203 protein-coding genes, 1 other RNA gene, 1 riboswitch and 1 other annotated feature (1 of these 206 only partly in view) are annotated in these 190,265 nt (G+C 47.3%); of the genes, 173 read left to right on the top strand and 31 right to left on the bottom strand.

Features of this window, described 5'->3' with window-relative positions; all coding sequences use genetic code 11:
- The 3 genes from FZD51_RS09645 to FZD51_RS09635 form a co-directional block, all read right to left on the bottom strand.
- A partial coding sequence (locus FZD51_RS09645; protein ID WP_148974558.1) for a transposase family protein occupies nucleotides 1-374 on the bottom strand: 374 nt, incomplete at its 3' end.
- A gap of 205 nt (nucleotides 375-579) precedes the next feature.
- Entirely contained in the window at nucleotides 580-960 is a 381-nt protein-coding gene (locus FZD51_RS09640) for an SA1362 family protein (RefSeq protein ID WP_187445692.1), read from the bottom strand.
- A gap of 47 nt (nucleotides 961-1,007) precedes the next feature.
- Nucleotides 1,008-1,952: a DUF1385 domain-containing protein gene (locus tag FZD51_RS09635; RefSeq protein WP_094767077.1), complete on the bottom strand. Its 945-nt coding sequence runs from the start codon at nucleotides 1,950-1,952 to the stop codon at nucleotides 1,008-1,010.
- A 247-nt stretch (nucleotides 1,953-2,199) separates the two neighbouring features.
- On the opposite strand from FZD51_RS09635, the gene FZD51_RS09630 reads away from it, so the two are divergent.
- The 4 genes from FZD51_RS09630 to efp all read left to right on the top strand — a co-directional run bounded on the left by FZD51_RS09630 (nucleotide 2,200) and on the right by efp (nucleotide 4,879).
- Nucleotides 2,200-2,715 (top strand): YqhR family membrane protein, encoded by a 516-nt coding sequence (locus FZD51_RS09630; protein ID WP_148974556.1) that lies wholly within the window; start codon nucleotides 2,200-2,202, stop codon nucleotides 2,713-2,715.
- 78 nt (nucleotides 2,716-2,793) lie between these two features.
- Nucleotides 2,794-3,234, top strand: coding sequence for a type II 3-dehydroquinate dehydratase (gene aroQ / locus FZD51_RS09625; protein ID WP_148974555.1), 441 nt, complete (start codon nucleotides 2,794-2,796; stop codon nucleotides 3,232-3,234).
- Between the two features lies 1 nt (nucleotide 3,235).
- Nucleotides 3,236-4,297 (top strand): M24 family metallopeptidase, encoded by a 1,062-nt coding sequence (locus tag FZD51_RS09620; protein WP_148974554.1) that lies wholly within the window; start codon nucleotides 3,236-3,238, stop codon nucleotides 4,295-4,297.
- A 24-nt stretch (nucleotides 4,298-4,321) separates the two neighbouring features.
- Nucleotides 4,322-4,879, top strand: coding sequence for an elongation factor P (gene efp / locus FZD51_RS09615; RefSeq protein WP_148974553.1), 558 nt, complete (start codon nucleotides 4,322-4,324; stop codon nucleotides 4,877-4,879).
- 63 nt (nucleotides 4,880-4,942) lie between these two features.
- Here efp and FZD51_RS26105 read toward each other — a convergent pair whose 3' ends face one another.
- Complete coding sequence (locus FZD51_RS26105) at nucleotides 4,943-5,104, bottom strand: hypothetical protein (protein WP_187445691.1); 162 nt, start codon at nucleotides 5,102-5,104, stop codon at nucleotides 4,943-4,945.
- 125 nt (nucleotides 5,105-5,229) lie between these two features.
- Between FZD51_RS26105 and ssrS the strand changes: the two genes are divergently transcribed.
- Nucleotides 5,230-5,411: non-coding RNA, 6S RNA (ssrS, locus tag FZD51_RS09610), on the top strand.
- Between the two features lie 41 nt (nucleotides 5,412-5,452).
- On the opposite strand, the gene FZD51_RS09605 is transcribed toward ssrS, so the two are convergent.
- Nucleotides 5,453-6,118 carry an SIMPL domain-containing protein gene (locus FZD51_RS09605; RefSeq protein ID WP_148974552.1) on the bottom strand — a complete coding sequence of 222 codons (666 nt, stop codon included), beginning with the start codon at nucleotides 6,116-6,118 and terminating at the stop codon, nucleotides 5,453-5,455.
- A 67-nt stretch (nucleotides 6,119-6,185) separates the two neighbouring features.
- Nucleotides 6,186-6,911, bottom strand: coding sequence for a uracil-DNA glycosylase family protein (locus FZD51_RS09600; protein WP_148974551.1), 726 nt, complete (start codon nucleotides 6,909-6,911; stop codon nucleotides 6,186-6,188).
- 188 nt (nucleotides 6,912-7,099) lie between these two features.
- On the opposite strand from FZD51_RS09600, the gene spoIIIAA reads away from it, so the two are divergent.
- Genes spoIIIAA through FZD51_RS09560 form a run of 8 tightly spaced genes read left to right on the top strand, consistent with a single transcriptional unit; the run spans nucleotide 7,100 to nucleotide 12,310 of the window.
- Complete coding sequence (gene spoIIIAA / locus FZD51_RS09595) at nucleotides 7,100-8,029, top strand: stage III sporulation protein AA (protein WP_148974550.1); 930 nt, start codon at nucleotides 7,100-7,102, stop codon at nucleotides 8,027-8,029.
- Nucleotides 8,026-8,541, top strand: coding sequence for a stage III sporulation protein SpoIIIAB (gene spoIIIAB / locus FZD51_RS09590; RefSeq protein ID WP_148974549.1), 516 nt, complete (start codon nucleotides 8,026-8,028; stop codon nucleotides 8,539-8,541). The genes spoIIIAA and spoIIIAB overlap by 4 nt, the downstream gene beginning before the upstream one ends.
- 56 nt (nucleotides 8,542-8,597) lie before the next feature.
- Nucleotides 8,598-8,804, top strand: coding sequence for a stage III sporulation protein AC (gene spoIIIAC, locus FZD51_RS09585; RefSeq protein ID WP_009794945.1), 207 nt, complete (start codon nucleotides 8,598-8,600; stop codon nucleotides 8,802-8,804).
- Nucleotides 8,805-8,818: 14 nt separating this feature from the next.
- On the top strand, nucleotides 8,819-9,208 hold the full coding sequence (spoIIIAD, locus tag FZD51_RS09580) for a stage III sporulation protein AD (protein ID WP_148974548.1): 390 nt from the start codon (nucleotides 8,819-8,821) through the stop codon (nucleotides 9,206-9,208).
- Nucleotides 9,209-9,245: 37 nt separating this feature from the next.
- Nucleotides 9,246-10,448 carry a stage III sporulation protein AE gene (gene spoIIIAE, locus FZD51_RS09575; RefSeq protein ID WP_148974547.1) on the top strand — a complete coding sequence of 401 codons (1,203 nt, stop codon included), beginning with the start codon at nucleotides 9,246-9,248 and terminating at the stop codon, nucleotides 10,446-10,448.
- Between the two features lie 11 nt (nucleotides 10,449-10,459).
- The gene (gene spoIIIAF, locus FZD51_RS09570) at nucleotides 10,460-11,080 is read left to right on the top strand and encodes a stage III sporulation protein AF (protein WP_148974546.1); all 621 of its coding nucleotides are present in this window, start codon (nucleotides 10,460-10,462) and stop codon (nucleotides 11,078-11,080) included.
- Nucleotides 11,080-11,745, top strand: coding sequence for a stage III sporulation protein AG (spoIIIAG, locus tag FZD51_RS09565; protein ID WP_148974545.1), 666 nt, complete (start codon nucleotides 11,080-11,082; stop codon nucleotides 11,743-11,745). The genes spoIIIAF and spoIIIAG overlap by 1 nt, the downstream gene beginning before the upstream one ends.
- 1 nt (nucleotide 11,746) lies before the next feature.
- A complete protein-coding gene (locus tag FZD51_RS09560) occupies nucleotides 11,747-12,310 on the top strand; it encodes a SpoIIIAH-like family protein (protein WP_148974544.1) in 564 nt (187 codons plus the stop codon).
- 277 nt (nucleotides 12,311-12,587) lie between these two features.
- On the opposite strand, the gene FZD51_RS26870 is transcribed toward FZD51_RS09560, so the two are convergent.
- Nucleotides 12,588-13,187, bottom strand: coding sequence for a methyl-accepting chemotaxis protein (locus FZD51_RS26870; RefSeq protein WP_420886225.1), 600 nt, complete (start codon nucleotides 13,185-13,187; stop codon nucleotides 12,588-12,590).
- Between the two features lie 1,108 nt (nucleotides 13,188-14,295).
- Between FZD51_RS26870 and accB the strand changes: the two genes are divergently transcribed.
- The 14 genes from accB (at nucleotide 14,296) to FZD51_RS09485 (ending at nucleotide 29,576) form a co-directional block, all read left to right on the top strand.
- The gene (gene accB / locus FZD51_RS09550) at nucleotides 14,296-14,796 is read left to right on the top strand and encodes an acetyl-CoA carboxylase biotin carboxyl carrier protein (protein WP_148974542.1); all 501 of its coding nucleotides are present in this window, start codon (nucleotides 14,296-14,298) and stop codon (nucleotides 14,794-14,796) included.
- A gap of 12 nt (nucleotides 14,797-14,808) precedes the next feature.
- Nucleotides 14,809-16,167 (top strand): acetyl-CoA carboxylase biotin carboxylase subunit, encoded by a 1,359-nt coding sequence (gene accC, locus FZD51_RS09545; protein WP_009794955.1) that lies wholly within the window; start codon nucleotides 14,809-14,811, stop codon nucleotides 16,165-16,167.
- A 14-nt stretch (nucleotides 16,168-16,181) separates the two neighbouring features.
- Nucleotides 16,182-16,586 (top strand): Asp23/Gls24 family envelope stress response protein, encoded by a 405-nt coding sequence (locus FZD51_RS09540; protein ID WP_148974541.1) that lies wholly within the window; start codon nucleotides 16,182-16,184, stop codon nucleotides 16,584-16,586.
- A gap of 217 nt (nucleotides 16,587-16,803) precedes the next feature.
- Entirely contained in the window at nucleotides 16,804-17,196 is a 393-nt protein-coding gene (gene nusB, locus FZD51_RS09535) for a transcription antitermination factor NusB (protein ID WP_148974540.1), read from the top strand.
- Nucleotides 17,197-17,405: 209 nt separating this feature from the next.
- Complete coding sequence (gene xseA / locus FZD51_RS09530) at nucleotides 17,406-18,746, top strand: exodeoxyribonuclease VII large subunit (protein ID WP_148974539.1); 1,341 nt, start codon at nucleotides 17,406-17,408, stop codon at nucleotides 18,744-18,746.
- Between the two features lie 4 nt (nucleotides 18,747-18,750).
- Nucleotides 18,751-18,984, top strand: coding sequence for an exodeoxyribonuclease VII small subunit (locus FZD51_RS09525; protein WP_148974538.1), 234 nt, complete (start codon nucleotides 18,751-18,753; stop codon nucleotides 18,982-18,984).
- Nucleotides 18,984-19,880, top strand: a complete 897-nt coding sequence (locus FZD51_RS09520; protein ID WP_148974537.1) for a polyprenyl synthetase family protein — start codon at nucleotides 18,984-18,986, stop codon at nucleotides 19,878-19,880. The genes FZD51_RS09525 and FZD51_RS09520 overlap by 1 nt, the downstream gene beginning before the upstream one ends.
- A 364-nt stretch (nucleotides 19,881-20,244) precedes the next feature.
- The gene (gene dxs / locus FZD51_RS09515; RefSeq protein ID WP_094767090.1) at nucleotides 20,245-22,137 is read left to right on the top strand and encodes a 1-deoxy-D-xylulose-5-phosphate synthase; all 1,893 of its coding nucleotides are present in this window, start codon (nucleotides 20,245-20,247) and stop codon (nucleotides 22,135-22,137) included.
- Nucleotides 22,138-22,140: 3 nt separating this feature from the next.
- A complete protein-coding gene (locus FZD51_RS09510; protein WP_148974536.1) occupies nucleotides 22,141-22,986 on the top strand; it encodes a TlyA family RNA methyltransferase in 846 nt (281 codons plus the stop codon).
- Nucleotides 22,987-23,143: 157 nt separating this feature from the next.
- The gene (gene ahrC, locus FZD51_RS09505) at nucleotides 23,144-23,593 is read left to right on the top strand and encodes a transcriptional regulator AhrC/ArgR (RefSeq protein WP_009794964.1); all 450 of its coding nucleotides are present in this window, start codon (nucleotides 23,144-23,146) and stop codon (nucleotides 23,591-23,593) included.
- Nucleotides 23,594-23,609: 16 nt separating this feature from the next.
- Entirely contained in the window at nucleotides 23,610-25,301 is a 1,692-nt protein-coding gene (gene recN / locus FZD51_RS09500; RefSeq protein ID WP_148974535.1) for a DNA repair protein RecN, read from the top strand.
- 112 nt (nucleotides 25,302-25,413) lie between these two features.
- On the top strand, nucleotides 25,414-26,709 hold the full coding sequence (spoIVB, locus tag FZD51_RS09495; RefSeq protein ID WP_420886224.1) for a SpoIVB peptidase: 1,296 nt from the start codon (nucleotides 25,414-25,416) through the stop codon (nucleotides 26,707-26,709).
- A 269-nt stretch (nucleotides 26,710-26,978) separates the two neighbouring features.
- Nucleotides 26,979-27,767, top strand: a complete 789-nt coding sequence (gene spo0A, locus FZD51_RS09490) for a sporulation transcription factor Spo0A (RefSeq protein WP_148974533.1) — start codon at nucleotides 26,979-26,981, stop codon at nucleotides 27,765-27,767.
- Between the two features lie 234 nt (nucleotides 27,768-28,001).
- Complete coding sequence (locus tag FZD51_RS09485) at nucleotides 28,002-29,576, top strand: DUF342 domain-containing protein (protein WP_262380833.1); 1,575 nt, start codon at nucleotides 28,002-28,004, stop codon at nucleotides 29,574-29,576.
- Between the two features lie 7 nt (nucleotides 29,577-29,583).
- Here FZD51_RS09485 and FZD51_RS09480 read toward each other — a convergent pair whose 3' ends face one another.
- The gene (locus tag FZD51_RS09480) at nucleotides 29,584-29,718 is read right to left on the bottom strand and encodes a YycC family protein (RefSeq protein WP_009794970.1); all 135 of its coding nucleotides are present in this window, start codon (nucleotides 29,716-29,718) and stop codon (nucleotides 29,584-29,586) included.
- 155 nt (nucleotides 29,719-29,873) lie between these two features.
- Nucleotides 29,874-30,134, bottom strand: a complete 261-nt coding sequence (locus tag FZD51_RS09475; protein WP_009794971.1) for a DUF2627 domain-containing protein — start codon at nucleotides 30,132-30,134, stop codon at nucleotides 29,874-29,876.
- Nucleotides 30,135-30,282: 148 nt separating this feature from the next.
- Between FZD51_RS09475 and FZD51_RS09470 the strand changes: the two genes are divergently transcribed.
- From FZD51_RS09470 to FZD51_RS09390, 17 genes are all read left to right on the top strand, one after another.
- A complete protein-coding gene (locus tag FZD51_RS09470; protein ID WP_148974531.1) occupies nucleotides 30,283-32,361 on the top strand; it encodes a sigma-54 interaction domain-containing protein in 2,079 nt (692 codons plus the stop codon).
- A gap of 134 nt (nucleotides 32,362-32,495) precedes the next feature.
- Entirely contained in the window at nucleotides 32,496-33,398 is a 903-nt protein-coding gene (yqiS, locus tag FZD51_RS09465; RefSeq protein WP_148974530.1) for a phosphate butyryltransferase, read from the top strand.
- A gap of 30 nt (nucleotides 33,399-33,428) precedes the next feature.
- Nucleotides 33,429-34,523 carry a branched-chain amino acid dehydrogenase gene (gene bcd, locus FZD51_RS09460; protein WP_022544175.1) on the top strand — a complete coding sequence of 365 codons (1,095 nt, stop codon included), beginning with the start codon at nucleotides 33,429-33,431 and terminating at the stop codon, nucleotides 34,521-34,523.
- A gap of 130 nt (nucleotides 34,524-34,653) precedes the next feature.
- Nucleotides 34,654-35,760: a butyrate kinase gene (gene buk / locus FZD51_RS09455; RefSeq protein ID WP_148974529.1), complete on the top strand. Its 1,107-nt coding sequence runs from the start codon at nucleotides 34,654-34,656 to the stop codon at nucleotides 35,758-35,760.
- A gap of 11 nt (nucleotides 35,761-35,771) precedes the next feature.
- Nucleotides 35,772-37,193, top strand: a complete 1,422-nt coding sequence (gene lpdA / locus FZD51_RS09450) for a dihydrolipoyl dehydrogenase (protein ID WP_148974528.1) — start codon at nucleotides 35,772-35,774, stop codon at nucleotides 37,191-37,193.
- Between the two features lie 231 nt (nucleotides 37,194-37,424).
- Entirely contained in the window at nucleotides 37,425-38,420 is a 996-nt protein-coding gene (locus FZD51_RS09445; RefSeq protein WP_148974527.1) for a thiamine pyrophosphate-dependent dehydrogenase E1 component subunit alpha, read from the top strand.
- A 12-nt stretch (nucleotides 38,421-38,432) separates the two neighbouring features.
- Nucleotides 38,433-39,416: an alpha-ketoacid dehydrogenase subunit beta gene (locus tag FZD51_RS09440; protein ID WP_148974526.1), complete on the top strand. Its 984-nt coding sequence runs from the start codon at nucleotides 38,433-38,435 to the stop codon at nucleotides 39,414-39,416.
- Between the two features lie 193 nt (nucleotides 39,417-39,609).
- On the top strand, nucleotides 39,610-40,914 hold the full coding sequence (locus FZD51_RS09435; protein WP_148974525.1) for a dihydrolipoamide acetyltransferase family protein: 1,305 nt from the start codon (nucleotides 39,610-39,612) through the stop codon (nucleotides 40,912-40,914).
- 191 nt (nucleotides 40,915-41,105) lie between these two features.
- Nucleotides 41,106-42,965 carry a methylmalonyl-CoA mutase subunit beta gene (locus FZD51_RS09430; protein WP_187445690.1) on the top strand — a complete coding sequence of 620 codons (1,860 nt, stop codon included), beginning with the start codon at nucleotides 41,106-41,108 and terminating at the stop codon, nucleotides 42,963-42,965.
- Nucleotides 42,958-45,153 carry a methylmalonyl-CoA mutase gene (gene scpA / locus FZD51_RS09425; protein ID WP_148974523.1) on the top strand — a complete coding sequence of 732 codons (2,196 nt, stop codon included), beginning with the start codon at nucleotides 42,958-42,960 and terminating at the stop codon, nucleotides 45,151-45,153. Before FZD51_RS09430 ends, scpA begins: the two co-directional genes overlap by 8 nt.
- A complete protein-coding gene (gene meaB, locus FZD51_RS09420) occupies nucleotides 45,153-46,274 on the top strand; it encodes a methylmalonyl Co-A mutase-associated GTPase MeaB (protein WP_187445689.1) in 1,122 nt (373 codons plus the stop codon). The genes scpA and meaB overlap by 1 nt, the downstream gene beginning before the upstream one ends.
- 256 nt (nucleotides 46,275-46,530) lie before the next feature.
- The gene (locus FZD51_RS09415) at nucleotides 46,531-46,968 is read left to right on the top strand and encodes a BrxA/BrxB family bacilliredoxin (RefSeq protein WP_009794984.1); all 438 of its coding nucleotides are present in this window, start codon (nucleotides 46,531-46,533) and stop codon (nucleotides 46,966-46,968) included.
- 295 nt (nucleotides 46,969-47,263) lie between these two features.
- Nucleotides 47,264-48,067 (top strand): transporter substrate-binding domain-containing protein, encoded by an 804-nt coding sequence (locus FZD51_RS09410; protein WP_148974521.1) that lies wholly within the window; start codon nucleotides 47,264-47,266, stop codon nucleotides 48,065-48,067.
- 157 nt (nucleotides 48,068-48,224) lie between these two features.
- Entirely contained in the window at nucleotides 48,225-48,884 is a 660-nt protein-coding gene (locus FZD51_RS09405; protein WP_148974520.1) for an amino acid ABC transporter permease, read from the top strand.
- Nucleotides 48,877-49,599 carry an amino acid ABC transporter ATP-binding protein gene (locus FZD51_RS09400; RefSeq protein WP_009794988.1) on the top strand — a complete coding sequence of 241 codons (723 nt, stop codon included), beginning with the start codon at nucleotides 48,877-48,879 and terminating at the stop codon, nucleotides 49,597-49,599. The genes FZD51_RS09405 and FZD51_RS09400 overlap by 8 nt, the downstream gene beginning before the upstream one ends.
- Nucleotides 49,600-49,755: 156 nt before the next feature.
- Nucleotides 49,756-50,724 carry an aromatic acid exporter family protein gene (locus FZD51_RS09395; RefSeq protein ID WP_148974519.1) on the top strand — a complete coding sequence of 323 codons (969 nt, stop codon included), beginning with the start codon at nucleotides 49,756-49,758 and terminating at the stop codon, nucleotides 50,722-50,724.
- 53 nt (nucleotides 50,725-50,777) lie between these two features.
- Nucleotides 50,778-51,320 carry a L,D-transpeptidase gene (locus FZD51_RS09390; protein WP_148974518.1) on the top strand — a complete coding sequence of 181 codons (543 nt, stop codon included), beginning with the start codon at nucleotides 50,778-50,780 and terminating at the stop codon, nucleotides 51,318-51,320.
- A gap of 86 nt (nucleotides 51,321-51,406) precedes the next feature.
- Here the strand turns inward: FZD51_RS09390 and prli42 are convergent, their stop codons facing one another.
- The gene (prli42, locus tag FZD51_RS09385; RefSeq protein WP_148974517.1) at nucleotides 51,407-51,502 is read right to left on the bottom strand and encodes a stressosome-associated protein Prli42; all 96 of its coding nucleotides are present in this window, start codon (nucleotides 51,500-51,502) and stop codon (nucleotides 51,407-51,409) included.
- A gap of 142 nt (nucleotides 51,503-51,644) precedes the next feature.
- On the opposite strand from prli42, the gene mce reads away from it, so the two are divergent.
- From mce to gndA, 6 genes are all read left to right on the top strand, one after another.
- A complete protein-coding gene (gene mce, locus FZD51_RS09380; RefSeq protein ID WP_148974516.1) occupies nucleotides 51,645-52,061 on the top strand; it encodes a methylmalonyl-CoA epimerase in 417 nt (138 codons plus the stop codon).
- Nucleotides 52,058-53,608, top strand: coding sequence for an acyl-CoA carboxylase subunit beta (locus FZD51_RS09375; RefSeq protein ID WP_148974515.1), 1,551 nt, complete (start codon nucleotides 52,058-52,060; stop codon nucleotides 53,606-53,608). Before mce ends, FZD51_RS09375 begins: the two co-directional genes overlap by 4 nt.
- A gap of 148 nt (nucleotides 53,609-53,756) precedes the next feature.
- Nucleotides 53,757-54,878 carry a M20/M25/M40 family metallo-hydrolase gene (locus tag FZD51_RS09370; protein ID WP_148974584.1) on the top strand — a complete coding sequence of 374 codons (1,122 nt, stop codon included), beginning with the start codon at nucleotides 53,757-53,759 and terminating at the stop codon, nucleotides 54,876-54,878.
- 154 nt (nucleotides 54,879-55,032) lie between these two features.
- Nucleotides 55,033-55,512 (top strand): chemotaxis protein CheW, encoded by a 480-nt coding sequence (locus FZD51_RS09365; protein ID WP_148974514.1) that lies wholly within the window; start codon nucleotides 55,033-55,035, stop codon nucleotides 55,510-55,512.
- 207 nt (nucleotides 55,513-55,719) lie between these two features.
- On the top strand, nucleotides 55,720-57,018 hold the full coding sequence (locus FZD51_RS09360) for a DNA polymerase IV (RefSeq protein ID WP_148974513.1): 1,299 nt from the start codon (nucleotides 55,720-55,722) through the stop codon (nucleotides 57,016-57,018).
- 162 nt (nucleotides 57,019-57,180) lie between these two features.
- Nucleotides 57,181-58,587 (top strand): NADP-dependent phosphogluconate dehydrogenase, encoded by a 1,407-nt coding sequence (gene gndA / locus FZD51_RS09355; protein ID WP_148974512.1) that lies wholly within the window; start codon nucleotides 57,181-57,183, stop codon nucleotides 58,585-58,587.
- An 82-nt stretch (nucleotides 58,588-58,669) separates the two neighbouring features.
- Here gndA and zwf read toward each other — a convergent pair whose 3' ends face one another.
- On the bottom strand, nucleotides 58,670-60,172 hold the full coding sequence (gene zwf, locus FZD51_RS09350; protein WP_148974511.1) for a glucose-6-phosphate dehydrogenase: 1,503 nt from the start codon (nucleotides 60,170-60,172) through the stop codon (nucleotides 58,670-58,672).
- 425 nt (nucleotides 60,173-60,597) lie between these two features.
- Between zwf and rnz the strand changes: the two genes are divergently transcribed.
- On the top strand, nucleotides 60,598-61,524 hold the full coding sequence (rnz, locus tag FZD51_RS09345) for a ribonuclease Z (RefSeq protein WP_148974510.1): 927 nt from the start codon (nucleotides 60,598-60,600) through the stop codon (nucleotides 61,522-61,524).
- A gap of 12 nt (nucleotides 61,525-61,536) precedes the next feature.
- Nucleotides 61,537-62,082 carry a histidine phosphatase family protein gene (locus FZD51_RS09340; RefSeq protein ID WP_148974509.1) on the top strand — a complete coding sequence of 182 codons (546 nt, stop codon included), beginning with the start codon at nucleotides 61,537-61,539 and terminating at the stop codon, nucleotides 62,080-62,082.
- Between the two features lie 139 nt (nucleotides 62,083-62,221).
- Here FZD51_RS09340 and namA read toward each other — a convergent pair whose 3' ends face one another.
- The 3 genes from namA to proC form a co-directional block, all read right to left on the bottom strand.
- The gene (namA, locus tag FZD51_RS09335) at nucleotides 62,222-63,238 is read right to left on the bottom strand and encodes an NADPH dehydrogenase NamA (protein ID WP_148974508.1); all 1,017 of its coding nucleotides are present in this window, start codon (nucleotides 63,236-63,238) and stop codon (nucleotides 62,222-62,224) included.
- 83 nt (nucleotides 63,239-63,321) lie between these two features.
- Nucleotides 63,322-64,464 carry a glycosyltransferase family 2 protein gene (locus FZD51_RS09330; protein ID WP_148974507.1) on the bottom strand — a complete coding sequence of 381 codons (1,143 nt, stop codon included), beginning with the start codon at nucleotides 64,462-64,464 and terminating at the stop codon, nucleotides 63,322-63,324.
- Between the two features lie 55 nt (nucleotides 64,465-64,519).
- Nucleotides 64,520-65,365, bottom strand: a complete 846-nt coding sequence (gene proC, locus FZD51_RS09325; RefSeq protein ID WP_148974506.1) for a pyrroline-5-carboxylate reductase — start codon at nucleotides 65,363-65,365, stop codon at nucleotides 64,520-64,522.
- Nucleotides 65,366-65,945: 580 nt separating this feature from the next.
- Here proC and FZD51_RS09320 point away from each other — a divergent pair.
- Together FZD51_RS09320 and FZD51_RS09315 are read left to right on the top strand one after the other, a co-directional pair.
- Nucleotides 65,946-66,911, top strand: a complete 966-nt coding sequence (locus tag FZD51_RS09320; protein ID WP_148974505.1) for an MBL fold metallo-hydrolase — start codon at nucleotides 65,946-65,948, stop codon at nucleotides 66,909-66,911.
- A gap of 12 nt (nucleotides 66,912-66,923) precedes the next feature.
- Complete coding sequence (locus FZD51_RS09315; RefSeq protein WP_148974583.1) at nucleotides 66,924-67,718, top strand: SDR family NAD(P)-dependent oxidoreductase; 795 nt, start codon at nucleotides 66,924-66,926, stop codon at nucleotides 67,716-67,718.
- Between the two features lie 177 nt (nucleotides 67,719-67,895).
- Here FZD51_RS09315 and FZD51_RS09310 read toward each other — a convergent pair whose 3' ends face one another.
- Entirely contained in the window at nucleotides 67,896-68,102 is a 207-nt protein-coding gene (locus FZD51_RS09310) for a YqzH family protein (protein WP_148974504.1), read from the bottom strand.
- A gap of 271 nt (nucleotides 68,103-68,373) precedes the next feature.
- On the opposite strand from FZD51_RS09310, the gene FZD51_RS09305 reads away from it, so the two are divergent.
- The 5 genes from FZD51_RS09305 (at nucleotide 68,374) to FZD51_RS09290 (ending at nucleotide 71,412) form a co-directional block, all read left to right on the top strand.
- Nucleotides 68,374-69,633, top strand: a complete 1,260-nt coding sequence (locus FZD51_RS09305; protein ID WP_148974503.1) for a Y-family DNA polymerase — start codon at nucleotides 68,374-68,376, stop codon at nucleotides 69,631-69,633.
- A 12-nt stretch (nucleotides 69,634-69,645) separates the two neighbouring features.
- Nucleotides 69,646-69,981 carry a YolD-like family protein gene (locus tag FZD51_RS09300; RefSeq protein ID WP_148974502.1) on the top strand — a complete coding sequence of 112 codons (336 nt, stop codon included), beginning with the start codon at nucleotides 69,646-69,648 and terminating at the stop codon, nucleotides 69,979-69,981.
- 61 nt (nucleotides 69,982-70,042) lie between these two features.
- Nucleotides 70,043-70,195: a hypothetical protein gene (locus tag FZD51_RS26100; RefSeq protein WP_187445687.1), complete on the top strand. Its 153-nt coding sequence runs from the start codon at nucleotides 70,043-70,045 to the stop codon at nucleotides 70,193-70,195.
- A gap of 144 nt (nucleotides 70,196-70,339) precedes the next feature.
- Complete coding sequence (locus FZD51_RS09295) at nucleotides 70,340-70,666, top strand: iron-sulfur cluster biosynthesis family protein (RefSeq protein WP_148974582.1); 327 nt, start codon at nucleotides 70,340-70,342, stop codon at nucleotides 70,664-70,666.
- A 197-nt stretch (nucleotides 70,667-70,863) separates the two neighbouring features.
- Nucleotides 70,864-71,412 (top strand): hypothetical protein, encoded by a 549-nt coding sequence (locus tag FZD51_RS09290; protein ID WP_148974501.1) that lies wholly within the window; start codon nucleotides 70,864-70,866, stop codon nucleotides 71,410-71,412.
- 68 nt (nucleotides 71,413-71,480) lie between these two features.
- Here the strand turns inward: FZD51_RS09290 and FZD51_RS09285 are convergent, their stop codons facing one another.
- The 3 genes from FZD51_RS09285 to FZD51_RS09280 all read right to left on the bottom strand — a co-directional run bounded on the left by FZD51_RS09285 (nucleotide 71,481) and on the right by FZD51_RS09280 (nucleotide 73,698).
- Nucleotides 71,481-72,413, bottom strand: a complete 933-nt coding sequence (locus FZD51_RS09285; RefSeq protein ID WP_148974500.1) for an alpha/beta hydrolase — start codon at nucleotides 72,411-72,413, stop codon at nucleotides 71,481-71,483.
- 152 nt (nucleotides 72,414-72,565) lie between these two features.
- Complete coding sequence (locus FZD51_RS26570; RefSeq protein ID WP_009794737.1) at nucleotides 72,566-72,697, bottom strand: hypothetical protein; 132 nt, start codon at nucleotides 72,695-72,697, stop codon at nucleotides 72,566-72,568.
- A 74-nt stretch (nucleotides 72,698-72,771) separates the two neighbouring features.
- A complete protein-coding gene (locus FZD51_RS09280) occupies nucleotides 72,772-73,698 on the bottom strand; it encodes a hydroxymethylglutaryl-CoA lyase (RefSeq protein ID WP_148974499.1) in 927 nt (308 codons plus the stop codon).
- 180 nt (nucleotides 73,699-73,878) lie between these two features.
- Here FZD51_RS09280 and FZD51_RS09275 point away from each other — a divergent pair, with 180 nt between their 5' ends.
- From FZD51_RS09275 to FZD51_RS09250, 6 genes are all read left to right on the top strand, one after another.
- Nucleotides 73,879-75,066, top strand: a complete 1,188-nt coding sequence (locus FZD51_RS09275; RefSeq protein ID WP_148974498.1) for an acetyl-CoA C-acetyltransferase — start codon at nucleotides 73,879-73,881, stop codon at nucleotides 75,064-75,066.
- Nucleotides 75,067-75,129: 63 nt separating this feature from the next.
- Nucleotides 75,130-75,819: a CoA transferase subunit A gene (locus FZD51_RS09270; RefSeq protein ID WP_148974497.1), complete on the top strand. Its 690-nt coding sequence runs from the start codon at nucleotides 75,130-75,132 to the stop codon at nucleotides 75,817-75,819.
- A 25-nt stretch (nucleotides 75,820-75,844) separates the two neighbouring features.
- Nucleotides 75,845-76,513: a 3-oxoacid CoA-transferase subunit B gene (locus FZD51_RS09265; RefSeq protein ID WP_148974496.1), complete on the top strand. Its 669-nt coding sequence runs from the start codon at nucleotides 75,845-75,847 to the stop codon at nucleotides 76,511-76,513.
- A 63-nt stretch (nucleotides 76,514-76,576) separates the two neighbouring features.
- Nucleotides 76,577-76,948 (top strand): VOC family protein, encoded by a 372-nt coding sequence (locus FZD51_RS09260; protein WP_148974495.1) that lies wholly within the window; start codon nucleotides 76,577-76,579, stop codon nucleotides 76,946-76,948.
- Between the two features lie 82 nt (nucleotides 76,949-77,030).
- Entirely contained in the window at nucleotides 77,031-77,282 is a 252-nt protein-coding gene (locus FZD51_RS09255) for a YqkE family protein (RefSeq protein ID WP_148974494.1), read from the top strand.
- Entirely contained in the window at nucleotides 77,279-77,836 is a 558-nt protein-coding gene (locus FZD51_RS09250; RefSeq protein WP_148974493.1) for a GrpB family protein, read from the top strand. Before FZD51_RS09255 ends, FZD51_RS09250 begins: the two co-directional genes overlap by 4 nt.
- 39 nt (nucleotides 77,837-77,875) lie before the next feature.
- Here the strand turns inward: FZD51_RS09250 and FZD51_RS09245 are convergent, their stop codons facing one another.
- Entirely contained in the window at nucleotides 77,876-78,796 is a 921-nt protein-coding gene (locus FZD51_RS09245) for an aldo/keto reductase (protein ID WP_148974492.1), read from the bottom strand.
- A gap of 68 nt (nucleotides 78,797-78,864) precedes the next feature.
- On the bottom strand, nucleotides 78,865-79,032 hold the full coding sequence (mciZ, locus tag FZD51_RS09240) for a Z-ring formation inhibitor MciZ (protein WP_148974491.1): 168 nt from the start codon (nucleotides 79,030-79,032) through the stop codon (nucleotides 78,865-78,867).
- Nucleotides 79,033-79,105: 73 nt separating this feature from the next.
- Here mciZ and FZD51_RS09235 point away from each other — a divergent pair, with 73 nt between their 5' ends.
- Together FZD51_RS09235 and FZD51_RS09230 are read left to right on the top strand one after the other, a co-directional pair.
- Nucleotides 79,106-79,660, top strand: coding sequence for an NUDIX hydrolase (locus FZD51_RS09235; RefSeq protein ID WP_148974490.1), 555 nt, complete (start codon nucleotides 79,106-79,108; stop codon nucleotides 79,658-79,660).
- A complete protein-coding gene (locus FZD51_RS09230; RefSeq protein WP_148974489.1) occupies nucleotides 79,657-80,829 on the top strand; it encodes an endonuclease Q family protein in 1,173 nt (390 codons plus the stop codon). The genes FZD51_RS09235 and FZD51_RS09230 overlap by 4 nt, the downstream gene beginning before the upstream one ends.
- A gap of 87 nt (nucleotides 80,830-80,916) precedes the next feature.
- Here FZD51_RS09230 and FZD51_RS09225 read toward each other — a convergent pair whose 3' ends face one another.
- On the bottom strand, nucleotides 80,917-81,483 hold the full coding sequence (locus tag FZD51_RS09225; protein WP_148974488.1) for a GNAT family N-acetyltransferase: 567 nt from the start codon (nucleotides 81,481-81,483) through the stop codon (nucleotides 80,917-80,919).
- A 151-nt stretch (nucleotides 81,484-81,634) separates the two neighbouring features.
- On the opposite strand from FZD51_RS09225, the gene spoIIM reads away from it, so the two are divergent.
- The 16 genes from spoIIM to lysA all read left to right on the top strand — a co-directional run bounded on the left by spoIIM (nucleotide 81,635) and on the right by lysA (nucleotide 95,758).
- Nucleotides 81,635-82,279 carry a stage II sporulation protein M gene (gene spoIIM / locus FZD51_RS09220; protein ID WP_148974487.1) on the top strand — a complete coding sequence of 215 codons (645 nt, stop codon included), beginning with the start codon at nucleotides 81,635-81,637 and terminating at the stop codon, nucleotides 82,277-82,279.
- Nucleotides 82,280-82,424: 145 nt separating this feature from the next.
- Nucleotides 82,425-82,889, top strand: coding sequence for a ferric iron uptake transcriptional regulator (gene fur / locus FZD51_RS09215; protein ID WP_022544161.1), 465 nt, complete (start codon nucleotides 82,425-82,427; stop codon nucleotides 82,887-82,889).
- Nucleotides 82,890-83,032: 143 nt separating this feature from the next.
- Nucleotides 83,033-83,260 (top strand): YqzK family protein, encoded by a 228-nt coding sequence (locus tag FZD51_RS09210; RefSeq protein ID WP_022544160.1) that lies wholly within the window; start codon nucleotides 83,033-83,035, stop codon nucleotides 83,258-83,260.
- 7 nt (nucleotides 83,261-83,267) lie between these two features.
- Nucleotides 83,268-84,161: a site-specific tyrosine recombinase XerD gene (gene xerD / locus FZD51_RS09205; protein WP_094767117.1), complete on the top strand. Its 894-nt coding sequence runs from the start codon at nucleotides 83,268-83,270 to the stop codon at nucleotides 84,159-84,161.
- 215 nt (nucleotides 84,162-84,376) lie between these two features.
- On the top strand, nucleotides 84,377-85,558 hold the full coding sequence (gene deoB / locus FZD51_RS09200; RefSeq protein WP_148974486.1) for a phosphopentomutase: 1,182 nt from the start codon (nucleotides 84,377-84,379) through the stop codon (nucleotides 85,556-85,558).
- 113 nt (nucleotides 85,559-85,671) lie between these two features.
- Complete coding sequence (locus FZD51_RS09195; protein ID WP_148974485.1) at nucleotides 85,672-86,493, top strand: purine-nucleoside phosphorylase; 822 nt, start codon at nucleotides 85,672-85,674, stop codon at nucleotides 86,491-86,493.
- A gap of 23 nt (nucleotides 86,494-86,516) precedes the next feature.
- Nucleotides 86,517-87,821, top strand: a complete 1,305-nt coding sequence (locus tag FZD51_RS09190; protein ID WP_148974484.1) for a pyrimidine-nucleoside phosphorylase — start codon at nucleotides 86,517-86,519, stop codon at nucleotides 87,819-87,821.
- Between the two features lie 257 nt (nucleotides 87,822-88,078).
- Nucleotides 88,079-89,239 (top strand): D-alanyl-D-alanine carboxypeptidase family protein, encoded by a 1,161-nt coding sequence (locus FZD51_RS09185; RefSeq protein WP_148974483.1) that lies wholly within the window; start codon nucleotides 88,079-88,081, stop codon nucleotides 89,237-89,239.
- Between the two features lie 187 nt (nucleotides 89,240-89,426).
- Entirely contained in the window at nucleotides 89,427-89,777 is a 351-nt protein-coding gene (spoIIAA, locus tag FZD51_RS09180) for an anti-sigma F factor antagonist (protein WP_009794759.1), read from the top strand.
- Between the two features lie 2 nt (nucleotides 89,778-89,779).
- Nucleotides 89,780-90,220: an anti-sigma F factor gene (gene spoIIAB, locus FZD51_RS09175; RefSeq protein WP_148974482.1), complete on the top strand. Its 441-nt coding sequence runs from the start codon at nucleotides 89,780-89,782 to the stop codon at nucleotides 90,218-90,220.
- Nucleotides 90,221-90,232: 12 nt separating this feature from the next.
- A complete protein-coding gene (sigF, locus tag FZD51_RS09170) occupies nucleotides 90,233-90,991 on the top strand; it encodes an RNA polymerase sporulation sigma factor SigF (protein ID WP_009794761.1) in 759 nt (252 codons plus the stop codon).
- A 142-nt stretch (nucleotides 90,992-91,133) separates the two neighbouring features.
- Nucleotides 91,134-91,754, top strand: coding sequence for a stage V sporulation protein AA (locus FZD51_RS09165; protein WP_148974481.1), 621 nt, complete (start codon nucleotides 91,134-91,136; stop codon nucleotides 91,752-91,754).
- Nucleotides 91,744-92,163: a stage V sporulation protein AB gene (locus FZD51_RS09160; protein ID WP_009794763.1), complete on the top strand. Its 420-nt coding sequence runs from the start codon at nucleotides 91,744-91,746 to the stop codon at nucleotides 92,161-92,163. The genes FZD51_RS09165 and FZD51_RS09160 overlap by 11 nt, the downstream gene beginning before the upstream one ends.
- A gap of 28 nt (nucleotides 92,164-92,191) precedes the next feature.
- Nucleotides 92,192-92,767: a stage V sporulation protein SpoVABEA gene (gene spoVAEA, locus FZD51_RS09155; RefSeq protein ID WP_148974480.1), complete on the top strand. Its 576-nt coding sequence runs from the start codon at nucleotides 92,192-92,194 to the stop codon at nucleotides 92,765-92,767.
- Complete coding sequence (locus FZD51_RS09150) at nucleotides 92,754-94,238, top strand: spore germination protein (RefSeq protein WP_009794765.1); 1,485 nt, start codon at nucleotides 92,754-92,756, stop codon at nucleotides 94,236-94,238. Before spoVAEA ends, FZD51_RS09150 begins: the two co-directional genes overlap by 14 nt.
- A 200-nt stretch (nucleotides 94,239-94,438) precedes the next feature.
- Nucleotides 94,439-95,758, top strand: coding sequence for a diaminopimelate decarboxylase (gene lysA, locus FZD51_RS09145; protein ID WP_009794766.1), 1,320 nt, complete (start codon nucleotides 94,439-94,441; stop codon nucleotides 95,756-95,758).
- 57 nt (nucleotides 95,759-95,815) lie between these two features.
- Here lysA and FZD51_RS09140 read toward each other — a convergent pair whose 3' ends face one another.
- Nucleotides 95,816-96,688, bottom strand: coding sequence for a DUF1002 domain-containing protein (locus FZD51_RS09140; RefSeq protein WP_262380830.1), 873 nt, complete (start codon nucleotides 96,686-96,688; stop codon nucleotides 95,816-95,818).
- Nucleotides 96,689-97,140: 452 nt separating this feature from the next.
- Here FZD51_RS09140 and FZD51_RS09135 point away from each other — a divergent pair, with 452 nt between their 5' ends.
- Nucleotides 97,141-97,494 (top strand): GNAT family N-acetyltransferase, encoded by a 354-nt coding sequence (locus FZD51_RS09135; RefSeq protein ID WP_148974479.1) that lies wholly within the window; start codon nucleotides 97,141-97,143, stop codon nucleotides 97,492-97,494.
- Between the two features lie 31 nt (nucleotides 97,495-97,525).
- On the opposite strand, the gene FZD51_RS09130 is transcribed toward FZD51_RS09135, so the two are convergent.
- A complete protein-coding gene (locus tag FZD51_RS09130; protein WP_148974478.1) occupies nucleotides 97,526-98,047 on the bottom strand; it encodes a DUF309 domain-containing protein in 522 nt (173 codons plus the stop codon).
- 128 nt (nucleotides 98,048-98,175) lie between these two features.
- Complete coding sequence (locus FZD51_RS09125) at nucleotides 98,176-98,277, bottom strand: YjcZ family sporulation protein (RefSeq protein WP_129612023.1); 102 nt, start codon at nucleotides 98,275-98,277, stop codon at nucleotides 98,176-98,178.
- Nucleotides 98,278-98,538: 261 nt separating this feature from the next.
- Between FZD51_RS09125 and FZD51_RS09120 the strand changes: the two genes are divergently transcribed.
- The 18 genes from FZD51_RS09120 to FZD51_RS09035 all read left to right on the top strand — a co-directional run bounded on the left by FZD51_RS09120 (nucleotide 98,539) and on the right by FZD51_RS09035 (nucleotide 115,956).
- Complete coding sequence (locus FZD51_RS09120) at nucleotides 98,539-99,288, top strand: segregation/condensation protein A (protein WP_148974477.1); 750 nt, start codon at nucleotides 98,539-98,541, stop codon at nucleotides 99,286-99,288.
- A gap of 5 nt (nucleotides 99,289-99,293) precedes the next feature.
- Nucleotides 99,294-99,881: an SMC-Scp complex subunit ScpB gene (gene scpB / locus FZD51_RS09115; RefSeq protein ID WP_148974476.1), complete on the top strand. Its 588-nt coding sequence runs from the start codon at nucleotides 99,294-99,296 to the stop codon at nucleotides 99,879-99,881.
- A gap of 134 nt (nucleotides 99,882-100,015) precedes the next feature.
- On the top strand, nucleotides 100,016-100,438 hold the full coding sequence (locus FZD51_RS09110; RefSeq protein ID WP_148974475.1) for a hypothetical protein: 423 nt from the start codon (nucleotides 100,016-100,018) through the stop codon (nucleotides 100,436-100,438).
- Between the two features lie 155 nt (nucleotides 100,439-100,593).
- Nucleotides 100,594-101,082, top strand: a complete 489-nt coding sequence (locus tag FZD51_RS09105) for a YpuI family protein (RefSeq protein WP_148974474.1) — start codon at nucleotides 100,594-100,596, stop codon at nucleotides 101,080-101,082.
- 226 nt (nucleotides 101,083-101,308) lie between these two features.
- Nucleotides 101,309-102,199: a superoxide dismutase gene (locus tag FZD51_RS09100; protein WP_148974473.1), complete on the top strand. Its 891-nt coding sequence runs from the start codon at nucleotides 101,309-101,311 to the stop codon at nucleotides 102,197-102,199.
- A gap of 165 nt (nucleotides 102,200-102,364) precedes the next feature.
- On the top strand, nucleotides 102,365-103,516 hold the full coding sequence (locus FZD51_RS09095; protein ID WP_262380829.1) for a D-alanyl-D-alanine carboxypeptidase family protein: 1,152 nt from the start codon (nucleotides 102,365-102,367) through the stop codon (nucleotides 103,514-103,516).
- Nucleotides 103,509-104,096 carry a nucleoside recognition domain-containing protein gene (locus FZD51_RS09090; RefSeq protein WP_148974472.1) on the top strand — a complete coding sequence of 196 codons (588 nt, stop codon included), beginning with the start codon at nucleotides 103,509-103,511 and terminating at the stop codon, nucleotides 104,094-104,096. Before FZD51_RS09095 ends, FZD51_RS09090 begins: the two co-directional genes overlap by 8 nt.
- A 6-nt stretch (nucleotides 104,097-104,102) precedes the next feature.
- Nucleotides 104,103-104,633: a spore maturation protein gene (locus tag FZD51_RS09085; protein ID WP_129612016.1), complete on the top strand. Its 531-nt coding sequence runs from the start codon at nucleotides 104,103-104,105 to the stop codon at nucleotides 104,631-104,633.
- A gap of 168 nt (nucleotides 104,634-104,801) precedes the next feature.
- Entirely contained in the window at nucleotides 104,802-105,542 is a 741-nt protein-coding gene (locus tag FZD51_RS09080) for a pseudouridine synthase (protein ID WP_022544152.1), read from the top strand.
- 179 nt (nucleotides 105,543-105,721) lie between these two features.
- A complete protein-coding gene (gene resA, locus FZD51_RS09075) occupies nucleotides 105,722-106,249 on the top strand; it encodes a thiol-disulfide oxidoreductase ResA (RefSeq protein ID WP_148974471.1) in 528 nt (175 codons plus the stop codon).
- A 15-nt stretch (nucleotides 106,250-106,264) separates the two neighbouring features.
- A complete protein-coding gene (gene resB, locus FZD51_RS09070; protein WP_148974470.1) occupies nucleotides 106,265-107,920 on the top strand; it encodes a cytochrome c biogenesis protein ResB in 1,656 nt (551 codons plus the stop codon).
- 2 nt (nucleotides 107,921-107,922) lie between these two features.
- Nucleotides 107,923-109,110, top strand: a complete 1,188-nt coding sequence (gene ccsB, locus FZD51_RS09065) for a c-type cytochrome biogenesis protein CcsB (protein WP_009794787.1) — start codon at nucleotides 107,923-107,925, stop codon at nucleotides 109,108-109,110.
- 243 nt (nucleotides 109,111-109,353) lie between these two features.
- Complete coding sequence (locus FZD51_RS09060) at nucleotides 109,354-110,070, top strand: response regulator transcription factor (protein ID WP_148974469.1); 717 nt, start codon at nucleotides 109,354-109,356, stop codon at nucleotides 110,068-110,070.
- The gene (locus FZD51_RS09055; protein ID WP_148974468.1) at nucleotides 110,067-111,839 is read left to right on the top strand and encodes an ATP-binding protein; all 1,773 of its coding nucleotides are present in this window, start codon (nucleotides 110,067-110,069) and stop codon (nucleotides 111,837-111,839) included. The genes FZD51_RS09060 and FZD51_RS09055 overlap by 4 nt, the downstream gene beginning before the upstream one ends.
- 197 nt (nucleotides 111,840-112,036) lie before the next feature.
- Nucleotides 112,037-112,588, top strand: a complete 552-nt coding sequence (gene sigX / locus FZD51_RS09050; RefSeq protein WP_148974467.1) for an RNA polymerase sigma factor SigX — start codon at nucleotides 112,037-112,039, stop codon at nucleotides 112,586-112,588.
- Entirely contained in the window at nucleotides 112,560-113,843 is a 1,284-nt protein-coding gene (locus FZD51_RS09045) for a hypothetical protein (RefSeq protein ID WP_148974466.1), read from the top strand. The genes sigX and FZD51_RS09045 overlap by 29 nt, the downstream gene beginning before the upstream one ends.
- Nucleotides 113,844-114,147: 304 nt before the next feature.
- Complete coding sequence (locus FZD51_RS09040; RefSeq protein WP_148974465.1) at nucleotides 114,148-115,077, top strand: peptidoglycan DD-metalloendopeptidase family protein; 930 nt, start codon at nucleotides 114,148-114,150, stop codon at nucleotides 115,075-115,077.
- A 66-nt stretch (nucleotides 115,078-115,143) separates the two neighbouring features.
- Nucleotides 115,144-115,956, top strand: a complete 813-nt coding sequence (locus FZD51_RS09035; protein WP_148974464.1) for a histidinol-phosphatase — start codon at nucleotides 115,144-115,146, stop codon at nucleotides 115,954-115,956.
- A 208-nt stretch (nucleotides 115,957-116,164) separates the two neighbouring features.
- On the opposite strand, the gene serA is transcribed toward FZD51_RS09035, so the two are convergent.
- The 3 genes from serA to FZD51_RS09020 form a co-directional block, all read right to left on the bottom strand.
- A complete protein-coding gene (gene serA / locus FZD51_RS09030; RefSeq protein WP_148974463.1) occupies nucleotides 116,165-117,739 on the bottom strand; it encodes a phosphoglycerate dehydrogenase in 1,575 nt (524 codons plus the stop codon).
- A 180-nt stretch (nucleotides 117,740-117,919) separates the two neighbouring features.
- The gene (locus FZD51_RS09025; RefSeq protein ID WP_148974462.1) at nucleotides 117,920-119,257 is read right to left on the bottom strand and encodes a sodium-dependent transporter; all 1,338 of its coding nucleotides are present in this window, start codon (nucleotides 119,255-119,257) and stop codon (nucleotides 117,920-117,922) included.
- Between the two features lie 153 nt (nucleotides 119,258-119,410).
- Nucleotides 119,411-119,631: a binding site (T-box leader), on the bottom strand.
- Between the two features lie 1,029 nt (nucleotides 119,632-120,660).
- Nucleotides 120,661-121,170, bottom strand: coding sequence for a MerR family transcriptional regulator (locus FZD51_RS09020; protein ID WP_187445686.1), 510 nt, complete (start codon nucleotides 121,168-121,170; stop codon nucleotides 120,661-120,663).
- A gap of 192 nt (nucleotides 121,171-121,362) precedes the next feature.
- Between FZD51_RS09020 and FZD51_RS09015 the strand changes: the two genes are divergently transcribed.
- On the top strand, nucleotides 121,363-121,887 hold the full coding sequence (locus FZD51_RS09015; RefSeq protein WP_148974460.1) for a type 1 glutamine amidotransferase domain-containing protein: 525 nt from the start codon (nucleotides 121,363-121,365) through the stop codon (nucleotides 121,885-121,887).
- Nucleotides 121,888-122,022: 135 nt separating this feature from the next.
- Nucleotides 122,023-122,161, top strand: a riboswitch (FMN riboswitch).
- 170 nt (nucleotides 122,162-122,331) lie between these two features.
- Complete coding sequence (locus FZD51_RS09010; RefSeq protein WP_022544148.1) at nucleotides 122,332-122,916, top strand: ECF transporter S component; 585 nt, start codon at nucleotides 122,332-122,334, stop codon at nucleotides 122,914-122,916.
- 233 nt (nucleotides 122,917-123,149) lie between these two features.
- Here the strand turns inward: FZD51_RS09010 and FZD51_RS09005 are convergent, their stop codons facing one another.
- On the bottom strand, nucleotides 123,150-123,398 hold the full coding sequence (locus tag FZD51_RS09005; protein WP_009794805.1) for a ferredoxin: 249 nt from the start codon (nucleotides 123,396-123,398) through the stop codon (nucleotides 123,150-123,152).
- A gap of 310 nt (nucleotides 123,399-123,708) precedes the next feature.
- Between FZD51_RS09005 and FZD51_RS09000 the strand changes: the two genes are divergently transcribed.
- The 12 genes from FZD51_RS09000 to FZD51_RS08945 all read left to right on the top strand — a co-directional run bounded on the left by FZD51_RS09000 (nucleotide 123,709) and on the right by FZD51_RS08945 (nucleotide 135,062).
- On the top strand, nucleotides 123,709-124,773 hold the full coding sequence (locus FZD51_RS09000) for a YpbB family protein (RefSeq protein ID WP_148974459.1): 1,065 nt from the start codon (nucleotides 123,709-123,711) through the stop codon (nucleotides 124,771-124,773).
- Nucleotides 124,751-126,250, top strand: coding sequence for a RecQ family ATP-dependent DNA helicase (locus tag FZD51_RS08995; RefSeq protein WP_148974458.1), 1,500 nt, complete (start codon nucleotides 124,751-124,753; stop codon nucleotides 126,248-126,250). Before FZD51_RS09000 ends, FZD51_RS08995 begins: the two co-directional genes overlap by 23 nt.
- A gap of 9 nt (nucleotides 126,251-126,259) precedes the next feature.
- Nucleotides 126,260-126,886, top strand: a complete 627-nt coding sequence (locus tag FZD51_RS08990; RefSeq protein WP_009794808.1) for a CPBP family intramembrane glutamic endopeptidase — start codon at nucleotides 126,260-126,262, stop codon at nucleotides 126,884-126,886.
- On the top strand, nucleotides 126,864-127,586 hold the full coding sequence (locus FZD51_RS08985; RefSeq protein WP_148974457.1) for a LysM peptidoglycan-binding domain-containing protein: 723 nt from the start codon (nucleotides 126,864-126,866) through the stop codon (nucleotides 127,584-127,586). Before FZD51_RS08990 ends, FZD51_RS08985 begins: the two co-directional genes overlap by 23 nt.
- Nucleotides 127,587-128,102: 516 nt before the next feature.
- The gene (locus tag FZD51_RS08980) at nucleotides 128,103-128,561 is read left to right on the top strand and encodes a YpbF family protein (protein ID WP_148974456.1); all 459 of its coding nucleotides are present in this window, start codon (nucleotides 128,103-128,105) and stop codon (nucleotides 128,559-128,561) included.
- Nucleotides 128,562-128,683: 122 nt separating this feature from the next.
- A complete protein-coding gene (locus tag FZD51_RS08975) occupies nucleotides 128,684-129,316 on the top strand; it encodes a CBS domain-containing protein (RefSeq protein WP_022544146.1) in 633 nt (210 codons plus the stop codon).
- A gap of 57 nt (nucleotides 129,317-129,373) precedes the next feature.
- Complete coding sequence (locus FZD51_RS08970) at nucleotides 129,374-129,751, top strand: hypothetical protein (RefSeq protein ID WP_148974455.1); 378 nt, start codon at nucleotides 129,374-129,376, stop codon at nucleotides 129,749-129,751.
- Between the two features lie 27 nt (nucleotides 129,752-129,778).
- The gene (locus tag FZD51_RS08965; protein WP_187445685.1) at nucleotides 129,779-130,561 is read left to right on the top strand and encodes a metallophosphoesterase; all 783 of its coding nucleotides are present in this window, start codon (nucleotides 129,779-129,781) and stop codon (nucleotides 130,559-130,561) included.
- A 100-nt stretch (nucleotides 130,562-130,661) separates the two neighbouring features.
- The gene (locus FZD51_RS08960; RefSeq protein WP_148974454.1) at nucleotides 130,662-131,567 is read left to right on the top strand and encodes a MerR family transcriptional regulator; all 906 of its coding nucleotides are present in this window, start codon (nucleotides 130,662-130,664) and stop codon (nucleotides 131,565-131,567) included.
- A 137-nt stretch (nucleotides 131,568-131,704) separates the two neighbouring features.
- Nucleotides 131,705-132,292, top strand: coding sequence for a genetic competence negative regulator (locus FZD51_RS08955; protein ID WP_148974453.1), 588 nt, complete (start codon nucleotides 131,705-131,707; stop codon nucleotides 132,290-132,292).
- Nucleotides 132,293-132,662: 370 nt separating this feature from the next.
- Nucleotides 132,663-133,940 (top strand): Glu/Leu/Phe/Val family dehydrogenase, encoded by a 1,278-nt coding sequence (locus tag FZD51_RS08950; protein ID WP_009794817.1) that lies wholly within the window; start codon nucleotides 132,663-132,665, stop codon nucleotides 133,938-133,940.
- 150 nt (nucleotides 133,941-134,090) lie between these two features.
- Complete coding sequence (locus tag FZD51_RS08945; protein ID WP_148974452.1) at nucleotides 134,091-135,062, top strand: YpdA family putative bacillithiol disulfide reductase; 972 nt, start codon at nucleotides 134,091-134,093, stop codon at nucleotides 135,060-135,062.
- A 38-nt stretch (nucleotides 135,063-135,100) separates the two neighbouring features.
- Here the strand turns inward: FZD51_RS08945 and FZD51_RS08940 are convergent, their stop codons facing one another.
- Entirely contained in the window at nucleotides 135,101-136,078 is a 978-nt protein-coding gene (locus FZD51_RS08940; protein WP_148974451.1) for an asparaginase, read from the bottom strand.
- Between the two features lie 170 nt (nucleotides 136,079-136,248).
- Here FZD51_RS08940 and prsW point away from each other — a divergent pair, with 170 nt between their 5' ends.
- The 9 genes from prsW (at nucleotide 136,249) to fni (ending at nucleotide 144,370) form a co-directional block, all read left to right on the top strand.
- On the top strand, nucleotides 136,249-136,938 hold the full coding sequence (gene prsW, locus FZD51_RS08935; RefSeq protein ID WP_148974450.1) for a glutamic-type intramembrane protease PrsW: 690 nt from the start codon (nucleotides 136,249-136,251) through the stop codon (nucleotides 136,936-136,938).
- Between the two features lie 320 nt (nucleotides 136,939-137,258).
- Nucleotides 137,259-138,116: a spore cortex-lytic enzyme gene (sleB, locus tag FZD51_RS08930; protein ID WP_148974449.1), complete on the top strand. Its 858-nt coding sequence runs from the start codon at nucleotides 137,259-137,261 to the stop codon at nucleotides 138,114-138,116.
- A 14-nt stretch (nucleotides 138,117-138,130) separates the two neighbouring features.
- Nucleotides 138,131-139,480: a germination protein YpeB gene (ypeB, locus tag FZD51_RS08925; RefSeq protein ID WP_148974448.1), complete on the top strand. Its 1,350-nt coding sequence runs from the start codon at nucleotides 138,131-138,133 to the stop codon at nucleotides 139,478-139,480.
- Nucleotides 139,481-139,670: 190 nt separating this feature from the next.
- On the top strand, nucleotides 139,671-140,330 hold the full coding sequence (locus tag FZD51_RS08920) for a flagellar brake protein (RefSeq protein ID WP_148974447.1): 660 nt from the start codon (nucleotides 139,671-139,673) through the stop codon (nucleotides 140,328-140,330).
- 62 nt (nucleotides 140,331-140,392) lie between these two features.
- On the top strand, nucleotides 140,393-140,572 hold the full coding sequence (locus FZD51_RS08915) for a YpfB family protein (protein WP_148974446.1): 180 nt from the start codon (nucleotides 140,393-140,395) through the stop codon (nucleotides 140,570-140,572).
- A 152-nt stretch (nucleotides 140,573-140,724) separates the two neighbouring features.
- A complete protein-coding gene (gene cmk / locus FZD51_RS08910) occupies nucleotides 140,725-141,405 on the top strand; it encodes a (d)CMP kinase (protein ID WP_148974445.1) in 681 nt (226 codons plus the stop codon).
- The gene (locus tag FZD51_RS08905) at nucleotides 141,402-141,983 is read left to right on the top strand and encodes a lysophospholipid acyltransferase family protein (protein ID WP_009794826.1); all 582 of its coding nucleotides are present in this window, start codon (nucleotides 141,402-141,404) and stop codon (nucleotides 141,981-141,983) included. Before cmk ends, FZD51_RS08905 begins: the two co-directional genes overlap by 4 nt.
- A gap of 161 nt (nucleotides 141,984-142,144) precedes the next feature.
- Entirely contained in the window at nucleotides 142,145-143,302 is a 1,158-nt protein-coding gene (rpsA, locus tag FZD51_RS08900; RefSeq protein WP_170939398.1) for a 30S ribosomal protein S1, read from the top strand.
- A 12-nt stretch (nucleotides 143,303-143,314) separates the two neighbouring features.
- Nucleotides 143,315-144,370 (top strand): type 2 isopentenyl-diphosphate Delta-isomerase, encoded by a 1,056-nt coding sequence (gene fni / locus FZD51_RS08895; RefSeq protein ID WP_148974444.1) that lies wholly within the window; start codon nucleotides 143,315-143,317, stop codon nucleotides 144,368-144,370.
- A gap of 1,276 nt (nucleotides 144,371-145,646) precedes the next feature.
- Here the strand turns inward: fni and FZD51_RS08890 are convergent.
- Nucleotides 145,647-145,790: a YpzI family protein gene (locus FZD51_RS08890; protein WP_009794829.1), complete on the bottom strand. Its 144-nt coding sequence runs from the start codon at nucleotides 145,788-145,790 to the stop codon at nucleotides 145,647-145,649.
- Nucleotides 145,791-145,896: 106 nt separating this feature from the next.
- Here FZD51_RS08890 and FZD51_RS08885 point away from each other — a divergent pair, with 106 nt between their 5' ends.
- The 32 genes from FZD51_RS08885 to FZD51_RS08730 all read left to right on the top strand — a co-directional run bounded on the left by FZD51_RS08885 (nucleotide 145,897) and on the right by FZD51_RS08730 (nucleotide 174,640).
- Nucleotides 145,897-146,505: a YphA family membrane protein gene (locus FZD51_RS08885; protein ID WP_148974443.1), complete on the top strand. Its 609-nt coding sequence runs from the start codon at nucleotides 145,897-145,899 to the stop codon at nucleotides 146,503-146,505.
- Entirely contained in the window at nucleotides 146,502-147,392 is an 891-nt protein-coding gene (locus tag FZD51_RS08880) for a YIEGIA family protein (RefSeq protein ID WP_148974442.1), read from the top strand. The genes FZD51_RS08885 and FZD51_RS08880 overlap by 4 nt, the downstream gene beginning before the upstream one ends.
- Nucleotides 147,382-147,567, top strand: coding sequence for a capping complex subunit for YIEGIA (locus FZD51_RS08875; protein ID WP_009794832.1), 186 nt, complete (start codon nucleotides 147,382-147,384; stop codon nucleotides 147,565-147,567). The genes FZD51_RS08880 and FZD51_RS08875 overlap by 11 nt, the downstream gene beginning before the upstream one ends.
- A gap of 192 nt (nucleotides 147,568-147,759) precedes the next feature.
- On the top strand, nucleotides 147,760-149,070 hold the full coding sequence (gene der, locus FZD51_RS08870) for a ribosome biogenesis GTPase Der (RefSeq protein ID WP_009794834.1): 1,311 nt from the start codon (nucleotides 147,760-147,762) through the stop codon (nucleotides 149,068-149,070).
- 15 nt (nucleotides 149,071-149,085) lie between these two features.
- The gene (locus FZD51_RS08865) at nucleotides 149,086-150,138 is read left to right on the top strand and encodes an NAD(P)H-dependent glycerol-3-phosphate dehydrogenase (RefSeq protein WP_148974441.1); all 1,053 of its coding nucleotides are present in this window, start codon (nucleotides 149,086-149,088) and stop codon (nucleotides 150,136-150,138) included.
- 304 nt (nucleotides 150,139-150,442) lie between these two features.
- Nucleotides 150,443-150,646: a DUF2768 domain-containing protein gene (locus tag FZD51_RS08860; protein WP_009794837.1), complete on the top strand. Its 204-nt coding sequence runs from the start codon at nucleotides 150,443-150,445 to the stop codon at nucleotides 150,644-150,646.
- Between the two features lie 30 nt (nucleotides 150,647-150,676).
- Nucleotides 150,677-151,390, top strand: coding sequence for a hypothetical protein (locus FZD51_RS08855; protein WP_148974440.1), 714 nt, complete (start codon nucleotides 150,677-150,679; stop codon nucleotides 151,388-151,390).
- Between the two features lie 229 nt (nucleotides 151,391-151,619).
- Nucleotides 151,620-153,098, top strand: coding sequence for a stage IV sporulation protein A (gene spoIVA, locus FZD51_RS08850; RefSeq protein WP_009794839.1), 1,479 nt, complete (start codon nucleotides 151,620-151,622; stop codon nucleotides 153,096-153,098).
- Between the two features lie 518 nt (nucleotides 153,099-153,616).
- Nucleotides 153,617-153,889, top strand: coding sequence for an HU family DNA-binding protein (locus tag FZD51_RS08845; RefSeq protein WP_009794840.1), 273 nt, complete (start codon nucleotides 153,617-153,619; stop codon nucleotides 153,887-153,889).
- A 239-nt stretch (nucleotides 153,890-154,128) separates the two neighbouring features.
- Entirely contained in the window at nucleotides 154,129-154,695 is a 567-nt protein-coding gene (folE, locus tag FZD51_RS08840; protein WP_009794841.1) for a GTP cyclohydrolase I FolE, read from the top strand.
- Between the two features lie 75 nt (nucleotides 154,696-154,770).
- Nucleotides 154,771-155,007, top strand: a complete 237-nt coding sequence (mtrB, locus tag FZD51_RS08835; RefSeq protein ID WP_022544139.1) for a trp RNA-binding attenuation protein MtrB — start codon at nucleotides 154,771-154,773, stop codon at nucleotides 155,005-155,007.
- Nucleotides 155,008-155,259: 252 nt separating this feature from the next.
- Nucleotides 155,260-156,090: a heptaprenyl diphosphate synthase component 1 gene (locus FZD51_RS08830; protein WP_262380826.1), complete on the top strand. Its 831-nt coding sequence runs from the start codon at nucleotides 155,260-155,262 to the stop codon at nucleotides 156,088-156,090.
- Between the two features lie 5 nt (nucleotides 156,091-156,095).
- Nucleotides 156,096-156,800 (top strand): demethylmenaquinone methyltransferase, encoded by a 705-nt coding sequence (locus FZD51_RS08825; RefSeq protein ID WP_148974439.1) that lies wholly within the window; start codon nucleotides 156,096-156,098, stop codon nucleotides 156,798-156,800.
- A 128-nt stretch (nucleotides 156,801-156,928) separates the two neighbouring features.
- Nucleotides 156,929-157,891 (top strand): heptaprenyl diphosphate synthase component II, encoded by a 963-nt coding sequence (gene hepT / locus FZD51_RS08820; RefSeq protein ID WP_148974438.1) that lies wholly within the window; start codon nucleotides 156,929-156,931, stop codon nucleotides 157,889-157,891.
- A 92-nt stretch (nucleotides 157,892-157,983) separates the two neighbouring features.
- Nucleotides 157,984-158,430 (top strand): nucleoside-diphosphate kinase, encoded by a 447-nt coding sequence (gene ndk / locus FZD51_RS08815; RefSeq protein WP_094767149.1) that lies wholly within the window; start codon nucleotides 157,984-157,986, stop codon nucleotides 158,428-158,430.
- A gap of 145 nt (nucleotides 158,431-158,575) precedes the next feature.
- A complete protein-coding gene (locus FZD51_RS08810; RefSeq protein ID WP_148974577.1) occupies nucleotides 158,576-159,349 on the top strand; it encodes a CheR family methyltransferase in 774 nt (257 codons plus the stop codon).
- Between the two features lie 260 nt (nucleotides 159,350-159,609).
- Nucleotides 159,610-160,782: a chorismate synthase gene (aroC, locus tag FZD51_RS08805; RefSeq protein ID WP_148974437.1), complete on the top strand. Its 1,173-nt coding sequence runs from the start codon at nucleotides 159,610-159,612 to the stop codon at nucleotides 160,780-160,782.
- On the top strand, nucleotides 160,782-161,873 hold the full coding sequence (gene aroB / locus FZD51_RS08800) for a 3-dehydroquinate synthase (RefSeq protein WP_148974436.1): 1,092 nt from the start codon (nucleotides 160,782-160,784) through the stop codon (nucleotides 161,871-161,873). The genes aroC and aroB overlap by 1 nt, the downstream gene beginning before the upstream one ends.
- Nucleotides 161,870-162,235 carry a chorismate mutase gene (gene aroH, locus FZD51_RS08795; RefSeq protein ID WP_148974435.1) on the top strand — a complete coding sequence of 122 codons (366 nt, stop codon included), beginning with the start codon at nucleotides 161,870-161,872 and terminating at the stop codon, nucleotides 162,233-162,235. The genes aroB and aroH overlap by 4 nt, the downstream gene beginning before the upstream one ends.
- 102 nt (nucleotides 162,236-162,337) lie before the next feature.
- Nucleotides 162,338-163,438 carry a histidinol-phosphate transaminase gene (hisC, locus tag FZD51_RS08790; RefSeq protein ID WP_148974434.1) on the top strand — a complete coding sequence of 367 codons (1,101 nt, stop codon included), beginning with the start codon at nucleotides 162,338-162,340 and terminating at the stop codon, nucleotides 163,436-163,438.
- 68 nt (nucleotides 163,439-163,506) lie between these two features.
- The gene (locus tag FZD51_RS08785) at nucleotides 163,507-164,613 is read left to right on the top strand and encodes a prephenate dehydrogenase (protein ID WP_148974433.1); all 1,107 of its coding nucleotides are present in this window, start codon (nucleotides 163,507-163,509) and stop codon (nucleotides 164,611-164,613) included.
- Nucleotides 164,614-164,640: 27 nt separating this feature from the next.
- Nucleotides 164,641-165,930 carry a 3-phosphoshikimate 1-carboxyvinyltransferase gene (gene aroA, locus FZD51_RS08780; protein WP_148974432.1) on the top strand — a complete coding sequence of 430 codons (1,290 nt, stop codon included), beginning with the start codon at nucleotides 164,641-164,643 and terminating at the stop codon, nucleotides 165,928-165,930.
- A gap of 455 nt (nucleotides 165,931-166,385) precedes the next feature.
- Nucleotides 166,386-167,285, top strand: coding sequence for a hypothetical protein (locus FZD51_RS08775; protein WP_148974431.1), 900 nt, complete (start codon nucleotides 166,386-166,388; stop codon nucleotides 167,283-167,285).
- 125 nt (nucleotides 167,286-167,410) lie between these two features.
- The gene (locus tag FZD51_RS08770; RefSeq protein WP_148974430.1) at nucleotides 167,411-168,676 is read left to right on the top strand and encodes a tetratricopeptide repeat protein; all 1,266 of its coding nucleotides are present in this window, start codon (nucleotides 167,411-167,413) and stop codon (nucleotides 168,674-168,676) included.
- A gap of 49 nt (nucleotides 168,677-168,725) precedes the next feature.
- The gene (locus FZD51_RS08765; protein WP_148974576.1) at nucleotides 168,726-169,274 is read left to right on the top strand and encodes a ReoY family proteolytic degradation factor; all 549 of its coding nucleotides are present in this window, start codon (nucleotides 168,726-168,728) and stop codon (nucleotides 169,272-169,274) included.
- A gap of 120 nt (nucleotides 169,275-169,394) precedes the next feature.
- A complete protein-coding gene (locus FZD51_RS08760) occupies nucleotides 169,395-169,862 on the top strand; it encodes a YpiF family protein (RefSeq protein WP_148974429.1) in 468 nt (155 codons plus the stop codon).
- 147 nt (nucleotides 169,863-170,009) lie between these two features.
- Complete coding sequence (locus tag FZD51_RS08755) at nucleotides 170,010-170,516, top strand: QcrA and Rieske domain-containing protein (protein ID WP_022544136.1); 507 nt, start codon at nucleotides 170,010-170,012, stop codon at nucleotides 170,514-170,516.
- Between the two features lie 3 nt (nucleotides 170,517-170,519).
- On the top strand, nucleotides 170,520-171,194 hold the full coding sequence (qcrB, locus tag FZD51_RS08750) for a menaquinol-cytochrome c reductase cytochrome b subunit (protein WP_009791280.1): 675 nt from the start codon (nucleotides 170,520-170,522) through the stop codon (nucleotides 171,192-171,194).
- Between the two features lie 44 nt (nucleotides 171,195-171,238).
- Nucleotides 171,239-172,006 carry a menaquinol-cytochrome c reductase cytochrome b/c subunit gene (locus FZD51_RS08745; RefSeq protein ID WP_148974428.1) on the top strand — a complete coding sequence of 256 codons (768 nt, stop codon included), beginning with the start codon at nucleotides 171,239-171,241 and terminating at the stop codon, nucleotides 172,004-172,006.
- Nucleotides 172,007-172,256: 250 nt separating this feature from the next.
- Nucleotides 172,257-172,850, top strand: coding sequence for a lipoprotein heptaprenylglyceryl N-acetyltransferase LhaT (gene lhaT / locus FZD51_RS08740; RefSeq protein WP_148974427.1), 594 nt, complete (start codon nucleotides 172,257-172,259; stop codon nucleotides 172,848-172,850).
- A 246-nt stretch (nucleotides 172,851-173,096) separates the two neighbouring features.
- Nucleotides 173,097-173,900, top strand: coding sequence for a sporulation protein YpjB (gene ypjB / locus FZD51_RS08735; protein ID WP_148974426.1), 804 nt, complete (start codon nucleotides 173,097-173,099; stop codon nucleotides 173,898-173,900).
- 62 nt (nucleotides 173,901-173,962) lie between these two features.
- Nucleotides 173,963-174,640 carry a zinc metallopeptidase gene (locus FZD51_RS08730; RefSeq protein WP_148974425.1) on the top strand — a complete coding sequence of 226 codons (678 nt, stop codon included), beginning with the start codon at nucleotides 173,963-173,965 and terminating at the stop codon, nucleotides 174,638-174,640.
- Nucleotides 174,641-174,708: 68 nt separating this feature from the next.
- Here the strand turns inward: FZD51_RS08730 and FZD51_RS08725 are convergent, their stop codons facing one another.
- Nucleotides 174,709-175,581 carry a YitT family protein gene (locus FZD51_RS08725; RefSeq protein WP_148974424.1) on the bottom strand — a complete coding sequence of 291 codons (873 nt, stop codon included), beginning with the start codon at nucleotides 175,579-175,581 and terminating at the stop codon, nucleotides 174,709-174,711.
- A 234-nt stretch (nucleotides 175,582-175,815) separates the two neighbouring features.
- Between FZD51_RS08725 and FZD51_RS08720 the strand changes: the two genes are divergently transcribed.
- The 16 genes from FZD51_RS08720 to FZD51_RS08645 all read left to right on the top strand — a co-directional run.
- A complete protein-coding gene (locus tag FZD51_RS08720) occupies nucleotides 175,816-176,151 on the top strand; it encodes a nucleotide pyrophosphohydrolase (protein ID WP_148974575.1) in 336 nt (111 codons plus the stop codon).
- Nucleotides 176,152-176,162: 11 nt separating this feature from the next.
- Nucleotides 176,163-176,963 carry a 4-hydroxy-tetrahydrodipicolinate reductase gene (gene dapB / locus FZD51_RS08715; RefSeq protein ID WP_148974423.1) on the top strand — a complete coding sequence of 267 codons (801 nt, stop codon included), beginning with the start codon at nucleotides 176,163-176,165 and terminating at the stop codon, nucleotides 176,961-176,963.
- Nucleotides 176,964-176,977: 14 nt separating this feature from the next.
- A complete protein-coding gene (mgsA, locus tag FZD51_RS08710; protein ID WP_148974574.1) occupies nucleotides 176,978-177,394 on the top strand; it encodes a methylglyoxal synthase in 417 nt (138 codons plus the stop codon).
- Nucleotides 177,391-178,107 carry a bacillithiol biosynthesis deacetylase BshB1 gene (gene bshB1, locus FZD51_RS08705; RefSeq protein WP_148974422.1) on the top strand — a complete coding sequence of 239 codons (717 nt, stop codon included), beginning with the start codon at nucleotides 177,391-177,393 and terminating at the stop codon, nucleotides 178,105-178,107. Before mgsA ends, bshB1 begins: the two co-directional genes overlap by 4 nt.
- Complete coding sequence (gene bshA, locus FZD51_RS08700; RefSeq protein WP_148974421.1) at nucleotides 178,104-179,240, top strand: N-acetyl-alpha-D-glucosaminyl L-malate synthase BshA; 1,137 nt, start codon at nucleotides 178,104-178,106, stop codon at nucleotides 179,238-179,240. The genes bshB1 and bshA overlap by 4 nt, the downstream gene beginning before the upstream one ends.
- Nucleotide 179,241: 1 nt before the next feature.
- Nucleotides 179,242-180,432, top strand: a complete 1,191-nt coding sequence (locus tag FZD51_RS08695) for a CCA tRNA nucleotidyltransferase (protein ID WP_148974420.1) — start codon at nucleotides 179,242-179,244, stop codon at nucleotides 180,430-180,432.
- Nucleotides 180,417-181,400 (top strand): biotin--[acetyl-CoA-carboxylase] ligase, encoded by a 984-nt coding sequence (locus FZD51_RS08690; protein WP_148974419.1) that lies wholly within the window; start codon nucleotides 180,417-180,419, stop codon nucleotides 181,398-181,400. The genes FZD51_RS08695 and FZD51_RS08690 overlap by 16 nt, the downstream gene beginning before the upstream one ends.
- 282 nt (nucleotides 181,401-181,682) lie before the next feature.
- A complete protein-coding gene (panB, locus tag FZD51_RS08685) occupies nucleotides 181,683-182,519 on the top strand; it encodes a 3-methyl-2-oxobutanoate hydroxymethyltransferase (RefSeq protein WP_148974418.1) in 837 nt (278 codons plus the stop codon).
- A complete protein-coding gene (gene panC, locus FZD51_RS08680) occupies nucleotides 182,516-183,364 on the top strand; it encodes a pantoate--beta-alanine ligase (RefSeq protein WP_148974417.1) in 849 nt (282 codons plus the stop codon). Before panB ends, panC begins: the two co-directional genes overlap by 4 nt.
- Nucleotides 183,365-183,385: 21 nt before the next feature.
- Nucleotides 183,386-183,769: an aspartate 1-decarboxylase gene (gene panD, locus FZD51_RS08675; protein WP_148974416.1), complete on the top strand. Its 384-nt coding sequence runs from the start codon at nucleotides 183,386-183,388 to the stop codon at nucleotides 183,767-183,769.
- Nucleotides 183,770-183,979: 210 nt separating this feature from the next.
- Complete coding sequence (gene dinG / locus FZD51_RS08670; RefSeq protein ID WP_148974415.1) at nucleotides 183,980-186,784, top strand: ATP-dependent DNA helicase DinG; 2,805 nt, start codon at nucleotides 183,980-183,982, stop codon at nucleotides 186,782-186,784.
- A gap of 76 nt (nucleotides 186,785-186,860) precedes the next feature.
- Nucleotides 186,861-187,709, top strand: a complete 849-nt coding sequence (locus tag FZD51_RS08665) for a ComEC/Rec2 family competence protein (RefSeq protein WP_262380825.1) — start codon at nucleotides 186,861-186,863, stop codon at nucleotides 187,707-187,709.
- Nucleotides 187,710-187,952: 243 nt separating this feature from the next.
- Entirely contained in the window at nucleotides 187,953-188,123 is a 171-nt protein-coding gene (locus FZD51_RS08660; RefSeq protein ID WP_009791259.1) for a YpmA family protein, read from the top strand.
- A gap of 14 nt (nucleotides 188,124-188,137) precedes the next feature.
- Nucleotides 188,138-188,611, top strand: a complete 474-nt coding sequence (locus FZD51_RS08655) for a cell wall elongation regulator TseB-like domain-containing protein (protein ID WP_148974413.1) — start codon at nucleotides 188,138-188,140, stop codon at nucleotides 188,609-188,611.
- Nucleotides 188,612-188,642: 31 nt separating this feature from the next.
- On the top strand, nucleotides 188,643-189,827 hold the full coding sequence (locus FZD51_RS08650) for a pyridoxal phosphate-dependent aminotransferase (protein WP_148974573.1): 1,185 nt from the start codon (nucleotides 188,643-188,645) through the stop codon (nucleotides 189,825-189,827).
- 226 nt (nucleotides 189,828-190,053) lie between these two features.
- On the top strand, nucleotides 190,054-190,265 hold the 5' end (the start) of the coding sequence (locus tag FZD51_RS08645) for a DnaD domain-containing protein (RefSeq protein ID WP_148974412.1). It continues 496 nt past the right edge of the window; the window shows 212 of its 708 coding nt (coding positions 1-212); its start codon is at nucleotides 190,054-190,056; its stop codon lies beyond the right edge, outside the window.

The raw sequence follows: 190,265 nt of genomic DNA, 5'->3' as shown, positions 1-190,265 counted from the left end.
GTGGAGGTTCCGTAGACCTCTGCGGTCTCTTTGAAGGTCTTCCCCTTAATACTGCGGATCTTAATGGCTTGGTTCAGCTCAACCGAAATACGCTGGTATCGGTCGACAAAGGGGTTGCGTTCCACAAACTTCTTTCCACACTGACAAGCATAGCGGCGCTTCTTATAGAAAAGCAGCGTCTGTCTTTCAAATAGCTTTAAATGCTTAATTTTCTGTATCCGATAGTCGTGGATTTTCACCGTTGATGTCCCACAAATCGGACAAATATGGGCTTTAACAGGCATCTCTACATGTATGCGAAGCTTCTCTTCCACTTCCTCCATTGATAGAACCACTACTTCTTCAAATCCAGGCAACTTTATGTTAGAATTCATTATGCACGTATCTCCAATCTATACTTGTTTCTCGACAACTCAAGTATAAAAGACTGGATGATTACGTGCATTTTTTATGTCTCAATTTGTGTAGGAACCCCAACATTTAGTATAGAGCCATTAAAAAAGCACTGCCCCATATTGGCAGTGCTTCCGTTGGCCGGCCATATACAGCCAGCAAGAGTAATACTAATCTGCCCGGGCATCAAAGGGAGGCCCGGTTCTTTTTTTTGCCTTTTTTTCCGTCAATGACGGTTAAATGAGATGGAGACTTGCGGGCTTTTGTTTTTCTTAAGGATGTAAGCGAACCGACACTTGCCTTCCTGGTGCTGGCAGGTTCTTTCTGATATTTCCTTTTAGATTTCTTAGCTGCTTTAACAAATGCCTGCTGCTCTTTTTTCATAGGGCCAGCTTTGTAGAAACGGCGAAACAGAAAGTATACGGCAGCACCAATGAGGGCCATTACGGCTATACTCTGCAAAAAACCGGCAGGGTCGTTTACCAATCTGCCTATTATTCCGATTATTGCGAGGCCGATGAGGCCGGCAACAATGTACAATGAAGTCCGGTTATTCAAAAAAGCCACCTCCCTATGAGCATGATGAGCATTTTCACTTGCTTTTAAACTATATTTTATACAATTTCTTCTGTTTTATTAGCGTCCTCGGTTTCCTTTTCCTTTTTTAGCAGTTCGTTAAACGAAAGAATGGCAACTTCTGTCTGTTTATCATCCGGTTCTTTGGTCGTCAGGAGCTGAAGCCAGAGTCCGGGAAGGCCGAGCCATTTCAGAACAGGCACATGCCTGACCTTATTCGTCAGCTGCAGGACCTCAAAGGAGATTCCGAGAACGACCGGGATCAGGGCAAGGCGGTTTAAAATCCTGACCCAAAGCGGATCGGTCGGCACAAACATATAAATGAAGACGCCGACAATGACGGTGAAGAGGATAAAGCTGCTGCCGCAGCGATAATGGAGCCTGGACTGGGCCTGCACATTTTCGACCGTCAGCTCCTTGCCGTTCTCAAAAGCATTTATTACTTTATGCTCTGCGCCATGGTACTGAAACACCCGCCTGATGATCGGGGTCAATGAAACGAAATAAATATACCCAAGCAGAAGGATGAGCTTGAAAAATCCTTCTACCAATACCTGTGAAAAATCGCTTGAGAAAATCGGCTTTGTCAAGGCCGCCAGGAATACCGGAACAAGGGTGAAGATAAATTTCCCGAACAGGAATGAAATGACCCCTATGGCTGCCACGCCGAGCCACATGGTCAGCTTGGATGGCTCCTGTTCTTTCAAGGTATGATCCTCGCTTGGATCAAGATCAAATCTCTCTGTTGAGAAATTCAAGTGCTTAGAACCGTTCGCACTTGCTTCAATAATGGCTGCTATCCCTCTAAGGAAAGGGATTTTCTTGATCGTCCGGAGAGACGGATTCGACTTTCTCGGCAGATGGAAGTATTCAATAGATTCATCCTTCCTTCTGACTGCTGTGACATAATGATGCTTGCCGCCGAACATGACGCCTTCAACTACCGCCTGGCCGCCATAAACGGGCTTTTGATCTTTAGACATATATGTAACACCAACCTATTGTGTACTGGGCCGAAACAGCATATTGAAAAAAGTGGATCGTGCCTGCAAGGCACTTTTTGCATAAGCTGAATGTACCTATATTTATTCTACTAAAAAACGGATAAAACCTCTAGAGCGGAGCGAAAGTAAGATTATTTCAGTCTTGCGGCCGGTGAACCTTCAATTTTTGGTTTTGATGTGATTGAAAAAATAACCATGGGCATACTAAAGCAATGGAGGTGGAAAAATGAAGGAAGAACATGCAAAGCTTGAACAAAATCAGAGGGAAAAGCCGATGTCCTTCATGACTATGGTCATTATCACTGGATTTGTCGGGGGGGTGCTTTGGAGCGGGCTGGCATATCTGGCTTACGTCTTTAACCTGACTGAAATACATCCAAGGGTTATCCTGGAGCCATGGACTATAGGCGGATGGAAGAAGACGTGGCTGGGGACGGTCATTTCGCTTGTATTCATCGGGATTGTCTCCATCGGGGCAGCCATCATCTATTATGCCCTGCTTAGAAAGATTAAAAGCATCTTAGCGGGGGCAGCCTACGGAATTGCGCTTTTCCTGCTGGTCTTTTTTGTACTGAATCCCATTTTTCCAGGCATCAGTCCGCTGAGGGATCTGGATAAAAATACAATTATTGCCTCTGTCTGTTTTTATATTCTTTATGGAGTATTCGTCGGCTTCTCCATTTCTTATGAAGAAAATGAAATCAGGTTCAGGGAAGATAAGGAAAAAGAAACTGCAACATAATATGGTTTCGGTGTGCTGCCGATTTCAATTGTGATAGAATGTTCTTATGGACATTCTTTTTTTCACGGGAGCCTATATATGAAAAAAATACTACTATTAAACGGGCCGAACCTGAATATGCTGGGCAAGCGGGAGCCTGGTATTTATGGGGAGACCACACTGAAGCAGCTGGAAGAGCGGATTACAGAGCTGGCCCGCGGACACGGGGCAGAACTGGAAGCTTGCCAGTCCAATCATGAAGGGGCGCTCATCGATAAGCTTTATGAAGCGAATGAGGCTGAGTTCGATGGCGTGATCTTTAATCCCGGAGCATTCACTCATTACAGCTACAGTCTTCGGGACTGCATAGCAGGCATAAGCGTGCCTGTCATTGAAGTACATATATCGAATATCCACGCCCGGGAGCCATTCCGCCATGTATCTGTCACCGCAGCGGTTACAGCGGGGCAGGTCGTCGGCCTGGGGCTCAAGGGATATGAACTGGCATTATCCGCACTTTTGGAAAAGGGGAGAAATTAGGATGGAGAATTTACAGAAGCTTCGCGCCGCATTTGAACAGCATTCAATCGATGGGATGCTGGTTACGAGCAATTATAACAGAAGATATTTAACCGGTTTCACCGGATCTGCAGGAGTAGTGCTGATCAGCGGGGAAAAAGCACAGTTCATCACCGATTTCCGATATGTTGAACAGGCCGGGAAGCAGTGTGAAGGCTTTGAGATCGTTCAGCATTCAGGCAATATCGTCGAAGAGGCGGCCAGGCAGGCAAGGAATCTGGGGATCCAGAAGCTTGGCTTTGAACAGGATCATGTATCATTTGCCTCCTTCAAAGCCTATGAAGCAGCAGCAGAAGCAGAGCTTGTTCCGGTAAGCGGGGCAATTGAAAAGTTACGCTTGATTAAGACGGAGTCAGAGATTAAGATATTAAAGGAAGCTGCGAGCATTGCCGATAAGGCATATACTCATATTCTGGACTATATACGCCCCGGCAGGACAGAGCTGGAGGTTTCGAATGAACTGGAATTCTTTATGAGAAAAGCAGGTGCAGCCTCTTCTTCTTTTGACATCATTGTTGCTTCCGGATACAGATCTGCCCTTCCGCACGGAGTGGCAAGCGATAAGGTAATTGAAAAAGGGGATATGGTTACACTTGATTTCGGCGCCTATTATAATGGCTATGTATCCGACATCACCCGCACCCTTGCTGTGGGTGAGCCGGACAGCAAGCTGAAGGACATTTACCATATAGTTCTTGAAGCTCAGCTCAAGGGTCTTGAAGGCATCAAACCGGGCATTTCCGGAAAAGAAGCCGACGCCCTGACCCGCGACCACATCAGCAGCAAAGGCTATGGAGAGTATTTCGGGCATTCGACAGGACATGGTATCGGTCTTGAGGTCCACGAGGGGCCTGGGCTTGCATCCAGATCTGATGTCATCCTTGAAGAGGGGATGGTCGTCACAGTCGAACCTGGCATCTACATCCCTGGTCTTGGCGGTGTGCGCATTGAAGATGATACAATCATTACAAAGGACCATAACGAAAAGCTCACTCATTCAACTAAAGAACTAATCATTCTGTAATTGCATATTAGGAGGACATAACACATGATTTCTGTAAATGATTTTCGTACAGGGTTGACCATCGAAGTAGATAACGGCATCTGGAGAGTAATGGATTTCCAGCATGTTAAGCCAGGAAAAGGCGCAGCGTTTGTCCGTTCAAAGCTCCGCAACCTCCGTACCGGCGCTATCCAGGAAAAAACCTTCCGTGCCGGCGAGAAGGTAGGCAAGGCACAGATTGATAACCGCAGAATGCAATACTTATACGCAAGCGGCGATCAGCACGTATTCATGGACAACGAGTCTTACGAGCAAATTGAACTGCCTGAAAACTCTATTGAGTATGAGCTGAAGTTCCTGAAAGAAAATATGGAAGTCCAGATCATGATGTATCAGGAAGAAACGCTTGGTGTTGAACTTCCAAACACTGTTGAACTGGAAGTGACGGAAACTGAGCCTGGAATCAAAGGTGATACTGCTTCTGGCGGAACCAAGCCTGCCACACTTGAAACCGGCCTGATTGTTCAGGTTCCTTTCTTCATCAACCAGGGAGATGTCCTGATCATCAACACAACTGAAAGCTCTTATGTGTCCAGAGCCTGATCAGTGAAAAAAAGGAATACCCGCGTGGCATTATGCCAGCGGGTATTTTTTTGATTTAAACTCTTAAAGCTTCCTTCCGGCCGTTCCCGGAGATTGATCGGTATTTCCGGGATTATTATATTCCGGGTCAGAGGATGCCGGTTTGCTGTTGCTTTTTGTTCCGCCAAGATATTGGTCCGGATCCTGCTGCTCTTTTAAAAATTTTTCATGATTTTCATTTACCATTCAGAAGCCACCCCTTCGGTACTCTTTTTGCCGCACTCTTTTTAGTATGCGCTTTTAAAATCCTGCTTATGAAAAAATGGCTTAAAGCTATTGCCATTTTAGAAATGTTATTGTAATATAATTAATACAAGCTGCGTTGTTCGTTTGTATATGAAGTTTCAACCTTTATGTAGTAATAGGGAGCCCTAAATCGGAATCAGGACGGCATGCCTCTATAAGAGGACACCCGGAAAGAATTCCTGCGGACACCCACCTGTTGGAGCAGGTTTGAAACTCCATATAAATCGGCGGCAACTGCGGCACTTATAATGTTATCCCAAAGCAATGGCCAATCGGCTGTTGCTTTTTTTAATATACAAAGTCTGCTGTAACATAGGCAGTAACTTCCATAGCGCCAGGTTCTATTGAAGTACCAGCGGCCGCGCTTTTTACAGACATGCCGGCTTCCCTTGGTATTGGCTGGCCGGGGGCAATGATTCCTTCAGTGACTGCTGCTGGTGTTTTAACCAGCTGTACATGAAGTGTCTTTGCAATAACAGAGGCCTTTTCATAGGCATCAATGACTGCGAGTGACAGAGCCTGCTTCTGAGGCTTTGCTTCATCGGCTAAAAGCCTGACAGAAGAAATGATATTCGCTCCGTTTTCTGCAGAGGTATCCAATACTCTGCCGGCGGCTTCCACAGGTGAAACAATCACCCTTAATAAATGCTCTGCCTTATACCCTCTGAAAATCTGTTTCCCATCCTGAAAATCGTATTGCGGAAAAACGGAATAGCTGCTTGTCTGTATGCTTTCTTCCGGCACTCCAATCCTGATTAAAGCGTCCTGTATCCTGGAGATCGTCTGGGCCGCTTCCGCCTGTGCCTCGGCCAGGGAACTGCTCTCGGCGGATACGCCAAAGATGGTCTCCGCTTTACTTGGCTTTACTTCGACGGTTCCCTTTCCTGTAACCCTGATCGTGTTCCGGCCCTGCTTCTGGAGGGGCTGCCCTGAAATGCCTTGATTTTTATACATATAATGTCCTCCCCTAATCCTTCTTGCTTTAATTTATTGGTTTCCGGCCGGCAGCAGAACAAAATCATCAGCTAAAATAATTTCTGATTTTCCCTGCCAGCTCCTCCTTCTTTTCCTCAAGCTGTCTGAAACGATGTCCATTTGCCCCGGAAGGATGGGGAAATCCCGATAAGCAGAGTTCAGGTTTGATCAGCCCGCTGCTTACCCATTCTTCCATTATGCTGTCAGCCGCCTTGCCGAGGGGGATGATCAAGGGAGAATCCAGCGGCTGTATATCCGTTCTGAATGTTTCTTCTGCATAGCTCAGCAGAAACGGGCTCCGGCTTAATTCCGGGGCATGGCCTGTGTAGTTCTTTCCTTTATTGAAAACAGGATATTTTACCAGTGAGCATGTATGAAGGATAGAATCAGCTTCGTGAAAGAGCTTCATGGAGCAGTCGATGCCAAGGCACTCGGCCAGACCTATGCTGTCCAGCATTTCCGCCAGATTTATTCTCATGGGACCTGAGAAGCGCCCTTCTGCTTTCACTCTCTTCAGCATCTCCGAGTCAGGAATCTTTCCAATCAAATGCCTTGCGAGCGAGAAGGCTTTGTTCATTTGCGCCCATCCTGGCGTGATGCCGAGTATTAAAACTTTAGCTCCGGCATTCACATATTCATTATGGGGCGAGTAATAGATCTGGAGGGCTCCGTATTCTTCAATCAGCATTCCCGGATGCAGCAGGTCTTCTTTTGTATATGTTTCTTTTAAAGGAAGCTTTTCAATTTCGTCTTTATACCTGGTAAACAGCATATCCCTCTCCTTTCCCTGCCATTATTCATGATACCCATATTCTCTGCATGATAAAGAATCTCCTCCTCTGCTTCTGTCCGATAAACCATTTATGGAAAAGGGATAAATATTGTCATATTGCTCCTGGAACAACATACATTTCTTAGTAGCGAAAATAAAAGACAGTAAAGCTTATAAGGAGGATTTTTGTGGAAACAGTTGCAGCCTTTTTGCCAAAAAATTTATCAGACAAGCTGAAAAATGTCCCTCCTGAAATGATGGAGCATCTGGAGGAAATCAGGATCAGGATCGGCAGGCCGCTTGAAGTGACAGCCAAAGGCATTCCCTGCTTCCTGCCCTATACAGTCGGGGCCGAAGATGCCGTCCATTTAATGAATAAAATCAGCCATTTTTCAATCTACACATTGGAAGAAGAGCTAAAGAGGGGCTATATCACAATAGAGGGCGGACACCGGGTGGGGCTTGCCGGGAAAGTCATCCTGGATGGAGGGAAAGTCAAGGCCATCCGTGATATATCTTCCTTCAATATCAGGGTGGCAAGAGAGAAGATCGGGACAGCAGACAAGCTGATACCCTATTTATATAGCAGCGGGTGGCTCCACACTATGGTAGTCGGTCCGCCCCAGACAGGCAAAACCACACTGCTGAGGGATATTGCCCGCATCGTCTCCTCTGGTGCAGCGAATCCAGCTATTGCGGCACAGAAGGCCGGCATAGTGGACGAGCGGTCCGAGATTGCCGGAAGTGTCAGCGGCATACCCCAGATGACCTTTGGGCCAAGGGTGGATGTCCTTGATGCCTGCCCGAAGGCGGAAGGAATGATGATGATGATCCGTTCCATGAGCCCGGATGTACTGCTCGTTGATGAAATCGGCAGGCAGGAGGATGGGGAAGCCATCATGGAGGCTGTCCATGCGGGAATCAAACTGATGATGACAACCCATGGACGTTCATGGGAAGAAATAAAGAACAGACCAACATTAAAGCAGATCCTTGAAAGCGGAATTTTTGAAAGATATGTGATTCTGGACCGGACAGGCGGCCCGGGGCATATTGCATCAATCCTGGACAAGTCAGGCAGGGAAATCACCCGGGAAGCGGCGGTGAACCTGGCATGATGAAGATCATCGGCGCCTGTTTCATCATCTTGGCCACTACATGGGCGGGATTTGAGGCATCAAAGCATTTGAATGAAAGGCCGCGCCAGCTGCGGCAGCTTAAATCAGCGCTTCAATCGCTGGAAGCGGAAATCATGTACGGGCATACACCGCTCCACGAAGCGGCAAGAAGGCTTGCTGCCCAGCTTTCAAAGCCGCTGTCCTGGTTTTTTGAATCTTTCTCAAAGAAGCTTACAGATTCGGAAACAACTGTCAGGGCAGCCTGGGAAGAAAGCCTGAAAGAAGTATGGAAGCTGACGGCCTTCAAGCAGGGGGAATTTGAGATCATGAAGCAGTTCGGGGAGACCCTCGGCCGCCATGACCGGTTTTCCCAGCAAAAGCAAATCATGCTGGCACTCTCCCATCTGGAAAGGGAAGAAGCCGATGCCTATGAAAGACAGGCAAAATACGAACGAATGGTAAAAAGCCTTGGCTTCCTGTCAGGTCTCCTGTTGATCATTCTATTGATTTAAACCAGGGCTCGCACACGATGGAAGGAATATTTAAGCAGCGTATAGGAGGAGAAATGATGGGACTAGAGGTTGATATTATTTTTAAAATTGCCGGAGTAGGGATCGTAGTCGCCTTTTTGCACACCATTCTGGACCAGGTCGGAAAAAAAGAGTACGCACAGTGGGTCACTTTATTCGGCTTTATCTATATCTTGTTTATGGTTGCCTCGATAGTGGACGACCTCTTCCAGAAAATTAAGTCGGTATTTTTATTTCAAGGATAAGGGAGGGCTCAGCGATTGAGATCTTTCAAATAGCAGGCATCTCGCTGGTTGCAACCTTCCTGGCACTGGTCGTAAAAGAGCAGAAGCCCAACTTTGCTTTTCTGCTCGTTGTCTTTACCGGATGCAGCATTTTCCTGTTTCTCGTTGACCAGATTTATGCCATCATCCATATGCTTGAAAAGATTGCGTTAAATGCCAAAGTGAATCTTGTCTATGTAGAAACGATCCTCAAAATTATCGGGATCGCTTATATAGCGGAATTTGCGGCCCAGATTACGAAGGATGCAGGACAGGGTGCAATTGCCTCGAAGATTGAGCTCGGCGGCAAAATACTGATTCTGGCGATGGCCATCCCGATCCTGACTGTCCTGATTGAAACGATCATCCAGCTGATACCCAGTTAATGTCCCAGCAATCAGTTTCTTTAAATGAGGTGAATAGATGAAGCAGCGGCTGCCGTTTATTTTTCTAGCAGTATTATTTCTCACCATCTTATGTGCCATACCGGATGTACAAGCCTCCGGGGAAAATGAAGGAGAGAACGGGCCAAGGGGGGCTGAGGCGCTGGTTGAAGCCCAGCTTGAAACCCTTGAGCTTGATGAGCTGAAAGGTTTCTGGGAAAAAGTTTCAAATGAATATGGCGGCTTTTTGCCGGAAAGCCAGAAAGGCAGTTTATACGAATTTATTAAGGGAGATAAAGAGTTTTCCTTGAAGGAGTGGATGCTCGGGGGGATGAAGTTTCTCTTTCATGAGTTTCTCGTAAATGGAAAGCTGCTTGGGTCTCTCATCATCCTGACGGTCTTCAGCATGTTTCTGCAGTCCCTTCAGAATTCTTTTGAAAAGAGCTCTGTCAGCAAAGCTGCTTATTCCATCATCTTTATGGTTCTGGTGATCATCGCGCTGAACAGCTTCCGGGTTGCGGTTGATTACAGCATAGAAGCGATCAGCACAATGACCTCTTTCATCCTGGCGCTCGTCCCGCTCCTTTTGGCACTGATCGCTTCGTCTGGCGGGCTGGTGTCGGCTGCATTTTTCCATCCTGTCATACTGTTTCTGATGAATATCAGCGGATTGTTCATCCAATATGCGGTGCTGCCCCTTCTATTTCTTTCAGCGGTCCTCAGCATCGTGAGTGTCCTTTCAGAAAACTACAAGGTGACGCAGCTTGCCAATCTTCTGCGGAACTGGAGCATAGGCCTTTTGGGATTGTTCGTGACCATTTTCCTTGGGGTCATCTCGGTGCAGGGAGCTTCTGCCGCAATTACGGACGGGGTGACCTTGAGGACCGCGAAATTCATCACAGGAAATTTCATCCCCGTTATCGGAAGGATGTTCACGGATGCCACAGATACGGTCATCAGTGCATCAGTACTCTTGAAAAATACAGTGGGGATCGCGGGAGTCGCGATTCTGCTGATTATCGCAGCGTTTCCGGCAATCAAGATTCTTATGATTGCTTTTATATATAAATTTGCAGCAGCTGTCCTCCAGCCGCTCGGCGGGGGCCCGGTCATCGCCTGCCTCGACATCATCAGCAAGAGCGTCATCTACGTATTTGCGGCACTCGCCCTTGTGTCTCTAATGTTTTTCTTAAGCATAACCGTCATAATCGCTGCCGGAAATCTGACCATGATGATGAGATAGGGGTGACCGATATGGAGTTCATAAAAGAGTGGGTTACAAACATCATATTATTTGTTCTGCTGGCAACTGTTGTGGACATGCTCCTGCCGAATTCAAGCCTGCAGAAGTATACGAAGATGGTGACCGGTCTGCTTCTGATCACCATCATCCTGTCTCCGGTCCTCAAGCTGTTCACCCAGGATTTTGAAGAAGCCATTGGAAAAATCAATATCACTGAAACAGCGGAAGATCATAATATGGAAAATTTGATAGAAATGAAGAAAAAAGAAATACAAGCTTCAACCAGTGCATATATTTTAGAAGAAATGGCTGTCCAATTGAAAACGGACGCAGAAAAGGAGCTGATGGAACAGTACGGATTGGAAATTAGTGATGTCAGTCTAATCGTGGATGAAAATAATCAGAGTGCCTTCCCTGAGAATCTGGAGAAGGTCAGCATCCAGCTAAAGCAGCAGGCTCCTGAAGAAAAAGCAGTCGAAGTGGTCTCCATGGTAGAAATCAATACGAATCAACCCTTTCCATCAAGCACAGAAACAGATGAATCAAACAATATCGCTTCACTTCTTGCTCAAAAATGGAATATCAAGGAAGAATCTATCGAAGTCATGATAGAAGGGGGGAACAAGGAATAATGGACAATGAAAAGGGGCCGCTGGCTTGGATAAAGAAACACCTGATGGGAAGCGGTGAAAATAAGAAGCAGGGAAAATATCAATATTTGCTGATCGCTTTATTATTCGGGGCGGCGATCATGCTCATCAGCAGCTCCTTCTTCAAGGAGGAAGCAGCTGGCGGAGTGCTTCCGGCTTTCAGCAGCGAGGAAGGGAAAGAAGCCGAAGATGTCCCGGCCTTTGGCCAGAAGAAGGCCGGCGGTAACGGGTCTATCACTGATTATGAAAAAGCGTATGAAGCCCAGCTGAAGGAAGCGCTCGATTCCATTATTGGTGTCGATGATGTCACGGTTGTTGTCAATGTGGATGCGACCGAGAAGAAGGTGTTGGAAAAGAATTCCACAACCAAGTCCCAAACGACCGATGAAACCGATCGGGAGGGAGGAAAAAGGAAAGTGGAGGATATGTCCAAGGAAGACCAGCTGGTAATCATCAGAGATGGAGAAAAAGAGGTTCCGATAGTGGTCGAAACGAAGAAACCTGTCATACGGGGAGTACTCGTCGTCGCTAAAGGGGCCGATAACATACAAGTAAAAAAGTGGATCATTGAGGCTGTAACGCGGTCGCTGGATGTGCCAAGCCACCGTGTAGCTGTAATGCCAAAAAAATCTAAGGGGGAATCCTGAAATGCTATTGAAAAAACAAACAGTCTGGCTTTTAACTATGCTAAGTTTAGTTGTCGTGCTCTCTGTCTACTACATTACTACTCCTGAACAAAAAAGCAATGATCTCGCCGCAATCGGGGAAAAGGCAAATGAAGAAACCGCAGGTGCAAAAGAGTCATCTGCTGAAGAAACTGCTTCTGAAGATGGCGAAACAGTCATCTCCGGGGTTTCCAGCGATGAAATGTTCGAAACGCTCCGCATGCAGATGGAAGATGAGCGCAGCCGGATGGAAGAGGAACTGACCAATGTCATGGCCTCCACAGACCTTTCCGCTGAAGAACGGAACGAAGCAAAGGAAAAAATCGACCAGCTTAGAGATGTTGCCCAGAAAGAAATCCTTCTTGAAACAGTCATCAAAGCCATGGACTATGAAGACGTCCTTGTAAGGGCAGACGGAGAAAAAGTCCGCATCACCATCAAATCAAAAGAACACTCGCCAACAGCAGCCAACGAAATCATCCAAATGGTAAAAGGCGAAATCCCTCAGCTGCAGGTAGCATCAGTAGAATTTGAACCTGGGAAATAGAAAAGCGGAGGCGACTGTTCCAACAAGGAACGCAGGCTAAATGCGCCACGTCCTGTGGCAACGCCTGCATGACCCGCATCCTGCGGGCCTCAAGCATAAGGCGCTTTGGAATTGAAGGCGTTCTTTGCCTTCGGTTCCGAAGTGGCTTATGACTCGAGGGGCTAGGCTTTGGAGCTGGACAAATAAAAAAGCGGAGGACGCTCTCTCAGCACCTTCCTTGCAGGTATAAAAGAGGCAGTGCATCATTGAATGCACTGCCTCTTTATTGTGGTTTCACTTACTTTTTCTGAAACTCCACCAGATCCTCAAGTGAATGATGAGCCTTTTTTATCGACGAGAAGATGTCTTCGTTTTGTTTTGCCTGCTCTCCGACTGAAGCAGAAAGCTCCTCAAGTGAAGCGCTTGCCTGCTCGATCACAGAGCTGAATTCTGTGACTGCATTCCCGATTGAATGGGAGGATTCCTTGATTTGCCTTGTCATGGAGCTGTATCTGGCAATATCCTCTTTCAGCCTGATGAAAGCTGTGAAGATTTCCTCAAACGCCTGCTGGGTGTCCGAAGTGAGCGTCAGGTTGCCGGTAATGGTTTTTCCTGCAGCTCCGAGGTCTTCTTTTGCTGCCTCAGTCTCCGAAATAACCTCCTGCAGATTTTCAGAAATCATGATGGCCGTTTTCCTTGTCAGGTCGGCGAGCTTTCTGACTTCATCTGCCACTACTGCGAATCCCTTCCCGCGTTCTCCTGCTCTGGCAGCCTCAATGGAGGCATTCAATGCAAGCATATTTGTTTGAGATGCTATCTCCTGGATTGAATCGGTAAAAGCAGAGGTATCCTGTATCCGCAGTGAAAGGCTGCTCATCTTCTCTATCGCGTTCTGCATTTCCTTATATGATACGCTCATTTCTTCCGCCAATCTGCCGACAAGGTCATCGCCTGTCCGGGTGATCAGCTCGGCTGAAGCCGCATCCTGATGGAGCTTTTCTGACAGCAGGGTGGTGTCTTCTGCCTGTTTGTTTGCGACTGACAGGGATTGGTTGATTCCCATGATTGCCTCGGCCTGGATCTGCATCCCGGCGGAAACCTCGGCAATAGATTGGGACATGCTTAATGCAGCTTCAAGATTTTTGCCGCTTCTCTCTTTCACCTGTTCAATCATTTCAGAAATATCAGCTGTGCCCCTGTCTATGGCCCTCCTGATCTCCTGATCGGTTTTCAGGAGCTGTGCTGTCTTTTCCTGAGAAAGAACAATGTTCTCGGCAAGCTTGCGGGATATGGAAAATTGAAACGAAAGGAGTACCGTTACTAAAAGGTAAAGCAGATAAATTGTCACATAATTCTTCATTTCCAATGGAAGGGTGCCATGATGAAGTGCTGCAAAAGCTGTAATGAGTATGATTCCAAGAAAAAATGCCAGCCAGAGCAAGAGTGTATCCATATAGATGGCTGCTGCGGCAATGATGAAAAATGTGAGGAAAAAAGCTGTTGGCGAGACACTGTTTTCCATGATGATGAACATGACGGCAGTAATCAGGATCATACTTGTATACGGAACAATATGAATGGCGGATGGAATGCGGTGGAGCATCCAGACAATGCAGAGGCCAATGCCACCGGCAATCAGAATGGCAAGGATGACAGCCAGTTCCTTTTTCATTATAATATCTACAGCAGCAGCTAAGATAACGCTTACAAAAGCCGATTTGACAATCAGTGAATTTTTTCGGGATAAATCTTCCCTTTTTATGCTCTCAAGCTTTTCCATTAAGGTGTCCTCCGTCGAAATAAGTCTAATGCTGTAAGGTTTCGCTGTGCACAGGCATATTTCCTTTGAGGAATTTCACAAAAATTGAAAAAAACATTAAAATAGAAGGGCAGGATGCAAAAAGGTCCTGCTGCTTGAAAGAAGCCGGTTGAACTTTGGTGTGGTCTTATCGTATGATATTAGTATCTAGTCATAATTTTATTTAGGACAAGGGGTGCCGAATGGTATGTTAAAAGTACAAGAAATACGCGAGCTGATAAAGCTTGTTGATCAGTCTACTATCGATGAATTTGAATATGAGCACGAAGGATCTAAAATTAAAATGAAGAAAAGCGCGGCTGCAGAGGCTGCTGTTATCCAGCCTGCGGCAGTGCAAAGGGCCATTGAGGTGCCTGTCCAGCAGCCTGCAGTTCCTGCGGCTTCTATTCAGGAAACAGCTCCGGCTGCCGTCCAGGAAGCTCCAAAGGAAACTGTACAGGATGCAGACTTACATAAAATCACCTCACCTATGGTAGGGACTTTCTATGCTTCACCATCGCCTGATGCCGATGTATATGTCAAATCAGGTTCAAAGGTATCAAAGGATTCTGTTGTGTGCATCGTTGAAGCCATGAAGCTGTTCAACGAAATCGAAGCAGAAGTGAATGGGGAAATTGTGGAAATACTGGTGAAAGACGGCCAGCTGGTCGAATACGGACAGCCATTATTTTTGGTGAAGCCTGAGTAAGGAGAGCTTTCGATGATAAAAAAATTATTAATTGCAAACAGAGGGGAAATTGCGGTACGGATCATCCGTGCCTGCAAGGAAATGGAAATAGAATCTGTTGCTGTCTATTCGGAAGCTGATAAAGAAGCATTGCATGTACAATTGGCGGATGAAGCATACTGCATCGGCCCGACAGCCTCCAAAGACAGCTATCTTAACTTTACGAATATCATTAGTGTTGCTAAACTGACAGGGTGTGATGCCATCCATCCCGGTTATGGGTTCCTGGCGGAAAATGCTGCTTTTGCAGAACTGTGCCGCGAATGCAACATCATCTTTGTAGGCCCGACTCCCGAAGCCATCAATAAAATGGGCACGAAGGATATTGCCCGTGAAACGATGAGGGAAGCGGGAGTGCCGATTGTCCCTGGTTCACAGGGTGTCGTAAAGGATGTGGATGACGCCAAGGCACTGGCCGAAAAGATTGATTATCCCGTCATCATCAAGGCGACGGCCGGCGGAGGGGGTAAAGGCATCCGTGTAGCCCGCACCGAAGAAGAACTGGTTAAGGGAATCAATATCACCCAGCAGGAGGCCCTTACTGCTTTTGGAAATCCTGGCGTTTACATTGAAAAATATATTGAAGATTTCCGCCATGTGGAAATTCAGGTCCTTGCTGATAACTATGGCAATACACTTCATTTGGGCGAGAGGGACTGTTCGATTCAAAGAAGGCTTCAAAAACTCCTTGAAGAGACGCCATCTCCCGCACTCGACGGAGAAATCCGCGAAGAAATGGGGGCGGCCGCTGTCAAAGCTGCAAAAGCGGTTGATTATACAGGCGCCGGCACTGTAGAATTTATATATGACTATCAGAACCGAAAGTTCTATTTCATGGAAATGAACACCAGGATACAGGTAGAGCATCCTGTCACAGAAATGGTGACGGGGGTCGATCTGATCAAAGAACAGATCAAGGTTGCATCCGGAGAAAAGCTTGCCCTTCGCCAGGATGAAGTTACCTTTAATGGCTGGGCGATCGAGTGCAGGATCAATGCGGAAAACCCGGAGAAGAACTTCATGCCTTCAGCCGGGAGGATCAGCATGTACCTTCCTCCTGGCGGCCTTGGCGTCCGGGTCGATTCTGCAGCTTATCCTGGCTATATGATTCCGCCATATTATGACAGCATGATTGCAAAGGTCATTACCTATGGCAGCAGCCGGGAAGAAGCCATTTCCCGCATGAAGAGGGCCTTAAGCGAATTTGTGGTCGAGGGTGTGCACACGACCATTCCATTCCATCTTAAGCTGCTCAGCCACGAGAAATTTGTGGAAGGACAGTTCAATACCAAGTTCCTTGAGTTGTACGAAGTGATGAAGTCTGAAGATTAACCGGAGGTGCTGTAATGAGCGAGAACATTTTGGAAATGAGCCAGGGAAATACTGGGCATGGAAAAGTAGAAATAGCTCCTGAAGTCATTGAAGTGATTGCAGGGATCGCTGCCTCTGAGGTAGAAGGGGTTGCACAGATGCGCGGCAATTTCGCCTCAGGAGTCGTCGAGCGTTTAGGCAAGAAAAATCATGGTAAAGGCGTCAAGGTTGAATTGTCTGAGGAAGGCATCAAGGTAGAGGTGTACTGCCTGATGAAATTTGGCATCTCAATCCCCGCCGTCGCCCAGGAAATCCAGGATAATATCCGCCAGGCCCTGTTGAACATGACTGCTCTTGAAGCACAGGAGATCAATATCCATGTGGTGGGCATCTTATTTGAAAACCAGAAGCTTGAGCCTGAAATTGAACAGGAAATCTGATCAGAAGAGCCAAAGACAGCTAATGTCTTTGGCTCTTTCCATTACTGGACCTGCAGAAGGATATGGAACTTTCTTACAGGCAGTATAAAAAAACACCTATGAATATAAGGCATAATGGCAAAAATATTGATGAACACAGTGCGAACCCGCTTTAGTTATGCTATTATCTTCTTATGTTTATTTGGACAAAGATGCCTAAAAGGAGTTAAAGAATATAATGAAAAGAAGAACAGCGAGAGAAAAAGCATTACAGGCCCTGTTTCAGATTGATGTGAGCCAGGCAGATCCTTCGGAAGCAATCGACCATGTGCTCGAGGGAGAAGAAGGAGACGATTATCTGACACTTCTGGTAACCGGTGTACTTGAAAATAAAGAGGAAATTGACAGTCTGATCAAGCAGTATCTTGAAAAATGGAAGCTGGAACGCCTTGCAACAGTTGATCGCAACCTTCTCCGCCAGGGGGTCTATGAGCTGAAATACAGCAAAGATGTCCCGGCAAATGTTGTCATTGATGAGGCGATTGAAATTGCGAAGATATTTGGCGATGATAATTCCAGCCGTTTCATCAACGGTGTCCTCTCGAAAGTGAAGGATAACCTGGAGTCTTAAGCGTCCTGCCTGTCCCGGCCGGACCAAAGCATTCACTGCCCTGTCTCTATCCAGTTTAAATGTGCGATATGCCTGTTTCAGCCGTTTTGGCGTGACGGATGGCCTTATTTAAACTTATAATAGGGAGGGGCTTTTTACGCTGTTTAGATTATTTACAGAATAAACAGCAAATGGCATGTGGATACCCAGCCCTTTAAAAGGAGTATGCTATGAAGGAACAGCGTTATCTGACCGTAGGCGCTCTAACTCTATACATAAAACGAAAATTTGACCATGACCCGCATTTGCAGGAGATATTTGTTAAAGGCGAGATCTCTAATTTTAAGAGGCATTCGAGCGGACATATGTATTTCACGCTGAAGGATGAGAAATCCCGGATCCTGGCAGTCATGTTTTCCCGTTCTGCACGTTCAGTGAAGTTTGAGCCGGAGAACGGGATGAAGGTGCTGATCAGCGGTGAAATCTCTGTCTACGAGCCGAGCGGACAATATCAGATTTATGTCAAGCAGATGCAGCCGGATGGAGTAGGGGATCTTTTCCTGGCCTTTGAGCAGCTGAAGGAAAGGCTCCAGAAAGAGGGGCTGTTTGCTACAGACCGCAAAAGGCCCATCCCGAAATTCCCGAAAACTGTTGGAGTGATAACGTCCCCGACAGGAGCTGCAGTAAGAGATATCATCACCACAATCAAAAGGCGCTTTCCGATTGCCAATATATTGATTTATCCGGCACTTGTACAGGGTGCCCAGGCAGCTCCGTCTGTTGCTGGCGCCATTGAACTTGCAAACCGGCAGGCCGAGGCTGATGTCCTGATCGTCGGTCGCGGCGGAGGATCGATCGAAGAGCTTTGGGCCTTCAATGAAGAGCAGGTGGCAAGGGCGATCGTTGCATCGGACATTCCGGTCATTTCGGCTGTCGGGCATGAAACGGACTTTACAATTGCCGATTTTGCCGCCGACCATCGCGCCCCCACACCAACCGGGGCGGCAGAAATGGCGGTTCCGCATATCGATGAATTGGCTGAAAGGATTTTAAACCGCCAGTCCAGGCTTATCAGAGCGATGAGGGAAAGAGCAGTCCTGCAGCGGGAACGATTGGGCAGACTGCAGAAGTCATATGCATTCCGCTACCCGCAGCGGCTGTACGAACAAAAGCTTGAACAGGCAGACAAGATGACAGAACAGCTTAAAAGAAGCGCCGGCAGGCTTGCAGAGCTGAAAAGCGAGGAGCGGGACAGGCTGCTGCAAAGGCTTATGAGAAATCATCCGAAAGATTTGTATACGGAAGCGAAGGAAACCCATTCACGCGGCAGCCGTGCACTCGGCAGGGCTATGAAAGAGGTATTGACCACGAAGCAGAAGGAATTCAGCGGCATGGTTTCAACCCTTGAGGCGCTGAGCCCGCTTAAGATTATGGACAGAGGCTACAGCTTGGCCTATAGCGGGGAAGGCAAGCTCCTGAAGAGTGTCACCCAGGTTGAAAAGGGCGATGATGTCCAGGTGAAATTGGCAGATGGAACTTTTAATTGCAAGGTGACAGGCAAAGAGGAGTGATAGAATGGCTGCAGAAGAAAAAATCACATTCGAAGAAGCGATGAAAAAGCTTGAAGGAATTGTAGAAAAGCTGGAAGAAGGCGATGTGCCGCTCGAAGAGGCCATTGCCATCTATAAGCAGGGCATGGAGCTGTCCAAGCTGTGCCATGATAAGCTGCAAAGAGTGGAAGAACAGCTGACGGAGGTTCTGACAGAAGAAGGCAGGAAAGAACCGTTTGCCGTCGAGGAGGAGGAGTAATGGTGCCGAATGTACAGCTTGATTCTTTTTCAGAGGTCCATATAAAGATGCTTGAGCGTGAGCTGGAGGAAAGTGTCAGCAGACTGGCCGCCCCGGAGGTTCTGAAAAAGGCCATGCATTATTCCCTGCAGGCCGGGGGCAAAAGGATCAGGCCGCTCCTCGTATTCGCTACTCTCAAGGCTTTTGGGGAAGATACAAAAAAAGGCCTGCAGGCTGCAGCTGCTGTGGAGATGATCCATACCTACTCCCTTATCCATGATGACCTCCCAAGCATGGACGATGATGATCTCAGGCGGGGGAAGCCGACCAGCCATAAAGTGTTTGGCGAGGCCAATGCCATCCTTGCTGGAGACGCACTGCTGACATACAGCTTCCAGCTTCTTGCACAGATGGCTCCTGAGGATGCTGATGCGGAAGTGAAGCTGGCTTTGATCCATGAGCTTGCAAGGGCTTCGGGCGCAGAAGGCATGGTAGGCGGCCAGACGGCAGATATTGAGGGAGAGGACAAAGACCTTGATCTTGAAGAGCTTGAATACATACATGTGCACAAAACCGGGAAGCTTCTTGCATTCAGTGTTGCTGCAGGGGCTCTCCTCTCGCGTGCAGAGGAAAGCCGGCTGAAAAGCCTGAATGAATTTGCCCACCATCTGGGCCTTGCTTTCCAAATCAGGGATGATATCCTTGACCTGGAAGGAAATGAAGAGGTTCTTGGAAAGCCGGTTGGCAGTGATGAAACCAACAATAAAAGCACCTACCCATCCATTCTCACTATGGAAGGAGCAAACAAGGCGCTTGAACATCATATAGGGATGGCAAAGGCCCGGCTGCAGGAAACAGGCCTTGAAATCCAGCTGCTGGAAGAGATAACCAATCTGGTGGCGAACAGAGATCACTGATTAAATGGCAGTTTCTGCTGATCCTGCAGCTGCCGGATATGAGAAGGAAGCCGTTTGCCGCATCGGGCCGACGGCTTTTTCTTTGGTCGGAAAGTGATTGATTCTGCAGCTTATAGACAGGACAGAATTCCCTTTTTGCATTCAGCAGCTATGCTTTTCTTTAGTGAAACGGTTCCTGCCCTCCGGCAGATCTGGTTGTCCTATAAGGGAAATCAGTTGGAAAATCGGGTGCAATGCGGTACTCTTATGGTACAATGCAGGGAATATGCTATATTTTGTTGTGGAAAATTGTCATATCGTTATAATAAAAGAGAATTAATAATAACAGTGATTTAAAAAGAAATGAAAGTGAGTGATCCAAGACATGGATCTATTATCGATTAAGGACCCTTCATTTTTAAAAGGGCTCTCAAATAAAGAACTGGAAGATCTCAGCCAGGATATCAGGAATTTTCTTATAGAAAAACTTTCAGTGACAGGCGGCCATATCGGACCTAACCTGGGTGTCGTTGAACTGACGATCGCCCTCCATAAATGCTTTGAAAGCCCAAAGGACAAGTTTCTCTGGGATGTGGGCCACCAGTCTTATGTCCATAAGATACTTACAGGCAGAGCCTGTGAATTTGATACCCTCAGGCAATATAAAGGACTATGCGGTTTTCCGAAGCGGATTGAAAGCGAACATGATGTTTGGGAGACCGGGCACAGCTCGACTTCTTTATCAGCGGCCATGGGCATGGTCATTGCGAGGGATTTGAAAAAAGAGGATTCCCATATCGTCCCGATCATCGGGGATGGCGCACTGACAGGCGGGATGGCGCTTGAAGCGCTCAATCATATCGGACACGAGCAAAAGAATATGATTGTCATCCTCAATGATAATGAAATGTCGATTGCACCAAATGTCGGGGCCCTGCACAATGTTCTCGGGAAACTCCGGACAGCCGGCAAGTATCAGTGGGTGAAGGATGAGCTCGAGCTTCTCCTCAAAAAAATCCCTGCTGTCGGCGGGAAGCTTGCATCAACTGCTGAACGAGTAAAAGACAGTTTGAAATATCTTCTGGTTTCGGGCATGTTTTTTGAGGAAATGGGCTTTACGTACTTAGGCCCGATCGATGGCCATAATTTTGAAGAGCTGTTTGAAACGCTCAGCTATGCAAAGAAAACAGAAGGTCCTGTCCTTCTGCATGTGATCACAAAGAAGGGGAAAGGCTATTCCCCTGCTGAAAAGGATACAGTCGGGACCTGGCACGGGACAGGCCCATACAAAATTGATACAGGCGACTTTGTTAAACCGATCAACCCTCCGCCGGCCTGGAGCAAGCTTGTCAGTGAAACCGTAAGGAAGCTGGCGAGAAAGGACAGCAGGATTGTTGCAATCACTCCTGCCATGCCTGTAGGATCAAAGCTTGAAGGCTTTGCCAGCGAGTTTCCGGACCGCATGTTTGATGTGGGTATAGCGGAGCAGCATGCAACAACTGTCGCAGCAGGGCTTGCCACACAAAATATGAAGCCGTTCCTGGCTATCTATTCGACCTTCCTGCAGCGTGCCTATGACCAGGTGGTGCATGACATATGCCGCCAGAACCTGAATGTCTTCATCGGAATCGACCGCGCAGGCCTTGTGGGCGCTGACGGTGAAACCCACCAGGGTGTATTTGATATTGCCTTCATGAGGCATGTGCCAAATCTGGTGATGATGATGCCGAAAGATGAAAATGAAGGCCAGCATATGGTCAACACTGCTCTCGCTTATGATGACGGCCCGATTGCGATGCGCTTCCCGAGGGGCAACGGAATCGGTGTGCCGATGGATGAGACGCTGATCAAAATCCCTATCGGCACTTGGGAAGTGCTGAAGGAAGGGGACGATGCTGCAATCCTTACCTTTGGAACAACCATCCCGATGGCGATGGAAGCAGCAGCCCAGCTGGAAAGGCAGGGTTACTCTATCAAAGTCGTCAATGCCAGATTTATCAAGCCGCTGGACAAAAAAATGCTGACAGAAATATTAGGTTTGAATATGCCGATACTAACCATAGAAGAAGCTATCCTGCAGGGCGGTTTCGGAAGCGCCGTCCTTGAGTTTGCCCATGAAAACGGGTTCCATCAGGCAGCAATCGAGCGTATGGGAATCCCGGATGAGTATATTGAACATGGAAGCGTAAAGGAACTGCTCGAAGAAATCGGCCTGACCTCTGAGATGGCCGTACAAAAGCTCGCAAAACTTGCGAGAAAAAAACAAAAAAGGGCTTAACAGATGAAAAGTAAGAAAGAACGTTTAGATGTATTGCTCGTAGAAAGAGGGCTTATCGAAACAAGGGAAAAGGCAAAGCGCGCCATCATGGCCGGACTTGTCTATACAAACGAGAGCCGCCTCGATAAGCCTGGTGAAAAGGTAGGCGCCGATATTCCGCTCACAGTGAAAGGCAAGCTGATCCCCTATGTAAGCCGCGGCGGACTGAAGCTTGAAAAAGCGATCAAAGAGTTTGATGTGGACATTTCCGGCAAGGTGCTGCTTGATATAGGGGCATCAACCGGCGGCTTCACTGACTGTGCGCTGCAGAATGGGGCGAGGATGTCATATGCATTGGATGTAGGCTATAACCAGCTTGCCTGGAAGCTGAGGCAGGACGAGCGGGTGGAGGTAATGGAAAGGACCAACTTCCGCTATGTGACTCCTGCCGATCTGGCAGGGGAGATGCCTGATTTTGCGTCGATCGATGTATCGTTTATTAGCTTGAAGCTTATTCTGCCTGTGCTAAAAACCCTGCTGGTTTCCGGGAGTGATATTATTGCGCTTGTAAAGCCGCAGTTTGAAGCAGGACGTGAGCAGGTCGGAAAGAAAGGGATTGTCCGCGACCCCAAGGTCCATGCAGATGTTATCGACCGCATGATCCGCTTTTCCCTGGAGCAGGGATATGATGTCAGAAACCTTTCCTATTCCCCGATAACAGGAGGGGACGGCAATATTGAATTCCTTCTTCACCTGAGGTGGGAAGGGGAAAAGGAAACAGGCATAAATGGACTTTCTGCTTCCGTGGATGAAATAGTCAAGGAAGCTCATGCCGAGCTGAAATCAAAGCAGCAGAAAGAAGAGGAATAAGCATCATGCTTATTCCTTTTTTTCGGCGCCGGACCATCGAATTATGGCGGTTCTTGGCTATTCGTGCTGCCTATTGCAGAAAAAATTGTACATTCAGCAGAAAATCGGCTAACATATGGATAGAAATCAGGTTTCGACTGCCTATAGAGGTGATAAAGTGAATAAAGGACAACGACATATTAAAATAAGAGACATCATAGCCAATAATGATATTGAAACACAGGATGATCTTGTGGACGAGCTGAAAAATGCCGGTTTTAATGTGACCCAGGCAACTGTATCAAGAGATATAAAAGAACTTCATCTTGTAAAAGTTCCTTTGATGGATGGAAGATATAAATACAGCCTGCCGGCGGATCAAAGGTTCAATCCGCTGCAGAAATTAAAACGCAATTTAATGGATGCTTTTGTCCGGATCGATACTGCCGGCCATTTGCTTGTTATGAAAACGCTGCCCGGGAATGCGATGGCAATCGGCGCACTGATAGACAATCTTGACTGGGAAGAAATTCTCGGTACGATTTGCGGCGACGATACCTGCCTGATCATCTGCAAAACACCTGAAGATACTGAAGTGATATCCAACCGCTTCATCGATATGCTTTAAATTGGGGTGAAATTCTTTGCTAAGTGAATTATCCATTAAAAATTTCGCTATTATAGAAGCCCTTTCTGTTTCATTTGAAAAGGGCTTAACTGTATTGACTGGGGAAACGGGCGCAGGCAAATCGATCATCATCGATGCCATCCACCTTTTAGTGGGCGGACGGGGGTCTTCGGAGTTTGTCCGGCACGGCGAGCAGAAAGCTGAGATCGAGGGTCTTTTCCAAATAGACGGACCGGACCATCCCTGCTATAAAAAATCAAGGGAATTTGGGATTGAGATCGAGGACGGGATGGTGGTCCTTCGCCGGGACATCTCACGGACAGGAAAGAGTGTATGCCGGGTTAATGGAAAGCTGGTGACCATTTCTGCACTCCGGGAAATCGGATCGACTATCATCGACATCCATGGACAGCATGAGCACCAGGAATTGATGGATGAAACCCTGCATTTATCATTGCTTGATCAATTCGGATCTGAGGAAATCATGCCGGCCCTGCATGAATACCGGGAAGTATTCCAATCTTATGAACAAACAGCCAAAAAGCTCAAGAATTTGAGTGAGAATGAGCAGCAGATGGCCCACAGGCTAGATCTGATTCAATTTCAGCTGGAGGAAATCGAGGGAGCCGGGCTGAAAATCAACGAAGACGAAGAGCTTTATGAAGAAAAAACGAAGCTGGGGAATTTCGAACGGATCTATGACAGCATGCAGGCTGGCTATACTGCCCTTCAAGGGGAGCAAAAGGGGCTGGACTGGATCGGCCTTGTTATGGGCCATCTGCAGGAAGCGGCTGAACTGGATCCTGAATATAAGGAAATGGCAGATGCTGTATCCAACAGTTTTTATATGCTTGAGGATGTTTCAAGCGGTCTGAGGAGCAAGCTCGATTTTCTTGAATATGATCCTGCCAGGCTGAATGACATTGAAGAAAGGCTGACAGAAATCAATCAGCTGAAAAGGAAATACGGCAAGACAATCGAGGAGATCCTTGAATATGCATCAGGGATAGAAGAAGAAATTGAGACATTGCAGAATAAGGAAACACATATCGATCAGCTTCAAAAGGAGCTTTCTTCCCTTCAGAAGGATTTAAGCCTTGAAGCCGAGCAATTAAGCAGGCTTCGGAGAAAGAGCGCCAAAAAGCTGACTTCTCTCATCCATAAGGAACTGAAAGAGCTGTATATGTCGAAAACGGTGTTCGAAGTGAAATTTGAGGAATTGTCCAGCCGGGGCTACCATCGCAACGGTGCTGACAAGATAGAATTTTATATATCCACCAATCCGGGCGAGCCGCTCAAGCCCCTTTCCAAAGTCGCCTCGGGCGGTGAGCTTTCCAGAATCATGCTGGCTTTGAAAAGCATCTTCTCGAAGCATCAGGGGGTCACGTCGATTATCTTTGATGAAGTTGACACAGGGGTCAGCGGACGCGTCGCACAGGCAATCGCTGAGAAAATCCACCATGTTTCAAGGGATTCACAGGTTCTCTGCATTTCCCACCTTCCACAGGTTGCTGCAATGGCGGATACACATCTGTTCATCGCAAAGTCTACGCGTGATGGCAGAACCAAAACAACAGTGAAACCGCTCAATTCCGAGGATAAAATCAAGGAAATCGGCCGGATGATATCCGGGGTGGAAATCACTGATTTGACGAAAGAGCATGCAAAGGAATTGCTCGAGCTTGCCCAGCAAATAAAAATAACTTGAAAAGCTATCCAAAGAGGGTAGCTTTTTTTATATGGCCAAAGGTTATAAGTTCTCACTAAGGAGGCAAAATTAAAGATGTAGCCATTTGACGTGTGGACTAGAAGCGAGGAGAGTGAAGGTTTTGAATTTAGAGCTACTAAGAAGAATAATTGGTGGAATTCTCCTTGTTTCATTAATTGCAGCAGGGTTTTCCAAACCCTTTCAAGAATATATCAGCATTCCCAAAGAGATTACCCTATTTGAAGGTGAAACATACAATTTCAGCAAGGCGGCACCTGTGTCTGCATCAATAAAAACAGAAGCGGCGGCAGCTCTCAAGCAGGATGGAAGCGAGGTTGCCGTAAAGGGGAAGAAAATTGGAAAAGACGAGATGCTGCTTGAACTGGCAGGATTTCCAGTGAAAAAAGTTGATGTGAATGTATTGAGGGATTTTAAGGTCATCCCCGGAGGCCAGTCAATCGGGGTTAAACTGAATACGGTCGGGGTGCTGGTTGTCGGCCATCACCTTGTGGATGCAAAAGACGGCAAGGCGTCCCCCGGCGAAACTGCAGGGATTAAAGTTGGAGATATCATCACGCAGATAAACGGCCAAAATATTGAGAAGATGTCCGATGTGGCACCCTTTGTCCAGGAAGCCGGACAGACTGGCAAGGCGATGAAGATCACACTTACAAGGGAAAATGGCAAAATCAGCACCGAACTGACACCCCTTAAAGATAAGGCGGAAAATAATTTTAAACTGGGCCTGTATATTAGGGATTCTGCAGCCGGAATCGGCACCATGACCTTTTATCATCCAGGTTCTATGAAGTATGGGGCCCTCGGCCATGTAATTAGTGATATGGATACAAAAAAACCGATCGTGGTCGATGATGGGCAAATTGTCCGTTCGACTGTTACATCCATTGAAAAAGGAAGCAACGGGAATCCGGGCGAAAAGCTCGCAAGATTTTCTTCAGATAAACAGGTGATTGGGAATATTAAAAGAAACAGTCCCTTTGGCATTTTTGGCGAGCTGAACAGGGGCATGAAAAACGGAGTGCTTGATAAGCCGATGCCTATAGCGCTTTCTCATCAGGTGAAAGAGGGGCCGGCCCAGATTCTTACGGTTGTTGATGATGACGAGGTAGACCTGTTTGATATTGAAATTGTCAGCACTATACCACAGAAGTTCCCGGCAACAAAAGGGATGGTCATCAAAGTGACCGATCCTGAACTGCTGGATAAAACAGGCGGGATTGTTCAGGGAATGAGCGGGAGCCCGATCATTCAGAACGAAAAGGTTGTAGGGGCAGTCACGCATGTATTCGTGAATGATCCTACCAGCGGTTACGGCGTCCATATCGAGTGGATGCTTAATGAAGCAGGAATAGATATTTATGAAAAAAGCGAGGAAAAAGCAAGCTGAAATGTTTGGAGGAGGAAGAAGGCGTGCACCAGGCCTTCTTTTTTCTTTTGTGACTCTAAAGAAAAATCGACAAAAACCAGCCAAATGATCAATGCATTTGCGAATAAAGTCGAATGAGGAAGAAAACAGAAGAAAAATAAAGGTTTTATTAGGTTTTTAAGAAAAATTCAAAAAACAAAAGGAATTTCGTTTGCATTGTCGAATTTGTCATTTAGAATAGAACTAGATAGAAAAAGAGACCACAAATGGATTCGAGGAGGAAACAATACGTGAAAAAAATAAAAGTATGTATCGTGGATGACAATCGCGAGCTTGTCGGGCTTCTGGAGGAATATATTGCATCCCAGGATGATATGGAAGTGAGCGGGGTGGCCCATAATGGCCAGGAATGCCTGGAGGTACTGGAAGAAACTGAACCGGACGTTCTAGTCCTTGATATAATCATGCCGCATCTGGATGGGCTTGGAGTGCTTGAAAAGCTGCGTGAATCACGGAGATCATCGATGCCGAATGTCATCATGCTTACAGCTTTCGGCCAGGAGGATGTTACGAAAAAAGCGGTGGATCTTGGGGCTTCCTATTTCATCCTCAAACCATTTGATATGGAGAATCTCGCCGGCCACATCCGCCAGGTAAGCGGCAAGTCCAACCCGGTCATCCGCAAGTCCCAGTCATCCGCCTACAGAAGCCAAGAATCCAAGCCTAAAAATCTTGATGCAAGCATTACAAGCATCATTCATGAAATTGGTGTGCCTGCCCATATTAAAGGTTATTTATACTTGCGCGAAGCAATATCCATGGTCTATAACGACATTGAACTGCTCGGATCCATTACAAAGGTTCTTTACCCGGATATCGCCAAAAAGTATAATACCACTGCCAGCAGGGTGGAAAGGGCAATCCGCCATGCGATCGAGGTAGCATGGAGCAGGGGGAATATCGATAGCATCTCTTCTCTTTTCGGCTATACTGTAAGCATGACAAAAGCCAAGCCCACCAACTCGGAATTCATCGCGATGGTCGCTGATAAACTGCGCCTGGAGCATAAAGCTTCTTGAAAGGGCTAGGCATTTTTAAGGTTTTTTTATTTTATGCCGCGGCTGCCTGAAAGAAGGCCTTAAAAATGAAATCATATACTTTTAAAGGAGAGCATTCCATTCTGGGGTGCTTTTTATTTTGGCCAAAAAGACAGGATAATGGCAAAGATTCTGTTAATTTATGAAGGAACCTGCCAAAATGCCTATTTTTCCGCTATAATGAATACAAATGCCTGCTGGAAAGGGAATAGTCCTATGGAGATATTTTCTGATGAGTCGCTAAGAATTGAATGTGAAGAAGATGAAGTTTATATAACTGTTCTCAGAAAAGGCTATTCTTTAAAAAGACTGGAAAAAGAACTGTTCGATTTTCCGAGAATTTCAATCACAAAATTTATGGTGCTGAAAGAGGCGCTTGAACTGGCCGATTCTGGAAGGAAGCTGATTGGCGAACTGAAACCCCTGGCAGCTGTAAGCCTTAGCAGGGACATGATGGAAGCAAAGCTCCGGCTGAACTGCACGGAAGCTTATTTTAATGCAGAATTTAAGACTATAGCCGATCAAATAGCCTCACAGCTTCAGGAACTCGGGGTAAAACATGCAATTGAGGAGGATGTGCTGAGAAGCGTCCCTGTGCAAAAGGAAGCTGTCATTGCACAGGGCCTTCCTCCCCGGCATGGAAGCGATGCTGTCATCTGCTATTTTGAACAGAGTGAAAGGAAGCCCGCCATAAGGGAAGACGGCACCGCGAATTATTATGATATGAACTTCATTGATGAGGTTCAGGAAGGGGACTGGCTCGGCGAGAAAATTCCTGCAGAAGAAGGGGTTTTTGGCGAAACGCTGACAGGAGATCCTGTTCCTCCGTTAAAAGGAAAAGATAAAAAACTGCTTTATGACAAAAAAACCGTAAAAGCTTGTGAAGAGGACGGTAAAATGGTGCTGAGGGCGTTATGCGACGGTGTTGTCACATTCCGGGGCGGCAAGGTTTCTGTAGGCCGGCATCTAGTCATAGAAGGCGATGCAGGCCCTGAAACAGGCAATATCGAATTTGACGGAAGCATTACAGTCAGGGGTATTGTCAAGCCGGGCTACAGCGTCAATGCTTCCCTTGACATTTCTATTTTAGGAGAACTAGGCGTCAGCGGGTTTAAAGAAATCGTCTCGGAAAAAGGGGACATTTTCATTAAAGGAGGCGCGTTCGGCCAGGGAGCCGGCAGGATAAAGGCGGGAAAGAATATTTATATAAAGCACTCTAATGAATGCAGCCTGACAGCAGGCGGTGATATTCATATCGGCTATTATTCGATCGGCGGAATATTGAAAGGAAGAAATATCTTTGCGGATGAAAGAAAAGGAAAGCTGATAGGAGGCCTGATAGAGGCTAAAGGAAGGGTGCAGGCCGGCATCATCGGAAACAGGCTGGAAAGGAAAACGATTATACAGATTGAAGGATTTGACAGAAATACAGTCAATGAAGAGCTTGAGACACTCCTTCTTGCATATAGAAAAAGGGCCGCTGAAATGGAAAAAGGCAAAAAGCAGCTTGAAATCTTCGAACAATACAAAAATCAGCTGAGCGACAAGCAGCAGAAGCAGTATGAACAGACATTAAGCCTATTTGAGAGGCAGATGGAGGAAATCGCCGTACTTGACCATCAAAGGAAGATATTGACGGGCCTGCTTGAGACGAAGGGTGAAGGGGAAGTATCCATCCTGCAGGTCGCCTATCCGGAAACGCAGCTCCAGATTAAAAGCCAATCAAGAAAGCTGGATACTTTAGTCAGGGGCACCTTCTATGCTGTCAGGAACAGCATGCATTTCGAATAGTCCTTCATCAATTCTTTTTTTCAAGTTCCATCATCTTCTGTATTAAAATATGCTGAGGCATGTGCATGATTTGCTCTAGTGGAACATTGAGCTTCTCGGCAAGCTTGATTGCCGTTTCGGGGGAAATCTGCAATGGCTTCATCTCCGTCCCTCCTTTCTGAATATCTGCTGCAAATTGATAAATTTCCAATAATAATACTTTTCTGCAAAGAACAGCATCCCGGCAGCGAACGGGGTGCTGTTCTTTATATGACGGGATTGAAATATTCAGTGCTCCCGGGTTGCCTGTGAAAATAATCAATCAGCCTTTTTCGCCTGAATCCTCTCTCTTCTAAAACGGTCCTGCACCTTATTCCTTTTTCGGTCGCGGTACAGTATGAAGCCGGCAACAAACCCCAGCCCAAGCAAAAAGAAGAGCAGGCCTGCCAGGAATTGAAGCCATAAATAGGGGAAAGGGCTCTGGAGAATGCCAAATACCATATCCCTCATCAGTTTAACACCAATGGCAGCAATAAAGCCGGGTATCAATAAAACAACTAATGCAGCGATTCTTATCATATTTTGCCCCTTATTTAAAAAAGTCTCTTCATCGGTAATGATAAATTATAGAAGAAATTTGTCAAGCATGGAGAAAATAATTACAATAGTATTGAAAGATCTTGCAGACTATCAGTGAAAAAATCTTCGTACTAAGAGAGGGATAGCCATGCAGACAGTTATGATAGTCGGTGCCGGAAAAGGCGGAACGGCCATTTTGCGGCTCCTGAGAGAAACGGCGGTCCTTGATGTATCAGCAGTTGTCGATATCAATGACAATGCCCCGGGAATACAGCTTGCACGCCTGGAAGGGATTCGGACCGGTCCCGATTGGAGAGAATACATAAAAGAAGATCCAGATATCATCATTGAAGTGACGGGTGAAGAGAAGGTTTTTATCGATCTCAGGGAAGCGCGGTCGAAAAATACAGTGCTCATTCCCGGAAGTGTAGCCTTTCTCATCAGCAAGCTGCTTGAGGAAAAAGAAGAGCTTATTGAGGAATTCAAAAATGAAACATATAAGCATGACCTGATTTTCAATTCTACGGACGATGGAATGGTCGTTGTCAATGGAGAAGGCCGGATCATCCTCTTTAATCGAAGCGCCGAAAGGATGACAGACATCCCTGGGGAAACGGCAATCGGAAAGCACGTTCTTGATGTGATACCAGGCAGCTGCCTTCCAAGGGTACTGGAAACGAAAAGGACAGAGCTGAATCAGGAACTTGTGCTTGCGAACGGACTGGAAATCATAACGACCAGGATACCGATGATTGGGGAAAAGGGAGAGCTGATCGGTGCGTTCTCTGTTTTTAAGGATATTACCGAAGTAGTCAATCTCGCCGAAGAAATCACAAACCTGAAAGAAATACAAACCATGCTCCAGGCTATCATCCAGTCAAGCGATGAAGCGATTTCTGTGGTGGATGAAAATGGAAAGGGGCTGCTGATCAATCCAGCGTATACAAGGATCACTGGACTGACAGAGGAGCAGGTAATCGGACAGCCGGCAACGGCGGATATTTCTGAAGGAGAAAGTGTACATATGAAGGTCCTTCAGTCGAGAAGGGCAGTAAGGGGGGCGGCGATGAGAGTCGGCCCCGGCAAAAAAGAAGTGGTTGTCAATGTTGCTCCGGTAATTGTGGACGGCAAGCTGAAGGGCAGCGTAGGTGTCATCCATGATATGTCAGAAATCAAAAGCCTGAACAGGGAACTTACAAGGGCACGGCAAATCATCCGTACGCTCGAGGCAAAATATTCATTCGAGGATATCATAGGTACGTCTGAAGAAATGACACTGGCGATTGAACAGGCCAAGCTGGGGGCTAAAACGCCGGCAACCATTCTTCTCAGGGGAGAGTCCGGAACGGGCAAGGAATTGTTTGCTCATGCCATCCACAATGCAAGCGGGAGAAAATACAATAAATTTATAAGGGTCAATTGTGCGGCCTTGTCGGAAACCCTGCTGGAAAGCGAGCTTTTTGGCTACGAGGAGGGCGCCTTTTCCGGCGCCAAACGGGGAGGGAAGCGGGGCCTGTTCGAGGAGGCCAATAACGGCAGCATTTTCCTCGATGAAATTGGCGAAATGACAGCCAATACACAGGCCAAGCTGCTAAGGGTGCTGCAGGAGAATGAGATCACAAGGGTTGGCGGCACTAAGCCCATTCCGATAAATGTAAGGATCATTGCTGCGACCAATGTAAATCTGGAAAAGGGGATTGCTGCCGGCACTTTCCGTGAGGATTTATATTACCGGATAAACAGGATGCCGATACATATTCCTCCTTTAAGGAATAGAAAACAGGATATTCCCCAGCTCTGCAGCAGGCTGATCCAGAAAATCAATCAGGAATATGGGCGCAATGTCGATAAGGCTTCAGAAGAGGCCATATCAGCACTTATGTCCTATGACTGGCCGGGCAATGTCAGGGAACTGGATAATATTCTGGGGCGCGCCATTATTTTTATGGGCTATCATGAAACGGAAATTGAAGTAAGGCATCTTCCTGAAATGATTCTGAAGCAGCATAAGGGAGAAACGCAAGTAAATTCAGTTCCGGAAGAATATGGCGGGAATGACGCCTCGCTTGCCGAGCTTGTGGAAAGCTTTGAAGCGTCCATGATTAAAAGGGCCCTGGAGAAGCATAATGGCAATAAAACGGCAGCTGCCAAAAGCCTGGGATTGTCTGTCCGGAATTTGTATTATAAGCTTGAAAAATATAACCTTGCAAATAATGGCGCGCAATAATTTTCATAGTATGAAAAATTTTGCAGGTTCTTTAGTATGGTGAATAAAGCGTTTTCAGCAAATATAGGCTGGCACGGTTCTTGCATAATATAATATTGGTGTCGCAGCATTTGATTAAAGGGGTTGAAAACAAATTGAGGTTGAGCTCGCTCATAGAAAAAGCAGCAGGAAACAGAAAACAGACAGTCGCAGTTGCCGCAGCAGAAGACCATGAAGTAATGGACGCAGTAGCGGAAGCGGCCAAGCGCAATTTGGCTCATTTTAAATTATTCGGCGACGGAGAAGCGATTGAAGAACTGATCTATAATAGAAATCTTGAGGCTGCGGGCGGAAGGATAGAAGTCATCCATACACGAACAGCAGAAGAAGCAGCTGAAATGGCTGTAAGGGCAGTCAGCCAAAAAGAAGCCAGTGTGCTGATGAAAGGCAATCTTTCAACTTCGATCATATTAAAAGCAGTGCTTAATAAAGACTATGGTCTTAGAACGGGCAGTGTCCTTTCACATGCAGCTGTTTTTGAAGTGCCTGGCTACGACAGGCTCATCATCATTACGGATGCTGCCATGAATATTGCGCCGGATCTGAAGCAGAAAGAGCAAATCATCAATAATACAGTCAAGATTGCGAGAAGCATAGGCATCGACAATCCAAGGGTGGCTCCGATTGCTGCCGTTGAAACCGTCAATCCTGCCATGCAGGCAACTTTGGATGCTGCCGCCCTGGCCATGATGAATAAAAGGGGCCAGATCAAAAACTGCATTGTTGACGGCCCGCTTGCACTGGATAATGCAATCTCGCCAGCGGCAGCCGAGCATAAAGGAATCAGCAGCGAAGTTGCAGGCAATGCAGATATACTGCTTGTCCCTGCTATTGAGACAGGCAATGCTTTATATAAATCGCTTATGTATTTCGCAGGTGCAAAGGTCGGGGCAGTCATTGCAGGCGCCAAAGCGCCGATCGTCCTGACATCACGTGCTGATTCGGCAGATAGCAAGCTGAACTCACTGGCTTTGGCCCTTTGCTCTGCATCATCTTAATTTTTTGAAAAACAGGGGAGGAATATTAAAATGGAACTATTCAAATATATGGAGACTTATGATTATGAGCAGCTTGTATTCTGTCAGGATAAACAATCAGGACTGAAGGCAATCATCGCCATCCATGATACAACTCTTGGACCGGCTCTCGGCGGTACGCGCATGTGGACGTATGAGTCTGAAGAGGCGGCAATTGAAGATGCCCTTCGCCTTGCAAGAGGGATGACCTACAAGAATGCAGCAGCCGGCCTGAATCTGGGCGGAGGCAAAACGGTCATCATCGGAGATCCCCGCAAGGATAAGAATGAGGAGCTGTTCCGTGCATTCGGCCGCTATATCCAAGGGCTGAACGGCCGTTATATTACTGCCGAGGATGTAGGCACAACGGTAGCGGACATGGATATGATCCATGAGGAAACAGATTATGTCACGGGCATTTCACCGGCATTCGGTTCTTCCGGAAATCCTTCACCGGTCACGGCATACGGCGTATATCGCGGAATGAAGGCGGCTGCAAAAGAAGCTTTCGGCAGCGATTCACTTGAAGGCAAAGTCATTGCCGTTCAGGGAGTGGGAAATGTGGCATTCAATCTTTGCCGCCATCTGCATGAAGAAGGCGCAAGTCTGATTGTGACGGATATCAACAAAGAGGCAGTTCAGCGCGCAGTCGATGAGTTCGGTGCAAAGGCAGTGAATCCGGATGAGATTTACGGAGTAGAATGTGACATCTATGCACCATGTGCCCTGGGAGCTGTCATCAATGATTCGACCATCCCTCAGCTGAAGGCCAAGGTAATCGCCGGTGCAGCCAACAACCAGCTGAAAGATACTGCTCACGGTGATCTGATCCATGAAATGGGAATCGTCTATGCCCCTGATTATGTCATCAATGCCGGCGGGGTCATCAATGTAGCTGACGAGCTGTACGGATACAACCGCGACAGGGCTATGAAAAAAGTTGAGACCATTTACAACAATATTGAAAAAGTAATTGAAATCGCCAAAAGAGACGCGATTCCTACTTATAAGGCCGCTGACCGCATGGCTGAGGAAAGAATCGAAAGAATGCGTAATTCACGGAGCCAATTTCTTCAGAACGGGCACCACATCCTTAGCAGGCGCTAACCCGGGGACTGCTGAAAAAGGACAACAAGAGCGCTGAATAATTTATTCAGCCTCTTTGATTTTGAAGATATAGCAGCAGATCCTGCGGCTATAATGATAGAAAGAGACAATCTGAATTGGAGGTTTAATCTTGCAGGTACACAACCATCGAATTCTCGTAATCAACCCAGGTTCAACTTCCACGAAAATCGGAGTATTCGATAATGATATATCCATTTTTGAAAAGACGATCCGCCATGATTCCGGGGAAATCAATTCATTTGAAAAAATCATCGATCAATATGCCTTCAGGAAAAAGACTATCCTCGAAGCATTGGACCAAGAAGGCATGAATATTTCCAAGCTTGATGCCGTCTGCGGGCGCGGCGGCCTTCTGCGGCCGATCGAGGGGGGCACATACAGGGTAAATGAAGTGATGCTCCGCGACCTGAGGGAAGGCTATTCAGGCCAGCATGCATCCAATCTTGGCGGGATCATTGCCTTCGAAATAGCGTCAGGCCTTAACATTCCTTCTTATATAGTAGATCCTGTCGTAGTGGACGAGCTTGAAGATATTGCGAGGGTTTCAGGATTTGCCCTGATCGAAAGAAAGAGCATCTTCCATGCCCTTAACCAGAAAGCAGTAGCCAGACGGGTCGCTAAAAAGCTGGGCAGGAAATATGAAGATTTAAATCTGATCGTTGCCCATATGGGCGGCGGGATCACTGTGGGCGTCCATAAGATGGGGAAAGTCGCTGATGTGAACAACGGGCTTCATGGAGATGGCCCTTTCAGCCCGGAAAGGGCAGGCACCGTCCCGGCAGGAGATCTGGTGGACCTTTGTTTCTCAGGGGACTTCTATCGCGATGAAATCATGAAAAAGCTTGTTGGCCAGGGCGGCCTTGTCGGTTATCTGGGGACGAACGATGCGGTCGAGGTCGAAAAGATGATTGAAAAGGGCAGTGAAGAAGCAAAGCTGGTCTACTCCGCGATGGCCTATCAGGTCGCCAAGGAAATTGGATCCGCAGGTGCAGCCTTATCCGGCAGGGTGGATGCCATTATTTTGACAGGCGGACTAGCCTACGGGAAGGAATTCATCAAGGATATAAGCAGCCGGATCAATTGGATAGCGGATGTCATTGTGCAGCCTGGCGAGAACGAGCTTCAGGCACTGGCAGAAGGAGCCCTGAGGGTGCTGCGCGGCGAGGAAGCTGAAAAGGATTATCCCGGCTCGGAAAAAAATAAAGCAACGGTTTAGGAGGAATAGAATTGGCACAAGAATACGACTTAGTCATACTCGGCGGAGGCACAGGGGGCTATGTAGCCGCCATCCGCGCTTCACAGCTGGGCCTGAAGACGGCAGTTGTCGAAAAAGGGAAACTGGGGGGCACTTGCCTCCATAACGGATGCATCCCGAGCAAGGCGCTCCTTAGAAGTGCAGAAGTATATGCCACTGCCCGCCATGCTGAAGAGTTCGGCGTTTTAACAGGAGATGTTTCGGTCAACTTCGGCAAGGTGCAGGAAAGGAAAAATAAGATTATTGACCAGCTCCATAAAGGTGTCCAGCATCTGATGAAGCAAGGGAAAATCGATGTCTTCGAAGGTCTTGGCAGAATCCTGGGCCCATCCATTTTTTCTCCTATGCCGGGAACCATTTCAGTTGAAATGAACAATGGCAGCGAGAATGAAATGCTGATTCCAAAAAACGTCATCGTATCCACGGGATCCCGCCCGCGGACGCTCCCTGGACTCGAAATAGATGGAACCCAGGTGATGACATCTGACGAAGCACTCGAGATGACCGAGATTCCAAAGTCTATCATTATTGTAGGCGGCGGAGTTATTGGAATTGAGTGGGCTTCCATGCTTTCCGATTTCGGATCAGAAGTTACAGTCATCGAGTATGCAGACCGCATCATTCCAACAGAAGATAGGGAAATCTCCAAGGAAATGCAGCGGCTGATGAAGAAAAAAGGCGTTAAGTTTGCCGTAGGGGCCAAGGTACTTCCGGAAACGCTCCAAAAAGGTGAAGAAGTGAAAATTTCTGCTGAAATCAAAGGCGAGAAGAAGGAATTCTCTGCTGAAAAGCTCCTCGTTTCTGTGGGCCGCCAGGCTAATACGGAAGGCATCGGTCTTGAAAACACCGACATCCAGATCGAAAAAGGCTTTATTTCGGTCAATGAATATTTTCAGACAAAAGAATCGCATATCTACGCAATTGGCGATGTCATCGGCGGACTGCAGCTCGCCCATGTGGCTTCTCATGAAGGAATCACTGCAGTGGAGCATATCGCAAATGAAAATCCTTCACCGCTGGATTACAGCCTGATATCCAAATGCATATACAGCTCACCTGAAGCTGCGAGTGTGGGGCTGACAGAGGATGAAGCAAAGGAAAAGGGCCATGAAGTAAAGACAGGCAAATTCTCCTTCCGTGCTATCGGCAAAGCCCTGGTGTTCGGGGAATCGGACGGTTTCGTCAAAATTGTCGCTGATAAAGAAACAGATGATATCCTTGGTGTCCATATGATCGGCCCTCATGTCACAGATATGATTTCCGAGGCCGGACTGGCAAAGGTGCTGGATGCCACTCCATGGGAAGTAGCCCACACCATCCATCCGCACCCAACCCTTTCCGAAGCCATCGGAGAAGCAGCCCTCGCAGTAGACGGCAAAGCTATACATGGCTAGAAAAGCGGAGGAAGCTTGCCCAGAGCCGACAAGCATAAGACGCCCAAGAATAAAAGGCGTTCTTTGCCTTTAATTCTTGGGTGGCTTATGACTCGAGGCTCTAGCCGCCGGAGCTGGACAGAAAGAAAAGCGGAGGATGTTTACCCGCTTATATCTGATTTTATAAGATTATTAACAGCAAAAAGGAGTCTCGCGCTCCTGCTACATATTGAATTTTGAGGAGGCAAACAAATGGCTGAAAATCGTCATAAAGATTTAGGGTTAAGCGATGATAGGGTATTGGAAATGTATGAGACCATGCTGCTTGCCCGCCGGATTGATGAGCGGATGTGGCTTTTAAATCGTGCAGGCAAAATTCCCTTCGTTATATCCTGCCAGGGGCAGGAGGCAGCACAGGTAGGCGCTGCTTTCGCCCTTGACACTGATAAGGATTATGTACTGCCATACTACCGCGATATGGGCGTAGTGCTTACATTCGGGATGACAGCAACAGAGCTGATGCTGTCAGGTTTTGCAAAAGCTGAAGATCCGAACTCGGGAGGCCGCCAGATGCCGGGCCACTTCGGGCAGAAGAAAAACAGAATCGTAACGGGCTCATCCCCAGTTACAACACAGGTTCCTCACGCTGTAGGAATTGCCCTTGCAGGAAAGATGGAAGGTAAGGACCTTGTAACCTTCACTACCTTTGGAGAAGGATCCTCCAATCAGGGTGACTTCCATGAAGGTGCAAACTTTGCAGGGGTCCATAAGCTCCCTGTCATTTTCATGTGCGAAAACAACAAATATGCCATTTCCGTCCCGATTGAAAAACAGCTGGCATGCGAAAATGTTGCCGACCGTGCTGTCGGCTATGGTATGCCTGGCGTGACTGTTGACGGTAATGACCCGCTTGAAGTATACAAGGCTGTGAAGGAAGCTGCCGACCGCGGCCGCCGCGGAGAAGGTCCTACACTTGTTGAAACAGTTTCATACAGGCTGACGCCGCACTCATCAGACGATGATGACCGCAGCTACCGTGCACCGGATGAAGTGGCTGAAGCAAAGACAAAGGATCCGATCATCACTTTTGGCGCTTATCTGAAGGAAACAGGCCTCATGAATGATGAGCTGGAAAAAGAAATCAATGACCGGGTGATGAAACTGGTTAATGAAGCAACTGAATATGCAGAAAACGCACCGTATGCTGATCCGGAACATGCGATGAAATATGTCTATGCTGAGAAGTAAGGGGGAAAGAAAATGGCTGTAATTTCTTATATTGATGCCGTAACTATGGCAATCCGCGAAGAAATGGAAAGAGATTCAAAAGTATTTGTTCTAGGGGAAGACGTTGGGAAAAAAGGCGGGGTATTTAAAGCGACTCAAGGCCTGTATGAAAAATTTGGCGAGGAGCGCGTAATCGATACCCCGCTTGCTGAATCTGCCATCGCGGGTGTTGGAATTGGTGCAGCGATGTACGGAATGCGCCCGATTGCAGAAATGCAATTTGCCGATTTCATCATGCCTGCCGTTAACCAGATCATTTCGGAAGCTGCCAAGATCCGCTACCGTTCAAACAATGACTGGAACTGCCCGATGGTTATCCGTGCCCCATACGGCGGGGGAGTCCATGGTGCCCTTTACCATTCCCAGTCAGTTGAAGCCGTATTTGCCAATCAGCCAGGACTGAAGATTGTCATGCCTTCTACACCTTATGATGTAAAAGGGCTGCTGAAGGCAGCTATCCGGGATGAAGATCCGGTCCTGTTCTTCGAGCATAAGCGGGCATACCGCCTGATCAAGGGCGAAGTCCCAGATGATGATTATGTACTTCCAATCGGCAAGGCAGATGTGAAGAGGGAAGGCGAAGACATCACAGTCATCACTTATGGCCTATGTGTGCACTTTGCCCTTCAGGCTGCAGAGAGACTTGCGAAGGATGGCATTTCTGCACATATCCTTGATTTGAGGACTGTTTATCCGCTTGATAAGGAAGCAATTATTGAAGCTGCTTCCAAAACAGGAAAAGTGCTTCTGCTTACAGAAGATAATTTAGAAGGAAGCATTATGAGCGAAGTGTCTGCCATTATCGCCGAAAACTGCCTGTTTGAACTTGACGCGCCAATCAAGCGCATTGCAGGGCCTGATATCCCGGCAATGCCATATGCGCCAACGATGGAAAAATACTTCATGGTCAACCCGGACAAAGTAGAAAAAGCAATGAGAGAACTCGCTGAGTACTAAGAAAAGCGGAGGGCACTTGCCCAGGTGCGACAAGCATAAGACGCGCAAGAATAAAAGGCGTTCTTTGCCTTTAATTCTTGTGTGGCTTATGACTCGAGCACCTAGCGCCCGGAGCTGGACAGGAAGAAAAGCGGAGGGCGCTGCCTTAGCAGCGCCGCCCATAAAATATCTATAGCAATGGAGGTTATGCCAATTGGCTATTGAACAAATAAAAATGCCGCAGCTTGGTGAGAGTGTGACAGAGGGCACCATCTCCAAGTGGCTTGTTTCTGTTGGCGATACAGTAAATAAATACGACCCTTTAGCTGAGGTCATGACAGATAAAGTGAATGCAGAAGTCCCATCTTCTTTTACCGGTGTAATCAAAGAACTGATTGCCGGCGAGGGAGACACACTTGCAGTCGGTGAAGTGATGCTGACGATTGAGGTTGAAGGCGGGAATACTGACGAGGCAGCAGGAAAAGAGAACTTCAAAACAGAAGAAAAGGCGGCATCTTCAGAAACAAAGGTGGAAGAAAACAGTCCATCCAAGGCAAGATATTCGCCTGCAGTGCTAAAGCTTTCTCAAGAGCACGGCATCGACCTGAACCTGGTGAACGGAACAGGTGCAGGAGGCCGCATTACAAGAAAGGATCTCCAGAAGCTGATTGATTCAGGGAATATTCCTCAGGCTGAGGCAAGGCAGGAAGAGCCGGCAGCCTCACAGAAGGCACAAGAGCCTGCTGCACAGACTCAGGTTCAACCTGAGCCGGCAGCAAAGCAGCCAGCTGCTGCGCCAAATGTTCCAGTCATGCCTGGTGATATAGAGATTCCGGTAACAGGTGTCCGTAAGGCAATTGCCGCAAATATGCTCCGAAGCAAGCATGAAGCGCCGCATGCGTGGACAATGATGGAAGTGGATGTTACAAACCTGGTTGACTACCGCAACTCCATCAAAAATGAATTCAAAACAAAGGAAGGCTTCAACCTGACTTTCTTTGCATTCTTTGTCAAAGCGGTAGCCCAGGCCCTTAAGGAATATCCGCAGATCAATTCAATGTGGGCAGGGGACAAGATCATCCAGAAAAAAGATATTAATATTTCCATTGCAGTTGCAACGGACGATGCGCTGTTTGTGCCAGTAATCAAGCATGCTGATGAAAAAACGATCAAAGGCATCGGCCGTGAAATCGCAGAGCTTGCCGGCAAAGTGAGGAGCGGCAAGCTGACTTCAGCAGAAATGCAGGGCGGCACATTCACAGTCAATAATACCGGCTCATTTGGGTCTGTCCAGTCAATGGGCATCATCAACTATCCTCAGGCTGCAATCCTGCAGGTTGAATCGATTGTTAAGCGCCCGGTCGTCATGAACAATGGCATGATCGCAGTCCGGGATATGGTCAACCTTTGTATGTCGCTGGACCACCGTGTCCTTGATGGCCTTGTGTGCGGACGGTTTCTGCAGAGGGTTAAAGAGATACTTGAGAACACATCAAAAGAAAATACATCTGTCTATTAAGAAGAATGAAAGTCGCTGCAGTTTAATCAAGCTGCAGCGTTTTTTTACTTTATTTAAAAAGGAGATCGTCCTTTTGTCCTTCATTGCCAGTTGAGCTCTTGTATACTACAATAATATTAGAAAAATAATTTAGAATATTGATGAATTTCAGTTCCTGGGAGGAGGGAAGCTGCTGTCACAAGCAGCGTTCTATGAGTTATCAAGAGATGGAGAAAATATCATTTCCCGAAAAAACGATGGAAGATTGGAAGCGGGCAGCAGAATCCGCTTTAAAAGGAAGGGCGGCAGAGTCATTAGACCGGCTTACATATGAAAACATAAAATTGAAACCGCTTTATTCGGCAGAAACATCAGCCCATACTCCAAAATCGCAATATCCGGGGCAGGAGGATTTCCGGCGGGGCATTGAACCTCTCGGCTACAGCAAAAACGATTGGAAAATTGCCCAGAGAATTTACGCAGAAACAGCAGAAGACCTGAAGCAGGAGTTAAAACGGGTGCTGGAGAATGGGCAGAATGCTATTGTTCTTCCTGCTGAAGAGCATCTCCTTGAAAGCTTTCCGGGAATACTGGATGGAGCATATAGAGAGTACCCTTTTGCCATCAATGCTGCAGGCAGCCAATCCAGCATGCTTGCTGTTCTGGCAAAACTGCCGCAACCTAAGGAGATACACGGTTACATAGGAAGGGACCCGCTGGCTGAAGCTGCATCAGAGGGTCTTCCAGGAGATCGAATGGTGGAAGGGCTTTATGATGATTGGGCGGTTACATTGGAGAAAGCGGGTGCTGAAATGCCGAAGCTTAGGACGATTCTTGCCGATGCTGTCCCTTATCATAATGGGGGAGCCCATGCTGCGCTTGAAGTGGCAGCTGCAGCCGCTGCAGCGACAGAGCATGTGAGCAGGCTGTTGGACCGCCATCTTTCCCTGGAGGATATACTTTCAAAATTGGTTTTCAGCTTCGCGTCAGGCGGAAACTTTTTTATGGAAATTGCCAAACTGAGGGCCGCCAGAATTATATGGGGGAAAATCGCAGCTGCCTTTGGAGCTCCAAAAGACCTGCAAAAAATGGTCATTGCGGCAGAAACATCGTATTTCACAAAAACGATGGCAGATCCTTATGTCAATTTGCTTCGGTCAGGAAATGAAGCGTTTGCCGCGGTGATTGGAGGAGTCCAGTACCTGCAGGTGAGGGCATTTGATGAAGTTTTGGGGAATTCAGGATTTTTTTCGCAGCGGCTTGCCCGTAATATACAGCTGCTTCTCAGGGAAGAGGCGCATCTTCTGAAGGTGGCAGACCCTTCAGGCGGATCCTGGTATATTGAAAGCCTGACAAATGAACTGGCGGAAAAAGCGTGGGATATCTTCCTTCAGATTGAATCCTTCGGCGGCATGGCTGATGCGCTGGAGAAAGGATGGATCCAGGAGCAGACAAGAGAAATCCTGGAGAAAAAGAAGCATGATGCCGAGACGAGGAAGAAAAGTATAATTGGCACAAATGTTTATTCGAATCTTGAGGATAAGCTGCCTGACAGGGGAGGCAGGCTTAAAGAGGGAGCTTCCTCCGGCTGGACAATCAGGCCGCTTCACCAGGAGAGGCTATCAGCCACCTTTGAGAATCTCAGGATAAAGGCCCAGGAATTAGGACGCGGCGTCGGGCAATTGCGGGCAGGGCTGATTTCGCTCGGGGAATTAAAGGAGCATAAAACAAGAACAGACTTTGCTGCCGGCTTTTTCGCTGCCGGGGGAATTGCTGCTGAACACAGCCCGGGTGTCAATGGATTCCCTGATGCAGAGGAGCTCCTGGAAATGGATAATACCTGCTATTGTATCTGCGGAACCAATCAGCAGTATGAGACGGTTGGCAAACAGCTCCTAAAAGAAATAAAGGAGAAGTATCCGGATTCGGTTGTTTACCTCGCGGGGCATCCCGATTCACCGGCGGAAGAATGGAGGGAGCTTGGCATTCATGACTTCATTACCGCCAAGAGCAATGTCTGTTCAATTCTTGCAAAGCTACTAGAAGAAACAGAGGTGAAAATGAATGGCTAATAAACCGGATTTTAAGAGCATCAGTTTGTTCGGCGCAGGCCAAAAGGAAGCGGAAAATGAGTGGAAGCAGGAGGCCGGCAGGCTGGCTGGAGGGGATGCAGGCAGCCTGCGGTTCGAGACCAATGAACATATTGGGATCAAGCCGCTGTATACAGAATCGGATATCGAAGGACTGGACCACCTGGATGATAAACCCGGCCTTCCTCCGTACACAAGGGGCCCATATGCGACCATGTATGTCAACAGGCCGTGGACAGTCCGCCAGTATGCCGGCTTTTCAACAGCAGAAGAAAGCAATCAGTTTTACCGCAGAAATCTTGCCATGGGGCAAAAAGGGCTATCGGTTGCTTTTGACCTGGCTACACACCGCGGCTATGATTCTGATCATCCGCGGGTGGTAGGGGATGTAGGGAAAGCGGGGGTGGCCATTGATTCAATCATTGACATGAAGACCCTGTTTGACGGGATTCCGCTTGACCAGATGTCTGTGTCGATGACGATGAACGGCGCTGTCCTGCCTGTTATGGCATTCTTTATTGTAACGGCCGAGGAGCAGGGGGTGAGCCAGGAAAAACTGTCAGGCACGATCCAGAACGACATCCTTAAGGAATATATGGTCCGCAATACATATATCTATCCGCCTGACATGTCGATGAAGATCATTGCCGATATCTTTGAATACACATCACAGTATATGCCAAAGTTCAACTCTATCAGTATATCAGGCTATCATATGCAGGAGGCGGGAGCACCTGCAGACATTGAGCTCGCCTATACACTTGCAGATGGTCTTGAATATGTCAGGACCGGGCTGAAGGCCGGAATCGGCATTGACTCTTTTGCCCCCCGCCTTTCCTTCTTTTGGGCAATTGGGATGAACTATTTTATGGAAGTGGCAAAAATGCGGGCGGCAAGGTATATTTGGGCGAAAATGATGAAATCCTTCGATCCGCAAAATCCGAAATCAATGGCTTTGCGGACGCATTCCCAAACATCGGGGTGGAGCCTCACAGAGCAGGATCCATTCAACAACGTAACAAGGACGCTGATAGAAGCCCATGCGGCGGCCATGGGGCATACCCAGTCGCTGCATACGAACGCACTGGATGAAGCCATTGCCCTTCCGACTGATTTTTCCGCGAGGATTGCCCGCAATACCCAGCTTTATCTGCAGGAAGAGACAGGCATCACAGACGTGATCGACCCGTGGGGAGGATCCTACTATGTAGAATCTTTGACCAATGAGCTGATCCAAAAAGCATGGCAGCATATTGAAGAAATAGAGAGCCTTGGAGGCATGGCCAAAGCGATTGAAACCGGTCTTCCGAAAATGAGGATTGAAGAAGCGGCTGCCAGGAGGCAGGCCCAGATTGACAGCAGGAAAGAAACCATTGTCGGAGTCAATAAATACAGGCTTGAAAAAGAAGACCCGATCGACATACTTGATATTGATAATACAGCCGTAAGGCTTAAACAATTGGAAAAGCTTGAAAAGCTGAAGAACACAAGGGACAGTGAAAAAGCTGCCGAGGCGCTTGAAGCCCTTGCGAAAGCTGCAGACACAGGGGAAGGGAACCTTTTGGATCTTGCAGTGAAGGCTGCAAGGGCCAGAGCGACTCTCGGCGAAATCTCTTTTGCAATCGAAAAGTCAGCGAGGCGCCATAAAGCCGTCATTCGTTCTATCAGCGGCGTGTACAGTTCTGCTTTTACCAATGAAGAAGAAATTGCCGAGGTAAAGAGCCTTACGGACGGGTTTCTTGAAAATGAAGGAAGGCGCCCGAGAATCCTTATTGCCAAGATGGGACAGGACGGCCATGACAGGGGCGCAAAGGTAATTGCCACAGCGTTTGCAGACCTGGGCTTTGATGTGGATATCGGGCCGCTTTTCCAGACCCCGGCCGAAACAGCTCTTCAGGCAGTGGAGAATGATGTTCATGTGATTGGCATGAGCTCGCTTGCAGCCGGCCATAAAACACTTCTTCCGCAGCTGGTTGAAGAGCTTAAAAAGCTGGGCAGGGAGGACATACTCGTCATTATCGGGGGAGTGATACCAGCTCAGGATTACCAATATTTATACGATAACGGGGCATCCGCCATTTTTGGGCCTGGGACGGTCATTCCTGCCGCTGCCCAAAAAGTCGTGCAGGAGATTTACAGAAAGCTTGGCTATGAGGAAGTGGCTGAATAATGAAGGACAAGAAGCCGAGCTGGCATGATGGCAGCCCGCCAGACCTTTTCTCCACTTCCCTTCGTGAGGGGAAGGAGATGGCTGCTCCCCAGCCTTTTGTACAGAAGGGCCCGAAGTTCCAAAAAAAGAAGGCGGACCAACTGTCGGCGGGTGAGCTGAAGAACGGGATCCTGTCAGGAAACAGAAGCCTTCTGGCAAAAGCAATCACGCTGGTTGAGAGCAATGCAGAGCGCCATTTCAGAACTGCTCAGGAATTGCTGCAGGGTGTTCTTCCCCACACCGGCAATTCGATCAGAATCGGCATAACTGGAGTGCCCGGGGCAGGAAAGAGCACCTTTATCGAAGCGTTTGGGAACCTTCTGTGCGGGCAAGGGCATTCAGTGGCAGTGCTGGCTGTCGATCCGAGCTCAAGCATCAGCGGCGGAAGCATTCTTGGCGATAAAACGCGGATGGAAAATCTCTCGAGAAATCCAAATGCCTTTATCAGGCCATCAGCTGCAGGCGGCAAGCTTGGCGGCGTGCACCGGAAAACCCGGGAGACCATGCTTTTGTGCGAGGCGGCAGGCTATGATGTGATTATTGTTGAAACAGTCGGGGTTGGCCAAAGCGAAATCATTGTCAGGGAAATGGTCGATTTCTTTATGCTGCTTGTCCTGACCGGGGCCGGGGATGAACTCCAGGGGATGAAAAAAGGCATCATGGAAATTGCCGATGCCATCATCGTCAATAAAGCAGACGGTGCTAATGAACCCCAGGCATTAAAGACAAGAGAAGAATATTCACGCATCGTCCATTTTCTTCAGCCGGCTACAAAGGGCTGGGAAACGAAAGCTCATGCCTGCTCTGCCCTGACCGGCAAAGGCATCCTGGAAATTTGGGAAGAGATTAAAAGCTTTAAGGACTCTGCCTCCCATTCCGGCGTATTCAGCCAGAGAAGGCGGGAGCAGTCGAAGGAGTGGATAAACAGCATGATCATGGATCAGCTTCAATATAGCTTCTTCCAGCATCCCGAGGTCAGGAAAGAGCTGCCGCAAATGGAAAATGAAGTGATCTCCGGCGGAAGGACGGCTGCTTCTGCCGTTGAGCATTTATTTGCTCTTTTTAAAGGGGCAAGAGAATAAAAAAGCGGCCGGTGTTCAACGGAACACCGGCCATATCTAGGGAGTTTAGGGGTATGGATCTAGCTGTACTGTTATCATTCCCCAATATCTGGCTAATAAACTTTATTTTAGAATTTTATTGGATTTTAGCGGGCGGATTTTATTGTTACTTGGCTTAAGCAGGCTTCTTTGAGTTGAATGCATTGAAAAAAGCAGCATGAAATTGCTATTATTAGAAGAGATATAAGTTCTAACTATTTATATGAGGGGCGATAAAATGAATATGGATTTTAATTTGTTTATGAACGATGTCGTTCGCCAGGCCCGCCAGGAAATTGTGGCAGCCGGATATACAGAGCTTACCACTCCGGAGGATGTTGATCATGCGCTGTCCCAGAAAGGCACGACGCTTGTAATGGTCAATTCTGTCTGCGGCTGTGCCGGCGGGATTGCACGCCCTGCCGCAGCTCACTCTCTGCATTATGATAAGCGCCCTGACCAGCTTGTGACGGTCTTTGCGGGGCAGGACAAGGAAGCGACAGAAAAGGCGCGGTCTTATTTTACCGGATTCCCTCCATCATCACCATCTTTCGCACTTATGAAAGACGGAGAAATTATCACAATGGTGGAGCGTCATGAAATTGAAGGGCACGAACCAATGGCAGTAGTCCAAAAGCTTCAGGATGCTTTTGATAAATATTGCGAAGAAGTTTAAGTATCATACAAGAAAACCCCTGCTGAGCGCTGGGGTTTTTTTTGTGCAGTAAACCGGCAAACCTTGATTCCTCCGGATAAAAGCTATAAAACTTTTATTAAATAGTATTAATATAATTAAAATATATATTTATATTTAATTATATTATTGCATAAATATTAATCTGTGTTAAAATTCATTATAGTGAATATGTATTAACTTAGTGTTTTTACTTGAAATAACAGGATATAACACTATAAAATACTACTAATTATGAAAATAATTAATTTTCTAAAAATTATAGGAGGAAAATAAAATGAAGAAGAGTATGTTGCTGTTTTTGGTAAGTATATTGGCAGCTGGAATCCTGGCAGCCTGCGGGGCGAGTGAACAGCCGGCTTCAAGCGGCGGGGAAGCTGGTGATGCAGGCTCAGATGATGAAAAGGTGCTGATTATGGGTACTTCGGCTGATTATCCGCCATTCGAGTACATCGATACTGCAAAAGGCGATGATATTATCGGTTTCGATGTTGATCTTGCAAATGCATTGGCAGAAAAGCTTGGCTATAAAGTTCAGGTTGAGGATATAGAATTCAGCGGTCTTGTCCAGGCGCTCAAATCCGGCCAGGTTGATATTGTTTTGGCCGGGATGTCCCCTGATGAAGACCGTAAAAAGAACGTTGACTTTACCGATATCTACTACACTGCAAGACATATGATTGTGACAAAGAAAGACAGCGGCATTGAAACGCTTGAAGACTTGAAGGGCAAAACTGTCGGCGTCCAGCTGGGATCCATCCAGGAAGGGAAAGCCAACGAAATTGCCGAAGAGATCGATATCAAAGTTGAAAACCGCAACCGCATCCCTGAAATTGTCCAGGAGCTGATTACAGGGCGTTTTGATGCTGCCATTATTGAAGATACAGTAGCAACAGGCTATTTCGAATCAAATGAAGATCTCAATGGATTTGTCATCGACGATAATGAAGAGCTTGGATCTGCTATTGCCCTTCCGAAGGACAGCGAGCTGACAGACGACTTCAACAAAGCCCTTCAGGAAATGAAGGACAGCGGGGAGCTTGAAGAATTAGTACTGAAATGGTTTGGCGGAGAAGAGTAATTTTATCCCGGATGTTCAGCAGGGAATCCTGCTGGACATTTTGCATCCGCCGGAATGGACAGCCTTGATTACAGGCATGCGCACCGGATGGACAAGCTGCCCAAGATAAGCAGGCTGCCATTGAATGGGCCTCAGAAAGAGAGGAATGAGACAGATTATGAATTTGGATTTTGCTCAGTTTATCCCGTCAATGCCATACATATTAAAAGGCATTGGCGTTACCCTGCAGATAGTGCTGCTTGCCGGCCTTCTTGGCTTTGCACTCGGAATTATTCTTGCATTATTTAAGATAAGCTCTTTAAAATATCTTGGCTGGCTGGCGGATGCGTATACCTCCGTCTTTAGAGGAACGCCGCTGGTGCTCCAATTGATGCTTATTTATTATGGTTCCCCACAGATCATCGGCTTCCAGATTGAGCCGTATGCAGCTGCTGTGCTGTCTTTCGGGCTCAATTCTGCAGCCTATATATCTGAGGTGATCAGAGCCGGGATACTGGCGGTGGACAAAGGGCAGCGGGAAGCATCAATGGCCCTTGGAATTCCTTATAAAAGGATGATGTGGGATATCATCCTCCCGCAAGCGCTGAAAAACATCCTTCCAGCCCTCATGAATGAATTTATCACACTTACGAAGGAATCAGCGATCGTAACAACGATAGGAGTCATGGATATTATGCGCCGTTCCTATCAGGTGGGCGCCCAGAAATATTCCTTCTTTGAGCCTCTTCTGATTGCGGGCCTGATTTATTATCTCATGGTCATCACATTGACGATCATCGGCAAAGCGGTTGAAAGGAGGATGAGGCGAAGTGATTAAAGTAGAGAATCTGCATAAAAATTTCGGCAGCCTGGAGGTGCTGAAAGGGATCAGCACAACGGTCCAGGACGGTGAAGTGGTGGCGGTCATCGGCCCTTCCGGCTCAGGGAAATCAACATTTCTGCGGTGCCTGAATCTGCTTGAGCAGCCGACGGACGGTAGGATATTCATCGGCAAAGAGGAAGTAACCGGCCGGAAAACGGATATTATGAAGGTGAGGCAGGAAGTAGGCATGGTTTTTCAGCACTTTCACTTGTTCCCGCATATGACAGCGCTGGAGAATCTCACATATGCCCCGATGAAAGTAAAAGGAGTTTCCAAGCAGGAAGCTGAAAAAATCGGCACCGGGCTTTTGCAGAAGGTTGGCCTTTCAGAGAAGGCGAATGAATATCCGAACCGCCTTTCAGGTGGACAAAAGCAGAGGGTGGCCATTGCGAGGGCATTGGCTATGCAGCCGGACATGATGCTGTTTGACGAGCCGACATCTGCCCTGGATCCCGAAATGGTCAAGGAAGTGCTGGACGTCATGAAATCCCTTGCCCACAGCGGGATGACCATGGTGATCGTGACCCATGAAATGGGCTTTGCCAAGGAAGTGGCAGACCGGGTCCTCTTTCTGGATGGAGGGGTCCTTGTAGAGGATTCTCCTCCGGAAGAGTTTTTCTCAAGCCCCAAAAGTCCGAGGGCAAGAGACTTCTTGCAAAAAGTGCTTTAAAACGTATAATTAGGAAGAAGATGGTCCCAGATCATCTTCTTTTTCAATTGGCCGGCTTTTCCCAGGGCATATCGGGGAGGCTTTACATAAGTTTATTTACAGCCTTCAGGGGTATTCATTTCCGCTGAATGGCTGCTATGTATAGGAGTGCATGATATGAAATTCAGAATAGGATACCGAACGATAAAAACAGCTGCCGGGACAGCTGTTTCCATTATCATTGCACAAATGCTTGGGCTTAATAATTTTGTATCTGCAGGCATATTGACAATTTTATGCATCCAAGTGACTAAAAAAAGGTCGCTTACAGCTTCCTGGGCCAGATTTCTGGCCTGTCTGCTTGCCATGATTTTTTCCACTGTATTCTTTGAAGGCATTGCTTATCATCCGGCTGTCATCGGGCTGCTGCTGTTATTCTTCATCCCCACGGCTGTGATGCTGAAGGCAAGTGAAGGGGTTGTGTCCAGCAGTGTAATCACCCTGCATATTTATTCTGCGGGCGAGGTTACTGGCAGCCTGCTCTTGAATGAACTGGGAATCATTAGTGTCGGGATAGGTGTGGCTCTGCTGGCGAATCTGTATATGCCAAGCCTTGACAGAAAGCTTGAAAAATATCAGCTTCAGATTGAAGTTAACTTCAAGAAGATTTTTGATGAAATCATCACCTATCTCCGCACCAATGAAAGCGACTGGGACGGCAGGGAAATCACCGATACAGAGAGGCTGATCTCGGAAGCCAAAACCCTTGCTTTCAGGGATGTTGAGAATCACTTCCTCCGCAATGAAAACTCTTACTATCATTATTTTAAAATGAGGGAAAAGCAATTTGAAATCATTGAAAGGGTGCTGCCGACCGTTACATCGATCGGCCTCACTGTGGAGCAGGGAGAGATTGTCGCTGATTTCATTGAAGAGCTTTCAGACAATATTCATCCCGGCAATACAGCGATTGTGTATCTGGAAAAGCTGTTGCGGATGAAACTTTCTTTCGAAGAGAGCGACCTCCCAAGAACAAGGGAGGAGTTTGAAGCGCGTGCGGCGCTCCTGCATTTTGTTAAAGAAATGGAACAATATCTGGTCATTAAAAGTTCTTTTAAAGGATTGAAAAAAGAGAAAAGCGCATAATCGAGGGCATGCAGGCAGAAGCTATTCAAAAATGATACAGGCTGGTGAAATGGATGCTTAAAATGCTTTCGATCCTTGCGCTTTCTTTTTCATTTTCTCCTATCTGGCCGATCGGGCCCAATCCGCTGCCTGGAGACCCTTTCGTCATCATCAATAAACAGACAAATGAGCTTGCGCTTGTTGACGAAAACAGGGTCCAGACGGTCATTAGCGCTGCAACAGGCAAGACGGCTGATTTGACGCCGGAGGGACTTTTTACTGTCACAGTCAAGGCGAAGGAGCCTTATTACAGAAGAAAAAACATACCTGGCGGTTCCCCGGAAAATCCTCTCGGATCGAGATGGATCGGCTTTGATGCTGAGGAGACGGACGGGCGGATATATGGGATCCACGGGACAAATGAGCCCGGATCCATCGGCAAATATGTCTCCTCCGGCTGTGTCCGCATGCAGAATGAAGCAATTGAGTCCCTGTATGAAATCATTCCAATCGGAACCAAGGTTTTGGTTGTATCAACCGGGCAAAGCTTTGAAGAGCTGGGTAAAGAGTACGGTGCTATCAGTGAACTTAATCCAGTATGGCCATCAAAGCAATAATATGGCACAAAAAAATGCAGGGAACCTTGAATTCAAGTGGCTACCTGCAATTTAAAAGGATCGCACAAGCGATCCTTTTTTACGTTCTATAAAAACATGGCTGCCCCAACGGCAAGGGTGGATGCGAGCATGGCGAAAATCATTAAATAAACGATGATCTTGCGGAAGTTTTTATTAGACAAGCAGGAGTCCCTCCTTCTGACATTCTAATCTACTACTCTATTCTACTAAGAAAATTCAAAATGAACAACCGCTCAATCTTTGAAGGGATTTCGACATTTTTATCGAATATTAAGAGTATTATGCAAGCTGGGGGGTTCATAAATGATTAACAAAGTGGATCATATTGGGATCGCTGTCAGCTCGCTTGACAGTGCGCTTCCATTTTATACAGACGTGCTCGGCCTCGAGCTGCTTGGTGTGGAAGATGTCGAATCTGAGCGGGTCAGGGTGGCATTCCTTCTTGCAGGAAATGCCAAGCTTGAGCTTCTCGAACCTCTGGGAGAAGGCAGCCCAATAGCAAAATTCATTGAAAAGCGGGGGGAAGGCATCCACCATATTGCACTGGGTGTGGACTCTATCAATGAAAGAATAGCAGAGATAAAAGAAAAAGGCATCAAAATGATTAATGATGAAGCAAAGAAAGGCGCGGGCGGTGCGAAGGTGGCGTTTATCCATCCCAAGTCATCCGGGAGCGTACTTTATGAATTCTGCGAGAAGAAAGGACTGGAAGAAGCATGACCGACATCTATGAAAAAATCAATGAGCTCTACGACCGGCGCCGGGAGGTGGAACTGGGCGGGGGCGACGAGCGGATAGAGAAGCAGCATGAGAAAGGGAAGCTGACTGCCAGGGAGCGGATCGACCTTATGCTGGACGAAGAAACCTTTGTGGAACTGAATCCCTTTATTGAGCACAGATCGACGGACTTTGGCCTTGACAGGGCAAAGGGGCCGGGAGACGGGGTTGTTACAGGCTATGGAAAGGTGAACGGCCGGCCTGTCTACTTATTCTCCCAGGACTTCACCGTCTTTGGCGGCGCGCTTGGCGAAATGCATGCGAAGAAAATCGCGAATGTCATGGATTTGGCTGCCAAAAATGGTGCACCTTTCATCGGACTGAATGATTCAGGGGGGGCCAGGATCCAGGAAGGGGTTGTATCTCTTGACGGCTATGGCCACATTTTCTACCGCAACAGTATTTATTCCGGTGTGATTCCGCAGCTTTCGGTCATTATGGGACCATGTGCAGGCGGTGCCGTTTATTCTCCTGCCATAACAGATTTTGTCTTTATGGTCGAAAAAACGAGCCAGATGTTCATCACCGGCCCAAAAGTGATTGAGACCGTCACAGGCGAAAAGATTTCTTCAGAAGACCTTGGCGGCGCAGAGGTACATAATTCAATAAGCGGCAATGCCCACTTCATGGGCGGGACAGAAGAGGAAGTCCTGCAGCAGGTAAGAAGGCTTCTCAGCTATCTTCCACAGAACAGCGAGGAAAAGCCGCCGCGGCTTTCAGCAGATGAAGAGGACGATTACCGGCCTGATCTGACTGACTGCATCCCCTTTGACAGCCTGAGGCCTTATGATGTCCGCAAAGTAGTAGAACAGATTGTGGATGAAGGCTCGTTCATGGAGGTCCAGCAGGATTTTGCCAGGAATATTGTTGTCGGGCTGGCGAGGATCAAAGGCGAACCAGTCGGTCTTGTCTGCAATCAGCCCAAGGTAATGGCAGGCGGTCTTGATATTGATTCTTCCGATAAGGCTTCAAGATTTATCCGTTTCTGCGATTCCTTCAACATTCCGCTCATTACCTTTGAAGATGTAACCGGTTTCTTCCCGGGCATCAAGCAGGAGCACGGAGGGATCATCAGGCATGGGGCCAAGATCCTTTATGCCTATTCGGAGGCGACTGTTCCAAAGCTGACCGTGATTCTCCGGAAAGCCTATGGCGGCGCCTATGTTGCCCTCAACAGCAAATCCATCGGCGCTGACCTTGTGTTTGCCTGGCCCAATGCTGAAATTGCGGTCATGGGCCCTCAAGGAGCAGCCAATATCATTTTTGCGCGCGAAATTCAGGGCAGCAGCGATCCTGAAGCAGTCAGGGAACAGAAAATCGAAGAATACCGCGAAAAGTTCGCCAATCCTTATGTGGCCGCCAGCCGCGGCATGGTGGATGATGTCATTGATCCCCGGGATACGAGGATCAAACTGATTCAGGCGCTCGAGATGCTCCGGAATAAAAAGGAGTCGCGGCCTGCCAAAAAGCATGGGAATATCCCCTTATAAGTGCTGTTGATTGGAGGGGCATACTGCCCTTCTTTTTTTTCATATGGAACCAGTCTGCAGACCTCTCATCAGGCAGGCTCTCCGGTTGCTGTTGAATGATGTGGGCGGTATACTAGGTTAGTACGCATACATATTGGAGGTTTTAATGATGATCAATCAGGAGCGTTTACTAAATGAATTCCTGGAGCTTGTCCAGGTGGATTCTGAAACAAAGCATGAAGCAGAAATTGCCAAAGTCCTGAAAAAGAAATTCACTGATCTTGGAGTCGATGTTTTTGAGGATGATACGACTGCTGAAACAGGCCATGGTGCCGGAAATCTGATTTGCACGCTTGAAGGCACAAAAGAGGGCGTTGATACCATTTACTTCACTTCCCATATGGATACTGTCGTTCCCGGGAAGGGCATCAAGCCATCAATTGAGGACGGCTATGTGGTGACTGACGGAACTACCATCCTAGGTGCTGATGATAAAGCCGGGCTTGCGGTTATGCTCGAGGTCGTCAGGGTTCTGAAAGAGCAGAACATTGAGCATGGGACCATCCAGTTCATCATCACAGCCGGCGAGGAGTCAGGGCTGGTAGGGGCGAAGGCGCTTGACCGTTCACTTGTGAAGGCAAAGTTTGGCTATGCGCTCGACAGCGACGGCAAGGTTGGGAATATAATTGTAGCAGCTCCGACACAGGCAAAGGTGAAAGCGGTCATCCAAGGCAAAACAGCTCATGCCGGTGTGGCACCTGAGAAAGGCGTTTCTGCGATCACCATCGCAGCAAAAGCAGTGGCACGCATGCCGCTTGGACGCATTGATGAGGAAACGACTGCCAATATCGGCAGATTTGAAGGCGGACAGCAGACGAATATCGTTTGCGACCGTGTCGACATCCTGGCTGAAGCCCGTTCCCTTATTGGTAAAAAGATGGAAGCGCAGGCAGCCAAGATGAAGGAAGCATTTGAAAGCGCAGCAGAAGAAATGGGCGGAAAAGCCGATGTTGAAATCCAGGTTATGTACCCAGGCTTCAAATATGGAGAAGGGGATCATGTAGTGGAAGTAGCAAAGAAAGCTGCAGCCAAAATCGGCCGCAGCAGTGAGCTTCTCCATAGCGGCGGAGGCAGTGACGCCAATGTGATTGCCGGCTTCGGCATCCCGACAGTCAACCTGGCTGTAGGCTATGAGGAAATCCATACAACCAATGAACGCATGCCTGTTGAAGAACTGAACAAGCTTGGAGAAATGGTTGTAGCAATCATTAATGAAGTATCCGGAAATTAATGATCATCGGGAGGGCCTGCGCGTCCTCTCTTTTTTCTTTTTTACCTGAGGTACATTTTACACTGTTAGCTCCCGGAATCGTAAAAAATATGGTATATTTGTAATAGATATACATAGCCGCCAGGGACTTTTAGCGGACGGAGGGACAAAAGCAATGGAAGAGAATAAAAAAATGATTGTGTTTCAGGTAGGCAAAGAAGAATATGCGATACCGATTGAATATGTCATTTCAATCGAAAAGGCTGAGGATATCACACCGATACCTCATCTCCCTGCATATGTGAAGGGAATTTCAAGGGTAAGGGGAGAATTGATTCCTGTCATCGATTTTGAGCATATTCTCTATGACCGCAGCCAGGCAGATTCTGATGCGGCCAGGATGATTGTGCTGCAGACAGAAGAGCTTTCCCTTGGGGCTTCGGTAGCAGAGGCTAAGGAAATTATTGATATGCCAGAAGAAGCTGTCAAAGAACTTGGACTTGCTGCTTATCAGAAAACCACCTACTTCAGCGGAGTTGCAGCCTTAGGAAGCCGGCTTATTACAATCATCGATCCCCTCAGGCTCGTACAAGCGCTTGAAGGCATCCGCGAAATCAAAGAGTTTATGAAAGATAGGAAAGAAGAGGCTGTCTGACTTTTTTTATCAAAGTAAGTATATATCTTTTTCGACTTTGATTACTGTCTGGCAGCTGCGCCTGATGCCCCCTTGTTCCTTAAGGGCGGCCAAGGCGCTTGCGCATTTTTAGAAGGGCCTGCTGCTGCAGGCCCTTTTGCTTTCTTAGCCTTGGATGCGGAATTTTGATAAAATATAGCTATCATTAAGTCAGGGAAGTGCTGAGGCATGAGAGAATTATATCCAAAGAACGGGCGGGTCATTTTGCACGTTGATATGAACAGCTTCTACGCTTCAGTCGAAATGGCCTATAATCCTGAGCTGAAAGGGAAGCCGCTGGCGATTGCCGGAAATGCAGAAGAGCGAAGGGGAATAATCGTCACCTGCAGCTATGAAGCAAGAAAGTTCGGTGTCAGGACAACAATGCCCTTATGGGAGGCCAAAAAGCTGTGCCCGCAGCTGATCGTAATGACGCCGAATTTTGAACGGTACCGTGCTGCCTCTATGGGAATGTTCAATATACTCGGCCAATATTCCGGGCTTGTTGAGCCTGTCTCCATCGATGAAGGGTATGTCGATATTACAGATAGCTATGAATATGGAGCGCCGCTTGAAATTGCCGGGAGCATCCAGAAGCAGATACTTGATCAGCTTGATCTGCCCTGCAGCATAGGGGTGGCCCCCAATAAATTTCTTGCTAAAATGGCTTCAGATATGAAGAAACCGATGGGCATCACCGTGCTGCGGAAACGCGATATAGGAAGTATCCTTTGGCCGATGCCTGTGGAGGAAATGCATGGAGTCGGCAAAAAGACAGCCGAGAAGCTTCGCACCCTCCAAATTGAGACGATTGGCAGCCTTGCTGAAGCTAATGATCTTCAGCTGAAAGGGTTGCTTGGCATCAACGGGCCGCGCCTGAAAGAGAGAGCGAACGGGATCGACCGCCGGCCCGTAGACCCGGAGTCTGCAGCCGAATTTAAAAGTGTCGGCAATTCTACTACGCTTCCAAGGGATGTGTCCAATCAGCAGGAGCTCTATAAAGTGCTTGATATGCTGTCGGAAAAGGTAGCCCTCCGTCTGAAGAAAAAGAAGGTATATGCATCAGCGCTGGGCATCACCATCCGCTATAAAGACAGAAAGACAATAACGAGGAGCAGGAAGCTGGATAACCCTATCAGCTTAAAGGAAGATCTGGCTGCTTTCAGCCGGAAGCTGTTCATTAAGCATTGGAATGGTGATCCCGTCCGCCTCCTCGGGGTTACGGCTCAGGAGCTTGTGGAGCAGGACCAGGCTGTCCGCCAGCTTGATTTATTTTCTTATGAAAAAGATGCCAGGAAAGAGCCGCTTTTCAAAACCCTGGCCGATCTGCGGAGCAAATTCGGGGATAAGATAATCGACCTTGCCGGAGCGGCGGGCGATGGAGCTGATAAACCTCTAGTTGGAACAGATACCAGCTTTAATAAGGATTTTCTACACGATGCAGGAAAACGCTCAATCCATCACCCGGCTCAAAAAGATCAGGATTAATGTTTATAAAAGGAATGGAACGTCAAACTAAGAAGGGAAAGCCCGAGTTTGATTAGTTGCATTCCTTTTGCCGTTTTGAGACATTATTATTGCTAGCAGCCTTCCTTGGTTACGGCTTGCCGGCAGTAGAAACCAGCTTCAGAAGCAGAAAGGGAGAATAAAATGACTAAACAGGAAATAGGAGTTATCGGCCTTGCCGTAATGGGAAAAAACCTTGCCTGGAACATTGAAAGCAGGGGATATGCTGTTTCTGTCTACAATAGATCTTCTGAAAAAACGGAAGAAATGCTTAAAGAATCCGAAGGGAAGAATATTACAGGAACCAACTCTATTGAAGAGTTTGTCAATTCCCTTGAAAAGCCGCGGAAAATCATGCTGATGGTCAAAGCGGGCGGCCCTACGGACGCAACGATCGAACAGCTTAAGCCTTTCCTGGAAAAAGGCGATATACTGATAGATGGCGGAAACACCTTTTTCGCTGATACACAGCGGCGGAATAAAGAGCTCAGCGAGCTAGGCATCCATTTTATCGGAACCGGGGTATCCGGGGGAGAAGAGGGTGCACTGAAAGGTCCGTCCATCATGCCTGGCGGGCAAAAGGAAGCCTATGACCTTGTCGCACCGATCTTTAAGGATATTTCTGCAAAAGTGAATGGCGAGCCGTGTACTACGTACATAGGCCCGGATGGGGCAGGACATTATGTCAAGATGGTCCATAATGGAATCGAGTATGGAGACATGCAGCTGATCTCCGAATCTTATTTCCTTCTTAAAAATGTACTTGGCTTGTCGGCGGAAGAGCTGCACACCGTCTTTGCAGACTGGAATAAGGGCGAACTCGACAGCTATCTGATTGAAATTACAGCAGATATTTTTACTAAAAAGGATGAGGAAACAGGCAAGCCGCTCGTGGATGTGATCCTCGATACAGCCGGCCAAAAGGGCACAGGGAAATGGACAAGCCAAAGTGCCCTTGATTTAGGTGTCCCGCTTCCGATTATCACTGAGTCCGTCTTTGCACGCTTCCTTTCGGCCATGAAAGAGGAGCGCGTCCACGCGAGCAAACTTTTGAAAGGACCTGAAGCGAAGAGCTTTGAAGGAGACAGGGAAGCATTCATTGAGTCTGTCCGCAAAGCTTTATATATGAGCAAAATCTGTTCCTATGCTCAGGGGTTCGCCCAGATGCGGGCTGCATCGGATGAATACAGCTGGGACTTGAAATATGGCGATATCGCGATGATTTTCCGCGGAGGCTGCATCATCCGCGCCCAGTTCCTGCAGAAAATCAAAGAAGCTTATGACAGGGAACCGGGTCTTAAAAATCTTCTGCTTGATCCATATTTCAAGGAAATCGCCGAAAGCTACCAGGCAGCCCTGCGGGAGATCATCAGCTCTGCTGTACAGAACGGAATACCGGTGCCATGCTTCTCAGCCGCGCTTTCTTATTATGACAGCTACCGGACGGAAACCCTCCCGGCCAATCTGCTTCAGGCACAGCGCGATTATTTCGGCGCCCATACGTATCAGCGTACGGACAAAGAAGGCACGTTCCATACGAACTGGATTTAATACATGCATTCAAAAAGCCGCCAATCGAGGCGGCTTTTTGAATGATAAAAATCCCTCCGGGCAGCCGAAGGGATTTTTTGTATTAACAATTATCAACGTCTAAGTCTGCCACAGGCCACCAGGAGAATCCTTCTTTTGCAAGCAGCTGGTCTGCTTCTTCAGGTCCCATTGTCCCTGCTTCATAGTTGGGGAAGTTTTCCGCTTTATGGTTTTCCCATACTTCGGAAATTTTGTCCACGAAGCTCCAGGATAATGCCACTTCATCCCAATGGGTAAAGTTTGTGGCATCGCCTCTCATGCAGTCATACAGCAGCTTCTCATATGCTTCCGGCGTGTTTATGCCGCTGCCGCTTTTATTCGAGAAGTTCAGCTTGACTTGATTCGCTTCAAGCTGGTTTCCGGACTTTTTGGCATTAAGGTGAAGCGTGATCCCTTCATCAGGCTGGATGTGGATGATCAGCAGATTCGGATTGACTGTCTGCCCTGTTTCATAGTACAGGTTCATCGGAATATCCTTGAATTGGATGACAATCTTCGTTGACTTGACGGCCATCCTCTTTCCTGTCCTGATATAGATTGGGACGCCGGCCCAGCGGAAGTTGTCGATAGTCAATCTTCCGGCCACAAAAGTTTCGGTATTGGACTCGCTGTCAACCATTGGTTCTTCACGGTATCCCGGCACTTGTTCGCCGTCAAGCACGCCTTTGCCATACTGGCCGCGCACAAAGTGTTCGTGAACCATATCTCCCTCAAGCGGACGCATCGCACGCAGGACCTTTACTTTCTCTGAGCGGATCTCATCGGTCGTCAAACGGATCGGCGGCTCCATCGCAAGCAGTGCCACCATTTGCAGCATATGGTTCTGAACCATATCTCTTAGGGCCCCGCTCTTTTCGTAATAGCGGCCGCGTTCTTCTACCCCAAGGACCTCGCTTGATGTCACCTGGATATTGGAAATATGGCGGTTGTTCCAGAGCGGCTCAAACAGTGCATTGGCAAAACGGATTACCTCAATATTCTGGACCATTTGTTTACCAAGGTAATGATCAATACGGTAAATTTCATCTTCGGAAAAAGCATGCCTGATCTGGCTGTTCAGTTCTTTTGCAGACTCAAGATCATGGCCGAACGGCTTTTCTATGACAAGGCGCTTGAATCCATTGGTTTCGGTCAGGCCATCCTGCTTCAAATGAACAGCAATGGTGCCGAAGAATTCCGGTGCCATGGCTAAATAGAAAATACGGTTGCCTTCGAGGCCGTAGGTATTATCAAGATCTTCAGCCATTGACTTTAAAGCTAGATATGAGCTTGAATCAGTCACATCATGTGAGTGATAGTAAAAATGGGATGCAAACTCATCCAGCCTGGTGCTGTCCTTTATCGCAGACTGAACGGAATTTTTTACATTTTCCTGAAATTCCTCGTTGGAAAGCGGTCTTCTTGCAACTCCGACGACAGCAAAACGCTCTGAAAGATTTCCCTTTTCAAAAAGCCTGTAGAGGGAAGGGAACAGTTTACGATTGGCAAGGTCGCCGGTAGCTCCGAAAATCATGATTAATCCTGTTGGTTTTTCATTCTGTTTCACGGTACATAAACCTCTCTTCAACAAAATTTCAATATATGTAAGTTCTTATGCTGTAGGCCTGCAGCGGGATTTATCTTTAAAAAAGCTCTTTTTATGCCGGCACGCTCACTGGATCGGTAACCCGGATGAAGCCCCTGACACAAACAAAGGCTATAAAAAGTCTTCCATTAAAAGAACACCCATACAAGTATAAAATTTTATAGCTTATCCACTGAAATCGCAAATAATATGCGCCTTTCTTCTGCGAAAGCGCTGCCTTTGGCTGCTGCCTGATTAGTTTCCGCAGCAGGGCGGGAAACTATCCGTTTTTTATGGGGATGAAGACGGGGAGGACCTTTCTGCCGGCATTTATGATATAGTGTTGATTATAAAAACGCGATTTAACGGCAAGTGGACATATTTCACCGAGTAAAGGGGGGGCACGGGTGGATTTACTATTTTTAGGAACGGGGGCAGGAATACCGGCAAAGCTCAGGAATGTTACCTCAATGGCATTGAAGCTTCTGGAGGAGCGGGGGACTGTCTGGCTGTTTGACTGCGGCGAGGCTACCCAGCATCAAATCCTGCATACATCACTGAAGCCCCGGAGAATCGAAAAGATTTTTATAACCCATATGCATGGCGATCACATATACGGGCTTCCCGGACTTCTCTCAAGCCGCTCCTTCCAGGGAGGCGAGACAGAGGTGGAGGTGTATGGGCCCAAGGGGCTGAAAGATTATATTAAAATCAGCCTTTCGGTGAGCGGTACTTATTTAAAATATCCGCTGAAGATCATTGAGGCAGAAGAGGGCGTTATTTTCGAAGATGAAGATTTTAAAGTGGAGGCAAAGCTCCTCGACCATGGTATCCCTTCTCTTGGGTACAGGATCATCGAAAAAGACAAACCGGGCACTCTCCAGGCTGATAAGCTGAAGGAAGCGGGAGTCATGCCGGGTCCGATTTACAGGGATATCAAAAATGGGATTCCTGCTGCGCTGGCGGACGGCACTGTTTTGAATCCGGCAGATTTTCTCGGTCCGGATATCAAAGGGAGGGTCATCACGATCCTTGGTGATACAAGAATGTGCGCAAGCGCCCTTGAACTTGCCAAAGATGCTGATCTGCTTGTCCATGAAGCGACCTTCCAGGCGGGCGAAGAAACAATGGCACGCGACTATTACCATTCCACAACCGTTCAGGCTGCGGAAATAGCGAAACAGGCTAACGCAAAGAAATTATGCCTCACACATATCAGTGCACGCTACGAAAGAGCAGACTGGGCAATGCTCACCGATGAAGCGCGCACTGTGTTTCCAGATGCCGATATAGCAGAGGATTTTAAGGAATTCCATATCCCGGTGAATAAGTAAGGGGGCGAAAGCTTGAAGACACTATATATTGTTCGCCATGCAAAAGCCGAAGGCCAGCCGTTTGAATCCCGGCTGACTGAAGAGGGAAGAAAGCAGGCAGTGAAGCTTGCGGAGTTTTTTAAGGATAAGCCTGTTGATTTTATCTACTCAAGCCCTTTCACCAGGGCGCTGGAGACAGTCGGGCCGCTTGCGGAGTCAAAAGGGCTTGGTGTTTCCGCTGATTCCCGGCTGGGGGAAAGGGTGCTGAGTTCCCTCTATTTTGATGACTGGCAGGATAAGCTTATGCAGAGCTTTGATGATTTCGGACTGCGCTTTGAAAACGGAGAAACCCAGGAAGAGGGGATGGCAAGGGCGGCATCACTCTTAAAAGAAGCCATTGAGCGTCCCGAAGAGCACATCCTGCTTGGCAGCCATGGAAATTTAAGCACGCTCATGCTCAGATATTTCGATGAACAGAGCGGCTTCGATGTGCTGATGAAAATGTCCAATCCGGATGTTTTCAGGATTGCCATCAGTGACGAGGGACATGTTCTTGAGCGGATTTGGGCGGAAGAATAAAAGAAGAGCGTGCAGCCTTAGGGGGTTGCACGCTCTTTTTATGTCTTGAGGCCCACAGGATGTGGGTCATGCAGGCGTTGCCACAGGACGTGGCGTATTTAGCCTGCGTTCCTTGTTAGAACAGTCGCCTCCGCTTTTCTCACCACCCTCTATCATATTGTTTCGGGGGTTCGATTTCGGTGCCGAGCTGTTTGGCTGCGGTTTTTGGGAAATATGGATCGCGGAGCAGCTCACGTGCGATGAAGATGAGGTCTGCCCTGTCGTTTTGCAGGATTTCTTCGGCCTGCAGTCCTGATGTGATCAGGCCGACTGCTCCTGTCGGGATGTCCGCTTCACTCTTGATGGTTTCGGCGAATTTGACCTGGTAGCCGGGATATGCGTGAATGCGGGCTGGTACGAGTGCACCGGAGCTTACATCGATCAGATCGATGCCCTGTTCCTTCATCCAGCGCCCGAACGTGACATAATCCTCAACATCCAGTCCGTTTTCGTTGTAGTCGCTCGCTGATACCCTCACAAAGAGCGGTCCGTCCCAAACAGTCTGGATGCTGTCGATGACTTCCCTCAGGAAGCGGTAGCGATTTTCTGCAATCCCGCCGTATTCATCTTCCCTGAGATTGGATAGGGGAGATAGAAACTCATTGATCAGATAGCCGTGGGCCGCATGGATTTCTATAACCTCGAATCCTGCTTTCTTAGCACGGACAGCGCCTTCCTTAAAGGCTTCGATCGTTTCTTTAATCTCTTCTTTTGTCATTTCTTTCGGCATTTTCATTTTTTCATTGAAAGCAACGGCAGACGGAGCAATGATTTCGCCCTCAATAACCGCTTTTCTGCCCGCATGCGCAAGCTGGATGCCGGCACGGGTGCCATGCTCCTTCATCATGCCTGTCAGCTTCTGCAGCCCCTCGATATGATCATCGCTCCAGATCCCGAGATCCTGGGGAGAAATACGGCCCTGCGCAGTTACAGCCGTCGCTTCTACAATGATCAGGCCAACCTGTCCGACAGCCCTGCTTGTATAATGGGTCAGATGCCAGTTTTCTACTTTGCCATCTTCATTATGGCTGGAATACATGCACATCGGCGCCATGACGATGCGGTTTTTTAGTGTGACGTCTTTCACTGTGTATGAAGAAAATAACTTTGTGTCCATAATTGCCTCCTTCTTATTTCGTGCAGCTAAGCACTTTTAGTATAGCAGGGGGCAGAAGGGAAGGAAAAAGAAAGCGCTCGCGCTTATTTATTTTCTTGGCGGAGCTCCTTCAGGCTGTATTTTGTACCCCGCCAGACGATGCCGCCCCTCTTAAACGTCAAAAAGCTCGCGCGCATGATGCTGTATATGAAAAGGAGTGCCGTTAACGGAAAAACGAGAAAAAGGGCGGGCGAAAAGGGGGTCATGCGGTTTGAAATCATCGTATAAAGGCATCCCAGCAGAACGATGTTTGCTGCACTGAGCCCCATGACGAGCCGATTCGGCGAAAAAACGGCAAAGAAAGGAAGCACCTGGGAAATGAAAGTGCCGGCAATGGCCAAAAGCACCATGCTGATCCGGTAATGGAGGCCGGCGAATGTATTTTTCTCAAGTCCCTTTAATGCTTCTCCCAGGCTTGTATACCATTCGACTTCAAGCAGTTCCAGCGCTGCAGCGATTTTCTGCCTGTACCCGAGCCTCTTCATCAGCATCCCGAGCATCAGGTCATCATCCGGCCTCATCCGGATGGATTCATGTGTGCCGGCATCTTCGTAAGCTTTTTTGGAAATAAGGTTGAACGCGCCGATCCCAATCCCCGTTTTCGATTCCGGCCTGTTGGCCTGCCAGGGGCGTTTATAATAGGAAAACCCGAAAAGGAAAAAGCCGATGAACGCTTTGAGCCAGAAGCTGTGTGCTTTTAAAGCCGGGGCTGCAGTAAGATGATCAAGACCCTGGCGGCTGAAATAGGCAAGGGCCCTGCCGATGGCATCTTTCCGGAACATCACGTCGGCATCAGTAAAGAGGATTATATCTCCCTTTGCCATTCTTGCTCCTCTGCAGAGGGCATGGTTTTTCCCGAGCCAGCCATCAGGCAGGTCATGGATATGAAACACCCTGATTCTTGCATCTTCCTGGGCCAGCTTTTCCATGATCTCTCCCGTGCCATCCTCTGACCGGTCATTAACAAGGATCCATTCGAGATGTGTGTAATTTTGTGCAAGCTGGGTGCGGATGCTCTCTTCGATCACGGCTGCTTCATTTCGTGCTGCTGTGACAATCGACAGAAGGGGGCCGGAAGCCAGCTCTGCTTCATCTTCAAGCCGGTCAAGCCTCCGCAGTCCCAAAAACGCATCAGCTATGGCGCATATCCAGATGATCATGCAGAGTGCCAGAAGAATGCTCAGCATTTTTTTCACTCCCTCCCTGTGTTTGGATCCATTTTAAGGAAAGGGGAGAAGATGTTCAACTTTGGCTATTCTTCTGCCGCAGTTCTTCCGTAATCGCTTTGCCAAGGCGCCCTGACTGCAGTGCAGCCTCTTTGATGCATAACATGAAAGCCTCCTGGACGCCATGGCTGTCGAGCACACGGATACCGGCCTCTGTGGTGCCTCCCGGGCTGGTGACATTCCTCCGCAGCTCTTCCGGCTCTTTATCAGATCGGGCTAGCATGGCCGCTGCGCCTGCCAGTGTCTGGATGATGAGCTCCTTTGCTACAGACTGATCAAGGCCGGCCTCGGCTGCGCTTTTCTCCATTGCTTCCGCCAAATAATAGATATAGGCAGGGCCGCTCCCTGAAAGGCCTGTCACTGCGTCCAGCTGGTCCTCCTCCACAAACACCGCCGTCCCGACGGTCTCGAAAATTTCCCTGGCGAGTTCAGCCTGTTCCTGGGTGGCTTTAAGATTTGCCGCCAGGGCTGTGGCCGATTTGCATACAGCTGCAGATGTATTAGGCATGGCCCTTATGATGGCAGGCTTGAGGCGGGAGAGCCTTTCTATGCTCTCCATCGGCACGCCTGCAAGGACAGAAATGATCAGCATACTTTCATTCAGGTAAGGAACAAGCCGCTCCATCGCTTCTGCCGCATCCTTTGGCTTCATGGCCAGGATGACTGCTTCCGCTCCGGTCAGCACCTCATCCATGCTGTGGGTGGCGTGTACGCCATAAGTGCCTGCCATTCTTTCAAGCCGCTCCTCATTGCTTTTATTGGTCACATAAATATGCTCAGCTTTCACAAGCCCGTTTTCTATCATGCCTGCAATCAGGGCTTCCGCCATGGATCCTGCCCCGATGACCGCCAGTTTTTTCATAATGATCAAATCCTTTCTGTTTTTGGTCCGTTAAAAATAAAAAGCCCTCCGTCCAGTAAAGGACGAAAGGCTTGCTTCCGTGGTACCACCTTCATTCACCAGGACCGTCATTGTTACAGGCCTGGTGCAGCTTAGCGCCCGTTAACGCCGGGACGGGACGTCAGGTTTTCCTGACAGCTCATAAGGTAGGTTCAATGTTCAAGCGGGCGGTGAAGCCTTTCAGCCGGCGGGCTTCACTCTCTTTCGCCATTTCCCATTTACTGGCCCTATTCAACGCTTCGTTCTTTATAAAAAAGATGTTTTTGTGATTATGCAAGAAAAGGAGCGGCCCTGTCAATAGGCTTTCATCGTGTTTTAAAAAAACCATCTAGAAAAGTTATGTGAAAATAATGACAATTATATATAATAAAGTTAAACTTGAAATATATACTGCCTGCGGATTCTCCAAAGTATACATAGAAGCTGTGTTTTTCCGGCAGCAGCTCTGTTTATTTTCCGCTGAAATGATGGTGCTGCTGGAGAAGCCGGTGTTTTTATATCCATTACTTTATTTAAATATAATTTCAAGGAGTTAAGAAAAATGGCTGAATGGAAGAATGATATCGCGAAATTAGTTATCCCCACCCCTTTTCCGGTGGGAGATGTGAATGTTTACCTGATTAAAGGCGACAGGCTGACTTTGGTGGACGCCGGCCCGAAAACAAAAGAAGCATGGGAAGCACTGAATCATCAGCTGCAGGAGCTGAAGCTGAAGCCGCAGGATATTGAACAGGTGATCCTCACCCATCACCATCCCGACCATGCCGGCCTGCTTGATTATTTTTCCCCTGAACTCGAGGTTTACGGACATTCTGCAAATGAACGCTGGCTGAACAGGACAGAGGCCTTCTTTGATATGCATGACCGATTTTACAGGGGGCTTTTCCGCGAATTTGGCATTCCGGATGCTTATTTGCCATTCATTGCCCTGATGAAGAAAACGCTTAGATTTTCCTGCAGCCGCTCTCTTACCGGCTCGATCTGCGAAGGCGATGAACCGCCAGGCCTGCCGGGCTGGAGTGTGGTGGAAACTCCGGGGCATGCACAAAGCCATATAGGCCTGTACCGCGAAAAGGATGGCACTTACATCGGAGGGGACCATCTGCTTGCCAGGATTTCTCCAAATCCCCTCCTCGAGCCCCCGCTTTCTGGAGAAACAGAACGTCCAAAGCCGATGCTTCAATATAATGAGTCACTGAAAAAGCTGCTGAAGATTCCTATCAGCCTTGTGTATTCGGGACATGGACCTGAAGTGAGCGAAGTTCCCCCGCTGATTGAAAAGAGGCTCGGCCGCCAGCATGACCGCGCAATGCAGGTCAAAGGATGGCTGGAGGAAGGGCCGCTTACTGCCTTCCAAGTATGCCAGAGGCTGTTCCCGGCCGTTTATGAGCGGGAGTTTACCCTGACTCTCTCGGAGACAGTAGCCCAGCTTGACTATTTGGAGTCGTTAGGGGAAATTGTTATTAAGGAGGAAGACGGCGCCTTCTTTTATACAATAGCTGAATGAGGTGGTTTTTTGCTGTCAGGACGTCTTAGAGGAAAAAATATTGTCATCACCGGGGCATCAGGAGGCATCGGAGCGGAAATGGCTGCCCTTTGCGCGGAAAGAGGGGCGAGGCTGTGGCTTTTGGCGCGGAATCAGGAAAAGCTGGAGGAGATCGCCGGTGCCCTTGGAACCCGCTATGGCGCTGAAGTAAATACAGACCGGCTGGATGTTTCTGATACAGAGGCGGTCCAGTCTGTTTTCGCCCGGATCCTGGGCGAATGGGGACATGTTGATGTACTCGTGAACAATGCCGGTTTCGGGGTTTTCCGGGAAGCGCACGAAGCGCCGATCGAGGAAATAAAGGGAATGTTCGATGTGAATGTCATCGGGCTGATGGCCTGCACAAGCATGGTCCTGCCTTCTATGAGAAGCAGGGAGAGCGGGCATATCATCAACATCGCATCCCAGGCAGGGAAGATCGCTACGCCAAAATCGAGCGTATATTCTGCCACAAAGCACGCAGTTTTGGGCTACTCGAACAGCCTCCGGATGGAGCTTGCCGATCTGGGGGTGCATGTAACGACAGTCAATCCTGGCCCGATCAGCACTAATTTCTTTAATATTGCAGATGAAAAAGGGACGTACGTGAAAAATGTCCAGCGTTTTATGCTGCAGCCGCGCTATGTGGCAGAAAAAGTGGTGGACAGCATGCTGACGGGCCGGAGGGAAATCAATCTCCCGCGCTGGATGAATGCCGGCAGCACCATCTATGCCCTTTTCCCGCGCCTTTTTGAAAAGGCCGGCCGGCGGGCATTCAATAAAAAATGAGTGCGGTTTTTTGGGAGGGAATGTAGCAGTGCCTCCAGTTTTGCAGAGTTGCTAATAAAACCGGAAAGCTGCTAATAAACTGAAAAGGCTGCTAATAAAAGTCAAAATTCCGCCTTTCGCGAAACAAACAGGGCCCTCCAGCAGAGGGTCCTGTTTGTTTTTCATTTCTTTCTTTTCTCAAAAGTAAGGAGACCCGGTGACAAATCCATAAACCGCATCTTCGACTATTTCGTGCAGATCGGCTTCTGCATCTTCCTTTTTCTTCTCCTCAATACTCCTGTAAAGCTCTTCAAATTCCCTGCTGCCGGGCTTGATCAAGCTGCCGTCAAAGCCGTACTGGCCAAGGCAGCCGGCCGCCATTTTGTATATCAATTTTCTGTCCATCGAGATTCCTCCCTCATCGCCATTATAGCCAATCTTTCCGCCAATGGAAGCCCGGCCTGCCGGCAGCGAAACTCTGGAAAAACAGCATATCTGCTGGCAGGCAAACCGTAATAAAGAAATTCGTCGTAAAATTTCCATTGAATGCGAACGCATATTCGCTTAATATAGTGGGTATAATGAATTAGAACAGATGTTCTTTTTTTAGCATCTGAAGTGAAAGCTGATAAACCGCTAAGAGGAATGCAGCCAAGCGCCAAGGGAGAGAAAAGAAATGATCGATTACAGCACGATGCCGAACAACCAAATTTTATGTGTGGATATGAAAAGCTTTTATGCAAGCTGTTCCGCTGTGATGGAGGGCCTCGACCCGCTTGAATGCTATCTTGCTGTAGTAGGTGATAAAAAACGGAAAGGGAGCATCGTCCTCGCCGCCTCCCCGCGGATGAAAAAGGAATTTGGCGTCAAGACCGGTACCCGCTATTTTGAAATCCCGAAAGATCCCCGCATTATTGTGGTAGAACCGAAAATGGCCACCTATCTGAGAATTTCCACCGAGATTACACGTGTATTCCACCGCTATGTCCCGAAGGAAAGCATCCATACTTACAGTGTGGATGAAAGCTTCATCAAAGTTGACGGAGCTGCAAAGCTTTGGGGAGGCGCCTATACCATTGCCGAGAAAATCAAGGATGATATTGAAAGGGAGTTCCAGCTGCCCTGTGCCATCGGCATCGGCCCTAATATGCTGCTCTCCAAGCTGTGCCTTGATCTTGAGGCGAAGCAGAAGGGGATTGCCGAATGGACATACGATGATGTCAAGGAGAAGCTCTGGAAGGTTTCGCCCCTGAGGGACATGTGGGGCATCGGAAGAAGGGTGGAGAAGACCCTGAACGGGATGGGCATTTTCACTGTAGGGCAGCTGGCCCGCTATGATCTGGAAGCATTGGAAAAGAAATTCGGGATCATGGGGAATCAGCTTTACCATCATGCCTGGGGCGTTGATCTTTCCGACATCGGCGCGCCGATCATGGAGGGGCAGATCAGTTTTGGGAAAAGCCAGATCCTGCTGCGCGACTACAAGGATGAAGGGGAAATCAGGCAGGTGATCCTTGAAATGTGCGAAGAGCTGGCAAGAAGGGCCAGAAACCACCGCAAGGCGGGAAGGACAGTCAGCTTTGGCGTCGGATACAGCCAGGATGAATTCGGAGGGGGCTTCTACCGGTCGCGCACCATTAATCAGCCGACCAATGTCACCATGGATATTTACCGGGTCTGCCTGGAACTTTTTCAGGAAAATTACTCTGGGAAGACGGTCAGGAAAATTTCAATGGCCCTTGGCAATATTGTGGATGACCATGAATTCCAGCTCAGTCTTTTTGACCTGAACAGCTGGAAAAGCCGGGAGCTCGGATACACCGTCGACAGCATCCGCCGCCGTTTCGGATCCGGTGCGCTGCTGCGGGCGATATCATATACTGCGGCAGGGACAGCCAAGCATCGGGCCACACTGGTCGGTGGCCATAAAATGTAAGGAGGCAGAGATATGATCCGGGACAGGGGAAGGATAAAATGGACGTCGATGATGCTGCCGGAGCATGTAAAGCTGCTCCGGGACTGGGCGAAAGAGGACACCTATGAAAAGCCGAAGGAACTGGATGAGCAGCAGCTTGAACAGATGAATGAGACACTTGCCGAAGCGATGGAGTTCGGCCAGGCGGTCGCCATCACCCACTTTCGGAGTCACCGCCATGAACTCGTAATCGGAAACATCCACTATTGGGATGAAATCGGCCAAAAGCTTCATGTCATAGACCATTTTGGCGAGGTCCACCGCATCCCGCTGAACGCGGTTGCCGATGTCAGGGCCGCCGGGGAATAGCAGCAGGAAAAGAGAATGGATTTGCGCAGGGGGAGCACCTTAAAGGCAGGAGGTGTTTCTTATGCCAAGAGGCAAAGAGCTTGAGCAGCTGCCGATGTCCAATATTGCTCCGGGAGCGGGGGCGGACAAAGGGAAATATAACCGCCATTCGCTTAACGGTATAGAGCAGAAAGACCAGCCCCGCCCGGCTGATGCCGGGAAAAGCCAGCCCTGATCCGGCAGAGCTGTCACCTGCCGGGTTATTCCCATACAGGCGGGCCGGCTTGTCCAGCAGGGCGGAAGTGCTGAGCACATGAAAAGGTGGAATGCCTGCTTTATGCTAGAATGGGATTATGAAACGAAAGCAGGTGATTTTCCCATGAAAATTGCAGTCACTAGAACAGCACAGGAAAAGCTCAAAGAAAAAACAGCCGGAAAAGAAGGCTATTTAAAATTAAAATATGATACAGAAGGCTGCGGCTGTGTTGTCAGCGGCGTAAGCGCCTTATGGCTGGTGGATGGAGTGGATTCCGGAGACAGGGAAATCAGCACCGATGGCGGCAGCATCTATATAGAAAATTCAAAAGAAGTCTTTTTCGATGAAAGCATGACAATCGATTATTCCGATCAAGCCAATTGTTTTCAGCTGAAAAGCCCGAATCAATACTTGAATCCGAGAATGAGCTTCATTAATAAGATTTCCTGAGGCAGGCCGCAATGCGGTCTGTTTTTTTTTGGCGTCTCAACTTAAACAGGGGGCCGGAGAAATAGGTAAATGGAATTTTTTATCAATTCAGGTTTCAAAAAAGACAGATAAGGCTAGAGAACCATAGCGCACCTTGGCGCATGTGACAGGCTGTTCCTTCATTTAATGTTAAAAGAGATGCTAAAGGGGGCGGGAGAATGAAGAAAAAGGCAGGCTTATGGATCATGCTGGCGGCCATCTTCCTTGCAGCATGCCAGCCTAAAACCTTCGAGGAAGCGATGAGCACAGAAGTGCCTTTCAATGTCCAAAAGGTGATACATAAAGAAAAGGTGAAGGGCGGCACGGTTGTTTTGTATCTGACAGAGCAGGAGCGGGAAGCGGACAATGGGGCGGAAAAGGTGCAGGCAGTTGCCGCCGCCTATCTGCAGGAAAGCAAGAAAGCCGGCTGGAAGAACGCGGGCCATAACCATTGGGAATATGAGCAGAACAATCATATGACGGTCTATCCGGAAACCTTCTATCAGTATGACACAGAAGGCAATTTGAAGCATAAAGTGCCGATCGTGTTTGGGCGGATCCTGAACAATGATATAACAGCAGTGGAAGCGGGAAAGAAGGATTTATTCCAGCCGGCGAAGCTGATTGAAACGGAAGAGGGGCGCTTTTATTTTGCGGCCGGTGAGTTTGAACTCGTGAGGGGCCTGTCTGTCGAAGGGAAGGCCATCAGCCAGCAGAAAAACAGATAGTGACGGCGGCTGCTATGCTGCGGGAGCATAAAGGGAGGAGGCTTTCACAAAGCCTCCTCCCTATCTGTTTAAGAACCGGCAGCCATCGGCCCCTTTTTAAAAATATAGTCTTCAAGAAATTCATCGATGGCTTTCTCATAGTCATTGCGGTTTTCATTCAAGGACTGGGCATGGACCCCGTTCATGGCAAGAAACAGTTTTTTCGGGCCGGGCTTGCGCAGGAAAAGGGCCTCTGTCATGGTGGGCAGGATAAAATCATCCTTTGTGCTGTGGATGAACAGCACCGGCTTTTTGATCTGGTCGATAACAGCGATGGGGGATACTTCGTTCAGCGAATATTTTTCCCTTAGGCGCAGGAAAATGTCTGCCACCGGAAGAACCAGCTGTGGCGGCAGCTTCATTTCTGTTTTCAGCCGGTAAGAAAGCTGCTCCCTGAAATCCGAGAACGGACAGTCGGCTATATAAAAATCGGCTCCATCCTCCAGCATTCCGGCATACAGCAGCATGGTGGCCGCTCCCATCGATTCGCCGTGGATCCCCAGGAGCAGGTCATCGCCTTTCTCTTTTTTCAGCCACTGGACAACGGCCTGAAGGTCGAATTTTTCATAATGCCCATAACTCGTCGTCTTGCCGCCGGATTCTCCATGCCGGCGGTGGTCATAGATCAGGGCATTGAATCCGCGGTTGAGGAACAGATTCATATACTTAATGCTGTTTGTTTTATTTTCTGTCACTCCGTGGCAGATGATAATGTATTTGTTCGAAGGGTGCGGCTCTGCGAGAACCGCCTTCAGGGAGTAACCAAAAGGGGATGGGATCAAAACCTCCTTTTTTGCAAGGCTGCTGAAGGAAAGAGGATCTACCCTTCCGGCTTCAGTTTCCCTGGTGAGGATAAAGCTGTCATCCTTTTTCTTCATATACATGATCCGATTGGTAAAATACACACCGATCGAGGTTAAAAAGACAAGCAGTGAAAAAAGGTAACGGAATGCCTTTCTCAAGACGATCCCTCCAAAATAAGGTTTTTTCTTTATTTTACCATTAGCAGATGCTCTTCGAAATGAAAACGGACCGAAAATCATCGTTTTCTTCCTGAAGAAAATTTCTGTTCTGTGAACGAAAAACAGCCGCGGCAATCGCGGCTGCTGAACGGCTATTGCGGAGAATTCTGGCCCCTTGCCGGGTGAATGGCTTTTTCCAGCTCTTCAGCCGCAATCGTATGATTGACAGTATCGCTTGCAGGCTTGCCTTTCTGGCTGTTCCCTTTGTCCCGCTTCTGGCTCATGATGATTCCTCCTTTGATTCAGCATTAGTTCTTAAAGTGCTCACAAAGACGGAAGTTATGCAGATCAAACAGGATTATGAACCTGCTTGTTCCCTGGATGCCTCTCCCACATACAGCTGGTAAATGGCGCTTTCAATCGGCCGGCTGAGATGGGGCTGTACAATATCGACGGCATCCATAAGGAGGTCCAAATTGATGCCTGTGCTGATTCCCATCCGTTCAAGCATGTTCACAACATCCTCGGTTGCCGCATTACCTGCCGCGCCTGGAGCGAACGGACAGCCGCCAAGGCCGCCTGCAGAGCTGTCGAAGCGGTCGATCCCTGCCTGGAGAGCGGCAAAGATATTCGTCAAAGCCATTTTCCTTGTGTCATGGAAATGCGCTGTCAGCAAAACATCCGGAAATTCGTGCTTCAGCCTGCTGAACAGGGAGTATGCCTCATGCGGGGCAGCCATGCCGATCGTATCGGCCACGCTCAGCTCATCTGCCCCGGCGAGAGTAAATTGGCGGCAAAGCTCCACAGTCCTGTCTTCCTCTATTTTTCCTTCATAAGGGCAGTAGAAGCTGGTCGAGATGCAGGCGCGCACAAAGTAGCCTTTTTCCTTCAATTCCCTGACCAGCGGCAGGACGTCCTCCATGCTTTCCGCTGTTGTTTTGTTGATATTTTTTTTGTTGAAGCTGTCGCTTACCCCAACGAAGACAGCAATCGCGCGGCAGCCGGTCATATAGGCGCGCTCAATCCCCTTCCTGTTGGGGGCAAGGACAAAATCGCGCACACCTGATCCAATGGAACTGGCGGCAATTTCAGCTGCATCCGCCATTTGCGGCACCCATTTAGGTGAGACGAAGGAGGTAAGCTCCATCTCGGCAAAGCCGGCTTTTTTCAGCGCGGATATGAATTCCTTTTTAACAGGGGTTGGAATGAACGTTTTTTCATTTTGGAGCCCGTCGCGCGGGCCTACTTCTATGATGGTCGCTTTCTTTGGCAGGCAGAGGGTCATGATTTCACTCCTGACAACATATTTTTATTTGTAGATTGCAAGATTAATGAAAGGGCTTTCTTATATTGTAGGAGAAAAGAAAAATAAAAAGCAAGAATAATAGAAATTTTGACAAAATAAAAGGAATTTCTCATTTTTGGCTCGAACTAATACATATTGCAGTTAGAAAGGGTGAATAGCTTGAAGCAGACAGACATCGTAATAGCAAGTGCAGTAAGGACGGGAATCGGGAGCTTTAACGGGAGCCTGAAGGGAGTTTCGGCTCCGGCGCTTGGGGCAGCTGCCATAAAGGGTGCATTGGAAAAAGCAGGGCTAGAGGCAGGGCAGGTGGATGAAGTTATCATGGGAAACGTGCTGCAGGCGGGGCTGGGCCAGAATCCGGCAAGGCAGGCAGCTATTTTGGCGGGGATTCCTGAAAGCGTTTCCTCCATGACGATCAATAAAGTCTGCGGCTCCGGCTTGAAGGCAGTGCATCTTGCCTATCAGGCGATTCTGGCAGGGGATGCAGAAGTCGTCGTTGCAGGCGGCATGGAAAATATGAGCCAGGCCCCTTACTTGCTGAAAGGCGCCCGCGATGGATTTAAGATGGGCGATCAGAAGCTGGTGGACAGCATGGTCTCTGACGGGCTGTGGTGTGCATTCAATGACTACCATATGGGCATGACAGCGGAAAACCTCTGCTCGCAGTATGGCCTCAGCAGGGAAGAGCAGGACACATTTGCAGCATGGAGCCAGGAAAAAGCGCAGAAAGCACAAGAGGCCGGGCGCTTCAAGGATGAAATTGTGCCTGTCGAAATTCCTCAGCGCAAAGGGGATCCGGTCATCTTTGACAGCGACGAATATTTGAAAAAAGGGACGACAGCCGAAAAGCTTGCAGGCTTGAGGCCGGCCTTCAAAAAGGATGGCTCTGTTACTGCCGGAAATGCATCGGGCATTAATGACGGTGCAGCCGCCCTTGTTGTGATGAGCAGGGCAAAGGCGGAAGAGCTCGGGGTCCAGCCGATTGCTGTCATCAAAGCGAACGCAAGTGCCGGCGTAGATCCGAGCATCATGGGAATCGGACCGGTGCCGGCGGTCAAGAAGGTGCTGGAGAAGGCAGGAGTTTCAATGGAAGAGCTGGATTTGATCGAAGCAAATGAGGCTTTTGCCGCTCAATCGCTTGCAGTAGGAAAAGAGCTCGGCTTCAACAATGAAATTTTGAACGTAAACGGCGGGGCTATCGCACTTGGCCACCCGATTGGCGCCAGCGGTGCAAGGGTCCTTGTTACGCTCCTGCATGAAATGAAGAAGCGTAATGCAGAGAAAGGGCTGGCAGCACTATGCATCGGCGGCGGCCAGGGAGTAGCGACAGTGGTTGAGCTTGCCTAGTCCAGCCTGCCTGCACTGAGGGGAAGAACAGCAAAAAAAGAAAAATATGAGAGGAGAGAAACGATGAAAACAATACATACATCCTTCCAGGAAGCAGTTGCCGGCATCCAGGACGGAGCGGTACTGATGGTGGGCGGCTTCGGACTTTGCGGCATTCCTGAGAATCTAATACTTGCCCTCGTGGAAAAAGGGGTGAAGGATCTGACCGTTATCTCCAATAACTGCGGAGTGGACGATTGGGGTCTTGGCCTTCTGTTAAAAAACAAGCAGATCAAAAAAATGGTCGGATCTTATGTGGGCGAAAATAAGGAATTTGAGCGCCAGGTGCTATCAGGTGAAATTGAAGTCGAACTGCTGCCGCAGGGAACGCTTGCTGAGAAAATCCGCGCCGGCGGGGCCGGCATTCCGGCATTTTATACACCTGCCGGAGTTGGAACCCCGATTGCGGAAGGAAAGGAGACCAGGATCTTCAACGGAAAGGAATATCTGCTTGAAGAGGCGCTTGCCGCAGACTTCAGCCTTGTCCGCGCCTGGAAAGGGGACCGTATGGGGAATCTCGTATACCGGAAAACGGCGAGGAATTTCAATCCTATGATCGCAGCCGCAGGGAAAACAACCATAGCGGAAGTGGAGAACCTTGTAGAGACTGGCGGGCTTGAGCCGGAAAACATCCACACGCCGAGCATTTATGTGCAAAGCCTTATTAAAGGCAGCCAGGAAAAGCGGATTGAGCGGCTGACTGTCAAATCATAATTAAGGAGAGAAAGGAGCAGCAGATATGAGCAGCGATAAAGGCGCCGTGCGCGAAAAAATTGCCAGACGGGCAGAAAAAGAAATTGAAGATGGATTTTATGTAAACCTCGGCATAGGCATGCCGACACTTGTGGCTAATTATATTTCCGGCAACAAGGAAGTGGTCCTTCAATCCGAGAACGGGCTTCTTGGAATCGGCCCCTATCCGGATAAGGAAGATGCGGACGCCGACCTGATCAATGCCGGAAAGGAAACCGTGACGGCCATACCGGGTGCAGCCTATTTTGACAGTGCCGAATCTTTTGCGATGATCCGGGGCGGGCATGTCAATGTCGCCATTCTGGGCGGCATGGAGGTTTCCAAGGAAGGGGACCTGGCCAATTGGATGATCCCCGGCAAAATGATCAAAGGAATGGGCGGGGCAATGGATCTTGTCCATGGAGCGCAGAAGATCATTGTCATCATGGAGCATACGAACAAAAACGGAGATAGCAAGATCCTTAAGTCCTGCTCCCTCCCGCTGACAGGAAAAGGGGTAGTGGACCGCATCATTACAGAGAGAGCCGTGATTGATGTAACAGCCGGGGGGCTGAAGCTGGTCGAGGTGGCGAAAGGCTTTACGGTTGAAGAGGTGGTAGGTTCAACCGGGCCGGAGCTGCAGGTGGATGATTCGGTTTTAACCGAGGCATTTTAAATGAAAGTTGGGTGCAGCCTCGGCGGCTGTACCTTTCTTCTGTATACAGAGAGGGGAATTTATATGGCAATCACTTTTAAAGGAATCGATCATATTCAGCTGGCAGCACCAAAAGGGACAGAAGAGCAGGCCAGGGAGTTTTACGGAAAACTGCTGGGGCTTGAGGAAATCCCCAAGCCTGAAAATCTGCAAAAGAGGGGCGGCTGCTGGTTCCTGTGCGGCAGCCAGGAGGTGCACATCGGCATCCAGGAAGATTTCATTCCGGCCAGGAAGGCTCATCCGGGCTTTGTTGTAGAAGATCTTACCGGACTGCGGAGCAGGCTGGAAGAGGCCGGCGCAGTGATCAAGGAGGAGCCGCCAATCGATGGAAGAAGCCGTTTTTTTACTGACGACCCCTTTGGGAACAGAATCGAGTTCCTCGAATTCAGCAGCTGATCCTTACTTGAGCAGAGAAGAAATCGAGCCGGCTTCTTGTATGCTATAATATCCTGTAAATACGCAAAAAGAGGGATAGAAAATGAAGAAAAAACGTCAACGCCAAACAGCACAGCAGAAAAAAGACGACAAGCCGGTTACACTGGGGGATATGCTCAATCAGGACCTGATGGATCAGCTTAAGGCAGCAAAGAAGCAGCTGAAGGATGATGAAGCGAAGAAGGCAGAGGAAGAGGAAAAAAGAAAGATAGAGGAACGGCGTTTAAGAGAGAAGAATAAGAGCTTTGAAGAGCTTCTCCAGGATAGCGATCTAAATTGGAAAGAGTATAAATGATGGAAAACCGGCCGAGGAAGGTGGATGTCCTGCCGTACAGCGGGAGCTGGGCCGTTTCCTTTGAAAAGGAAAAACAGCTGCTCGCTCTAGTCTTTGGCACCGCAGCAGACATTCACCATATTGGAAGCACATCTGTTCCCGGCATGAACGCCAAGCCGATCATTGATATCCTGGCCGAAGCGGACAGCGCTGACTTTTTTGATCAGGCAGCCGCCAGGCTGCAGGAATGGGGATATATAGCAAAAGGAGAAAACGGGCTCCCCGGCCGGAGGTATTTTGTAAGATTTACCGAAGCCGGGGAAAGGCTTGTCCATCTGCACGGTTATCCAAAGGGGCACCCGGAAATAGGCAGGCACCTCCTGTTCCGGGATTATTTGCGGAAGCATCCGGAGGAAGCCGGTTTATACAGCAGGACAAAGCTGGAAGCCGCCGGGAAATATCCTTATGATATTGAGTCCTATATAAAGGAAAAGGATCCGGTGGTGAAGCTGCTTGATGAAAAGGCGCTGGATTGGAGCCTGCAGAACGAAAAAAAGGAACAGGATCTAACTTGATCCTGTTCCTTTTTTTAGTTACTCGGCAATCGCCAGGGACTATCTGTGCTGTCCATATTGATTTGCCAGGCTGATAGACTGGATGGCCGCCAGTTCTTCAGCCGATAAAGGACCAGCTGCCGCAGCCATTGCATTCTCCCTGACCTGTGCGGCCGAGCTGGCGCCGGCAGCCACAGAAGCGACCGCAGGGCTGGAAAGGACATATTGGAAGGCCAATTCTGTCATCGAGCGTTGGCCGGCAGCTTCTTTCAGCTGGCGGAGAACGTCTTCCAGCTCTTTGTAGCTGTAATCAAGATAACCGTTTTCCTTTACAGAACCGGAAGCTTTCCCGAGCATCTTATCGCTCAGCATCCCCTTTGCGAGAGGGCCGCGGACCACGGCGCTGATAGCTTTCTTTTCAAGAAGCGGAAGGGCTGTCTCCTCCGGGCGGCGGTCCAGGATGCTGTATTGCATCATAACAGACGAGATATTGGACCTTTTCACGTATTCCCGGATCACATTCGGCCTGATGGAGGAGATTCCATAGTGGCGGATAAAGCCCTCTTCCTTCAGTTCTTCAAATGCTTCAATTGTTTCATCTATCGGATCATCAAGGGTTCCGCCGTGAAGCTGATACAAATCGATATAATCTGTTCCCAGCCGCTTCAGGCTTCCCTTGACCGCTTCTTTAATATAAGCCTTAGAAGGATCCCAGCTCCAGCCGTCCTTTGCTTCATTCCAGCGGTTGCCTGCTTTTGTAGCAATAATGACGTTTTCGCGCACTTCCTTGAGTGCTTCGCCGACAATCTTTTCATTTTCCCCGAAATCGTATAGATCGGCGGTATCAAAATAATTGATTCCTTCTTCCAGAGCTGCCTCAATAATCTTCCTTCCTTCAAGGGCATCTGTTCCAAGCGACATGCAGCCAAGTCCCAGCTCGCTAACATATAGTCCTGTCTTTCCAAGCTCTCTCTTTTTCATATTTTCACCTCGAACTTATGATGAGTCCATTGTATCTAAAAGAAGGGCATGGCCACAAATATAAGAGACTATTTTATCCTCCGGAGCCGGACTTTTTCCGGGCTGGCAGCATTCTCTGCAGAGTCGATCCATTCTTTGAGCAGTGTATGCTTCCTGCCGTACTCTCTCAATTTTTCACGAATCTCCCATGCCTTGCCTGCAAGGATGATGCCTTTAGAGTGGACGCGGATTTTCAATTCATACTCCCCCAAATAAAGTATGATAAAATGTATGAGCAGATAATCGGATTAGAACTGGAGTGATAGAACAGTGAAGCATCCTTTAGAAGAAAAAACGATAAAAACAGAGCAGATTTTTAACGGTAAGGTCATCTCCCTTCAGGTGGACGATGTGGAGCTGCCGAACGGAAAAAACTCAAAACGGGAAATTGTCAAGCACCCTGGAGCGGTAGCTGTCATTCCCCTTACAGATGACAACAAAATTGTGATGGTAGAGCAGTTCAGAAAACCCCTTGAAAAGGCAATTGTGGAGATTCCGGCAGGCAAGCTTGAAAAGGGCGAGGATCCGGAGCTTTGTGCAAAAAGAGAGCTGGAAGAAGAGACAGGCTATGTTTGCGGAGAAATCGAAAAGCTCGTTTCCTTTTATACTTCACCTGGATTCGCTGATGAGATTCTCCATATTTACGCTGCCAGAAAACTGAGCAAAATAGAAAATCCTGCCGTTCCGGATGAGGATGAATTCGTCGATGTTATCGAGCTTACTCTTGAAGAGGCGCAGGCTTATATAGAAGAGCAAAAAATTCATGATGCCAAAACAGTCTATGCTGTCCAGTATCTCCAGATCGAACAGCTGAAGAACAGATGATGCTTCAAACTTATTATGCCGACATGCACATCCATATCGGCAGGACAAAGTCAGGGCGCGCCGTTAAAATAACGGGGGCCAGATCACTTGTGTTTTCCAATATCATCGAGCATGCAAGGGACAGTAAAGGTTTGGATATGATCGGGATTATTGACTGCCATTCACCAGAGGTAATTGACGAGATGGAAGAACTGATGGCATCGGGCGAGCTTGTGCAATCGCCTGAAGGAGGTCTGCTGTACGGCGGCCTTGCAATCATTCCAGGGTCAGAGCTTGAAATCTATGATGAAAGCTGCAAGGGCCCCATCCATGTTCTCTGCTATTTTCCAAACCTTGAAGTGATGAAGGAATTCTCTTCTTGGCTGAAAGGCCGCCTTAAAAATATCCATTTGAGCTCACAGCGGATCTATGCATCAGGGAAAGAGCTGCAGTCACAGGTTAAAGCGCTTGGCGGACTATTCATTCCGGCCCATGTCTTCACGCCTTTCAAAAGCATGTATGGAAAAGGGGTCGACCGGTCGCTTGAAGAGGTCTTCGATAAAGATCTTATCGATGGGATCGAGCTGGGCCTGAGTTCGGATACAGAAATGGCTGATGTGATTCATGAGCTGCACCAGTACCCTTTTCTTACAAATTCAGATGCTCACTCTCTCGGAAAAATAGCCAGGGAATATCAGAGGATTGAAATGGCCGGCCCTTCATTCAATGAGTTTCATTTAGCTTTGAAAAGTGCGAGGGGGAGGAGGATTTCCGCCAATTACGGACTGGATCCGCAGCTGGGGAAATATCATCAGACAGTTTGTCTGGACTGCCATTCCCCCCTTTCCTCCGGTCATAATGGCTGCCGGAAGTGCGGAAGCACCAAGCAGGTGAAGGGAGTGGCCGATCGGATTATGGAGCTTAAGACAGCTGAGTGTGCACTGGCAGACAGGCCGCCATATGTCCATCAAGTGCCGCTCGAATTCATTCCCGGCCTCGGCCCCAAGATACTGGAAAGGCTGCTGGACCATTTTGGGACTGAAATGGACATACTCCACAGAGTGCCGAAGGAGGCACTGGAAGAGGTCATTCCAGATAAGCTTGCTATGCTGATCGTCAAAGCAAGGAGCGGCCGGCTCAGCTTGAAAGCAGGCGGCGGAGGGAAGTACGGAAAAGTTGAGCAGGAATAGCAGCTGAAGCGGAACGAACACAGGAGCCGGGCTGCAACTGTAAATATCTCAAGAAAAACCGGATCCAGAGAGCGGATCCGGTTCTTTCTATTCTTTTAACTTTGCAAAAATACAGGTGTCCCGCAGCACATCACCGCTGGCGCAAAGGGTATTTTTCCTTAAGGTACCTTCCAGCGTGAAGCCGAGCCTCTCGGGGATTTTTCTGCTGGCTGTGTTCTCCGGGTCACACCGGATCTCAATTCTATTGGCAGACAGGCTGCTGAATGTAAACTCAATAAGAGCTTCGACCGCTTCTGAGATATAACCTTTCTTATGATGGCGCGAATCGCACCAATAGCCGATTTCAAACCTGCCGGCCTTCCAGTCGATGCGGTGCAGCCCGGTCGATCCGATGAATTGGCCGTCTTCTTTACGGTATATATGGAGGCGGATATCTTCCCTCAGCCAAAATTGGGCATATGACCGGCGGATTCCTGCTTCTGTTTCTTCGAGGGACTGCTCCTTGGCAGCGAAAGGCAGCCATTTTTTCAGCTCATCCTTTGATGCTATGACAGCATCATATACATCTTTGCCATCACCTGGCAGGCAAGGCCGGATATACAATCTTTCTGTCTCTGCGATGATCTCAGGAAAGTCGATTAAAATTGGATTCATTTTCCATTCCTCCTTTGTGATTGTTCCGATTATATCGGGTGGCACAAAGACTGGCAATATATTTTTTAATGATGGCAAAATGATAGAATCGTGTCATAGACTGCTCTTCCCTGCATAAGATGTAGTAATAGATTTTACAGGAGGAAGAGCAATGAAAAAACGTATGTACCAGAACTTTGCAGCCAATCATTTTCGCGAGCATTCCTCGATCTACTTATTCGTCATCGTCCTGTTTCTGATGGGGGTCATTTTCGGTGCCGTAGTGGTGAATAGCCTGAGCTTCAATCAAAAGGAAGATTTATATTACTATCTGTCGCAATTTTTTGGACAGGTATCGGCCGGCACTGTAGCTGAGTCACATGATCTTTTTATCCAGAGCCTGTTCCATAACAGCAAGTTCATTGGACTGATGTGGCTTCTCGGCATTTCCATCATCGGCCTGCCGGTCATCCTCGTGCTGTTATTTATGAAGGGTATGGTTGTCGGCTTTACAGTCGGCTTTCTTGTAAACAGGATGGGCTGGGATGGGTTCCTGCTTTCCTTTGTATCAGTTATGCCGCAGAATATCATCATCATTCCGATCTTTATAATAACCGCAGCGATGACAGTTGCTCTGTCTTTGAAGATGATCAGAAGGCAATTTATGAAAAATCTCGGCCAGCCGGTTGTACCGATGTTTGGAAGGTACCTGGCGGTGTTCTGCGCGGCAGTTGTATTATTATCAGTAGCCGCCGGCATAGAAGCCTATCTTTCCCCCGCTTTAATGAAATCGGTTGTCAGCAGCATAAAGCCTTGATTGCTATTTTACAGTGATTATAAGATAAGAATGAATCTATTTTATTATAATATTTGTATCTTCTTATTTATAATGATTTTATTTTGAAAACATCTCCCTATCTGTTATAATGAGAACTGACAGTGCGAGGGAGGGACTTTACGGGATGGAGACCAGAATAGATAGAATTAAAAAACAGCTGCATTCGTCAAGCTATAAATTAACACCGCAGCGTGAAGCAACAGTCCGTGTGCTGCTGGAGAATGAAGAAGATCATCTGAGCGCGGAAGATGTATACCTCCTTGTCAAAGAGAAGTCGCCTGAGATAGGGCTGGCGACCGTTTATCGCACACTGGAGCTGTTAACGGAACTGAAAATTGTGGATAAAATCAATTTTGGTGATGGAGTTTCCCGCTATGACCTGAGGCAGGAAGGCGCCGCCCATTTCCACCACCATTTAGTATGCATAGAATGCGGGGCAGTAGATGAAATCCAGGATGACCTTCTGGAGGATGTCGAAGCGATTGTCGAGCGTGACTGGAACTTTAAGATCAAAGATCACCGCCTGACATTTCATGGCATCTGCTACCGCTGCCAGGATAAAGAAGAAAGCGCCGATGAGGCTGATTGACTGGAACCTTTTCTTTAAACCGGAAAAGGTTTTTATTATTCTCCGAAAAAAAGCCGGAAATGCTAAAAGCTTTAGCCGGGAAGGTATAAATCTTGTCCAGCTTGGCATATCTTTTAATATAGAATGCAGCTGGAGGAAGAATGATGAGATCCTGGATGATTATGACGTTTAAAACATTGAAGGTATTTGTCCTGTTTACGGGATGTACAATCCTTTTTTATTATGGGCTTTTATGGTTAAATGAAGAATATCAGAGCTATCACCGTTATGATGAGCCGGAAGGCAGCGCCGTCAGGGTATCTGGTGATGCAGTTTCTGATGAAACCGACTGGTTTGACAGACTGATTCTGTTTTACCACAATGGGGAGTAATGCATAAATGGAAGACAGGCTGAAAGATTTTGTGCACTTTTTATTGATTGAAAAGGGACTGGCCAACAATACAATTGTCTCTTATGAACGGGATTTGAAAAATTATCTTAAATTCATTGTGAAGAGTGAAGGGCTTGCCAGTTTGAATGAAGTCCAAAGGGTCCATATCGTCCAGTTCCTGAAAAAGCTGAAGGAACAGGGGAAATCTGCCAAGACCCTTGCGAGGCATATCGCTTCCATCCGTGCCTTCCATCAGTTCCTGCTGAGGGAGAAGGCATGCGAAAATGATCCATCTGTACATATTGAGTCGCCGCAGCAGGAAAGAAGCCTTCCAAAGGTCCTGAGCATGGCAGAAGTGGAAACCCTTCTGGAATCGCCGTCAGACTCGAGCCATTACAGCCTCCGCGACAAAGCGATGCTTGAGCTCCTGTATGCAACAGGGATCAGGGTCAGTGAACTGATCGGACTGCAGATAGGCGATGTCCATCTGACAATGGGTTTTGTCCGCTGCATCGGGAAAGGAAATAAAGAAAGAATCATCCCGATCGGGAAAACAGCTTCAGAAGCGATTGAAAGATACCTTCTGCATGGAAGGCCGAATTTTGTTTCAAAAAGCCGCAGAGATGATACATTATTCCTGAACCATCATGGAAGGCAGCTGACCCGCCAGGGATTCTGGAAAATATTGAAAAAACTTGCAGGCGATGCGGGCATTGAAAAAGAACTGACCCCTCATACTTTAAGGCATTCTTTTGCCACCCACCTGCTGGAAAATGGAGCAGATTTGCGGGCAGTACAGGAGATGCTCGGTCATGCGGATATATCAACAACCCAGATATATACCCATGTCACGAAAACAAGGCTGAAGGATGTATATTCAAAATTTCATCCCCGTGCCTGATAAAACCGGAGTTTTTCAATCTGCAAAAAAATAAATCTGATAAAACTGCTGAATATAAAGCAGTTTTTTCTTGTTTTTTAGGTTATTTGTTTTGTAGAATATAGATGTCAGACTTCTGACGATTCTAAACCTCTCGCAGGTTAATACATTTGAAAAAGGGTAACATATATTTGTAAAATAAATTGAAAACGTGTACATGTTTAGGAGGAGAGCACATGAATTCGCATACATATAAAAGAATCTTTCTAATTGTTATGGATTCCGTGGGCATTGGCGAGTCACCGGATGCTGAGCGCTTCGGAGACAAGGGATCTGATACGATTGGCCATATCGCTGAAAGGATGAACGGGCTGAACATGCCGAACATGGGCAAACTGGGCCTCAGCAATATCAAAGAAATCAAAGGTATTGAAAAAGCAGAGAAGCCGCTCGCTTCTTATACAAAAATGCAGGAAGCATCAAACGGGAAAGACACCATGACAGGGCATTGGGAGATCATGGGGCTGAATATCGAGACACCGTTCAGGGTATTCCCCGACGGCTTTCCGGATGAGCTTTTGTCTGAGCTTGAAGCCCGCACAGGCAGAAAGATCATTGGGAACAAGCCGGCAAGCGGCACTGAGATCCTTGATGAGCTTGGGGAAGAGCATATGAAGACAGGAGCCCTGATTGTGTATACCTCGGCTGACTCGGTCCTTCAGATTGCAGCCCATGAAGAGATTGTACCGATTGATGAGCTGTACACGATCTGTAAAATCGCCAGGGAACTGACACTTGATGAGAAATACATGGTTGGAAGAGTGATAGCACGCCCTTTCATCGGCCAGCCGGGTGCATTCAAGCGGACAGCGAACAGGCATGATTATGCCCTGAAGCCATTTGACAGGACGGTTATGAATGAGCTGAAGGACGGCGGACTGGATGTACTGGCCATCGGAAAGATTTCCGATATCTATGACGGCGAAGGTGTGACAAAGTCACTGCGCACTGTCTCTAACATGGACGGTATGGATAAGCTCCTCGAAACGATGGATATGGATTTTACAGGCTTGAGCTTCTTGAATCTTGTGGACTTTGATGCCCTTTTCGGACATAGACGGGACCCGGAGGGTTACGGGAAAGCGCTGGAAGAATATGATGCGCGCCTTCCGGAAGTGTTTGATAAGCTGAAGGAAGATGATCTGCTCATCATTACGGCTGACCACGGGAATGACCCGGTCCACCCCGGGACAGACCATACACGTGAATATGTCCCATTATTGGCTTATTCTAAGGGCATGGCACGCGGAAAAGAGCTGCCAATCAGGCAGACATTCGCCGATATCGGCGCAACTGTAGCGGAAAACTTTGCTGTGGCCGCGCCGAAATTCGGAAAAAGCTTTCTGGGTGAATTGTAAGCCCGGGTCATATTTTAAACAACTGACAAGCTGAGTGATAAAAGGAGATTGGCAGGCGAAGGCCGCGGCCGGTTATCCAGCTCAGTACAGTCTGATAAAAAGGGGATTATAAAATGGACTACGGAAAAATTCAAAATGCAGCACAATTTTTAAAAGAAAAGTATGGAGAAACGCCTAAAATCGGTTTGATCCTTGGCTCCGGGCTCGGCGTTCTGGCAGATGAAATCGAACAGCCAGTGAAAATACCTTATAATGAAATTCCTGATTTCCCTGTTTCAACAGTTGAAGGGCATGCAGGCCAGCTTGTGTTCGGCCTTCTGAACGGTGTACAGGCTGTGGCTATGCAAGGGCGCTTCCACTATTATGAAGGCTACAGCTTCGACAAGGTCACTTTCCCTGTAAGAGTCATGAAGGAGCTCGGAGTGGAAATCCTGATTGTGACAAACGCTGCCGGCGGTGTTAATGAAAGCTTTGCACCAGGAGATTTAATGCTTATCTCGGACCATATCAACAATATGGGAAGCAATCCTCTGATGGGACCTAATGACTCCAAGCTTGGCGTCCGTTTTCCTGATATGTCGGAAGCCTACTCCAGGGATCTGCGCCAGCAGGCAAGAGAGATTGCAGGCAAGCTGAATATCAGCATCCAGGAGGGTGTATATGTTGGCAATACCGGCCCTACATATGAAACGCCCGCAGAAGTGAGGATGCTCCGAACTATGGGCGGTGACGCAGTCGGCATGTCAACTGTGCCTGAGGTAATCGTGGCAAGGCATGCGGGCCTTAAAGTGCTCGGCATTTCCTGCATTTCCAATATGGCTGCAGGGATACTGGATCAGCCGCTGAACCATGAAGAAGTCATAGAAACGACTGAAAAAGTAAAGGCGAATTTCCTCTCTTATGTAAAAGAGCTTGTAAGCCAATTTGGTGCTTAAATAAAGAAAAAGTGGTGACGAAAATGAGAATGGTGGACTTGATAGAAAAGAAACGCGACGGCAAAGAGCTGTCTTCGGAAGAAATCCAATTCATAATAAAAGGCTATACTGACGGTTCAATTCCTGACTACCAGATCAGTGCTTTGACAATGGCAATCTTTTTCCAGGGCATGACAGAAAACGAGAGAGCCGACCTGACGATGAGCATGGTAGAATCTGGGGATAGAATCGACCTGTCAAAAATCGAAGGCATTAAAGTCGACAAGCACTCCACAGGGGGAGTCGGCGATACCACTACACTGGTGCTCGGCCCTCTTGTAGCGGCTGTTGGTGTACCAGTGGCGAAAATGTCCGGGCGCGGCCTTGGCCATACAGGCGGTACCATAGACAAGCTGGAAGCGGTCGAAGGCTTCCATGTAGAAATAGAGAACGAAGAATTCATCAAGCTGGTCAACCAGAACAAAATTGCCGTCATCGGACAGAGCGGAAACCTCACGCCGGCGGATAAAAAATTATATGCCCTCCGGGATGTGACGGCGACGGTAGACAGCATCCCGCTGATTGCGAGCTCCATCATGAGCAAAAAGATTGCAGCAGGCGCAGATGCCATTGTCCTTGATGTGAAAACCGGGGCAGGCGCCTTCATGAAGACGCTGGATGATTCCAGAGAGCTTGCTAAAGCAATGGTAAGGATCGGGAACAATGTAGGCCGCAAGACGATGGCAGTCATTTCAGACATGAGCCAGCCGCTTGGCTTTGCCATCGGCAATGCCTTGGAAGTAAAAGAAGCGATCGACACATTAAGAGGCGAAGGGCCGGAAGATCTGACTGAGCTTTGCCTTGTACTCGGCAGCCATATGGTTGTGCTGGCTGAAAAGGCAGAAACCCCGGCACAAGCACGAGAAATGCTGGAACAGGCAATCAAGGACGGATCTGCCCTTGAAGCAATGAAAACCTTCCTCAGCTCACAGGGAGGGGACGCTTCTGTTGTCGATGATCCTTCCCGTTTGCCGCAGGCTGAATATGTATACGAGCTTGATGCAAAAGAGGACGGCTATGTCTCTGAAATCGTCGCAGATGCAGTGGGAACGGCTGCTATGGTACTTGGAGCAGGCAGGGCGACAAAAGAGTCTGAAATTGACCTTGCTGTCGGCCTGATGCTCCGCAAGAAGATAGGCGACACTGTCTCTAAAGGAGAATCGCTTGCCACCATCTACAGCAACTTCGAGGACGTAGAAGAAGTCAAAGAGCGCCTTTACAGCAATATCAAAATCAAAGCTGCCAAAGTAGATGCTCCTGTACTGGTGCATGAAGAAATTACTGAATAAGATTGTATTGAACAGCTGCATCCTGAAGGGGTGCAGCTTTTTTATGTCTTGATTTGTCCCATCCGCAGTGCAAGCCCAAGTACCAAAAAATCTTCACCCTTCCGGAAATCAAAGAAACCCTCTGATTCACAGTCCCTGAACTTAGCATTCCATCTAAAACGGCTCATGTAAAATAAAAACCATGCCTCCGCCAATTTATTGTATAAATTTGTCTCCTTTGGAAAAAATGGAGGCTATAAAGAATGGAGGGTTATGTGATGAAGCGAATCGTTTCTATAATGGTGTTTGTTTTACTATCAGCAATGATGGCACCGGCAGCCTTAGCCGAAGAAAGCGGTGTCAAGCTGGTTGACAACGTAAAATCGGCTATCTTGATTGAGCGGGATACCGGGGCTGTTTTATATGAGCAGAACAGCAATGAACAGCTGCCTCCAGCAAGCATGACTAAGATCATGACCATGCTTTTGATCATGGAAGCGATTGATAAAGGCAAGCTTTCCATGGATGAAAAGATCAGGGCAAGTGAATATGCAGCAAGCATGGGCGGCTCGCAAATATTCCTGGAACCGGGCGAAGAAATGACAACAGAACAGATGCTGAAGGGGATTGCCATCGGATCAGGAAATGATGCATCTGTTGCCATGGCAGAAAGGCTCGCCGGTTCAGAAGAAGAATTCGTCAAGCTGATGAATAAGAAAGCGAAGGACCTTGGCTTGAAGGACACGATTTTCAAGAATGCAACAGGCCTGCCTGTAACCGAGCACTACAGCACAGCCCATGATATGGCCCTTATGGCAAAGGAATTGCTGAAATATGAAGGCATAACCAAGTTTACAGGAACATATGAAGCTTATTTAAGGGAAGATACCGACAAGAAATTCTGGCTGGTCAATACAAACAGGCTGGTCCGCTTCTATCCGGGAGTTGACGGATTGAAGACAGGCTTTACAAATGAAGCGAAATATTGCCTGACAGCTACAGCTGAGAAAAACGGGATGAGGGTAATCGCAGTTGTCTTTGGTGCTCCAACATCAAAAGAAAGAAATGCTCAGGTAACCAAGATGCTGGATTATGCTTTCAGCCAGTATGAGACACATCCAATGTACAAGCGGAATGAAGCTTTAGGTTCTGCCAAAGTCAGCAAAGGAGAGAAAAAGCAGGTCGAAGCTCTGACAAGCGAGCCGATCTCACTGCTGACGAAAAAAGGCGAAGATACAAAGGCAGTCAAGAAAACGGTCGTCCTGAAAAAAGATCTTAAAGCCCCAATCGCTAAAGGCGATCAAATTGGTACGCTGAAAGTTGAGAAAGATGGGAAGACAATCGTGGAAAGTCCGCTGGTGGCCAAAAGCGAAGTGAAAGAAGCTGGCTGGTGGACGCTCTATAAACGGGCTCTCGGCATTTTCACGAAATCAAGCTGATGTCGAAAAAAAGGCGCATCAAGGAAAATTTAGCGAAACCGCACTAGTTTTGCCTCCAGGAAGGAATAAGGGCCTCCTTCAGCGAAATTGACTCTCTAGAAAGGCTTGATCCATGCAGGAGAATAAGGCATGGACAGCGGGCCGGATCTGTAAATGGTTCCGGCAGCAGAGAAGGAGGCTATCAGTCATGAGTCTGATGATTGGATTGGAAGTAAAAAATGATGTGCTGTGCATCCGCTTAAGCGGAGAATTGGACCACCATTCGGCAGATGAATTAAGGGAAAAGGCAACAAACGCCATAGAATCATATGGTATCCGCCATATTGTCCTCAATCTGGAGCAATTATCCTTTATGGACAGCTCAGGCCTTGGAGTGATCCTGGGCAGGTATAAGCAAATTAAGCAGCTTCACGGCGAAATGGTCGTCTGTGCCATTTCACCGGCGGTACAGAGGCTATTCGATATGTCCGGGCTGTTTAAAATCATCCGTCTTGAGCCGACTGAAGAATTTGCACTTCAGCGATTGGGGGTTGCCTGACAATGAAAAATGAAATGAATCTGAAATTCAGCGCTTTGAGCCAGAATGAGTCCTTTGCCCGTGTGACTGTCGCGGCTTTCATCGCCCAGCTTGATCCCACAATGGATGAACTGACTGAAATCAAGACGGTCGTATCAGAGGCAGTTACCAACTCGATCATCCATGGCTATGACAATGACAGCAGAGGGATTGTCTATATTTCTGTCAGCATTGAGGACGGCTTCATTGATATGACAATCAGAGATGAAGGACTCGGGATCGGGGATGTGGAAGAGGCCAGGCAGCCGCTGTTTACAACCAAACCAGAGCTGGAACGTTCCGGCATGGGCTTTACAATCATGGAAAATTTCATGGATGAGATAGAAGTTCGCTCACACCCAGGAGAAGGCACCGAAATCCGTTTAAGGAAGCATTTATCAAACAGTAAAATGCTATGCAATTAAGGGAGTCATGCTATGGATGTGGAGGTAAAGACAGATAAGACCCAGACGTATCTTAAGGATCACGAGGTAAAAGAGCTCATACAAAAAAGCCAGGCAGGAGATCAGGGGGCACGGGACACGATTGTCCAGAAAAACATGAGGCTGGTCTGGTCAGTGGTCCAGCGTTTTCTCAACAGAGGATATGAGCCGGATGATTTATTCCAGATCGGCTGCATCGGCCTCTTGAAGTCGGTTGATAAATTTGATCTGAGCTATGATGTGAAGTTTTCGACCTATGCCGTTCCTATGATCATCGGGGAGATACAGCGTTTCATCCGGGATGATGGAACTGTGAAGGTGAGCCGCTCCCTGAAGGAAATGGGAAATAAAATCCGCAAGGCAAAAGACGAGCTGACCAAGACTTTTGGAAGGATTCCGACTGTAACAGAGCTTTCCGCTTATCTGGAAATCCCTCCGGAGGATATCATCCTTGCCCAGGAAGCAGGCAGGACGCCATCCTCCATTCATGAAACTGTATATGAAAACGACGGCGACCCTATCACACTGCTGGATCAGATCGATGATGGCAATGATGGCAAGTGGTTTGACCAGATAGCCCTCAAAGAGGCAATCCGTGAGCTGGATGAGCGGGAAAGGCTGATTGTTTATCTCAGATATTATAAAGATCAGACACAGTCTGAAGTGGCAGCAAGGCTGGGAATATCACAGGTGCAGGTCTCCCGGCTCGAGAAAAAAATCCTGCAGCAGATGAAAGACCGGATGGATATGTGAATCCATCCGGTCTTTTTTTTTGTGCTGATTCCCGGGCAGTCCAGGGCGTCTTTCCATTATCCCCAATTTTTGGTCATCATGATTGGAATTTTATTACGAATACTATTTATACAAGGAAAACACTGTTTGGGAAGTGATCATAATGGAAAAAACGGTTTATGTCCGGCTCAGGAACCGTATTCAAGTGCGTCCGCAGGCTTCCATCCAGCTAAAGGACATTGCCTTGATTATTGCAGATGAAACACTTTATGAACGGTTAGGAAATCTTTCCATCCATCACGTTTCAGATCATGACCGGAATATCATTGTCATTGACATTGTCCAGGTGATCCAGGCCATTGCCGCAGAAAAGCTGCAGCTCGATATACAGGCTGTCGGTCCCTCCCAGACAATCATTGAGGTGGTCTATAAAAAGAAAAAAGCATCCACAGCGTTTTTCCTGCTGATCTGGTTTTTGCTGTTTTTTGGTGCCGCACTGACAATCATGAATTTCCATGAAGATGTCAGCATGCAGACAGTGCATCAGCGGATTTATACAATCATCACCGGCAAAGTGGAGAAAAAGCCCCTGCTGTTTCAAATCCCTTATTCACTCGGCCTTGGACTCGGCATGATCATATTCTTCAATCATGTTTTCAAAAAAAGGCTCAATGAGGAGCCCAGCCCGCTGGAGGTTGAAATGTTCAATTACCAGCAGGATCTCGACCGGTATGTCATCATGCATGAAAATAAAGAAAGCATGAAAAACCTTGATGACCATTAGCATCATTATCGTCATTTTCCTGGGATTTGCGGGAGGCGTCTCTGTGGGGGCGGGATTTGTTGCGTTTCTGACTGTGCTGGGGATCATTCCAAGGCTGACCCAGCTGTCAAAGACAATGAAAATGATTCATCACTATGAATGGGCGGTTGTAATCGGGGCGGTTGCAGGAACATCTGCTAGCCTTCAGGACCCGCGGCTTTACTTTCCGGGATTTATCCTTGTCCTTTTCGGTCTGGCAGGCGGGATTTTTGTTGGGATGGTGGCCGCAGCCCTTACAGAAGTGCTTAACGTCCTGCCGCTCCTGGCCAAAAGGCTTGGCATTGACGGCAAAATAGTTGTGCTGCTGATGGCCATCGTATTTGGGAAAGTATTTGGATCGCTGTTTCACTGGATGTATTTTGTAGACTGACTATGTAAAGCGAAAGGACATCAAAGCAATGGATGAACGCAGGAAAGTCATACTGATTACAGATGGCGATGAGTATGCAAGAAGGACTGCAGAGCATGTAGCGAAGGATATTGGCGGCAGATGCATCTCTATGTCCCACGGAAATCCATCTGTTTTGTCAGGACCTGATATCGTGAAGATGATTAAGAAAGCCCCCAATGATCCTGTACTTGTCATGTTTGATGACTCCGGCTATGTCGGCGAAGGGCTTGGTGAAACGGCCCTTAAATATGTGGCAGAGCATGAAGATATTGAGGTGCTCGGTGTAATAGCAGTTGCTTCAAAAACAAGGCAGGCGGAATGGACGCATGTGGATGTATGTGTCGACCGGTACGGCGAGCTTACTCCGTATGGTGTAGACAAGCTTGGTGTCCCTGAAATGGAAATTGGAAAAATGAACGGGGATACAGTCTACTGCCTCGACGAATTGGATGTCCCGCTGATTGTCGGAATCGGCGATATCGGCAAAATGTCACGAAGAGATCATTATGAAAAAGGCTCTCCTATCACCAAAAAGGCAGTGGAACTCATTCTGGAAAGGAGCGGATTTTATGGCGGAAACTAAAAAGAAAAACAAAACTTCTATTTCAGAATCACCCGGCAGAAACGAAGACTTCATGAAAGAGCGCATCGGGCTTGGCGTCAGCTTTGACCTGGGTGTCAGGAAGCTGCAGATCCTGAAGAAAGAAATCCAGATTTATTATGTAAATGGATTATGCGATACTTCTTTTATCACCCAAATCCTTGAAGAGCTCGTGGAGATCAATGATCACGAGAAACTGTCCTCAAACGTTTTCAATATCGTGAAAAACCGCATTGTCAATCAGTCGGTTCAGCCGATTGAAACAATGGATGAACTGGTGGACCAGGTGCTGTCCGGGCTGATTGTTATACTGGTTGAAGGAGAGACGACAGGACTTGTTGTCGATGTCAGAAGCTATCCCGGCAGAACACCGGAGGAGCCCGATACAGAGAAAGTTGTCCGGGGGTCAAGGGATGGATATGTAGAAAATATTATTGTTAATACCGCCCTGACCAGAAGGCGGATCAGGGATGAGCGGCTCCGCTTTGAAATCATGCGGATAGGGGAGCGCTCCAAAACCGATATAGCGATTGCTTATATTAAGGATGTCGCCAGTACAGACCTGATTGAAGTGGTCAGGCAGGAAATTCAATCTATTGATATCGACGGACTGACAATGGCGGATAAAACGGTTGAAGAATTTCTCTTAAAGCAAGGTTATAATCCATATCCGCTCGTCCGATATACAGAAAGGGCCGATGTGGGAGCAACCCATCTGCTGGAAGGGCATGTCCTGATTTTCGTTGATACTTCGCCAAGTGTGATCATCACGCCGACAACCTTTTTCCACCATCTGCAGCATGCTGAGGAATACAGACAGTCGCCGGCAGTCGGCACATTCATCCGCTGGATCCGCTTTATCGGGGTGCTCGCCTCACTATTCCTGCTGCCATTATGGTTTTTATTTACTCTGGAGCCGCAATTGCTGCCGGATGCCATCAAGTTCATCGGCCCGAATGAGAAGACGAATATACCTATTGTCATACAAATCTTCCTGGCGGATATTGGCATTGAGTTCCTGAGGATTGCTGCCATCCATACGCCTACACCTCTTTCAACGGCAATGGGATTGATAGCAGCCGTCCTGATCGGACAAATTGCCATCGATGTCGGGCTGTTTGTGCCGGAGGTCATCCTCTATGTGGCTGTTGCTTCTATAGGAACCTTTTCAACCCCAAGCTATGAACTCAGTATAGCCAATAAGATGGCAAGGCTTGCCATGCTGATTGCCGTGGCACTCTTCCATACACCGGGCTTCATTATCAGCATAACAGTGTTCATCCTCCTCCTGGCAAGCATCAGGTCGCTGAACACGCCATACTTATGGCCGCTGCTGCCTTTCAGCCCGAAAGCATTTCTGCAGATCCTGATCAGAAGGTCTGTCCCGGGGTCTAAGATCAGGCCAAGCATCGTCCATGCGAAAAACCGCTTCAAACAGCCGGCTAAAAATTGAATATTATGCTAATATCAATTGCGGTTTTCCGGCAATTATGGTAAGTTTTTAACTAAATAAAGGACTAAAGAAGCTGAAATAGACAGTTCAGAAATGGGGACTGTCTATTTTATATAGCATGGAATTATTCGGGGCTGTGAAAAAGCGGCCGCGGCAGTCTATAATAAGAGTAACAGTATAGAGGGAATGAGGGAGTAAGCATGTTTTTTCATGGGACAGCAAGAGTAAATGGACAATCTCATTTGGAAATCGGCGGAATGGATACCGTTGAATTGGCAAAGCAATTCGGGACACCGGTTTATGTATATGATGTGGCACTGATTCGCGAAAGGGCAAGAGGCTTCAGGCAGACATTTGAAGAACTGGGGGTGAAATCCCAGGTTGCTTATGCGAGCAAAGCATTTTCATCTATTGCCATGATTCAGCTGGCTGAAGAAGAAGGCCTGTCGCTTGATGTGGTTTCAGGAGGAGAGCTGTATACCGCTCTGGCGGCTGAATTCCCTGTGGAAAGAATCCACTTCCATGGCAATAATAAGAGCAGGGAAGAACTGGAGATGGCTCTTCACTATGGAGTCGGATGCATCGTTGTAGACAATTTCGATGAGCTGGAACTGCTTAAGTCAGTTTGCGAAAACAAAAACACGAAAACCAAGATTCTGCTGCGTGTGACACCGGGAATCGAGGCGCATACCCACGATTATATCCTGACAGGGCAGGAGGATTCCAAATTCGGCTTTGATCTGCAAAATGGACAGGCCGAAGCTGCGCTCAAGCAGGCCATATCAACTCCATGGCTGGAAACACTCGGCATTCACTGCCATATCGGATCACAAATCTTTGAAACGACCGGCTTCATTCTTGCGGCCGAGAAAATATTTGAAAAACTGTCAATCTGGAAAAAAGAGCTTGCCTATGAACCGGCTGTGCTGAATCTGGGCGGAGGCTTTGGCATCCGCTATACAGATGAAGACGCGCCGATTGCGGCTTCAAAATATGTCGAAGAAATCATCAGCGAAGTGAAAAAGCTGGCCGGCAGCTACCAGATGGAAATGCCGGAAATCTGGATTGAACCAGGCCGTTCGCTTGTCGGCGATGCCGGGACAACACTCTATAAGACAGGCTCAAGAAAGGATGTCCCGAATGTCCGCCATTACCTGGCGGTGGACGGAGGCATGAGCGATAATATCCGTCCGGCCCTTTATCAGGCCAAATACGAAGCTGTGCTTGCCAACCGGCCGCTGGAGAAAGCGGAAGAAACGGTCTCCATTGCCGGCAAATGCTGCGAGTCAGGCGATATGCTGATATGGGACCTGCCTTTGCCGAAAGCAGAGCGGGAAGACCTTCTGGCTGTATTTTGTACAGGAGCCTACGGATATTCCATGGCCAACAACTATAACCGAATCCCGCGGCCGCCGGTTGTATTCGTAGAAAATGGAGAGGCGCGCCTTGTCGTCAAACGAGAAAGCTTCGAAGACTTGATCAGGCTTGACCTGCCTCTTCAGGAGAAAATCAAGAACTAGAAAAAAGCAGCCGAACGGCTGCTTTTTTGAGCTGTGCTGTTAAGCACCTCTATTTTACTATGAGAAGAATGCTTTAATAGCATCAATGGCACTTGAAAAAAAGCGTTTCAGGCTGTCCAGGAAGCCCTGGCCTTCTTCACTTTCAAGATATTTGGTGATTTTGTCCTTTGCTTTATCAAGCTGATCTCCGACCTGATTCCAGTCGATGTTCAAATCCTTCAGTTTGTTGAACAGGTCGATCAGGCTTTGCATTTCTTTATCTGTCAGGGTGATGCCAAGGTCCTTTGCCGCGTTTTCGATGATGTTCTGGAGCTCTTCATCGGTGGCAGGTTTATTTTTGCTGATTTCTTCTTTGATTTTTGCTATCAGGGCAGCGGCATTCTCATTCCCGACCGAATCGCCAAGCTTGGCCGTTTCTACCATTTCTTCATTTGCTGCCTGCTTGACTTCTTCAGGTATGGTCTCATCTGCTGAGATCTCATATGCTTTTATAATCCCGGTCAGGGCGGCCGTCCCGGATACAGGCGATGGTGCGGTTATATATATTTCAGCATCTTTTACGCCAGCAGTGATCAAGGCATTGATATACATTTCGTCTGTTACCCAGTTGATGTTCTTCGTTTCAACTTCAAGCCCTGATCCGGATTTTGCGATCGTTACCGCTGAAGAAGAAATGGCTCTTGTGCCGATGAGTGCTTTGCTGATATAGCTGCCCAGATATTGATGTTCCTCTTCATTTGAGACAGTGATGGTCATGGCGTCCTTTGGAGCTTCCATCTCTGCAAGCAGGGCGTTTTTCTGTTCTTCGGAAAGATTTTCGCCAAGGGTGACGATCATATCCCCTTCGGCCATGTCTGCTGATGCTCCCGCTGGCAGAATCAGCATCAGAGCAAGGGCAAGCAGCATTATATGTTTGCATCGTTTAAGCATAATGTTCCTCCTAATCTTGTATACGCAGGCTGGACCCTATATTAATAGACGTACATAATGATATAAAAGTTTCGGAAAAAATTCATACCCCTGCAGCCAATAGTCCCTATTTTCCCGGCAGGATAGATAAAAAAACACATTTAGTGTAGAATAAAAAAGGAGTTTGGCGATTGGAGGCAAGTGTATACGATGAAGAAAAATAACTGGCTGCTTTTCTCTTTTTTCCTGGCCATCGGGCTGATTTGGGGATTCATCTATTGGCTGGTCATTGTGCCTGGATCCTGATTCGATTTGATTGCTGTCCTGCTTAAATTTTTGTATCATAGTAATGATTAGTGGAACCTGCAACAAAAATGCTTTCTTACATATCATATACTAGCCGCCATATAGTTTAGACAATGGCTTATTGGGAAAAGATAGTTTGGAAATGTTTTATTTAATGAGGGATAATTATGCTAATTCGATATAAAAAGACATTCGAAAAGATTGCCATGGGCTTATTATCATTTATGCCAAATGAAAAGGATCTGAAAAGGCTGCAGCAGACAATGAAGCAGTATGAGTCGGACGACGGCTGGCAGCTGTTCCTATGGAAGCAGGATGATATAACAGGGCTGATCGGGGTTTCTTTCATGGACGGCCCTGCAATGGAAATACAGCATATTTCCGTAAGTCCTTCACATCGCCAGCAGGGCATCGGAAAAGCAATGGTCAAGGCTTTGAGGGGTCTGTACCCTGACAGGAAGCTCGTCAGCAATGAAAATACAGAACCATTTGTAGACAAGTGCACGGATGAAGAATGCTGAAAAGGCAGAGAACCTGGTTCTCTGCCTTTTATTATTCGGTATCATTGCGGGCGTCCAATGCAGCGTTCCGCTCAAGGATGACATCGGTCCGGTCTCTCATCGAATGCCGGTGAATGAGCATTCTGTCGGAAAGATCGCTTGGGCTCCCCCAGACAAGGCCAAGGGATTCTGCCTTTCTTATGCATAGCCGGGCAAGCTCCTGATCAGCCAGGGGAATGAAGGGGCTTGAGTAAGGTTCTCCTTTTGCAATTCCCTCCAATCTGCCGCTGATCAGCAGCGTGAATTCCCGGGCACTGATTCCAAGCTCCTTCAGCTGGAGGGGGACCTTGTCCAAAATAGACCGGGATTTCCGCAGCGTCCGTTCAGCGCCTTTGAAGTTGCCGCGGCGATGATGATAGGCAGAAACTGCGAACAGAATGAGCCCTACCCAAACAGAGTCCTTATTCCGCGGGTCTGCTTCTTTCCAGTATTCTTCAAGCACTTCATGGCATTCGAAATAATCCCGGTCTGCATGGAAATGGACAAGATATTGTATATATTCTTCAGGATACATGTTGACCTCCTTTTGCCCTGGTGAATGACATTTTGCACTTATTTTATCATATTCCGCCTTGAAGCGGTGCCGGGGACAAATGAATCAAGAAGAAAGCCCGGCTCATGCCGGGCCTTCAGTCTATAGTTTTAGAAGCACCAGGATGCTCCCACAATGATCAGCAGAATGAACAATACCACTATTAGGGCGAAGCCGCCTCCGTAACCGTAACCTGCACCTGCTTCTGACATATCACCGATACCTCCTGTATAGTCTGCGTTTTTCTTTACAAATTCATCTTATGCGGGAATGGGCCATAATGTATGGGCGCCTGGAAAAAAGCTCGGAGGGAAGGAATTTCGGTCCCCGGCTTTCTGGAAGTTTGTCTGTATTTTTCTATTGGATATCAGAATGGAATCCTCTATACTAGTAATAGCCATTTACAGCCGGGAACCTGCCTGTGTTTGGCGCAGCATCAGGCAAAATTCAAAATTAGAAATTATGGTGGAAATATGCAGTATAATGTGAAGATTGACGCGTTTGAAGGGCCTCTTGACCTGCTTCTTCATTTAATTAATCGCCTTGAAATAGATATATACGATATTCCTGTAGCAGAGATTACTGAACAGTATCTTATTTATATACGTACAATGAAAGAGCTCGAGCTTGACGTTGCGAGTGAATTTCTTGTCATGGCGGCGACCCTCCTTGCCATTAAAAGCAAAATGCTCCTTCCAAAGCATGAAGAAGAGCAGCTGGATGAGTTTGATATGGAGGAAGGGGAAGAAGACCCCCGTGATGAGCTTGTTGAAAGACTTATAGAATATAAGAAGTACAAAGAAGCTGCAGCTGAGCTCAAAACGAAAGAGCAGGAGCGCGGGCTGATGTTTACTAAACCTCCAAGCGATTTATCGGATTATGCAAAAGACGTGCAGCCTGAAAAGGCAGACTTGAATGTGTCCTTGTATGACGTGCTTGGGGCATTCCAGAAGCTGATGCGGAGAAAGAAGCTCCAAAAGCCGGTAACCGCAAAGGTGGCAAGGCAGGAAATACCTATTGAGAAGCGGATGGATGAAATCCTTGATCAGCTTCAGAGGGCAAGAGTGAAGACAAGCTTTTACGATTTGTTTCCTTCTGATGAAAAGGAACATCTTGTCGTCAGTTTCCTCGCAGTGCTGGAACTGATGAAGAGGAAACAAATCGAGCTGAATCAGGAACATAATTTTGCAGAGATTTTTGTATCTGCAAAGGGGGATCAATAAAAGTTTTGGAAATCGTAAATTGGAAAGGGATAACAGAGAGCCTGCTCTTTGCAGCAGGAGATGAAGGAATATCCTTGAAGCAGATCGCCGAGGTGCTTGAGATGGACGAAAGCCAGGCGGAAACCATTTTGCAGGAGCTTATCCTGTCCTGCGAGGATGACTACACGAGAGGCATTACAGTGGCCCAATTTGCCGGCACCTATCAGCTGGTCACAAAGAAGGAGAACTCAGATTATCTTAAGAAATTGGTGGAGACCCCCGGGACAGGTTCCCTGTCACAGGCAGCACTGGAAACCCTTGCCATCATTGCATACAAACAGCCGATCACAAGGGTGGAGATAGAAGAGATCAGGGGTGTAAAAACAGAGAGGCCGCTCCATACACTGGCCGCCAAGGCCTTGATAAAAGAAGCCGGAAGGGCCGAAGGGGCGGGCAGGGCCTATTTATATGCCACTACAAAGGAATTTCTTGATTACTTTGGTTTAAAAAGTATAGACGAGCTTCCTCCGTTGACAGAAAATGATGAGGATGAATATGCAGGGGATGAGGCAGATTTATTTTTCGAAAAGTTTCAGGAAACCTTAGATAATTGATTTTTCTGACACATTCAGTCGGCCCTTATGATAAAATATAGCTAGATTGTCCGAAGCTCACTGTCAGCATCGTGCTTTATATCATTTAGCTGTGCCTGCTGCCACAGCAGTGCATAAGCCGGGGAGTGTCTGGATTGTTTATAAAGCAGTGCAAAGGGTATGAATTGGAGAAAGAAATGCCGAACACTTCCGAGGATTTCTTCAACAGGAGCGAGGTGGTGTATATGGAGGAAGGGCAGGAGAAGACCCTCCATGTACTGTATATACGCTACTTCGAAGAATCAATGGAAACCTTCACGCCATTTGGCGGGGACCCTGTGTTCAAGGCAGGCGGCAGGGAAGTGGCTTTCAAGGATTTAGTGGCGCTTGCGTGTTTGCTGAAAAAAACGGGATTACGTGATAGAAAAAGAGTATACATAAATAACAAAGCTGAATTTGAATCCTATTTTGACAAACTGGATTTCGGCAAATTAAGGGAGGTTTTCAATGGCGTAGAAGAGGAGCAAGGTTTTCAAATCGCTTCGCCTCTTGATTTCTTCAATCATCAGCAAGCTTAATGAAAGCTGCCTGCTGAAGCCTGGCCAGGATTCAAAATTAAGGAAGTCCAATACATTAAGAGGCTGCCAGGAAGCCGTCTGAAATGGCAAGGAAGGCAAGCCGGTCGAAGCAAGAAAAAGCATGGCATCAGCCTGCAATCTGAAGGGGTGTAACAATGGCGAACACAATCGTTAAATCGCAGACAGAAGAAGTGAAAAAATTCCTGGGAAATACTGTTTCAGAATTGGAAGCATATTTAAATGAAACAACACTATCCGGCCTCATAAAGGAAAAGGACGGAGACCGGAATTATTATAAAATGGTTTTGGGAAATCTGAGGAAATTGCTTGTTTTCTGTGAGGAAGGCCTTGATGCCTGCAGTGTACTGCTGAAAAATGAGCCTTTCCCGAAGCCTGCGGCCGAAAAAACGCTTTACCGCATTTATCATCAGTGCATTGACGAATTCTTCTCGCCGAAAAATGATGCATGGTTCGAAAACAGCCGTTCCGCTTATACCGGGAAAAACTCCATTAAGTTTCAGGGAGAGGTACCTGAAAGCATGAGGGGAATCTTTGAAAGCCTGGAGAGTGAGTTCCAAAGGATCCGGGAAGAGCTTGAATATTATGAAACAGATTACCGGACGAAAATGATTCAATCCAAATAGAACAAAGGCTGCCGTCAAGGCGGCTTTTTTTTATTTGGCTGTGTTAGTATACCTTGTTGATTTTGGGCTGAAATGAGCCCAAATCAACAACAATGTTTAACAAAGCCTACTATTTATTAAGGAAGGCCTCACAGAGTGGACATATACAAATTTCGCCTGGGATAAGCAAATATTTTATCATCATACATATGATTGGAAAAGGAGGGAGACAGATAGGAGGGGAAGGATGAGCAAGTTTCACGATTATATCAAGGATGTATTCAATTGGAATGAGGAAATGAAGAGATTCCTGGAATCGGAGGATGTGGAGAAAGACGCAGAACTATGGGTGAAACTGGATAAATTCTCGGGAGTGATTGAAAAGCTTGACGGCCAGCTTGATATAGAGGAGCTGAATGCGCTCCAGTCGCGTGTAGATGAACTTCATAACGATGTTGAACAGTATTTTTCCAGAAGGCAGCCGGTCGGCAATATTTACATTAATGAACCTTTTATTCCGGCAGGCGGCCATTCCCTTCCGCCGCTGCCATATGGCTATGACAGCCTGGAACCGTATATAGCAGAAGAAATCATGAGGCTTCATCATACGAAGCACCATCAGTCTTATGTTGATGGATTGAACAAGGCTGAGGAAATGCTTAAAAAGGCACGGCAAGATGGCGATTTTAAACTTGTTAAACATTGGTCAAGAGAGCTGGCATTTCATGGCTCCGGCCATTACCTCCATACCATTTTCTGGAATAGTATGAGTCCCTCTGGGGGAGGGAAGCCTTCTGGTGCCCTGCTGGGAGAGATAGAAAAGTATTTTGGAAGCTTTGAGCAGTTCAAGAAGCATTTTTCTGAAGCGGCCAAACAGGTGGAAGGCGTAGGCTGGGCAATCCTTGTCTGGTCACCGCGGTCAAGGCATCTTGAAATCCTTCAATCGGAAAGGCATATGCTGCTGACCCAGTGGGATACGATCCCGATTCTTGCCCTTGATGTCTGGGAGCATGCCTACTATCTGCAGTATAAAAATAACCGCTCCGATTATGTGAATAACTGGTGGAATATTGTGAACTGGAAAGATGCAGAGGAACGCTTCCAAAAAGCAAGCCAGCTGAAATGGAAGCCTTTTTAGAAGTATGGGGGATGGCAGCAGCCATTCCTTTTTTATTGGGCAAGGCAGAGGTGCCAATAGATGGATTATGAGAATGGAGACACCAGCCGCTTTTCATTTTTAGTCATAAGCTGTCCCGACTCGCATAAACTTGTACAAACATATTAGGAGACGGGGTTTTGGAGAATGAACAGATTGTTTAGATGGATGCTATTATCCTGCATAGCAGCTGTCCTGGCAGCTAATCTGCCTGCAAAGGTACAAGCTGCCTATTCGGCCAGCTCAGGCAGCGCGATACTGATGGAGCAAAGCACCGGGAGGATCCTGTATGAGAAGGATGCTTATACGAAGAAAAGGATTGCAAGCATAACGAAGATTATGACAGCCATCCTTGCCATTGAATCCGGGAAGCTGGATACAAAGGCCAAGGTGAGTGAAAAGGCAGTACGGGCTGAAGGATCATCTATCTATCTGCAGCCGGGAGAAAAAATTCTGTTGGAGGACCTGGTTTACGGACTTATGCTCAGGTCGGGGAATGACTCGGCGGTGGCAATTGCCGAACATGTAGGGGGAAGCCTTGAAGGGTTTGTATACTTAATGAACAAAAAAGCCGAAGAAATCGGCATGATAAATACCCATTTTGCCAATCCGCACGGGCTGGATGACCATGAGGACCACTATTCTACCGCGTATGATATGGCCGTTCTGACCAGATATGCGATGAACAATGAAATATACAGGAAAATAGCAGGGACAAAAATGCATCGGGCACCGAACCCGAATGAAAGCTGGGACAGAGTCTGGAAAAATAAGAACCGCCTCCTCACCGAAATGTATGAATATTGCACAGGGGGAAAAACAGGTTATACCAAACGTGCCAAAAGGACGCTGGTCACCACAGCCTCAAAGGATGGTCTGGACCTGATTGCGGTTACGCTGAATGGTCCGGATGACTGGAACGACCATATCGGCATGTATGAGAGCGGGTTCAAGGAATATTCGCTCAAAAAAGTTATTGAACAAGGCGGGGTCAGGGAGCTGGAGGATTCTCCATATGAAAAAAAAGCCTACTTGAAGACAGACTACAGCTATCCTGCATCTGAGGAAGAAAAAGACCTTTTCCGCGTCGAATATAAGATGCTGAAACCTTCGGGAAGCTGGAAAGAAGACAAGGATTTTCCCGATGTGGTCGGAAGGGCTATTGTTTACTTTGAGAACAAGCAAGTGAAAAGTCTGCCGATTTACTATGAAAAAGAGCCCCAGAAAGAAGAAAAATCTTTTTTTGATTTCTTTAAGAGCATCTTTTTGACGATGGCTGGAGTAAAAACCGATGGTTAATATTATTTGGGTTGCGATGACCGTGATAGGGATTGTTTTTGCCATTTTCAATGGCACGATGGCTGAAGTGAATGAAGCGGTCTTCAGCGGGGCGAAAGAAGCGGTCACCCTTTGCATCGGGCTCATCAGCATCCTTGTCTTCTGGCTTGGGATGATGAGGATTGCCGAAGATGCAGGACTGCTGAAAAAATTGGCTTATCTTTTCAGGCCGGTAGTGACAAGGCTTTTTCCTGATGTTCCAAAGGACCACCCGGCAATGGGATATATCTTATCGAATATGATGGCGAATATGTTCGGGCTGGGCAATGCGGCCACACCCCTTGGAATAAAGGCAATGGAGCAGCTGAAAGCGCTGAATGGCGGAAAAACCGAGGCGAGCAGGTCGATGATCACCTTCCTGGCCATCAATACCTCAAGCCTGACACTCATCCCGACGACGGTGATTGCCATCAGGATGAACTATCACTCTGCCTCCCCAACTGAAATTGTCGGGCCGACCTTGATTGCCACCTTTTGCTCAACACTCGGGGCAATCCTGATCGACAGGTACTTTTATTACAGACGAACCCGTAAAGGATGAGCATGCATGGAAATTGTCTCTTTAATCTCATTATGGTTTATCCCGGTGCTGATTGGATTTATTCTGCTGTACGGTACTTATAAAAAAGTCCCTACATATGAGAGCTTTGTGGATGGCGGCAAGGAAGGAATCAAGATTGCTGTTTCCATCATCCCTTTTTTAGTCGGGATGCTGGTGGCCATTACTGTCTTCAGGGCTTCAGGGGCACTTGAATTCATGATGGGTTTTATCAGGCCGGCAATGGAAGCGATCGGGGTCCCGCCCGAAATCGCCCCGCTCGCCATCATCAGGCCGATATCAGGCACTGCGGCACTAGGCATGACAAGTGACCTGATTGCTGCCCATGGGCCGGATTCTTTTATCGGAAGGCTTGCCTCGACGCTTCAGGGAAGCACAGATACGACCTTTTATGTGCTGACCGTCTACTTTGGGGCTGTAGGCATTAAAAAAATGGGGGATGCACTGAAGGTGGGCCTCCTGGCCGACCTTGTCGGCTTTATTGCAGCGATAGCAGTTGTCATGCTTGTATTCGGATAAGTAAGGGAAGGGCGCCAAAAAAATGGCGTCCTTTTTGTGGTTCCATGGAGGACCTATTCCGCTTTTGGCATACTTTTAGCATCGGCTGCTTTGAAAATAGGCCGGTTTGTGTCATAATTCATTAGATGGACAAAAGATTGCCATAAGTATTTTATTGAGGTGACATAAATGGAAAGGCTTCAAAAAGTGATTGCCCATGCAGGGGTTGCATCGAGACGAAAAGCGGAACAGCTGATTGCAGAGGGACATGTAAAAGTGAATGGGAAAGTTGTAAAAGAACTTGGACTGAAAGTTTCTTCTTCAGACAGGGTGGAAGTGGACGGAATCCCGGTCGAAAGGGAAGAGCCTGTGTATATCCTTCTGTATAAGCCCAGAGGGGTTATTTCAAGTGTGACGGATGAAAAGGGAAGGAAGGTCGTAACTGATCTCCTGCCTCAGATCAAGGAGAGGGTCTACCCTGTCGGCAGGCTTGATTTTGACACATCGGGCCTCCTGCTGATGACCAATGACGGAGAATTTGCCAATCTGCTCATGCATCCGAAAAACGAAGTGGAAAAGGTATATGTGGCGAAGATAAAAGGAATACCAGCCAGGGAAAAACTGAAAAGCCTTGAAAGGGGTGTCCGCCTGGAGGATGGCAAAACAGCTCCGGCAAGAGTCAAGGTGCTTTCAATTGACAAACAAAAGAATACAGCCATCGTCGAACTGGTCATCCATGAAGGAAGGAACCGCCAGGTCAGAAGGATGCTGGAGGCCATCGGGCACCCGGTCATGAAGCTCAAAAGGGAGCGATACGGCTTTCTTACTCTGCAGGGATTGAGCGCAGGTGATGCAAGGGAGCTTACAGCCCATGAAGTAAAACAGCTCAGGACTCTTGCGAGCAGTGCCGGCAAAAAGAAAAATTCATAGAAGTTTCACAGTTGGAAGGCTTTGTTAACAACAGTGCGATAATGAATAAGGTATAATGATAGACAGTTGCCAAGGGGGAGCGCTCATACCTGCACGCAAAGGATTGTATGCGGATTCCTGCAGGGTGCTGCAGCTCCATCCAAGGGCTTAGAAGCAGCATGAACATCAGGGAGGTACTTATGAAAAAACGGCGTCTCGTTATGAGGACAGTCATTTTGCTTGTTCTGGGTGCTGCCGTTGCATACACTCTATACGCAAGCATAACAAAAGATAATATCAGAAAAGTCGCAGTCGGGGAGAAAGCTCCTGACTTTGCTTTGGTGGACATGGATGGGGAAAAGCACAGGCTTTCGGATTATGAAGGACAGGGTGTTTTCCTGAACTTCTGGGGAACCTGGTGCAAGCCCTGTGAAAAGGAAATGCCTTATATGAATAACCAGTACAAACAGTTCACGGACGAGGGCGTCCAGGTGCTGGCTGTAAATGTAGGCGAATCTGATTTTGCCGTCAAGAAGTTTGCTGAAAGATATGGACTCGCATTCCCGATTGTCAATGACAAGGATGGCCAGGTGCAGAATGCTTACGCCATCGATCCCCTTCCGGCCACATTCCTGATCAATCCGGAGGGCGAAGTGGTGAAGATCCATACCGGCCAATTGACAGAAGATAAGATCCGCACCTTCATGGAGCAGATCCAACCTAAGTAACAGGGAGTTTTTAGGATGAAAGAAGTTAAATGCGAATGCGGACATCTCAATCCGCATGGGACCATACTTTGTGAATCATGCGGAAAGGTGCTCGAGGAGCAGGCAAAAGACAAAAAGCTGATCGATATGAGATATGAAGGGACAGCGCGGCGCTCACAGACCTATAACAAGACATTTGTGGACAAAATCTGGAATTTCTTTTCCTCTGTCAAAGTCGGCGTTTGGATCATCGTACTCACCCTGATTGCATCGGCACTGGGGACAATCCTCCCGCAGGAAATGTATATCCCTCCGACCATGCCTGCTGCCGAATATTATGAAGACCAGTACGGATGGTTCGGGAAGCTGTATTATGAACTGGGCTTCCATAATCTTTACAGCTCATGGTGGTATTTAATCCTGATTGCTTCCCTCGGCGTTTCTTTGGTCATCGCCAGCCTTGACCGGGCAGTCCCTTTATACCGGGCTTTAAAGACCCAGCGTGTTACAAGGCATGAAGGCTATTTAAAGCGCCAGAGGCTTTTTGGGATTTCAAAGACTGATAATGTTGACGGGCAGTATGAAGTGATCAAGGAAAAGCTGAAGGCAAGAAAATACAATATCCGTGAAGAAAACGGCAATGTCCTCGCTGAAAAAGGCCGCTTCTCCCGCTGGGGGCCATATGTCAATCATGTCGGCCTGATCATTTTCCTGATTGGAGGCATGCTCCGCTTCGTTCCCGGAATGTACGTGGATAAAGTGCTGTGGATCAGGGAGGGCGAAACGAAAGTAATCCCTGAAACAAAGGGAGAATATTATCTTTCCAATGAGGCATTCACTCTAGAAGTCTATGATAAAGAAACTGACAAAGAAGTCTTTAATGATGCGATCGACAGGGCAGGCACCGTCGCTAAGAATTATCAATCTGATGTGACCTTGTACCGGAAACAGGGCGAAACCGTTACCGGTGAAGCCCATGACCTTGAAAAGGTAAAGACTTACAGCATCAAGGTCAATGAGCCGCTGAAGTTCGAGTCGTTTGCACTCTATCAGGTAGATTATAAGCTGAACGAGCTGAACAAAATGTCATTTTCCCTGACAAATAAAGAATCTGGGGAGACATTCGGCGATTTGACGGTTGATCTGTACGATCCCAAGACTGAGTATAAGCTGAATGATGGCTATTCAGTAGAAGTTGTCAGCTATTTCCCGGACTTTGAATTCGATGAAAATGGAGACCCGACAACCAAATCGCGCATCCCGAATAATCCGGCATTTGTTTTCAAAATGTTTACACCGGATAAGCCGGACGGTGAAGTCAGCTTTGTGGCCATTCAGCAGACAATCGAGCCCATGGGTGACAATGAATATAAACTGGCCTTCCAGGGCGTCGAGACAAAGGATGTTTCAGGCCTGACAGTGCGAAAGGATCTGACTCTTTGGATACTGGCTCTCGGAGGGGCGATCTTCATGATCGGCGTCATCCAGGGCGCCTACTGGAACCACCGCCGTATCTGGCTGCGCCGCTTCGACGGTGAAGTGTGGGTTGCCGGCCACACAAATAAGAATTGGCATGGCCTGAAGAGGGAGATTGAGCTCGCCCTTGAAGATACAGGCATCAGCATGCCTGAAGACCAGATGGAAAATGATCAAACTGATAAACTGGAAAAAACAGATGAGGAGGGACAATAATTGTGGTAGCACTGAGCGGAAATTTATTATACACTGCTTTTATTTTATACTTAATTGCCACATTATTTTTTGGCGGAAGCATAAGGGATAAAAAGCATGGCGCCGGCCAAAAATCTCCAAACAGATGGGCAAAGATTGCCATTATCGTGACCATCGCCGGGTTCGCAGCCCAGCTGGGTTATTTTATTACCCGCTGGGTCGCCTCCGGCCATGCTCCTGTGAGCAATCTTTTTGAATTTATGACATTCTTCGGGATGTCACTTGTTGGAGCATTCATCATCATTTACTTTTTATACAGAACACCGATGCTTGGTGTGTTCACCATGCCTGTCGCGCTGCTTGTCATCGCTTATGCCAGCATGTTTCCGCGCGATATCTCGCCGCTCATCCCTGCTTTGCAGAGTGACTGGCTTTATATCCATGTAACAACTGTTTCCATCGGCGAAGCGATTCTTTCAGTCAGCTTTGCAGCAGGCCTGATCTATCTGGTGAAGGCTGTCGACCAGTCAAAATCCAGCAAACGGACCTTCTGGCTTGAAGCAGTCATGTTCGGACTTATTTGTACTGTAGGTTTCATTGCGGTCTCATCCATTTTTTCAGCGGCTGATTATAAAGCAAGCTTTACCTGGATAGACAAAGGGGACCAGGAATCAGTACTTGAATACACCATGCCTGCCATAACGGGCCCTCATGAAGGAACACTTACCACTGACGGCAGATTTGAGCCGCTTGTGGAAATGCCGGCTATCATCAATGCTAAAAAACTGAATACTGTCATATGGTCGATCGGGGCAGGACTCATCCTTTACGGATTGCTCAGGCTAATCCTCCGGAAGAGGATTGCTGCAAGCATCCAGCCGCTGGTCCGCAATATCAAACTGGATCTTGTGGATGAAATCGGGTACCGTTCAGTCTTGATAGGATTCCCGGTATTTACGCTGGGAGGGCTTATCTTTGCGATGATCTGGGCACAAATTGCCTGGACGAGATTCTGGGGCTGGGACCCGAAAGAGGTATGGGCGCTTGTCACATTCCTCTTCTACGCTGCTTTCCTTCATCTCCGGCTGTCCAAGGGCTGGCATGGAGAAAAGTCGGCATGGCTCGCAGTCATCGGGTTTGCCATCATTATGTTTAACCTGGTTGCAGTCAATCTTGTCATTGCAGGTCTGCACTCATACGCGGGATCCTGACAATAAATTCCATAAAGCCTTCACGATTTCTATGTGGAGGCTTTTTTTAAAATAGCTTTGTTAAACATTGTTGTTGATTCTGGGCTGCATTTCAGCTGTGCTGAAATGGTGTAAAACAGAGTTTTACACGAATGAGCCCAAAATCAACAAGGTACCTAACACAGCCTTTAAAATATAGACATTTGCGGCATTCCGGCTGCCCAGGGGACCCCTCGCAGCTGATCTATTAAAGGAGGATTCTATATGGAAAGAGAAACCAAAATCCTGGTAGTGGACGATGAGATAAGAATCAGGCGGCTTTTAAAGATGTACCTGGAGAGGGAGAACTATGTAATTGAAGAAGCCGGTGACGGCAGCGAGGCATTGGAAAAGGCTTTTGAAACCGACTATGATGTCATCCTGCTGGACTTGATGATGCCGGGCAAGGATGGGATCGAAGTATGCCGGGAGCTCAGGGAGAGAAAGGCGACGCCAGTCATCATGCTGACCGCGAAGGGCGAGGAAGTGAACCGGGTGCAGGGCTTTGAAGCAGGGACAGATGATTATATCGTCAAGCCGTTCAGTCCGCGGGAGGTTGTCCTCCGGGTAAAGGCACTTTTGCGCCGGTCCAGCACGACAAGCTACCTGCAGACTGAAACGGCTGCCAAAGATATAATCGTATTCCGTCATCTGACCATTGATAATGATGCCCATAGGGTGATTGCGGACGGAAAAGAGGTCAGCCTGACACCGAAAGAATATGAACTGCTGTATTTCCTTGCTAAATCGCCTGACAAGGTTTTTGAGCGCGAGCAGCTGCTTAAGGAAGTATGGCAGTATGAATTTTTCGGAGATTTAAGGACAGTGGATACCCATGTAAAAAGGCTGAGGGAAAAGCTGAATAAAGTATCTGAGCAGGCGGCGCGGATGATTGTTACAGTCTGGGGCGTCGGCTACAAATTCGAGGTTGTTAATGAATGATGTTTTGGCGCAGTGTAGTAGGCAAGCTTTGGATCACCATCATCTTCCTGGTGGCCTTTGTCCTTTTTACCCTCACGGTGCTCCTTCTTGAGTTTTTCGAGAACAACCAGATCAATGAGATTGAAAAGGGCCTGACGAACACGGCCAATAAGATCTCCGTGATTCTTAAGGAGCATGACCTTGATGTGGGCCTGGAGATTTCCTGGGAGCTGGTTGATGATGTGACCAATATTGCTATCATCAAGAATGAAGATGAATATTATCATTCGCCTGACAAAGGGAAGCCGATCGAGCTTCCCCGCGAATTTTTCATGGAAGATAAAGGGCTGGCCGAGGCTTTTTCCGGGCGGTCTGTCAAGAAAGTATATCCATACCCGGCCAGCGGAGAAGCTGGGGAGGATTCCCGCATCCTGATCATCGGTGTGCCGTATATTGATGATGGGGACACAGGGGCTGTCTTTATATACCAGTCTCTCGAGGAAATGCAGAAAACGACAAGGTCGACGACCAAGTTCATTATCCTTGCTGCAGGAATCGCCATTATCCTCACAACAATCTTTGCGTTCTTCCTTTCTACAAGAATTACAGCACCCCTCCGGAAAATGAGGGAGGCGGCTTTCGAAGTGGCAAAAGGCAAATTTGATACAAAGGTCCCCATCCTTACACATGACGAAATCGGGGAGCTGGCAACCGCTTTTAATCAGATGGGCAGGCAGCTGAAATTCAATATCAATGCACTCAGCCAGGAAAAAGAGCAGCTCGCAAGCATTTTGAGCGGGATGGCAGACGGTGTCATCACCTTCAGTCGCGACGGCACCATTCTTGTCACAAACCCTCCGGCTGAGCGATTTATCCAGAACTGGTATTATGAGCAGGGGGAAGTGAGTACAAATATTGAAGCGGTTCCTTCAGAGGTGATGAAGCTGTTTCAGCGCGCCGTTAATACGGGCAAAGAGCAGATAGGCGAAATGCCGATCCAGGGAAGAATCTGGGTTATCATCGTCAGCCCTTTGTATAATAATACTTTTATCCGCGGAGCGGTTGCCGTTCTGCGTGATATGACAGAGGAAAGGCAGCTGGATAAGCTGAGGAAAGACTTTATTGCCAATGTCTCTCATGAGCTCAGGACGCCAATCGCCATGATGCAGGGCTACAGTGAAGCGATTGTGGATGACATTGCAGGAACAGATGAAGAGAAAAAGGAAATGGCAAGCGTCATTTATGACGAGTCACTCAGGATGGGCAGGCTGGTCAATGAACTGCTCGACCTGGCAAGGATGGAAGCGGGCCATATACAGCTTACCCTGGACAGAGTCGAACTGAAGCCATATATCAGCAGGATTGCAAGGAAATTCCAAGGGCTTTCCAAGGAGAAGATCATCAAGCTCGAAAGCGAATTCAGCATAACAGAAGATGATTTTGTCTTTGATCCTGACAGAATTGAACAGGTGCTGACCAATCTGATTGACAATGCCATCCGGCACACACCTGAAGATGGGTCTGTCAAAATAACGGTAAAGTCGGAAGAAAAAGGCCTGATGGTCGAGGTTTCTGATTCCGGATCCGGTATCCCGGAGGAGGATCTTCCGTTTGTTTTTGAACGGTTCTATAAGGCAGATAAAGCAAGGACAAGAGGAAGGTCAGGTACAGGTCTCGGGCTTGCAATCGCAAAAAATATCATTGATGCCCACAAAGGGCAGATTTCTGTACAAAGCAAGCTTCAGCAGGGAACGACATTTTCCTTTGTCATTCCTCGAAATATTGAATAAAAGACAGGAAAATGCCGTTTATTCTTGATTCACAAGAAACAAATACACCATATAAAGCATCATTCATCAAAAGAAGAAGCAGCTGGAAGGGAATACACAAAAAGTCCCTTCCTTTTTTTTCTGAGAAATACTATATTTATAGATGTAACTTTTTGTACATAAACTGCGACTAATTTATGAACGGGGAGGGAAGACCTATGGACTCCGTTTTTGATGACTTATATACCAATTATCATCAGGACGTTTTTCAATTCCTATTTTATATGGTGAAGAGCAAAGAGCTGGCCGAGGATCTGGTGCAGGAAGTATATATCCGTGTCCTTAAATCCTATGACCGCTTTGAAGGAAAAAGCAGCGAGAAAACCTGGTTATTCTCTATCGCCCGTAATGTTGCGATCGATTCTTTCCGGAAGCAAAAGGGATGGAAACAGAGAATACTGGAAAAATTCGACTGGACCGAACAGCAGATCAGGGACGACAGCCCCGTACCGGAAGATATCGCCATGCAGCGCGAAGAAATCCAGATGATTTACCGCTGCCTTGACTTATGCACAGTCGACCAGAAGATGGTGATTATTATGAGATATATCCAGGAGCTGTCCATTACGGAAACGGCGGAAGCCCTCCGCTGGACCGAAAGCAAGGTAAAGACAACCCAGCACAGGGCTCTGAAGGTATTGAAGGGCCATATGGAAACTTTATTGATAAAGGAGGGAAGAGATGGTGAAAAAATCAGAGTGGAACGATGAACAGCTGGAAAAGCTGCTCCGGCAGCTTCCAAAGATACAGGATGTGCGGGCCAAACAGGAAGTCTACCAGAATGTATCCCGCCGGATGCGGAAGCGGAGACGCACATTCTGGGTCATTCCTGCAGCGGCAGCCGCTGCGGCAGTCCTTCTTCTCTTTATCCTGATTCCTGGCCTGACCGGGCAGCAGTTCCAGGAATCTGCAGATCAGGCGGCAGAAAACAAAGGCGACCAGGCTTCTTCAGGAATTGAACCTTCTGAACAGAAAGAAAACAGCTATGAGACTGCCCAAAAAAGTGAAGACACCAGCGAAGGGGAGGCCGGGGTCCAGAATGATCCTGAGGCAGAGCTGTCAGAAACCGAGGTACAGGAGAATGACGGGAAGGCGGGACTTGCTTCTTTTGAGGAAGAGGACAGCGACTACCGGACCGCTTTGTATGAGGAAGATGTTCAGGGGCAGACTATCCTTACCTATGCCGTCCCTGATGCAAATATCCAGACACTGGTGCCTGTAAGCGTCCTTGCTGCCCCACAGGAAGGCAAGACAGAATTTGATTTATATAAAGAAACTATGGAAAAGCTCACAGAGGAAGAATGGGGACTGGGCGAAGCATACCCGATTCCGCAGGCAGAGCTGTTTTATGATCCCGAAACTGAAACATTGACAGCGGATATTAAAGAAGATGCAGACTTTTATGGATCTGCAACTGAAACAATGTTTAAATCTTTATTAACGAATCATCTGGACACACTTAATGCACAGACTGTACTTTTAACAACTGAAGGCGAGCCAGGTGCGGTGTTCGGCAATACCGGGGCTGTGGATAGCCTCACAGTTAAAGAAGATACCGGAAATCATGCCTATTATTTTTTATACACAGATCAAGGATCTGAGCCCTTCATTGTGCCGGGTAAAGAAAGCTACGGCTCAATCCAGGAAGCCATTGATGCGATGAAACAGGATCAGGAATACACTAGCCTGGAAGCTTCCATACCAGGCGATATGAATATGAATATAATAACCGAAGCAGATTCTGAAGGCGGATCCAGTGAGCTTACGCTGACCCTGGAAGAAGGCACTAAGCTTGAGGATAATGCTGCTTCGTCGTATACCATCGAAGCGATTCTTCTGATGGCCAAAGGATTCAATTACAGTACAGTAAAGCTGGATAATGCCGAGATTGAAGAAGTAGGGAGCTTCCAGCTGCAGGAAGCATTGAAGGTTCCGGCAGCGCCGAACTGGCGCCAGCTCCCATAATTTTAATATATATGCGAAGAACAGGGATCGGCCCATAGGCTGAACCCTGTTTTTATTTTTGAAAAATAACTAAATATATTGTCTTCTTATTACGGTCTATCAGCTTCATCTGACTTTGCATTTTCCTAAATAACCTTAATATTCTTTCATGTATAAAACCGCCTGCCGGAATTGCATAATAATGGCTGTGTTTTTCTCCCGGGAAATCGTGCAGGAATAATAAGATTTCCGGACACGGAGGTTCTAATATGGGACATGCTGTCATACGGTGGGAAAGTAAAGCTGAAATGGCAAGGAGGATCATATGAGAGATTATATAAGAAGGTTTTTAATAGCATGGCTTGTGCTGATATTCATTAGCCTGCTGATTATCGGCGGCAAGCAGCCTCAAGCCTCTGAGCTGCATGATGAAGTATTTGCTTCAGATTGGCAGTGGCCGGCAGATGGTGTCCTGTCTGACTGCTTTGGCACCCGGAATGGCACACACAAAGGAATTGACATTGCCTCAGATTCCGGTACACCGGTTTATGCTGTTGATGAGGGCAGTGTCACCAGATCCTATTACTCTGGTTCCTATGGGAATGTAATATTCATTAAGCATCAGAATGGCACAGAGACTGTTTATGCCCATCTTCAGGAGAGAAAGGCAGCAGAAGGGGAGAAGGTGCTGAAGGGACAGACAATCGGCACTATGGGCAGTACAGGGGATTCCTCGGGTGTCCATCTTCATTTTGAAGTACATATATCAGAATGGACATACGATAAGCAGAACGCTGTCGATCCATTTCTTGCCCTTGGAGAAACAGAAATCGGTTCGGCCGTCAGTTCAGTGCAGCCTGCAGAAGGTTCCAAAACAATAGAAACGGCCAGCCTGCTGCTTGCAGATGACAATGGACAGCACTTCCCCGCTGCAGGCAGAAAAGCTGAGAGTGCCGGTAGAAAAATACAAAGCGGTATAGCTGCCAGTGAAACGATGGAAACTTTCGATTATAAGCCTCCCGCAGTGCCCGCTGCCGAGGCGCATGAGCATAGGCTCAGGCTGCGGCAGCTGATGATTGCTTCCAGGAGCCAGGAGAAGGGCAAAGAAGCAGCTGCGCCAGTATATGAAGTGAGAGCCGGAGATACTTTGTATTCTATATCAGCCAAATTGGGGACGACAGTATCACAGCTTAAAAAAGCAAACAGTCTTACAGATGACATCATTCATCCCGGAGAGATTCTTTCTGCCAGATAATTCACAGAATAGATTGAAGCCTGTCCTCTCCCGAAGTATAATGAATAAAATTGGGGAGGGGATACTTTGCTTACCGATTACCATAATCACTTGGAAAAAGGGACTTTGACGCTTGATTATTTAAAACAATTTACAGACAGGGCCGAGGAAAAAGGGATTGCCCATTTCGGCATCTCCGAGCACGCCTATCATTTCTATCAGACTGCGGATATACTGAGGAATCCCTGGGTTGATGAAAGGCGCTATTATGATATGGATGATTATACAGCTCTTTTCAGGCAGGCCTGGAACAGCGGCATCGATGTGAAGATGTCGATTGAAATGGACTATACCCCTGGGAAGCACGAAGAAATGCGCCGGTTTATCTCAGACTATCACTTTGATTACATAATTGGTTCTATCCATTGGATCGGGGATTTTGGGATTGATCTTTCAGAATACAGGCATGAGTGGGACAAAAGGGATCTGTTTGAAGTATACAGAGCCTATTTTGACCAGGTCGTCACCCTTGCCCAGTCTAATCTCTTCGATATCATCGGCCATATCGATTTAGTGAAGATATTTAAATATGTACCGCAGGATGAAGAATTCCTGCTGGAGCAGTATGAAAGGGCTGTAAATGCCCTTGCCGAATCAAAAACCTGTGTCGAAATCAGTACAGCCGGACTGAGGAAGCCTGTAGGGGAGCTTTACCCGGATCCGAGGCTCTTAAGGAAATGCTATGAAAAAAATATCCCGATTGTCCTGTCATCCGATGCCCACTTTCCGAAGGATGTAGGCGCTGACTTTGATCAGGCGCTCCTGCTGGCAAAAGAAGCCGGCTATGAGAAAATCATGACCTTTTCCAAGGGAGAAAGGGTGGAGCATCCGATCGGCTGAAGCGGAAAAAGAAGATGGCGGTTTCCGCCATCTTCTTCTTTTTGTGCGCAGATAAGAAAATATATTCTTTAACTGGATTCCTGTCTAGCAGCTGCGCCTACCCCCTCGAGGTCACAAGCCAATCCTGCCAAAAAGGCAAAGAACGCCTTTTTGGCAGAATCGTCTTGTGCTTGTCGGGGGTAAGCAAGGCGCTTGCGCTTTTCTTATGCTATAGAGATATATTCCTGATCGAAACGATATCATCCTGGCCTTCAAGCAATTTGAACGAGCTTTCTCCTAGAGGCTTATCAAAAGATAAAACCATGATGGCTTCACCGCCGGCCTCTTTCCGCCCTACCTGCATGGCGGCGATATTGATGGAATGGTCGCCCAGCACCTTTCCTACCCGCCCGATTACCCCCGGACGGTCCATATGCTGGATATAAAGAAGTTCTCCCTCGGGAAGGAAATCAATATTGAATCCATTCAGGAATACGATGCGCGGACCGTAATTTTCAATGAATGTCCCTCTGACAATAAATTCGCTTTTATCGTTTCTCGCTGCAACGGATATGCAGTTCGCATAGCCGAATCCCGATACTGATATCTTTTCACCAATTGTTATCCCGCGTTCTTTTGCAGTTAAAAGCGCGTTCACTTCGTTCACATGAATATCTATGCGGTTCTTGAAAAAACCTGATAATAAGGCTTTTGTCAGATAAGAAGTTTCCAGCTCTGTGACAGTCCCGGAATAGGTGATGGAGATTTCCTGGACCCCTTCAGTCACGCACTGTGAAAGAATCAGGCCGATTTGCTTGGAAAGCTGGTGGAAAGGCTGTATTTTATCATAGATTTCCTTCGACATCGCCGGAAGATTGATGCTGTTGGAGACAGGCTTATTTTCCAGAAAAAGCCGGACTTCCTCGGCTACCTGTGTTGCGACATTCAGCTGTGCCTCCCTTGTTGAAGCGCCGAGATGAGGGGTTACAATCACATTGTCGAACCCGAGGAGCGGATTATCGAAAGGAGGCTCCTCTTCAAAAACATCAAGGGCCGCACCTGCAATATGACCGTTCCTGATATATTCTGCAAGATCCTTTTCATTGATGATTCCGCCGCGGGCGCAATTAAGGAAATAAACGCCTTTTTTAGTCAATTCTATCCTTTTGGCGTCAATCAGGCCTTTTGTCTGGGGAGTCAGTGGAGTATGAACAGTGATGATATCCGCTTTGTTCAGCACTTCCTCAAGAGGAAGGCTTTCAACGGCAAGCTTGGCAGCCCGTTCTTTCGTCAAGAAAGGATCATAAACAGAAATGGACATGCCAAAGGCCTTGGCGCGCTTGGCCAGCTCAGAACCAATCCTGCCCATGCCGACAATGCCCAGTGTCTTTCCGAATAGCTCATTCCCGATGAAGCTATTTCTGTTCCATTCCAGATTTTTGACGGTCCGGTGTGCCTGGGGGATATTTCTCATCAATGAAGCCATCATTGCAAAAGTGTGCTCTGCCGTGGAAATGGTATTGCCATCAGGGGCATTGACCACCACGATTCCTCTTTTAGTAGCCTCGGCAACGTCAATATTGTCGACCCCGACACCAGCTCTTGCAATAATCTGGAGCCTTGGCATTTTATCGAGCAGTTCAAAGTCAACTGTTGTGGCGCTCCTGACCAAAAGGGCATCTATATTTTCCAGATCTGCTTCAGGGTCATCTGTCTTTTTTTGTATCAGCCGGGCATTCTCCATCTCTGTGAGAGGAAGCAATCCTGCTCCGCTGATTGAATCTGCAACAAGAATTTGAAACATAGCCAATCCACCTGCTTTATAATAATTTTCTGATAATTTTACAAGACGAACAATTTTCTGTCAATGAGGCAAAACGTTCTTGTTTGGATGTAAACGCTTTAATTTAAAAGAAGTTTTCAGGTTTGAGTCATGCTTTTTGAATAGCATAAGAAAATGCCAGGGAAATCCCTGGCATTCAGCCTAAAATTTGATGATTCCTGTTCCATTGAGGAAAACAATGATAATGGCTGCAGGAACTGCATATTTCAGCAGGAGCAGCCAGAAGGCGAACAGCCGCCGGGCCATGCCGGATCCGGCCTGCAGTTCTTTTACCAGAGTGTTCCTGTCCATACGCCAGGGAACAAAAATAGTAATGAATAAGGCACCTAGAGGCAGGAGGATATTAGAGACAAGATAGTCGGCTGAATCAAAGAATGTTTTGCCGAAGATCAGGATGTCACTCCATTCGCCAAAAGACAGGGCTGAAGGGATGCCGGCTGCAAATATCAGCAGTCCGAACAGGATGCTTGCCTTTGTTCTGCCTGCCTTTTTGCCCGCAGCCGCCACATTGATTTCCAGCATGGAAATAGCCGAAGTCAATGCAGCAAAAAAGAACAGCAGCAGGAAGAGTATGAAAAAGAACTCCCCGAAGGCGATTTTGCTGAATATGGCCGGAAGTACGATGAATAGAAGGCCCGGCCCTTCTTCTGGCTCCATGCCAAAAGAGAAAATGGCAGGGAAAATCGCCAGTCCTGCGAGAAGAGCAATCAGGAGCGTCAGCCCTGTGATTGAGAAAGCAGCTTTTGTGATATTTTCCTTCTTGGATAGATAGGAACTGTATGTCACCATTACGGACACGCCTACAGACAGCGAGAAAAAGGACTGCCCCAAGGCATATAGAAACACATCAGGCGTCATCTTGCCAAAGTCCGGCTGCAAGAAGAATTTGACTCCTTCAATGGCATTATCAAAGCTCAATGACCGTGCAATCAAAGCCAGAAACATGATGAATAATGCCGGCATAAAATATTTGTTGACCTTTTCGAGGCCGCCCTGCACCCCCCGGCTGACAATCAGAACCGAAAGCAGGATAAAAACCAGTTGGGCACCTGCAGCAAGCAGCGGGTCGGAAATGGCATCGCCAAAGACAGCTTCAAAGTTGAGACCCTCGGACCACAGCTTTCCGGAAAGGGCATACCACAGATAAATAAGGATCCACCCGCCAATGACACTATAAAAAGATAAGAGCAGGAAGCAGGCGGCAACGCCCATCCTGCCGACCCATGGCCATAGTGAACCTGGAGCAATTGATTTATAGGCAGCCACGGCCTCTTTTTGAGTGCTTCTGCCAATGACAAATTCGGCAAGCAGGATGGGCAGGCCAATGAATAAAGTGAACAGAATAAAAACAAGGAAGAAAGCGCCGCCTCCGCCGATCCCTGTCATATACGGGAATTTCCAGATAGCGCCGAGACCGATTGCAGAGCCGGCAGCAGATAGGATGAACCCGATTTTTGTCCCCCATTTTTGTTTTTCCATACTATCACTCTCCTAATGACATTATTTCAGCGGGCATTGAAACAAATAAAAATCCCTGCATGAACTTCATGCAGGGACGAAAAAAATTCGCGGTACCACCCTCATTGTGAAGAAAATTCCAGGCACAGAAAATAAAAAACGCCCCTGCTTAACAGCAGGGACGATTATATCGCGGTACCACCCATTTTTGTGAAAACTTCTTCACCACTTTGTTTGATAACGGTATACACTACCGTTTTCCGCTTTCTTATCCAAGAGTTCACGGAAAATGCTCCAAGGGGAAATTCATGCGATTTCTTTGTACCGGTTTTCACCTGCCACCGGCTCTCTAAAACAGGGAGAAATACATTACTATACCTTTTCAATGCCCAATATTTTTTTACAATACTATCACAGGTTAGGAGAAATAAAAAGTGTTTTTTTAAAGAAATGCGGAAAAGCCTTGTTCATTGAAGGAACGCAGACTAAGAACGCCACGTCCTGTGGCAAAGTCTGCATGATTCACTCCTGTGGGCCCTAAGCAAATCAGGACGGAAGGTTGTTCTTTAACCTTTTGGCCTGGATGGCTTATGACTCGAGGGGCCAGGGTATGGAGCTGGATAAATAGAAGAGCGCTTTCCAGCTACGCATGATTAAAGCGAAGAGAGAGGCTGATTCATATTTCCCAAGATTCAAATGGGCATTTTGGGAGTGGTCATGTATCCCAGGAACCCGATGGAGTACATGACTGCTCAATTTTGGTGGTGGTCATGTATCCCAGGAGTCTGATGGAGTACATGACTGCTCAATTTTGGTGGTGGTCATGTATCCCAGGAGCCCGATGGAGTACATGACTGCTCAATTTTGGTGGTGGTCATGTATCCCAGGAGCCTGATGGAGTACATGACTGCTCAATTTTGGTGGTGGTCATGTATCCCAGGAGCCTGATGGAGTACATGACTGCTCAATTTTGGTGGTGGTCATGTATCCCAGGAACCCGATGGAGTACATGACTGCTCAATTTTGGTGGTGGTCATGTATCCCAGGAGCCCGTTGGAGTACATGACTGCTCAATTTGTGGGGTGGTCAGGTATTCCTGGAGCCCGGTGAGGTACATGACTGCTCAATTTTGGTGGTGGTCATGTATCCCAGGAGCCCGATGTGCATTACTGCCCAATTTTGAGAGTAGTCATGTATCCCAGGAGCCCGGTGTAGTACATGACTGTCCCTTTGCTGGGGAGTCATGCATCCCAAAATCCGGCAGAGTACCTGATTCCTTACTTCGAGCACAAAAAAGAAACGCCTTGTTCTCTGACAATACAGAAAAGACCTGATTCCTGGACTTCAAGAAGGCTTCAGCAGCGGCAGCTTGACGAGCAAGTCTGCCGCTTTGGAAATAAAAAAAGCACCGCCCCATGGCGTGCTCAAAAACCGAAAAGCATGCTGATAATATTCTTTTTCTTCCAGCTTCTTTTGATGGAAGGATGGTCAAAAACAGGGAGCTGATCAGAAGCAGCCTTTTGTGATGAAGCTTCGAGCTGAGCTACCTTTTCAGCCATCTGCAGCAGCTGGGTCTTCAGATCTTCAATTTCGCGTCGGTGCTGCAGCAGCTGGTAGGAAACGACGTCATCAGCCTTGGAATCAAGCCGGGAGTTCAGCTGGCTGACCTTATCTTCCAATTTCTTTATTTGAACAGAGTGTTCTTCATTCTGCAGTATCATTCCAGGTGTTTTTTGGACAGAAAGCTTTACTTCATGAATAAGGGCACCGTTCTGGATCTGGGATTGTATATCTTTCAGGATTTCTAAATGTTCTTCCCCGAAATGGTAGTGGCCAAGTTCATTCCTGCCGACTTCAAGACCGAACTGTTTAACCCAGCGCTGAATCGTACTAGGCGATACTCCCAAAGAGCTGGCAGCTTTATTTGTATTCATATTCATCACTCCTTTAGCTTACAAATACTGCAAACAGGAAGACATTCCTTCCTTCATGACAAAACAAGTTGGTATTCGGCAAAAAAAGCCAGGAAAAGCCTAAATTTGCCCGGGCGACCAGGACCGGAGGGGAGACATGCAGGCAGATTAGGGGTAGAATGGCTGTAACCATGGAAAAAGGAGTGCTAATTTATGAGACTGGAAGGCAAAAAAATTATCAGCCTGGTACATCACGAATTTGAAGACCTGGAGCTTTGGTATCCTATTCTGCGGCTTCGGGAAGAAGGCGCCATTGTAGAGCTGGCAGGTGAAACAGCGAATGAAACGTATCTGGGTAAGTACGGGGTCCAGGCGAAATCCGATTATGTCTATTCAGAGATTTCCGCTGAAGATTATGACGCCATCCTGGTGCCGGGCGGATGGGCGCCGGATAAAATCAGGAGGTTCCCGGAAGTTATTTCACTCATCAGGGAAATGGATGAAGCGAAGAAACCGATCGGACAGATATGCCATGCAGGATGGGTGCTTATATCTGCAAAGATCCTTGAAGGCCGCACAGTCACCAGTACACCGGGAATCAAGGATGATATGGAGAATGCAGGAGCGATCTGGGTTGATGAGCCTGCTGTAACGGACGGCCATATTGTATCAAGCAGGAGGCCGCCTGATCTTCCGGATTATATGCGGGAATTTATCCGGACGCTTGAGAAGAAGTAGTTAGTGCAAAGCGGCCATCTGAGTGGGAACAAAATGGCTCCGGCAAAAAGTTCGAGCAATTTTCTTCACAAGAAGGTTTTTTTTCAGTATAATAAATTCAGAATTCCAATTAGGGGTTCAAAATAATTTAATACGGTCTATCTTCGGGGCAGGGTGAAATTCCCGACCGGCGGTGATGAGGCAAGTCAGCTCTAAGCCCGCGAGCCTGTTTTATTGGGCAGGATTTGGTGAGATTCCAAAGCCGACAGTACAGTCTGGATGGGAGAAGATGGAGGTTCTGCAAACGTTCAAAAGATGCAGGAATTGAACGTTTATTAAGCTTGCCTTTGTAAATTCTCCCTCAAGCAGTTTGCTTGGGGGATTTTTATTTCAATGGCACTGGCTTTTTTTGCCGAACCTTTCTTCTTTAGGTGAGATGGATCCTAAAAAGGAGAGAGGAACAACATGAAGAAATTTTCTATTAAAGCTTTGGTTTCAATTGCAATGCTGAGCAGCATATCATACGTACTGATGCTGCTGAATTTCCCAATACCGCCGTTTCCGAAATTCTTGATGATTGACTTCAGCGACATACCTGCATTGATTGCTGCGTTGATCTTTGGTCCGGCTGCAGGGATACTTGTGGAATTATTTAAAAATGTACTGGATTATTTTATGACAGGAAGCGCCACTGGTGTACCGGTAGGACATCTGGCAAACTTTGCTGCCGGAATCCTCTTCGTGCTTCCAACCTATTATATCTACAATAAACTGAGGACGAATAAAGGCATGACAGCTGCCCTGGTTATTTCAACCTTCATCATGGCAGTGCTGATGAGCATCCTGAATTATTTCATCATTCTGCCTGCCTATACGCTGTTCCTGAACATGCCTGCCATGTCAGCGCCTGAAACGCGCACAATGGTTGTAACAGCCATCCTGCCGTTCAACATCGTAAAAGGCCTGATCATCACCGGGATATTCATGCTTCTGTTTGCCAAAATGAACCCATGGATCAATAAGCAGTCTGCTTACCGCAGTGCTGCATAAATAAAGAAAAACTGCAGCCTGCACTGCAGTTTTTTTATGTGCAAGATTAAAGACCGGCAAGAGGAATATCGCCTAAACCCTTAGGGATGCAGGCTTTGAACGCAATGTCCTGCTGCAGCGCCTGCGGGACCCGTTCCTTATACAGGCAGATCTGCCCGGCGGGAGCGGGAGCTTGCCGCAAGATAAAACATAAGAAAAACAGCCTCGAAAAGGAGGCTGTTTTTCAGTGTCTGCTATTCAAATTTAAGGGCGTCGCCCTCAAATGGCTCATCCGCAACTTTGATGGAATCAGTCGGGCAGCCTTCAAATGCATCCATCATATCGTCTATTAATACATCAGGAATTTCAACGATGCCTTCATTTTCATCAAGTGTAACGAATGCAATGCCTTCATCATCATAATCATAAATATCTGGAGCAGCAGCTCCGCATGCGCCGCATGCAATACATGTTTCTTTGTCAACAATTGTATACTTTGCCATGTAAAAACCTCCCAATCAATTAACCGAAATAGTCGCGGTTTCCGCTTTCTGCCGTACGGAAACTCTTTCCTCATACACCTATTGTAAGTGTGCTTTCTTTACTTTTCAATAGAAAATGTATTGAGAATGCTTATCACATCAGGGTTTGCAACATTTAATACCCTGTGTGCATGTTTTAAAACAGCCTGGTTATTTCTAAACATGTTAAAATAATATAAAGGAACAGGCTGCTTAAAAATGTAATATATATTGCCGCTTTAAAGTGTTATATTAGCAAAAAGGCTAAAAATATACAAGCAAGGTGAATTTTATGCCTATTAACTATCTGCAAATGATTATTTTATATTGTCTGGACAAGCTGAACGGCGAGAGGACCATCTACTCGATCTATCATCTGCTGAATGGAAAAAAGTCATCGCAGACAATTCAGGATGCCCATCTATTCCAGCTTGGCGCTTTATTCCAGACTTGCCCTTCACTGGAGAGGGCTGATCTTGATGAGAAGATAAAGCATATGGAAAAACAAGGATTGATCCAAGAGAATGAAGAGCTTCATTACATGGTCACAGAAGAGGGAGCTTCAGCCCTTGCTGCCCAGCTGCAGAAGACTCCGGTCCCATCATCATTGAATGGGTGGAAGCTTCATGACAAGTCTGCCCTTTTTTGGGAGAGGCTGTCGCTGCTCGTTCAGGTGGTTTCCCAGCTTAACCATAATAATTCACATTATATTCCGATCCAAAGAAGAAGGGCCGCCCATATTTGGCTGAAAAAAGCCCTGCGCGAAGCGAAGATGGATAAAAAGGCCCTCGCTGCCGGACTTTATGGTGAGCTGGAGGCTTTGCTGGGATCATACAGAGAGTCCGATCCTTCTATCATTGTCCTAAGGCTTACTGGTGCCGGCCATATCGGCCTGACATCTGAACAGGCAGCTGAGGCTATGAATTTTGACGCCGATTATTACCGGTTCTGCTTCCTGTCTATCCTGCACTATCTGATTGTTCGCATCATGGAAGATCGCAGCAGCTTTCCTGTCCTCCGGTTATTATTTACCGGCGAAGAGTCATCCATTCCGCTGACACAGTCCGCGCAGAAGACGTATATGATGCTGAAGCAGGGTGTGGGCCTGGAAAAGATCATTCAGGCAAGGGGACTTAAACGGAGCACAATAGAAGACCATATTGTAGAGCTGGCACTGAATGTAGAGGGGTTCAGCATCGATCCCTATGTACAGGCCGAAAAGCAGGAACTTATCAGGAGTGCAGCCATGAATGCCGAGTCACGGCAGCTTAAGCATATCAGACGGCTGGCAGGCGGTGCGGAGTATTTTGAAATAAGGCTGGTGATGGCCAAGTATGGCGACGGAAATGATGCTTGAAAAAGAGCTCCATAGATATTTCGGCTTCTCATCTTTTAGAAAAGGGCAAAAGGAGGCCATTTCCTCCATCCTGGATGGACGGCATACACTGGCAATGCTTCCGACCGGCACAGGGAAATCCATCTGCTACCAGCTGCCGGGCTACTTGCTTGAGGGCACTGTTCTCATTGTTTCGCCGCTCCTTTCCTTGATGCAGGACCAGGTAGAACAGATGAAGATGAACGGTGAGAAAAGGGTCGTTGCACTCAACTCATTTTTAAGTTTTGAGGAAAAACGCTGGGCTTTTGACAGCCTTCAGAGCTTTAAATTCATCTTTATTTCACCTGAAATGCTTAATACAGCTTCTGTGCTCAATATGATCAGGAAGCTGAGGATTGCTTTATTTGTAGTAGATGAAGCCCATTGCATCTCACAGTGGGGCTATGACTTCAGGCCGGATTATCTCCGCCTCGGCAATATCAGAAAACAGCTTGGCAGTCCGCTGACGCTGGCACTGACAGCTACCGCGACACCCGAGACAGTGAATGATATCATTTCCAGGCTTGAGGTGGAAAGCTGCGGGCAAGTCATTTCTTCTGTGGACAGGCCCAATATCAGCCTGACTGTCGAGAAGCACAGCGGCTACCAGGCAAAGGCATCAAGGCTGCGGGAACTTGTCCAGCTGTTCAGCGGACCGGGGATTGTATATTTTTCCAGCAAGAAAATGGCCGAACAGGCAGCTCTGTCTCTAAAAGAGAAATGTTCAAAAAAGGTGATGGCTTACCATGGCGGGATGGATCAGGAAAGCCGTATCCTGATCCAGCAGCAATTTGTAAACGGCCAGATTGACATCGTGTGTGCCACAAGTGCTTTCGGCATGGGGATCAACAAAAGCGATATCCGTTTTGTTGTCCATTTCCATATGCCTCTCCAGCTGGAGTCCTACCTGCAGGAGATCGGGCGGGCCGGAAGGGATGGCAAAGCAAGCGCAGCCGTCCTTCTTTGGGCGCCGGGTGATGAGCAGCTGCCCCTGCAGCTTGCTGAAGCTGAGCTTCCTTCAGAACACCAGGTAGATTATGTCTTCTCCTTGCTTAAAACGCAGGGGATTGGCGCTTCGGAGCTGTCAGAGAATGAAAAGGAAATCCGCCTGCCTGCAGGGCTGACAGATATTCAGTGGCGGGTGCTGACCGAGCTTTCTGAAAGGCTCGGGGATGAGGGAGCGGCCAATCTTCCTGGCAGGATCAATGAGTTTCTCCGCAGAAGGGTCACCATAAAAAACGGGCAGATTGCGGAAGTGGGCCGCTGGATCCACTCCAAATCATGCCGGAGGGAAAAAATCGCAGAATATTTTCAGGAAGGCAAAAAGCCTGAAAATCTTTCCTGCTGCGATATTTGCGGCCTGGATCTGGAAAAATATTTTGGACAGGCAGAGGAATCTTCCGGACTGGCCAGGACTGGCTGGAAAGAACTCCTTGCCGGAATGCTAATCAATAAGTGAGCGATCATAATGAAAAAAAAGCATATGGAAATAATCAAGGAATTATCCGATAAAGACCTCTTGTTCCACTTGTATGCAACACAGCTGCTGCTCCTTGCGATATCCGCGATTCTTGGCTTTATATTATTTAATGATTTTTCTTCCTTTTTCGACTTGTTTTTTTGGGAAGATTTAAATATTTTATATATAGGGGCAGGTGCCGGAATTGCGGTTGTTCTGGCAGACCTGCTGTTGATGAAAATCGTTCCTGCTTCATACTATGATGATGGCGGCCTCAATGAGAGGATATTCCGGAACCGGAACCCTTTGCATATTGCTGTAATTGCAGCTATTGTCGCTTTTTGTGAAGAGCTGCTGTTCAGGGGGGTCATTCAGACTCATTTCGGGCTGCTGGTTTCAAGCATTATCTTTGCAGCTGTCCATTATCGCTATTTATTTAATTGGTTCCTGTTTGTCAATATTATCGTATTGAGCTTTTTAATCGGGATTATTTATTTAAAGACAGGCAATCTTGCTGTCACGATCGTTATGCATTTTCTGATTGATTTTTTACTGGGCATTTCCATCAGGTATCGGAAGCAGGACAATATAGAGGAAACAGGAAGGGATTTGGATGAACAGAGAGGATCCTTATAGAGACCAGGCCGAACGCCTGCGCAAGAAAATAGACGGCGGTACAGAACAAAAAGACAGAAAAAAAGAAGCGCTCCCCCCGAGGAGCAGCCTTCACCATCAAAAGAAGAAAAAGACTAAATGGAGGCTGAAATATCCGGTCATGAGCCTGCTGGCCATCTTCTTTATTCTGCTGCCCATTGCAATATTCAGCATATACACCTCCATGGACAATGAGCCTGGCGGGGAGGCTGCAGAAGCAAGCAAGACGAGCTACGAGACGGTGGACTTTGGCGAGACTGCCGATGAGCCGGCGGCAGCAGGGGAGCAAACGGCGGAAGAGGAGAAACAAGCTGCAGGTGGCGAAGAGCAGGCAAAAGATTCAAATAAAGATACCACCCAGGAAGAAAAACAGGATTCAAGCGCTTCAGAGCCAGAGAAATCATCTGATGCAGAAGCTATTGAAACTGGTGCGAAAGAACCGGAAAAAACAGCAGATAAAGAAAAACCTGCCGGAGAGGTTCAGGACAAGCCCGCTCCTGAACAGAAGGAAACCTCTGGAGGGTTCGTTACACACACAGTACAGCCGGGCGAAACGATGTTCAGAATTTCAATGAAATACTTCAAGTCACAGGACGGGATAGAAATCATCAGGCAGGCAAACGGGCTGTCGGGCAATGAAATCCACGTGGGACAAGTATTGAAAATACCTCAGAACCAGTAATGCCGGTACCTTTAAGGACCGGTTTTTTTGTTGTTTAGAGCGGGAACCATCTGTGCGGGAAAAAGAGAACCCGAGGGTCTTAGTGAAGCGGACTAGCACCCTCTGTGCGGGAAAAAGGGAACCAGAGGGTGTTAGTGAAGCGGACTAGCACCCTCTGTGCGGGAAAAAGGGAACCAGAGGGTGTTAGTGAAGCGTACTAGCACCCTCTGTACGGGAAAAAGAGAACTAGAGGGTGTTATTAAAAGGGACTAACACCCTCAGTTATTTTCAATGCGTCTTATGGTTGCCCGGGGCTGACCAGCCTGCGTTACTCGTTCGAAAAGTCGCCTCCGCATTTCGATTGTCCAGCTCCGGGCGCTAGCCCCTCGAGGTCTTAAGCCAAACAGATCAAAAGGTTAAAGAGCAAACCTTTCGCTCTGTTTGTCTTAAGCTTGCCGGGGCTGATCAAGCGCCCTCCGCCTTTCATAGGAATATCCCCCGGACAAACTCATATAATGGCAGGGGAGGGGGGATTGTATGGAAACAACAATACAAATGCTGGATGAGCGGACAGATCAGGCTGCAAGGCAGATGCTGCAGAAGGTAGTAGAGCGGAAACGCAAATTTGATAAATACAAAGCCAGACATCTTGCAGTCATGTGGGCAGGGGTTTTTGTGTCCTTTTTTTATCTGCTTTATTTATATTATACGGTTATGGAACCCTATTCGTATTCGTTTGCAAGCATGTTTTCCGCCTTCGCATCAAACAGCGCCAATCTTTATTTGCTCTTTTTAGCAGGAGGGCTTTACGGGACAATGAATCTTTTTAAGGAAAAAAAGGACAAGGCTGAAAAGGAATATCATGCACTGCGCTGCGAAATCGTGGACAGAAGCAAGGATCTCTGGAAAAAGGAAGAGGAATGGAAAAACCGTCATATCGTATTCGAGATGATGAAAAAAAACTATGATATTAATCTTTACCATGAAAATAAATAGCTGGGAAAAGATCAGCAGCACAGAATTGCCTTTAATTAAAAATAAGGCACCCTAAAATAAAGGAATCTGGCAGAAAACAGGGAATATATATGGATGTCAGTTACTTTTTTGGGGGGATGGCCATGTTTGTCAAAAGCGTTATGATTCCTAAACACTCGTGCTATACGATAGGCTCCGATGAGACACTGCAAAGTGCTCTTGAGCAGCTTGAAAAGCATCAGATCGACGGCCTGCCGGTGCTGGATGGAGAGAAATATGCCGGCATCATCACTAGGTACGGGATTTATGAAAGCTACTTTAATTCCAATCAGGAAAAAGAGACATATTTAGAAGGGACTAAGGTCAGGGACATCGCTGATCACAGGGAAGTGGTCCTCCGCGGCAATGAGATTTTTGAAAGGCTGCTCCTTGACCTTAAAGACTTCCCGCTGCTTGCGGTCGTGGATGCTTCAGGCAAATTCCTCGGCGTTGTGACCCGCTTCGATGTTATGGTTCAGTTTCAATCGGCATTTGGAACCAACCGTCCCGGGGTAAGGATTGCTTTTACATCGGTCGAAACAGAGGGTAGGATTGCCCGGCTTTCCGAAATTGCCCGGCATTTTCATGAACACATCATTTCTCTCGTTACATTTGACGAAACAGATAAGCTGGTCCGCAGGATCGTCATGAAAATAGAAAAGAAAGACAATATTGATAAATTCATCAAGAAGCTGGAGGAATCCGGATTCAGGGTTTTGGATATTCATGAAGATTAGATAAGTAAAGCACAAACACTGCCCTCTTTCATACATTGGTGTGGGAGGGATTTTTTTGTGCTTTTCTTTATGATCAGGCTGCTGTCGGGTTTTTTCAGCGGCTTTCTATTTATGATTTGGCTGCCTGTTTCACTTCCGGCTAAGCCTGGTGCGGCACTGGCACAGCTGCTTTTAAGCCCCGGAGAATTCCTGGCAGCTGCATTTGCCTTCAGCATCAGCTTTATTAGTTTTGCCTCATGCCTGAAAGCGGGACTTGAAACCGGAAGGCGGTTAGGGGGAAGGGCGGCGTCAGGGTTCGAGGCCGCGGCCGGCATTGCAGCTTTGCTGGTCTGCTTTCTGGGTTTATTTTTTATGGGATTTTGGAAGGCATTCCTGCTTTTCATTTTTTCCTTTTTATATGGTATTATTTCTATAGACTTTTACCGGAAGCGGTAAAAACAGATTGTTACTTTGGGAGCGGGTATGGACATTTATATTTTTGCAATCATCATAATCCTCGTGTTAATTGGAACCTGCCTCCTTGGCTATATGGCAAAAGAAGCCTTTCAGGACAGGGTCATACATAACGAACTGGAGTTTGAAGATTTCCCGGCAGGGTTCGGAAGCGTCACAATATTCTTCATTTCCGATATCCACCGCCGCAAAGTTTCAGACAAGCTGCTGGAACAGGTCAAAGGGAAAGCAGACTTGGTCATAATAGGCGGAGATCTGGCTGAAAAAGGAGTGCCTCTCTCCTCAGTGAAAGAGAATATCGAAAAATTAAAAACAGTCGGCCCGGCTTATTTTGTCTGGGGCAATAATGACTATGAGCTTAATCATAGGGAGCTGGACGCGCTCCTGCTGGAAAGCGGTGTTAAAATACTGGATAACACAGCTGTTTCTTTCGAAGCAGAAAATGGGGATACCATGATCCTCATGGGTGTGGACGATGTCGGGAAAGGGAGGGACCGGCTGGATCTGGCCCTTCAGGATGCCGGGCCATCAGGCTTCAGAATCCTTGCCTGCCATAATCCTTCCATCATTGGGAAAATTGAGAAAAAACATGGGATCCGGCTGGTATTAAGCGGTCACACCCATGGAGGACAAATACACATTCTAGGTTACAGCCCTTATGAAAAAGGGAAAGTAAAAATAATGGATAGGGCAACTCTGCTCATCAGCAATGGATATGGAACTACTGCGCTTCCTTTGAGGCTCGGTGCCAGGGCGGAAACCCACTTAGTCCGTCTGGGCCGTAAAGGCTGATTTAACAAAGGGTATCCATAGCCTATACAAAGTTTACACACATCCTAAGGGTACCTATAATGGATGTATGGAACTGTACGCTGTAAACGGAGGATAATAAATGGCCAATCAAGAAGGAAAATATAACATCAAAGCTGTCTCTAAGATGCTCGGCATCCAGCCGGGCACCTTAAGAGCCTGGGAAAGGCGCTATCAGATGGTCGCACCTAAGCGGAACGAATCCGGCCATCGCCTTTATACAGAAGAACATGTCAAGACGCTGAGATGGCTGCTCAGTAAAATCGATCAGGGATTTACAATCAGCCAGGCAGTATCCCTGCTCGAAAATAATGTACTTGAATCAGACCCGGAAGCTCCAGCGGATGGAGGGAATCATGCTGAAATCCTGGGGGACAGGCTCCTTGATGCATTGCTTCAATTCGATGAATCCAAAGCACATGATCTGATTAATCAGGCATTCAGTTTATATACAATTGATAAGGTTCTGGTTGATATACTGGGCTCTTTATTGGTCAAGATAGGAGACTTATGGGAAAGAGGCGAGATTACCACTGCCCATGAGCATTTTGCTTCTTCTATCCTGCGGTCAAGGATCGGCATCATCCTCCACTCTTTTCCCCACAATTCAATCCTGCCTAAGGCAGTGGCTGTGTGCGGGCCAAACGAGTGGCATGAATTGGGCTTGCTCATTTTCACGCTGTTCCTGAGGAGGAAGGGATTTGAAGTTGTGTATCTTGGTGCCAGCATTGCCGAGAAAGACATTGATGTGGTCATTGAAACAGTGAACCCCAAATTTCTTTTCTTTTCTTGTACTATGAAGGAAAACCTTCAAGGAACGCTTGAATTAGCTGAGAAACTGTATTCGGAGCATTCAGGACTGAGCATCGGGCTCGGAGGTTTTGCAGTGGATCGGATGCCGCGGGATAAGAAAGACAAATATGCCTCCTATATTTTAGGGAATAGTAAAGATGAATGGGAACGCTGGATAAAGGAACAAATGTCCTGAACGAAATACGGATCGGCCTGGTCAGTCAGGTCATGCTTCTTCGGCTGAAACCGGCTGAATAAATAGTAAGACGACTCACCATCTTTTATAACCTTCATACACTAAACTAAGAGTTGGTCACGGCAGGGGGCATTGTCATGCGCTTGGAAAGGTTAAACTACAATAAAATCAAGATTTTCCTGACTTTAGATGACTTAACAGAACGGGGCCTGACAAAGGAAGATATTTGGAAGGACTCCCTTAAATGGCATCAGCTTTTTCATGAGATGCTCGAAGAAGCCAGTGATGAATTTGGTGTAGACATTCAGGGTTCTGTCGCGGTGGAGATATTCTCCATGCAGGCCCAGGGCATGGTAATGATTGTGACCATGCAGGAGCAGGAGGATGAAGAAGAAGAAGACTTTCTTCTTTCTGAAGGCTTTATTGACATGCAGGTTGTAATTGATGACAACGAAGATCTCCTTTTTGTTTTTAATGATGTGGAGGATGTCATCCAGCTTTCCAGAAGGCTGGCCGGTATGGGATTGAGTGGCGGAAATCTCTATCATATGGAGGGACGCTATTACTTATTGTTCGATGATATCCTGGCAGAAGATGCTGAAAAGCTCGCCAGTATGCTTGCAGAATATGGAAGCACTTCCCTTATCACCCGCTGGAGGCTTCTAGAGTATGGCAAGGAAGTCATTGCGGACAGCGCAATTGAAACTCTGAGCCGCTATTTCTGATAATACAAAGGCTGGAAGATGCTGTTTGTTTGAATGGAACCATTATTCCGGGAGAATACAATATAAGAAGACAGGTTGGGGATTTTATGATGACAGCCTGTCTTTTTGTGCGTCCATAAACTTTTTTGCTATAGCTTTGAGCCCATTTTTCAGATATCGTAAATATGGTGTTTTTTTTACGCGAATAAGGGAAAAGTGTTAATGTGAAAATAACTGAAAATTCCCATTATAGCAGCATTGACAGCGTTTTCAGCAAGTAATCAAAAAATGCCGAAAAGTGTATTTTTCTTCTTGCATAAATCAAACAAAGGTGTATACTATGTCATGAATACGGACAAAATGCAAAGTGATTTTTTTAGGAGGTTTACAAATGGTAGCCGAGAACGGTACTGGAAACACAAATAAAGAAGACAAACATGACGTTTTAAAGTCAACTCAAACTGTTATTCATAAGGCTCTCGAAAAGCTTGGATATCCTGAAGAGGTATATGAACTGCTGAAAGAGCCGATCCGCATGATGACAGTTAAAATACCTGTCAGAATGGATGATGGGTCTGTTAAAGTCTTTACTGGCTACCGGGCACAGCATAATGATGCTGTTGGGCCGACTAAGGGCGGAATCCGCTTCCATCCGGGAGTAACGGAAAAAGAGGTGAAAGCCCTTTCCATTTGGATGAGTCTTAAGTGCGGCATCGTCGATTTGCCATATGGCGGAGGAAAAGGCGGGATTGTATGTGATCCCAGAGATATGTCCTTCCGTGAGCTGGAAAGGCTCAGCCGAGGCTATGTCCGTGCAATAAGCCAGATTGTGGGTCCTACCAAAGATATTCCGGCTCCAGATGTATTTACCAACTCTCAAATCATGGCTTGGATGATGGACGAATACAGCAGAATAGATGAATTTAACTCTCCTGGCTTTATTACAGGAAAACCGCTTGTACTCGGGGGCTCTCATGGAAGGGAATCAGCTACTGCGAAAGGCGTCACCATCTGCATCAGGGAAGCTGCCAGGAAGAAAGGCATCAACCTGCAGGGAGCGCGCGTCGTCGTACAGGGCTTCGGAAATGCCGGAAGCTTTCTTTCCAAATTCATGCATGATGCCGGTGCGAAGGTTGTGGGCATATCTGATGCCTACGGCGGACTGCATGATCCCGAGGGGCTTGACATTGACTATCTGCTTGACCGCCGTGACAGTTTTGGGACGGTAACCAAGCTTTTCAATAATACAATTACCAACAAAGAGCTATTGGAACTGGATTGCGATATCCTTGTTCCTGCTGCCATCGAAAATCAAATTACCGAAGAAAATGCCCATAATATCAGGGCAAGCATCGTAGTCGAGGCTGCTAACGGGCCTACTACCCTCGAAGCAACCCAGATACTGACAGAAAGGGGCATCCTGCTCGTGCCGGATGTTCTGGCCTCTGCAGGGGGAGTGACCGTTTCTTACTTTGAATGGGTTCAGAATAACCAGGGCTATTACTGGTCTGAAGAAGAAGTGGAAGAAAAACTTGAGAAGATCATGTGCAAATCATTCAATAATATCTACGATACGGCACAGACAAGAAGAGTGGACATGAGGCTTGCTGCATATATGGTTGGCGTCCGCAAAACAGCTGAAGCCTCCAGATTCCGAGGCTGGGTGTAAGAAGAAGCTCATATCATTGAATGTTTCATTAAAATCTCCTATCATAAATTGATGGGAGATTTTTTTTTCCAATGTGAAGGATAAATATGAAGGAGTCCCTGCCTGTCAGACGGGGAAAAAAGAGAATGCTTAAGTAAGGAGCGCTGACATATGAAATCGGAAGATGCGATTATTATAGGAGGAGGCCCCTGCGGACTTGCAGCAGCCATTGCGTTAAAGGAAGCGGGAAAGGAACCCCTTGTGATTGAAAAAGGGAATATTGTCAATGCCATCTATCATTATCCGACCCATCAGACTTTTTTCAGTACGGCTGAAAAACTTGAAATCGGAGGGGTGGCTTTTGTTACAGAAAATTATAAGCCGCAGAGGAACCAGGCGCTGGTGTACTACAGGGAAGTGGCAAAAAGGAAGCAGCTAAATATCCATGCGTATGAAAAGGTCCTTGGCGTCACGAAGGACCAGGAAGGCTTTATCGTCCAGACGGATAAAGGACAATATACTGCTCCGTATGTAATTATTGCGACAGGCTATTATGACAACCCGAATTATCTTGATATACCAGGGGAAGACCTTCCCAAGGTTTTTCACTATTTCAAGGAAGCCCACCCTTATTTCAATAAAGATGTAGTGGTGATTGGCGGAAAGAACTCAAGTGTGGATGCAGCCATCGAGCTTAACAAAGCGGGCGCGAGAGTGACGGTTTTGTACAGGGGAAGCCAATACTCCCAAAGCATCAAACCCTGGATTTTGCCGGAATTTGAATCACTTGCACGATCAGGCCAAGTGAAAATGGAATTTGAGGCTGAAGTGAGAGAGATCACCGAGAACCAAGTCATTTATGAAAAAGAGGGCAGGCAGGAAGCGATAAAAAATGATTTTGTTTTTGCTATGACAGGCTACCATCCAGATCACACCTTCCTTAAAAAGATGGGGATCGGCATTGATCCTGCATCAGGACGGCCGCATTACAGTGAAGAAACGATGGAAACAAATATTGAAGGAATCTTTATAGCGGGCGTGATTGCAGCCGGCAATAATGCAAATGAAATATTCATTGAAAATGGCCGCTTCCATGGAGGGATCATCGCGGAAGCTATAAAGAAGCGTGAATCGGACAGCTGAATATGAAAGGGGCACCGCAATCCGGTGCCCTTTTTCTTTTATACTTGGAAAAGCCTTTCAATATGCTCCATTTCATCGGTGATAGTCAGCGCGATCAGCAGTTTCAGGCGTGCTTTCTGGCCGTTCAGGCCGTTTGAAAAAATGACTCCAAGCTCTTTCAGCTGCTTGCCGCCGCCTTCATAGCCGTATACGTCCTGGGCAATCCCATTGAAGCATCTGGACACAAGGACAACGGGTATATTGGCTTCTATCAGGCTTTGGACCCCATTAGCGGCGGCAGGCGGAAGATTGCCCTGTCCAAGCGCTTCAATGACCACCCCATCCATCTGCAGGTCTTTGATGGCCATCAGCAATGAGGAATCCATTCCGGCATGCGCTTTTACGAGGACGACCTTTTTGGACACATCTGATATCTGGTAGCTTTCTTTGGTGAGTGGCGAGTGGTGAAAAAGAACCCCCCTCTTAGTGACGATCCCGATCGGTCCATATTGGGGACTTTGGAAAGTTGAGACATTGCTGGTATGTGTTTTAGTGCAATTCTCCGCTGTATGGATCTCATCATTCAACACAACCAGTACCCCTTTATTCATAGCCTCGCTGCTTACAGCGACCCTCAGTGAGGCAATCAGATTATACAGGCCGTCCGATCCTATCTCATTGCTTGACCGCATGGCACCGGTAACAATCACGGGGATTGGCGCCTGGAGGGTAAGATCAAGAAAATAAGCTGTTTCCTCGAGTGTATCTGTTCCATGGGTGATGACTGCTCCGTCTATTTTCCCAGTCTGGTAGTGCTTGTCTATTAAGTCCTTTAGTACAAGCATTTCTACTGGTGTAATATGCGGTGAAGGCAGATGAAAAGGCTCTTCTACAATGATATCGGCCAGCTCAAACAGCTCATTCGTTTTATCTGTCATAGGATTTTTTTCTGTAGGAACGACGGCACCGGTTGAAGCATCTTCACTCATTGAAATCGTGCCGCCTGTATGGATGATGAGTATTTTTTTCTTTGTCATTTCTATAGCCTCCAGGATGATTTGCAGGAAATGCTGCGGAAGGATGAATCCATGGGAATCCTGTACCGCTGCCTTTTCCCCATAAAATAAGCTTGATCTATGATTAATCCATTTTCATTATCATAATATCATGATACGATTAAGAAAACAGATTGAAAAGAGGACAGCTCATGCTGGGAATATTATCTGCCGGAATAGCTCCTGGTCTGGCTTTGCTTAGCTACTTTTATTTAAAGGACGAATACGATTCCGAGCCAGTCTCAATGGTGTTCAGGACTTTTCTTTTTGGTGCCCTGCTGGTGTTCCCGATCATGTTCATACAGTATGTCCTTGAAACCGAGCAGATTGTCCAATCTGATATTGTCAGTGCATTCTTTTCCGCAAGTATGCTCGAAGAATTTTTCAAATGGTTTATTTTATTCTATACCGTTTATCAGCATATAAGTTTTGATGAGCCGTATGATGGCATTGTTTATGGTGCAAGCGTATCCCTTGGTTTTGCCACTGCGGAAAATATCCTGTATCTCATTGCCAATGGGCTGGAATATGCGATAGGCCGTGCCCTTCTGCCGGTTTCAAGCCATGCATTATTCGGTGTCATAATGGGCTACTATATCGGAAAAGGCAAGTTTACGGCTGAATCAAGGAAGAAATGGATCAGCCTCTCACTCTTTTTGCCTTTTATCCTCCATGGAACCTATGACTTTATTCTCGTATCCCAGGAACATTGGAAGTTTATCATGGTTCCCTTCATGATTTTCCTCTGGTGGTATGGCCTCAGAAAGGTCAAGATGGCCAGGGCAATGAGCATGAAACATATTGAGGAGAGCTTTGATTATCAGAAAACCCTTTACCCCTAGGTGAAGGGTTTTTTTTAGTTAGGTTGTGTTAGTGTACATTGTTGATATCTGGCTAAAAATGAGCCCAAAATCAACAACAATGTTTAACAAAGCCTTTAGTTAAGGAAGCCAAACCTCCCTAAAAGGCAAAGAACGCCTTTCCGGGGGTTCGTCTTATGCTTGCCGGGGCTGATCAAGTCGCTTGCGCTTTTGTTTCGGAGGCAGAAGCAGTGCCTTCCATATATTTACTGCCGCCAAATTGCTCTCATTTGCATAAAAACCCAGCCTCTGAAAAAAATAGGGTTAATGTTAATTAGATTATCATCTGGGGGTTGCTATCCATGAAAAACAAATTATTGGTGATTAAGCTGGCTCTGCTCATTCCGCTTTTTGCAGCTGCACTCCCGCTGCTGGGGCCATCTGAAAAAGCAGATGCTTTTTCAGCTCAGGTCATCCAGCATGGAGCTGTAGGCGATGATGTTATTGAACTTCAGTCAAGGCTTCAGTACCTCGGGTTTTATAACGGTAAAATCGACGGGGTATTTGGATGGGGAACTTACTGGGCGCTGCGTAATTTCCAATACGAATTCGGGCTGCCGATTGATGGGCTGGCAGGCCAGGAAACAAAGGCCAAGCTCGCAAAAGCTTCCAAGTACAACGAACAGTTTGTAAAAGATCAAGTCAATAAAGGCAATAAATTCACCCATTATGGCGGTGTTGACCTGGACAAGCAGAAAAAGCCTTCAGGCGGTGCCAGTCAGGGCGGAGGTGGAGGCGGAGGCCAAAGCGCCCCGGCAAAACCTGAAGCCAAACAGCCTTCTGCTGCCAATATCCCATCAGGATTCTCGCAGAATGACATACAGCTGATGGCAAACGCAGTTTATGGAGAAGCAAGGGGGGAGCCTTATACAGGCCAGGTGGCTGTGGCAGCTGTCATCTTGAACCGGGTCCACAGTGCTACCTTCCCAAACACAGTTTCAGGGGTGATTTTTGAGCCGCGCGCTTTTACGGCTGTGGCAGACGGCCAGATATGGCTGACACCGAATGAAACTGCAAAAGAAGCAGTGATGGACGCTATGAACGGCTGGGATCCAACCGGCGATGCGCTCTATTATTTCAATCCTGATACGGCGACCAGCGGATGGATTTGGACGCGGCCGCAAATCAAAAAGATCGGAAAACATATTTTCTGTGAATAGAGAGGTGGTTTACAGTGATTAGAGGGATACTTATTGCCGTACTCGCCCTTGGAGCTGCCGGTGCCGGCTTTTGGGGATACCAGGAGCACAGGGAAAAGAATGCGATTCTAATTAATGCAGAAAACAGCTATCAAAGGGCCTTTCATGACCTGACATACCAAACCGACCTGCTTCATGACAAAATCGGGACTACATTAGCCATGAATAGCAGGGAATCCCTTTCACCGGCGCTTGCTGATGTCTGGAAAATAACTTCCACGGCCCATAGTGATGTTGGCCAGCTGCCGCTTACACTTATGCCATTCAATAAGACAGAGGATTTCCTTGCGAAGATCGGGGATTTCAGCTACCGCACAGCAGTCAGGGATCTGGACAAGGAACCTTTGTCAGATAAAGAGTATAAGGCGCTTCAAGGGCTTTATAAAGAATCAGCGGATATCCAGCAGGAGCTCCGCAAAGTCCAGCATATGGTCCTCAAGAATAATCTCAGGTGGATGGACGTTGAAATGGCGCTGGCCTCCAATAAGCAGCCAATGGACAATACAATCATTGACGGATTCAAAACTGTGGAAAAGACGGTTGAAAGCTATGGAGAGACCGATTTTGGCCCCGCCATGGTCAATATGCAGAAAGATGACTCAAATTATAAATATTTAGAGGGAGAGGCTATTTCAAAAAACAAAGCCCGCTCCATTGCTGAGAAATATGCAGGAATGGGGGAAAAGGCGGCTGTAAAAGTAACAGAAAACGGAAAAGGCTCTGACTTCGGCTTTTACAGTGTCTCAGTCCAGGACCCTAAAACCGGCAGGGAAGCCAATATGGATATAACAAAAAAAGGCGGTTATCCGATCTGGTTTATCCTAAGCAGAGATGTTAACGACCAGGCTGTCAGTCTGAATGAAGCCGGGAATAAAGCCATTAAATTCCTCAGTGACAATGGATTTAAGGATTTGGACCTGTTTGAAAGTACACAATACGATCATGTCGGAGTATTTACTTTCGTATCCAAACAAGAGAATATCAGGGTCTATCCTGATTCGATAAAAGTAAAGGTCGCCCTTGATAACGGGCAAATGATCGGCTTTTCAGCAGAAGATTATCTTAAGTCCCACCACATAAGGGAACTGCCTGAAGCGGGATTAAGCCAGGAAGAGGCAAGGGACAAAATCAACCCTAATCTGAAGATACAGGAAACGAGACTTGCCGTCATCATTAATGACCTTAACCAGGAAGTATTATGCCATGAATTCCTGGGTACAATGGGCGATGACACATATCGGATTTATATCAATGCTGATTCAGGCATTGAAGAAAAAGTGGATAAGCTGCAGAATGCAGAGCCCATTTACGAAGATGTTGTTTAACAGCATAGTACTGCTGGGCCCGGGGGATATTCCCGGGCTTTTTAATATCAGAAAAACAGGTCTTTAGAACTATATAAGTCCTTGATTCATCCATGGGTCCCGTGTCATAATTAAATGACAGGATTATCCTTTTGCCTGATTGAAACAGGAAAGCGTGTATTTAAGAGAGAGCAAGAGAGAGTGGGTCAGCATGATAAAAATTGGAGATTCAATAACACTTGAAACAGTGAATGGACATAAAGAAGAAATATATAGATGCAAGCTGTCCGAAAAGAATGACAATGCCCTTTTCATTGATTACCCGGTCAATGTAAAATCAGGAAAGACAGCCTTCCTGCTTGACGGTACACAGCTTAAAGCTACATTCGTCTCAGATGACGGATCCGTTTTCTTATTTACTACTGAAGTAAAAGGAAGGGTTAAGCAGAATATCCCGTTAATGATCTTAGCCTATCCGGGCCCGAAGCAGCTTATCAAAATCCAGAGGCGGCAGTACGTGAGGATCGAAGCAGCCATCGATGCTGCTGTCCAGCCGATTGGCCGCGAATTCTCCCCGTTTAAGGCTGTAACGGAAGACATCAGTGCCGGCGGGGCAAGCCTGCTTGTGGATAAAGACAGCCCGCTCGATGCAGGCACATTTATAAAAGTATTGCTGGTGCTGGCCCTTCAGAATGGTGACTATCATTATCTGAAAGCAGATGCAAAAATTGTGAGAATCATAGAACATAATGAACTGAAAAATAAGGCATCGATTGAATTTGCAGATCTGGGCCCATCCGGCAGGCAGCTTCTTCTCCGTTTCTGTTTTGACAGGCAGCTTGCCCTTAAGAAAAAAGGCCTGGAAGCTTAACGAATAATTGCCTGCCTGGATGCCAATAATGATAATAAGATTGTCAACAGGCGGGGATGGAAATGAAGATGCTCGAACGGCTGATCGTGAAAGCAGTCATTATTCAGCTGCTCTTTTTGCTCGCAGCCCAGGTACTGCTCCATAAATATGATGTCATGCCTGAGCTGAAGCAGCTTGCCCAGTACGAAGGTGTGGCAAAGAATAGCTTTGAGGAGCTGCTGGAAACTTTCAGCGGAAAATGAGCGGGCATAAGCAGCCTGCTTTTTTTGTATGCCTAAACCCCTTCAGAGGCAGGCCGAAGGACAAAATATTGATAAAAAACCAGCGGATAATATGTTAAAATGGTTCTTGTAAGTTTTAGAGAAACCCAACTGGAAGTGTAACAGGAGGAAATATGATCAAAAAAATCTCAATTGCCATCGATGGCCCTGCAGCAGCAGGAAAAAGCACAGTGGCAAAAATTGCAGCTGAAAAGCTATCATATATTTATATAGACACAGGGGCCATGTACAGGGCACTCACATATAAAGCCATTGAGGCAGGCGCTGACCTGGAAAATGAAGATAAGCTGATGGATATCCTCACAAGCATCCAGATTGACTTGCTTCCAGGTGAACAGGGGCAGATTATCCTGGTGGACGGTGAAAATGTTACAGAAGTGATAAGAACAGCCGCCGTTACCAACTCTGTATCGATTGCTGCGAAGCACCGCAAGGTCCGGGAAGAGATGGTCAGAAGGCAAAAAGCATTCTCGATCGGCGGCGGGGTAGTTATGGACGGCAGGGATATCGGGACCCATGTCCTTCCCCATGCAGAGGTAAAAGTATTCCTGCTTGCATCAGTTGATGAGAGGGCCATGCGGAGACATCAGGAGAATATAAAGAAAGGCTACCCGTCAGATCTTGAACAGCTGAAAACCGATATTGCATACCGGGACAAGCTGGATTCTGAAAGGGAAGTAGCGCCGCTTAAAAAAGCTGATGATGCTGTGGTCATTGACACTACCTCGCTTGCTATTCCAGAAGTTGTAGAGAAGATCATGCTGCTTGCTGAAGAAAGGATCGGATTGACTTGACATTCTATTCTTTTGTAAGATCAGCCGTTTACGGCGCGCTGAAACCGATATACCGTTTTGAAGTGATCGGGAAGGAGAACTTTCCGGCTGAGGGTGGCGTGCTGCTGTGCAGCAACCATATCGACAATCTGGATCCGCCCGTTGTAGGGATTACTGCTCCAAGGCCGGTTCATTTCATGGCCAAGGAAGAACTTTTCAACCTGCCGGTATTAGGCACGATAGTCAGGAATCTTAACGCCTTTCCGGTTAAGAGGGGCATGAGCGACAGGGAAGCTCTAAGGAAAGGGATTGGCCTTTTGAAGGAAGGAAATGTTTTAGGGCTCTTTCCTGAGGGTACAAGAAGTAAAACAGGGGAGTTGGGTAAAGGCCTTGCAGGGGCAGGCTTCTTTGCCTTGAGGGCACCGGCCCATGTAGTACCCTGTGCAATCATTGGCCCATACAAGCCTTTTAAAAGATTGAAGGTAGTGTACGGGAAGCCTCTGGATATGGAAGAAGCACGGAAAAACAGAGCGTCCGCTGACGAAGTGACGGAGATGATCATGCAGGAAATCCGCCAGCTTATTGAGCAGCACAGATAAGTCTTCTTGCTTGACAAATAAAGCTATTTGTAAGAAGTTAGAGGAAAGGCATCTTTTTAGAATATTCTATGTCTTTAATTTAGGACCTTGTTTTCCGCTGTGAAAATATCACATCTACTATAAAAGATTGCAAGCAGTCATTGGATTAAGGAGGATTACATATGTCAGAAGAGATGAATCAATCAGAAGAAATGAATTCAATTGAAGTAAAAAACTTTGAGGTGGGCGACCGCGTAACTGCGAAAGTCACCAAAGTGGAAGAAAAGCAGGTTGTCGTGGATATCCAGGACAGCAAGCTTGACGGGATCATCCCGATCAGCGAGCTCTCAAGCCTTCACATTGAAAAAGCGGAAGATGCTGTGGCTGAAGGTGATGAGCTTGACCTGGAAGTACTCAAAGTGGAGGAAGAGGCACTTATCCTTTCAAAGCGCAAAGTGGATGCAGTAAAGGCTTGGGATACACTTGAAGAGAAATTCAACAGCGGCGAAGTTTTTGACGCTGAAATTAAAGATGTGGTCAAAGGCGGGCTGGTAGTGGACCTTGGCGTCCGCGGCTTTGTACCGGCTTCACTTGTTGAAGCACATTTTGTGGAAGACTTCTCAGATTACAAAGGCAGGACCCTTTCTTTCAAAATCGTGGAACTGGATAAGGAGAAAAACCGCCTGATCCTTTCACACAGAGCTGTTGTAGAGGAAGAAAAGGGCAGGCAGAAGCAGGATATCCTTGCTAACCTCCAGGCAGACCAGGTTCTGGATGGCACTGTCCAGCGCATCACTGACTTCGGCGCATTTGTCGATATCGGCGGAATTGACGGACTTGTCCATATTTCCCAGCTTTCATACGAGCATGTTGAAAAGCCTTCCGATGTAGTGGAAGAAGGCCAGAAGGTACAGGTGAAAGTACTGAGCGTAGACAGGGATAATGAGCGCATTTCCCTATCCATCAAGGAAACATTGCCTGGGCCATGGTCTGATATCGCAGAAAAGGCCCCGAAAGGAAGCACTCTTGACGGAGTTGTGAGGCGCCTGGTATCTTATGGAGCATTTGTTGAGGTATTCCCTGGAGTAGAGGGTCTTGTTCACATCTCCCAGATTTCCCACAAGCATATTGGTACACCGCATGAGGTGCTTGAAGAAGGCCAGCAGGTACAAGTAAAGGTCCTGGATGTAAATGAAAATGATCAGCGTCTGTCTTTAAGCATCAAGGATCTTGAAGAAAAAGAAGCTGAGTATGATACAAGTTATGAGATGCCTGAGGAAACAAAAGGCTTCCAGCTTGGTGAAATGATCGGTGATCAGTTAAAGAATCTGAAAAAATAATGGTGATATAATTTGTCAAGATCTAAACGGAAATGGGATCATATAGAATTTGCCCTTTCAACAGGCCAAAAGCGCATTGCCGGATTTGACGATATAGATTTTATTCATCAAAGCTTGCCTGATTCTGCAGTGGATCAAGTGAAAATAGAAACTGAAATTGGCGGACTTACTCTAAGTTCGCCAATTTTAATAAATGCGATGACAGGCGGCGGCGGTGAAAAAACGCTTAAAATCAATCAGGAGCTGGCCATGGCTGCGGCTGAAACAGGCCTTGCCATGGCAGTGGGCTCGCAAATGGCAGCTTTGAAGGATCCTGCCGAACGGGAGTCATACAGAATTGTGCGGCGGGAAAATCCGAAAGGGATTGTTATCGGCAACCTGGGAAGTGAAGCAGATGCCGAACAGGCTAACAGGGCAATCGAGATGATTGAAGCGGATGCCCTGCAGATACATCTGAATGTGGTCCAGGAACTGACGATGCCAGAAGGAGACCGGGACTTTAGGGGTGCCCTGAGAAGGATCGAGTCTATTTGTAAAAACGTTCATGTGCCTGTGATTGTAAAAGAGGTCGGATTCGGGACCAGCAGGGAAAGTGCGGCAAAGCTTGAAGCTGCCGGTGTTTCAGCGATCGATGTCGGGGGATTTGGCGGCACTAACTTTGCCAGGATTGAGAATGAAAGAAGAGAACGGCTCCTTTCGTTTTTCAATGGCTGGGGGATACCGACTGCCTCCTCTATCCTTGAGGTGAACACAGAAGAGACGGGAGTCAGTATCATCGGTTCCGGCGGCGTCCAGACAGCCTTCGATGCAGCAAAAGCCATTGCCTGCGGGGCAGATGCTGCTGCAATGGCCGGATACCTCTTGAAGATTCTTGTGAGCGAAGGTCATGTACAGCTTATAAAAGAAATACATACTCTCCATGAGGAGCTCGCCTTTATTATGGCTGCGCTCGGCGCTGAAACAATAAAGGACCTCCAAAAAGCCCCATTCATCATATCAGGCAAAACCCATCATTGGCTGTCTGAACGTGGGATAAACACAAAGGCTTTTAGTCAAAGGAATATATAAAAAGATGCTCCTGCTTGTGACGGCGGGAGCTTTTTGCGTTGCTCAGAGGGTAACCGTAGAGGACTACTTTTTTGGGAAAACGGAGCTAGGACCGCTATTCTGGCAAAAAGAAAGAACAGTGGTTCCAGCCAACGAAGCTGGGACCACTATTGAGGCAAAAAGAAAGAATAGTGGTTCCAGCCAACAGAGCTGGGACCACTATTGTGGCTCAAAGAAAGAATAGTGGTTCCAGTCAACGAAGCTGGGACCACTATTGTGGCTCAAAGAAAGAATAGTGGTTCCAGCTAACAGAGCTGGGACCACTATTGTGGCAAAAAGAAAGAATAGTGGTTCCAGCCAACAGAGCTGGGACCACTATTGTGGCTCAAAGAAAGAAAGAATAGTGGTTCCAGCCAACAGAGCTGGGACCACTATTGTGGCAAAAAGAAAGAATAGTGGTTCCAGCCAACAGAGCTAGGACACTATTGTTGCTCAAAGAAAGAATAGTGGTTCCAGCCAACAGAGCTAGGACCACTATTGTGGCTCAAAGAAAGAAAGAATAGTGGTTCCAGCCAACAGAGCTGGGACCATTATTGTGGCTCAAAGAAAGAATAGTGGTTCCAGCCAACAGAGCTGGGACCACTATTATTGATGAAAGCGAAAATAATGGTTCCAGCCACAAAAGAGTGATCTTTTAAATCCCCCAGATTGGAGAGAACAAAGGCCCGTTTTAAGAAGTGGCCACAGGACGCGGCGCCCTTAGCCTGCGTTCCTCGTTGGAACAGTCGCCTCCGCTTTTCTATTTGTCCAGCTCCAAAGCCTAGCCCCTCGAGTCATAAGCCACTCCTGGATTAAAGGCAAAGAACGCCTTTTATCCAGGAGCGTCTTATGCTTGAGGCCCGCAGGATGCGGGTCATGCAGGCGTTGCCACAGGACGTGGCGTTTTTAGTCTGCGTTCCTTTATTGAACAAGGCTTTTCCGCTTTTCTATGTGTCCAGCTCCGGCTCCTAGGTGCTCGAGTCATAAGCCAAGCAGGCCAGAAGGTTAAAGAACAACCTTCCGTCCTGCTCGTCTTTTGCTTGAGGCCCGCAGGATGCGGGTCATGCAGGCGTTGCCACAGGACGTGGCGCCCTTAGCCTGCGTTCCTCGTTAGAACAGTCGCCTCCGCTTTTCTACTTGTCCAGTTCCGGGCGCTAGCCCCTCGAGTCATAAGCCACTCCTGGATTAAAGGCAAAGAATGCCTTTTATCCAGGAGCGACTTATGCTTATCGGGGCTGAGCAAGCGCCCTCCGCTTTTCTAACTATACTTAGAGTCATTCATGCCCCTGGCTTCTTCCGGGCTTTGAAGCTTGGTCGCCCCTGGATAGTGAAGGGCCTGGTCGCGGTCAGATTCGACTCTTCCGCCTGCTTTTAATTTTTTCTCCTGTCTGTCTTTTCCCATGTTTAACACCCCCTGCTATTTAAGATGAAACAAGGACAAAAGTTTATGTAATAAAGATTAAAGTACATAACTATTACCCATAATGGAAATGATAGGTGGTGGTGGTGTGGAAGGCTTTTACTTTTATATGGGCGCCTGGTGCTGCTGGGTTGCAGCGGCATTTTTTATGAATAGACAGCAGAGGGGAAGGACGGCTTTGTCGGCTTGCCTTTTGATTGCCATTATTGTTTCGCCTTATACAATTTCTCTGGGCAGTATCCATATTTCAGCAGCAGGAGCTTTCATTTTGATTTGCTGCTATGCCGAGGCTGGCCGCATAACAGGACTTAAAGCAATTTATTTTTTTGTTTCTGTTTTTATGATCATGCTTGCTTATACAAGTTTTCAGCTTTTTGCTCTTTTTGATCCTGTTTGGGTTGTTTTCAAAAAAGAATGGATGCTGGCAGCCATCATGTTTGCTTTGTCTGCCGTACTTTTTACCGACTGCAGGAAAAGAATTGCAGCCGTGCTGACAGGTGCCATTCAGGGGGATTTCCTCTTTTCGCTGGTACTGAAGAAGTTGTCCCTGGTCTATGAGGCCTGGTCTTTTTCTTTTCTTGATATCGCAGCTATATCAGCATGCGCATTGCTATTGTGGGACGGATTTGTCAAACTCGCAGCATATTTAGAGCGGCAGGCAGCCAATCTGGAAAAGGAGAAACAAAAGATATTATGAGTGATTATACATACCCGATTGTTTTTGGCCTGATTATCGGAACGGCCACAAGGATGTACATGCTGCGGACGGATTACCGGCAGTACCCGACATATCTGCATGGTAAAATCATACACCTGGCCCTTGGATTCATTGCAGCGGCTCTCGGGACGGTTGCTGTTCCTTCTATTCTGGAACAGGATTTTACAGCGGTGACTTTTTTGACTCTTGCGGCAAGCCAGTTCCGGGAGGTCAGGAACATGGAAAGAAATACCCTGGCAGAACTGGATTCCTATGAATTGGTTTCCAGGGGCAAAACCTATATAGAGGGAATTGCCGTTGCTTTTGAAAGCCGGAATTATCTTGTGATATTCACGTCCTTGATCAGCACCCTTTGTTATATTGTGATTAACATCTGGGTCGGCATCATAGCGGCCATTCTGTCTGTGCTGATATCAAAGAAGCTCATGGCAGGAGGGAAGCTCGGGGATATTGTGGAAATTGAATATATGGAACCGCGCTTTGATGGGGCAGGCCTTTATGTAGACAATATTTATATCATGAATATCGGGCTGCCTGCGAGGCAGGAGGAAGTGCTGAGGTATGGAATGGGATTCATTTTAAAACCGAAATCCTTTGACGCGCGTTCAACCATCGCCAATCTTGGACAAAGGCAGGCGATCCTCCACGATGTCTCGATCGCGATGGGTGTATACAGGGATTCCGGCACACCTGCGCTCGTCCCTCTCGCCAAGCGGGATTTGGATGATGGAAGAGTCGGGGTTTTTCTTCTGCCCCAGGAGAAGGACATTGAAAGGGCCATCAAAGTGATCGGCAGTGTGCCGACGCTTGAAAATGCCATCAGGATGCCGTCTGAACGGGAAAGGAAGAGCGGAAATGGTCATTGAGAAATTTATTTTGGCAGTGATTACGACGAACCCGAAGAAGGCACCTTCAGGGGCAGCTGTATTTCATTGTGACGACAAAAAAGAGATGGAGCATGTGGCTGCCAACCTTGAAGCCATTTTAGACGGAATTGCCCACGCTCTGACAGATGAAATGTATGTAATTGTCAAGCATTGATGGTTCTTCCAATGTTTTCGTTGCGGGGAATCTGCCTCTTTGATAAAATGATTAGGTTAGGCCCTTCTGCAAACAGGAAGGGTTTATTTTATACACGGGCCATCCTGAAGAAAAACAGGATGATGTTGAAAGCAAATCATTTGACTCTTTCGAGCAGTGTTTAAAGTATATAAAAGTGAAAGGGTGATGTTCATGGCTAAACCGGTTATCGCCATTGTAGGACGTCCAAACGTCGGAAAATCCACGATTTTCAACAGAATAGTAGGAGAAAGGATCTCCATTGTCGAAGATATACCTGGTGTGACCAGAGATAGAATCTACAGTTCAGCTGAATGGCTGAATCTTGATTTCAATATTATCGATACCGGCGGGATTGATATAGGAGACGAGCCTTTCCTTGAGCAGATCAGGCAGCAGGCTGAAATCGCCATCGAAGAAGCTGATGTGATCCTGTTCTTGACTAATGGACGGGAAGGCGTTACATCAGCTGACGAAGCTGTCGCTAAAATACTGTATAAATCAAAGAAACCTGTCGTGCTTGGGGTCAATAAAATTGACAACCCTGATATGCGCGACCAGATCTATGATTTCTATGCCCTTGGATTTGGTGAGCCAATCCCGATCTCAGGTTCCCACGGGCTGGGGCTTGGGGACCTGCTTGATGAAGCTGCAAAGCATTTTCCTGATACAAAGGACAAGGACTATGGCGATGATGTCATTAAGTTCTCCCTGATTGGGCGCCCTAATGTCGGGAAATCTTCCCTTGTCAATGCTATTCTCGGGGAAGAAAGGGTCATTGTTTCCAATATTGCCGGCACGACGCGTGATGCTGTCGATTCACTGCTCACTTATAATGGGGATCAGTATGTGATCATTGATACAGCCGGAATGCGGAAAAAAGGCAAAGTGTACGAAAGCACTGAAAAATACAGCGTCCTGAGAGCATTAAGAGCCATTGAGCGCTCAGATGTCGTCCTTGTTGTCATCGATGCGGATGAAGGCATTCTTGAGCAGGACAAAAAGATTGCGGGCTATGCGCATGAAGCCGGCCGGGCTGTCGTGATTGTCGTCAATAAATGGGACGCTGTCGAGAAGGACGAAAAAACAATGAAGGCGTTTGAAACGAATATCAGGGAGCATTTCCAATTCCTTGACTATGCGCCGATCGTTTTCTTGTCTGCTTTAACAAAGAAGAGGATCCATACATTGATTCCGCAGATCAACCAGGCAAGCGAGAACCACAGCATGCGTGTGGAAACGAGCGTCCTGAATGATGTTGTCATGGATGCCGTTGCAATGAATCCAACGCCTACCGATAAAGGAAAGCGCCTGCGGATTTACTATACGACTCAAGTGGCTGTCAAGCCGCCAGTATTTGTGGTATTTGTCAATGATCCTGAACTTATGCATTTCTCCTATGAGCGTTTCCTTGAAAACCGCATAAGAGATGCTTTTGGATTTGAAGGTACTCCAATTAAGATATTTGCACGGGAAAGAAAATAAAAAGGGTGTGATTGTATGCTGGATCAATCGAGCAAGATAACCGTTGCCGGTGCAGGCAGCTGGGGCACGGCACTCGCCATGGTGCTGGCTGACAATGGCCGCCAAGTCAGGCTCTGGGGGCATAACCCTGTACAGATCAAGGAAATCAATGAACAGCACACCAATCAAAAATATTTGCCTGATATAAAATTGCCTTCAGGCATTAGAGGTTTCAGCTCACTGGAAGAAGCCCTTGATGGTGTTGACACGCTGATTATGGCGGTGCCGACAAAAGCCATCAGGGAAGTCGCCGGTAAGATTAATGAATTTCAGCGTGTGCCTCTTACTATCGTACATGTCAGCAAAGGAATCGAACCGGATACATTGCTGAGAATATCAGAAATGATCGAGGAAGAATTTACAAGTGAAGCCCTCGGCAGCGTTGTGGTCCTTTCCGGTCCAAGCCATGCAGAGGAAGTGAGCCTCCGCCATCCGACAACAGTCACTGTTTCTTCAAAAAACATTGAGGCGGCAGAGCATGTACAGGATCTTTTTATAAACCATAACTTCAGGGTATATACAAATCCTGATATCATTGGCGTGGAAATCGGCGGAGCGCTGAAGAATATCATAGCACTGGCAGCTGGGATCACCGATGGCCTCGGCTATGGAGATAATGCCAAAGCGGCCCTTATCACAAGGGGGCTTGCCGAGATTGCCAGGCTGGGCACCAAAATGGGCGCAAGTCCGCTGACTTTCTCGGGATTAACCGGAATCGGCGATCTGATCGTCACTTGTACGAGCGTCCATTCCCGCAACTGGAGGGCAGGAAACCTTCTTGGGAAAGGGCATAGCCTGCAGGAAGTCCTTGATAATATGGGAATGGTTGTTGAAGGCGTCAGAACCACGAAAGCTGCATACCAGCTCGCTGAAAAATACAATGTGAAAATGCCTATTACAGAAGCGCTGTATGAAGTGCTGTTTAATGGAGCCGACCCGAAGGAATCTGTCGACAAGCTGATGGCAAGAGGGAAAACGCATGAAATGGAAGACCTTGCAAATGTGCTTGAAGACAGGATTGACAAGTGAATGATATGATTTGCTGCAAGAGAAGATATTTATTTTTCCCTGAGCATCAAAATTTAGGCATTCGAGGATGCGGGAAAGGAACTTCCTGCATACAATGCAACGAAGCAAACTGGTGATATGAACAGGGTGCATGGGTTATTTAGTCGCATACGGCCAAAGCAGAGATTGCCCCATCTTTGCTTTGGCTCTTTTTTTGTGAAATTACAGCGAAATATCCATGCTGGCGCCAGCATTTTAAGCGAAATGCTTTTGATTCATTTTCAGCCTGTATGATATAATACATTTCGGAAAAGGGAGTGAGACAATGTCGCCTGCTTTAATGAAGATGTGGGTATCTTTAGCTTCAATGGGGTTCATGTTTATATCAATATTAATGATTTATCTGAGCCGGTATAAATTAAACAATAAACCGCTTAAATTCATCTCTGCCCTTGTTGCGTATCTGTTAATGATTGTTTCAGGGCTGATCATTCTGTTTGTCGTTTTGAGCGGACCTACCAATGAATAACAAATTTAAAAACCTGAAGGATTGGAATCTATGAAAAAGAAGCTAGCCATGCTGTCAATGACAGCGGTTTTATCCTTTCTGCTTGCCGGCTGCATGTATCCGGAGGACAAGCTTTCGCAGAACCAGACACCATATCAGGATCAGGTCAATTCTGTCCAGAGTGCTGTTGATCAGTTTCAGGAAGACAATGGAGGCATCCTTCCTATAAAGACGAGGGAGGAAGATACACCTATTTACCAGAAATATCCGATAGATTTCAAAAAAATCACGCCAAGATATATGGCAGAGCCGCCAGGGAACAGCTTTGAATCCGGGGGCATCTTTCAGTACGTGATCATGGATGCGGAAGAAAATCCAAAAGTCAAGCTCTTCGACCTAAGGATGGCTGAGGCGATCAGGGATATTAAAGTACGCATCAGGCTGCAGGGATATCCGCCATATAAAGAGAAAATCGCCGATAATGTCTATACACTCGATTATGCAGCCCTCGGCTTTAAAGAGGAACCTCTGGCAGTAAGTCCGTACACCAGCCGCGATCTCCACTTTGTTGTCTCAGGAAATGGAGACGTTTACGTAGACTATCTGCCGGATCTCTATGAGGCGGTGGAAAATAACAAAGATCATGGATATAAGGAAGGCGATGATATACGCTCGCTCCTTGGGAAAGAGTCCGTCTTTGTCCCCGCCTATTCGCTTCCTTATACAATCAATGCCAAAGGAGAACCAATCTTTTTGGCGAAATAGTCATAACCCTTCTTCTGCAAAATATATTGTAGGAGAAGGGTTTTTCTTTTTTACAAGCAATTTTTCAGCGTATAGAGAGAGTGTGCTTTTCAAAGCGGGAGAGTAAGGGGATAAAAATAAAAAAACTGTCATAAAGAAATAGGACAACGTCATAAATATATAATGTCCAAAAATAATTGAATGATAGGATAATATTATCCCACTAACTCAAGATTCAGGAGGGGATCACTTGGAAAAGGTAGATATTTTTAAAGATATTGCCGAAAGAACAGGCGGCGATATTTATTTCGGAGTAGTTGGTGCCGTCCGCACCGGTAAATCCACGTTTATCAAGAAATTCATGGAGCTGGTGGTGCTTCCGAATATGAGCAATGAGGCAGACCGGGCGCGCACACAGGACGAACTCCCGCAAAGCGCGGCAGGAAAAACCATCATGACGACCGAGCCCAAATTCGTCCCTAATCAGGCAGCTGCCGTGCAGGTGGCAGAGGGGCTGGATGTCAACATCAGGCTCGTCGACTGTGTCGGCTATACAGTGCCGGGCGCCAAAGGCTATGAAGATGAAAATGGTCCAAGAATGATTACCACACCTTGGTATGAAGAACCGATCCCCTTCCATGAAGCTGCGGAGATCGGGACAAGAAAAGTCATCCAGGAGCATTCAACGATTGGTGTTGTCATCACAACAGACGGTACAATCGGGGAAATACCGCGTACGAATTATCTAGAGGCTGAGGAAAGAGTCATTGAGGAGCTGAAAGAGGTCGGCAAGCCTTTCATCATGGTGGTCAACAGCGTCCAGCCTCATCACCCGAACACTGAAGCGCTGAGAGTCCAGCTGTCTGAGAAGTATGACATTCCAGTGCTGGCCATGAGTGTGGAAAGCATGAGGGAAACAGACGTATTGAGCGTAATGCGTGAAGCATTGTACGAATTCCCGGTACTCGAAGTGAATGTCAACCTGCCGAGCTGGGTGATGGTTCTGCGGGAGAATCATTGGCTCCGCGAAAGCTACCAGGAAGCTGTGAAGGAAACGGTCAAGGATATCAAACGGCTGCGGGATGTAGACCGTGTTGTACATCTTTTCAGCGACTATGAATTCATAGACAGGGCAGGCCTCGCCGGAATAGAAATGGGCCAGGGGGTTGCAGAGATCGACCTGTTTGCCCCGGATGACCTTTATGATGAGATTTTGAAAGAAATTGTGGGGGTTGAAATCCGCGGCAAGGATCATCTTCTTGAACTGATGCAGGACTTTGCCCATGCAAAAGCTGAGTATGACCAGATTTCGGATGCGCTGAAAATGGTGAAGCAGACCGGCTACGGCATAGCAGCACCGTCGCTTGCTGATATGAGCCTTGATGAGCCGGAAATCATCCGCCAGGGAGCACGTTTCGGGGTACGCCTGAAGGCGGTTGCGCCTTCCATCCATATGATCAAGGTGGATGTCGAATCCGAGTTTGCCCCGATCATAGGCACTGAGAAGCAAAGCGAGGAGCTTGTCCGCTATCTGATGCAGGATTTTGAAGACGATCCTCTATCCATCTGGAATTCTGATATATTCGGCCGCTCCCTCAGCTCCATCGTAAGAGAAGGAATTCAGGCAAAGCTTTCTCTCATGCCTGAAAACGCCAGATACAAGCTGAAGGAAACGCTGGAAAGAATCATCAATGAAGGATCCGGCGGCCTGATTGCCATCATCCTATAATGAATGACTGAAGGGCAGCGGAAGCTGTCCTTTTTAGAGTTTTTTTTTTGGCGTGGAATACTGGGGACCGTTTTGGAGCTTTAGCAAGGGCTCTTACCGTAAAGATCGTTTCTTTTAATTACTATAAAGAATGATTAACATTTTTCGGTATCGCGTGAAGAAAGGTTTTTTCAGCTAACAATTGATAAAAGAAGTTATATGTTTTGAAAAATAGTGATTCGGGTAACAAAAAAGGGTGTCTTATTACAAGTTTGTTTCAAATAAGAAAAGATTACCATTAATTAATGAATATTTCTTGATATGCCCAGATGATTATGATAATCTTTTAACAGAATTACCGTCGTGGCCGCGAAAACCCTTATATATTAAGGTTTTTTAGCAAAAAAGATTGAAATCTTCATGCCGTTCATTTAATATAAGGTATGCCAATCATCACGACGTATAGAATTCCGTAAATTTGTTTACAAATGATGATAAGATCCTTATCAGGGCAAGATTTTTGGGAGGAGGTGAAAGGCATGAACAAGACAGAACTAATTAACGCAGTTGCTGAAGCGGGCGAACTTTCTAAAAAGGACGCTACTAAAGCAGTTGACGCTGTATTTGATACTATTCTTAACGCACTTAAAAATGGTGATAAAGTACAATTGATCGGTTTCGGAAACTTTGAAGTCCGCGAGCGTGCTGCACGTAAGGGCCGCAACCCGCAGACTGGTGATGAAATCGAAATCGCTGCAAGCAAAGTTCCTGCTTTTAAACCAGGTAAAGCGCTTAAAGACGCTGTTAAATAAGTACATACCGTGCTTTAAGCTTATGCTTGAGCAAAAGGCCGCGAAATTCTTCGCGGCCTTTTATTTTTGCTTGGGAATTTATAAATGGTAAGTTGCAGGCCATGAGCAATTCTTGATCATCATCCAGCAGCTGCACCGAGGTCACATGCCTCACACCTTGTATTTTGCCTGTTTGGAAATGGATGTGCTAATATGTAGGGGTAAAGGCACTAGAGAGATATGGTTTAGGAGGATGAATCATGGCAAATGTCAACCGCGCCCAGATCGAAGAAGCGGTGCGTTCTATATTAGAAGCAATCGGAGAAGACCCTAACCGCGAAGGCCTGCTCGATACACCAAAGCGAGTGGCCAAGATGTATGAAGAGGTTTTTATGGGGATCGGACAGGATCCTGAAGAGTATTTTGAAACTATTTTTGGAGAAGAGCATGAGGAGCTTGTTCTTGTAAAGGACATCCCATTCTACAGCATGTGTGAGCACCATCTGGTACCTTTCTTTGGGAAGGCCCATGTTGCCTATATCCCCAGGAATGGAAGAGTGACGGGGCTCAGCAAGCTTGCAAGGGCCGTCGAGGCCGTGGCAAAAAGACCGCAGCTGCAGGAGCGGATTACCTCCACTGTAGCGAATGCTATCATGAAAAAATTGGAGCCCCACGGTGTTATGGTCATCGTAGAGGCTGAGCATATGTGCATGACGATGAGAGGCGTTAAAAAGCCTGGTTCCAAAACTGTCACTTCTGCTGTAAGAGGTGTGTTGGCAGAGGATGCCAGGGCCAGGGCTGAAGTTCTTTCATTAATTAAAGATTAATTTGCATCCCGGAGGCTGAAAGTGCTGCTTTTAGCCTTTTATCTTGGCCGATGGCGGCTTGAAGGAGTGAAGGATATGGAAACGAGGAATAATCCGGCAGGAGACTATGTGGTAATTAAAGCAAAAGAAGACGGCGTGAATGTGATCGGGCTGACCAGAGGCTCAGACACACGCTTTCATCATTCTGAAAAACTTGATAAAGGGGAAGTCATGATCGCTCAATTCACTGAGCATACTTCCGCAATAAAAATCAGGGGCAATGCCTCCATCATGACATGCTATGGAGAAGTTGAAAGCGAAGCGAAAAAATAGGGGGAGAACATCCGAAATTTCCAGGGAGCTCTTTAAGCCTGGCATTTTTGCTTCCGACGGAACATAAGTTTCAATATAATCTGCCACGGCAACCCCTTTTATGGTATAATTGTCTCTGTTTCATTGTGGACAATATTAAAATGGCCCCTAATGGCGAATGCTATATGGGTAGCGCCCAGACCAGCACCGCCTTATATAAAACGAATGCACGAGCATCATAGGAAATACATAAATGACCTTCGGGGAACAAGGGTGATCAGATTGCAGGATATTAAAATAAATATGGAATATGTCCGGAAGCAGATTGAGGGAAAGGTTCTCCACCCCTACCTGCTTAAATATATTGATGAGCCGGTTATCGATCAGGATAAGCTGCTCCTTCTTGTCTCCATGCTTAATGAAGCTGAATTGACTCAGAAGCAGAAGAATGATTACTCAGTGACAGCCATGCTTATACAAGTCGCCCTTGATACCCATGAACAGGTCAGCAATACACAAATTGCCGGCGAAATGCAAAAAAACAGGCAGCTTACGGTCCTCGCCGGCATTTACTACAGCAGCTTATATTATAAGATTCTCTCGGAATCAAAGGATATTGGAATGATCCGGCTGCTGTCGGACGGCATCAAAGAAGTGAACGAGCATAAAATCTCTGTCTACCAGCATGAAACGGAAAATGTCGAAGGACTGATGGAAAGCGTCAGGCTGATAGAGTCCTCACTGTTCTCAAAAATTGCAGAACGCTTTAACAAACCGGCATGGACCGAGCTGTCATCCCACCTTCTGCTGATGAAGAGGCTCATGGAAGAAAGGGGACGCTATCTGGATCACGGAACATCGTTTCTGTTTGAACGACTTAAACGCCTTGTATTCCCTAAAAAGGAACAAGAGCTTGCCGACCTGTCTGCTGAGCAGAAAAGATATCTTCTTCTGATAACAAACCGCTATATCGATTATTCTAAAGATATGATTGATAAAGGCATGAAAGCTGTCCCTTTCCTTAATAGCCTGCTGGAGGAGCGGATCCATTCCATTCTTGACCAGCATCAACCCATGACAAAATCAATAGCAGAAGAAGGGTGACCTTTATGGAACAACAATCCAAAGCAGAGCGCGTACACGGCGTATTCGAGAAGATATACGGAAACTATGACCAGATGAATTCTGTCATCAGCTTCCAGCAGCATAAGAGATGGCGCAGGGATACCATGAAAAAGATGAATGTCCAGAAAGGGCAGAAAGCTCTGGATCTCTGCTGCGGGACTGCAGACTGGACTATTGCGCTCGCAGAAGCCGTCGGTACTGAAGGTGAAGTCAAAGGGCTGGATTTCAGCAAGAATATGCTGAAGATCGGCGAGGAAAAGGTCAAAAGCAGGAATTTGTCCCAGGTGGAGCTCATTCACGGCAATGCGATGGAGCTGCCGTTTGAAGATAATTCTTTTGATTATGTCACCATTGGCTTTGGCCTGAGGAATGTCCCGGATTATATGCAGGTTCTGAAGGAAATGAACAGGGTCCTTAAGCCGGGCGGGATGGCAGTATGCCTGGAAACCTCCCAGCCGACCATGTTCGGCTACAAGCAGCTCTATTATGCTTATTTCCGCTACATCATGCCGCTGTTCGGAAGGGTGTTTGCGAAAAGCTATAAAGAATATTCCTGGCTCCAGGAGTCGGCAAGAGATTTTCCAGGCATGAAGGAGCTTGCTGTGATGTTTGAGGGAGCAGGCTTCAGTAATGTTTCCTTCAAGCCGTACAGCGGTGGAGTTGCTGCTGTCCATACAGGCTTGAAGTAAGTTCTGCATCTGTTTGCAGCCGGAGAAAGATGGGGCTTTCCGGGACTGGCAGGCCCCAAGAAAATAAGTACTTGTTGCTCGTCGATTTAACAGGCTTGCAAACATGATTAAAGCTGGGTGGATACAAGATGAAATTAAAGATGATGTATTCATTTTTAGATTCTGACATTAATATTATTGAACAGTCATTAGAGGAGACCGTGCAGGCAGAGTCTCCTTTATTGCGAAATGCATCCATGCATCTGCTGCAGGCAGGAGGAAAAAGAATCCGTCCTGTTTTTGTTTTGCTGTCTGCGAAATTCGGTTCCTATGATATCAGCGAGATAAAAAAAGTGGCTGTAGCACTGGAACTGATCCATATGGCATCCCTGGTGCATGATGATGTGATTGATGATGCAGAGCTGCGCAGGGGCAAACCCACCATCAAAGCGAAATGGGATAACCGGACGGCTATGTATACAGGCGACTATATATTTGCCAAGTCCCTCGAAGTGATGACGGAAATCGAGCGGCCGGAAGCCCATGAAATCCTGGCAAAGACCATTGTGGAAGTTTGTGTGGGGGAAATTGAGCAGATCAAGGACAAATACCGTTTTGACCAGAACCTCAGGGACTACCTTTTGAGGATCAAAAGAAAGACGGCGCTGCTGATTGCGGCAAGCTGCCAGCTTGGGGCGGTTGCTGCCGGAGTTGATGAAAGCATCCACAAGAAGCTGTACAAATTCGGCTACTATGTTGGGATGTCCTTTCAGATTACCGATGATATCCTTGATTTTACGGGCACAGAGAAGGAACTTGGAAAGCCTGCAGGGGGAGACCTGCTCCAGGGGAATATTACGCTGCCTGTCCTTTTTGCCATGGAGAATGAGGAAATCCGCAGGGAAATCGTTAAAGTGGATGAAACGATGGATAGAAAAGAAATTGAAAAAGTGATTTCCCTGATTAAAAATTCAGGCGCAATTGAGCGTTCCTTTGCTGTCAGCAACCAATATTTATCCAAGGCGCTTGCAGTCCTTGATACCCTTCCGCAAAACAGGGCCAAAAAATCGCTCCGGGATATTGCTAAATTTATTGGCAAGAGAAAGTTTTAAGCGGTTGCAGAATTGTCGAAAAAATGATACTATTCTCCATGGATGTCTCTATTATAGAGCTGTTCATACATAAGATTTTAGGAGTGGAGACAATGGAGAAAACATTTTTAATGGTCAAGCCTGACGGCGTCCAGCGCAACCTTGTCGGTGAAATTGTCAGCCGTTTTGAGAAAAAAGGCTTTCAGCTTGCCGGCGGTAAATTGATGGTAATTTCAAAGGAACTGGCTGAGCAGCATTATGGAGAGCACAAAGAGCGCCCATTTTTTGGTGAACTTGTTGATTTCATTACTTCCGGACCGGTATTTGCAATGGTTTGGGAAGGGGAAAATGTTATTGCGACAGCCCGCCAGATGATGGGATCCACAAATCCTAAGGATGCTGCCCCAGGGACAATCCGCGGAGATTTTGCTGTAACTGTAGGCAAGAATATCATTCACGGCTCAGACTCTCCTGAGAGTGCAGAACGTGAAATCGGCCTTTTCTTCAACGAATCCGAGCTTGCCGGCTATTCCAAACTGATTAATGACTGGGTTAACTAATCCATTAAAGACACTTGCCTGCAAGTGTCTTTTTTTGTAACCGCATACACATTTTTTGGCGAAATATAACAAAAAAACCGCTCTCCTTTCTCTTTTTTCAGCTATACTAGTTTTAAATAAGCAATAGAGGAGAACAGAAATGGAAATGCCGGGGGAATATCAGGAGTTCATCAGACAGATTAAAACAAAAACAGGAATCGATCTTTCACTTTATAAAGAGGCGCAGATGAAAAGGCGCCTTATCTCTCTTTACGAAAAAAAGGGGTACCATTCTTTTTCGGATTTCTACCAGGGGTTAAGCAGGAATAAAGAATTGCTGGATGAGTTCCTTGATCGCATGACCATTAATGTATCTGAGTTTTACAGAAATGCGAAAAGGTGGGACATACTTGAAACTCAGCTGCTGCCTGCTATGTCTGCCGGGGGAGGCAGGCTGAAGGTATGGAGCGCAGCCTGCTCCACAGGAGAGGAGCCTTATACGATTGCCATGATTCTGGCAAAATTCATGCCTCTCTCTCAAATCCAGGTGCTTGCTACAGATATTGACGAAAAAGTGCTGGCAAGAGCTCAGGCAGGCATTTACCAGGAGAGATCTTTGAATGAGATGCCTCTTGAGATGAAAAAGAAGTACTTTACACAAGAAGGAAGCCTTTACAAAATATCTGACGAGATAAAAAAAACTGTTGTCTTTAAAAAACAGAATCTGCTGTCTGATCCCTTCGGAGGGCCGTATGATTTAATCGTATGCCGGAATGTCCTTATTTATTTTACAGAAGAAGCAAAGGATGGGCTCTACCACAAGTTCAGCGGAGCCTTGAAGCCCGGAGGACTGTTCTTTGTAGGCAGTACAGAGCAGATTTTTAATCCTGGCCTGTATGGCCTGGCCACGGAGGATACTTTTTTTTACAGGAAAAAATAGCGGGAAGTAAAACTGTGAAGCTGTCTTCATGGTTTTTTTCTATTATAAGAAGGATTGCTTATCGCACTTGTTTTTGTAGTGCCGCTTTAGGCATGCTAAAATGGCATCATCGGCAAAACGGGAGGGGGAGCTTGCCGGGAGAGGCTGAATGAGCTTTTTTCGCCAGCTGTCTGAAAAATTCTTAATTTTTGCTATGCTAATGATAGTGCGTGTGATATATTGGTACATAATCCTTTAATGAGTTGAAGGGGGAAAGAGTTTTGAGATACTTAACAGCAGGTGAATCACACGGTCCTCAGCTGACCGTTATTATTGAAGGGCTGCCGGCAGGAATGCCGCTGCTCGAAGAAGATATCAATGCCGAACTGGCCAGGAGGCAGAAAGGCCATGGCCGCGGAAGGCGGATGCAGATTGAAAAGGATACCGTGCAAATTGCCGGGGGAATCCGCCACGGCTACACTTTAGGATCACCGGTAGCACTTGAAGTAGAAAATAACGACTGGAAGCACTGGACAAAAGTTATGGGCCAGGAGCCGGTCTCGCCTGAAGAAGAAAGCGAAATAAAGAGGAAAATCTCACGGCCGCGCCCAGGGCATGCTGATCTGAACGGTGCCATCAAGTACGGGCACCGCGACATGCGCAATGTATTGGAGCGTTCCTCTGCCAGGGAAACGACTGTCAGGGTAGCAGCAGGAGCTGCAGCTAAGAAGCTGCTTAGCCTGCTGGGAATAGAAGTTGCCTCACATGTAGTTGAAATCGGCGGAATCCAATCAGCCGCCGCTTCATATGAAAGCTTGGCTGAAGTAAAAGAAAGAACAGAAAGCTCTCCAGTCCGCTGCCTTGATCCGGAAGCAGAGCCAAGGATGATGCAGGCCATCGACGATGCAAAGGCCAATGGCGATTCTATCGGAGGGATTGTTGAGGTTATTGTGGAAGGAATGCCTGCCGGCGTTGGATCATATGTCCATTATGACAGGAAGCTGGATGCAAAGCTTGCTGCTGCCATCGTAAGCATCAATGCATTCAAAGGAGTCGAATTCGGGCTGGGCTTTGAAGCAGCGCGCAAGCCTGGAAGCGAGGTCCATGACGAAATAGTATGGAATAGTGAAGATGGCTATACAAGGAAAACCAATCGCCTTGGAGGATTTGAAGGCGGTATGACTACAGGGATGCCGATTGTAGTAAGAGGTGTAATGAAGCCGATTCCTACCCTGTATAAGCCGCTCCAGAGCGTAGATATCGAAACAAAAGAGCCATTCACTGCAAGCATTGAACGCTCTGACAGCTGCGCTGTCCCTGCTGCTGCCGTTGTGGCAGAAAATGTCGTTGCCTGGGAACTGGCCTCGGCTATATGCGGCCAGTTTTATGCAGACAGAATGGATGTTCTGATTGATAGTGTAAATGCACAGCGGAAATATGCGAGGGAATTTTAATGGAGACCATCACCATTAAAACCCCTTCAAAAGAATATCCGGTCCTGATCGGCGCCGGTGCTGTGAGAGAACTGGGCGGCTTGCTTAGAGAGAAGCTTCCCGGCCTGACCAGCCTGCTGATTATAACGGATGAGACAGTAGCATCCCTGCATCTTGACAGGGTGAAAGAAGCCCTTGCTGAATTTAATCCTTCTATACATATTGTTCCAAGCGGGGAAAAAGCAAAAACGTTTGACGTCTATTATGCAGCTTTGACTTTTGCTCTTGAAAAGAAACTTGATAGGAAATCGGCTGTCATCGCCCTGGGGGGAGGAGCAGTAGGAGATCTCGCCGGATTTGCTGCCGCTACCTTCATGAGGGGCATCCCATTCATCCAGGTTCCGACAACCATACTTGCCCATGACAGCGCAGTGGGAGGCAAGGTAGGCATCAACCATCCTGAAGGCAAAAATATGATAGGTGCATTCCATCAGCCTGAAGCTGTTGTCTATGACCTGGGTTTTTTAAAGTCGCTGCCCGATAAGGAGATAAGGTCAGGGTTCGGCGAAGCAGTCAAGCACGCACTCATTAAGGACCATTCTTTTTACAGCTGGCTGCTGGATAATATCCACTCGCTTAAGGATATGAAAGATGAGGAATGGCTGTTCATTCTTTCGAAAGGCATACAGGTGAAAAATGCTTTTGTTTCCGAGGATGAAAAGGAAGCAGGGGTCAGGGCCTTCTTGAATTTTGGCCACACACTCGGACATGCGATTGAAGCGGAGTCCGGATATGGAAAAATGACACATGGCGAAGCGGTGGTCATCGGGATGCTGTATGCCCTGGAATTAAGCATCGAAAAATGCGGGCTCGATTTCGATATCGAACAATTCCGGGACTGGCTGATGGGCCTGGGCTATTCCATTTCAATGCAAGAAGGACTTCTTCCTGCAGAACTTCTGTCCAGGATGAAGCAGGATAAAAAGGCAATCGGGCAAGCCGTGAACTTTGTTCTTCTTGATAGTATCGGCCATCCGGTTCTCTCAGAAATCCCTGACGGGGAGCTTCTGAAAGCGCTGGAGATGTTTGCCGTTAAGGGGGCTGAAAAATGATCAGAGGTGTCAGGGGAGCAATTACAGTGCAATCAAACACAGAAAAAGAGATTGCAGCAGCAGCAGAATGGCTGTTAAAGAAAATGATAGATGAAAACAGCATAGCCCCGGAAGAGGTTGCTTCTGTATTCATTTCCGCGACTGATGATATTGACCAGGGTTTCCCTGCCAAAGCAATGCGGACGCTTGATGGCTGGAAGCATGTACCTGTAATGTGCATGCGTGAAATGTCCGTGCAGGACGCTCTGCCGCTTTGCATCCGGGTTATGATCCATTTAAATACAGAAAAGAGCCAGCAGGAGATCAGCCATGTTTATCTTGGGGGAGCGGTTGTCCTCAGGCCTGATTTGGAAAAGAAATGATTCTGCCTCTCACCAGACAGGCGCGCTTATGATAAAATAAAAGCAGTTCTTTATTACTTTAATTAGGTAGCGAAAAGAAGAGTTGGAGGGGCGGTTTATACTATGAAGTGGAAAAAACAATTGCTGGATTTAACACCATACCAGCCAGGCAAATCTATTGAAGATGTAAAAAAGCAATATGGGCTTGAAAAGATTGTGAAGCTTGCATCAAATGAGAATCCTTTCGGATGCTCGGAAGAAGCAGCAAAAGCCCTTCAAAAAAGCTCGGGCATTTTGGCAAAATATCCAGATGGATATGCTGGCGAACTGAGAAGCATATTGGCTTCCCATCTTGGAACTGAACCTGGACAGCTTATATTCGGCAATGGTTCGGATGAAGTGATCCAGATCATTTCGCGCGCCCTGCTGGGGCCTGGCAGGAATACAATCATGGCTGCACCGACATTCCCCCAGTACAAGCACAATGCAGTGATTGAAGGTGCTGAAGTGAAGGAGATTCCCCTGCTTGACGGTGCCCATGATCTGGAGGCGATGCTTGAAGCCATTGATGAACATACATCTGTTGTATGGCTCTGCAGCCCGAATAATCCGACCGGGATCTATATTAATGAGAGCAGGCTTGTTTCATTCCTTGAAAAGGTGCCGGAAGACATACTTGTGGTACTCGACGAGGCCTATTGCGAGTATGCAGTCGCTGATGATTACTACCATGCAGTGAGCCTGCTGGAGAAGTTCAGCAATCTGATTGTGCTCAGGACCTTCTCAAAAATCTACGGTCTTGCCAGTCTCAGGATCGGGTATGGCATCGCCGGGGAGGACGTTATCAGGGCACTGGAGCCTGCGAGGGAGCCGTTCAATGTGAATACTTTTGCCCAGATGGCTGCTGCGGAAGCGGTTAAGGATCAGAAATATGTTGAAGAATGCCGGAACAGGAACAGAGAAGGGCTGGAACAATTCTACTCATTCTGCGACCGGGCCGGCCTTAGTTATTATCCGTCCCAGGGCAATTTCATCCTGATTGATTTTAAGCGCGATGCTAATGAAGTTTTTCAATATCTGCTGGAAAAAGGCTATATCGTACGGTCTGGCGCAGGTCTTGGCTGCCCGCAGTCCATAAGGGTCACGATTGGCTCAAAAGAGCAGAATGAAGAAATTATGGAACTGATCGGCCAATTTTTGGAGGAAACAGCGCCGGCCCTATAAGGACCAGCATCCAAGTGGGGTCAGTCCGGATAAGCAAAAGAGCAGCACGGCAAAGGCGGTGATTTTTTATGAAAGGCCGCGTATTCATTATCGGCCTCGGGCTGATAGGCGGTTCACTGGCTCTCGGCATAAAGCGGCAGCATAAAGAAGCATCCATAGCCGGTTTTGATATTAATGCGGAGCAATGCAGGCTCGCAAGGATGCTGGGAGTGATTGATGAGGCTGAGGACAGCATTGAAGAAGGAGCGGCAAAGGCGGACTTGATCCTGCTGGCCGCGCCTGTGAAGGTAACTGCCGATATACTTGCCAGACTGGGCAGAATGCAGCTGAAAAAAGGCGTCATTATTTCTGATGCCGGAAGTACAAAGGCGGAAGTCGTCAATAGTGCTGCAGGCCTTAAAGAAAAGGGAATCATATTCATCGGAGGCCATCCTATGGCAGGCTCGCATAAAAGCGGTGTGATCGCAGCGAAGGAAATTTTATTCGAAAACGCATTCTATCTGCTTACGCCAGAGCCCCATGTTAAGGAAAAGGACATTATGATGCTAAAAGAATGGCTTGCAGGGACAAAAGCAAAATTCATCCAGGTGTCACCGGAAGAGCATGATTATCTGACAGGCATCATCAGCCATTTCCCCCATATCATAGCGGCCTCGCTCGTTCACCAGGCTGAAAAGGAAAGCCGCTCCCATGAGCTGGTTCCCCGGCTTGCTGCAGGGGGATTCCGTGATATTACAAGGATCGCCTCAAGCAGCCCCGAAATGTGGAGAGATATCCTTCTTGCTAACAAGGAAGTGCTCCTGAAGCTTCTGGGAAGCTGGCAGGCGGAAATGGAGCGGGTGGCAGTGATGCTGGAGAATCAAAGTTCTGAGGATATCCAGCAGTATTTTGCGGGCGCCAAGCAATTCAGGGATGACCTGCCTCAGAAGCAGAAGGGTGCCATTCCTGCGTTCTATGATTTATTCGTTGATGTTCCCGACTATCCCGGGGTCATTTCTGAAATCACCGGCTATCTGGCCAAAGCGGAGATCAGCATAACCAATATCAGGATCCTTGAAACAAGGGAAGAAATATACGGCGTGCTTGTGATCAGTTTTCAGACGGAAGAGGACAGGGACCGGGCGGCAGCGTGCATTCATCATTATACCGCCTATGAAACCTCAGCCGGGCCATAATATGCTATCGAAGAAAGGTGATGAAGAATGGAATCAGTTATCTTGAAAACAAATACAGGCAGCCTCCGGGGCGGGATTGATATTCCGGGAGATAAATCTGTTTCCCACCGCTCCATCATGTTTGGAGCTATCGCAGAAGGCAGGACAGAAGTAACCAACTTCCTGATGGGGGAAGATTGCTTAAGCACTGTATCATGCTTCCGCAAGCTTGGTGTTTCGATCACAAACGAGGGAGACAAAATGATCATTGATGGAAGGGGCTTTGAAGGGCTGAAGGAGCCTAGTGAAGTTCTGGATGTCGGGAACTCCGGCACTACAATAAGGCTTTTGCTGGGCATTCTGGCAGGTCTCCCGTTCCATGCCGTTTTGGCGGGCGACGAGTCAATTGCCAAGAGGCCGATGACACGTGTTTCTGTTCCCTTATCAGAAATGGGTGCACAAATAAGAGGAAGAAAAGGCGGGGAATTTACCCCTCTTTCCATCCAGGGAGGCGAGGTTAAGGGCATCAGGTATGAACTGCCGGTTGCCAGCGCCCAGGTGAAATCTTCCCTTTTGTTTGCCGGTCTTCAGGCAAGCGGGGAAACCGTCCTTATTGAACCTGCAAAGACGCGCGATCATACTGAGAGGATGATCCGCCAATTCGGCGGAGAGATTGTGTCAGAGGGGACAGAAGTCCGTTTGCAGGGCGGGCAGAAGCTGAAAGCAGCAAAGGTTCATGTTCCCGGGGATATTTCTTCTGCAGCCTTTTTCCTGTCTGCCGGTGCGATCATTCCCGGCAGTGAAATAGTCCTCCGAAATGTCGGACTGAATCCGACAAGGACAGGCATCCTGGAAGTTCTTCAGCGTATGGGAGCTGACATGGCCATCCTTCCGTACAATAATGACAGTGCAGAACCTGCAGGAGATATAACCATCCGATTCTCGCAATTAAAGGGAACGGCCATTGAAGGAGATATCATTCCAAGACTGATCGACGAAATTCCGATTATTGCGCTTCTGGCAACCCAGGCGGAAGGGCAGACGGTCATTAAAGATGCTGAAGAATTGAAGGTCAAGGAAACCAATCGCATAGATACAGTCGTCAACGAGCTGAAAAAGCTTGGAGCGGATATTGAAGCAACAGCTGACGGGATGGTCATCAATGGACGGACTCCGCTGAAAGGCGGGAATGTTTCAAGCCATGGCGACCACAGGATCGGCATGATGCTCGCCATCGGGGCTGCCATCTGCACCGGGGAAGTATCCCTCTCTGGCGCTGAAGCCATTTCAGTTTCCTATCCGGCATTTTTTGACCATCTGGAGTCACTGATCGGCTAAGGACAGAGAGTTTAATAATGCGGGCCCGGGATAACCGGGCTTTTTTTGCGTGATTTGGGAAATAGCGGGCTGTGGCAGTTGCCGGGACAGGTTAGTATCGAGAGTAGGAAGGTTTTTATTGGTAAGGTTTGATAATTCAATGCATGAGCGGAAGTATTAGAGGTGATTCATGCCTAGAATAGAAGCTAATCAATGCATGAGCGGGTGAGTCAGGGCTTAGCCATGCATCAAATAGAGGTTAATCAATGCATACCAAAGCGCTTTTGAGAGAATCAATATTCTGTTATTAAACAGAATATTGCTCCTTATTGCTGTAATCCTGGACCGATTTCCCGCAATCTTTCCAGCCTGTCAAAATTCCCTTCTCCCCACACCCTCCGAGGCTCAAAAACTTTCAAACATAAATCTAAGATTATTTCATAGCTTGTCATAAGACCATTTAAGAGGGTGGTAATATGGCATATATTATTGAGAATGCCAATATTCTCAAGCAGAAAACACTTCAGGCGGCTTCACTGCTGGTGGAAAGCGGGAAAATAACTGGCATCAGGGACTCTTTCCCCCGCTATTCGTTCATGAAAATGAATGCAGAAGATTATATCATGGCGCCTGCTCAGGTCATGTATGATCCTGCCCCCCCGTTAGACAGGCCCTTTTCAGAGCAGAAAAGCTATTTTATTCACGAAATGCTTATGAAGGGGATGACTTCTTTTTTAACTTTTGCAGAAGTGCGGCAGGAATCCCGGCTGTTTTCCCGAATAAAAACCGTAAAGTCAAGTTTGATCAGCTCTCCAGCCGATTATGTGATAGCTGTCAAAGTTCCTGCCAGGCTCTTGTCGCCTTCTTTGATCAGGAAATGCCGGACAGAAAAAATACCGGCCGTCTTTGTGGAAGCAGGAAGCAAAGAAGAGCTGTCGGGAGTTCCCTGGGGATGGATAAGGGAAGCTGTTTTTCCATACAATTGCCCGCTTGTGCCTATTTTCAAAACGGCGGATGAAAAAGAAAAGAAAGCGCTTCAGCATTTCTGGAAGCAGCTGATGCTGAAAGAAAAGCTGGCACACATCGGGGAAGAACTGCAGGAAAGAGAGCCGGTCGCCAGAGAGCACCTGGCCATGATGGGCATCTGGCCCCATAAAGGAGACATCAGGCAAGGAGGGGAAGCAAGCTATAATTTATATGCTAAGGATGGCGGAGACAGAAACATTGAAGAATCGGAGCTCTTTCATTATTATAATCATAGACTTGCCATAACGGCCCACAAAGGAACGATCATCAGGGCAGGCGGATATTTCAGATTCTGTCCGGGCTATGGAGAGCGTGTTATAATAAAGATTCCGGCTTTTTTTACAGTATAACGGACTGGGTCAGCCTGTCAGCCGGGCTGCAGGATTATGATTACAAGCTGGATCGGCCGCGGTTAGAACCCAGCCCGTTTTTAAATGATATCTGCAACCATCTTTAGTCATGAAAGGATATTACAATGGACAAAGTTAATAAAATCATATCGCTATTAGAAAATGGACAGCATGAAGAAGCACTGAGGGACTATGCACAGATCCTGGACAAGGGTTCACATGAGGAGAGATTTGTGCTGGGGGAGGAATTGTTCCAGCTGGGATTGCTTGAGGAATCAAAGGCTTTGATTGAAAGGCTGCTCGAATCTTATCCGGATGAAGGCGAACTGCTTGTCCTACTGGCTGAGCTTCATATTGATCTGGCCAATGAAGTGGAAGCGATGCTGGTCCTCGAGAGGATTTCAGAGAAGGATCCAAGCTACCCGCAGGCACTGCTCCTTTTAGCGGATCTGTACCAGATGGAAGGCTTGTATGAGGTGAGCGAGCAGAAGCTTTTAAAAGCTAAGTCCATTCTGGACGAAGAGGTCATCATCGATTTTGCCCTTGGTGAATTATATTTGGAGCAAGGGAAATTTATAGAAGCAATCAAGTCTTATGAAAAGGTTCTTGAAACGAGCCGGGAAATCGCCGGAACAAATGTGAATCAGAGGATGGCCGAGGCACTCAGTGCCGGCGGGGCATTTGAGGAAGCGATCCCGTTCTATGAAAAGGCACTCGAAGCGCGTCTTGAGATCAATACCCTTTTCAGCTACGCATTCACTGCCCTGCAGGCTGGGATCAACAGGACTGCTATTGAAAAGTTCAAAGAAGTGAAGGAGCTTGATCCTGAATACCATTCCCTATATCTGCACCTCGCACGCGCCTATGAGCGTGAAGAAGAGCTCGAAAACAGCTTTGAGGCTGTCCAGGAAGGAATCAAGCATGATGAGTTCAATAAGGATCTATTTTTCTATGGCGGAAGACTTGCTTTAAAGCTTGCACGCGAAAACGAGGCAGAGGACATGCTGCGTATGGCACTTGTCCTGGATCCTGAGTTCACCGAGGCGGCTTTGACACTGAACAAGCTTTTCATCAAGCAGGAACGGTACCGTGATGTCCTTGACATTGTGGACACGATGGAAGCGCAGGAGGAAGAAGAGCCCCAATTCCTTTGGGATGCGGCTTCTGCCCTTCAGGAGCTAGAAGAATATTCCCTGGCATTAAACAAATACCAGCAAGCATATACTTATTTTAAAGAACAGTCAGACTTTCTGTCAGACTATGGATATTTTCTGATGGAGGAAGGAAAATGGGCAGAGGCTGCCGAAATTTTTAAGAAACTGCTTGAGCAGGATCCGAGCAACGAAGAATATCTCGATATCGTCCAGAGGCTCAGCGGCGATCTGATGTAAGAAAAGGCACTAACAAAAATTCAGTTGCAAGCAGAGGAGGGAACAAATGGTGGCGACCCCTGTATCTGTCAGCGAGAAAAAAGATTTTATCCGCTGGTTCTTAAACCATTATCAATTGAAACGGCGCGAATGCGTTTGGATTTTAAATTATTTGATGAGTCATGACCAGCTTATGGAACGGGTGCATTTTGTGGAGCAAGCACAATATTGCCCAAGAGGCCTCGTGATGTCAACTCATTGCGTTGACGAAGTTCCTTTCCGTTTTTACAAAGAGAATGTCATGACAACTGATGCCGAGAAATCATTCCATGATATCAGGCTGAACAGGGACGAAGATATCTTCATTCAGCTCAATTTTCATGCCTCCAACAAAGCCCATCAGTATGCGGCTGTACTTGAGGAAAATCCTTTTATGCCGAAGACCCTTCAGGTAAGCGAGAAGGACCGGCTGATCGCAGAACGCTTCCTTTCCGAAAGCCTGGCTAAATTCCAAAGGGAAAAATTGATGAGGATGATTGATGAATCACTGGACAAAGGCGATAAAGAAACATTCAAACAGCTCACTGAAAAGCTGAAAATGATTATGGTGAAAGCATAAATAGAATAGCTGGACTGGTGAAGGGGCATCCGGGCGGATGCCCCTTCAGCATTGCTTTCGGCAGCAGCAGGAAGTTATGGTAAAATAATGAGGCAAGCTATACGATTTGGAGTGGTGATAATGAAGTGGATTCCGCAGGATATTGAAATGTATTTAAAATCAAAAGAATATGTCGACACAGCTGTCATCCCCCTTTTGCCCGTCACATTCACAGGGGATATGAAGCAGGCTGCCTCGATGGCCGAATTTGTCACATTGCTTTCTTATCAGATGGAAAGGCAGTTCAAAGGAAGGCTTTTGATGCTGCCGGGCTTTTCCTACCTTAAATCTGACACAGCCCTTGATGAGCATCTCGAAGAGCTGAAGAAATGGGAGTCCGCTATCCTGGAAAGCGGCTTCAGGCATGTGTTCTATCTGACCTCGGACAGCGGGTGGAAACTGGCTGAAGGGAAGCTTGGGGGATCTCTGCTCTGGCTGCCATCCCTGCCGTTGGAGCATATGGACGAAACATACAGAAACTCTGTTTTGGAGGACCAGGTCAAGCAGCTGCTGAATTTATTTGTACAAAAATGGCAGGCTGGTGAATAATTCCTGAAAAACCGCTGTGAACAGCCGGTTTGCCTACAGATTTTATTGACCTTGCCTAAAGATTGATATATCATTGTTATGTCCTAGTTTTATATTGTGTTGAATTTTGTCCGTTGGACTTGATTTCATGATAGAGGGGGGAAATGTATGAGCAAACATCGTGTTTCAAGACGTCAATTCCTGAACTATACACTTACTGGTGTAGGCGGTTTCATGGCGGCCGGCATGCTGATGCCGATGGTCCGTTTTGCCGTGGATCCTATACTGAAAGCCAGCGAGGGAGGAGACTTCATTCCGACACCGCAAAAAGTAAGCGAAATCACTGCTGAACCTACTCGGGTCGACTTTAAATTCGAGCAGCAGGATGCCTGGTATACTTCAGAGGTATCGAACACCGCGTGGGTTTATAAGGATGAAAACGGGGAGATCGTTGCCTTATCTCCTATCTGTAAGCATTTAGGCTGCGTTGTTGACTGGAACAAAGACAAGGCAAATCCAGACCACTTCTACTGCCCATGTCATGGCGGGCTTTATACGAAGGATGGAACAAACGTGCCTGGAACACCTCCTGCTGCACCGCTGGACGTGTATCCTACAAAAGAAAAAGATGGTTTCCTATTATTAGGAAAAGCAGAACCGCGAAAGGGGGCGTAATAAGTGTTAAACAAAATTTATGACTGGGTCGACGAGCGTTTGGATATTACGCCTTTGTGGCGGGATATTGCAGACCATGAAGTACCTGAGCACGTAAACCCTGCCCATCACTTTTCGGCTTTCGTTTACTGCTTTGGCGGATTGACCTTCTTCATCACAGTGATCCAGATTTTATCCGGTATGTTCCTTACAATGTATTATGTGCCGGATATTAAGAATGCCTGGGAATCTGTCTATTATCTGCAAAATCAGGTTGCTTTCGGGCAGATTGTCCGCGGTATGCACCACTGGGGTGCGAGCCTGGTCATCGTAATGATGTTCCTACATACGTTACGTGTTTTCTTCCAAGGGGCATACAAGAAGCCTCGCGAGCTGAACTGGGTTGTCGGAGTGCTTATTTTCTTCGTTATGCTGGCGCTCGGCCTGACAGGCTATCTTCTTCCTTGGGATATGAAAGCGTTATTTGCTACAAAAGTTACCATTCAAATTGTTGAATCAACACCGTTGATCGGTCAGCAGCTGAAAGCGCTGATGGCTGGAAGCACTGACATAGTCGGAGCCCAGACGATCACACGATTCTTTGCGATCCATGTATTCTTCCTGCCTGGAGCTCTCCTTGGACTGATGGGTGCCCACTTCCTGATGATCCGTAAGCAGGGTATTTCTGGACCGTTGTAAAATTCAACTTCAATACTGCTAACTGAAAAGGAGGGGAATGCTCAATGCATCGTGGAAAAGGTATGAAGTTTGTAGGCGACTCCCGTGTCCCTGTAAACCGTAAACCGAATATTCCGAAAGACTACTCGGAGTACCCTGGCAAAACGGAAGCATTCTGGCCCAACTTCCTATTGAAGGAATGGATGGTCGGCGCCGTTTTCCTGATCGGATATCTATGTTTGACCATCGCTCACCCGTCTCCGCTTGAAAAAATAGCAGATCCGAGCGATACAGCATATATTCCGCTTCCAGACTGGTATTTCTTGTTCTTATACCAACTATTAAAGTACACATATGCTTCAGGCCCATATAACGTCATCGGGGCGTTTATCATTCCCGGACTGGCTTTCGGTGCGCTGATGCTTGCTCCATTCATCGACCGCGGCCCTGAAAGGCGCCCATCTAAGCGCCCTCTCGCAACTGGTTTCATGCTGCTTGCGATTGCCGGCATCTTCTATCTTACTTGGGAATCTGTAGCCAACCACGACTGGGAAGCTGCAGAGCAGCAAGGTAAGATCGTTGCTGAAGCGGAGATTGATAAAGAAGCAGAAGGCTATAAAATTTATGAAGCGCAAGGCTGCATCAGCTGCCATGGCGGTGAATTGGCAGGAGGAGCTGGTGCTCCGGCCCTGATCGATACAGGACTTTCTCCTGAAGAAGTAGCGAAAATCGCCAAAGAAGGTGTGGGAGCTATGCCTCCTGGTATCTTCAAAGGCACTGATGAAGAGCTTCAAAAGCTTTCTGAATTCATTTCAAGTATTGAAAGTAAATAAAAGAACAGAAGCCGGCGTATTGCCGGCTTCTTTTTCTTTTATTTGGCAATATTAAACAGCCATTTAGAAACAATAGTCTTTGTCTATTATCCTGCTGTTAAGGGGAAAATACATCTGCAGGCACACTAATCTGGCGAATCGCGATCATGGCCAGTCTAAGCCAGCTGAAGCACGTTATAGCGGAAAGTTCCCCCTTTATTTTCCTCTGTGATAAAATATAGCCATAATGATAGAGAGAAGAGGGTATGGTATGAAGTGGATTTATCCTATTTTGGGGAACCGCTCGGTATTATGGCTGCTCCTTGTGGTCAATATTGCCGGAACGGTGTATGGGTATTACTGGTACGGGTGGCAGCTGAAGGATACGCCTCCGCACTTTTTGGCGTTTGTTCCTGATAGTCCGACGGCCAGCCTGTTTTTTTGTTTTGTCCTTGCTGCCTTCCTGATGCGAAGGAACTGGCCCCTTTTAGAGGCTCTGGCGGCCGTGACGCTTTTTAAATACGGTGTCTGGGCAGTCGTTATGAATCTGCTTGTTTATAAAGTGACAGGCGAACTTGATCCTATTGCGTTGATGCTGATCGGATCCCATGCCGCTATGGCAGTCCAGGGGATCTTATATTCACCCTTTTACAGGATCAAGTGGATTCATTTAATTATTGCTGCTGTATGGACACTCCATAATGATGTAATCGACTATGTATTCTTCATGCTCCCACGCTATCTTGTGCTGAACTTATATACACCGGAGATTGGCTATTTTACTTTTTGGCTGAGTATATTCTCCCTATTCCTTGTGTACTGGTTCTCTATCAGGCCCGGCCGCACAAAGCTGTCGATTGAGTAGGCTTCCTTATTGGGGGCCTTTTTTCATGGGCTTTGTTAGTGTTTCATGCTGATTTAAGTTCTTGGGTGTTAAACTCAGTCTCATACCCCCTTTCAACTGTGATGAATATCCGGCTGAATGGCGAACAATCTGCAGCAATGTTTAAACAAAGTCATCTCTAAAATTGATCCCTGCCGAGCGAACTTTTGGTCTAACCTTGTCCAACCTCTCATACATTTTTAATAGTAATTGCAGGGGGGGACAATATTGAAAGCAAAAATTGCTGTATCCATGTTTTTGATCTATCTTTTAATGCCTTTTTCCATATATGCATATGCAGAGCAGCCTTCCTCTTCGATGGACAAACTTGATCTGCTCTCTGATGAAGCTCTTCAGATGGTCAAAATACAAAAGTATGAAGAGGCAAAAAAGATTCTGGATTATTTTTCGGATCAGTTTCTTTCCGGGAATGTACAGGCAAGGCCGTTCAATATGGATGAGCTGAGAATCGTTTCCAATGCGCATGATGAAGCAGTGGAAGCAGCGGCGAGCATCGATATGAACCATAAAGAGCGGATGAACAGGGTAACAAGATTCAGGCTGGTTATAGATGCAATCACCTCCAGCAGGCAGCCTTTGTGGACGGAAATGGAGGATCCGATCATGGATGTGTTCGGGGGGATGAAGGAGGCTGCCCATGCAGGCGACAGTGAGGCCTTCCATTCAAGCCTGAATTCCTTTTTGACCTTATACAGCGTCATTTACCCTGCCCTTAAAGTGGACCTCAAGGCAGACAGGCTTCAGCAGCTGGATACCAGGGTCAATTTCATAGACCATTACAGGCCTCAGGTGGTGAGCCAGACCTCGAGCCAGCAGGAATTGGATGCCCTCGAGGCAGATTTATCTTCGCTTTTTGATGAAATGACTGACGATGAGGCCGATCCTTCGCTTTGGTGGGTCATTATTTCTACAGGAAGCATCATCATCCTTACATTATCTTATGTCGGCTGGAGAAAATATAAGGGAGACCAGGACAAAGAGAAGAGCAGAAAAAGAGAGCTGAAAAATTGACACCATTCACCAGAAAAAATACAATAGATTAAATTACAGCAAAGATGAATGGGAGGAATAACATGGATTTCCTGATATACTTTGCGATCATCATCCTCGTGCCGATTTGGGCGCAGTTCAAGGTAAAAGGCACCTATAACAAATATTCAAGGGTACCAGCCTCTTCACATATGAGAGGTGCCGAGGTTGCCAGAAGGATCCTGGATTCCAACGGATTGCATAATGTAAATGTTGAGGAAACGAGGGGACATCTGACAGACCATTATGATCCCCGTTCAAAAACGGTAAGGCTGTCCTCGCAGAATTTCCATGGCCATTCCGTCGCTGCAGCAGCAATAGCTGCCCATGAGGTCGGCCATGCCATGCAGGACCAGCAGGATTATGCATTCCTCCGGGTCCGCCATTCGCTGGTGCCGATCGCGAGCATTGGTTCTAATTTTTCCTGGGTGCTGATCATGGTAGGGATTTTTGCTGAGCTGAGCGGCCTTCTCCTTTTGGGAATCATTTTCATGGCCGTGGCCGTCCTCTTCCAGGTGGTTACCCTCCCGGTCGAGTTCAATGCTTCTAACAGAGCAATGGATCAGGTCGTCTCACTTGGTGTTATCCGCAATGATGAGGAAAGGGAAACGAAGAAAGTCCTCAACGCTGCTGCCCTGACCTATGTAGCTGCCGCAGCTGTTGCGGTTCTGGAGCTATTGCGCCTGATCATGATCTTCACAGGCATGCAGAGGCAGGATTAAGAAATGAAGAAACCAGCCATTCCGGCTGGTTTCTTTATTTCTTATTATGAACAAGCGCCATTTGCTTTCTATTGCTCAATCGGCTTCTTATTTTCATCCAGGGTGAATCCTTCGCCGAGCACATCGTGAACGACGCTTACTGTGACAAAGGCATGCGGATCGACGGAGGTGATGACGCTTTTCAGCCGCACGATTTCATTTTTGCCGACTACGCAGTAAAGGACTTCCCGATCCTGTTTGGTGAAGGAGCCGTGCCCCTTCAGTACCGTCACCCCACGGTCCATTTCCTTCAAAATCCTGCCGGCGATGGCTTCGTTCTGGTCGGAAATGATCATGGCACCTCTTGCGGCGTAGGCGCCTTCCTGCATAAAATCGATCACCCGGGCACCTACGAACACGGCAACAAGTGTGTACATGGCTTCCTGGTACGTCAGATAGAAAATGAGCGATAATGTAATGACGCAGGCATCGAAAAGGAACATTGTTTTTCCCATGCTCCAGCCGATATATTTATGGGCCAGCCTTGCTATGATATCGACTCCGCCGGTTGTTCCGCCGAAACGGAAAATGATTCCAAGGCCAATGCCGATGAAAACACCGGCAAAAAGAGCCGCAAGAGTAAGGTCTTCCTTCAGCGGCATGTCAATCTGATAGCGCTGAAAAATCCACAGAAACAGGGAAACACTGAAGGTGCCGATCATGGTGTAATAAAAGGAATTCCTGCCGAGCAATTTCCAGCCTATAAAGAATAATGGTATATTTAACAATAAGTTCGTATAGGAGGGATCCCATTTAAATAGGAAAAAAAGGAGCAGGGTGATGCCGGTGAAACCGCCTTCGGCCAAGTTATTCTGCATATTGAAATGAACAATTCCAAAAGAAAAGATTGCTGAACCGAGCAGGATGAACAATATATTCTTGATTTTTAATCCGTTTTGCACGTTTTTTCCCTCTTTTCCTGTTTTTATCACCATAAGATTATATAAAATAAAAGAAGACAGAGCAATAATGAGCCGGACAGAACAGCAGCTGCCGGGCGGTTAAAAATATTTGTAAAAAGCTGTTCCATTAGGCTAACATGATAGAGAAAAAGCATCCATTCTCTATAAGATAAGCCTAATTTGCTGCTTTATGCAAAAGGCTCAGGAAGGCGGAAGTTGAGGTGGCTAATCCAGATGGAATCCAATCATAAAACGATGAAAGACCTCCAGGCTGAGGTTGATCAATACATAAGCCAATTTAAAGAAGGATATTTCAGCCCTCTTGCCATGCTGGCACGGATGACGGAAGAGCTGGGTGAACTCTCCAGGGAAGTGAATCACCATTACGGGGAAAAGCCGAAGAAAGCGACGGAAGAAGACAATACCATTGAAAATGAGCTTGGGGATATGCTTTTTGTGCTTATCTGCTTTGCCAATTCACTGAATATTGATCTGCAGGAAGCCCATGACAGGGTAATGAATAAATTTAATACGCGGGATAAAGACCGCTGGACAAGAATTGAAGAGTAGGAGAGATTCTGATGGATAAGATAAAAATTGTGATTGCGGGGCCGCGCGGCCGAATGGGCAGGGAAGCGGTTCAGCTTGTGCTGAATACCGGCCATTTTGCCCTTCAGGCGGTTGTAGACCATAAATTCGAAGGGCAAATGCTCAGTGACCTTGATGGATTTACAGGGGCCGATGTGCCGATATATACAGACCTGGCCAATTGTCTGGAGCAGACAGAAGCTGATGTTCTGATCGACCTCACGACACCGGAAGCAGGCATGCATCATGCACGGACTGCCCTTTCATATGGAGTAAGGCCGGTAGTCGGGACAACCGGTTTTAGCAAAGAGGACCTGAAAGAGCTGGAAGTAACATGCCGGGAAAAAGAATTGGGATGCATCATCGCCCCAAACTTCGCCCTTGGTGCTGTCCTTATGATGAAGTTTTCGCAGATGGCAGCCCGCTATTTCAGTGATGTGGAGATCATCGAGCTGCATCATGACCAGAAGCTTGATGCTCCGTCAGGCACAGCTGTTAAAACAGCAGAAATGATGGCTGAAGCCAGAGAATCCAAAGTGCAGGGGCATCCAGACGAAAAAGAAACTCTGGCAGGGGCCAGGGGTGCTGATTACGAAGGGATGCGCATCCATTCAGTCCGCCTTCCCGGCCTGATTGCCCATCAGCAGGTGATGTTCGGCTCAGATGGCCAGACTCTGTCGATCAGGCATGACTCTTATAACCGGGCCTCATTCATGTCCGGTGTGAAGCTGGCTGTAGAGACAGTGATGAAAGCAGACCTGTTTGTCTACGGACTTGAAAATATTATGGAATAAAAGGAGGGAAAATGATGAACATCGCTTTGATAGCCCACGATAAAAAGAAAGACGACATCATCCGCTTTGCAACAGCCTATAAAGATATTCTGGCGGGACACTCCCTTTTTGCGACAGGGACGACCGGCTCAAGGATCACGGAATCAACAGGCCTTACGATCACCCGCTTTCAATCAGGACCGCTCGGCGGGGACCAGGAAATCGGGGCGCTGATTGCCAATAAGAAAATGGACCTCGTCTTCTTTTTCAGGGATCCGCTGACTGTACAGCCCCATGAGCCGGATGTTTCAGCTTTGGTCCGCCTGTGTGATGTATATTCAATCCCGCTGGCCACCAATATGGGTACTGCCGAGCTGCTTGTAAAGGGCCTGGAAAGAGGCGACCTGGACTGGAGGAAAATAGTGAAGAGCGAAGACGGTGAGGTTCTATGATAGAGGATAAATTGGATATCCTTGCCTTTGGCGCCCATTCCGATGATGTTGAAATCGGGATGGGAGGTACGATTGCCAAGTATGCAGCTGAAGGAAAAAAGATTGGCATCTGCGACCTCACTGGTGCGGAGCTTTCCTCCAATGGCACAGTAGAAACGAGGAAAAAAGAGGCGGAAAGGGCAGCCGGCATCCTGGGTGTTTCTATCAGGGAAAACCTTGGGCTGCCAGACCGGGGGCTGCTGCTGAACGAACAGGCTATTACGGCTGTCGCGAGGATGATCAGGACTTACAGGCCCGCTGTCATTTTTGCGCCATATTTTGAAGACAGGCATCCGGACCATGGAAACTGCGCCAAAATCGTAGAAGAAGCCGCATTTTCGGCCGGCATCCGCAGGGCGGACCCTGAAAGCGGATTAGCTCCGCATAAAGTGAACGGGCTTCATTTCTATATGATCAACGGCTTCCATCAGCCTGATTTTGTCATTGATGTATCAGATTATATGGACAAAAAGCTTGCGGGCCTCAGGGCGTATGAAAGCCAGTTTATCAGGACGGCTGAATCAGCAGACACGCCGCTTGTAAATGGCTATATCGAAAATGTAGAAGCAAGGGAAAGGCTGTATGGGAAAGAAGCGGGAGTTGGATACGCAGAAGGCTTCCTGTCTAAAAAGCCGATACTAATACATAAAGATTTATTGGGTGGAGAAGCATGACAAGAAAATTGAAAATCGGGATTACCTGCTATCCGACAGTCGGCGGATCAGGGGTTGTGGCTACAGAGCTTGGAAAGCTCCTCGCCGAAAGAGGGCATGAAATACATTTTATTTCTTCCAGCCTCCCTTTCAGGCTGAATCGGATGTATCATAATATATTTTATCACCAGGTGGAAGTGAGCCAGTATTCTGTTTTCCAGTATCCGCCTTATGATATTGCGCTCGCCAGCAAAATGGCTGAGGTGATTAACAGAGAAAAGCTTGATCTCATGCATGTACACTATGCTGTTCCCCATGCCGTTTGTGCAATCCTTGCCAAGCAGATGAGCGGGCGCGATGTAAAGATTGCCACTACGCTTCATGGCACAGATATAACCGTCCTTGGATATGAGCCGTCATTGAAAGACAGCATCCGATTTGGGATCGAGAAGTCTGACAGGGTGACAGCTGTTTCCAAATCTCTTATATCACAAACAAATGAATTGATACACCCTGAAAAAGAAATTCAGGCTGTCTATAATTTCATAGACCATAGAGTGTATCAGAAAACGGACTCTGATCATCTGAAAAAAGAATATGGAATAGCTGAAGATGAAAAAACGGTCATCCACGTCTCTAATTTCCGTGCGGTCAAAAGGGTGCAGGATGTTGTAAAGGTGTTTGCCAGGATAGAGTCGGAGATGCCTGCAAAGCTTCTCCTCGTCGGCGACGGCCCGGAAATGTCCAATGTATGCAAGCTGGTCAAAGAGCTCGGACTGAAGGAGAAGGTACTGTTTCTTGGGAAGCAGGATAAAGTGGAAGAGCTTTATTCCATCAGCGACCTGATGCTCCTCCTTTCTGAAAAAGAAAGCTTTGGCCTGGTGGCGCTTGAGGCTATGGCGTGCGGTGTTCCCTGCATAGGGACCGATATCGGCGGGATCCCGGAAGTGATTTCAGACGGCGAAACAGGATATATCTGCAAGCTTGGGGATATAGGGGGCATGGCTGAAAAAGCGGCCGGCCTGCTGGCTGATGCGGATAAGCACGCAAGCTTCTCACATCGCGCAGTACAGACTGCGAGGGAAAAGTTCAGCGCCGAACAAATAGTCAGCGAGTATGAGAGGCTTTATTTTGATATGTTAAATGAGGGATAATATGAATCCGGTTTTTCTAAAAGCGGCACCTGTACTGGAAAAGATCGAAACTGCCGGGTATGAGGCTTACTTTGTAGGCGGATCTGTCAGGGATCATCTGCTGGGCAAGGATATTTCCGACGTGGACATAGCCACTTCGGCCACCCCGATGGAAATCAAAGGCATTTTCCCCAGAACAGCGGATGTCGGTATAGAGCATGGGACGGTCGTAGTTCTTTACGATGGGGATAGCTATGAAGTCACCACTTTCCGGTCTGAGTCGGATTATGAAGATTTCCGCAGGCCCTCTAAGGTGGACTTCATCCGTTCCCTCGATGAGGATCTTAAGCGCAGGGACTTCAGGATGAACAGCATGGCGATGTCAAAGGACGGCCGCATCATTGATCCTTTCGGGGGTCAGGAGGATATCCGCAGCAAAAGGATTGCCACTGTTGGAAATCCGCTGGAGCGATTTTACGAAGATGCTTTAAGGTTGATGAGAGCCGTGCGTTTTGCCAGCCAGCTTTCATTCCGAATAGATCGAGAGACTTATGAGGCACTGGTTTCTGAAGCTTATCTACTTGAGAAGATTGCGGTTGAAAGAAAGCAGGCAGAATTTGAAAAGCTGCTTGCGGGCGAAAACAGCTTTATGGCGCTGAAAATTATGGCAGACACAGGCCTCTCACAGCATCTCCCAGGTTTGGCAGGGAAAGAGCAGGAGTTGATTTCATTTGCCGGGAGGCTGGACAGCGGGCTATTATCCGAGGAAAGATGGGCTCTGCTGTCAGCAGGTCTTGGCCATGACTTCAAGACCGCGGAATCCTTTTTGAGAAGCTGGAAAATGCCTGTCAAAAAGATCAGGCAAATAGGCAAGATCCTTTATTGGCTTCAGTACCGCTCAAAGCAGAGCTGGACACTTGAATCGGTTTATCAGGCGGGGGCAGTGACTGCCCGGAATGCAGAGAAAGTTCTTTCGGCATCCGGGGATGACAGTGCGGATGAGGAAGTTCCTGCCCGTTTATATGCTTCACTTCCGATACGGAGTACAAAGGAGCTGGATGTTACCGGGAATGACTTGATCCAATGGTTCAATAAGCCGGGCGGGCCCTGGGTGAAGGAATTGCTGGGCCAGGTTGAAAACAGCATTATCTCCGGTCATCTGGCAAATAAAAAAGAGGAAATAAGGGGGTGGTTGGAGTGCAATCAGAGCTGAGGAAAAAATTGCTTGCCGCCTTTACGGAGAGCAAGGGGGAATATTTGTCCGGCCAATATCTGGCAGACCTGATCGGCTGCTCCAGGACGGCAGTCTGGAAGCATATTGAAGAGTTGAGGCGCGATGGATTTGAGCTTGAAGCCGTAAGACGGAAAGGCTACCGGATCGTGAAGACAACAGAGAAGGTGACTGCCGATGAAATCCGCCTTGGCATGAAAACCAGCCTGCTCGGCACCGAAATCCATTATGAGGAAAGTGTGGATTCGACACAGAAAATCGCCCACAGGCTCGCCTATGATGAAGCACCCGAGGGCACGATCGTAGTGGCGGAAGAACAGCTTAACGGGAGGGGGAGGATGGACAGGAAATGGCATTCCCCGAAATATACAGGAATTTGGATGAGTGTCATTCTCCGGCCGGAAATCCCGCTCCCGCGGGCTCCGCAGCTGACTCTCCTTGCAGCGGTTGCCGTCGTCCAGTCCATTGAGGAATGCACGGCCCTTTCCCCGCAGATCAAATGGCCCAATGATATTCTCATTGGAGGCAAGAAGGTCACTGGCATCCTGACAGAATTGCAGGCGGAAGCCGACCGCATTTTTTCGATCATTATCGGAATCGGCATCAATGTGAACCAGCAGCTTGAGGATTATCCGGAGGAGCTGAGGGGCACAGCCACTTCCCTGGCGATTGAAAAGGGCGGGAATCTCTCGAGGGCTGAGCTGGTCAGGGTCGTCCTGCAGAAATTGGAAAATTTGTACATGCTTTATATGGAAAAAGGCTTCTATCCGATCCGTCTCCTTTGGGAAAGCTATGCTGTCAGCATTGGGAAGCAGATCACTGCGAGGACGATATCAGGCAGCATCAGCGGGAAAGCACTGGGCATCACCGAGGAAGGCGTTCTGAGGATAGAAGATGAGGCAGGAGAGATACACCATGTCTACTCTGCTGATATTGAACTGGACTCATGATTTTATTAGCCAACTTTTTTCATTTTTGATATAATTCAACTGGGCAGTATCATAATGAACTGCACCTTTTTATCATTTTATATTGAATAGTTTCTGCCTAGATCCAGCATATGGACCGGGACAGAGGGATGAAACGAATAATGAAGCCGAGACGCGACGGGATCCTTCTGCAATTTTTGAAGGATCCTTTTTTATATATGGCTTTTTGTTCACTTGTTTTGTCTCCTCTGAGTCTTGAGGCAGGTCTTTTCAGGCCTGTACTTGCGAATGGGAGGAAGAAGGATGAAGCAAACTACAGATTTTTCAAAGATGAAGGAAAAGAACGAAAAGATCGCGATGCTGACTGCCTATGATTATCCGGCAGCCAGGCAGGCAGAAAAAGCCGGAATGGATATGATCCTTGTGGGTGATTCGCTTGGCATGACGGTATTGGGATATGAATCGACCATTCCGGTGACGATGGAAGATATGATTCACCATGGGAAAGCGGTAAAAAGAGGGGCGGCCAATACTTTTATTGTCATCGATATGCCCTTTATGAGCTATCATCTCCCTGAACGTGATACCCTCTTGAATGCAGCCAGGCTGATACAGGAAACAGGCGCGATGGCAGTGAAGCTTGAAGGCGGGGAAGAGGTCGCTGACAAAATAAGAAGCATAACGAAAGCAGGCATCCCTGTATGCGCCCACCTTGGCCTTACTCCCCAGTCAGTGGGGGTTCTTGGAGGGTATAAGGTCCAGGGGAAAGATGCTGAAGCAGCCAGGAAGCTGATCTGCGAGGCTAAAAGGTGTGAAGAGGCGGGTGCTTTTGCGCTTGTGCTTGAATGTGTGCCAAAACAGCTTGCTGAAGATATCTCATCTATCCTGACAATTCCAGTCATCGGAATCGGGGCAGGAGCAGGGACTGATGGGCAGGTCCTTGTCTATCATGATTTGCTGTCGTACGGGACAGAAAGAATTGCGAAGTTCGTCAAACGGTACGCAAACATGGATGGAGAAGCGGAAAAGGGCCTGAAAGCCTATATCACTGAAGTGAAGGCAGGGATCTTCCCGGCTGGAGAGCACAGCTATACGATGAAAGAGGAAGAGCTGGCAGGACTTTATGGAGGAAAATCATGAAGATCATTACATCACCAGGTGAAATGCAGCAGCTCATGCTGGATGAAAAAAAGGCAGGCCGTACAATCGGGTTTGTGCCTACGATGGGATATCTGCATGAAGGGCACCTCTCCCTTCTGAAGCGGGCGAGGGAAGAAAATGATGTGATGGTTCTGAGCATCTTTGTGAATCCGCTTCAATTTGGCCCGGCAGAGGATCTGGATTCTTATCCACGGGACTTTGAGCGGGATTCCCATCTGGCAGAAGCCGAAGGGGCCGATTACCTTTTCAGCCCTGCACCTGAAGACATGTACCCTGGCGGAGTCCCTTCTGTTTCAGTCATTGTAAACCGAAAGACCGATGTATTATGCGGAAAATCCAGGCCAGGCCATTTTGCTGGTGTAGCAACGGTTGTCTCTAAATTATTTCATATCGTTTCCCCGGATAAAGCTTATTTCGGCAAAAAAGATGCACAGCAGCTTGCAGTGATAGAGAGCCTTGTACATGATCTGAATTTCCCTGTCAAGATAATAGGGGGAGAAACGGTAAGGGAGCCGGACGGCCTTGCCAAAAGCTCCCGGAATGTAAAGCTGCTTCCGGAAGAGCGGAAGGAAGCACCGGTTTTATACGAGAGCCTGTCAGATGCAGCCCGAATGATTGCGGAGGGAACAAAGGACGCAGAGCAGCTTAAATCACTCATCCGCAGCAGGATAACGGGCGAGAGCTCGGGGAGCATTGATTATGCCGAGATTCTTTCCTGGCCGGATTTAAAAGAGACAGATAGAGCTGAAGGCACAATCATCATCGCTCTTGCCGTTAAATTCAAACATGCACGCCTGATAGATAATATAATCATTGCAGTCTAACAACTGATCGGAGGAAAAAACATGTTCCGCACCATGATGAATGGAAAGATCCACCGCGCAACGGTGACAGAAGCCAATCTTAATTATGTGGGCAGCATTACAATTGATAAAGACCTGCTGGATGCGGCCGGAATGGCTGATAATGAGAAAGTCCAGATTGTCAATAACAATAACGGGTCAAGATTCGAAACATATATCATCCCGGGAGAACGGGGAAGCGGCGTCGTCTGCCTGAACGGGGCTGCAGCAAGGCTTGTGCAGGTCGGCGATACAGTCATCATTATATCTTATGCCCTTGTCCCTGAGGAAAAAGTAGATTCCCATAAACCTAAGGTAGTCATTATGGGAGAAGGCAATAGCATAACCGGTCTGCTCCATGCTGAGCCGGCTTCAACCATACTTTAAGAATGATACTCCACTATAAAGTGAAAGGGCTGCATTGCAAAACGGCAATGCAGCCCTTTTCGCAGGCGGCATTTTCCCGTCTCCGGCATAGAATCCTGAATAAACCCCGTGCTGATGGGAAGAAAAATAATGATGGGGAAGGCTGTTTGCCTTTTTTATTTTCCGCTTTTGTGATACCGTTTGAATGACTGAATGTTTGAGGTGTAACCGATGAGTAATAAATATGTAGTAGTTGATTTGGAAACTACAGGAAATAGCGCCAAAAAGGGCGATAAAATCATTCAATTCGCTGCGGTGGTCATGGAAGGCGGAAAGATCATCGATCAATATTCCAGCCTGCTCAATCCCGGGAAGGAGATTCCGGCATTCATCGAGGAGCTGACAGGGCTCGATGACAGCATGGTCAGCGATGCTCCCCTATTTGCGGAAATAGCACCTAAAGTGATGGAGCTATTGGAGGATGCCTATTTTGTGGCGCATAATGTCCTGTTCGACCTCTCCTTTCTGCAGGAAGAGCTTCTGGATGCAGGATTCCCGGGCTTTTATGGACCGGTCATCGATACTGTTGAGCTGGCAAGGACGGTTCTCCCCTGTTCTGACAGCTATAAATTGTCAGATCTGTCTGCCAAAGAAGGCATCATGCATGATAGGCCGCACCAGGCTGACAGCGATGCCTATGCCACTGCAAAACTGCTCCACATCTTCCTGGAACGCCTTGAGGAATTGCCCCTGACAACGATCAAACAGCTTCTGAAGCTTTCAGGAGGGCTAAAAAGCGACCTTGATCTCATTTTGGAGGATATCCTCCTAGAAAAGCAAGGGACGGCGGAGAGACTTCCTGAAGGGATAGAAATACATAACGGAATCGCCATAAAGGCAGGCGGGGTTCTGGAAGCAGCATCAAGCCGCCTTCCGGCTCCTGTTTATCCCGCAGGAAGCCGGGAAAAAGAGGATATGCTGAAAAAGGCATTTCCGGATTATGAACTGCGCCCCGGCCAGCTTGCCATGATGGATGCCGTCTATCAATCCTTTTTAAATAACGAACATACCCTGGTCGAAGCAGGCACCGGCACAGGGAAAACAATCGGCTATCTGCTTCCGGCAATCTTTTTTGCCAGGCAGGAAGGAGCCAGGGTGCTGATCAGCACTTATACTGTCCAGCTTCAGGAGCAGCTGCTATCAAAAGACCTGCCCCTGCTTGAAAAACTTCTGGGCTCCCCTGCCAATGCTGTGCTCTTAAAAGGCAGAAAGCATTATTTAAGCCTTGCAAGGTTTGAGCAGTCATTGAATGAAGCGGATGATAATTACGATACTACACTTACAAAAATGCAAATACTGGTCTGGCTGACTGAAACAGCTACAGGCGATGTGGATGAACTGAATCTTTCCAGCGGCGGTGCTGTTTTCTGGAATAAGATACAAAACGGGGACAGCAAATTCATCAGCGAATCAGGCTGGAAATCAAGGGATTTCTATAATAGAGCAAGGAAGAGCGCAGAAAATGCTGATCTGATCATCACCAATCATGCTATGCTTTTGAACAGTCTTTCAGGCGAAAATCAAATCTTCCCTTCATACGATTATGCAGTCATAGATGAAGGGCATCAGTTCAGCAAGGCCGCTGGAAAGCATTTTGGCTTCTCAATCGATTATTTATCTCTCCGTCTCCTGCTTGGAAGAATCGGGCTTTATGATCAAAAGCAGCTCCTCTATAGGCTCGAGCGGCTGCTTGAAGGCAGGGCCGCTATGGACGGTGCTGCTCATCCTTTTGAGCTTAACAGGCTGGTTGCTGATCTTCAGTATGAGATGGATGAGTTTTTCAAGCTGGTAGGGATTTATGGAAAGAGGAAATTGAAAGCAAGGAAATATGCATCCAGCAAAATAAGCTTCAGGCTGACAGATATAACCCCGCGGGATTTAAAAGCGGTGGAGGCTTCTGCAGAGCGCTTTTCTTTCTTGGTTCTGGACCTTATCTCGGCCCTGGAGGATAGGCTTCAGCTGCTAGTGCCTTTAACCGGCGAACTTGCACCGGGTGATCAGGCGCTGCTGGAGGAGGTTTCAGCCTGCATCGGCGAACTGAGGGATGTACGTGAAAGCATCAGGAAAACCATATTTGACGGGCAAACAGCCTGTGCTGTCTGGGTTGAGCTGGATGGCAGAGCAATGCAGAACGCCACGACTGTTTACTCTCAGCCGATTACTGTCGCAGGAAATCTGAGGGACGGCTTCTTCAATCAGAAGAAAAGTGCTGTTATTACATCTGCAACCCTTTCTGTCGGCAAGTCGTTCGATTATATTATGGATGAACTGGGCCTTGACCGGTTCAGCTGCCAGACAGAACTGATAGAGTCCCCATTCGACTATGCTTCACAAGTCAGGCTTGCCGTACCATCGGATTTGCCTGAAATCAATTCCGTTCCTCAGGAGGAGTATGTTTCGGCGATCACAGAGCATATCATCTCACTGGCTGAAGCGGCGAAGGGGAGGATGCTGATTCTGTTCACCTCACATGATATGCTCCGCAAGACCTATGAGCTCGTGAAGGAAAGCGGCTTTCTTGAGGAATATGTCCTAATAGCCCAGGGAATCACGTCTGGAAGCAGGACAAGGCTTACAAGGAACTTTCAGCGGTTTGACAAAAGCATTCTTTTTGGGACAAGCAGCTTTTGGGAAGGTGTGGACATTCCCGGTGAAGATCTTTCCTGCCTCGTGATGGTCAGGCTGCCGTTCTCTCCTCCGGATGAGCCTCTGGGGGAAGCAAGGAAGGAAGCGATTCAGAGCAGGGGAGGCCGGCCTTTCTCCGAGCACGTACTCCCCGAAGCGGTCCTTCGCTTCAAACAAGGAGTCGGGAGGCTGATCAGAACAAAGAATGACCGCGGAATAATTATTGTATTTGACCGGAGGATCGTCACAGCGTCATATGGCAGGGCATTCCTTGATTCCATCCCAAGCATACCAGTTAAGGTAAGCCCCCTGGATGCTATTGTTGACCTTGTGGAAGATTGGCTGCAATAAGGTAAAATATGCCGGGATAAGAGGATAAAAATTTTCGGATGACACACTCTAAAGGATAGCATTGGAGGAATTCTGGATGAATATGCTATTCGCCTTTCTTATGTTGTTCACAAGCTGGTACTATGTCCCGGTTGAATCTCCATCCCTGCCGGCAGAAGTAAAAAGCATTGATTTAAAGCTTAAACGGAATGAGCTGGCCATCACGTTTTTCTCCCTGCAGGAAGGAGAATCTGCCTTAATTCAGCATCCGGATGGGGAGAATATCCTTATTAATACAGGCGGTGAAGGCTCTGGAGAAGAGCTTTCAAGGCTTCTTGGACTATATAATGTGGAACAAATATCGACTATTATCATGACAGAAGAAGATGCGAACTCCATGGAGAACGCCGGAAGCATCATAAGGGAATTCGGTGTTAAGCAGCTCGTTGCAGGCCAGGGACTGGCCCGGAAACGGATGGAAGAGCTTGAAGAGTTCGATGAGGTGAATATCCATATATGGGGCGCGGGCACAAAGCAGCAGCTTTTCCATAATTTGAAGGCAGAGGTCCTGTTCGAAAATGAAAACCCGAAAGAAGGGATGGATCTGGAGCTTACACTTATGAAGCATAAGGTGCTGCTGCTCAATTCCAGCAGCCTCGATGCAGAAAAGGCCCTTCTCAAAAAAAACCTTTCGGATGTAAATATAGTGAAAATGCCAGGCTTCGGGCAGGGCAATTCGGTCTCAGGGCAGCTGATCAAACATCTTGATCCTCAGATAGCCGTCATCTTCCAATCAAGGAAAGTAAAGCCTGATGAAGATCTTTTTAAAATGCTGCATGAAGCATGGATAGATGTGTATTACACCGGGGTCCATGGAACGGTCACAATAAAGTTCACTGATTTGAATTATGAGGTGATCACGATTTCCCCGGGTGAAGCAGGATAGCCTGTATGTCATATAGGAAGCGCAGGCACACAGGAATATACAAAAAAGCTGCGCATGATTGCGCAGCTAAAAGACGTTGTGGACTAGAAGAAAATTTTTGGTGAATCATGCATCTTTGGTTAACGGATGATAACATCACCTGTTATAATATTGGCAAAGACCTGTTATATGGATAGTATAAGCTGTCCGGGCTGTATTATCAGCTGCAATATTTGTCAAAGGTCCGGAGAGAGGAGCAGAACAATGGAAAGCAAAATAGAAGTGCTGTCGACTGTAAAAATCACCAACAGCCCCGATTTGTATAAAATCGTCGATTCCTTGAACAGAACATTAAAAGAGAAAGATTTAATGTTCGGCCTGGCACTTGACCAGGAAGATCAAAATAAAGCGGTATTCACCATTTATCGTACATAAAGCAGAGTGATAATATGAAAAAATGGATCATCATCAGCATCATTGCGGCCGCCATTCTGATCGGGGTAGCTGCTAAAGTGTATATTGCTTCAACAGAGCCGGTCAAAGCAGCTTCAGAAAAAGCGTTTGAGAGGGCAAAAGAAGAAACTGCACTCGAGAGAATGGACAGTTTTACCCTTTATCACGGACAGGAAACCTTCTACGTCCTGCAGGGGCAGGATAAAGCAGGAACAGAACTCATTGTCTGGGTTCCTGAGAAAAAAGGGAAGCTGGTTGTCAAAAATGCAAAAGACGGCATATCTAAACAAGAAGCGATTGATATAGTTAAAAGGGAAAAGCAGCCAAAAGAGATCGTTTCTGCAAAGCTGGGGATGGAAAAGGGCTTTCCTCTCTGGGAAGTGTATTACCGCTCTAATGGCGGCCTGATCAATTATTATTATATTCATTTCGAAACTGGGGAAATGCTCAAGCGGATTGAAAATTTATGATGAGGATGAAATGGAGGCGCAAGCTATGATAATAAAGCTAGCAGGCAGGGTGGAGGCGCTGACGCCTTCTTCCACGCTGGCGATAACAGCTAAAGCAAAGGAACTGAAAGCACAGGGCCGCGATGTAATTGGGCTGGGGGCCGGAGAGCCGGACTTCAACACGCCGCAGCATATTATAGATGCTGCATTGGCTTCAATGAATGAGGGGAACACGAAATATACTCCATCTGCAGGTCTTCCTGCGCTGAGAGCCGAAATAGCTGCAAAGCTTAAAAAAGACCAGGGGCTTGACTACAGTATCAATGAAACCTTTGTCGGGAGCGGAGCTAAGCATGTGCTGTACACCCTGTTCCAGGTGCTTCTTGATGAGGGAGATGAGGTCATCATCCCTACGCCATACTGGGTCAGCTATCCTGAGCAGGTGAAGCTGGCTGGCGGGGTCCCTGTTTATGCAGAGGGCTCTGAGGAAAATGGGTTTAAAATCACTCCAGAGCAGCTGAAGGATGCGGCTACAGAGAAAACCAAAGCAGTCATCATCAACTCTCCGAGCAACCCGACCGGAATGCTTTATACGGAGGAAGAGCTGAAGGCGCTTGGGGAAGTGTGCCTTGAGAAAGGCATCCTGATCGTATCTGATGAAATATACGAGAAACTTGTATACAGCAATAACCGCCATGTGTCCATTGCGCAGCTGTCACCTGAATTAAAAGAGCAGACCATCATCGTGAATGGTGTTTCTAAATCGCATTCGATGACAGGCTGGAGAATCGGCTATGCAGCGGGCGGCAGCAGGATCATCAAGGCAATGACCGACCTGGCGAGCCACAGCACTTCAAATCCGGCCACTGCTTCCCAGTACGGCGCCATTGCCGCTTATGCCGGCACACAGGATCCGGTCGAGGAAATGAGGCAGGCATTTGAAGGCAGGCTGGAAGAGATTTACGGAAAGCTTGTGTCTATTCCGGGATTCACCTGCATTAAGCCGCAGGGCGCATTTTATTTATTCCCGAATGCCAGGCAGGCAGCCGAAATGACGGGTTATAAAGATGTAGATGCATTCGCCGAAGCGCTTCTTGAGGAAGCACTGGTAGCGGTCATTCCCGGTTCTGGATTCGGTGCTCCGGACAATATCCGCCTTTCCTACGCAACTTCGCTTGAATCACTGGAAGAGGCTATAGAACGTATACGCAGGTTTGTGGCAGAAAAGGCCCAGTGATCTAAATGGCATAACAGCAGGTAAGATGTTCGCGCATCATGAATGGCCAATGCTCTTTTCCGCTTACAGCATAAAAGGGAAAATAAAGAGATCCGCTTACGCGGATTTTTTTATTCATATGCACTCATGCCCTGTGCTGTTTCAGACCTAATTTCTGGCAGAGTTGCCTGTTATTCTCCTTACTGGCCCTGAATGTTCATGATATACTTTAAAGGAGGTGTCCAGGATGAAAGACAATATTATCAAGTGGCTCCAGGAAGGGAGCCTGTCCATACCAGGTGCCCTCTTGGCCCGCTACCATAAAATGAATATAACTGAACAGGAACTCGTCCTGCTTTTGCATATATCGTCCTTTATTGAAAAAGGCAGAGACTTTCCTACCCCGAATGAAATTTCGTCCCGAATGACGATTTCTGATACAGCATGCACCGATATGAT

This window comes from Bacillus infantis, assembly GCF_008180445.1.
GTDB classification, from domain to species: domain Bacteria; phylum Bacillota; class Bacilli; order Bacillales; family Cytobacillaceae; genus Bacillus_AB; species Bacillus_AB infantis_B.
This window is presented reverse-complemented; position numbering and strand designations above follow the sequence as displayed.

Bases quoted from the DNA above. Each gene is read 5' to 3' on its own strand.
- FZD51_RS09025 (WP_148974462.1), bottom strand. From the start codon at position 119,257: ATGGAAAAACAAAAATGGGGGACAAAAATCGGGTTCATCCTATCTGCT.
- FZD51_RS09600 (WP_148974551.1), bottom strand. From the start codon at position 6,911: ATGCTGTTTACCAGGTATAAAGACGAAATTGAAAAGCTTCCTTTAAAA.
- FZD51_RS09510 (WP_148974536.1), top strand. From the start codon at position 22,141: ATGAAAAGTAAGAAAGAACGTTTAGATGTATTGCTCGTAGAAAGAGGG.
- aroA (WP_148974432.1), top strand. From the start codon at position 164,641: ATGGAATCAGTTATCTTGAAAACAAATACAGGCAGCCTCCGGGGCGGG.
- FZD51_RS08860 (WP_009794837.1), top strand. From the start codon at position 150,443: ATGTCGCCTGCTTTAATGAAGATGTGGGTATCTTTAGCTTCAATGGGG.
- FZD51_RS09080 (WP_022544152.1), top strand. From the start codon at position 104,802: ATGGAAAGGCTTCAAAAAGTGATTGCCCATGCAGGGGTTGCATCGAGA.
- dxs (WP_094767090.1), top strand. From the start codon at position 20,245: ATGGATCTATTATCGATTAAGGACCCTTCATTTTTAAAAGGGCTCTCA.
- bshA (WP_148974421.1), top strand. From the start codon at position 178,104: ATGACAAGAAAATTGAAAATCGGGATTACCTGCTATCCGACAGTCGGC.
- bshB1 (WP_148974422.1), top strand. From the start codon at position 177,391: ATGATAGAGGATAAATTGGATATCCTTGCCTTTGGCGCCCATTCCGAT.
- FZD51_RS26570 (WP_009794737.1), bottom strand. From the start codon at position 72,697: ATGAGCCAGAAGCGGGACAAAGGGAACAGCCAGAAAGGCAAGCCTGCA.
- FZD51_RS08980 (WP_148974456.1), top strand. From the start codon at position 128,103: ATGGAAACAACAATACAAATGCTGGATGAGCGGACAGATCAGGCTGCA.
- FZD51_RS09105 (WP_148974474.1), top strand. From the start codon at position 100,594: ATGGCGAACACAATCGTTAAATCGCAGACAGAAGAAGTGAAAAAATTC.
- resA (WP_148974471.1), top strand. From the start codon at position 105,722: ATGAAAAAACGGCGTCTCGTTATGAGGACAGTCATTTTGCTTGTTCTG.
- ndk (WP_094767149.1), top strand. From the start codon at position 157,984: ATGGAGAAAACATTTTTAATGGTCAAGCCTGACGGCGTCCAGCGCAAC.
- FZD51_RS09055 (WP_148974468.1), top strand. From the start codon at position 110,067: ATGATGTTTTGGCGCAGTGTAGTAGGCAAGCTTTGGATCACCATCATC.
- FZD51_RS08665 (WP_262380825.1), top strand. From the start codon at position 186,861: ATGAATATGCTATTCGCCTTTCTTATGTTGTTCACAAGCTGGTACTAT.
- FZD51_RS08695 (WP_148974420.1), top strand. From the start codon at position 179,242: ATGAATCCGGTTTTTCTAAAAGCGGCACCTGTACTGGAAAAGATCGAA.
- FZD51_RS09470 (WP_148974531.1), top strand. From the start codon at position 30,283: ATGCAGACAGTTATGATAGTCGGTGCCGGAAAAGGCGGAACGGCCATT.
- FZD51_RS08940 (WP_148974451.1), bottom strand. From the start codon at position 136,078: ATGACAAAGAAAAAAATACTCATCATCCATACAGGCGGCACGATTTCA.
- proC (WP_148974506.1), bottom strand. From the start codon at position 65,365: ATGAAAAAACTGGCGGTCATCGGGGCAGGATCCATGGCGGAAGCCCTG.
- FZD51_RS09370 (WP_148974584.1), top strand. From the start codon at position 53,757: ATGATCAATCAGGAGCGTTTACTAAATGAATTCCTGGAGCTTGTCCAG.
- panC (WP_148974417.1), top strand. From the start codon at position 182,516: ATGAAGATCATTACATCACCAGGTGAAATGCAGCAGCTCATGCTGGAT.
- FZD51_RS09015 (WP_148974460.1), top strand. From the start codon at position 121,363: ATGAGACTGGAAGGCAAAAAAATTATCAGCCTGGTACATCACGAATTT.
- spoIIIAB (WP_148974549.1), top strand. From the start codon at position 8,026: ATGATGAAGATCATCGGCGCCTGTTTCATCATCTTGGCCACTACATGG.
- spoIIAB (WP_148974482.1), top strand. From the start codon at position 89,780: ATGAAAAATGAAATGAATCTGAAATTCAGCGCTTTGAGCCAGAATGAG.
- lysA (WP_009794766.1), top strand. From the start codon at position 94,439: ATGTTTTTTCATGGGACAGCAAGAGTAAATGGACAATCTCATTTGGAA.
- FZD51_RS09045 (WP_148974466.1), top strand. From the start codon at position 112,560: ATGGTGAAAAAATCAGAGTGGAACGATGAACAGCTGGAAAAGCTGCTC.
- FZD51_RS09330 (WP_148974507.1), bottom strand. From the start codon at position 64,464: ATGCTGAGCATTCTTCTGGCACTCTGCATGATCATCTGGATATGCGCC.
- dapB (WP_148974423.1), top strand. From the start codon at position 176,163: ATGGATAAGATAAAAATTGTGATTGCGGGGCCGCGCGGCCGAATGGGC.
- FZD51_RS09140 (WP_262380830.1), bottom strand. From the start codon at position 96,688: ATGCTTAAACGATGCAAACATATAATGCTGCTTGCCCTTGCTCTGATG.
- FZD51_RS08950 (WP_009794817.1), top strand. From the start codon at position 132,663: ATGGTAGCCGAGAACGGTACTGGAAACACAAATAAAGAAGACAAACAT.
- FZD51_RS09255 (WP_148974494.1), top strand. From the start codon at position 77,031: ATGAAGAAAAAACGTCAACGCCAAACAGCACAGCAGAAAAAAGACGAC.
- cmk (WP_148974445.1), top strand. From the start codon at position 140,725: ATGATCAAAAAAATCTCAATTGCCATCGATGGCCCTGCAGCAGCAGGA.
- FZD51_RS08855 (WP_148974440.1), top strand. From the start codon at position 150,677: ATGAAAAAGAAGCTAGCCATGCTGTCAATGACAGCGGTTTTATCCTTT.
- FZD51_RS08915 (WP_148974446.1), top strand. From the start codon at position 140,393: ATGAAGATGCTCGAACGGCTGATCGTGAAAGCAGTCATTATTCAGCTG.
- FZD51_RS09540 (WP_148974541.1), top strand. From the start codon at position 16,182: ATGAGCGAGAACATTTTGGAAATGAGCCAGGGAAATACTGGGCATGGA.
- FZD51_RS09475 (WP_009794971.1), bottom strand. From the start codon at position 30,134: ATGATAAGAATCGCTGCATTAGTTGTTTTATTGATACCCGGCTTTATT.
- FZD51_RS09440 (WP_148974526.1), top strand. From the start codon at position 38,433: ATGGCTGTAATTTCTTATATTGATGCCGTAACTATGGCAATCCGCGAA.
- spoIIAA (WP_009794759.1), top strand. From the start codon at position 89,427: ATGAGTCTGATGATTGGATTGGAAGTAAAAAATGATGTGCTGTGCATC.
- spoIIM (WP_148974487.1), top strand. From the start codon at position 81,635: ATGAAAAAACGTATGTACCAGAACTTTGCAGCCAATCATTTTCGCGAG.
- FZD51_RS09480 (WP_009794970.1), bottom strand. From the start codon at position 29,718: ATGAAGCCATTGCAGATTTCCCCCGAAACGGCAATCAAGCTTGCCGAG.
- FZD51_RS09520 (WP_148974537.1), top strand. From the start codon at position 18,984: ATGGTGCCGAATGTACAGCTTGATTCTTTTTCAGAGGTCCATATAAAG.
- FZD51_RS26100 (WP_187445687.1), top strand. From the start codon at position 70,043: ATGCCAAGAGGCAAAGAGCTTGAGCAGCTGCCGATGTCCAATATTGCT.
- FZD51_RS08960 (WP_148974454.1), top strand. From the start codon at position 130,662: ATGGCCAATCAAGAAGGAAAATATAACATCAAAGCTGTCTCTAAGATG.
- FZD51_RS09320 (WP_148974505.1), top strand. From the start codon at position 65,946: ATGGCTGAATGGAAGAATGATATCGCGAAATTAGTTATCCCCACCCCT.
- FZD51_RS08775 (WP_148974431.1), top strand. From the start codon at position 166,386: ATGGCATATATTATTGAGAATGCCAATATTCTCAAGCAGAAAACACTT.
- FZD51_RS09230 (WP_148974489.1), top strand. From the start codon at position 79,657: ATGATGCTTCAAACTTATTATGCCGACATGCACATCCATATCGGCAGG.
- spoIIIAE (WP_148974547.1), top strand. From the start codon at position 9,246: ATGAAGCAGCGGCTGCCGTTTATTTTTCTAGCAGTATTATTTCTCACC.
- FZD51_RS08770 (WP_148974430.1), top strand. From the start codon at position 167,411: ATGGACAAAGTTAATAAAATCATATCGCTATTAGAAAATGGACAGCAT.
- rpsA (WP_170939398.1), top strand. From the start codon at position 142,145: ATGTCAGAAGAGATGAATCAATCAGAAGAAATGAATTCAATTGAAGTA.
- aroQ (WP_148974555.1), top strand. From the start codon at position 2,794: ATGAAAAAAATACTACTATTAAACGGGCCGAACCTGAATATGCTGGGC.
- FZD51_RS09635 (WP_094767077.1), bottom strand. From the start codon at position 1,952: ATGTCTAAAGATCAAAAGCCCGTTTATGGCGGCCAGGCGGTAGTTGAA.
- FZD51_RS26870 (WP_420886225.1), bottom strand. From the start codon at position 13,187: ATGCAGAACGCGATAGAGAAGATGAGCAGCCTTTCACTGCGGATACAG.
- FZD51_RS08825 (WP_148974439.1), top strand. From the start codon at position 156,096: ATGGAACAACAATCCAAAGCAGAGCGCGTACACGGCGTATTCGAGAAG.
- FZD51_RS09360 (WP_148974513.1), top strand. From the start codon at position 55,720: ATGAGAGAATTATATCCAAAGAACGGGCGGGTCATTTTGCACGTTGAT.
- hisC (WP_148974434.1), top strand. From the start codon at position 162,338: ATGAAGTGGAAAAAACAATTGCTGGATTTAACACCATACCAGCCAGGC.
- FZD51_RS09560 (WP_148974544.1), top strand. From the start codon at position 11,747: ATGCTATTGAAAAAACAAACAGTCTGGCTTTTAACTATGCTAAGTTTA.
- FZD51_RS09280 (WP_148974499.1), bottom strand. From the start codon at position 73,698: ATGACCCTCTGCCTGCCAAAGAAAGCGACCATCATAGAAGTAGGCCCG.
- FZD51_RS09010 (WP_022544148.1), top strand. From the start codon at position 122,332: ATGAAGAAATTTTCTATTAAAGCTTTGGTTTCAATTGCAATGCTGAGC.
- FZD51_RS08995 (WP_148974458.1), top strand. From the start codon at position 124,751: ATGGCGACGGAAATGATGCTTGAAAAAGAGCTCCATAGATATTTCGGC.
- aroB (WP_148974436.1), top strand. From the start codon at position 160,782: ATGGAGACCATCACCATTAAAACCCCTTCAAAAGAATATCCGGTCCTG.
- mce (WP_148974516.1), top strand. From the start codon at position 51,645: ATGATTAACAAAGTGGATCATATTGGGATCGCTGTCAGCTCGCTTGAC.
- FZD51_RS09090 (WP_148974472.1), top strand. From the start codon at position 103,509: ATGGTTAATATTATTTGGGTTGCGATGACCGTGATAGGGATTGTTTTT.
- FZD51_RS09395 (WP_148974519.1), top strand. From the start codon at position 49,756: ATGAAATTCAGAATAGGATACCGAACGATAAAAACAGCTGCCGGGACA.
- hepT (WP_148974438.1), top strand. From the start codon at position 156,929: ATGAAATTAAAGATGATGTATTCATTTTTAGATTCTGACATTAATATT.
- FZD51_RS08975 (WP_022544146.1), top strand. From the start codon at position 128,684: ATGTTTGTCAAAAGCGTTATGATTCCTAAACACTCGTGCTATACGATA.
- namA (WP_148974508.1), bottom strand. From the start codon at position 63,238: ATGGACACAAAGTTATTTTCTTCATACACAGTGAAAGACGTCACACTA.
- FZD51_RS09245 (WP_148974492.1), bottom strand. From the start codon at position 78,796: ATGAAAAAGAGAGAGCTTGGAAAGACAGGACTATATGTTAGCGAGCTG.
- bcd (WP_022544175.1), top strand. From the start codon at position 33,429: ATGGAACTATTCAAATATATGGAGACTTATGATTATGAGCAGCTTGTA.
- FZD51_RS09605 (WP_148974552.1), bottom strand. From the start codon at position 6,118: ATGTATAAAAATCAAGGCATTTCAGGGCAGCCCCTCCAGAAGCAGGGC.
- FZD51_RS08730 (WP_148974425.1), top strand. From the start codon at position 173,963: ATGGATTTCCTGATATACTTTGCGATCATCATCCTCGTGCCGATTTGG.
- sleB (WP_148974449.1), top strand. From the start codon at position 137,259: ATGAAAAACAAATTATTGGTGATTAAGCTGGCTCTGCTCATTCCGCTT.
- FZD51_RS09185 (WP_148974483.1), top strand. From the start codon at position 88,079: ATGAAGCGAATCGTTTCTATAATGGTGTTTGTTTTACTATCAGCAATG.
- FZD51_RS09405 (WP_148974520.1), top strand. From the start codon at position 48,225: ATGAATTTGGATTTTGCTCAGTTTATCCCGTCAATGCCATACATATTA.
- FZD51_RS09305 (WP_148974503.1), top strand. From the start codon at position 68,374: ATGATCGATTACAGCACGATGCCGAACAACCAAATTTTATGTGTGGAT.
- FZD51_RS09020 (WP_187445686.1), bottom strand. From the start codon at position 121,170: ATGAATACAAATAAAGCTGCCAGCTCTTTGGGAGTATCGCCTAGTACG.
- FZD51_RS09040 (WP_148974465.1), top strand. From the start codon at position 114,148: ATGAGAGATTATATAAGAAGGTTTTTAATAGCATGGCTTGTGCTGATA.
- deoB (WP_148974486.1), top strand. From the start codon at position 84,377: ATGAATTCGCATACATATAAAAGAATCTTTCTAATTGTTATGGATTCC.
- FZD51_RS09265 (WP_148974496.1), top strand. From the start codon at position 75,845: ATGAGCAGCGATAAAGGCGCCGTGCGCGAAAAAATTGCCAGACGGGCA.
- FZD51_RS09085 (WP_129612016.1), top strand. From the start codon at position 104,103: ATGGAAATTGTCTCTTTAATCTCATTATGGTTTATCCCGGTGCTGATT.
- FZD51_RS08720 (WP_148974575.1), top strand. From the start codon at position 175,816: ATGGAATCCAATCATAAAACGATGAAAGACCTCCAGGCTGAGGTTGAT.
- nusB (WP_148974540.1), top strand. From the start codon at position 16,804: ATGAAAAGAAGAACAGCGAGAGAAAAAGCATTACAGGCCCTGTTTCAG.
- FZD51_RS08810 (WP_148974577.1), top strand. From the start codon at position 158,576: ATGCCGGGGGAATATCAGGAGTTCATCAGACAGATTAAAACAAAAACA.
- der (WP_009794834.1), top strand. From the start codon at position 147,760: ATGGCTAAACCGGTTATCGCCATTGTAGGACGTCCAAACGTCGGAAAA.
- prsW (WP_148974450.1), top strand. From the start codon at position 136,249: ATGCTGGGAATATTATCTGCCGGAATAGCTCCTGGTCTGGCTTTGCTT.
- FZD51_RS08985 (WP_148974457.1), top strand. From the start codon at position 126,864: ATGAACAGAGAGGATCCTTATAGAGACCAGGCCGAACGCCTGCGCAAG.
- dinG (WP_148974415.1), top strand. From the start codon at position 183,980: ATGAGTAATAAATATGTAGTAGTTGATTTGGAAACTACAGGAAATAGC.
- FZD51_RS09160 (WP_009794763.1), top strand. From the start codon at position 91,744: ATGACCATTAGCATCATTATCGTCATTTTCCTGGGATTTGCGGGAGGC.
- FZD51_RS08890 (WP_009794829.1), bottom strand. From the start codon at position 145,790: ATGGGAAAAGACAGACAGGAGAAAAAATTAAAAGCAGGCGGAAGAGTC.
- panD (WP_148974416.1), top strand. From the start codon at position 183,386: ATGTTCCGCACCATGATGAATGGAAAGATCCACCGCGCAACGGTGACA.
- meaB (WP_187445689.1), top strand. From the start codon at position 45,153: ATGAAGGACAAGAAGCCGAGCTGGCATGATGGCAGCCCGCCAGACCTT.
- FZD51_RS09100 (WP_148974473.1), top strand. From the start codon at position 101,309: ATGAGCAAGTTTCACGATTATATCAAGGATGTATTCAATTGGAATGAG.
- serA (WP_148974463.1), bottom strand. From the start codon at position 117,739: ATGTTTCAAATTCTTGTTGCAGATTCAATCAGCGGAGCAGGATTGCTT.
- FZD51_RS09390 (WP_148974518.1), top strand. From the start codon at position 50,778: ATGCTTAAAATGCTTTCGATCCTTGCGCTTTCTTTTTCATTTTCTCCT.
- FZD51_RS08655 (WP_148974413.1), top strand. From the start codon at position 188,138: ATGAAAAAATGGATCATCATCAGCATCATTGCGGCCGCCATTCTGATC.
- FZD51_RS09430 (WP_187445690.1), top strand. From the start codon at position 41,106: ATGAGTTATCAAGAGATGGAGAAAATATCATTTCCCGAAAAAACGATG.
- scpA (WP_148974523.1), top strand. From the start codon at position 42,958: ATGGCTAATAAACCGGATTTTAAGAGCATCAGTTTGTTCGGCGCAGGC.
- spoIIIAG (WP_148974545.1), top strand. From the start codon at position 11,080: ATGGACAATGAAAAGGGGCCGCTGGCTTGGATAAAGAAACACCTGATG.
- spoIIIAC (WP_009794945.1), top strand. From the start codon at position 8,598: ATGGGACTAGAGGTTGATATTATTTTTAAAATTGCCGGAGTAGGGATC.
- folE (WP_009794841.1), top strand. From the start codon at position 154,129: ATGGCAAATGTCAACCGCGCCCAGATCGAAGAAGCGGTGCGTTCTATA.
- FZD51_RS09630 (WP_148974556.1), top strand. From the start codon at position 2,200: ATGAAGGAAGAACATGCAAAGCTTGAACAAAATCAGAGGGAAAAGCCG.
- FZD51_RS09415 (WP_009794984.1), top strand. From the start codon at position 46,531: ATGAATATGGATTTTAATTTGTTTATGAACGATGTCGTTCGCCAGGCC.
- sigF (WP_009794761.1), top strand. From the start codon at position 90,233: ATGGATGTGGAGGTAAAGACAGATAAGACCCAGACGTATCTTAAGGAT.
- FZD51_RS08880 (WP_148974442.1), top strand. From the start codon at position 146,502: ATGAGTGATTATACATACCCGATTGTTTTTGGCCTGATTATCGGAACG.
- FZD51_RS08955 (WP_148974453.1), top strand. From the start codon at position 131,705: ATGCGCTTGGAAAGGTTAAACTACAATAAAATCAAGATTTTCCTGACT.
- FZD51_RS09620 (WP_148974554.1), top strand. From the start codon at position 3,236: ATGGAGAATTTACAGAAGCTTCGCGCCGCATTTGAACAGCATTCAATC.
- FZD51_RS08660 (WP_009791259.1), top strand. From the start codon at position 187,953: ATGGAAAGCAAAATAGAAGTGCTGTCGACTGTAAAAATCACCAACAGC.
- FZD51_RS08755 (WP_022544136.1), top strand. From the start codon at position 170,010: ATGAGCAAACATCGTGTTTCAAGACGTCAATTCCTGAACTATACACTT.
- panB (WP_148974418.1), top strand. From the start codon at position 181,683: ATGAAGCAAACTACAGATTTTTCAAAGATGAAGGAAAAGAACGAAAAG.
- FZD51_RS09375 (WP_148974515.1), top strand. From the start codon at position 52,058: ATGACCGACATCTATGAAAAAATCAATGAGCTCTACGACCGGCGCCGG.
- FZD51_RS08990 (WP_009794808.1), top strand. From the start codon at position 126,260: ATGAAAAAAAAGCATATGGAAATAATCAAGGAATTATCCGATAAAGAC.
- FZD51_RS09260 (WP_148974495.1), top strand. From the start codon at position 76,577: ATGGCAATCACTTTTAAAGGAATCGATCATATTCAGCTGGCAGCACCA.
- sigX (WP_148974467.1), top strand. From the start codon at position 112,037: ATGGACTCCGTTTTTGATGACTTATATACCAATTATCATCAGGACGTT.
- FZD51_RS08745 (WP_148974428.1), top strand. From the start codon at position 171,239: ATGCATCGTGGAAAAGGTATGAAGTTTGTAGGCGACTCCCGTGTCCCT.
- fur (WP_022544161.1), top strand. From the start codon at position 82,425: ATGGAGACCAGAATAGATAGAATTAAAAAACAGCTGCATTCGTCAAGC.
- xseA (WP_148974539.1), top strand. From the start codon at position 17,406: ATGAAGGAACAGCGTTATCTGACCGTAGGCGCTCTAACTCTATACATA.
- FZD51_RS09410 (WP_148974521.1), top strand. From the start codon at position 47,264: ATGAAGAAGAGTATGTTGCTGTTTTTGGTAAGTATATTGGCAGCTGGA.
- FZD51_RS09210 (WP_022544160.1), top strand. From the start codon at position 83,033: ATGAGATCCTGGATGATTATGACGTTTAAAACATTGAAGGTATTTGTC.
- efp (WP_148974553.1), top strand. From the start codon at position 4,322: ATGATTTCTGTAAATGATTTTCGTACAGGGTTGACCATCGAAGTAGAT.
- xerD (WP_094767117.1), top strand. From the start codon at position 83,268: ATGGAAGACAGGCTGAAAGATTTTGTGCACTTTTTATTGATTGAAAAG.
- mgsA (WP_148974574.1), top strand. From the start codon at position 176,978: ATGAACATCGCTTTGATAGCCCACGATAAAAAGAAAGACGACATCATC.
- spoIIIAF (WP_148974546.1), top strand. From the start codon at position 10,460: ATGGAGTTCATAAAAGAGTGGGTTACAAACATCATATTATTTGTTCTG.
- FZD51_RS09060 (WP_148974469.1), top strand. From the start codon at position 109,354: ATGGAAAGAGAAACCAAAATCCTGGTAGTGGACGATGAGATAAGAATC.
- FZD51_RS09135 (WP_148974479.1), top strand. From the start codon at position 97,141: ATGCTAATTCGATATAAAAAGACATTCGAAAAGATTGCCATGGGCTTA.
- FZD51_RS09195 (WP_148974485.1), top strand. From the start codon at position 85,672: ATGGACTACGGAAAAATTCAAAATGCAGCACAATTTTTAAAAGAAAAG.
- FZD51_RS09290 (WP_148974501.1), top strand. From the start codon at position 70,864: ATGAAGAAAAAGGCAGGCTTATGGATCATGCTGGCGGCCATCTTCCTT.
- resB (WP_148974470.1), top strand. From the start codon at position 106,265: ATGAAAGAAGTTAAATGCGAATGCGGACATCTCAATCCGCATGGGACC.
- FZD51_RS09120 (WP_148974477.1), top strand. From the start codon at position 98,539: ATGCAGTATAATGTGAAGATTGACGCGTTTGAAGGGCCTCTTGACCTG.
- FZD51_RS09190 (WP_148974484.1), top strand. From the start codon at position 86,517: ATGAGAATGGTGGACTTGATAGAAAAGAAACGCGACGGCAAAGAGCTG.
- FZD51_RS08845 (WP_009794840.1), top strand. From the start codon at position 153,617: ATGAACAAGACAGAACTAATTAACGCAGTTGCTGAAGCGGGCGAACTT.
- aroH (WP_148974435.1), top strand. From the start codon at position 161,870: ATGATCAGAGGTGTCAGGGGAGCAATTACAGTGCAATCAAACACAGAA.
- FZD51_RS09525 (WP_148974538.1), top strand. From the start codon at position 18,751: ATGGCTGCAGAAGAAAAAATCACATTCGAAGAAGCGATGAAAAAGCTT.
- FZD51_RS09300 (WP_148974502.1), top strand. From the start codon at position 69,646: ATGATCCGGGACAGGGGAAGGATAAAATGGACGTCGATGATGCTGCCG.
- lhaT (WP_148974427.1), top strand. From the start codon at position 172,257: ATGAAGTGGATTTATCCTATTTTGGGGAACCGCTCGGTATTATGGCTG.
- FZD51_RS09165 (WP_148974481.1), top strand. From the start codon at position 91,134: ATGGAAAAAACGGTTTATGTCCGGCTCAGGAACCGTATTCAAGTGCGT.
- FZD51_RS09225 (WP_148974488.1), bottom strand. From the start codon at position 81,483: ATGAATCCAATTTTAATCGACTTTCCTGAGATCATCGCAGAGACAGAA.
- FZD51_RS09150 (WP_009794765.1), top strand. From the start codon at position 92,754: ATGGCGGAAACTAAAAAGAAAAACAAAACTTCTATTTCAGAATCACCC.
- accC (WP_009794955.1), top strand. From the start codon at position 14,809: ATGATAAAAAAATTATTAATTGCAAACAGAGGGGAAATTGCGGTACGG.
- FZD51_RS09310 (WP_148974504.1), bottom strand. From the start codon at position 68,102: ATGGACAGAAAATTGATATACAAAATGGCGGCCGGCTGCCTTGGCCAG.
- FZD51_RS09270 (WP_148974497.1), top strand. From the start codon at position 75,130: ATGAAAACAATACATACATCCTTCCAGGAAGCAGTTGCCGGCATCCAG.
- gndA (WP_148974512.1), top strand. From the start codon at position 57,181: ATGACTAAACAGGAAATAGGAGTTATCGGCCTTGCCGTAATGGGAAAA.
- FZD51_RS08865 (WP_148974441.1), top strand. From the start codon at position 149,086: ATGCTGGATCAATCGAGCAAGATAACCGTTGCCGGTGCAGGCAGCTGG.
- accB (WP_148974542.1), top strand. From the start codon at position 14,296: ATGTTAAAAGTACAAGAAATACGCGAGCTGATAAAGCTTGTTGATCAG.
- FZD51_RS09365 (WP_148974514.1), top strand. From the start codon at position 55,033: ATGGAAGAGAATAAAAAAATGATTGTGTTTCAGGTAGGCAAAGAAGAA.
- mtrB (WP_022544139.1), top strand. From the start codon at position 154,771: ATGGAAACGAGGAATAATCCGGCAGGAGACTATGTGGTAATTAAAGCA.
- FZD51_RS26105 (WP_187445691.1), bottom strand. From the start codon at position 5,104: ATGGTAAATGAAAATCATGAAAAATTTTTAAAAGAGCAGCAGGATCCG.
- FZD51_RS09005 (WP_009794805.1), bottom strand. From the start codon at position 123,398: ATGGCAAAGTATACAATTGTTGACAAAGAAACATGTATTGCATGCGGC.
- FZD51_RS09095 (WP_262380829.1), top strand. From the start codon at position 102,365: ATGAACAGATTGTTTAGATGGATGCTATTATCCTGCATAGCAGCTGTC.
- FZD51_RS09485 (WP_262380833.1), top strand. From the start codon at position 28,002: ATGGAGATATTTTCTGATGAGTCGCTAAGAATTGAATGTGAAGAAGAT.
- FZD51_RS08760 (WP_148974429.1), top strand. From the start codon at position 169,395: ATGAAGTGGATTCCGCAGGATATTGAAATGTATTTAAAATCAAAAGAA.
- FZD51_RS09000 (WP_148974459.1), top strand. From the start codon at position 123,709: ATGCCTATTAACTATCTGCAAATGATTATTTTATATTGTCTGGACAAG.
- FZD51_RS08965 (WP_187445685.1), top strand. From the start codon at position 129,779: ATGGACATTTATATTTTTGCAATCATCATAATCCTCGTGTTAATTGGA.
- spoVAEA (WP_148974480.1), top strand. From the start codon at position 92,192: ATGGATGAACGCAGGAAAGTCATACTGATTACAGATGGCGATGAGTAT.
- FZD51_RS09445 (WP_148974527.1), top strand. From the start codon at position 37,425: ATGGCTGAAAATCGTCATAAAGATTTAGGGTTAAGCGATGATAGGGTA.
- FZD51_RS08920 (WP_148974447.1), top strand. From the start codon at position 139,671: ATGATAAAAATTGGAGATTCAATAACACTTGAAACAGTGAATGGACAT.
- FZD51_RS08785 (WP_148974433.1), top strand. From the start codon at position 163,507: ATGAAAGGCCGCGTATTCATTATCGGCCTCGGGCTGATAGGCGGTTCA.
- FZD51_RS09130 (WP_148974478.1), bottom strand. From the start codon at position 98,047: ATGTATCCTGAAGAATATATACAATATCTTGTCCATTTCCATGCAGAC.
- FZD51_RS08945 (WP_148974452.1), top strand. From the start codon at position 134,091: ATGAAATCGGAAGATGCGATTATTATAGGAGGAGGCCCCTGCGGACTT.
- FZD51_RS09125 (WP_129612023.1), bottom strand. From the start codon at position 98,277: ATGTCAGAAGCAGGTGCAGGTTACGGTTACGGAGGCGGCTTCGCCCTA.
- FZD51_RS08875 (WP_009794832.1), top strand. From the start codon at position 147,382: ATGGTCATTGAGAAATTTATTTTGGCAGTGATTACGACGAACCCGAAG.
- FZD51_RS09250 (WP_148974493.1), top strand. From the start codon at position 77,279: ATGATGGAAAACCGGCCGAGGAAGGTGGATGTCCTGCCGTACAGCGGG.
- FZD51_RS09295 (WP_148974582.1), top strand. From the start codon at position 70,340: ATGAAAATTGCAGTCACTAGAACAGCACAGGAAAAGCTCAAAGAAAAA.